185 protein-coding genes, 5 tRNA genes, 7 rRNA genes and 2 pseudogenes (2 of these 199 only partly in view) are annotated in these 230,686 nt (G+C 62.4%); 96 read left to right on the top strand and 103 right to left on the bottom strand.

Annotated features, from left to right (window positions below; translation table 11 throughout):
- Both HG549_RS01535 and HG549_RS01530 read right to left on the bottom strand, forming a co-directional pair.
- Nucleotides 1-462 carry the 5' portion of a DUF5943 domain-containing protein gene (locus tag HG549_RS01535; protein ID WP_046614486.1) on the bottom strand. It extends 69 nt beyond the left edge of the window, so the window shows 462 of its 531 coding nt (coding positions 1-462); the start codon lies at nucleotides 460-462; its stop codon lies beyond the left edge, outside the window.
- 77 nt (nucleotides 463-539) lie between these two features.
- Nucleotides 540-1,517, bottom strand: coding sequence for a dipeptidase (locus tag HG549_RS01530; RefSeq protein WP_016392223.1), 978 nt, complete (start codon nucleotides 1,515-1,517; stop codon nucleotides 540-542).
- Nucleotides 1,518-1,813: 296 nt separating this feature from the next.
- Here HG549_RS01530 and HG549_RS01525 point away from each other — a divergent pair, with 296 nt between their 5' ends.
- Nucleotides 1,814-2,215, top strand: a complete 402-nt coding sequence (locus HG549_RS01525; RefSeq protein WP_170027866.1) for a lysozyme inhibitor LprI family protein — start codon at nucleotides 1,814-1,816, stop codon at nucleotides 2,213-2,215.
- Nucleotides 2,216-2,332: 117 nt separating this feature from the next.
- On the opposite strand, the gene HG549_RS01520 is transcribed toward HG549_RS01525, so the two are convergent.
- Nucleotides 2,333-3,277, bottom strand: a complete 945-nt coding sequence (locus HG549_RS01520) for a GlxA family transcriptional regulator (protein ID WP_170027865.1) — start codon at nucleotides 3,275-3,277, stop codon at nucleotides 2,333-2,335.
- Nucleotides 3,278-3,422: 145 nt separating this feature from the next.
- On the opposite strand from HG549_RS01520, the gene choX reads away from it, so the two are divergent.
- The 5 genes from choX to HG549_RS01495 all read left to right on the top strand — a co-directional run bounded on the left by choX (nucleotide 3,423) and on the right by HG549_RS01495 (nucleotide 7,471).
- A complete protein-coding gene (gene choX, locus HG549_RS01515) occupies nucleotides 3,423-4,367 on the top strand; it encodes a choline ABC transporter substrate-binding protein (RefSeq protein ID WP_170027864.1) in 945 nt (314 codons plus the stop codon).
- A 122-nt stretch (nucleotides 4,368-4,489) separates the two neighbouring features.
- On the top strand, nucleotides 4,490-5,374 hold the full coding sequence (locus HG549_RS01510; protein ID WP_170027863.1) for a 3-keto-5-aminohexanoate cleavage protein: 885 nt from the start codon (nucleotides 4,490-4,492) through the stop codon (nucleotides 5,372-5,374).
- Between the two features lie 18 nt (nucleotides 5,375-5,392).
- Nucleotides 5,393-6,358: an L-carnitine dehydrogenase gene (locus tag HG549_RS01505; protein ID WP_170027862.1), complete on the top strand. Its 966-nt coding sequence runs from the start codon at nucleotides 5,393-5,395 to the stop codon at nucleotides 6,356-6,358.
- Between the two features lie 10 nt (nucleotides 6,359-6,368).
- Nucleotides 6,369-6,845 (top strand): thioesterase family protein, encoded by a 477-nt coding sequence (locus HG549_RS01500; RefSeq protein WP_170027861.1) that lies wholly within the window; start codon nucleotides 6,369-6,371, stop codon nucleotides 6,843-6,845.
- 368 nt (nucleotides 6,846-7,213) lie between these two features.
- Nucleotides 7,214-7,471 carry a hypothetical protein gene (locus HG549_RS01495; RefSeq protein ID WP_170027860.1) on the top strand — a complete coding sequence of 86 codons (258 nt, stop codon included), beginning with the start codon at nucleotides 7,214-7,216 and terminating at the stop codon, nucleotides 7,469-7,471.
- A gap of 120 nt (nucleotides 7,472-7,591) precedes the next feature.
- Here HG549_RS01495 and HG549_RS01490 read toward each other — a convergent pair whose 3' ends face one another.
- Together HG549_RS01490 and HG549_RS01485 are read right to left on the bottom strand one after the other, a co-directional pair.
- On the bottom strand, nucleotides 7,592-8,698 hold the full coding sequence (locus HG549_RS01490) for a GlxA family transcriptional regulator (protein ID WP_112251398.1): 1,107 nt from the start codon (nucleotides 8,696-8,698) through the stop codon (nucleotides 7,592-7,594).
- Nucleotides 8,699-9,222: 524 nt separating this feature from the next.
- Nucleotides 9,223-10,599: an L-serine ammonia-lyase gene (locus tag HG549_RS01485; RefSeq protein WP_170027859.1), complete on the bottom strand. Its 1,377-nt coding sequence runs from the start codon at nucleotides 10,597-10,599 to the stop codon at nucleotides 9,223-9,225.
- A 453-nt stretch (nucleotides 10,600-11,052) separates the two neighbouring features.
- Here HG549_RS01485 and HG549_RS01480 point away from each other — a divergent pair, with 453 nt between their 5' ends.
- From HG549_RS01480 to choV, 3 genes are all read left to right on the top strand, one after another.
- Nucleotides 11,053-12,000, top strand: coding sequence for a choline ABC transporter substrate-binding protein (locus HG549_RS01480; RefSeq protein WP_170027858.1), 948 nt, complete (start codon nucleotides 11,053-11,055; stop codon nucleotides 11,998-12,000).
- An 81-nt stretch (nucleotides 12,001-12,081) separates the two neighbouring features.
- Nucleotides 12,082-12,930, top strand: coding sequence for a choline ABC transporter permease subunit (gene choW / locus HG549_RS01475; RefSeq protein ID WP_170034006.1), 849 nt, complete (start codon nucleotides 12,082-12,084; stop codon nucleotides 12,928-12,930).
- The gene (gene choV, locus HG549_RS01470) at nucleotides 12,927-14,105 is read left to right on the top strand and encodes a choline ABC transporter ATP-binding protein (RefSeq protein ID WP_170027857.1); all 1,179 of its coding nucleotides are present in this window, start codon (nucleotides 12,927-12,929) and stop codon (nucleotides 14,103-14,105) included. The genes choW and choV overlap by 4 nt, the downstream gene beginning before the upstream one ends.
- 135 nt (nucleotides 14,106-14,240) lie before the next feature.
- On the opposite strand, the gene hisF is transcribed toward choV, so the two are convergent.
- The 6 genes from hisF to HG549_RS01440 form a co-directional block, all read right to left on the bottom strand.
- Entirely contained in the window at nucleotides 14,241-15,011 is a 771-nt protein-coding gene (gene hisF, locus HG549_RS01465; RefSeq protein ID WP_170027856.1) for an imidazole glycerol phosphate synthase subunit HisF, read from the bottom strand.
- Nucleotides 15,012-15,021: 10 nt separating this feature from the next.
- Nucleotides 15,022-15,759: a 1-(5-phosphoribosyl)-5-[(5-phosphoribosylamino)methylideneamino]imidazole-4-carboxamide isomerase gene (gene hisA / locus HG549_RS01460; RefSeq protein ID WP_170027855.1), complete on the bottom strand. Its 738-nt coding sequence runs from the start codon at nucleotides 15,757-15,759 to the stop codon at nucleotides 15,022-15,024.
- A 27-nt stretch (nucleotides 15,760-15,786) separates the two neighbouring features.
- Nucleotides 15,787-16,047, bottom strand: a complete 261-nt coding sequence (locus tag HG549_RS01455; protein WP_170027854.1) for a DUF2164 domain-containing protein — start codon at nucleotides 16,045-16,047, stop codon at nucleotides 15,787-15,789.
- Nucleotides 16,048-16,686 (bottom strand): imidazole glycerol phosphate synthase subunit HisH, encoded by a 639-nt coding sequence (gene hisH / locus HG549_RS01450; RefSeq protein WP_170027853.1) that lies wholly within the window; start codon nucleotides 16,684-16,686, stop codon nucleotides 16,048-16,050.
- Nucleotides 16,687-17,280: an imidazoleglycerol-phosphate dehydratase HisB gene (hisB, locus tag HG549_RS01445; protein ID WP_003255736.1), complete on the bottom strand. Its 594-nt coding sequence runs from the start codon at nucleotides 17,278-17,280 to the stop codon at nucleotides 16,687-16,689. It lies immediately after the preceding gene.
- A gap of 298 nt (nucleotides 17,281-17,578) precedes the next feature.
- Entirely contained in the window at nucleotides 17,579-19,240 is a 1,662-nt protein-coding gene (locus HG549_RS01440) for an OFA family MFS transporter (RefSeq protein WP_170027852.1), read from the bottom strand.
- 384 nt (nucleotides 19,241-19,624) lie between these two features.
- Between HG549_RS01440 and HG549_RS01435 the strand changes: the two genes are divergently transcribed.
- The 4 genes from HG549_RS01435 to HG549_RS01420 all read left to right on the top strand — a co-directional run bounded on the left by HG549_RS01435 (nucleotide 19,625) and on the right by HG549_RS01420 (nucleotide 23,361).
- Entirely contained in the window at nucleotides 19,625-21,862 is a 2,238-nt protein-coding gene (locus tag HG549_RS01435; protein ID WP_170027851.1) for an AsmA family protein, read from the top strand.
- On the top strand, nucleotides 21,859-22,926 hold the full coding sequence (gene mutY / locus HG549_RS01430; protein WP_170027850.1) for an A/G-specific adenine glycosylase: 1,068 nt from the start codon (nucleotides 21,859-21,861) through the stop codon (nucleotides 22,924-22,926). Before HG549_RS01435 ends, mutY begins: the two co-directional genes overlap by 4 nt.
- On the top strand, nucleotides 22,923-23,195 hold the full coding sequence (locus HG549_RS01425) for an oxidative damage protection protein (protein ID WP_003257478.1): 273 nt from the start codon (nucleotides 22,923-22,925) through the stop codon (nucleotides 23,193-23,195). The genes mutY and HG549_RS01425 overlap by 4 nt, the downstream gene beginning before the upstream one ends.
- Before the next feature lie 90 nt (nucleotides 23,196-23,285).
- Nucleotides 23,286-23,361: transfer RNA gene (locus HG549_RS01420), tRNA-Phe, on the top strand.
- 131 nt (nucleotides 23,362-23,492) lie between these two features.
- Here the strand turns inward: HG549_RS01420 and HG549_RS01415 are convergent.
- Both HG549_RS01415 and HG549_RS01410 read right to left on the bottom strand, forming a co-directional pair.
- Entirely contained in the window at nucleotides 23,493-23,795 is a 303-nt protein-coding gene (locus HG549_RS01415; protein WP_170027849.1) for an addiction module antidote protein, read from the bottom strand.
- A 10-nt stretch (nucleotides 23,796-23,805) separates the two neighbouring features.
- A pseudogene (locus tag HG549_RS01410) lies at nucleotides 23,806-24,096 on the bottom strand (type II toxin-antitoxin system RelE/ParE family toxin).
- Nucleotides 24,097-24,245: 149 nt separating this feature from the next.
- Here HG549_RS01410 and ppk2 point away from each other — a divergent pair.
- Nucleotides 24,246-25,226, top strand: a complete 981-nt coding sequence (ppk2, locus tag HG549_RS01405; protein WP_256666047.1) for a polyphosphate kinase 2 — start codon at nucleotides 24,246-24,248, stop codon at nucleotides 25,224-25,226.
- A gap of 104 nt (nucleotides 25,227-25,330) precedes the next feature.
- Complete coding sequence (locus HG549_RS01400; RefSeq protein WP_170027848.1) at nucleotides 25,331-25,774, top strand: hypothetical protein; 444 nt, start codon at nucleotides 25,331-25,333, stop codon at nucleotides 25,772-25,774.
- Between the two features lie 180 nt (nucleotides 25,775-25,954).
- Here the strand turns inward: HG549_RS01400 and gabP are convergent, their stop codons facing one another.
- Nucleotides 25,955-27,340: a GABA permease gene (gabP, locus tag HG549_RS01395; RefSeq protein WP_013970487.1), complete on the bottom strand. Its 1,386-nt coding sequence runs from the start codon at nucleotides 27,338-27,340 to the stop codon at nucleotides 25,955-25,957.
- A 639-nt stretch (nucleotides 27,341-27,979) separates the two neighbouring features.
- On the opposite strand from gabP, the gene HG549_RS01390 reads away from it, so the two are divergent.
- The 5 genes from HG549_RS01390 (at nucleotide 27,980) to HG549_RS01370 (ending at nucleotide 32,290) form a co-directional block, all read left to right on the top strand.
- Nucleotides 27,980-28,753, top strand: coding sequence for an ABC transporter ATP-binding protein (locus tag HG549_RS01390; protein ID WP_003257472.1), 774 nt, complete (start codon nucleotides 27,980-27,982; stop codon nucleotides 28,751-28,753).
- Between the two features lie 11 nt (nucleotides 28,754-28,764).
- A complete protein-coding gene (locus HG549_RS01385) occupies nucleotides 28,765-29,520 on the top strand; it encodes an ABC transporter substrate-binding protein (protein WP_170027847.1) in 756 nt (251 codons plus the stop codon).
- A gap of 54 nt (nucleotides 29,521-29,574) precedes the next feature.
- Nucleotides 29,575-30,267 (top strand): ABC transporter permease, encoded by a 693-nt coding sequence (locus tag HG549_RS01380; protein ID WP_170027846.1) that lies wholly within the window; start codon nucleotides 29,575-29,577, stop codon nucleotides 30,265-30,267.
- The gene (locus HG549_RS01375) at nucleotides 30,267-30,956 is read left to right on the top strand and encodes an ABC transporter permease (protein ID WP_170027845.1); all 690 of its coding nucleotides are present in this window, start codon (nucleotides 30,267-30,269) and stop codon (nucleotides 30,954-30,956) included. The genes HG549_RS01380 and HG549_RS01375 overlap by 1 nt, the downstream gene beginning before the upstream one ends.
- Before the next feature lie 128 nt (nucleotides 30,957-31,084).
- Nucleotides 31,085-32,290, top strand: a complete 1,206-nt coding sequence (locus HG549_RS01370) for a methyltransferase (protein ID WP_170027844.1) — start codon at nucleotides 31,085-31,087, stop codon at nucleotides 32,288-32,290.
- Between the two features lie 366 nt (nucleotides 32,291-32,656).
- Here HG549_RS01370 and HG549_RS01365 read toward each other — a convergent pair whose 3' ends face one another.
- The gene (locus HG549_RS01365; RefSeq protein ID WP_170027843.1) at nucleotides 32,657-32,941 is read right to left on the bottom strand and encodes a DUF3077 domain-containing protein; all 285 of its coding nucleotides are present in this window, start codon (nucleotides 32,939-32,941) and stop codon (nucleotides 32,657-32,659) included.
- A 525-nt stretch (nucleotides 32,942-33,466) separates the two neighbouring features.
- On the opposite strand from HG549_RS01365, the gene HG549_RS01360 reads away from it, so the two are divergent.
- The 3 genes from HG549_RS01360 (at nucleotide 33,467) to HG549_RS01350 (ending at nucleotide 34,480) form a co-directional block, all read left to right on the top strand.
- Complete coding sequence (locus tag HG549_RS01360) at nucleotides 33,467-33,715, top strand: hypothetical protein (RefSeq protein WP_170027842.1); 249 nt, start codon at nucleotides 33,467-33,469, stop codon at nucleotides 33,713-33,715.
- Nucleotides 33,716-33,813: 98 nt separating this feature from the next.
- Nucleotides 33,814-33,889 (top strand) — tRNA-Thr (locus HG549_RS01355).
- Between the two features lie 267 nt (nucleotides 33,890-34,156).
- Complete coding sequence (locus HG549_RS01350; protein WP_170027841.1) at nucleotides 34,157-34,480, top strand: helix-turn-helix domain-containing protein; 324 nt, start codon at nucleotides 34,157-34,159, stop codon at nucleotides 34,478-34,480.
- Here HG549_RS01350 and HG549_RS01345 read toward each other — a convergent pair.
- The 3 genes from HG549_RS01345 to drt3a form a co-directional block, all read right to left on the bottom strand.
- Complete coding sequence (locus HG549_RS01345) at nucleotides 34,477-34,884, bottom strand: type II toxin-antitoxin system RelE/ParE family toxin (RefSeq protein WP_256666043.1); 408 nt, start codon at nucleotides 34,882-34,884, stop codon at nucleotides 34,477-34,479. The genes HG549_RS01350 and HG549_RS01345 overlap by 4 nt on opposite strands.
- Nucleotides 34,885-35,393: 509 nt before the next feature.
- Complete coding sequence (drt3b, locus tag HG549_RS01340) at nucleotides 35,394-37,376, bottom strand: antiviral reverse transcriptase Drt3b (RefSeq protein WP_170027840.1); 1,983 nt, start codon at nucleotides 37,374-37,376, stop codon at nucleotides 35,394-35,396.
- Nucleotides 37,373-38,638 (bottom strand): antiviral reverse transcriptase Drt3a, encoded by a 1,266-nt coding sequence (drt3a, locus tag HG549_RS01335; RefSeq protein WP_170027839.1) that lies wholly within the window; start codon nucleotides 38,636-38,638, stop codon nucleotides 37,373-37,375. Before drt3a ends, drt3b begins: the two co-directional genes overlap by 4 nt.
- A gap of 398 nt (nucleotides 38,639-39,036) precedes the next feature.
- Here drt3a and HG549_RS01330 point away from each other — a divergent pair, with 398 nt between their 5' ends.
- Both HG549_RS01330 and HG549_RS01325 read left to right on the top strand, forming a co-directional pair.
- Nucleotides 39,037-39,246 (top strand): DUF3079 domain-containing protein, encoded by a 210-nt coding sequence (locus HG549_RS01330; protein WP_170027838.1) that lies wholly within the window; start codon nucleotides 39,037-39,039, stop codon nucleotides 39,244-39,246.
- A 136-nt stretch (nucleotides 39,247-39,382) separates the two neighbouring features.
- Nucleotides 39,383-41,047 carry an FMN-binding glutamate synthase family protein gene (locus HG549_RS01325; protein WP_170027837.1) on the top strand — a complete coding sequence of 555 codons (1,665 nt, stop codon included), beginning with the start codon at nucleotides 39,383-39,385 and terminating at the stop codon, nucleotides 41,045-41,047.
- Between the two features lie 90 nt (nucleotides 41,048-41,137).
- Here HG549_RS01325 and HG549_RS01320 read toward each other — a convergent pair whose 3' ends face one another.
- The 3 genes from HG549_RS01320 to aguA all read right to left on the bottom strand — a co-directional run bounded on the left by HG549_RS01320 (nucleotide 41,138) and on the right by aguA (nucleotide 44,458).
- A complete protein-coding gene (locus tag HG549_RS01320) occupies nucleotides 41,138-42,457 on the bottom strand; it encodes an OprD family porin (protein ID WP_170027836.1) in 1,320 nt (439 codons plus the stop codon).
- 499 nt (nucleotides 42,458-42,956) lie between these two features.
- Nucleotides 42,957-43,154 carry a hypothetical protein gene (locus HG549_RS25910; protein ID WP_256666042.1) on the bottom strand — a complete coding sequence of 66 codons (198 nt, stop codon included), beginning with the start codon at nucleotides 43,152-43,154 and terminating at the stop codon, nucleotides 42,957-42,959.
- Between the two features lie 197 nt (nucleotides 43,155-43,351).
- The gene (aguA, locus tag HG549_RS01315; RefSeq protein ID WP_170027835.1) at nucleotides 43,352-44,458 is read right to left on the bottom strand and encodes an agmatine deiminase; all 1,107 of its coding nucleotides are present in this window, start codon (nucleotides 44,456-44,458) and stop codon (nucleotides 43,352-43,354) included.
- A 260-nt stretch (nucleotides 44,459-44,718) separates the two neighbouring features.
- Between aguA and rfbC the strand changes: the two genes are divergently transcribed.
- From rfbC to HG549_RS01295, 4 genes are read left to right on the top strand one after another with little or no spacing between them, the layout of a single operon-like run.
- Nucleotides 44,719-45,264 (top strand): dTDP-4-dehydrorhamnose 3,5-epimerase, encoded by a 546-nt coding sequence (gene rfbC / locus HG549_RS01310; protein WP_170027834.1) that lies wholly within the window; start codon nucleotides 44,719-44,721, stop codon nucleotides 45,262-45,264.
- Between the two features lie 42 nt (nucleotides 45,265-45,306).
- A complete protein-coding gene (locus HG549_RS01305) occupies nucleotides 45,307-47,121 on the top strand; it encodes an ATP-binding protein (protein ID WP_170027833.1) in 1,815 nt (604 codons plus the stop codon).
- Nucleotides 47,118-48,524, top strand: coding sequence for a sigma-54 dependent transcriptional regulator (locus HG549_RS01300; RefSeq protein WP_170027832.1), 1,407 nt, complete (start codon nucleotides 47,118-47,120; stop codon nucleotides 48,522-48,524). Before HG549_RS01305 ends, HG549_RS01300 begins: the two co-directional genes overlap by 4 nt.
- On the top strand, nucleotides 48,524-48,979 hold the full coding sequence (locus HG549_RS01295; RefSeq protein ID WP_170027831.1) for a YiiD C-terminal domain-containing protein: 456 nt from the start codon (nucleotides 48,524-48,526) through the stop codon (nucleotides 48,977-48,979). The genes HG549_RS01300 and HG549_RS01295 overlap by 1 nt, the downstream gene beginning before the upstream one ends.
- Nucleotides 48,980-49,113: 134 nt before the next feature.
- Here HG549_RS01295 and cysQ read toward each other — a convergent pair whose 3' ends face one another.
- Nucleotides 49,114-49,932 carry a 3'(2'),5'-bisphosphate nucleotidase CysQ gene (gene cysQ / locus HG549_RS01290; RefSeq protein WP_170027830.1) on the bottom strand — a complete coding sequence of 273 codons (819 nt, stop codon included), beginning with the start codon at nucleotides 49,930-49,932 and terminating at the stop codon, nucleotides 49,114-49,116.
- The gene (nudE, locus tag HG549_RS01285) at nucleotides 49,929-50,495 is read right to left on the bottom strand and encodes an ADP compounds hydrolase NudE (protein WP_015268611.1); all 567 of its coding nucleotides are present in this window, start codon (nucleotides 50,493-50,495) and stop codon (nucleotides 49,929-49,931) included. The genes cysQ and nudE overlap by 4 nt, the downstream gene beginning before the upstream one ends.
- Before the next feature lie 64 nt (nucleotides 50,496-50,559).
- Between nudE and yrfG the strand changes: the two genes are divergently transcribed.
- Entirely contained in the window at nucleotides 50,560-51,222 is a 663-nt protein-coding gene (gene yrfG, locus HG549_RS01280) for a GMP/IMP nucleotidase (protein ID WP_170027829.1), read from the top strand.
- A gap of 50 nt (nucleotides 51,223-51,272) precedes the next feature.
- Here yrfG and lysM read toward each other — a convergent pair whose 3' ends face one another.
- The gene (gene lysM / locus HG549_RS01275; protein WP_170027828.1) at nucleotides 51,273-51,713 is read right to left on the bottom strand and encodes a peptidoglycan-binding protein LysM; all 441 of its coding nucleotides are present in this window, start codon (nucleotides 51,711-51,713) and stop codon (nucleotides 51,273-51,275) included.
- A 189-nt stretch (nucleotides 51,714-51,902) separates the two neighbouring features.
- Here lysM and fdhD point away from each other — a divergent pair, with 189 nt between their 5' ends.
- From fdhD to HG549_RS01260, 3 genes are all read left to right on the top strand, one after another.
- Nucleotides 51,903-52,730, top strand: coding sequence for a formate dehydrogenase accessory sulfurtransferase FdhD (gene fdhD / locus HG549_RS01270; protein WP_170027827.1), 828 nt, complete (start codon nucleotides 51,903-51,905; stop codon nucleotides 52,728-52,730).
- Between the two features lie 5 nt (nucleotides 52,731-52,735).
- The gene (locus HG549_RS01265; protein ID WP_170027826.1) at nucleotides 52,736-55,081 is read left to right on the top strand and encodes an FdhF/YdeP family oxidoreductase; all 2,346 of its coding nucleotides are present in this window, start codon (nucleotides 52,736-52,738) and stop codon (nucleotides 55,079-55,081) included.
- Between the two features lie 751 nt (nucleotides 55,082-55,832).
- On the top strand, nucleotides 55,833-56,315 hold the full coding sequence (locus tag HG549_RS01260) for a glycine zipper domain-containing protein (RefSeq protein ID WP_170027825.1): 483 nt from the start codon (nucleotides 55,833-55,835) through the stop codon (nucleotides 56,313-56,315).
- A 55-nt stretch (nucleotides 56,316-56,370) separates the two neighbouring features.
- Here HG549_RS01260 and HG549_RS01255 read toward each other — a convergent pair whose 3' ends face one another.
- From HG549_RS01255 to hslO, 3 genes are all read right to left on the bottom strand, one after another.
- Nucleotides 56,371-56,811, bottom strand: coding sequence for a thioesterase family protein (locus HG549_RS01255; protein ID WP_170027824.1), 441 nt, complete (start codon nucleotides 56,809-56,811; stop codon nucleotides 56,371-56,373).
- A 262-nt stretch (nucleotides 56,812-57,073) separates the two neighbouring features.
- The gene (locus HG549_RS01250) at nucleotides 57,074-58,615 is read right to left on the bottom strand and encodes a phosphoenolpyruvate carboxykinase (protein WP_170027823.1); all 1,542 of its coding nucleotides are present in this window, start codon (nucleotides 58,613-58,615) and stop codon (nucleotides 57,074-57,076) included.
- Between the two features lie 179 nt (nucleotides 58,616-58,794).
- On the bottom strand, nucleotides 58,795-59,694 hold the full coding sequence (gene hslO, locus HG549_RS01245; RefSeq protein WP_170027822.1) for an Hsp33 family molecular chaperone HslO: 900 nt from the start codon (nucleotides 59,692-59,694) through the stop codon (nucleotides 58,795-58,797).
- Nucleotides 59,695-59,814: 120 nt separating this feature from the next.
- On the opposite strand from hslO, the gene HG549_RS01240 reads away from it, so the two are divergent.
- Complete coding sequence (locus HG549_RS01240) at nucleotides 59,815-60,609, top strand: phosphatase PAP2 family protein (RefSeq protein WP_170027821.1); 795 nt, start codon at nucleotides 59,815-59,817, stop codon at nucleotides 60,607-60,609.
- Between the two features lie 64 nt (nucleotides 60,610-60,673).
- Here HG549_RS01240 and HG549_RS01235 read toward each other — a convergent pair whose 3' ends face one another.
- Complete coding sequence (locus HG549_RS01235; protein ID WP_170027820.1) at nucleotides 60,674-61,075, bottom strand: RNA-binding S4 domain-containing protein; 402 nt, start codon at nucleotides 61,073-61,075, stop codon at nucleotides 60,674-60,676.
- A gap of 175 nt (nucleotides 61,076-61,250) precedes the next feature.
- Here HG549_RS01235 and HG549_RS01230 point away from each other — a divergent pair, with 175 nt between their 5' ends.
- Together HG549_RS01230 and rimK are read left to right on the top strand one after the other, a co-directional pair.
- Complete coding sequence (locus tag HG549_RS01230) at nucleotides 61,251-61,667, top strand: ATP-dependent zinc protease (RefSeq protein ID WP_372241559.1); 417 nt, start codon at nucleotides 61,251-61,253, stop codon at nucleotides 61,665-61,667.
- Nucleotides 61,664-62,569 (top strand): 30S ribosomal protein S6--L-glutamate ligase, encoded by a 906-nt coding sequence (gene rimK, locus HG549_RS01225; RefSeq protein WP_013970455.1) that lies wholly within the window; start codon nucleotides 61,664-61,666, stop codon nucleotides 62,567-62,569. The genes HG549_RS01230 and rimK overlap by 4 nt, the downstream gene beginning before the upstream one ends.
- Before the next feature lie 116 nt (nucleotides 62,570-62,685).
- On the opposite strand, the gene HG549_RS01220 is transcribed toward rimK, so the two are convergent.
- The gene (locus HG549_RS01220) at nucleotides 62,686-63,999 is read right to left on the bottom strand and encodes an ATP-binding protein (RefSeq protein WP_170027819.1); all 1,314 of its coding nucleotides are present in this window, start codon (nucleotides 63,997-63,999) and stop codon (nucleotides 62,686-62,688) included.
- Nucleotides 64,000-64,012: 13 nt separating this feature from the next.
- Nucleotides 64,013-64,753, bottom strand: coding sequence for a two-component system response regulator OmpR (gene ompR / locus HG549_RS01215; RefSeq protein ID WP_170027818.1), 741 nt, complete (start codon nucleotides 64,751-64,753; stop codon nucleotides 64,013-64,015).
- A 217-nt stretch (nucleotides 64,754-64,970) separates the two neighbouring features.
- Here ompR and HG549_RS01210 point away from each other — a divergent pair, with 217 nt between their 5' ends.
- The 5 genes from HG549_RS01210 (at nucleotide 64,971) to HG549_RS01190 (ending at nucleotide 75,650) form a co-directional block, all read left to right on the top strand.
- Nucleotides 64,971-67,295 carry a Tex family protein gene (locus tag HG549_RS01210; RefSeq protein WP_170027817.1) on the top strand — a complete coding sequence of 775 codons (2,325 nt, stop codon included), beginning with the start codon at nucleotides 64,971-64,973 and terminating at the stop codon, nucleotides 67,293-67,295.
- Nucleotides 67,295-67,678, top strand: coding sequence for a PaaI family thioesterase (locus HG549_RS01205; protein WP_170027816.1), 384 nt, complete (start codon nucleotides 67,295-67,297; stop codon nucleotides 67,676-67,678). The genes HG549_RS01210 and HG549_RS01205 overlap by 1 nt, the downstream gene beginning before the upstream one ends.
- A gap of 187 nt (nucleotides 67,679-67,865) precedes the next feature.
- Nucleotides 67,866-69,443 (top strand): glutamate--cysteine ligase, encoded by a 1,578-nt coding sequence (gene gshA, locus HG549_RS01200; protein WP_170027815.1) that lies wholly within the window; start codon nucleotides 67,866-67,868, stop codon nucleotides 69,441-69,443.
- Entirely contained in the window at nucleotides 69,443-70,078 is a 636-nt protein-coding gene (locus tag HG549_RS01195) for a TetR/AcrR family transcriptional regulator (protein WP_170027814.1), read from the top strand. Before gshA ends, HG549_RS01195 begins: the two co-directional genes overlap by 1 nt.
- A gap of 82 nt (nucleotides 70,079-70,160) precedes the next feature.
- The gene (locus tag HG549_RS01190; protein WP_170027813.1) at nucleotides 70,161-75,650 is read left to right on the top strand and encodes a dermonecrotic toxin domain-containing protein; all 5,490 of its coding nucleotides are present in this window, start codon (nucleotides 70,161-70,163) and stop codon (nucleotides 75,648-75,650) included.
- Between the two features lie 134 nt (nucleotides 75,651-75,784).
- On the opposite strand, the gene HG549_RS01185 is transcribed toward HG549_RS01190, so the two are convergent.
- The 8 genes and pseudogenes from HG549_RS01185 to HG549_RS01150 form a co-directional block, all read right to left on the bottom strand.
- On the bottom strand, nucleotides 75,785-76,000 hold the full coding sequence (locus HG549_RS01185) for a molybdopterin-binding protein (RefSeq protein WP_003255829.1): 216 nt from the start codon (nucleotides 75,998-76,000) through the stop codon (nucleotides 75,785-75,787).
- Nucleotides 76,001-76,033: 33 nt separating this feature from the next.
- A pseudogene (ssuB, locus tag HG549_RS01180) lies at nucleotides 76,034-76,871 on the bottom strand (aliphatic sulfonates ABC transporter ATP-binding protein).
- Nucleotides 76,843-77,640 carry an aliphatic sulfonate ABC transporter permease SsuC gene (gene ssuC, locus HG549_RS01175; RefSeq protein WP_170027811.1) on the bottom strand — a complete coding sequence of 266 codons (798 nt, stop codon included), beginning with the start codon at nucleotides 77,638-77,640 and terminating at the stop codon, nucleotides 76,843-76,845. The pseudogene ssuB and the gene ssuC overlap by 29 nt, the downstream one beginning before the upstream one ends.
- A gap of 10 nt (nucleotides 77,641-77,650) precedes the next feature.
- A complete protein-coding gene (gene ssuD, locus HG549_RS01170) occupies nucleotides 77,651-78,799 on the bottom strand; it encodes an FMNH2-dependent alkanesulfonate monooxygenase (protein ID WP_170027810.1) in 1,149 nt (382 codons plus the stop codon).
- A gap of 57 nt (nucleotides 78,800-78,856) precedes the next feature.
- Nucleotides 78,857-79,822 carry a sulfonate ABC transporter substrate-binding protein gene (locus HG549_RS01165; RefSeq protein WP_170027809.1) on the bottom strand — a complete coding sequence of 322 codons (966 nt, stop codon included), beginning with the start codon at nucleotides 79,820-79,822 and terminating at the stop codon, nucleotides 78,857-78,859.
- Nucleotides 79,823-79,906: 84 nt separating this feature from the next.
- Complete coding sequence (gene ssuE, locus HG549_RS01160) at nucleotides 79,907-80,500, bottom strand: NADPH-dependent FMN reductase (RefSeq protein WP_170027808.1); 594 nt, start codon at nucleotides 80,498-80,500, stop codon at nucleotides 79,907-79,909.
- Nucleotides 80,501-80,708: 208 nt separating this feature from the next.
- Nucleotides 80,709-81,347 carry a peroxiredoxin gene (locus HG549_RS01155; protein WP_170027807.1) on the bottom strand — a complete coding sequence of 213 codons (639 nt, stop codon included), beginning with the start codon at nucleotides 81,345-81,347 and terminating at the stop codon, nucleotides 80,709-80,711.
- A gap of 166 nt (nucleotides 81,348-81,513) precedes the next feature.
- Complete coding sequence (locus HG549_RS01150) at nucleotides 81,514-82,854, bottom strand: OprD family porin (protein ID WP_170027806.1); 1,341 nt, start codon at nucleotides 82,852-82,854, stop codon at nucleotides 81,514-81,516.
- A gap of 645 nt (nucleotides 82,855-83,499) precedes the next feature.
- On the opposite strand from HG549_RS01150, the gene tauA reads away from it, so the two are divergent.
- The 4 genes from tauA to tauD are packed head-to-tail and all read left to right on the top strand — an operon-like array spanning nucleotide 83,500 to nucleotide 87,005.
- Nucleotides 83,500-84,471 carry a taurine ABC transporter substrate-binding protein gene (gene tauA / locus HG549_RS01145; protein WP_170027805.1) on the top strand — a complete coding sequence of 324 codons (972 nt, stop codon included), beginning with the start codon at nucleotides 83,500-83,502 and terminating at the stop codon, nucleotides 84,469-84,471.
- Nucleotides 84,472-84,498: 27 nt separating this feature from the next.
- Entirely contained in the window at nucleotides 84,499-85,287 is a 789-nt protein-coding gene (gene tauB / locus HG549_RS01140) for a taurine ABC transporter ATP-binding subunit (RefSeq protein WP_170027804.1), read from the top strand.
- On the top strand, nucleotides 85,284-86,123 hold the full coding sequence (gene tauC / locus HG549_RS01135; RefSeq protein ID WP_170027803.1) for a taurine ABC transporter permease TauC: 840 nt from the start codon (nucleotides 85,284-85,286) through the stop codon (nucleotides 86,121-86,123). Before tauB ends, tauC begins: the two co-directional genes overlap by 4 nt.
- 48 nt (nucleotides 86,124-86,171) lie before the next feature.
- The gene (gene tauD, locus HG549_RS01130) at nucleotides 86,172-87,005 is read left to right on the top strand and encodes a taurine dioxygenase (protein ID WP_170027802.1); all 834 of its coding nucleotides are present in this window, start codon (nucleotides 86,172-86,174) and stop codon (nucleotides 87,003-87,005) included.
- 120 nt (nucleotides 87,006-87,125) lie between these two features.
- Here the strand turns inward: tauD and betT are convergent, their stop codons facing one another.
- Both betT and epsC read right to left on the bottom strand, forming a co-directional pair.
- Nucleotides 87,126-89,087 (bottom strand): choline transporter BetT, encoded by a 1,962-nt coding sequence (gene betT, locus HG549_RS01125; RefSeq protein ID WP_170033998.1) that lies wholly within the window; start codon nucleotides 89,085-89,087, stop codon nucleotides 87,126-87,128.
- Nucleotides 89,088-89,423: 336 nt separating this feature from the next.
- The gene (epsC, locus tag HG549_RS01120) at nucleotides 89,424-90,356 is read right to left on the bottom strand and encodes a serine O-acetyltransferase EpsC (RefSeq protein WP_170027801.1); all 933 of its coding nucleotides are present in this window, start codon (nucleotides 90,354-90,356) and stop codon (nucleotides 89,424-89,426) included.
- Between the two features lie 369 nt (nucleotides 90,357-90,725).
- Between epsC and tcyJ the strand changes: the two genes are divergently transcribed.
- The 9 genes from tcyJ (at nucleotide 90,726) to HG549_RS01075 (ending at nucleotide 99,704) form a co-directional block, all read left to right on the top strand.
- Nucleotides 90,726-91,520: a cystine ABC transporter substrate-binding protein gene (gene tcyJ, locus HG549_RS01115; RefSeq protein WP_170027800.1), complete on the top strand. Its 795-nt coding sequence runs from the start codon at nucleotides 90,726-90,728 to the stop codon at nucleotides 91,518-91,520.
- Nucleotides 91,517-92,185 carry a cystine ABC transporter permease gene (tcyL, locus tag HG549_RS01110; protein ID WP_025337317.1) on the top strand — a complete coding sequence of 223 codons (669 nt, stop codon included), beginning with the start codon at nucleotides 91,517-91,519 and terminating at the stop codon, nucleotides 92,183-92,185. Before tcyJ ends, tcyL begins: the two co-directional genes overlap by 4 nt.
- A 2-nt stretch (nucleotides 92,186-92,187) precedes the next feature.
- The gene (tcyN, locus tag HG549_RS01105) at nucleotides 92,188-92,946 is read left to right on the top strand and encodes an L-cystine ABC transporter ATP-binding protein TcyN (RefSeq protein ID WP_170027799.1); all 759 of its coding nucleotides are present in this window, start codon (nucleotides 92,188-92,190) and stop codon (nucleotides 92,944-92,946) included.
- A 264-nt stretch (nucleotides 92,947-93,210) separates the two neighbouring features.
- On the top strand, nucleotides 93,211-94,452 hold the full coding sequence (locus HG549_RS01100; protein ID WP_170027798.1) for an SfnB family sulfur acquisition oxidoreductase: 1,242 nt from the start codon (nucleotides 93,211-93,213) through the stop codon (nucleotides 94,450-94,452).
- A 141-nt stretch (nucleotides 94,453-94,593) separates the two neighbouring features.
- The gene (locus HG549_RS01095) at nucleotides 94,594-95,775 is read left to right on the top strand and encodes an SfnB family sulfur acquisition oxidoreductase (RefSeq protein WP_170027797.1); all 1,182 of its coding nucleotides are present in this window, start codon (nucleotides 94,594-94,596) and stop codon (nucleotides 95,773-95,775) included.
- A complete protein-coding gene (locus HG549_RS01090) occupies nucleotides 95,775-97,166 on the top strand; it encodes an LLM class flavin-dependent oxidoreductase (RefSeq protein ID WP_170027796.1) in 1,392 nt (463 codons plus the stop codon). The genes HG549_RS01095 and HG549_RS01090 overlap by 1 nt, the downstream gene beginning before the upstream one ends.
- Entirely contained in the window at nucleotides 97,159-97,959 is an 801-nt protein-coding gene (locus tag HG549_RS01085; RefSeq protein WP_170027795.1) for a MetQ/NlpA family ABC transporter substrate-binding protein, read from the top strand. The genes HG549_RS01090 and HG549_RS01085 overlap by 8 nt, the downstream gene beginning before the upstream one ends.
- A gap of 1 nt (nucleotide 97,960) precedes the next feature.
- Nucleotides 97,961-99,070 carry a methionine ABC transporter ATP-binding protein gene (locus tag HG549_RS01080; RefSeq protein ID WP_170027794.1) on the top strand — a complete coding sequence of 370 codons (1,110 nt, stop codon included), beginning with the start codon at nucleotides 97,961-97,963 and terminating at the stop codon, nucleotides 99,068-99,070.
- A complete protein-coding gene (locus tag HG549_RS01075; protein WP_170027793.1) occupies nucleotides 99,060-99,704 on the top strand; it encodes a methionine ABC transporter permease in 645 nt (214 codons plus the stop codon). Before HG549_RS01080 ends, HG549_RS01075 begins: the two co-directional genes overlap by 11 nt.
- Nucleotides 99,705-99,796: 92 nt before the next feature.
- Here HG549_RS01075 and dibA read toward each other — a convergent pair whose 3' ends face one another.
- On the bottom strand, nucleotides 99,797-101,692 hold the full coding sequence (gene dibA / locus HG549_RS01070; RefSeq protein WP_170027792.1) for a phosphodiesterase DibA: 1,896 nt from the start codon (nucleotides 101,690-101,692) through the stop codon (nucleotides 99,797-99,799).
- Between the two features lie 146 nt (nucleotides 101,693-101,838).
- Here dibA and desA point away from each other — a divergent pair, with 146 nt between their 5' ends.
- Complete coding sequence (desA, locus tag HG549_RS01065) at nucleotides 101,839-103,023, top strand: delta-9 fatty acid desaturase DesA (protein WP_170027791.1); 1,185 nt, start codon at nucleotides 101,839-101,841, stop codon at nucleotides 103,021-103,023.
- Between the two features lie 101 nt (nucleotides 103,024-103,124).
- On the top strand, nucleotides 103,125-104,153 hold the full coding sequence (locus tag HG549_RS01060; protein ID WP_170027790.1) for a sensor domain-containing diguanylate cyclase: 1,029 nt from the start codon (nucleotides 103,125-103,127) through the stop codon (nucleotides 104,151-104,153).
- Between the two features lie 108 nt (nucleotides 104,154-104,261).
- Here HG549_RS01060 and HG549_RS01055 read toward each other — a convergent pair whose 3' ends face one another.
- The 5 genes from HG549_RS01055 to HG549_RS01035 all read right to left on the bottom strand — a co-directional run bounded on the left by HG549_RS01055 (nucleotide 104,262) and on the right by HG549_RS01035 (nucleotide 113,077).
- Entirely contained in the window at nucleotides 104,262-105,527 is a 1,266-nt protein-coding gene (locus tag HG549_RS01055) for an HDOD domain-containing protein (protein WP_170027789.1), read from the bottom strand.
- Between the two features lie 137 nt (nucleotides 105,528-105,664).
- Nucleotides 105,665-106,942, bottom strand: a complete 1,278-nt coding sequence (gene gabT / locus HG549_RS01050) for a 4-aminobutyrate--2-oxoglutarate transaminase (protein WP_170027788.1) — start codon at nucleotides 106,940-106,942, stop codon at nucleotides 105,665-105,667.
- A 183-nt stretch (nucleotides 106,943-107,125) separates the two neighbouring features.
- Complete coding sequence (gene gabD, locus HG549_RS01045; protein ID WP_170027787.1) at nucleotides 107,126-108,568, bottom strand: NADP-dependent succinate-semialdehyde dehydrogenase; 1,443 nt, start codon at nucleotides 108,566-108,568, stop codon at nucleotides 107,126-107,128.
- A 478-nt stretch (nucleotides 108,569-109,046) separates the two neighbouring features.
- Nucleotides 109,047-110,723, bottom strand: a complete 1,677-nt coding sequence (locus HG549_RS01040) for an aryl-sulfate sulfotransferase (RefSeq protein ID WP_170027786.1) — start codon at nucleotides 110,721-110,723, stop codon at nucleotides 109,047-109,049.
- Between the two features lie 17 nt (nucleotides 110,724-110,740).
- Entirely contained in the window at nucleotides 110,741-113,077 is a 2,337-nt protein-coding gene (locus HG549_RS01035; RefSeq protein WP_170027785.1) for a TonB-dependent receptor, read from the bottom strand.
- A gap of 192 nt (nucleotides 113,078-113,269) precedes the next feature.
- Between HG549_RS01035 and HG549_RS01030 the strand changes: the two genes are divergently transcribed.
- On the top strand, nucleotides 113,270-114,184 hold the full coding sequence (locus HG549_RS01030; RefSeq protein WP_170027784.1) for a LysR family transcriptional regulator: 915 nt from the start codon (nucleotides 113,270-113,272) through the stop codon (nucleotides 114,182-114,184).
- 105 nt (nucleotides 114,185-114,289) lie between these two features.
- Here HG549_RS01030 and HG549_RS01025 read toward each other — a convergent pair whose 3' ends face one another.
- Nucleotides 114,290-115,195 (bottom strand): TauD/TfdA family dioxygenase, encoded by a 906-nt coding sequence (locus HG549_RS01025; protein WP_170027783.1) that lies wholly within the window; start codon nucleotides 115,193-115,195, stop codon nucleotides 114,290-114,292.
- A gap of 36 nt (nucleotides 115,196-115,231) precedes the next feature.
- On the bottom strand, nucleotides 115,232-116,269 hold the full coding sequence (locus HG549_RS01020) for an ABC transporter substrate-binding protein (protein ID WP_170027782.1): 1,038 nt from the start codon (nucleotides 116,267-116,269) through the stop codon (nucleotides 115,232-115,234).
- Between the two features lie 297 nt (nucleotides 116,270-116,566).
- Here HG549_RS01020 and HG549_RS01015 point away from each other — a divergent pair, with 297 nt between their 5' ends.
- Together HG549_RS01015 and HG549_RS01010 are read left to right on the top strand one after the other, a co-directional pair.
- Nucleotides 116,567-118,156, top strand: coding sequence for an ABC transporter permease (locus HG549_RS01015; RefSeq protein ID WP_256666041.1), 1,590 nt, complete (start codon nucleotides 116,567-116,569; stop codon nucleotides 118,154-118,156).
- On the top strand, nucleotides 118,153-119,016 hold the full coding sequence (locus HG549_RS01010) for an ABC transporter ATP-binding protein (RefSeq protein WP_170027781.1): 864 nt from the start codon (nucleotides 118,153-118,155) through the stop codon (nucleotides 119,014-119,016). Before HG549_RS01015 ends, HG549_RS01010 begins: the two co-directional genes overlap by 4 nt.
- Nucleotides 119,017-119,123: 107 nt before the next feature.
- On the opposite strand, the gene HG549_RS01005 is transcribed toward HG549_RS01010, so the two are convergent.
- The 8 genes from HG549_RS01005 to HG549_RS00970 form a co-directional block, all read right to left on the bottom strand.
- Nucleotides 119,124-119,405, bottom strand: a complete 282-nt coding sequence (locus HG549_RS01005; protein WP_170027780.1) for a gamma-butyrobetaine hydroxylase-like domain-containing protein — start codon at nucleotides 119,403-119,405, stop codon at nucleotides 119,124-119,126.
- Nucleotides 119,405-120,370 carry a HEAT repeat domain-containing protein gene (locus HG549_RS01000; protein ID WP_170027779.1) on the bottom strand — a complete coding sequence of 322 codons (966 nt, stop codon included), beginning with the start codon at nucleotides 120,368-120,370 and terminating at the stop codon, nucleotides 119,405-119,407. The genes HG549_RS01005 and HG549_RS01000 overlap by 1 nt, the downstream gene beginning before the upstream one ends.
- The gene (locus HG549_RS00995) at nucleotides 120,367-121,218 is read right to left on the bottom strand and encodes an ABC transporter ATP-binding protein (protein ID WP_170027778.1); all 852 of its coding nucleotides are present in this window, start codon (nucleotides 121,216-121,218) and stop codon (nucleotides 120,367-120,369) included. The genes HG549_RS01000 and HG549_RS00995 overlap by 4 nt, the downstream gene beginning before the upstream one ends.
- Nucleotides 121,218-122,000 (bottom strand): ABC transporter permease, encoded by a 783-nt coding sequence (locus HG549_RS00990; RefSeq protein WP_170027777.1) that lies wholly within the window; start codon nucleotides 121,998-122,000, stop codon nucleotides 121,218-121,220. Before HG549_RS00990 ends, HG549_RS00995 begins: the two co-directional genes overlap by 1 nt.
- A gap of 15 nt (nucleotides 122,001-122,015) precedes the next feature.
- On the bottom strand, nucleotides 122,016-123,422 hold the full coding sequence (locus HG549_RS00985; protein ID WP_170027776.1) for an ABC transporter substrate-binding protein: 1,407 nt from the start codon (nucleotides 123,420-123,422) through the stop codon (nucleotides 122,016-122,018).
- Between the two features lie 122 nt (nucleotides 123,423-123,544).
- A complete protein-coding gene (locus tag HG549_RS00980) occupies nucleotides 123,545-123,790 on the bottom strand; it encodes a ferredoxin family protein (RefSeq protein ID WP_008096634.1) in 246 nt (81 codons plus the stop codon).
- Nucleotides 123,791-123,905: 115 nt separating this feature from the next.
- Nucleotides 123,906-125,630, bottom strand: coding sequence for a fumarate reductase/succinate dehydrogenase flavoprotein subunit (locus HG549_RS00975; RefSeq protein ID WP_170027775.1), 1,725 nt, complete (start codon nucleotides 125,628-125,630; stop codon nucleotides 123,906-123,908).
- Nucleotides 125,627-126,376, bottom strand: a complete 750-nt coding sequence (locus HG549_RS00970) for a GntR family transcriptional regulator (protein ID WP_170027774.1) — start codon at nucleotides 126,374-126,376, stop codon at nucleotides 125,627-125,629. Before HG549_RS00970 ends, HG549_RS00975 begins: the two co-directional genes overlap by 4 nt.
- Nucleotides 126,377-126,594: 218 nt before the next feature.
- On the opposite strand from HG549_RS00970, the gene HG549_RS00965 reads away from it, so the two are divergent.
- Nucleotides 126,595-126,671: transfer RNA gene (locus tag HG549_RS00965), tRNA-Arg, on the top strand.
- A gap of 171 nt (nucleotides 126,672-126,842) precedes the next feature.
- On the opposite strand, the gene HG549_RS00960 is transcribed toward HG549_RS00965, so the two are convergent.
- The 3 genes from HG549_RS00960 to HG549_RS00950 all read right to left on the bottom strand — a co-directional run bounded on the left by HG549_RS00960 (nucleotide 126,843) and on the right by HG549_RS00950 (nucleotide 130,928).
- On the bottom strand, nucleotides 126,843-128,162 hold the full coding sequence (locus HG549_RS00960; protein ID WP_170027773.1) for an OprD family outer membrane porin: 1,320 nt from the start codon (nucleotides 128,160-128,162) through the stop codon (nucleotides 126,843-126,845).
- Nucleotides 128,163-128,226: 64 nt separating this feature from the next.
- Nucleotides 128,227-129,615, bottom strand: a complete 1,389-nt coding sequence (locus HG549_RS00955) for an amidase (RefSeq protein WP_170027772.1) — start codon at nucleotides 129,613-129,615, stop codon at nucleotides 128,227-128,229.
- Nucleotides 129,612-130,928 carry an MFS transporter gene (locus HG549_RS00950; RefSeq protein ID WP_170027771.1) on the bottom strand — a complete coding sequence of 439 codons (1,317 nt, stop codon included), beginning with the start codon at nucleotides 130,926-130,928 and terminating at the stop codon, nucleotides 129,612-129,614. Before HG549_RS00950 ends, HG549_RS00955 begins: the two co-directional genes overlap by 4 nt.
- Before the next feature lie 188 nt (nucleotides 130,929-131,116).
- On the opposite strand from HG549_RS00950, the gene HG549_RS00945 reads away from it, so the two are divergent.
- The 9 genes from HG549_RS00945 to panB are packed head-to-tail and all read left to right on the top strand — an operon-like array spanning nucleotide 131,117 to nucleotide 140,966.
- On the top strand, nucleotides 131,117-132,046 hold the full coding sequence (locus HG549_RS00945; RefSeq protein ID WP_170027770.1) for an asparagine synthetase A: 930 nt from the start codon (nucleotides 131,117-131,119) through the stop codon (nucleotides 132,044-132,046).
- Between the two features lie 57 nt (nucleotides 132,047-132,103).
- Nucleotides 132,104-133,174 carry an LLM class flavin-dependent oxidoreductase gene (locus tag HG549_RS00940; protein ID WP_170027769.1) on the top strand — a complete coding sequence of 357 codons (1,071 nt, stop codon included), beginning with the start codon at nucleotides 132,104-132,106 and terminating at the stop codon, nucleotides 133,172-133,174.
- Nucleotides 133,167-134,390 carry an MFS transporter gene (locus tag HG549_RS00935; protein WP_170027768.1) on the top strand — a complete coding sequence of 408 codons (1,224 nt, stop codon included), beginning with the start codon at nucleotides 133,167-133,169 and terminating at the stop codon, nucleotides 134,388-134,390. Before HG549_RS00940 ends, HG549_RS00935 begins: the two co-directional genes overlap by 8 nt.
- Entirely contained in the window at nucleotides 134,387-134,845 is a 459-nt protein-coding gene (locus HG549_RS00930) for a cobalamin B12-binding domain-containing protein (protein WP_170027767.1), read from the top strand. Before HG549_RS00935 ends, HG549_RS00930 begins: the two co-directional genes overlap by 4 nt.
- 33 nt (nucleotides 134,846-134,878) lie before the next feature.
- Nucleotides 134,879-136,117, top strand: a complete 1,239-nt coding sequence (locus tag HG549_RS00925) for an acetyl-CoA carboxylase biotin carboxylase subunit family protein (RefSeq protein ID WP_170027766.1) — start codon at nucleotides 134,879-134,881, stop codon at nucleotides 136,115-136,117.
- Entirely contained in the window at nucleotides 136,114-137,610 is a 1,497-nt protein-coding gene (locus HG549_RS00920) for a hypothetical protein (RefSeq protein WP_170027765.1), read from the top strand. Before HG549_RS00925 ends, HG549_RS00920 begins: the two co-directional genes overlap by 4 nt.
- Before the next feature lie 2 nt (nucleotides 137,611-137,612).
- On the top strand, nucleotides 137,613-138,869 hold the full coding sequence (locus tag HG549_RS00915; RefSeq protein WP_170027764.1) for a methylaspartate mutase: 1,257 nt from the start codon (nucleotides 137,613-137,615) through the stop codon (nucleotides 138,867-138,869).
- Nucleotides 138,850-140,103, top strand: coding sequence for an ATP-grasp domain-containing protein (locus HG549_RS00910; protein ID WP_170027763.1), 1,254 nt, complete (start codon nucleotides 138,850-138,852; stop codon nucleotides 140,101-140,103). Before HG549_RS00915 ends, HG549_RS00910 begins: the two co-directional genes overlap by 20 nt.
- Before the next feature lie 47 nt (nucleotides 140,104-140,150).
- Nucleotides 140,151-140,966 (top strand): 3-methyl-2-oxobutanoate hydroxymethyltransferase, encoded by an 816-nt coding sequence (gene panB / locus HG549_RS00905; RefSeq protein WP_170027762.1) that lies wholly within the window; start codon nucleotides 140,151-140,153, stop codon nucleotides 140,964-140,966.
- Here panB and HG549_RS00900 read toward each other — a convergent pair.
- Nucleotides 140,954-142,363, bottom strand: coding sequence for a PLP-dependent aminotransferase family protein (locus tag HG549_RS00900; RefSeq protein WP_170033994.1), 1,410 nt, complete (start codon nucleotides 142,361-142,363; stop codon nucleotides 140,954-140,956). The two genes, panB and HG549_RS00900, sit on opposite strands and share 13 nt — an antisense overlap.
- Nucleotides 142,364-142,634: 271 nt before the next feature.
- Here HG549_RS00900 and HG549_RS00895 point away from each other — a divergent pair, with 271 nt between their 5' ends.
- Together HG549_RS00895 and HG549_RS00890 are read left to right on the top strand one after the other, a co-directional pair.
- Complete coding sequence (locus HG549_RS00895) at nucleotides 142,635-144,365, top strand: dipeptidase (RefSeq protein ID WP_170027761.1); 1,731 nt, start codon at nucleotides 142,635-142,637, stop codon at nucleotides 144,363-144,365.
- Between the two features lie 224 nt (nucleotides 144,366-144,589).
- Nucleotides 144,590-145,027, top strand: a complete 438-nt coding sequence (locus HG549_RS00890; protein ID WP_056806073.1) for a CBS domain-containing protein — start codon at nucleotides 144,590-144,592, stop codon at nucleotides 145,025-145,027.
- Between the two features lie 6 nt (nucleotides 145,028-145,033).
- Here HG549_RS00890 and HG549_RS00885 read toward each other — a convergent pair whose 3' ends face one another.
- The 3 genes from HG549_RS00885 to HG549_RS00875 form a co-directional block, all read right to left on the bottom strand.
- On the bottom strand, nucleotides 145,034-145,672 hold the full coding sequence (locus HG549_RS00885) for an NADH:ubiquinone oxidoreductase subunit N (RefSeq protein ID WP_170027760.1): 639 nt from the start codon (nucleotides 145,670-145,672) through the stop codon (nucleotides 145,034-145,036).
- Nucleotides 145,673-145,741: 69 nt separating this feature from the next.
- The gene (locus HG549_RS00880; protein ID WP_170027759.1) at nucleotides 145,742-145,984 is read right to left on the bottom strand and encodes a DUF2789 domain-containing protein; all 243 of its coding nucleotides are present in this window, start codon (nucleotides 145,982-145,984) and stop codon (nucleotides 145,742-145,744) included.
- Nucleotides 145,985-146,044: 60 nt separating this feature from the next.
- On the bottom strand, nucleotides 146,045-146,503 hold the full coding sequence (locus tag HG549_RS00875; RefSeq protein ID WP_170027758.1) for an aminoacyl-tRNA deacylase: 459 nt from the start codon (nucleotides 146,501-146,503) through the stop codon (nucleotides 146,045-146,047).
- Nucleotides 146,504-146,599: 96 nt separating this feature from the next.
- Between HG549_RS00875 and HG549_RS00870 the strand changes: the two genes are divergently transcribed.
- Both HG549_RS00870 and HG549_RS00865 read left to right on the top strand, forming a co-directional pair.
- Complete coding sequence (locus HG549_RS00870; RefSeq protein WP_170027757.1) at nucleotides 146,600-147,946, top strand: nodulation protein NfeD; 1,347 nt, start codon at nucleotides 146,600-146,602, stop codon at nucleotides 147,944-147,946.
- A gap of 2 nt (nucleotides 147,947-147,948) precedes the next feature.
- Nucleotides 147,949-148,701, top strand: coding sequence for a slipin family protein (locus HG549_RS00865; protein ID WP_170027756.1), 753 nt, complete (start codon nucleotides 147,949-147,951; stop codon nucleotides 148,699-148,701).
- Between the two features lie 83 nt (nucleotides 148,702-148,784).
- On the opposite strand, the gene HG549_RS00860 is transcribed toward HG549_RS00865, so the two are convergent.
- The 3 genes from HG549_RS00860 to HG549_RS00850 form a co-directional block, all read right to left on the bottom strand.
- On the bottom strand, nucleotides 148,785-149,417 hold the full coding sequence (locus tag HG549_RS00860) for a LysE family transporter (RefSeq protein WP_170027755.1): 633 nt from the start codon (nucleotides 149,415-149,417) through the stop codon (nucleotides 148,785-148,787).
- 117 nt (nucleotides 149,418-149,534) lie between these two features.
- Nucleotides 149,535-150,122: a mechanosensitive ion channel family protein gene (locus HG549_RS00855; RefSeq protein ID WP_170027754.1), complete on the bottom strand. Its 588-nt coding sequence runs from the start codon at nucleotides 150,120-150,122 to the stop codon at nucleotides 149,535-149,537.
- On the bottom strand, nucleotides 150,122-152,032 hold the full coding sequence (locus HG549_RS00850; protein ID WP_170027753.1) for an ATP-binding cassette domain-containing protein: 1,911 nt from the start codon (nucleotides 152,030-152,032) through the stop codon (nucleotides 150,122-150,124). Before HG549_RS00850 ends, HG549_RS00855 begins: the two co-directional genes overlap by 1 nt.
- A gap of 50 nt (nucleotides 152,033-152,082) precedes the next feature.
- On the opposite strand from HG549_RS00850, the gene HG549_RS00845 reads away from it, so the two are divergent.
- Nucleotides 152,083-152,562: a TIGR02444 family protein gene (locus tag HG549_RS00845; RefSeq protein ID WP_170027752.1), complete on the top strand. Its 480-nt coding sequence runs from the start codon at nucleotides 152,083-152,085 to the stop codon at nucleotides 152,560-152,562.
- On the opposite strand, the gene HG549_RS00840 is transcribed toward HG549_RS00845, so the two are convergent.
- Nucleotides 152,541-153,698, bottom strand: a complete 1,158-nt coding sequence (locus HG549_RS00840) for an AlgP family protein (protein WP_170027751.1) — start codon at nucleotides 153,696-153,698, stop codon at nucleotides 152,541-152,543. The two genes, HG549_RS00845 and HG549_RS00840, sit on opposite strands and share 22 nt — an antisense overlap.
- Before the next feature lie 381 nt (nucleotides 153,699-154,079).
- Here HG549_RS00840 and HG549_RS00835 point away from each other — a divergent pair, with 381 nt between their 5' ends.
- Nucleotides 154,080-154,718 (top strand): FKBP-type peptidyl-prolyl cis-trans isomerase, encoded by a 639-nt coding sequence (locus HG549_RS00835; protein ID WP_170027750.1) that lies wholly within the window; start codon nucleotides 154,080-154,082, stop codon nucleotides 154,716-154,718.
- Between the two features lie 9 nt (nucleotides 154,719-154,727).
- On the opposite strand, the gene rsd is transcribed toward HG549_RS00835, so the two are convergent.
- The 7 genes from rsd to HG549_RS00800 form a co-directional block, all read right to left on the bottom strand.
- Nucleotides 154,728-155,198 carry a sigma D regulator gene (rsd, locus tag HG549_RS00830; protein WP_170027749.1) on the bottom strand — a complete coding sequence of 157 codons (471 nt, stop codon included), beginning with the start codon at nucleotides 155,196-155,198 and terminating at the stop codon, nucleotides 154,728-154,730.
- A 231-nt stretch (nucleotides 155,199-155,429) separates the two neighbouring features.
- On the bottom strand, nucleotides 155,430-155,936 hold the full coding sequence (locus HG549_RS00825) for a disulfide bond formation protein B (RefSeq protein WP_170027748.1): 507 nt from the start codon (nucleotides 155,934-155,936) through the stop codon (nucleotides 155,430-155,432).
- A 221-nt stretch (nucleotides 155,937-156,157) separates the two neighbouring features.
- Entirely contained in the window at nucleotides 156,158-157,396 is a 1,239-nt protein-coding gene (locus HG549_RS00820; RefSeq protein ID WP_170027747.1) for a heme biosynthesis protein HemY, read from the bottom strand.
- Nucleotides 157,393-158,493 (bottom strand): uroporphyrinogen-III C-methyltransferase, encoded by a 1,101-nt coding sequence (locus HG549_RS00815; RefSeq protein ID WP_170027746.1) that lies wholly within the window; start codon nucleotides 158,491-158,493, stop codon nucleotides 157,393-157,395. Before HG549_RS00815 ends, HG549_RS00820 begins: the two co-directional genes overlap by 4 nt.
- A gap of 45 nt (nucleotides 158,494-158,538) precedes the next feature.
- A complete protein-coding gene (locus HG549_RS00810; protein ID WP_170027745.1) occupies nucleotides 158,539-159,306 on the bottom strand; it encodes a uroporphyrinogen-III synthase in 768 nt (255 codons plus the stop codon).
- Nucleotides 159,303-160,244 (bottom strand): hydroxymethylbilane synthase, encoded by a 942-nt coding sequence (hemC, locus tag HG549_RS00805; protein ID WP_170027744.1) that lies wholly within the window; start codon nucleotides 160,242-160,244, stop codon nucleotides 159,303-159,305. The genes HG549_RS00810 and hemC overlap by 4 nt, the downstream gene beginning before the upstream one ends.
- Before the next feature lie 197 nt (nucleotides 160,245-160,441).
- On the bottom strand, nucleotides 160,442-161,185 hold the full coding sequence (locus HG549_RS00800; protein WP_170027743.1) for a LytTR family DNA-binding domain-containing protein: 744 nt from the start codon (nucleotides 161,183-161,185) through the stop codon (nucleotides 160,442-160,444).
- Nucleotides 161,186-161,482: 297 nt separating this feature from the next.
- Between HG549_RS00800 and argH the strand changes: the two genes are divergently transcribed.
- A complete protein-coding gene (gene argH, locus HG549_RS00795; protein ID WP_025337274.1) occupies nucleotides 161,483-162,877 on the top strand; it encodes an argininosuccinate lyase in 1,395 nt (464 codons plus the stop codon).
- Between the two features lie 120 nt (nucleotides 162,878-162,997).
- Here argH and HG549_RS00790 read toward each other — a convergent pair whose 3' ends face one another.
- Nucleotides 162,998-163,660: a glutathione S-transferase gene (locus HG549_RS00790; RefSeq protein ID WP_170027742.1), complete on the bottom strand. Its 663-nt coding sequence runs from the start codon at nucleotides 163,658-163,660 to the stop codon at nucleotides 162,998-163,000.
- 148 nt (nucleotides 163,661-163,808) lie between these two features.
- Between HG549_RS00790 and HG549_RS00785 the strand changes: the two genes are divergently transcribed.
- Together HG549_RS00785 and HG549_RS00780 are read left to right on the top strand one after the other, a co-directional pair.
- The gene (locus tag HG549_RS00785; RefSeq protein WP_170027741.1) at nucleotides 163,809-164,111 is read left to right on the top strand and encodes a hypothetical protein; all 303 of its coding nucleotides are present in this window, start codon (nucleotides 163,809-163,811) and stop codon (nucleotides 164,109-164,111) included.
- 69 nt (nucleotides 164,112-164,180) lie between these two features.
- On the top strand, nucleotides 164,181-164,426 hold the full coding sequence (locus HG549_RS00780) for a TIGR02647 family protein (RefSeq protein WP_170027740.1): 246 nt from the start codon (nucleotides 164,181-164,183) through the stop codon (nucleotides 164,424-164,426).
- 152 nt (nucleotides 164,427-164,578) lie between these two features.
- Here HG549_RS00780 and HG549_RS00775 read toward each other — a convergent pair whose 3' ends face one another.
- From HG549_RS00775 to HG549_RS00745, 7 genes are all read right to left on the bottom strand, one after another.
- Nucleotides 164,579-166,522 carry an FTR1 family protein gene (locus HG549_RS00775; RefSeq protein ID WP_170027739.1) on the bottom strand — a complete coding sequence of 648 codons (1,944 nt, stop codon included), beginning with the start codon at nucleotides 166,520-166,522 and terminating at the stop codon, nucleotides 164,579-164,581.
- A gap of 660 nt (nucleotides 166,523-167,182) precedes the next feature.
- Nucleotides 167,183-168,601, bottom strand: coding sequence for an efflux transporter outer membrane subunit (locus HG549_RS00770; protein WP_170027738.1), 1,419 nt, complete (start codon nucleotides 168,599-168,601; stop codon nucleotides 167,183-167,185).
- Nucleotides 168,598-169,473 (bottom strand): HlyD family secretion protein, encoded by an 876-nt coding sequence (locus tag HG549_RS00765; RefSeq protein WP_170027737.1) that lies wholly within the window; start codon nucleotides 169,471-169,473, stop codon nucleotides 168,598-168,600. Before HG549_RS00765 ends, HG549_RS00770 begins: the two co-directional genes overlap by 4 nt.
- Nucleotides 169,470-169,682 (bottom strand): DUF1656 domain-containing protein, encoded by a 213-nt coding sequence (locus tag HG549_RS00760; protein WP_114169105.1) that lies wholly within the window; start codon nucleotides 169,680-169,682, stop codon nucleotides 169,470-169,472. The genes HG549_RS00765 and HG549_RS00760 overlap by 4 nt, the downstream gene beginning before the upstream one ends.
- A complete protein-coding gene (locus tag HG549_RS00755; protein WP_170027736.1) occupies nucleotides 169,679-171,766 on the bottom strand; it encodes an FUSC family protein in 2,088 nt (695 codons plus the stop codon). The genes HG549_RS00760 and HG549_RS00755 overlap by 4 nt, the downstream gene beginning before the upstream one ends.
- The gene (locus HG549_RS00750) at nucleotides 171,763-172,215 is read right to left on the bottom strand and encodes a MarR family winged helix-turn-helix transcriptional regulator (RefSeq protein WP_170027735.1); all 453 of its coding nucleotides are present in this window, start codon (nucleotides 172,213-172,215) and stop codon (nucleotides 171,763-171,765) included. The genes HG549_RS00755 and HG549_RS00750 overlap by 4 nt, the downstream gene beginning before the upstream one ends.
- Nucleotides 172,216-172,355: 140 nt before the next feature.
- Entirely contained in the window at nucleotides 172,356-173,150 is a 795-nt protein-coding gene (locus HG549_RS00745; RefSeq protein WP_170027734.1) for a tetratricopeptide repeat protein, read from the bottom strand.
- 207 nt (nucleotides 173,151-173,357) lie between these two features.
- Here HG549_RS00745 and HG549_RS00740 point away from each other — a divergent pair, with 207 nt between their 5' ends.
- Nucleotides 173,358-173,918 carry a WYL domain-containing protein gene (locus HG549_RS00740; RefSeq protein ID WP_170027733.1) on the top strand — a complete coding sequence of 187 codons (561 nt, stop codon included), beginning with the start codon at nucleotides 173,358-173,360 and terminating at the stop codon, nucleotides 173,916-173,918.
- Nucleotides 173,919-173,971: 53 nt separating this feature from the next.
- Here HG549_RS00740 and HG549_RS00735 read toward each other — a convergent pair whose 3' ends face one another.
- From HG549_RS00735 to HG549_RS00705, 7 genes are all read right to left on the bottom strand, one after another.
- Nucleotides 173,972-174,835 carry an ABC transporter permease gene (locus tag HG549_RS00735; RefSeq protein ID WP_170027732.1) on the bottom strand — a complete coding sequence of 288 codons (864 nt, stop codon included), beginning with the start codon at nucleotides 174,833-174,835 and terminating at the stop codon, nucleotides 173,972-173,974.
- Nucleotides 174,836-174,849: 14 nt separating this feature from the next.
- A complete protein-coding gene (locus tag HG549_RS00730) occupies nucleotides 174,850-175,713 on the bottom strand; it encodes an ABC transporter ATP-binding protein (RefSeq protein ID WP_170027731.1) in 864 nt (287 codons plus the stop codon).
- Between the two features lie 6 nt (nucleotides 175,714-175,719).
- A complete protein-coding gene (locus HG549_RS00725) occupies nucleotides 175,720-176,739 on the bottom strand; it encodes an ABC transporter substrate-binding protein (RefSeq protein ID WP_170027730.1) in 1,020 nt (339 codons plus the stop codon).
- 17 nt (nucleotides 176,740-176,756) lie between these two features.
- A complete protein-coding gene (locus HG549_RS00720; RefSeq protein WP_170027729.1) occupies nucleotides 176,757-177,656 on the bottom strand; it encodes a TauD/TfdA family dioxygenase in 900 nt (299 codons plus the stop codon).
- A gap of 198 nt (nucleotides 177,657-177,854) precedes the next feature.
- Nucleotides 177,855-178,196 (bottom strand): tryptophan synthase subunit beta, encoded by a 342-nt coding sequence (locus HG549_RS00715; RefSeq protein WP_170027728.1) that lies wholly within the window; start codon nucleotides 178,194-178,196, stop codon nucleotides 177,855-177,857.
- 259 nt (nucleotides 178,197-178,455) lie between these two features.
- Entirely contained in the window at nucleotides 178,456-193,278 is a 14,823-nt protein-coding gene (locus HG549_RS00710) for a retention module-containing protein (protein ID WP_170027727.1), read from the bottom strand.
- A 573-nt stretch (nucleotides 193,279-193,851) separates the two neighbouring features.
- Complete coding sequence (locus HG549_RS00705) at nucleotides 193,852-194,334, bottom strand: hypothetical protein (protein ID WP_170027511.1); 483 nt, start codon at nucleotides 194,332-194,334, stop codon at nucleotides 193,852-193,854.
- Here HG549_RS00705 and HG549_RS00700 point away from each other — a divergent pair.
- On the top strand, nucleotides 194,281-196,437 hold the full coding sequence (locus HG549_RS00700; protein ID WP_170027726.1) for a type I secretion system permease/ATPase: 2,157 nt from the start codon (nucleotides 194,281-194,283) through the stop codon (nucleotides 196,435-196,437). The genes HG549_RS00705 and HG549_RS00700 overlap by 54 nt on opposite strands.
- 7 nt (nucleotides 196,438-196,444) lie before the next feature.
- Complete coding sequence (locus HG549_RS00695) at nucleotides 196,445-197,803, top strand: HlyD family type I secretion periplasmic adaptor subunit (protein ID WP_170027725.1); 1,359 nt, start codon at nucleotides 196,445-196,447, stop codon at nucleotides 197,801-197,803.
- A gap of 155 nt (nucleotides 197,804-197,958) precedes the next feature.
- Here the strand turns inward: HG549_RS00695 and lapD are convergent, their stop codons facing one another.
- Nucleotides 197,959-199,905, bottom strand: a complete 1,947-nt coding sequence (gene lapD, locus HG549_RS00690; protein ID WP_170027724.1) for a cyclic di-GMP receptor LapD — start codon at nucleotides 199,903-199,905, stop codon at nucleotides 197,959-197,961.
- Between the two features lie 10 nt (nucleotides 199,906-199,915).
- Nucleotides 199,916-200,677 (bottom strand): cysteine protease LapG, encoded by a 762-nt coding sequence (gene lapG / locus HG549_RS00685; protein ID WP_170027723.1) that lies wholly within the window; start codon nucleotides 200,675-200,677, stop codon nucleotides 199,916-199,918.
- 203 nt (nucleotides 200,678-200,880) lie between these two features.
- Here lapG and HG549_RS00680 point away from each other — a divergent pair, with 203 nt between their 5' ends.
- The 4 genes from HG549_RS00680 to HG549_RS00665 all read left to right on the top strand — a co-directional run bounded on the left by HG549_RS00680 (nucleotide 200,881) and on the right by HG549_RS00665 (nucleotide 205,747).
- Nucleotides 200,881-201,570 carry a GntR family transcriptional regulator gene (locus tag HG549_RS00680; protein ID WP_170027722.1) on the top strand — a complete coding sequence of 230 codons (690 nt, stop codon included), beginning with the start codon at nucleotides 200,881-200,883 and terminating at the stop codon, nucleotides 201,568-201,570.
- 110 nt (nucleotides 201,571-201,680) lie between these two features.
- Nucleotides 201,681-202,184, top strand: a complete 504-nt coding sequence (locus tag HG549_RS00675) for a sigma-70 family RNA polymerase sigma factor (protein ID WP_170027721.1) — start codon at nucleotides 201,681-201,683, stop codon at nucleotides 202,182-202,184.
- 4 nt (nucleotides 202,185-202,188) lie between these two features.
- Nucleotides 202,189-203,145 carry a FecR domain-containing protein gene (locus HG549_RS00670; protein WP_170027720.1) on the top strand — a complete coding sequence of 319 codons (957 nt, stop codon included), beginning with the start codon at nucleotides 202,189-202,191 and terminating at the stop codon, nucleotides 203,143-203,145.
- 250 nt (nucleotides 203,146-203,395) lie between these two features.
- Nucleotides 203,396-205,747, top strand: a complete 2,352-nt coding sequence (locus HG549_RS00665) for a TonB-dependent siderophore receptor (RefSeq protein ID WP_372241536.1) — start codon at nucleotides 203,396-203,398, stop codon at nucleotides 205,745-205,747.
- A 115-nt stretch (nucleotides 205,748-205,862) separates the two neighbouring features.
- Here the strand turns inward: HG549_RS00665 and rrf (HG549_RS00660) are convergent.
- The 11 genes from rrf (HG549_RS00660) to HG549_RS00610 form a co-directional block, all read right to left on the bottom strand.
- Nucleotides 205,863-205,978 (bottom strand): 5S ribosomal RNA (rrf, locus tag HG549_RS00660).
- 109 nt (nucleotides 205,979-206,087) lie between these two features.
- A 5S ribosomal RNA gene (gene rrf, locus HG549_RS00655) occupies nucleotides 206,088-206,203 on the bottom strand.
- Between the two features lie 134 nt (nucleotides 206,204-206,337).
- Nucleotides 206,338-209,229, bottom strand: a 23S ribosomal RNA gene (locus tag HG549_RS00650).
- A 249-nt stretch (nucleotides 209,230-209,478) separates the two neighbouring features.
- A tRNA-Ala gene (locus HG549_RS00645) sits at nucleotides 209,479-209,554 on the bottom strand.
- Between the two features lie 24 nt (nucleotides 209,555-209,578).
- Nucleotides 209,579-209,655, bottom strand: a tRNA-Ile gene (locus HG549_RS00640).
- A gap of 85 nt (nucleotides 209,656-209,740) precedes the next feature.
- Nucleotides 209,741-211,277 (bottom strand): 16S ribosomal RNA (locus tag HG549_RS00635).
- 446 nt (nucleotides 211,278-211,723) lie between these two features.
- A 5S ribosomal RNA gene (gene rrf / locus HG549_RS00630) occupies nucleotides 211,724-211,839 on the bottom strand.
- 134 nt (nucleotides 211,840-211,973) lie between these two features.
- Nucleotides 211,974-214,865, bottom strand: a 23S ribosomal RNA gene (locus HG549_RS00625).
- Between the two features lie 317 nt (nucleotides 214,866-215,182).
- Nucleotides 215,183-216,719 (bottom strand): 16S ribosomal RNA (locus HG549_RS00620).
- The 16S, 23S and 5S rRNA genes sit together here with 2 tRNA genes alongside, the layout of an rRNA operon.
- A gap of 568 nt (nucleotides 216,720-217,287) precedes the next feature.
- On the bottom strand, nucleotides 217,288-218,508 hold the full coding sequence (locus tag HG549_RS00615; RefSeq protein WP_170027719.1) for a CaiB/BaiF CoA-transferase family protein: 1,221 nt from the start codon (nucleotides 218,506-218,508) through the stop codon (nucleotides 217,288-217,290).
- A gap of 14 nt (nucleotides 218,509-218,522) precedes the next feature.
- Nucleotides 218,523-219,704: an acyl-CoA dehydrogenase gene (locus tag HG549_RS00610; protein ID WP_170027718.1), complete on the bottom strand. Its 1,182-nt coding sequence runs from the start codon at nucleotides 219,702-219,704 to the stop codon at nucleotides 218,523-218,525.
- Between the two features lie 161 nt (nucleotides 219,705-219,865).
- On the opposite strand from HG549_RS00610, the gene HG549_RS00605 reads away from it, so the two are divergent.
- The 10 genes from HG549_RS00605 to HG549_RS00560 all read left to right on the top strand — a co-directional run bounded on the left by HG549_RS00605 (nucleotide 219,866) and on the right by HG549_RS00560 (nucleotide 229,743).
- The gene (locus tag HG549_RS00605) at nucleotides 219,866-220,765 is read left to right on the top strand and encodes a LysR family transcriptional regulator (RefSeq protein ID WP_170027717.1); all 900 of its coding nucleotides are present in this window, start codon (nucleotides 219,866-219,868) and stop codon (nucleotides 220,763-220,765) included.
- Nucleotides 220,766-221,202: 437 nt separating this feature from the next.
- Entirely contained in the window at nucleotides 221,203-222,324 is a 1,122-nt protein-coding gene (locus tag HG549_RS00600) for a Re/Si-specific NAD(P)(+) transhydrogenase subunit alpha (RefSeq protein WP_170027716.1), read from the top strand.
- 11 nt (nucleotides 222,325-222,335) lie between these two features.
- On the top strand, nucleotides 222,336-222,650 hold the full coding sequence (locus tag HG549_RS00595; protein ID WP_016484308.1) for an NAD(P) transhydrogenase subunit alpha: 315 nt from the start codon (nucleotides 222,336-222,338) through the stop codon (nucleotides 222,648-222,650).
- Nucleotides 222,651-222,652: 2 nt separating this feature from the next.
- Nucleotides 222,653-224,089: an NAD(P)(+) transhydrogenase (Re/Si-specific) subunit beta gene (locus HG549_RS00590; protein WP_170027715.1), complete on the top strand. Its 1,437-nt coding sequence runs from the start codon at nucleotides 222,653-222,655 to the stop codon at nucleotides 224,087-224,089.
- 184 nt (nucleotides 224,090-224,273) lie between these two features.
- A complete protein-coding gene (locus HG549_RS00585; protein ID WP_170027714.1) occupies nucleotides 224,274-225,767 on the top strand; it encodes an acetyl-CoA hydrolase/transferase family protein in 1,494 nt (497 codons plus the stop codon).
- A gap of 455 nt (nucleotides 225,768-226,222) precedes the next feature.
- On the top strand, nucleotides 226,223-226,438 hold the full coding sequence (locus tag HG549_RS00580; RefSeq protein WP_003256968.1) for a DUF1127 domain-containing protein: 216 nt from the start codon (nucleotides 226,223-226,225) through the stop codon (nucleotides 226,436-226,438).
- A gap of 303 nt (nucleotides 226,439-226,741) precedes the next feature.
- Complete coding sequence (locus HG549_RS00575; protein ID WP_170027713.1) at nucleotides 226,742-227,059, top strand: DUF2388 domain-containing protein; 318 nt, start codon at nucleotides 226,742-226,744, stop codon at nucleotides 227,057-227,059.
- An 84-nt stretch (nucleotides 227,060-227,143) separates the two neighbouring features.
- Nucleotides 227,144-227,437, top strand: a complete 294-nt coding sequence (locus HG549_RS00570) for a DUF2388 domain-containing protein (protein ID WP_170027712.1) — start codon at nucleotides 227,144-227,146, stop codon at nucleotides 227,435-227,437.
- A 33-nt stretch (nucleotides 227,438-227,470) separates the two neighbouring features.
- Entirely contained in the window at nucleotides 227,471-227,791 is a 321-nt protein-coding gene (locus tag HG549_RS00565) for a DUF2388 domain-containing protein (RefSeq protein ID WP_012316830.1), read from the top strand.
- Nucleotides 227,788-229,743 carry a DUF4105 domain-containing protein gene (locus HG549_RS00560; protein ID WP_170027711.1) on the top strand — a complete coding sequence of 652 codons (1,956 nt, stop codon included), beginning with the start codon at nucleotides 227,788-227,790 and terminating at the stop codon, nucleotides 229,741-229,743. Before HG549_RS00565 ends, HG549_RS00560 begins: the two co-directional genes overlap by 4 nt.
- A gap of 118 nt (nucleotides 229,744-229,861) precedes the next feature.
- On the opposite strand, the gene HG549_RS00555 is transcribed toward HG549_RS00560, so the two are convergent.
- Nucleotides 229,862-230,263 (bottom strand): GFA family protein, encoded by a 402-nt coding sequence (locus tag HG549_RS00555; protein ID WP_170027710.1) that lies wholly within the window; start codon nucleotides 230,261-230,263, stop codon nucleotides 229,862-229,864.
- 267 nt (nucleotides 230,264-230,530) lie between these two features.
- Here HG549_RS00555 and HG549_RS00550 point away from each other — a divergent pair, with 267 nt between their 5' ends.
- Nucleotides 230,531-230,686 carry the beginning of a CitMHS family transporter gene (locus tag HG549_RS00550; RefSeq protein ID WP_170027709.1) on the top strand. Its footprint extends 1,152 nt past the window's final position, so 156 of the gene's 1,308 nt are visible here — the first part of the coding sequence; the start codon lies at nucleotides 230,531-230,533; its stop codon lies off the right edge, out of view.

Raw genomic sequence — 230,686 nt, 5'->3', positions numbered from 1 at the left:
CACGGTGCGGATCGAGCTGCCGCGGGCAGCGAGAATCTGGTCCATGGCGCCGGCGAACCAGCCGGTGAACATGTAGTCGACCTTGCGGCCACACTTGCCATAGACGTACACGAACGCCGAGTGCTTGAGCTTGACGCTGCAGGTACCCTTGTCCAGGTCGATGTCCTGGATCTCGAACAGGCCCCAGCCGCGCTGGCTCAGGCGCTTCATGTAGTGCTCGAACACCGCCACGCCTTCCAGGCCATGGCATTCGGCTTCTTTTTCACACCAGTGCCAGGCGGACTTGTAGCCGGCCTTGTAGAGGATCTCGGCGTACTTGTCGGCACCGAGGACTTCTTCGATACCCATGTGGTTGTTGACGAAGAAATGGCGCGGCACATACAGCATCGGCAAGGCGTCGCTGGTCCAGACACCGGTCTCGCTGTCGACTTCGATTGGCAATTGCGGGGCGATCTTGGCCATGGAAATTCAACTCCATAAAAATTTTGTTTGGGGTGCCCCGGCGTTGCTGGCAAGGGCTTACAGGCTTGGAGAGCGGCTTATTCGCCCCACACGTCCTTGAGGACGTTGACCCAGTTCTCGCCCATGATCTTGCGCACCACGCGCTCGGAGTGGCCGCGCTTGAGCAGGGTTTCGGTGAGGTTGGGGAATTCGCCCACGGTACGGATACCCAGCGGGTTGATGATCTTGCCGAAGTTGGTCAGGCGACGGGCATAACCCTTGTCGTGGGTCAGGTACTCGAAGAAGTCCTGGCCGTGGCCCTGGGTGAAGTCGGTACCGATACCGATAGCGTCTTCACCGACGATGTTCATGGTGTACTCGATGGCTTCGGCGTAGTCGTCGATGGTCGAGTCGATGCCCTTGGCCAGGAACGGCGCGAACATGGTCACGCCAACGAAACCACCGTGGTCGGCGATGAACTTCAGCTCTGCATCGGATTTGTTGCGCGGGTGTTCTTTCAGGCCCGACGGCAGGCAGTGCGAGTAGCACACCGGCTTTTTCGATTCGAGGATGACTTCTTCGGAAGTCTTGGAGCCAACGTGGGACAGGTCGCACATGATGCCGACGCGGTTCATTTCGGCGACGATCTCGCGGCCGAAGCCCGACAGGCCACCGTCACGCTCGTAGCAACCGGTGCCCACCAGGTTCTGGGTGTTGTAGCACATCTGCACGATGCCCACGCCCAGCTGCTTGAACACGTCGACGTAGGCGATCTGGTCTTCGAACGCGTGGGCGTTCTGGAAGCCGAAGAGGATGCCGGTCTTGCCCAGCTCCTTGGCCTTGCGGATGTCGGCGGTGGTGCGCACCGGCATGACCAGGTCGCTGTTGTCGCGAATCAGCTTCTGGCTGGCAGCGATGTTGTCGACGGTTGCCTTGAAGCCTTCCCAGACCGAAACCGTGCAGTTGGCCGCAGTCAGCCCGCCTTTGCGCATGTCTTCGAACAGCTCGCGGTTCCATTTGGCAATGATCAGGCCGTCGATGACGATGCTGTCGGCGTGAAGTTCGGCTGGGCTCATCAGGCTGTCCCCTTTTATTGAATAGGTTGGCGCCAAACCTTGTGCCGGCGCTTTGGGGCCAGCATATGCCTGTGCCCAACGGCGCCCCGATGCAAAAACGACAGGGGGTTTGCCGAAAGCGTCAATGCGCGACAACGCGCCTGTTCCAGCGCCTTGGCTACGCCGTTTGGGGATGAGAGACAGTCTCGATAACGACGTTTTCCTGCGCTTTATGAACATTTGTTCAGGCAGCTACCGCAGCGCCGTCGTCTGAGCGAGAATCCCAGCGATTCGTCAGCCTGTTGAGGAGAATACGGATGAAATCAATGGCATGGCTGGTACTGCTGGCTGTCGTGTCGGGCGCCCAGGCCGGCGAGGAAGAAACTACCCCCTGCGACAACGTCGAGACCGACCAGCAGACTTACGCCTGCGCTGCATTCAACAAGCAGACTGCCGAGCGCGAGCTGAAAGCGGCGTACGACGACCTGATCCAACGCATCCATGACCAATATGCCGACGAAGGCGACCAGGCGAACACACTGGTCACGCGCATGGACGCTGCCGAAAAGCTGTGGACGCAGTTGCGTGACGCCGACTGCAAGGTTGAGACCTTTGCCGAGAAGCCTGGCAGCAAGGCATTCCAGGCGGCCTGGGATACCTGTGTGGCGCAGCGCAGCGATGACCGCTCGGAGTACCTGCAGTCCATCGGCCAGCAGTAAGCCTGTACCGGCCTCTTCGCGGGCACGCCCGCTCCCACAGGTACTGCGCAACGCTCACGGGCGGCGGGGTTCCTGTGGGAGCGGGCGTGCCCGCGAAGAGGCCGGTACAGGCGCAAATCAAACCGCCCGGGCCAGACGGTCCTCCCGCGGGCAGCGCTGATAGCGCGCCCGATAGCAGCGGGTAAAGTACGAAGCTGATTCGAACCCGCACGCCACCCCCACCTCCAGCACGCTCATGTCGGTCTGGCGCAACAGCTGCCGGGCCTTGTCCAGCCGCAGTCGCAAATAGAAACCGCTGGGCGTGTCGCCCAGATGCAGGCGAAACAGCCGCTCCAGTTGCCGCCGGGTCACCTGCACCGCATCGGCCAGCACCTGGGTGTTCAGCGGCTGCTCGGTGTTGCGCTCCATTTCGCCAATCACCTTTACCAGCTTCTTGTTGCTGATGCCGTAGCGGCTGGCGATCTGCATGCGCTGGTGGTCCTGGCGCTGGCGGATACGCCCCAGCACGAACTGCTCCGAGACCTGCACCGCCAGTTCACTGCCGTGCGCTTGCGCAATCAGGTCGAGCATCAGGTCGATCGACGCGGTACCGCCGGCGCAGGTGATACGCCGCCGGTCGATCTCGAACAGTTCCTGGGTCGCCTGCAGGTTCGGGTAGTTCTCCTTGAACGCTTCGAGCGCCTCCCAATGCACGGTGGCGCGGTGGCCATCCAGCAGGCCGGCCTCGGCCAGCACCACCGCACCGGTGTCGATGCCGCCCAGTATCACCCCGTCGCGGTCGAGGCGGCGCAGCGCGTGTTGCAAGGCCGGCCCGTAGCAGGCCAGGGGGTCGAAACCGGCCACGATCAACAGGACGCCGCCAGGCCCGGCCGCCGTCAGCGCCGCATCGGCGTTCACCGACATGCCATTGCTGGCCTGCACCGCGCCGCCATCCAGGCTCAGCACCTGCCAGCTGTACGACGGGCCTCTGAAACGGTTTGCCACCCGCAGTGGCTCCAGGGCACTGATGAAGCCCATCGCCGAGAAACCGGGCAACAGCAGGAAATGGATGGTTTGCGGCATTGCATGCTCCACGGCAAAGGTGGTCGCCTCCGTGCAATTGTTGGTCGCCAGGGTGCGATTTTCCACCCTGGCAGCAGCGTAGCGTGTTCACACGGCCCAGAGAGGCCGGCCCCTATAAAAAACGCCCTGCCGATGGAGAGCCACCATGCAACGCTTGATCCGCCGCAGCCTGTTGTCCGTAGCCCTGAGCACTATCGTCGCTTCCCCGCTTTATGCCGCCGAACCCGCGGCCTGCAAGAACGTCCGCCTGGGCGTGGTCAACTGGACCGACGTCATCGCCACCAGTGCCATGGCCCAGGTGCTGCTCGACGGCCTGGGCTACCAGACCAAGCAGACCAGTGCGTCGCAGCAGATCATCTTCGCCGGCATCCGCGACAAACGCCTGGACATGTTCCTCGGGTACTGGAACCCGATCATGACCCAGACCATCACCCCGTTCGTCGACGCCAAGCAGGTCAAGGTGCTCGACAAGCCCAGCCTGGAAGATGCCCGCGCCACCCTGGCGGTGCCGAAGTACCTGGCCGACAAGGGTCTGAAGACTTTCGCCGATATCCACAAGTTCGAAAAGGAGCTGGGCGGGAAAATCTACGGCATCGAGCCAGGCTCCGGCGCCAACACCCAGATCAAGGCGATGATCGCCAAGAACCAGTTCGGCCTGGGCAAGTTCCAGCTGGTCGAGTCCAGCGAGGCCGGCATGCTCGCCGCCGTCGACCGCGCGGTACGGCGCAAGGAGGCCGTGGTGTTCTTCGGCTGGGCGCCGCACCCGATGAACGTGAATATCGACATGGTCTACCTGGGCGACAGCCAGGACGCCCTGGGCCCTGACGAAGGCCGCGCGACGGTCTGGACCGTGACCGCGCCGGACTACGCCGAACGCTGCCCCAACGCCCACCGCCTGCTGGCCAACCTGAACTTCAGCGCCGAAGACGAGAGCCGCATGATGCAGCCGCTGCTCGACCACAAGGACCCGTTGGAATCGGCTCGCCAATGGCTCAAGGACCATCCCCAGGACAAGGCCCGCTGGCTTGAGGGGGTGACCACCTTCGATGGCAAGCCGGCGGCGGACAACCTCAAGCTCACCGCCAACTGATCCGGCCCCTTCGCGGGCATGCCCGCTCCCACAGGTACAGCGACACACTCAGGGTCACGTAGATCCTGTGGGAGCGGGCGCGCCCGCGAAAAGCCCAACACAGCTATCACAAGGAACCCACCATGAACCACGACGTCATCATCACCTGCGCCCTCACCGGCGCCGGCGACACCGCCTCGAAAAGCCACCTGGTCCCGGTCACCCCCAAGCAGATCGCCGAAGCCGCCGTGGAAGCCGCCAAAGCTGGCGCCACCGTGGTCCACTGCCACGTCCGCGACCCGCAAACCGGCCGCTTCAGCCGCGACGTGGCGCTGTACCGCGAAGTCATGGAACGCATCCGCGAAGCTGACGTGGACATCATCGTCAACCTCACCGCCGGCATGGGCGGCGACCTGGAAATCGGTCCGGGCGAAACGCCGCTGGAGTTCGGCCCCGGCACCGACCTGATCGGCCCGCTGGAACGCCTGGCGCACGTCGAAGCGCTGCTGCCGGAGATTTGCACACTGGACTGCGGCACCCTCAACTTCGGTGACGGTAACTCCATCTATGTTTCCACCCCGGCGCAACTGCGGGCCGGCGCCCGGCGCATCACCGAACTGGGAGTCAAGGCCGAGCTGGAAATCTTCGACACCGGCCACCTGTGGTTCGCCAAGCAGATGATCAAGGAAGGCCTGCTCGACGACCCGCTGTTCCAGTTGTGCCTGGGCATTCCTTGGGGTGCGCCGGCCGATACCACCACCATGAAGGCGATGGTCGACAACCTGCCGGCCAATGTCACCTGGGCCGGCTTCGGCATCGGCCGCATGCAGATGCCGATGGCCGCCCAGGCGGTGCTGCTGGGTGGCAACGTGCGGGTGGGCCTGGAAGACAACCTGTACCTGGACCGTGGCGTGCTGGCCAGCAACGGCCAGCTGGTCGAGCGCGCGGTGGAAATCATTTCGCGCCTTGGCGCCCGTGTGCTTACCCCGGCTGAAGGCCGGGAAAAGATGAACCTCAAACGCCGCTGATCCATTCAGGAGAACACCATGACCTTCATCACCCAGATCAACACCTTCGCTGCCCTGGGTAGCGGCGTGATCGGCAGCGGCTGGGTCGCCCGCGCCCTGGCCCACGGCCTGGACGTGGTCGCCTGGGACCCGGCGCCCGGCGCCGAACAGGCGCTGCGCAAGCGTGTTGCCAATGCCTGGCCGGCCTTGCACAAGCAAGGCCTGGCGCCGGGTGCTTCCCCGGACCGGCTGAAGTTCGTCGCCACCATCGAGGAATGCGTGCGTGATGCCGACTTCATTCAGGAAAGCGCGCCGGAGCGGCTGGACCTGAAGCTCGACCTGCACGCGAAAATCAGCGCCGCGGCCAAACCCGACGCCATTATCGGCAGCAGCACCTCGGGCCTGCTGCCCAGCGAGTTCTACGAATCGGCCACCCACCCCGAGCGTTGCGTGGTCGGCCACCCGTTCAACCCGGTGTACCTGCTGCCACTGGTAGAGATCGTCGGCGGCAAACGCACCGCGCCCGAGGCCATCGAAGCGGCCAAGGCCATCTACACCGCGCTGGGCATGCGCCCGCTGCATGTGCGCAAGGAAGTCCCCGGTTTCATCGCCGACCGCCTGCTGGAAGCGCTGTGGCGCGAAGCCCTGCACCTGGTCAACGACGGCGTGGCCAGCACCGGCGAAATCGACGATGCGATCCGCTTCGGCGCCGGGCTGCGCTGGTCGTTCATGGGCACGTTCCTGACCTACACCCTGGCCGGAGGCGACGCCGGCATGCGCCACTTCATGGCCCAGTTCGGCCCGGCGCTGAAGCTGCCATGGACCTACCTGCCAGCACCGGAGCTGACCGACAAACTGATCGACGACGTGGTCGAAGGCACCTCGCAACAGCTGGGCGAACGTAGCATCGCCGCGCTGGAGCGCTATCGTGATGACACCCTGCTGGCCGTGCTGGACGCCGTGAAAACCAGCAAGGCCAAGCACGGCATGGCTTTCGGCGATTGAGGACCCTGTAATGCCCGCACTGATCACCTACCGCACCCCGGTCCAGGAGGACTGGGTCGACTACAACGGGCATCTGCGCGATGCCTTCTATCTGCTGATCTTCAGCTATGCCACCGATGCACTGATGGAGCGCATCGGCCTGGATGCCGACAGCCGGGGGCAAAGCGGCAATTCGCTGTTTACCCTGGAAGCGCACATCAACTACCTGCACGAAGTGAAGCTGGGCAGCGAGGTGTGGGTGCAGACCCAGATCATCGGCTTCGATCGCAAGCGCTTGCACGTCTACCACAGCCTGCACCGGGCAGGCTTCGACGAGGCGCTGGCGGCCAGCGAGCAGATGCTGCTGCATGTGGACCTGGCCGGGCCGAAGTCGGCGCCGTTCAGTGAGCGCAGTGTCGGGTTGCTGCAGGGGTTGGTGGATGAGCAGCAGAATGTGCCCCCGGCTGAGTTCCTCGGCCGGGTGATAGCCCTGCCTACGCCAAACTGAGCAGCAACATATGACCTGTGGGTGCGGGCGTGCCCGCGAATGCGATGGTGGATTCACCGCCGCATTCGCCGGCACGCACGCTCCCACAGGTCATGTATTCAGGCAAAAAAATAGCCCCGGGAAGCCGTGAGCAACCGGGGCCAAGAGCGAGCAGCATCCACGTTGCACGAACGAGGGTGACCAAACCCTCCGTTGCGGTAGATGGCTTGAGTTTGCGCAGTTCCCGGCAGCTCGATTTAGCCGGAAACGACCTGTTCTTAGCCAAAGCAGCCATGGCGCCATTCTGTGGTTGCGGGTATGTCGCCAGCGTCACAGAATCGGTCGTAAATCACAGCAGCACTCTCTTAGCGATAAAAGGGACAACAGCCATGATGCATGCGGATTTGATTGACCAGGACGACCTGGCAGGCCACCTGCGCGCGCGCGGGTTCGACATTCCAGCCGGTGCCAGCGCCGAGCAGGCCTGCGAGGCGGTGGTGCGCGGGCTGACCGAGCCTAATGCACGAGCGCTGAAGGGCATGGTGGAGCAGATGTATACCGGTAGCGCGACGATCCTGCCGGCGGTGCGCCAGGCCATCGACAAACAGCTGTTGCCGGCATTGGCGCAGTTCAACCAGCGCGCCTGACCGAACTTTCCTGCACTGGCCTCTTCGCGGATAAACCCGCTCCCACAGGTACTGCACTGAACTTGAAAGCAGTGCAGTACCTGTGGGACCGGGTTTATCCGCGAAGGGGCCAGTGCCGTTTCAGAGCCTCACGCTGGCAAAGGTCGACTCGTTGCGCGCCTGGCTCAGGGCCGCCATCGGCCCGCTGTGCGGCGACAGGGTCATGGCCTGCGGGATCGGCATCATGGCCACCTGCTGCGCGGTGTTGGAGCCCACACGCTCGTCACGCGGCGGAATGCCGAAATACTCGCGGTAGCACTTGGAGAAGTGCGGGGTCGACACGAAGCCACATACCGAGGCCACCTCGATGATCGACATCGGCGTCTGCTTGAGCAGCTGACGGGCGCGGATCAGGCGCAGCTTCAGGTAATAGCGCGACGGCGAACAGTGCAGGTACTTCTGGAACAGCCGCTCGAGCTGGCGACGCGACACCGACACATACACCGCCAGTTCGTCGAGGTCGATCGGCTCTTCGAGGTTGGCCTCCATCAACGCGACGATCTCCTGCAGCTTCGGCTGGTTGGTGCCGAGCATGTGCTTGAGCGGCACGCGCTGGTGGTCCTGCTCGTTGCGAATACGCTCGTAGACGAACATCTCCGAGATCGCCGCCGAGAGCTCGCGCCCATGGTCGCGACTGATCAGGTGCAGCATCATGTCCAGCGGCGCAGTGCCGCCAGAGCTGGTGAAGCGGTTACGGTCCAGGGTGAACAGGCGGGTACTCATGTTCACCCGCGGGTAGGCTTCCTGCATGGCCGCCAGACATTCCCAATGCACACTGCAATCGAAACCGTCGAGCAGGCCGGCGCAGGCCAGCGCCCAGCTGCCGGTGCACACCGCACCCAGGCGGCGCGACTGGCGGGCCTGGGCCTGCAGCCAGGTGACATGCTCACGGGTAACGGTGCGCTGGATGCCGACGCCGCCACAGACGATGACGGTGTCCATCGGTGGGGCGCTGTGCATGGCCGCGTCCGGGGTGATCTGCAGGCCGTCGCTGGCCCACACCTGGCCGCCGTCGACGGTCAGGGTGTGCCAGCGGTACAGCTCGCGGCCGGACAGCTGGTTGGCCATGCGCAGCGGCTCGACCGCCGATGCCAGCGAAATCAGGGTGAAATTGTCCAGAAGGAGAAACCCGATGGACTGAGGGGCTGTGCGGTTCTGGGTTGGGGTCCCGGAGGTGTACGACGTCATCGCGATTTCTCCTCACACAAATGCAGGGTGTGTGCCTCAGGCGGGCACTGATTTTCTTGTTATGGCCCCCAGGTTCATGTGCGGGGGCTTATTTCCAATCTCAACGCAAAGGCCGTGCCTGAAATTGAACGGCCATCCAAAAAAACCTGAAAACGACGCCTTCATTCGGCAAATCAGGTACTTCGAACGCTTTGACTGGTCTTCGCAAAGCACCGTCCTAGCGCCTTGCATGCCGCAACTGAGCAATTTGGTGACACGCAACGTGCAGGTTGCCCAGAAACGACACTATTGAGTGTCACCGACAATGCTCGTACTGATAGCGACAGCCGACGATTGGTCAGCCCAGGTCAAGCACTGAAACAGGGCACGGCGCACTTGAAACGTTCAAGGGCCTCATCGCGGATGAATCCGCTCCTACAAGGAATGCATGACCCTGAGGTTGGATTTTTTCTCCAACATCAGGGCGTATTCACCCTGTAGGAGCGGATTCATCCGCGACGAGGCCCTTGAGGGAGCTCAAGAACTCAGCATTCAATGGCGCTGACCGCCAGGCCACCGCGCGAGGTCTCTTTATATTTGTCGTGCATGTCGGCCCCGGTGTCCCGCATGGTGCGGATCACCTGGTCGAGGGAAATGAAGTGCTCGCCGTCACCACGCAAAGCCATCTGCACCGCATTGATGGCTTTTACCGCAGCGATTGCGTTGCGCTCGATGCACGGCACCTGGACCAACCCGCCAACCGGGTCGCAGGTCAGGCCGAGGTTGTGTTCCAGGGCGATTTCAGCGGCGTTCTCCACCTGCGGCGGCGTAGCCCCCAGTACTTCGGCCAAACCGGCAGCGGCCATGGCACAGGCCGAACCGACTTCACCCTGGCAGCCAACCTCGGCACCGGAAATCGACGCGTTCTTCTTGCACAGGATGCCCACTGCCGCAGCGGCGAGGAAGAAGTCGACCACACTGGACTCGTCCACCGCATCGCTGAAGCGCATGTAGTAATGCAGCACCGCCGGAATGATGCCGGCAGCGCCGTTGGTCGGTGCCGTGACCATGCGCCCGCCGGCGGCGTTCTCTTCGTTGACCGCCAGGGCGAACAGGTTGACCCATTCCATGGCGCTCATGGTCGAGCCAATCACGTTGGGCTTGCCGATTTCCTGCAGGTTGCGGTGCAGCTTGGCTGCGCGGCGGCGCACATTAAGGCCGCCAGGCAAGGTGCCTTCGTACTTCAGGCCATTGTTTACGCATTCCTGCATGGCCTCCCACAGCTTGTGCAGGCCAGCGCGAATCTCTTCCTCGCTGCGCCAGACCTTCTCGTTGGCCATCATCAATTGCGACACGCTGAGGTCGTTTTGCTTGCACAGGCGCAGCAGTTCGGCGGCGCTGTTGAAGTCGTACGGCAGCTCCGTCTGGTCGGCGTCCAGCACGCCGCTGGCGGCCTGGGCGGCATCGACCACGAAGCCACCACCCACCGAGTAATAGGTGTCGCGGTGCAGCTCGCCCTGCTCGCCTTCGGCAATCAGGGTCATGGCATTGGGGTGGTACGGAAGGTTCTCGTCCAGCAGCAGCATGTCGCGGGCCCAGACGAATTCAATCGGCAGGCGGCTGTCCAGCAGCAGCGTGCGGGTTTCCCGCAGGTCGGCGATACGCGGCGCGATCTGGGTCGGGTCAATGGCGTCAGGCCATTCGCCCATCAGGCCCATGATGGTGGCGTTGTCGGTGCCGTGGCCGACCCCGGTGGCCGACAGCGAGCCATACAGGCGCACTTCGATCCGCTTCACACGCTCCAGCTCGCCGCGGTCGCGCAGGCCCTGGACGAACAGGGCGCCGGCACGCATGGGGCCGACGGTGTGGGAGCTGGAAGGCCCGACACCGATCTTGAACAGGTCGAACACGCTGATGGCCATTGTCGAATCACCTCTTGATGGGCTTGTCTCTGCGCGCCATGCGCAGGGCGCGGCAGCTGCTAGGCTGAAGCAGCGGGCCGCCTTGAATGCACGCATCATCGGGCTTTTGTCGTCCCCCTCGCCGTCTGCAACCGACGTACTTTTGTCCAGCAGCGCCGCGCTGTTTTTGCATGGGGAGCCAACCTTTCCATGCCGTTTCAGGGCGCCCTGGTGACGCAAAAATGCGCCCAGGGGGATGGAAAAATCCATAAGCGACATCGCCTGTACTGGATACGACCCGTTCCGTACTGGTTACGACCCTACCAGTAGGCGATTGCCCGGCGCTGGAGGATTATCGAAAGCGACTCGTAAAGCACGGCCACGCATCCTGCCCTCTGCAGGCCTGGTCGACCGGACCCTGAGAAAGCCCGGCGACCCACGCGAACCCGAAGACAAATCCACAGGAGTCCATCCATGAAAGGTTCACCATCGCTGTTGCTGGCTGCGTTGCTGTCCGCACCCTTGCTGGCCCAGGCCGCCGAGCCCGAGCAGTGTCAGACGGTACGCTTCTCGGACGTCGGCTGGACCGATATCACGGTCACCACCGCGACCACCAGCGTTGTGCTCGAGGCCTTGGGCTACAAGGCACACACCACCATGATCTCGGTACCGGTGACCTACAAGTCGCTGGCCACCGGCAAGGACCTGGATGTGTTTCTCGGCAACTGGATGCCGACCATGGAGAACGACATCAAGCAATATCGCGACGCCGGCACTGTAGAAACCGTGCGCGCCAACCTGGAAAACGCCAAGTACACCCTGGCTGTGCCCCAGGCCCTGTATGACAAGGGGCTGAAGGATTTCAGCGACATTCCCAAGTTCAAGAAGGAACTGGACAGCAAGATCTACGGCATCGAGCCCGGCAACGATGGCAACCGCACCATCCAGAGCATGATCGACAAGAACGCCTTCGGCCTGAAGGACGCTGGTTTCAAGATCGTGCAGTCCAGCGAGGCCGGCATGCTGTCGCAGGTCGACCGCGCACAGAAGCGCGGCGAGGCCATCGTGTTCCTCGGTTGGGAACCGCACCCGATGAACACCCGCTTCAAGATGCAGTACCTGACCGGCGGGGACGAGTTCTTCGGCCCCGACTTCGGCAAGGCGACCGTGTTGACCAACACCCGCAAGGGCTATGTGCAGGAATGCAGCAACGTTGGCCAGCTGTTGAAGAACCTGTCGTTCGAGCTCAAGGATGAAAGCACCATGATGGGCTATGTCCTGGACGACAAGATGAAACCCGAGGCGGCCGCCAGGAAGTGGCTCAAGGAGAACCCTGGCAAGCTGGAAGCCTGGCTGGCCGGCGTGACTACCGTGGACGGCAAGCCCGGCCTCGAGGCGGCCAAGGCCAAACTGACGCAATAACGCAATATGCAATAGCGCTACCCCGGGGCAGGATCGTGTCTGCCCTGGGTTGAGTTCAATCTATGCAGGTGGAAGCTCGCTATCATGCTTATCGATCAGAAAATACCCCTGGGGCAGTACATCGCGTCGTTCGTCGAATGGCTTACCCAGAACGGCGCGAGTTACTTCGACGCCATCGCGCAAGGCCTGGAATTCATGATCCATGGCGTCACCAGTGCCCTGACCTGGTTCAACCCGTTCGTCCTAATCGCCCTGTTCGCCGCCCTGGCGCACCTGATCCAGCGCAAATGGGCGCTGACCGCATTCGTTGCCCTGTCGTTCCTGCTGATCCTCAACCTGGGTTACTGGCAGGAAACCATGGAAACCCTGGCGCAGGTCACCTTCGCCACGGTAGTGTGCGTGGCCATCGGCGTGCCGCTGGGTATCGTCGCCGCGCACAAGCCGATGTTCTACACCGCCATGCGGCCGGTACTCGACCTGATGCAGACGGTCCCCACCTTCGTCTACCTGATCCCCACCCTGACCCTGTTCGGCCTGGGTGTGGTACCGGGGCTGATCTCGACCGTGGTGTTCGCCATCGCCGCGCCGATCCGCCTCACCTACCTGGGCATCTGCGACGTGCCGCAGGAGCTGATGGACGCCGGCAAGGCGTTCGGCTGCTCGCGCCGCCAGTTGCTTACCCGTATCGAACTGCCGCACGCGATGCCGAGCATCGCCGCCGGCGTAACCCAGTGCATCATGCTGTCGTTGTCGATGGTGGTGATTGCCGCCCTGGTCGGCGCTGACGGCCTGGGCAAACCTGTGGTCAACGCACTGAACACCGCTGATATCTCCCTGGGCTTCGAAGCGGGCCTGGCGATCGTGCTGCTGGCGATCATGCTCGACCGTATCTGCAAGCAACCGGACCTGCCGGTAAGGGGTGAAGCATGAGCATCATTCGATTCGAAGACGTCGACGTCATCTTCTCCAGCAAGCCGCGCGAGGCGCTGGCACTGCTCGACCAGGGCAAGACCCGCGAGCAGATCCTCAAGGAAACCGGCCTGGTGGTGGGTGTCGAGAAGGCCAACCTGGACATCCAGAAGGGCGAGATCTGCGTACTGATGGGCTTGTCCGGCTCCGGCAAGTCGAGCCTGCTGCGCTGCATCAACGGCCTCAACACCGTCAGCCGTGGCAAGCTGTTCGTCGAGCACGAAGGCAAGAACATCGACATTGCCCACTGCACCCCGGCCGAGCTGAAGATGATGCGTACCAAGCGCATTGCCATGGTGTTCCAGAAGTTTGCCCTGATGCCCTGGCTGACGGTGCGCGAGAACATCAGCTTTGGCCTGGAAATGCAGGGCCGCCCTGAAAAGGAACGGCGCAAGCTGGTTGACGAGAAGCTCGAGCTGGTGGGCCTGACCCAGTGGCGCAACAAGAAGCCGGACGAACTGTCTGGCGGCATGCAGCAGCGCGTGGGCCTGGCCCGGGCGCTGGCGATGGATGCCGACATCCTGCTGATGGACGAACCGTTCTCGGCACTCGACCCGCTGATTCGCCAGGGCCTGCAAGATGAGTTGCTGGGCCTGCAGGCGAAGCTGAGCAAGACCATCGTGTTCGTCAGCCACGACCTGGACGAGGCACTGAAGCTGGGCAGCCGCATCGCGATCATGAAGGACGGGCGGATCATCCAGTACAGCAAGCCGGAAGAGATCGTGCTGAACCCGGCCGACGAGTATGTGCGCACCTTCGTCGCCCATACCAACCCGCTGAACGTACTGTGCGGTCGCAGCCTGATGCGCAGCCTGGACCAGTGCAAGCGGGTGAATGGTTCGGTGTGCATCGATCCCGGCATCGACTCGTGGCTGGACCTTGGCGAAGGTGGCTCGATCAAGCGCGCACGCCAAGGGCAGAACGGGCTTGACCTGCAGAACTGGGCACCCGGGCAGGATGTGGAGCTGCTGGGCCGCCGCCCAACGTTGGTCAATGCCGATATCGGAATGCGCGAGGCGCTACAGATTCGTTATCAGACCGGCAACAAGCTGGTGTTGCAGGACAACGACAAGGTGGTTGGGATTCTTGGGGATACCGAGCTTTACCACGCCTTGCTCGGCAAGAACCACGGTTGATGCAATTGGGGCCGCCTTGCGGCCCATCGCGGCTGAAGCCGCTCCTACAGGGACCGCGCAAGCCTGGAAATTTGCGCGGTCCCTGTAGGAGCGGCTTCAGCCGCGATGGGCTGCAAAGCAGCCCCAATCACTGTTTCAGCGCACGACGATCCCGCGCGAAGCCATGTAGGCCTTGGCTTCCGGCACCGTGTACTCACCAAAGTGGAAGATGCTGGCCGCCAGTACCGCACTGGCATGCCCTTCCAGAATGCCGTCAGCCAGGTGCTGCAGGTTACCCACACCCCCCGAGGCAATGACCGGAATACCCAGCGCATCGCTGATCGCGCGGGTGACGCCCAGGTCGAAGCCGCTCTTCATGCCGTCCTGGTCCATGCTGGTCAGCAGGATTTCGCCAGCCCCCAGGCCTTCCATCTTCTTCGCCCACTCCACCGCGTCCAGCCCGGTCGGCTTGCGCCCGCCGTGGGTGAAGATTTCCCAGCGCGGTGCTTCCCCCGGCGCGGACACTTTCTTGGCATCGATGGCCACGACGATGCACTGCGAACCGAAACGGTCCGCCGCCTCGCCGACGAACTCCGGGTTGAACACCGCGGCCGTGTTGATCGAGACCTTGTCGGCACCGGCATTGAGCAGGTTGCGGATGTCCTGCACGGTACGCACGCCACCGCCCACGGTCAGCGGGATGAATACCTGGCTGGCCATGCGTTCGACGGTATGCAGGGTGGTGTCGCGGCCATCGACGCTGGCGGTGATGTCGAGGAAGGTGATTTCGTCGGCACCTTGCTCGTCGTAGCGACGGGCAATTTCCACCGGGTCGCCGGCATCACGGATGTTCTCGAACTTGACGCCCTTGACCACCCGGCCGTTGTCCACGTCCAGGCAAGGGATGATGCGCTTGGCCAGTGCCATGGTTCAGTCCTCAGCCTTGGTAGTTGTCGCAGAAGGCCTGGGCCTCGGCAACATCGAGGGTGCCTTCGTAGATGGCACGGCCGGTGATGGCACCGATGATGCCCGGGGCCTTGGCGTCCAGCAGGGCCTTGATGTCGCCCAGGTTGTGGATGCCGCCCGAGGCGATCACCGGGATCGCAGTGGCTTCTGCCAGCGCCTTGGTGAACGGCACGTTGCAGCCCTGCATCATGCCGTCCTTGGCGATGTCGGTGTAGACGATCGCCGAGACGCCATCGGCCTCGAAACGCTTGGCCAGGTCGATGACCTGCACCGAGCTGACTTCGGCCCAGCCGTCGGTGGCAACGAAGCCGTCCTTGGCATCCAGGCCAACGATGACCTTGCCCGGGAAGGCCTTGCACGCTTCGGCAACGAACTCTGGCTGCTTGACCGCCTTGGTACCGATGATCACGTAGCTGACACCGGCCTTGACGTAGTGCTCGATGGTTTCCAGCGAGCGGATGCCACCACCGATCTGGATCGGCAGGGTCGGGTAGCGCTTGGCGATGGCGGTAACCACTTCACCGTTGACCGGCTGGCCTTCGAAGGCGCCGTTGAGGTCGACCAGGTGCAGGCGGCGGCAGCCACCCTCGACCCACTTGGCGGCCATGCTCACCGGGTCATCGGAAAATACCGTGGAGTCTTCCATGCGGCCCTGGCGCAGGCGCACGCAGGCGCCGTCCTTCAGATCGATAGCGGGGATAATCAGCATCTTGGGAACCTGTCTGTTCTTGGGGTTTCAGGGCTTCTCGAGCGCCCACAGATCGCTTTCGATGCTGTCGAACCGCTCCTTGAGGTGCAGCTGAACATCGGCAATCGCCCTGTTGTAGTAATGGGGTGCAATTTCCTTGCTGAACACATCGAGGACCTCGGCCACCTCGAACGAACCCAGCGTCAACTCGAAACGGTCTTCGAGGAAGCGCTTGAGCGTGTCGAGCGCGGCGCGCTCCTGCTCGGGGGTCAGGGTGATGACTGGGGCCTTGGTCTTCGATCTGCTCATTTACCAGCGCCCGTCCCAGGCTACGAAGTTCTGCAGCAGCTGCAGGCCATGGGTATGGCTCTTCTCCGGGTGGAACTGCACGGCAAAGCGCGAACCATCGGCCAGCGCTGCAGCGAAGTCGACGCCGTAATGGCCACGACCGACCACCTGCGCCGGCTTGCCGGCATCGATGTAGTAGCTGTGCACGAAATAGAAGCGCGCACGGTCGGGGATGTCATGCCACAGCGGGTGGTGGTTGGTCTGGCCGACCTCGTTCCAACCCATGTGCGGCACCTTCAGGTGTTCGCCGTCTTCCTTCAGGTCCTTGCCGAAGAAGCGCACCTGGCCGGGGAACAGGCCAATGCAGTCGACACCGTCGTTTTCTTCGCTGTGCTCCAGCAGTGCCTGCATGCCTACGCAGATACCCAGGAACGGGCGGTCCTGGCTGACTTCGCGCACCAGGCTGTCGAAGCCCAGGCGGCGGATTTCAGCCATGCAGTCGCGAATCGCGCCCACCCCCGGGAACACCACGCGGTCGGCCTCGCGGATGACCGCGGCGTCGCTGGTGACCAGTACCTTGCCGGCACCTACATGCTCGAGCGCCTTGGCCACCGAGTGCAGATTGCCCATGCCATAGTCGATTACGGCTACCGTCTGCATTTACAGGCACCCTTTGGTGGAAGGCATCTGCCCGGCCATGCGCTCGTCGAGGGTGATGGCCATGCGCAGGGCGCGGCCGAATGCCTTGAACACGGTTTCGATCTGGTGGTGGGTGTTGTGGCCACGCAGGTTGTCGATGTGCAGGGTCACCAGGGCGTGGTTGACGAAGCCCTGGAAGAATTCCTGGAACAGGTCGACATCGAAGCCACCAACGCTAGCGCGGGTGTAAGGCACATGCATCTGCAGGCCCGGGCGACCGGAAAAGTCGATGACCACGCGCGACAGCGCTTCGTCCAGCGGCACGTAGGCATGGCCGTAGCGGAAGATGCCCTTCTTGTCACCGATGGCCTGGGCGAATGCCATGCCCAGGGTGATGCCGACGTCTTCGACGGTATGGTGATCGTCGATATGCGTGTCACCCTTGCACTCGATATCCAGATCGATCAGCCCATGGCGGGCGATCTGGTCCAGCATGTGTTCAAGGAAAGGCACACCGATATCGAATCGGGCCTTGCCACTGCCATCGAGGTTGATCGAGCACTTGACCTGGGTTTCCAGGGTGTTGCGCTCGACGGACGCCTTACGTTCAACCATCACCAGCTCCGCAAAATCATTGGGCGAAAAGGGCTTCATTATAGGCCCAGAACGCGCCCGCTTGAAACGCGGATGACATATGGCATGGCGAGGAATTACGGGGCTGATTAGTGCTACAGGTCTATACAACCGACTGACACGGGACTGTTTGTAGGAGCGGCCTGGCGTCGCGATGGGCCGCAAAGCGGCCCCGGCGATTTCTGCATCAGCGCCGAGACCCTGGGGCCGCTTCGCGCCCCATCGCGACGCAAGGCCGCTCCTACATCATCACGTTACCCGTGGGTACCGGCTGACTCCATCAATGGAACAGCACCGCCGTCTTCTGCAGGGTAATCCACACCCCCCAGGCCAGCGGTACAACCACCACCGCCCAGGCCAGCAGCACCAGCGGCAGGCTACCCGGCGCTGCTTTCCACTCCAGCGACTGCACGCCATCGGCGCCCTTGTCGTGGCTCAGCGCCCGCTCGGCGGCCAGCTCGGCATCGCTCATGAAGTACTTGTCGGCTACCGGGCGCACCAGCATGTTGCAGACAAAGCCCAGCACCAGCAGGCCGGCCAGGATGTACAGCGTCATGTCGTAAGCCGCGGCACGTTCCACCCCGGCGGCCAGCTGATACTCGCGCAGGTAGGTGATCAGCACCGGCCCCAGCACGCCCGCCGCCGCCCAGGCAGTCAGCAGGCGACCGTGAATGGCACCGACCATCTGCGTGCCGAACAGGTCGGCCAGGTAGGCAGGTACGGTGGAGAAGCCACCGCCGTACATCGACAGGATGATGCAGAACGCCGCCACGAACAGCGCCACGTTACCCAGGTGGCCCATGTTCGGCACCAGGCTGTACAGGCCAACCCCAAGTGCGAAGAAGGCGAAGTAGGTGTTCTTGCGGCCAATGTAGTCGGAGAACGAAGCCCAGAAGAACCGCCCACCGATATTGAACAGGCTCAGCAGGCCGGTGAAGCCGGCGGCGATCGCGGCAATCTGCGCCAGCTGGGCGCTGTTCAGCTCGCTGAAGCTCAGCCCGTTGCCCAGCAGCTTGCCGGCGAACACTTCCTGCAACAGCGGCGAGGCCATGCCGAGAATGCCGATACCCGCCGACACGTTCAGGCACAGCACCAGCCAGATCAGCGCGAACTGCGGGGTTTTCCACGCCACGCTGACGTGCACGTGGCGGTCGGTGACCATGGTGTTGCCGGCCTTTTTCGCCGGCGCAGTCCAGCCTTCGGGCTTCCAGCCGGTTGGCGGTACGCGATAGGCCAGGGCGCCGGCAGTCATGAACACGAAGTAGATCGCCGCCATGGCCACGAAGCTCTGCCACACCCCCACTTCCTGCGCGTTGCCGAAGTGCCCCATCAGCGCCGTGGCCAGCGGGGCACCGACCATGGCGCCGCCACCGAAGCCCATGATCGCCATGCCGGTGGCCATGCCGCGTTTGTCCGGGAACCATTTGATCAGGGTCGAAACTGGCGAAATGTAGCCCAGGCCCAGGCCGATACCGCCGATTACACCGGAGCCCAGCCACATCAGCCACAGCTGGTGGGTTTTCACCCCCATGGCCGAGATCAGCATGCCGCCACACCAGCACAGCGCCGACACCAGCCCGGCCTTGCGCGGGCCGGCGTGTTCCAGCCAGCCGCCCAGCACTGCTGCCGAGCAACCGAGGAAGACGAAGAACAAGGTGTAGATCCAGCTCAGCATCGAGATCGGCCAGTCACATTCGGCGCTGAACATGCGGGCGATGAAGCCCATGTCCGCCGCGCAGGCGACCGGGGCAGTAATGCCAAGGGCTTGCGACAGCGGTAGCCAGAACACCGAGAAGCCATAGGCCATGCCGATGCACAGGTGAATGGCCAGGGCGGCCGGCGGAACCAGCCAGCGGTTGAAGCCCGGGCGGGCGATAATGCGCTCCTTCGACAGGAAGCCTGGCGCACTGACCAGGGCCCCCGCCGCGACGGTACTGCTCATGGGATAGGATCCTTCTTATAGGGGGAATGCAGGCAAAGCGACGCAAGGGTAGCAGCATCAAGTAGCGTGAAGGCAATCTGATATTGCAAATTTTCGCTCGGCTGAAACGGTCATGCTGCCTGTTCCGACCCTACCGTCGGCAAGCCGGCGCCCACCGGGACGCAACAGCCAGCGAGGTTTGTGCAGCCTGTGGGGCGCTGGCTTGAAGGTGATTAGGCCAGTGCCGGCGAAACATGCGGAACTGGCAAAATCAGGGTTGTCGAAAGCCTTACCCTCTGATGCACACGTAGGAAATGCCCTGTATCTCTAGTCGAATACGCAGGGACAACCACTGCGGCGCTATACTCTGGCGCTTGAATTTCAAACGACTACAAGGACTCGCCCATGAAAGCGTTCGGCAAAATCCTGGGACTTGGGCTTCTCGGGTTGCTGCTGATCATCGTGGCGCTGGGCTTCGCCCTGACCCACCTGTTCGATCCCAACGACTACAAAGACGAGATTCGCCAGCTGGCGCGCGACAAGGCACACGTCGAGCTCACCCTCAACGGTGACATTGGCTGGAGCCTGTTCCCATGGCTGGGCCTGGAGCTGCACGAAGCAAGCATCGCCACCTTGAACAAACCCAAGGAGCCGTTCGCCGACCTGCAGATGCTGGGCTTGTCGGTGCGTGTGCTGCCACTGCTGCGCCGCGAAGTACAGATGAGCGACGTGCGCGTCGAGGGCCTGAACCTGACCCTGGCGCGTGACGAACAGGGCCATGGCAACTGGGAAGACATCGGCAAGCCGTTGCCCGCCCAGGACGCCGGCGCGCAGGCCAATGCCCCGGCCCAGGTACCCGCCGAACAACAGCCGGCACCGGCCCCCAGCAACGACCGCGCGGTCAAGCTGGATATCGACAGCCTGACCGTGAACAACGCCCGCGTGCAGTACACCGATGCCAAGACCGGCCACAGCTATAGCGCCGAGAGCATCCAGCTGAGCACCGGCCCGGTCCACGAAGGCGCGAACATTCCGCTCAAGGCCAGCGCCTTCCTCAGCGCCAGCCAGCCGAACATCAAGGCCCGCACCGAGCTGGCCGGCGAGTTGCGCTTCGACCGCAAGCTCAAGCGCTACAACTTCGAAGACATGCGCCTGTCGGGCGAAACCTCGGGCGAGCCAACCGGCGGCAAGACTGTAACCTTCGCCGCGCAGGGCCAGCTGCTGGTCGACCTGGGCGCCAATGTCGCCTCGTGGAGCGGCCTGAAAGTATCGGCCAACCAGCTGCGCGCCCTGGGCGAGCTGAACCTGCGTGACCTGGACAAGGCACCCCAGCTCAGCGGCGGCCTGTCCATCGCCCAGTTCGACCTGCGCACGTTCCTCGACAGCATTGGCCGCCCGCTGCCGGCCAGCAACGACCCGGCAGCCTTCTCCAGGCTGGAAATGGTCACCCGCCTGCAAGGCACGCCGAACAGCCTGGCCCTGGAAGACCTGGCCGTGAAGCTGGACGACAGCACCTTCACCGGCCGCGTGGCCGTCGAGGATTTCGCCAAGCAAGCCCTGCGCCTGCAGCTCAAGGGCGACAGCTTCGACGCCGACCGCTACCTGCCGGCCAAGAGCGAGCAGGCCAAGGGTGCCACTGCCGCGCGCCAGGCCGAGGTCAAGCAGCAGGAAGCCAGCGCGGTCGCCGGCGCCGGCACCACGCCGCTGCCCAACGCCCCGACCCAGGTGGCCTGGAGCGACGACAAGCTGTTGCCGGTCGACCGCCTGCGCGCCCTCGACCTGCAGGCCGACCTGGCCTTCGGCGCGCTGACCCTGGATAAACTGCCGATCACCGATGCCCAGCTCAAGGCCATCGGCCAGGGCGGCCTGCTGACCCTGCAAACCCTGCGTGGCGGGCTGTACAACGGCACGTTCGAGGCCAAGGGTACCGTCGATGTTCGCCCTGCCGTGCCGCAACTGGGCGTCAACACCAACATCCAGCGGGTACCGGTGGAGCACTTCATCAAGACCGAGGGCAAGGAACAGCAGCCGCCGGTCAAAGGCCTGCTGACCCTGAACAGCGACCTGACCGCCACCGGCAACAGCCAGAAGGCCCTGGTGGATACCCTCAACGGCAACGCCAATTTCGTCATCAACGACGGCGTGCTGGTCAATGCCAACCTGGAACAGCAACTGTGCCAGGCCATCGCCACGCTCAACCGCAAATCGCTGAACGGCGAGCCACGCGGCAAGGACACCCCCTTCCAGGAACTGCGCGGCAGCCTGGTGGTACGCAATGGGGTCGCCAGCAACCCGGACCTCAAGGCGCGCATCCCCGGCCTTACCGTCAACGGCCAGGGTGACCTCGACCTGCGCGTGCTGGGCATGGACTACAAGGTCGGCGTGATTGTCGAGGGCGACCAGCGCGCCATGCCCGACCCGGCCTGCCAGGTCAACGAACGCTATGTTGGCGTGGAAGTGCCGCTGCGTTGCCGTGGCCCGCTGGAGCTGGGCGCCAAGGCCTGCCGCCTGGACCAGGATGGCATGGGCAAGGTCGCCGCCAAGCTGGCCGGCAACCGCCTGCAGGAAAAGCTCGATGAAAAACTCGGAGACAAAGTGAGCCCGGAAGTGAAAGACGCGCTCAAGGGGCTGTTCAAGCGATGACCCCAGAGCAGTTCTCCAGCGCTGTGCTGGATTGGTATGACGAGCACGGCCGGCACGACCTGCCCTGGCAGCAGGGCATCACCCCGTACCGGGTGTGGGTGTCGGAAATCATGCTGCAGCAGACCCAGGTCAGCACCGTGCTCAACTACTTCGACCGCTTCATGCAGGCCCTGCCGACCGTGCAGGCCCTGGCCGAAGCGCCCGAGGACGAGGTGCTGCACCTGTGGACCGGCCTGGGCTACTACACCCGGGCGCGCAACCTGCAGAAGGCCGCGAAGATCGTGGTCGAGCAGCATGCTGGCGAATTCCCGCGCAGTGTCGAGCAGCTCACCGAGCTGCCCGGCATCGGCCGTTCCACCGCAGGCGCCATCGCCAGCATCAGCATGGGCATCCGCGCACCGATCCTCGACGGCAACGTGAAACGCGTGCTGGCCCGCTACACCGCCCAGGCCGGCTACCCTGGCGAGCCCAAGGTGGCCAACCAGCTGTGGGCCACGGCCGAGCGCTTTACCCCGCAGCAGCGCGCCAACCACTACACCCAGGCGATGATGGACATGGGCGCCACGCTGTGCACCCGCAGCAAGCCCAGCTGCCTGATCTGCCCACTGCGGCGCGGCTGCGAAGCGCACCTGCACGGCGAAGAGACCCGCTACCCGGAACCCAAGCCGCGCAAGGCGCTGCCACAACGGCGCACGCTGATGCCGCTGCTGGCCAACCACGAAGGCGCCATCCTGCTTTACCGCCGCCCGTCCAGCGGGTTGTGGGGTGGCTTGTGGAGCCTGCCGGAACTGGACGACATCGCCCAGCTCGACGACCTCGCCTACCAGCACGGCCTGCGCCTGGCCGAAAGCCGCGCCATGGACGGCCTGACCCATACCTTCAGCCACTTCCAGCTGGCGATCGAGCCCTGGCTGGTGCGCGTCGACCCGCTCGGCCAGCACGTGGCCGAGGCCGACTGGCTCTGGTATAACCTCGCCACCCCGCCGCGCCTGGGCCTTGCCGCCCCGGTGAAAAAGCTGCTCAAACGCGCGGCCGAAGAACTGATTGCAGGAGACGCCCGATGACCCGCACCGTGATGTGCCGCAAGTACAAAGAAGAACTGCCAGGCCTGGAGCGCCCGCCCTACCCCGGCGCCAAGGGCCAGGACATCTTCGAACACATCTCGCAGAAGGCCTGGGCCGACTGGCAGAAACACCAGACCATGCTGATCAACGAAAAGCGCCTGAACATGATGAACGCCGAGGACCGCAAATTCCTCCAGGGCGAGATGGACAAGTTTTTCGCCGGCGAAGAATACGCCCAGGCGGAAGGCTACGTGCCGCCCTCGGAATGACCCCACGGAACGTAAGCGACGGAATTAATTTAAAATTTTTTCAAAAAGTCGTTGACGAGCGGTCTGAAAGTCTATTTAATTCACCTCGTCGCCCAGATAGCTCAGTCGGTAGAGCAGAGGATTGAAAATCCTCGTGTCGGCGGTTCGACTCCGTCTCTGGGCACCACCTTCAGCTTCTGGTGGTTGCAAAGTTACCCGAAGCGACAACAAGAAACCCGCCTAGTGCGGGTTTTTTGTTGTCTGCGATTTTTGCGCAAGGCATGGCAGCCTACCGGCCTTGCTACCATCCCATGAACCTTATCCTGCAGCGCGCGGCAGCACCTCGGCATGAAGCCTTACCCCCAGCGCCGCCATCACTTTCATGATGGTTGCCAGGCTCGGGTTACCTTCCGCAGACAACGCCTTGTACAGCCCTTCCCGTGTCAGGCCGGTGTCACGCGCCAACTGAGCCATGCCTCGGGCACGGGCGATATCGCCCAAAGCAGCAGCAAGCAGTGCCGGGTCGTTTTCCTCCAGACACGCCTCAAGGTACAAGGCCATGTCTTCCTCTGTTTTCAAATGGTCCACAGCGTCCCATTTGCTCAGCTTGATATCTGTCATGGACGGCCTCCTAAAGGTCGCGTGCGAGCTTGAGGGCAGATTTGATATCTCTGGCCTGGCTGGCCTTATCGCCACCCGCCAAGAGGATGATCACCTCATAGCCTCGTTGAACGAAATACACCCGATAGCCCGGACCATAATCGATCCTGAGTTCGGATACTCCCTCAGCAACGGGCTTACAGTCCCCCATCACCCCGAGCTCCACTCGACGCTACCTGACGTTGATACGAGCCTTTGCCCGTGGATCACGCAGAGCAGCGAACCACCTTCGGTAGGTCTCGGTTTGAATTAATGTGTGCATGAGAAAAATGTAAACCGTAGTTAACACCACATTCAATTCGCAGCTGTTTCAAACTGTTTATCCATACGCTGTTGACCAGCATCAAAATGCCATTAATCGCTCATCCTAGAATGCCAGATGGCCATCCGAATCGACCCGCAAGGACCGTCATGAGCGAAGAATCCCCCCTCCTGCTCCCCGCCCCCAGCGAACCCGTTGCCGCCCCAGCCCGCACCCGCCGCCCACGCCAGCGCAAGCCGGAGCCGAGTATCACCCGTGTCAGCCAGCAACCCGCAGCCCTGGAAGTGGCCACGGCACCCAAAGGCAGCAACGAAGACAGCACTTCAGCCCGCCTGCCAGAAAGCTACCCCTACCGCACCCGGCTGCGCCGCCAGGACTATGAAAAGGCCAAGCACGCGCTGCAGATCGAATTGCTGAAGGTGCAAAGCTGGGTGAAGGAAACCGGCCAGCGCGTGGTAATCCTGTTCGAAGGACGCGATGCAGCGGGCAAGGGCGGTACCATCAAGCGTTTCATGGAGCACCTCAACCCGCGCGGTGCGCGCATCGTAGCCCTGGAGAAGCCTTCCGAGCAGGAAAAAGGCCAGTGGTACTTCCAGCGCTACATCCAGCACCTGCCCACGGCGGGTGAAATGGTGTTCTTCGACCGCTCCTGGTACAACCGCGCCGGGGTCGAGAAGGTGATGGATTTCTGCACGCCACTGCAGTACCTGGAGTTCATGCGCCAGGCGCCGGAGCTGGAGCGCATGCTGTGCAACAGCGGCATCCTGCTGTTCAAGTACTGGTTCTCGGTGAACCGCGAAGAGCAACTGCGCCGTTTCATCTCGCGCCGGGACGACCCGCTCAAGCACTGGAAGCTGTCACCCATCGACATCAAGTCGCTGGACAAGTGGGAGGACTACACCGCCGCCAAGGAGGCGATGTTCTTCCATACCGACACGGCCGACGCGCCATGGACGGTGATCAAGTCCGACGACAAGAAACGGGCGCGGATCAACTGCATCCGCCACTTCCTGCATTCGCTGGATTATCCGGGCAAGGACCACAGCGTGGTGCATGCACCGGACGCGCTGCTCGTCGGGCGCGCATCGCGGGGGTTCGAGGAAGACGAACCTGCGGCAGTAGCCAGTTAGGTTGCCGGCGCTGATTTGCAGCGGCACCCGTCTGCAACACTTGGGTTTACCCGGCAACTGCGCTTCAATACGCGCACTTTCAGACATACCCAAGGATTGCCCCCATGGCCACCCCTACCAAGCAACAGAAACGCGCCAAGCGCGCCGCCAGCAAGGCCAAGCAGAACCGCATGGTACGCAGCGGCCAGGCGGTCAAGGCCAGTGCCGGCGACAGTGCCAGCATCGAGCAGGTGTACAACAAGGCCATGGAGTCGGGCAGCTACGACGCGCTGTTCAAGAAGATGAAGGAAGCCCAGGAGGGCGGCCTGGTACCGATGATCTCGGTATTCCTGGTAGACCCGCTGCTGGGCCTGGTGCTCAAGGGGCACAAGGAAGAACACGCCACCGACTACATCGTGCTGGTGTTCAACGCCTACCGTAAATGGCTGGACGGAGCAGACGAAGAGGCCACCATGGCCTGGCTGGAAAGCGACGAATTCCAGGCAGCTTATGTCGCGGCATCGGAGCTGGTTGCCAAGCAGCAGCAACAACAGAAGCAGTTTGGCTGACAGGGCCAGGTAGCCTGTTCCGGCCCTTTCGCGGGCTTGCCCGCTCCCACAGGTTCACCGCCAGCCTGAAGGCAACGCCGCCCATGTGGGAGCGGGCAAGCCCGCGAAAGGGCCGGAACAGACAACAAAAAAGGCCGCGCCCTGCACAGGACGCGGCCTTTTCATTACAGCCAGCGCGGGTCAGTTATCCAGCGCTACCCGCCCGGCAGCTTCACGCTTGCGGTGCACCAGCAAGCCCGCCGCCACCACACCAATGCTCAGCAGCGCGGTCGCGATGATTTCGGCGCGGTGGTCTTCACGCAGCGCCATCACCACCAGAATGGCAATGATGAAGGCGATGGTCGCCCAGGTCAGGCCCGGGAACAGCCACATCTTGAAGGTAATCTTCTCGCCACGGGCCTCACGCTGGGCACGCATGCGCAGCTGCGACACGGCAATCACCAGGTACACCAGCAGCGCAATGGCACCGGAGCTGGCCAGCAGGAACTCGAACACCTGGGCCGGGGCCACGAAGTTGGCGAACACGCAAAGGAACGCCGCTGCGGTAGACAGCAGCACAGCCACATGCGGGGTAGCCGACTTGGTGGTGCGCTGGGCGATGGCCGGGGCGTCACCGCGCTTGCTCAGCGAGAACAGCATGCGCGACGAGGTGTACAGCGCCGAGTTCAGGCAGCTGGTTACCGCAATCAGCACGACGATGTCGACGATCAGCTTGGCATTCGGCACGCCGATGCGGCTCAGCACGGTCTGGTAGGAACCGGTTTCGGCCAGCGCCGGGTCGTTCCACGGCACCAGGGCCACGACCAGGAAGATCGACACCAGGTAGAACAGGCAGATACGCCAGATGACCGAGTTGGTAGCACGGCTGATCTGCTTGCCCGGGTCCTTCGACTCGGCCGCGGCGATGGTGACGATTTCGGTACCCATGAACGAGAACATGGTGGTCAGCATGGCTGCCAGCACCGCGCCCAGGCCGTTGGGCATGAAGCCCTGGGTGTCGAACAGGTGGCTGGCACCGCTGACCTGGCTGCTCGGTACGAAGCCGAACAAGGCAGCGCAACCCACGGCGATGAAGCCGATGATCGCCAGAACCTTGAGCAGGGCAAACCAGAACTCGAACTCACCGTAGTTCTTCACGCTGCACAGGTTGGTCAGGGTCAGCGCCAGGGTGATCACCAGGGAGAACGCCCACAGGTCGACCGCAGGGAACCAGGCATGCAGGATGGCCGCGGCGGCGTTGGCTTCCAGCGGAATCACCAGCACCCAGAACCACCAGTACAGCCAGCCGATGGTGAAACCGGCCCAGCGCCCGATGGCGCGGTCGGCATAAGTAGAGAACGAACCGGTGTCAGGCGAGGCGACCGCCATTTCACCCAACATGCGCATGACCAGTACGACCAGCGTACCGGCAGCAGCGTAAGCCAGCAGCACGGCAGGGCCGGCAGCGGCAATGGCGTGGCCGGAGCCAACGAAAAGGCCGGCACCGATCACGCCAGCGATGGACAGCATGGTCACATGCCGTTGTTTGAGCCCCTGAGCGAGGTCATTGGAATTGTTACCGCTCATAAAACTACCTTTGTAAGGAGTGGACCACCCGACTGCGGTTACAAAGCGCGCCAAGGGTTGATCTGGGCGTCGCTGCAATCGGCGGTTTCCTGCTGGCAATAAGCGCGCCATGTGCTGAATGCGTTCGTCAGAAAGACCGGCAGGCCTTTCAGCACGCGGTTCGGAGGGCTTTCGGCCAAGAGCTGACCGAAAGGGCATCAAATCTTCGGATTACTGAAATACCCACTTACAAACGCACCAAAGGTGCTCCTAGGTAACACCTTTGCACCGCTGCAAGGCAAAAAAGTGCAACCCCCAGGTACAACCGAACACCTTATAAAGGCCTGTGCAGGTGCACCTGTTTTCACCGGCGCGGCAGCCTTGGCGGCGCGGATCTACCCGCGAATGGTCTAAAAGCGCTTCCCTGAGCCGGCCAAAGCTGGCACCATCGCGCCTTTTTTCATCAAGGCTCTGGTGCTGGGCGAGACCTTCGCGGACATCCGCGCGACGTTGCGCTGCAGCGATGCGACAAACTGCCCCACCAGCGCCCCGAGCACCTGGCGCCCCTGTTGGCCGCCGCGATACCGCTATGCTAGCTTGGCGCTCGCCAGGAAGGCCGCCAACAGCTGGGAACGCACCCGAACACAATGAGGACCGCACATGGCTCAGGCCACGCCCGCGCTGGAAATCCGCAACCTGCACAAACGCTACGGCGAGCAGGAAATTCTCAAGGGCATTTCGCTGACCGCACGCGACGGTGACGTGATCTCCATCCTGGGGTCGTCCGGCTCCGGCAAGTCCACCCTGCTGCGCTGCATCAACCTGCTCGAGAACCCGCACCAGGGCGAAATCCTCGTCGCCGGTGAAGCGCTCAAGCTCAAGGCCGCCAAGAACGGCGACCTGGTCGCCGCCGACAATCGCCAGATCAACCGCCTGCGCAGCGAGATCGGCTTCGTCTTCCAGAACTTCAACCTGTGGCCGCACATGTCGATCCTCGACAACATCATCGAGGCGCCACGCCGCGTACTTGGCCAGAGCAAGGCCGAGGCCATCGAAGCCGCCGAAGCGCTGCTGAACAAGGTCGGCATCTACGACAAGCGCCACAGTTACCCCGCCCAGCTTTCCGGTGGCCAGCAACAGCGTGCCGCCATTGCCCGTACCCTGGCCATGAAGCCCAAGGTCATCCTGTTCGACGAGCCAACTTCGGCGCTCGACCCGGAAATGGTCCAGGAAGTGCTAAACGTTATCCGCGCATTGGCCGAAGAAGGCCGTACCATGCTGCTGGTCACGCACGAGATGAGCTTTGCCCGGCATGTGTCCAGTGAAGTCGTCTTCCTGCACCAGGGCCTGGTCGAAGAGCAGGGATCGCCGCAGCAGGTGTTCGAGAACCCGACCTCGGCGCGTTGCAAGCAATTCATGTCCAGCCACCGTTAACGGAGCAATACATGCACACTTACAAGAAGTTTCTCCTGGCAGCTGCTGCCACGCTGGTGATGTCGGCCAACGCCATGGCCGCAGAAAAACTGCGCATGGGTATCGAAGCCGCCTACCCACCGTTCAACAACAAGGATGCCAGCGGTAACGTGGTCGGCTTCGACAAGGACATCGGCGACGCCCTGTGCGCCAAGATGAAAGTCGAATGCTCGGTCGTCACCTCGGACTGGGACGGCATCATCCCGGCGCTGAATGCCAAGAAGTTCGACTTCCTGGTGTCGTCGCTGTCGATCACTGACGAGCGCAAGCAGGCAGTGGACTTCACCGACCCGTACTACTCCAACAAGCTGCAGTTCATCGCGCCGAAGAACGTCGACTTCAAGACCGACAAGGCCTCGCTCAAGGGCAAGGTGATCGGCACCCAGCGCGCCACCCTGGCCGGCACCTGGCTGGAAGACAACTACGGCGATGCCGTAGACATCAAGCTGTACGACACCCAGGAAAACGCCTACCTCGACCTGGTCTCCGGCCGCATCGACGGCATCCTGGCCGACAAGTACGTGCAGTACGAGTGGCTCAAGAGCAAGGACGGCTCGAACTTCGAGTTCAAGGGCGAGCCGGTGATGGACAGCGACAAGATCGGCATTGCCGTGCGCAAGGGCGACGACAAGCTGCGCAAAGACCTGAACAAGGCCCTGGCAGAAATCAAGGCCGACGGTACGTACAAGAAGATCAACGACAAGTACTTCCCGTTCAGCATCGAATGACCCGCCCAGACTGGCGCGCCCTTGCGGCGCGCCAGTCCCTAGAATGACCTGCCCATGAATATTGACCTGCACGGATTCGGTCCGGCCATGATGGCCGGCACCCTGATGACCGTAAAACTGGCGCTTTGCGCCTTGCTGCTGGGCCTGGTTTTGGGCCTGCTCGGCGCCCTGGCCAAGACTTCCTCGGTCAAGCCTTTGCAATGGCTTGGCGGCTTCTATTCGACCCTGGTGCGCGGCGTGCCCGAACTGCTGTGGGTCCTGCTTATCTACTTCGGCACCGTCGGCTTGATGAATGCCCTCGGTGAAGCCCTGAACATGCCGGGCCTGGAGCTCAGCGCCTTTGCGGCGGGCGTGATTGCCCTGGGCCTGTGCTTTGGCGCCTACGCCACCGAAGTGTTCCGTGGCGCGATCCTGGCGATCCCCAAGGGCCACCGCGAAGCCGGCCTGGCGCTGGGCCTGTCCAAGGGCCGTATCCTGTCGCGGATCATCCTGCCGCAGATGTGGCGTATCGCCCTGCCCGGCCTGGGCAACCTGTTCATGATCCTGATGAAGGACACCGCCCTGGTGTCGGTGATCGGCCTGGAAGAAATCATGCGCCACGCGCAAATCGGCGTGACCGTGACCAAGGAGCCGTTCACCTTCTACATGGTCGCGGCCTGCATCTACCTGAGCCTGACCATCATCGCCATGACCGGCATGCACTTCATGGAAAAACGCGCCGCTCGCGGCTTTGCGAGGGCCGTGTAATGAATTGGGAAGTGATCATCAAATGGCTGCCGCGCCTGGCCCAGGGTGCCACCCTGACCCTGGAGCTGGTAGCCATCGCCGTGGTGGCCGGGCTGATCCTGGCCATCCCGCTGGGCATCGCCCGCTCTTCGCGCCACTGGTATGTGCGCGCCGTGCCGTTCAGCTACATCTTCTTCTTCCGCGGTACGCCGCTGCTGGTGCAGCTGTTCCTGGTCTACTACGGCCTGGCGCAATTCGACGTGGTGCGTTCGAGTTCGCTGTGGCCTTACCTGCGCGATCCGTTCTGGTGCACGGTGCTGACCATGACCCTGCACACCGCCGCCTACATTGCCGAGATCCTGCGCGGCGCGCTGCAATCGATCCCCAAAGGTGAGATCGAGGCGGCACGGGCGCTGGGCATGTCGCGTGGCAAGACGCTGTTCTACATCATGCTGCCGCGCGCCGCGCGCATCGGCCTGCCGGCGTACAGCAACGAAGTGATCCTGATGCTCAAGGCCAGCGCCCTGGCCAGTACCGTGACCCTGCTGGAACTGACCGGCATGGCCCGTACAATCATTGCCCGCACCTACCTGCCGGTAGAGATCTTCTTTGCCGCCGGGGTGTTCTACCTGGTGATCTCGTTCGTGCTGGTGCAGGGCTTCAAGCTGCTGGAGCGCTGGCTGCGTGTGGATGCCTGCCAGGGCCGCTGATACCTCACCGACTGCTTCGCGGGCACGCCCGCTCCCACAGGTGTAGCGCCAACCTTGAATGTGGCGCTATACCTGTGGGAGCGGGCGTGCCCGCGAAGAGGCCCTAAAAACCACCACACATCCTTGCCATGCCCAGCCACCTCCACAGCCACCACCTAAGCACCCGCTTCCAGGCCCTCGACCAATTCCTGATCGAGCACCAGCAGCTGTGGAAACCCCGCCCCTTCACTACCCTGCACCTGGAGTGGGAAACCGCGCACCCGGAACTTGCCACGCACCTGCGCCAGTGCTCCCTGGCAGATGCCGAAAGCGAAGGCGCCGCCTCGGCCTTGCCCGCCCCATTCCCACAACTAGCCCGGCAAGCCCAACAGCTCGCTACCCTTGGCAACCTCCCGGCCACCGACCTGCCCCCTGCCGCCCACCGCCTCGACGTTGCAGTCCCCGGTCGCAAATGGCAGCAGATCGAAGCCTTCGCCAGCCACCTGAGCTTCCGCGCGCAGCCCCGCCACTGGCTGGACTGGTGCGCCGGCAAAGGCTACCTCGGCCGCCGCCTGTTGCAACCCGGCCAGCAGCTGACCTGCCTGGAATACGACGCCGACCTGGTCGCCGCCGGCCAGGCCCTGAGCGCGCACCATCACCTGCCGGCGCTGCACCTGCACCAGGATGTGATGGCCGACGACAGCGCCCGCCACCTGGCAGACGACAAAACCGTGGTCGCCCTGCACGCCTGTGGCGACTTGCATGTACGCCTGATGCAGCTGGCCAGCCAGCAAGGCTGCCGCCAACTGGCCGTGGCCCCTTGCTGCTACAACCGCATTGCAACGCAGCAGTACCAGCCGTTATCCACAGCCGCGCAGGCGTCCGCCTTGCAGCTGTCGCTGGATGACCTGGGCCTGCCGCTGAGCGAAACCGTCACCGCCGGCGCTCGCGTGCGGCGCCAGCGCGACACCTCGATGGCCCGGCGCCTGGGCTTCGACCTGCTGCAACGCCAGCAGCGCCAGAGCGCCGAATACCTACCGACGCCTTCGTTGCCTGTGGCCTGGCTGGAAAAGCCCTTCGAGCAATACTGCCGCGACCTGGCCGAGCTCAAGCAACTGCAACTGACCGGCAACCCGGACTGGGCGGCCTTGGAAGCAGCCGGCTGGCAACGCCTGGCCGAGGTCCGTAACCTGGAGCGCGTGCGCAACCTGTTCCGTCGGCCGCTGGAGCTGTGGCTGGTACTGGATCGCGTCCTGTTTCTGGAAGAACGCGGCTATAACGTGCAACTGGGCCTGTTCTGCGACTACCCGCTGACCCCACGCAACCTGCTGATCCTCGCGGAACGCGACCGTTAGCCGCAGTACAACCTGTGGATAACTCTGTGTACAAGCTTTTGATTAGCTGTTGGATCCAAGCGCTATTTCAAGCATTTGGCTTATTCCGCCTAGTACTTCAAGCCCAGTAAAAACAGGCGTTTGCGCAAAGACCGGCGGAATCCTGATCCGGCATGCATTTCGCGCAAGGCGTCAATGCCACTTGTGCATAAACATTTGTTGTGGTTGGCGACCACAGCGGCCAACGCAATCCTGTAGGCGCGGCCTTGTGTCGCGATGGGCCGCAAAGCGGCCCGCTTTTGGCGTAATTACAGAGAGTACTGGGGGCTGCTTCGCAGCCCATCGCGACACAAGGCCGCTCCTACACACACCCGTCCGCGTCAGGATTCAGTGCGCCTTGTTCCTGGCAATCTCGATATCGTTCATCAGCGCCTTGGCCATGTCGCACAAATAATCGGCCGCACCGAGGAATTTATGGTCATCCTCCATATCCCCCTCGCGCACCAGGTGCTTGATGTAGCCCATCAGAATCGAGACGTGCTCGTAGACAGCATCGGCCGGGACGCCGGGCTCGACGCGTAGCAGGTTGAGGGACGGGTTACCGGCTGCGAGGAAGGTTTCCACGCCTGCGGTGGTGATTGGCTTGGGACTGCTGAGTTCAGAATCTTTCAATTTTCAAACTCCTATATTCCTCAAGGAGTTACCACCTTCGTTCTTCTCACGGAACGAAGGGCGGCAACCGTGCACGGGGTGAGAAACCGAGTGAATATAGGAAGCCTCGGCCAGACCGAAGTCTGCCCGCGCACGGTCGCCATAACGCAGCCGCTAAATTCGTAATCGGGTTCTCACACCCGGTCGCCAGAGCGACCCGAAAACGGTATCCGTGAGCCATTTCCCCGACAACAGCGATACTTCAGCGGCGCGCGTAGGATAGGTCCGAAGCCCCCAAACCTTGAAGCATTTGCCCCCAAGTTCAGAATTGTCTGACCCCTATCTTCACAGCGGCGCGGTACCTGTAGGAGCGGGTTCACCCGCGATAAGGCCCTGCCAGGCCACACAAGGCTAATGCTCAACCCCCGCAACGGTGTATCATCCGCCCCCCAAATCATTAAAAAGTGACGTCGCGCGCTGCCCGCCAGCCCCGCGACCTTCTGGCGTTGCGCCAGAACCGACAATGGACTAACGGACCCGACCATCGTGACCCAGACCAAGCCCCTCGCCCTGCTGTGCCTCACCCTGGCCCTGACCGCCTGCGCCAGCAGCACCCCGCCCCAGCCCCACAGCAGCCTGGACTGGAACCACCCCGGCATGCAGCTGGGCGGCGACAACGGCCTGCCCCTGCGCACCGAAAGCCCGTGCCGCAAGCGTGGCTGCGACAATGACAAGCTGTTCTTCAACCCAGGCAAAACCGAGCCAAGCGTCACCACCATCCACCGCGGCTGGTAGGAAAATTCTTCTTTCAGACCGGTAACTTAGGTCATTTGCGAACAATCGCAAGGAAGTGGTTTACAGGCGCCAACCGATCGTTATAATGACGCCCCACTGCCGGTATAGCTCAGATGGTAGAGCAACTGACTTGTAATCAGTAGGTCCCGGGTTCGATTCCTGGTGCCGGCACCATACGCAGTATCAAAGAAGGCTCACCGAAAGGTGGGCCTTTTTTGTTTTCAGCCTCGCCAGGGATCGAGCGGAAACAGAAGGCTTGAAGCCAACGCGATAGGTGTGGGAGCTGGCTTGCCTGCGATGGGCTGCGAAGCAGCCCCAACATTCTCAAAAACGCACAAAGCCCTAGAAAGAGACACATCTCTCAACAGAACGCTTTGACGTCCCCATCCAGCCCCGCTACGATTTATCTTAAATTTTAGATATTTCTACTGAGGCAAGCCCATGGCGCTTCAATTCCACGAAAGCCCCTTCCACGCCACCCACGATGCAGAAACGGCCAGCAAAATGGCCCTGAAAATGGACCTGTCCATCTTCATCACCGACTGCATCAAAAAAATGGGCCTCAAACAGCATGATGCCGCAATCAAGCTGAACGTAACCCAATCCCGAATTTCCGAGCTTGCAAACGGCAAGATCGAGAAATTCACCTTGGATGCCATGATGGACATGCTCGATAAGCTAGGCTTTCGCACCAGCCTGACCCTGCCCTCCAACGATGCCGGGTCACCTCCCCAGATCGTGATCACTCAAACGCCTGGTAGCTAAACCCTATACCCCATTTTCCGCAGCTCGTGCTTTAACTCCTTCATCCGCTCTTCAGCGACCTGCATCGCATGCCGATCGGACCGGTTGGTCGTTTTCACGAACGAATGCAGCACGACGACCATGTCGGCGAATTTGGCCACATACACGCATCGAAATGCAGGGCTGCCGTTGATGATGAGCTCAATGGCCCCCGTTCCTACTGATTCCGTCAACGATTTGATCGGCCGCTCAGGGTCCTGGCCATACTGGATGCGTCGCAGGTCTTTGCCGAAGTCGTTCTGAACATCCTTGGGTAGGTCCTTGTATTCTCGCTCCGCAACTGCACTCACAAACGCAAACTTTCTCCCACCTACGACGGGACGCTGAATTTCTAGACAGCAGTCATCGCAGCGCTGCTCGCACATGGCTCAGGATCTTCAGGCACTGTTCTCGTCAGCCAATGCTGCCTCCACCCGCCCACCGGTAACGGTGCTCAGGGGGCCAGATCATGAGATGCCCTTGCTCCCGGTCGTAAGGAGTCGCCAGTCATGCATAGTGGACATTTCCCACAGGTTGCGGGGGCCTTGATTCCTGATAACACTCAGCATTTTTGGCGGGATGACGTGGGGACGATAGCTAGGTTAGGGGCGGGAAGTTCCGATGAACACATCATCTGAGCGAAGATACCCAGATGCACCTGGTCCCTGATGATACGGAGACCTTACGAAGGATCAAAACAAACAGAAATTAGGGCAGGGCATCCAATCAGTATAGTGTGTGCGGTTACCCGCCATTCCCTTACAAGCAAATGATTCCTTCCCCCCCCCCGAAATGAGTCCATCCAGGACTGATAGCGGAATCGGTTTCGGTTAGCCAGCCAAAAATCAGACTGTAAAGCTGACCGGTACACCCTGCAGATAAGAAATCTATATTACTAATATCCTTTTAGCAACTCTTTCTTCTCAAGTGATGAAAGAAAATCAGCGTCTTTCCACGAAACAAACCACGGATACTTACTCAGCCTTAACATAAGATCTAAAGCTTGGGACGGCGTTGGATTTTTTCCGTTAATCTGCTTATACAAGGCCACTGCAAATCTCGATTTGACTTTATCCTCAACGAAGGGACAAGTCATAACATCCAAAAAGAGATAAATTTTTTCTGCATTCGATCTAATATCAGAAAGATCATCAAGCCTTTCTTTTATGGACAGCAACAAAAGTTTTTTTATCGCGGCATAGGAAGGAATGCTCTCAACATAATAAAGCAATACAACAATTTCAAAATATGACAACGGCCTACCAGCCGAAAAATTCACGACTCTCTGCAACGTATCACGCGGCAACAAATAATTGCTCCCTAGCCCTTTAAGCACAACAAGCAAGTTCAATGCTTCAAGCATAGCGTGATCATTGTTACCTTCAGCTATTTTTGCATACTCACTGCTTTCGAAAAAGTCTCGACAACAAGTATATACCTTACTTTTTATTGAATTTAGTTCGCCTGGTAGATGCGCCTCAAAGAAAGAACATGACAGCGTCGAGGCTATAAATATTTTCACCGACCCAACATGACTAGGATTCACCGCAAATAAGTGAAATATTATTTCAATTAGCACATGATAGAACCCAAAGAAGTTATGACCAACCTCAGAACCTTCAAATGAGCGAGAGATATTTTTCTCTGTTACTTGAGTCAAAACCCTGGTTAACGCTGACATCAAGTAACCACACATCACACCATAAGATTCTGGATCGCCTATACATGCAGACTTTACCTCGCCAATAAAGTCAACCGCTACTCGCCTTCTATTATAAAGCCTATGAGGCACATAAAATCCACCCTCACTTGATTCAGTCTTGGGTAGAAGCCTTTCAATAAGCTTAGCGAGCGCGTACTTTACTGCTTTCAGCGATTTCGTTTTTTCAGTAACAAATGGCCTTGTGGCCTTAACGGTTTTTTCTTTATTTATGTTGAGCTTGTATTTCTTCGCATGAGTCTCAACAGCATGATACACATTATTTGCGACGTGATCACTAATTGCAAATATGAAGACATCATCAACATACCTCCGCACAGTGTAATCACGCCCAACAACCAAACCTTTTGAGCTTAGCTCTCTTTGAATATCACTGTCGATCTGCTGAAAAATAACTTCAGCAAACACCCTGCAAACCTCAGGACCAATAACAATCCCTGCCGTCTCATTGTAGTTGGATGCCTGCATCAGGCGATCAAATACAGCGCCGAACGAATTTTTAACGGCGGAGTGATTTTTTGAGAACTCTTTGGTTTTCAAAGCCCAGGTAATAGAGTGAGTATAAATACTATCAAAAAACTTAGAGATATCAACTGACCAGAAAGATGAGTACTGTCTTTCTAGCTGCAAAAAATCATACGACTCAAAAAAACGATATAGTCGAGTATAACCAGAATACGAGAAATAAGATGACAGATATTTTGTGCGCGACTCAGCAGAAGAGACAACCACCTGATTAGATCGATACTTGCTTATGTTATCATTATTACTTCTGGTGTAATACTTGCTCGCGACACCATTCGGATGCCTGATACTAAAAGAGCTTTTAGTACACGAAAAGATAACTTGCTCACCGAACGTCTTATAAAACTCAACAAATCTGAATTGCGCGCGAGGATGCAGGAGCGATAGAGTTCTAAATGAACTCTCATTTTTACGGATTTTATAACTTAATGGGATCGTGTAGTCCGAACTCAAGTCACGACAGAACAAGTGCTCCATGACATCTGGAAAAAGTCCCTCACCTGTCTCATGCTTTTTCAGATGCCAGTAAAAGCCTAGGTTACTAAATATTATAGGTACTTCATATGGGCAGGTCTCCGTCAAAACCACCCTTGAAAAATCTTCTTTCTTAACACGTCTAAATCCAGCTCTCATTTACGCCAGCACTCCTTTATTTTCTTAAGCACGTCATATTTAAAGGAGTGAAATCGCGCCTTTTCAAACCCGGTCCTAAAGCTAAAACCGGCCAACTGTTTACGCTTACTCAAAGATAGGGCGGCCGAAATTCGCCGAGACAATTTATGTTTACTAGAAAAAAGAATACCCCTTGAAAACGAGTCCAACTCATCGAGGGCGCAGCGCCCTATTGAGTTTTTATGGATATAGTTGAAATATATCCCGGTTTTAATATCCACCCCGGTCATTGGGTCGACAATGTAAAAATTGCCCGCCAGAGCTCTAATTCGGTTTTTCAACAACAAAAAGTCACTGGGATATTGATAGCTTGATAGATAGCTTGTGTACGACTGGAGAAGCCTCATCTTTATTTTGGCAACTTTTACATCCGAGATATCGCAAACAACCTTACGCCGCTGAATTCCATTTACAGTCTCATGGGAAGCTTCGTTAAAAATTTGTAGGCCATAGCCCAAATAATCAAATTTCTTAAGGACTTTACCACTTCCCTGTGTCAAGCGAGCCACGGGGATATACTCTCGCTTTCCACCGCCATGAAACTCTAAGCCTTGCGGCAAACTCTCTTCAACTTTCCTTTCAAAATCTGCTTTAGACGAACTACCCGATGCGACAATTAAAATATCATCAACAAATCTCGCGTAGTAAAAAACCTCACTCATTGATGATATGGCCAGATCAAACTCTTTCAAATAGAATTCGGACAGTGTAGCACTTATGCTCAAGCCACGAGGCAAACCTGAAACACCACTAACCGAAAGCGTCTTAAAAAATTGATCTACCAAAACAAGAGTTTGCCAAGAGCATTTTCCATCAAGCATCAAACGCTCGAAAAGTATCTTTAGATCCACACTCTCATAAAACTTCTTAATGTCGAATCTATAAACATCGAACGGCGTACCTTCTTTAAAAAGCGTTATCGCATTTGCAATAATTGTCTGTCTATCAGACTGCTTAATTCCATAATTTGCCTTTATATTTCTTGACGCAAGTCGCGCCACCAATTCTGACTTTAGGGAATTAAATACATAACCATCGTCACCACCAATTCTTATACGATTCAAGCAGCCTAAAAATGAATGACTACGCGCAATAAGGCTTAATGATTGTTTGGCAAGCTCAGCACGTTGCGCTCGATCTTGTAAATGCGGGAATTTAATAATATCTTGAAAACTTATACACTCGACAAGATTTTTGGCTGTGTACGGTATTTCTATCATCATGACTGCGACTCACAACCACGACCACAAATATTCATTCGTTTGACTTCTTGATACCAAGAACCGGTTCCCCCAGGTAACGTATCAAAAAGCCACTACCTCGTCCATGGCTATTAGGTAGCATAAGGCTCTCCAGGATCTGGTCTCTGCATAGCTAGATTGGGGGTAGCCGAAGGGATAGCTCTCTTCACGCCAAGGTATAAATCTCTTTTGAATCAGTTAGTTAATGAATCGACTCCTGGTGCCGCACCATACGCAGTATCAAAGAAGACTCACCAAAAGGTGGCCTTTTTTGTTTTCAGTACACTTCGCTCGCCCCTTCCCCGAACTTGCCCCCAATCAAGTCCATTCCAGACAGATGACTTAGCCTAAGACCAGCCACCCACCGAGGGCAGCTCACCATGGCCAAGAAATTCCCCACAAACCCCAGCCACCCCGAACGCATCTGCTGGGGCTGCGACCTCTACTGCCCAGCCAAGGCACTGGCCTGCGGCAACGGCGCGAGCCGGACCATGCATCCAGCAGAACTGTTCGGCGAGGACTGGGACAGTTTCGATAACCAACTGGAAAAACCGATCGACCGCGAGCAGGGAACAGCCCCCAAGCACTGACAACACGTGCACAAAATCAGCGCCCGCCCGGGCCAGAGCCATGACAACCATGCAACAGTCTTTTACCGATTACCCAGGTTTTCCCTAACCCTGCTTTGCCTATCCTAGGCCGGGTCATCCTGCCTGTGATGGACCCATGAAACATTCCCTACCCAGCCGCTACGCCTGCCTCGCATTCTGCCTACTGTTCACCCTCGCCAGCCTGCCGTTGCTACACCAGCACACCTGGCTATGGCCCATCACGCTGATCACCACCTTGCTCAGCCTGGTCGGCCTCAACGACCTGCGTCAAAGCCACCATGCCGTGCGCCGCAACTACCCGATCCTGGGCAACATCCGCTACTTGATCGAAACCATCCGCCCGGAAATCCGCCAATACCTGATCGAGGGCGACGACGACAAGCTGCCGTTTTCCCGCGCCCAGCGCTCGCTGGTCTACGCCCGGGCCAAGAACGAAAGCGCCGAGAAGGCCTTTGGCACGCTCAACGACGCCTACAAGCCCGGCTTCGAGTTCATCAGCCATTCCATGTTGCCGGTGAACACGCCAGACCCTGCCTCGTTTCGCATCGCCATCGGCGGGCCGCAATGCCGCCTGCCCTATTCGGCATCCATCTTCAACATTTCCGCGATGAGCTTCGGCGCCCTCAGCGCCAACGCCATCGCAGCGCTCAACCGTGGTGCACGCTTGGGTCGTTTTGCCCATGACACGGGCGAAGGCAGTATCAGCCCGTACCACCGCGAACATGGCGGTGACCTGATCTGGGAAATCGGCAGTGGCTACTTCGGCTGCCGCACCGAAGACGGTCGCTTCGACCCGCAGCGCTTCGCCGAGCAGGCCCGCTCGCCGCAGGTGAAGATGATCGAGGTCAAGCTCAGCCAGGGCGCCAAGCCGGGCCACGGCGGCATCCTGCCGGGGCACAAGGTAAGCCGCGAAATCGCCCAGACGCGGGGCGTACGCGAGGGTGAGGACTGTATCTCGCCGGCAGCGCACAGTGCCTTCCGCACGCCGGTCGAGTTGCTGCAGTTCATTGCCAGCCTGCGCGAGCTGTCGGGCGGCAAGCCGGTGGGCTTCAAGTTCTGCCTGGGCCACCCGTGGGAGTTCATGGGCATCGCCAAGGCCATGCTGGCCACCGGCATTACCCCGGACTTCATCGTCGTCGACGGCAAGGAAGGCGGCACTGGTGCGGCGCCGCGCGAGTTCAGCGACAACATGGGCGTACCGATGCGCGAGGGCCTGATGTTCGTGCACAACACCTTGGTCGGCCTGAACCTGCGTTCCAGCATCCGCATTGGCGCAGCGGGCAAGATCGTCAGCGCCTTCGATATCGCCAGTGTGCTGGCTATCGGCGCTGACTGGGTCAACTCCGCGCGCGGGTTCATGTTCGCCATCGGCTGCATCCAGTCGCAGAGCTGCCACACCAACAAGTGCCCGACCGGGGTGGCCACGCAAGACCCGCTGCGCCAGCGCGCCCTGGTGGTGCCGGACAAGGCTGAACGGGTTGCCAGCTTCCACCGCAATACCTTGCATGCGTTGGCAGAAATGCTGGCCGCTGCGGGGCTGGAGCATCCTTCGCAGCTAAAACCCAAGCACCTGGCGCGGCGGATCAGCTCAAGCGAAATCGGCTTGTTCTCGGACCTGCACACGTTCCTCAAGCCGGGCGAGTTGCTGGAGGGCTCGATTGAAAGCGAGTTCTATGCGCGGATGTGGCGGATGGCGCGTAGCGACAGTTTTGCGCCGGAGACGGGTGAGGGAGAGGTGAGGGTTGCAGGGGGGCGGCGCAGGGAGGTGGAGCTGGCGTGAGGCCGGGGGCCGCTGTGCGGCCCATCGCGACACAAGGCCGCTCCTACAAGGGGAGCGTGCACTTGTGTGGCGACAGGCTGCAGATCAGGATCAGAAGATGCTGATCGGGTACTCGACGAATACTCGGACTTCGTTGCCGTCGTCGAAGTAACCGTTCTGCTGCACGGCGTTGTTGGTACGCACGAACGAGCTACGCAGCTTGATCGACAGGTCCTTGGCCGGGCCGTCCTGCACCACGTAACGGATCTGGTTGAAGATCTCGCGCTCTTTACCTTCGCCGAAGCCCTGCGGGTTGGCGACGTTGCGGGTGTTGATGTTGTCACCCACAACATAGGCCAGCTTGTAGGTCAGGCCCGGAATGCCGTAGGCACCGAAGTCCAGGCCGTAGCCCAGCTGCCAGGAACGCTCGTCTTCGGCGTTGAAGTCGGACCAGTACGAGTTGGCCAGGTAGATGGTCGAACCACCGTCACCCACGCCACCGGCGTTCTGGTACCAGCCGTAGTTGTAGCCGGTGCTGCCGGTGCTGCGCTGGTGGGCGATGGTGAACGAGTGCGCACCGTAGGCGTAGGTAGCGGCCAGGCTCCAGATGGTGTTGGAGTCGCCGTTCAGTTCGGCGCTCTTGACGAACTTGTTGTCGATGTCCGACTTGTAGCCGTTGAAGTCCAGGGTCAGCGACTGGTCGCTAGCGATCGGGAAGACGTAGTTCAGGCCCAGGTAGTGCTTCTTCATCACGTCTTCGTTGTCGGCGGTGTACAGCGAAGCGGTGAAGTTGTCGGTGAACTTGTAGCTGCCACCGAGCACGTTGATCGACTTCAGGCCACCACCGTCACGGCGCTCGGCGCTCTTGCGCGCTTCCTGGGTGAAACGGCCGGCGTTCAGTTCCAGGCCCTGGATTTCCTTGGAGGTGATCAGGGTACCGGTGAAGCTTTCTGGCAGCAGGCGGGCATCGTCGTACTGCAGCACTGGCAGTGCCGGCATCTGGTCACCGTACTTGAGCACGGTGTTGGAGATGCGGAACTTCACTGCAGCGCCACCACGGGCCAGGTTGTGCGGCGAGTTGGCGTTGTTGTTCTCGTCCTTGAAGTCCGAAGGCTTGAAGAAGTCGACACCGGCGCCGCCGTTGTGGCCCTTGCCGCCGTCCAGACGCACGGCGTACAGGCCGAATGCATCGACGCCGACACCGACGGTGCCCTGGGTGAAGCCGGAGGAGAAGTTGGCGATGACGCCCTGGCCCCATTCGATCTGGTCGTCGGTGCCGTGCTTCTTGTCACGATTGATGTAGGCGTTGCGCAGCAGGACGTTGGCGTGGCTGTCCTCGATGAAGCCCTTGCTATCGGCCTGGTCATTGGCCTGTGCCTGGGTCGCGGCGATCATCGCCAGGGCGACCAGGCTGATCCTGGTTTTCAACATGTTGTTTTCCTTGTTCCTAATCAAAAACGCTCTGCAATATGACGCCAGGAACCCAACGCCCCTTCGTAGGTTCGACGCTATGCGGATCCAGACTGGAAAGCCTGCCGGTAGTTACACGGCGGCTCTGGCAGCTGCGTGGCCACGATGATGGCCAGCAGGCGTTGGCCGAATCCTAGCCGTGCGCGTTTACAAATGTCAAAAAATCGTGAAATGCAGGTTGTTATAACCAAAATGTGGGCAAGCCGAGTGCATTTCTGCCCAGCGTTGCGCTATCAGCAGGCAATTTATCTTGAGTAGGAAAAGTCGTACTGATTGTGAGGCGAGGGCCTAGGTGCAGGGCAAGACGCAGGGGCGTGTGCAGTGGGACGGCAGGGTGAAGCGAGAAGTGGCCAGGGTGGGGGCTGGCCGAGGGTTGTACCTTCATAGATGCCTGTTGCCTGTGCCGGCCCCTTCGCGGGCAAGCCCGCTCCCACAGGGGCCGGCAGGTTAAGACAACCGATCAGTGCCACACCGCCATCAGCGCCTGCATTTCTGCTTCGCTGATCAGGCCTTGGGGGTATCGTCCGGCAAGCAGACGTCGAGGGTCGGTCGTCCTGACCCTGTTGCTTCCATGGTGTTTCAACCACTTCGCCACAAGCTTGAGCGATTGGTGATTCACTGCCGATGGGCGCAAAGCCGACTCACTTGCTGCATTCATTTCTACACGTACTCCTAGGCCCGTGGACGGCAAATCTACTTATGTATTGTTACAGATCGATAGCGCGGGCTCGCCGGGCCACCGATCTGGCTATCCATTTGAAATCAATACAAAAGATATGCCAGCACAACCCACCGGACATCGCCCGGAAATGAAAAAGGCCCGTCAGGTGACGGGCCTCTTCATTCACGCTGCGGTCAACGCTTGATCGGCGCTGGTTGCTGCTGGGTCAGGCAGTGGATATTGCCACCGCCCAACAACAGCTCGCGGCCGGGGATCATCACCACTTCATGATCGGGGAACACCTTCTCCAGGATCGCTCTGGCCTCAGTATCTGCCGGGTCGTCAAAGCTTGGCGCGATGATGCCGCCGTTGACGATCAGGAAGTTGACGTACGAGCCGGCCAGGCGCACCGATGGGTCACGCTCCTGGCTGCCGGCCACCTGGTCGACACCGGCACATTCTTCAGCGGTGGCGAACAGCGGGCCCGGGATCGGCATTTTATGCACGATGAATTCACGGCCCTTGGCATCACGGGTGCGCTTGAGCACCTCCATGGCAGCGTGGCAGCGTGCATAGTTGGGGTCGTTGGGATCATCGGTCCAGGCCAGTAACACTTCGCCCGGGCGCACGTAACAGCAGAAGTTGTCGACGTGGCCATCGGTTTCGTCGTTGTACAGGCCATCCGGCAGCCAGACCACGGTGTCCACCGCCAGGTGGTCACGCAATACCGCTTCGATCTGCTCGCGGCTCAGGTGCGGGTTGCGGTTGCGGTTGAGCAGGCATTCTTCGGTGGTGATCACGGTGCCTTCACCGTCCACATGGATCGAACCGCCTTCGAGCACGAAGCCTTCGGTGTGGTAGCGCTGGCAGCGCTCCATTTCCAGCACCTTGGCCGCCAGTTCCTCGTCGCGGTTCCACGGTGCATACAGGCCGCCATCGAAGCCGCCCCAGGCGTTGAAGCCCCAGTCCACGCCGCGTACTTCGCCCTGGTCGTTGATGACGAAGGTCGGGCCGGTATCACGCACCCAGGCGTCATCGTTGCTGATCTCGACCACGCGGATGTTCGGCTGGTCGAGTTGGCGACGGGCATTTTCGTACTGCGCAGCAGAAACCGCGACGGTAACCGGCTCGAAGCGGGCAATCGCCTTGGCCAGGGTTACATGGGCAGCTTGTGCCGGCTTGCCGCCCAGGCGCCAGTTGTCCGGGCGCTCTGGCCAGACCATCCATACCTGGGTTTGCGGGGCCCACTCGGCGGGCATGTGGAAACCATCGGCACGGGGGGTGGAGTTGAGGGTTTTCATGGTTGACCTCTGTGATGGCCCTGAGCCGGACTGTGCTGGGGCGTTTGCCCATTTATAACCGATATATATCGATATTTAAAGCGCCGAGATGAGAACATCAGAGGCAATCAGCGCATATAAGCCGATAACAATCGATAGAAATACGACTATCACCGGCCTATACCATAGCCGGGCCTTGTGAATCCGTTGCAGCGCAGGGCGGACAAAACCGTCGAGTACAGCTAGGGTCATTACGTAGGCAAACCGGCCAGCGATCCGTCATGAATATCATCCCCACCGCAATCCCCGACGTCCTGATCATCGAACCGAAGGTATTCGGTGACAGCCGTGGTTTCTTCTTCGAGGTATTCAACGCCCGTGAGTTCGCCCGGCAAACCGGCGTGGCGACGACGTTCGTCCAGGACAACCAATCGCGCTCCATCAAGGGGGTATTGCGCGGCCTGCATTATCAGCTGGAAAACACCCAGGGCAAGCTGGTGCGCGTGGTACAAGGAGAGATCCGTGACATTGCAGTGGATGTGCGCAAAAGCTCGCCAACATTCGGCCAATGGGTGGCGGTGCAGTTGTCCGCCGACAACCATCGCCAGCTATGGATTCCACCCGGTTTTGCCCATGGCTTCGCAGTGCTGAGCGACGCCGCCGAGTTCCTGTACAAGACCACCGACTACTACAACCCGGTCGCCGAGCGCTGCATCCGCTGGGATGACCCAGACCTGGCCATCGACTGGGGGCTGGAGCAGCCTCCGTTGCTGTCGGACAAGGACAAGGTCGGCAGTCCATGGGCAAAGGCGGAACTGCTGCCGTAACTAGCGCATAATTGCGTCAGACTTTTCTGGCGCCCCTACGTGATGATTGCAAAACCCACGCCCCCACGCCGTCCCCGCTGGCGCAGCCTGGCCCTGCTGGCCCTGTGCCTGGCCCCGTTACTGTGGCCTCTGCATCACCTTGCCGAACGTTATTACCAACAAGAGCTGGCCTCGCAGAACCGCCAGACCCTCGACCTGTACGTGGCCAACCTGCTCGGTACCCTGCACCGCTACGAGACCTTGCCGCAGATCCTCGGCGACCTGCCGGCGCTGCGCAGCGTGCTGGCCGACCCGTTGCGCCTGGAGGCGGTGACCAACGCCAACCGCCTGCTCAAAGGCATCGTCGAGCAGACCGGCGCCGAGGTGATGTACCTGATGGACATCAATGGCAACACCCTGGCCGCCTCCAACTGGGACAAGCGCGACAGCTTCGTCGGCCGCAACTTCGCCTTCCGCCCCTACTTCAACGAAGCCATGGCCGGCCGCCTGGGGCGCTTCTTCGGCCAGGGCACCACATCGGCCAAGCGTGGCTACTTCTTTGCCGCTGCGGTACGCGACCGTGAACGCATCGTTGGCGTGCTGGTGGTCAAGGTCGACCTCGACCACACCGAAACCCTGTGGGGCCGTACCCCCGAGCAACTGCTGCTGACCGACCACAATGGCGTGGTCATCCTCACCTCACGGCCGGACTGGCGCTTCCGTGCCACCCGCCCGCTGAGCGAGGCCGAGCGCCAGGCCATCATCGCCATCCAGCCCTACCCGACCCAGGCCCCGCAACCGCTGGTGCTCAACCCGCAAGCGTGGATCGCCCAGACCCGCGACATCCCGGAAACCGGCTGGCAGGTCAGCATCCTTGCCCCGCGCATGCTGGTCGACCGCTCGGTGCAAACGGTGATGGCCATCGGTGCCGGCACCTTGCTGGTGCTGATGCTGCTGGCCGGCCTGGTGATGCAACGGCGCCGCCACTACATCGACCGTATCGATTTCGAGGCCCGTGGCCGGCAGGAACTGGAACAACGCGTGGCCGAGCGCACCGCCGACCTGGAAGGCCTGAACACCCGCCTCAAGCGTGCCGTGCTGGAGCGCGAGAACGCCCAGCAGGAGGCGGTGCGCGCCCAGGACGAGCTGGTACAGGCCGGCAAGCTCTCGGTGCTCGGCACCATGTCGGCCAGCATCAGCCACGAACTCAACCAACCGCTGGCGGCCATCCGCAGCTACGCGGAAAACGCCGAAATCCTGCTCGACCACCAGCGCATCGAGGATGCCCGCGGCAACCTCAAGCTGATCGGCGAGCTGACCGGGCGCATGGCCTCGATCATCGCCCACTTGCGCGCCTTCGCCCGCCGAGACCGCCATGCACCGGAGAGCGTGGCGCTGCAGCCGGCCCTGGACGATGCCCTCGCGCTGCTGGCCAAGCGTCGACGCGCCATGGCCGTGGAGCTGATTCGCGACCTGCCGGAAGCCACCTTGTGGGTCCAGGCTGGCGAGACCCGCCTGCGCCAGGTGCTCGGCAACCTGTTGGCCAATGCCCTCGATGCCCTGACCGAAAAGGCCAACCCCCGCCGCCTGTGGCTGAGTGCCGAGCAGCGCGACGACTGCGTCTACCTGTACATTCGCGACAACGGCCCCGGCTTCAGCCGCCAGGCCCTGGAGCACGCCAAGGAGCCATTCTTCACCACCAAGACCCGCACCCAGGGCCTGGGCCTGGGCCTGGCCATCTGCGAAAGCCTGATGCGCGCCCTGGGCGGTGAACTGCTGCTGGCCAACCACCCGGAAGGTGGTGCACTGCTGACCTTGCAGCTGCGTGTGGCCGCGCCTGGCGCTACTTTGCCCAATTCGGAGGACCCCTCGGCATGACCACCGAGACACTCATCGACAGCCAAGCCCAGGTGATCCTGGTCGACGACGACCCGCACCTGCGCCAGGCCCTAAGCCAGACCCTGGACCTGGCCGGGCTCAAGGTGGTCGCGCTGGCCGATGCCCACGGCCTGGCCGAGCGCATCGAAGCCGACTGGCCTGGGGTGGTGGTCAGCGATATCCGCATGCCCGGTATCGATGGCCTGCAATTGCTGGAACAGCTGCATGGCCGCGACGTCGAGCTGCCGGTGCTGCTGATTACCGGCCACGGCGATGTGCCGCTGGCGGTGCAGGCGATGCGCGCCGGCGCCTATGACTTTCTGGAAAAGCCCTTCGCCAGTGACGCGCTGCTCGACAGCGTACGCCGCGCCCTGGCCTTGCGCCGCCTGGTGCTGGACAACCGCAGCCTACGCCTGGCCCTGAGCGACCGCCAGCAACTGGCCACCCGCCTGGTCGGCCAGTCGCCGGCCATGCAGCGCCTGCGCGAGCAGATCGGCGCCCTGGCTGGCACCCGTGCCGACGTGCTGATCCTGGGCGAGACCGGCGCGGGCAAGGAGGTAGTGGCCCGCGCCCTGCACGACCTGTCCAGCCGCCGCGACGGCCCGTTCGTGGCGATCAACGCCGGCGCCCTGGCCGAATCGGTGGTCGAAAGCGAGCTGTTCGGCCATGAGCCCGGCGCCTTCACCGGTGCGCAGAAGCGCCGCATCGGCAAGTTCGAGTTTGCCAATGGCGGCACGCTGTTCCTCGACGAGATCGAGAGCATGAGCCTGGATGTGCAAGTGAAACTGCTGCGCCTGCTGCAGGAACGGGTGGTCGAACGCCTGGGTGGCAACCAGCTGATCCCGCTGGACATCCGCATCATCGCCGCGACCAAGGAAGATTTGCGCCAGTCCGCCGACCAGGGGCGCTTTCGCGCCGACCTGTATTACCGCCTGAACGTGGCGCCGCTGCGTATTCCCCCGCTGCGCGAACGCGGTGATGACATCCTGGTACTGTTCCAGCACTTCGCCGACGCCGCCAGCCAGCGCCATGGCCTGCCCCCGCACACCCTGCAGCCGGCCCAGCGCGCCATGCTGCTGCGCCACGCCTGGCCCGGTAACGTGCGCGAATTGCAGAACGCCGCCGAACGTTTCGCCCTGGGCCTGGAGCTGGCCCTGGATGGCCAGGCAGCGCCTGCCGCGGTGCCGGCGGCCCCCCTGCTGAGCGGCAACCTCAGCGAGCAGGTCGAGCAGTTCGAGCGCTCGCTGATCGCCGCCGAACTGGCCCAGCCCCACAGCTCCATGCGCAGCCTGGCCGAAGCGCTGGGCATCCCCCGCAAGACCCTGCACGACAAGTTGCGCAAGCATGGCTTGAGCTTTGACGGTGGCAGCGGCGGGCAAGACGATCATGAGGACCACCGTTGATGAATAGCGATAGCCAGTATCTCCAGGCCGTGCTGCACGGCGACATCCCGCTGACCCGCGAAATGGGCCTGGAGGTGCTCGACTGGCAGCAGCACACCCTGCGCCTGCAACTGCCGTTGGCGGCCAACGTCAACCACAAGAGCACCATGTTCGGTGGCAGCCTGTACTGCGCGGCCGTATTGGTGGGTTGGGGCTGGCTGCACCTGCGCCTGCGCGAGCTGGGGATCGATGACGGGCATATCGTCATCCAGGAGGGGCAGATCAATTATCCGCTGCCGGTGACCGGGGCGGCGGTGGCACGTTGCGCGGCGCCGGACGAAAAGACCTGGGAACGCTTCGTGACGATGTACCAGCGTCGCGGGCGGGCGCGGCTGACGCTGGAAACCACGGTGAGCAATGCCGGTAGTGACGAGCCGGCGGTAAGGTTCAGCGGGCAGTACGTCCTGCACCGCTGAAACCCTGAGCGGCCTTGTGTCGCGATCGGGCCGCAACGCGGCCCCAAGGTTTCAGCTTCGCCACCTGAATTGCCGGGGCCGCTTTGCGGCCCTTTCGCGACACAAGGCCGCTCCTACACGATCATGTGCGGCGGTCAGATCAGGCTCAGGAAGGCCTGGCGCCATTGTGCATTGGCCGGCAACGCCAGGAAGTGCGGGTTGAGCAACGACTCCCGTGGCGGGTAGCGGAACGGCAGGCCATCCAGCCCGATCACTTCGCCCCCGGCGCCTTCCACCACTCCCTGGGCCGCCGCTGTATCCCACTGCGAAGTCGGCGCCAGGCGCGGATAGCAATCGGCGCTACCTTCCGCCAACAGGCAGAACTTCAACGAACTGCCAATGTTGGCCAGCTCCAGCTCACCCAGCGCAGCGCCCAGCCCGGCCAGCAACGCTTCCTGCTCCGGGCTGGAATGCCGACGGCTGGCCACCACGGTAAAGCGCTCTCCCAGTGGCGGTGCATTGCGTACCTGGATTGGCTCAGCGGCTTCACCACCTTCCGCACGCCAGGCGCCCAGCCCACGGCCACCGAAGTAGCAGCGCCGGTTGGTTGGCATCGAGACCACGCCAAACACCACCTCGCCGTTTTCCACCAGGGCGATGTTGACGGTGAATTCCTCGCTGCCGGCAATGAACTCCTTGGTGCCGTCCAGCGGGTCGACCAGCCACCAGCGCTGCCAGCGCTGGCGCTCGGCCAACGGGATATTGCAGTCTTCTTCCGACAGCAGCGGAATCTGCGGCGCCAGGGCCAGCAGGCCATCGGCAAGCACCCGGTGCGCCGCCAGGTCGGCGGCGGTCACCGGCGAATCGTCAGCCTTGCTGGTCACGGCGACATCGGCGCGCCAGAACGGCAGGATCGCCTCGCCGGCCTTCAGCGCCAGCTTGACCACTTCGTGCATCAGTTGCAGGTCGTTCATGCTTCCAGCAGCCCCCGCTGAATCAGCAGGTCACGCGCCAGGTACAGCGCCGCCAGGGCGCGACCTTCGGTGAACTGCGGGTGCATGGCCAAGGCCGACAGCTCGCGCAGGTTGACCTTGTCGACCCGCATCGGCTCCGGCTCGTCGCCCTCCAGGCGCTCTTCGTAAAGGTCGCTGGCCAGCACCACCTGGATCTTCTGGCTCATGTAGCCGGGCGACAGCGACAGCTCGGTCAGGTGCTCCAGCTGGCGCGCACCAAAACCGGCTTCTTCCTTGAGCTCGCGGTCGGCTGCCGCCAGCACGTCCTCGCCCGGCTCGATCAGGCCCTTGGGCAGCGACAGCTCATATTCATCGGTGCCGCCGCAGTATTCTTCCACCAGCACGGCGTGCTCGGCGTCGAGCATGGCCACGATCATTACCGCGCCGTAGCCATTGCCGCGCCCCACCAGGCGCTCGTAGGTGCGCTCATTGCCATTGCTGAAGCGCAGTTGCACGGCTTCGACGCGAAACAGGCGGCTGCTGGCGACGATTTCGCGGCTGAGGACGGTGGGTTTCTGGCGCATGGGGCGGCTCCTTGGCGTGAACGGGTTACTATACCGTGGCTTGCCGACTGATCGAGAATTTCCCATGCCTGTTCTTCCCTGGTCTGCCATCGATACCGTCCTGCTGGACATGGACGGCACCTTGCTCGACCTGCATTACGACAACCGCTTCTGGCTGGACCACCTGCCCCAGCGCTATGCCGAGCTGCACGGGGTAAGCCGGGCCATGGCGGAAATGGAGCTGCAGCCGCTGTTCGAACGTAATGCCGGTACGCTCAACTGGTATTGCCTGGACTTCTGGAGCCGCGAGCTGCGCCTGCCGATTCGCGAGCTGAAACGGGAAATCGCCGACCTGATCGCCCTGCGCCCGGATGCCGACACCTTCCTGGCGGCCATTCGCCAGGCCGGCAAGCGCGTGGTGATGATCACCAATGCGCACCGGGATTCCCTGTCGCTGAAGCTGGAGCGGGTGGAGCTGGCGCCGTATTTCGAGCGGCTGATCAGCTCGCACGACTATGGCTACCCGAAGGAAAGCCCGCAGTTCTGGGATGCCTTGCAGGCGGATATCGGCTTTGCACCGGAGCGCAGCCTGTTCATTGATGACACATTGGCCATCCTGCGCAGTGCGCGGCGGTTTGGCGTGGGGCACTTGCTGGCGGTGCGCCAGCCCGATAGCCAGGCGGGGCCGCGGGATACCGAAGAATTTGCTGCGGTCGAGGACTACCGGGAGCTATTGGCAGGCCTGTGAGGGCCTCTTCGCGGGTATGCCCGCGAAGAGGCCGCTAGCGGCTGTAGAGATCAGTCAGGAATACGCAGCACCTGCCCTGGGTAGATCTTGTCCGGGTGCTTGAGCATCGGTTTGTTGGCCTCGAAGATCTTCTGGTACTTGTTGGGGTCGCCGTACACCTTCTTCGAGATGGCACTCAGCGTGTCGCCCTTCTCCACGGTCACGAACCGCGCCGCCTGCGCCACCGGCCCGGTTACGGTGATCTGGTCATCCACACTGGCGACACCGCTGATGTTGCCCGCCGCCAGGATGATCTTCTCCTTTTCCTCCTGGCTGGCCACCTCGCCCTGGAGGATGATCTTGTCCCCCTCTACCTTGACCTTGATGTTCGGGTTACCCAGGCCGACACTTTCCACGTGCTTTTTCAGCTGCTCTTCGGCGTTGGCATTACCGGGGGTCAGCAGATCGATCAACTTTTCGCCCGCTTCTTTCACAAAACTGAACAGACTCATGACACTCTCCTTGTTGACGTGAAACCGTTGGACAGTGAAGTCTAGGCGAAGACTCCGCCGACCCACCCGCATCTTCCATCGACGCGCTCTATCAAGGCATAGACCCTAGCGATTAGACGCCGCCGGCCCGCACGCCTAGGCTTGTGCTATCAAAAAGCTGCCGATAGCTCCGGTGAACAGCCAGCCCCGATGAAAAGCAAGCCTCCGCTCTGCGCGGCCTCGCCCCTGTCCATGCCCGCAGCCAGCAACACCTACGATTACGTCCAGCTCAACGACGCCCGACGCGACAGCACCCCGCTGGCCGAGGAAGTGGCCCTGGCCATCGCCTACAACGGCCTGAACCAGGCAGTGATGCTGGTCAGCCCCACCGACCTGGAGGACTTCGCGGTCGGCTTCAGCGTCGGCAGCGGCATTGTCGAAGGCACTGCCGAAATCTACGACCTGAAACTCTCCGGCAGTGGCTCGGCGATGTATGCCGACCTGGAGATTTCCAGCCGTGCATTCTGGAACCTGAAGAACCAGCGCCGCCAGTTGGCCGGCACCAGTGGTTGTGGCCTGTGCGGAGTCGAAGCGCTGGAGCAGGCATTGCCGGACCTGGCCAAGCTGCCTGGCGCCCCTTTGCCGCCTGCGCAATGGCTGGTCGGGCTGCGCGAGCGCATCGATGCTTTCCAACCCCTTGGCCAGCATTGCGGCGCGGTGCACGCGGCGTTGTTCATGGACCGCAACGGCGAACTGTTGCTCGGCCGCGAAGACATCGGCCGGCATAACGCCCTCGACAAGCTGATCGGTGCACTGCTGCGCCAGGGCATCGACAGCCAGGGCGGCCTGGCCATCGTCACCAGCCGCTGCAGCCTGGAGCTGATCCAGAAGGTGCTGCGTGCCGGTATCCAGACCCTGGTCAGCCTGTCCGCGCCCACCGGCCTTGCCCTGCAATGGGCGCGCAAACACAACCTCAATCTCATCCATCTGCCCAAGCACAGCGCACCGCGGGTCTATAGCCCCGCGGCGGAGTCGTAACAGTCGTGACCTCGTACCAGCACTTCCCGGAAAACGCCCCAGCCTCCCCTCCTCGCTACAAGCCCTACCACGGCCCCGCCGGTGGCTGGGGTGCACTGCGCAGCGTGGCCAAGGCCTGGGTCGGCAGCGATAACGCGCTGAAGAACATTCGCGCGCTGCTCAAGACCAACCAGAACGGCGGTTTCGACTGCCCAGGCTGCGCCTGGGGCGACTCACCCGAGAGCGGCATGGTCAAGTTTTGCGAGAACGGCGCCAAGGCGGTGAACTGGGAAGCGACCAAGCGCCGCGTCGACGCGGCGTTCTTTGCCCGCTACAGCGTCACTTCGCTGCTGGGTCAGAGCGACTATTGGCTCGAGTATCAGGGGCGCCTGACCGAACCGATGGTCTACGACGCCCCCAGCGACCGCTACCTGCCGATCAGCTGGGATGCCGCCTTCGCCATGATCGGGCGCGAACTCAACAAGTTGGCCAGCCCCGACCAGGCCGAGTTCTACACCTCGGGCCGCGCCAGCAACGAAGCGGCGTACCTGTACCAGCTGTTCGTGCGCGCCTATGGCACCAACAATTTCCCCGACTGCTCGAACATGTGCCATGAGGCCAGTGGTGTGGCCCTGGCGCAAAGCGTCGGGGTGGGCAAGGGCACCGTCACCTTCGACGACTTCGAACACGCCGACGCGATTTTCGTCTGGGGCCAGAACCCCGGCACCAACCACCCGCGCATGCTCGACCCGCTGCGCGATGCAGTGAAGCGTGGCGCCCAGGTGGTGTGCGTCAACCCGCTCAAGGAGCGTGGCCTGGAACGCTTCCAGCACCCTCAGCACCCACTGGAAATGCTGACCAACAGCGACCGTCCGACCAATACGGCGTTCTTCCGCCCGGCGCTGGGCGGCGACCTGGCGATGCTGCGCGGCATGGCCAAGTTCGTGCTGCAGTGGGAACGCGAAGCCCAGGCCAAGGGCGAGCCGGCGGTGTTCGACCACGCCTTCATCGCCGAGCACGGCCATGGCGTCGACGACTACCTGGCGGTGGTGGATGCCACCCCATGGCAACACATCCAGGCGCAGTCCGGCCTGCCCCTGGCCGACATCGAACTGGCCGCGCGCATGTATTGCCGTGGCAAGCGGGTGATCATGTGCTGGGCCATGGGCATCACCCAGCACCGCCATTCGGTGCCGACCATCCAGGAAATCGTCAACCTGCAGCTGCTGCGCGGCAATATCGGCGTACCTGGCGCCGGCCTGTGCCCGGTGCGTGGCCACAGCAACGTGCAGGGTGACCGCACCATGGGCATCAACGAGCGCCCCCCAGAGGCGCTGCTCGATGCCCTGGAAAAGCGCTTTGGCTTCCCCGTACCACGGCAGCAGGGCCACAACACCGTCGAGGCGATTCACGCCATGCTCGAGGGCCGCGCCAAGGTGTTCATCGGCCTGGGTGGCAACTTCGCCCAGGCGACGCCGGATACCGAACGTACCGCCCAGGCGCTGCGCAACTGCGAACTGACCGTGCACATCAGCACCAAGCTCAACCGTAGCCACCTGGTGCACGGCAAGCAGGCGCTGATCCTGCCGTGCCTGGGGCGTACCGATATCGACCTGCAGGCCGAAGGGCCGCAGGCGGTAACGGTGGAAGACTCGTTCAGCATGGTCCACGCATCCAATGGCCAGCTGCAACCGCTATCGCCACAGATGCGCTCGGAGCCCGCGGTCATCGCCGGTATTGCCGCCGCTACCTTGGGCAACAACCCGGTTGATTGGCGTTGGCTGGTGGCTGACTACGACCGTATTCGTGACCTGATCGGCGACACCATCGCCGGCTTTGCCGGCTTCAACCAGCGCCTGCGCCAGCCGGGCGGCTTCTACCTGGGCAACAGCGCCGCCGCCCGCGAGTGGAAGACCAGCACCGGGCGGGCCAATTTCAAGGCCAACCGGCTACCGGACACGCTGCTCGACGAGCGTGTAGGCGCCAGCGGCCAACTGCCGGACCTGATCATGCAGTCGATGCGCTCGCACGATCAGTACAACACCACCGTCTACGGGCTGGACGACCGCTACCGCGGTGTGCGCGGCCAGCGCGAAGTGTTGTTCGTCAACGAAGCCGACATCCTTCGCCTGGGCTTCCAGCCGGGGCAGAAGGTCGACATCGTGTCGTTGTGGGGGGACGGGCATGTGCGCCGGGTGCAGGGCTTCACCCTGCTGGCCTTCGACATCCCGGCCGGGCAGGCAGCGGCGTATTACCCAGAGGTGAACCCGCTGGTGCCGCTGGAGAGCGTTGGCGACGGCAGCTACACGCCGACATCGAAGTTCATCGCCATCAAGCTGGAGCGGGCGCAGGGCGACGGGCGAATCCTCTAGGTTGTACCGGCCTGTTCGCGGCCAAAGCCGCATGTTCAGGTGCAGCGTCAAGTCGAAGCCGTGTGTAGGAGCGGATTTATCCGCGAAGCAGGCGACGCAGTGGATGGCACCGGCTGTGCCGGTGATCGCGGCTGAAGCCGCTCCTACAAGTGCAGCGTCAAGTCGAAGTCGTGTGTAGGAGCGGATTTATCCGCGAAGCAGGCGACGCGGCGGATGGCACCGGCTGTGCCGGTGATCGCGGCTGAAGCCGCTCCTACAAGTGCAGCGTCAAGTCGAAGCCGTGCGTAGGAGCGGATTTATCCGCGATGCAGGCGACGCGGCGGATGGCACCGGCTGTGCCGGTGATCGCGGCTGAAGCCGCTCCTACAAGTGCAGCGTCAAGTCGAAGCCGTGCGTAGGAGCGGATTTATCCGCGATGCAGGCGACGCGGTGGACGGCACCGGCTGTACCGGTAATCGCGGCTGCAGCCCCTACAGGGAAAATCACAAGGCCTGCGACGTGGTGTTTCTGTAGAAGCAGCTTTAGCCGCAAAGAGGCCAACAGCCCCACCGCCAAAAACGAAAAAAGCCCTGTTCCAGTGCGGTTCAGGGCTTCGTCACAAAAGTCTCAGACAGCGAAAAATAGATAAAGTTTCACAGCAAATACAGTAACTTAGAGAATTGTGTACAACTCGTGTTACTCGTCGGATTTCCATTGCCAGGCGCGCTTGTTAGCCTCAAATTCGCCTCGTCATCCCTATGAGGCTCTCTTGATGAAGAAGTACTCCTCGATACTGTTGTTGTCTTTCAGCTTGCTCAGCGGCGTTGCCATGGCAGGCGGCACCACCGAAGCCGGCATTGGCGGCGCATTGGGTGGGGTACTGGGCTCTGTCGTGGGCAACTCCATCGGCGGTAGCACAGGCGGCGCCATTGGTGCGGGTCTGGGCGGCGCAGCGGGTGGCGCCCTGGGCGCCGACAAACGCCAGCGTGGCGAGGCCGCAATCGGCGGTGCGCTGGGCGCGGCAGGCGGTAACGTGGTCGGTCGCTCGGTAGGCGGCACTACCGGTAGCTACATTGGCGCGGCAGCCGGCGGTGGTGCCGGTGGCGCACTGGGTAACTACCTGGGCAAGGAGGCCGATGAAGATGATTACCACGATGGCCGCCGCTACCGTCGTGGCTATGACGACGACCGTCGTCACTGGGACAATGGCAACCACTACGGCCATCGCAAGCACAGACGCCACTGGCGCGACTAACGCCTGAGGGCCCTGCCCCGGCAACAAAAGCCCCGCCCATGCCAGCGGGGCTTTTTTATGCCGGCTGTTCCAGCATGACGCCGGACAGGATCATCTGCAGCGTATCCGCCAGCATTACCGGCCGGCCGCTGGCGCGCTCGATGAACACCTGCACCACCGTCCCTGCCGCACAGGCCTCCGGCTCGCCCGGACGGAACAGCGCCAGGCGGTACTCCACCGTACTGCCCGCCAGGCGCGTTACCCCCAACCCGACTTCCAGCACGTCCGGAAAGCCCGGCAACGCGTAGAAATCCGCTGCGGAGCTGACCACGAACGCTGCCAGCTCGCCGTCGCGCAGGTCCAGTTCGGCCTGTTCGACAAGAAATGCCTGGATTGCAGTTTCGAAGAAGCCATGCACGGTAGCCCCGGCGATATGGCCATTGAGGTCGTTGTCCTGCGGGCGGGTAAGGATGGGGTGGAAGTGGCAGAAGGCAGTGCGTTGAGGGGATTCGGTCATCTGGCTGGCTCTTGTCTTCGCAACGGATGCTGACAGTGAAACAGAAAAACCTGATTTCCGCTGCTTGCACCGGCTCTGCGTAGCAGCGGCCTTGTGTCGCGATGGGCCGCCAAGCGGCCCCTGGTCTTCAGCGTGGATGCAGAACTGGCGGGGCTGCCTGCAGCCCATCGCGACACAAGGCCGCTGCTACAAGGGGCGCGTGTCGGCTGGAAGAAACAAAAAAGCCGCCCCGAGGGCGGCTTTCGTTGCAACCGGCTTCAGCTTACAGCTGCGGGCCAGCGGCCTTGATGGCGTCGGACACGTCGAACTTCTTGAAGTTCTCGATGAACAGCTTGGCCAGGCCCTTGGCAGCCTCGTCGTAGGCAGCCTTGTCAGCCCAGTTGGTGCGCGGGTTGAGCAGCTCGGTTTCAACACCCGGAACAGCTTTCGGCACGTCCAGGTTGATGATGTCCAGGTGCTCGGTTTCGGCACCGACCAGCGCGCCGCTCTGGATCGCAGCGATCACGGCACGGGTGGTCGGGATGCTGAAGCGCTTGCCAACGCCGTAGCCACCGCCGGTCCAGCCGGTGTTGACCAGGTAGACCTTGGAGTTGAAGCCGTTGATACGCTTGATCAGCAGCTCGGCGTACTCGCCAGCCGGGCGTGGGAAGAACGGAGCGCCGAAGCAGGTAGAGAAGGTCGACTTGATGCCGCCGCCCGAGCCCATTTCGGTGGAACCGACCAGCGCGGTGTAGCCGGACAGGAAGTGATAGGCCGCCTGCTCGTTGTTCAGGATCGACACCGGAGGCAGAACACCGGTCAGGTCGCAGGTCAGGAAGATGACTGCGTTCGGCTCGCCGCCCAGGTTCGCTTCGGAACGCTTGGCCACGTGCTCCAGCGGGTAGGCCGCACGGCTGTTCTGGGTCAGGCTGACGTCGGTGTAGTCGGCGTGCTTGTTGGCGTCGAGAACGACGTTCTCCAGCACTGCACCGTGCTTGATGGCTTTCCAGATGACCGGCTCGTTCTTCTCGGACAGGTCGATGCACTTGGCGTAGCAACCACCTTCCATGTTGAACACCACACCCTCGCCCCAGCCGTGCTCGTCGTCACCGATCAGGTAACGGCTTTCGTCGGCCGACAGGGTGGTCTTGCCGGTGCCGGACAGGCCGAAGAACAGGGTCACGTCGCCTGCTTCGCCGATGTTGGCGGCGCAGTGCATCGGCAGCACGTCGGCAGCCGGCAGCAGGAAGTTCTGCACCGAGAACATGGCCTTCTTCATTTCGCCGGCGTAGCGCATGCCAGCGATCAGCACCTTCTTCTGGGCGAAGTTGATGATCACGCAGCCATCGGAGTTGGTACCGTCACGCTCCGGCTCGCAGACGAAGTTGGCCACGTTGAGGATCTGCCACTCGCCACGGCCAGCCGGGTTGTACTGCTCCGGGTTGATGAACAGGCAACGACCGAACAGGTTCTGCCAGGCAGTCTGGGTGGTCATCTTCACCGGCAGGTAGTGCTCGGCAGCCGCCCCTACGTGAACGTAGGAAACGAAGTGATCCTGGGCGTTGTTGAACGCCTCGACGCGGTCCCACAGGGCATCGAACTTGTCGGCCGGGAACTTGCGGTTGATCGGGCCCCAGGCAATGGCGTCCTGGGTGGAAGGTTCTTCGACGATGAAACGGTCAGCCGGCGAACGGCCAGTACGGTGACCAGTCTCCACGACCAGTGCGCCAGTATCGGCTAGTACGCCTTCACCGCGTTGCAGCGCTTCTTTTACCAGCTCATCGACGCTCAGGTCGGTGTACACGGTGTTGTTGGCTTGCGTCATGAGATACCCCATCCGGCCCGAGGCCGAGTGCTCCAAACGTTTTGTAGTTGTCTCGAAAAAACTACTACAGCGAAAAAAGTGGCCGGATTATGCCAGAAACGCCCAAAAAAAGTAGGCCCCTCCTGTCAGAACTGCGCTTTTGCGCAATTCGACAGGAGATTATCCTGTAGTTAAACGTTTCAGTGACGAGTTTCTGAGGCTACGTCCGTGCCGCCACCGGCAAACAGTTGCGCCACGTCACTGGCGTCGAAGAAATAGCGCTCGTTGCAGAACTGGCAATCGATCTCGACCTGCCCGCCGCACTCTTCCACCAACGCCTTGGCGTCCTGCTCGCCCAGACTGACCAGCGCATTGCCGGAACGTTCACGAGAGCAACTGCAATTGAAGCGCAACGGCTGGATGTCGAACAGGCGCACGGCATCTTCGTGATACAGGCGGTGCAGCAAGGTTTCGTTGCCCAAGGCCCACTCCTCGGCCTTGAGCGTGGTGGCCAGGGCGACCACGTGCTGCCAGCTTGCTTCGCGCTCTTCGTCGTCGGGCTGGCGATCGCGCGGCAGTTGCTGCAGCAGCAGGCCACGGGCCTTGCCGCCTTCGGCATGCAGCCAGAAACGGGTATTGAGCTGTTGCGACTGCACGAAATAGTTGGTGAAGCACTCTGCCAGGTTGTCGCCATTGAGGTCGACAGTACCCTGGTAGCGCTGGCCCTTGACCGGGTCGATGGTGAGGGTCAGGTGGCCGTCGGGCATCAACTCCGACAGGGTCGCGTGGGGCGGGATCTGCTCCGCTTCGTAGCGGGCCATGCCGCGGATGTCGCGGTCACCGGAACACTCGACCATCAGCAGCGGGATCGGCCCGGCCGAACGCGCCTGCAGAATCAGCAGGCCGTCGAACTTCAGCGCCCCGACCAACAGGGCAGTAGCGGCCATCAGTTCGCCGAGCAGCGTCTGCACCGGCTGCGGGTACTCATGACGCGCCAGCACCGCGGCGTAGCTGTCATCGAGAGACACCCACTCGCCGCGCACATCGCGCTCGTCGAAGATGAAACGTTGGGTGAAATCGGTATCAGGCAAGTCGCTCATAGGTTTTGGCTATCTGAGAATAATGACAAAATGGTTACAAGGGTTGTCGGAAATCGAGCGAGAACCCGTTATAGAGCGCTTACGATGCGCTCCGCGTCCTGTTTGCAATAGAGGTATTTTATGGACAATCCACCACTGTTCCAAGCAAGGTGGTCCTTCGGGCCATTGGCAGCCTGTACGCTGCTTCCCATCGTTCTACTGTGTTTCTGGTTATGGCCCGTTGGCCAGATCCTGTGCCTGACTTTCGACGAATGGCTGTTCCACAGCCTGAATGCGCCGCTGGCGGAAAACACCACCTGGCGCTACATCTGGACGCTCGGTAGCTTGCGCCCGTTCGACATCGTCGTCGGCCTGATCCTGCTGGCAGTGCTTATCCGCGGCGACTGGGTGTTCAAGGCGGCACAGGTTCGCCAGGCCTTTTTCGGCTTTCTGGTCACGCTTGTCCTCTTAGTGGTGATTCGCGCGCTGTTTTCCAAGTGGGTGGATGCCGCCGGCTGGCAACACAAGAGCCCGTCGATGGTGTTCGACGACGTGGTGCACCTGAGCGACTACTACCCGAACCTGGAGGCTGCCTGGGAGCTCAAGGACCGTTCCAGCAAGAGTTTCCCGGGCGACCACGCTTCGGTGCTGTTGATCTGGGCGCTGTTCATGAGCGTGTTCAGCCGGCGCCTGGTGCAGTACCTGGTGATCTGGGCGCTGGCGCTGCTGTTCATGCTGCCGCGCCTGGTGGCCGGTGCCCACTGGGGGCAGGATGACTACATCGGCGGGTTGCTGATGGCTGTGCTGGCGTTGGGCTGGAGCTACTACACGCCGCTGGCGGCCAAGGGCAGTGCGGCGCTGATGCGCTGGACAGCGCCGTTGTTCAACCTGCTGGGCAAATTACCGTTGGTCGGACGGATGGCCATCACCCGGTGAGGCCATGGGGCTGCCGCGCAGCCCATCGCCGGCAAGCCCGCGGTGGGCCGCAACGCGGCCCCTTTCAATCGAAACTGCCATGCAACTGGTGAATCTGCCGCCGCTGCTTCTTGGTCGGCCGGCCATCGGTCGTCACCCCCAGGGCGCCCGCCTTGCGCATTTCTGCCGCCTGCTCACGGCGGCGCACGCTCTCTTCGGTTTCCTCATACAACGTCTGCGCCTCCGGCGCCCCACGCCGCACCACCGACAGTGCTTTTACCACCACCGTGCGTTCATCGAACCCGGTGCGCAGCACGAACTGGTCGCCCACCCGCGGCTCCTTGCCCGGCTTGCAGCGCTCGCCCCGGCAATGCACCTTGCCGCTCTCGATCGCCGCCTTGGCCAGTGCGCGGGTCTTGTAGAAGCGAGCCGCCCACAGCCATTTGTCCAGGCGGACCTTGTCGTCGTCTTCGGCTTTTTGTGCCATCCCATTACCTCGAACGCTGTGTTTCATCGAACTGTACTACCGTAACGAGCGGATGCAAAAAATCCCCGCCGTGCTTACAGTTCAACACCTCATCAGCAGGGTGCGTTTCGTGAAGACATTTGACCATTTGACAGTGATCGGCCTGCGCGAGTGGGTAGCCCTGCCCGACCTTGGCGTGGCCGGGTTGCGCGCCAAGATCGACACCGGTGCCAGCACCTCCAGCCTGCATGCCACCGAAATCGAACCGTTCGAGCGCGACGGCCAACCCTGGGTCCGCTTCACTGCCCACCTGGGTTCGGTGGTGCAACTGCGCCACCGTCGCTGCGAAGCACCGCTGGTCACCATGAAGACCATCAAGAGCTCCAATGGCCAGGCCCAGACCCGCTATGTCATCCGCACGTCACTGGCATTGGGCGATGGTGTGTGGGAGGTGGAGTTCACCCTGGCCTGCCGCAAGAACATGCGCTACCGCCTGTTGCTGGGTTCCAAGGCGCTGATCCACGGCCAGTTGGTGGTCAACCCCGGGCTGAAATACGTACAAGACAAACCGGCCTTCCCGGCCACCCTTTCCCCTGTCACAGGTGCTGCATGAAGATCGCTGTGCTGTCGCGCAATCCGCGTCTGTATTCCACCCGCCGCCTGGTCGAAGCCGGAACCCAGCGGGGCCACGAAATGGTGGTGATCGATACCCTGCGGGCCTACATGAACATTGCCAGCCACAAGCCGCAGATCCACTACCGCGGCAAACCGCTGGAAGGTTTCGATGCGGTGATCCCGCGCATCGGCGCCTCAGTGACTTTCTATGGCTGCGCAGTGCTGCGCCAGTTCGAGATGATGGGTGTATATCCGCTCAACGAGTCGGTGGCGATTGCCCGCTCGCGGGACAAGCTGCGCTCACTGCAGCTGCTATCGCGGCGTGGCATCGGCCTGCCGATTACCGGCTTCGCCCACTCGCCAGACGATATCCCCGACCTGATCCAGATGGTCAATGGCGCGCCGCTGGTGATCAAGGTGCTGGAAGGCACCCAGGGCATCGGCGTGGTGCTGTGCGAAACCACCAAGGCGGCCGAATCGGTGATCGAGGCGTTCATGGGCCTGAAGCAGAACATCATGGTGCAGGAGTACATCAAGGAAGCTGGCGGCGCGGACATCCGCTGCTTCGTGGTCGGCGACAAGGTCATCGCCTCGATGAAACGCCAGGCCAAACCCGGCGAATTCCGTTCCAACCTGCACCGTGGCGGGGTGGCCAGCCTGATCAAGATCACGCCGGAAGAACGCATGACCGCCATTCGCGCGGCCAAGGTGATGGGCTTGAGCGTGGCGGGTGTGGATATCCTGCGTTCCAACCATGGGCCGCTGGTGATGGAGGTGAACTCGTCACCGGGGCTGGAGGGCATCGAGGTGACCACCGGCAAGAACGTGGCGGCGATGATCATCGAGCATCTGGAGAAGAATGGCGGGCCTAATCAGACCCGGACCAAGGGCAAGGGTTGAGAGCCTGGGGCTGCTTTGCAGCCCATCGCGACACAAGGCCGCTCCTACAGCAGGGCGCACCTCACTTTGTAGGAGCGGCCTTGCGTCGCGAAAGGGCCGCAAAGCGGCCCCGGTAATCACACGGCATTACGTGGCAGCAACAGCCCCAGAGGCAGCCTTACCCGCGCCTCGATCCCGCCCCCGGAGCGGTTGCGCAGCTCCACATTGCCGCCATGCTGCGCCGCGATCCGCTTGACGATCGCCAGCCCCAACCCGGTGCCCTTGCCACCGCGCGCCCGGTCGCCGCGAATGAACGGGTTGAAGATGGTTTCCAGCTCCGACTCGTCGATCCCTGTGCCACGGTCCAGCACACTCAGCACCACGTACGGCGCACTCTCGTCGCCCGACACGTAGGCGGCCACCTCAACCCCCTTGCCGGCATGGTGCAAGGCGTTGCCGATCAGGTTGCCGAGCATGCGCTTGAGCGAAACCCGGCGCAGCGGGAACGGCGGAATCGGCTCCAGGCACAGGCGCACGCGTTCTTCCGGCTGGTTGTAAGGCGCCACCACTTCGCGCACCAGGTCGGCCAGGTCGACTTCTTCGAGCGGTTCGTCACGGCCATCGCGAATGAAGGCCAGGAACTGATCGAGGATCGCATCCATGTCCTCGATATCACGGACCATGTCTTCACTCAGCTCGCTGTCGCTGTTCAACAACGACAGCGACAGGCGCAAGCGCGTCAGTGGCGTGCGCAGGTCGTGGGACACGCCGGCGAGCATCAGCTCGCGCTCGCGCCCGGCCTGCTCGACATCCTCGGCCATCTGGTTGAAGGCCTTGTACACCTCGGTCATCTCGCTGGGCGTATCGCTGATCGGCAGGCGCACGCTGCGCCCCTGGCCGAGCAGGCGAGCAGCGAATACCAGGCGCTTGAGCGGCTGGTTCAACTGGCGCACGAAGATCCACGCCGAGGCAGTGGACAACAGGCCAATGGCCAGGAACCAGCCCAGCACGTTCCAGATCTTCTGCCCCCGCAGCGGGTGCGGATACAGCGGCACTTTCAGCCAACCGGGGCCCAGGCTGGGCGCGTTGACCCACAACGCCGGCGGCGCATGAATACGCAGGCGCACCTCGGTGTCATCGCCAAGCTCGGCCTGCATCTGCCGTTGATAGATTTCACTGTAGGGCCAGTGCTGTTCGCCCTCGGGTACACCCGAGCCGGTAACCCGGATAAGGCCTGCCGCTTCGGCGATCTTGTCGCGGTTTTCTTCGTCGGCAGCCCAGTAGGCGCGCAAGGTCAGCGCGACGCCGTGGCTGTACTGGCGGTCGACCAGCACGTCCTCGTTCATCAACAGGTAGACCAGGGTCAAGGCCTTGGAGAACAGGACGACGATCAACACCAGCCACAGCGTGCGGGCGAAGAAGCTTTGCGGGAACCACAGCGGTGTTTTCATCGACGGCGAGGCATCATTTGCCGGCGTTTCCGTCCGGTACGAACACGTAGCCCACGCCCCAGACAGTCTGGATATAGCGCGGCTTGGACGGGTCCGGCTCGATCATGCGGCGCAGGCGCGAGATCTGCACGTCGATGGAGCGCTCCAGCGCATCCCATTCGCGGCCACGGGCCAGGTTCATCAGCTTGTCACGGGTCAGCGGCTCGCGTGCATGCATGACCAGCGCCTTGAGCACGGCGAACTCACCGGTGGTGAGCATGTGCACTTCGTCGCCACGCTTGAGTTCGCGGGTAGCCAGCGACAGCTCGTAGTCGCCGAAGGTGACCGACTCGTCTTCACTGCCCGGCGCACCCGGCACGCTCGGGGCCTGGCGGCGCAGCACGGCCTTGACCCGGGCCATCAGCTCGTCCGGGTTGAACGGCTTGCCGAGGTAGTCGTCGGCGCCCAGTTCCAGGCCCTTGATGCGGCTGAGCTCGTCGCCCTTGGCGGTGAGCATGATGATCGGGATCTGGTTGTTCTGCTGGCGCAGGCGCTTGCATGCCGACAGGCCGTCTTCACCAGGCAACATCAGGTCGAGCACGACCAGGTTGAACACCTCGCGCTGCAGCAGGCGGTCCATCTGCTCGGTGTTGGGCACCGCGCGGGCACGGTAGCCCTTGCTGGCGAAAAAACGCTCCAGCAGGCTGCTCAGCCCCGGGTCGTCATCGACGATGAGAATCTTTTCACCTTCAGCGGTGTTTGGCGTGCCGGTCATGAATTACTCCTCTGGTATCGCCGCGCATTATGGCGTAGCCATTGCTGCACGTTGCGTGAGCATTGTTAGCAGATTTTTCCCCGGGCGCCAGTTCCGGCTGGCCGGGCGCCATCACCGCAAGGCAGTTGCGATGGGTATAATGCGCGGCTTTCATCCAGCGCCGCCGGGCGAAAGGCCCACAGGCGCCCTCCGTATTCATCAATGTCAGGTGGTTTACATGGACAGCATCAACAGCCGTATCGCCGAGGAACTGGGCGTACGCCCCCAGCAGGTCGAGGCGGCCGTGGGCCTGTTGGACGAAGGCTCGACCGTGCCCTTCATCGCCCGTTACCGCAAGGAAGTGACCGGTAGCCTGGACGATACCCAGCTGCGCCATCTGGAAGAGCGCCTGCGCTATCTGCGCGAACTCGACGAGCGCCGCGCCAGCATCCTGGCCAGCATCGAGGAGCAGGGCAAGCTGACCCCGGAACTGGCCCGCGAGATCAAGCTGGCCGACACCAAGACCCGCCTCGAAGACCTCTACCTGCCGTACAAGCAGAAGCGCCGCACCAAGGGCCAGATCGCCCTCGAAGCCGGCCTCGGCGAGCTGGCCGATGGCCTGTTCAACAACCCTGACCTGGCCCCGGAAAGCGAAGCCGCACGTTTCGTCAGCGCCGACAAAGGCGTGGCCGACGTCAAGGCGGCGCTGGAAGGCGCCAAGTACATCCTCATGGAGCGCTTCGCCGAAGACGCCGCGCTGCTCGACAAGCTGCGCAGCTTCCTCAAGCAGGAAGCCGTGCTCAGCGCCCGCGTGGTGCCCGGCAAGGAAGAGGAAGGCGCCAAGTTCCGCGATTACTTCGCCCACGACGAATTGCTGCGCAACGCGCCGTCGCACCGTGCCCTGGCGATTTTCCGCGGGCGCAACGAGGGCGTGCTGAGCGCCTCGCTCAAGGTTGGCGAAGAACTGCCCGGCACCCTGCACCCCTGCGAGCTGATGATCGGTAATCACGTCGGCATCGACAACCGCAACCGCCCGGCCGACAAGTGGCTCGGCGAGGTGGTGCGCTGGACCTGGAAGGTCAAGCTGTACACCCACCTGGAAACCGACCTGTTCGGCGAACTGCGCGACAACGCCGAAGGCGAGGCGATCAATGTCTTCGCCCACAACCTGCACGACCTGCTGCTGGCCGCCCCGGCCGGCCCGCGCGCGACCCTGGGCTTCGACCCGGGCCTGCGCACCGGCTGCAAGATCGCCGTGGTCGATGCCACCGGCAAGCTGCTGGACCACACCACGGTCTACCCGCACGCGCCGAAAAACGACTGGGACCGCACCATTTCCATCATGGCCGCGCTGTGCGCCAAGCACTCGGTGGAGCTGATCGCCATCGGCAACGGTACCGCCAGCCGCGAGAGCGACAAGCTGGTGGCCGAGCTGGTCAAGAAGTATCCAGCGCTGAAGATTACCAAGGTCATGGTTTCCGAAGCCGGCGCTTCGGTGTACTCCGCCTCGGAGCTGGCTGCCCGCGAATTCCCGGACCTGGACGTGTCGATCCGTGGCGCTGTTTCCATCGCCCGCCGCCTGCAGGACCCGCTGGCCGAGCTGGTGAAGATCGACCCGAAATCCATCGGCGTCGGACAGTACCAGCACGACGTCTCCCAGGTGAAGCTGGCGCGTGGCCTGGACGCCGTGGTCGAGGACTGCGTGAACGCCGTGGGGGTCGACGTCAACACCGCCTCGGTGGCGCTGCTGACCCGTATTTCCGGCCTCAACGCCACCCTGGCCCAGAACATCGTCGCCCACCGCGATGCCAACGGCCCGTTCGCGACCCGCGCGGCGCTGAAAAAAGTCAGCCGCCTGGGTGAGAAAACCTTCGAACAGGCCGCCGGCTTCCTCCGCGTGATGAACGGCGACAACCCGCTGGACGCCTCGGCAGTGCACCCTGAAGCCTACCCGCTGGTGCAGCGCATAGCCGCCGACACCGGCCGCGACATCCGTTCGCTGATCGGTGACAGCAGCTTCCTCAAGCGCCTGGACCCGAAGCAGTTCACCGATGAAACCTTCGGCCTGCCGACCGTTACCGACATCCTGCAGGAACTGGACAAGCCTGGCCGTGACCCGCGCCCGGAATTCAAGACCGCCACCTTCCAGGACGGCGTCGAAGACCTCAAGGACCTGGAACCGGGCATGATCCTCGAAGGCGTGGTGACCAACGTCACCAACTTCGGCGCCTTCGTCGACATCGGTGTGCACCAGGACGGCCTGGTGCACATCTCGGCGCTGTCGGAGAAGTTCGTCAAGGACCCGCGTGAGGCGGTCAAGGCCGGCGACGTGGTCAAGGTCAAGGTCATGGAAGTGGACATCCCGCGCAAGCGTGTCGGCCTGTCCATGCGCATGAGCGATACCCCGGGCGAAAAGGTCGAAGGCAACCGCGGCGGCAACCGTGGCACCGGCGGCAACCGCCAGCAGCAGGCACCGCGCCAGCGCGAAACTGCCACTGCCGCCCCGGCCAACAATGCCATGGCCGCACTGTTCGCCAATGCCAAGCAGTTGAAGAAGAAGTGATGGACGTACCCGGCGAATACGTCGAAAGCGCCTTCAGCCAGCTACTCGGCTGCCGCCTGCAACACCTGGAGACAGGTGTTGCCGAGGTAGCCCTGGCGCTCGGGCCGCACTTGCGCAACCGTGGCCAGAAACTGCACGGCGGGGCGATCTTCAGCCTGGTGGACATAGCCATGGGCCTGGCTTGCTCGGCCAGCCATGGCTTTGACCAGCAAAGCGTGACCATCGAGTGCAAGATCAACTACATGCGCGCCGTCAGTGACGGCGAAGTGCTGTGCACGGCTCGCGTGCTGCACGCCGGGCGGCGTACCCTGGTAGTCGACGCCGACGTAGTCCAAGGCGACAAACTGGTGGCGAAAGCGCAAGGAACCTTCGCGGTTCTCTAGCTCACCAACCGCTATGTGCGGTATTTTCGGCAACAACTGGGGGCTGCGAAGCGGCCTCCGAAGTCGGCGCTGTGCAATGCCGGAACCGCATAAACCAGGCGACAACGCCAGTTCCTTTTCCCACTACCCTTGTAGACCGTCTTTTCTACCCCCATATTGGGGCGACTGACGCGTGAAGGAATACATCTTGAGCGACCTCCTCAACCGCCGCCTGAGCCTGCTCGGCGCCAATCTCCCCCTGCTCAAGCAGTGCCTGCACGGTATTGAGCGCGAATGCCTGCGTGTGACCGCCGAAGGTCGCCTGGCCCAGACGCCGCATCCGCAAGCCCTGGGGTCGGCGCTGACCAACGAGCAGATCACCACCGATTATTCCGAGTCGCTGCTGGAGTTCATCACCCCGGCCCTGCCCGACCCGGCCAAGGTGCTCGAAAGCCTCGAGGAGACCCACCGTTTCGTCTACAGCAAGCTGGGCGACGAATACCTGTGGAGCCCATCGATGCCGTGCACGCTGCCGGCCGAGGAAGACATCCCGATCGCCGAATACGGCAGCTCCAACATCGGCAAGCTCAAGCACGTCTACCGCAAGGGCCTGGCCCTGCGCTACGGCCGCACCATGCAGTGCATCGCCGGTATCCATTACAATTTCTCCTTGCCGGAGGCACTGTGGCCACTGCTGCGCAGCGCCGAAGGCAGCAGCGAGAGCGACCGCGACTACCAGTCGTCGGCCTACATCGCGCTGATTCGCAATTTCCGCCGTTACAGCTGGCTGTTGATGTACCTGTTCGGCGCCTCGCCGGCCCTGGACAAAGGCTTCCTGCGTGGCCGTCCGCATCAGCTCGAAGAGCTCGACGCCGAAACCCTGTACCTGCCCTATGCCACCAGCCTGCGCATGAGCGACCTGGGCTACCAGAGCAACGCCCAGGCTGGCCTCACGCCGTGCTACAACAACCTGGCCAGCTACACCGACAGCCTGCGCAAGGCGGTGGGCACGCCCTACCCGCCCTACGTTGAAATCGGCACACACGTGGATGGCGAGTGGGTGCAGTTGAACACCAACATCCTGCAGATTGAAAACGAGTACTACTCGAACATCCGCCCCAAGCGCGTCACCTACACCGGCGAGCGGCCAATCCAGGCCCTGACCTCGCGCGGCGTGCAGTATGTGGAAGTACGCTGCCTGGACATCAACCCGTTCCTGCCGGTGGGCATCGACCTGACCGAGGCGCGCTTCCTCGATGCGTTCCTGCTGTTCTGCGCGCTGGAAGACAGCCCGCAACTGGATAACGGCGAATGCGGCCAATGCACCAACAACTTCCTGACCGTGGTCAAGGAAGGCCGTCGCCCTGGCTTGGAACTGCGCCGCAATGGCCAGCCGATCGGCCTCAAGGACTGGGCTGGCGAGCTGCTCGGGCGCATCCGCCAATTGGCCGACCTGCTCGACCAGGCACATGGCGGTGACGAACACGCCAAAGCCCTGGATGCGCAGCAGGCCAAGGTTGACGACGCCTCGCTGACGCCATCGGCCCAGGTGTTGGCGCGCATGACCGAGCATGACGAAAGCTTCGTCAAGTTCGCCCTGCGCCAAAGCCAGATCCACGCCGAAACCTTCCGTGAGCAGCCGCTACCGGTCGAGCGCCAGCAAGCCTTCGAGACCCTCGCCCGCGAATCGCTCGCCGAGCAGTCGCGCCTGGAGCAGCAGGAGGTGGGCGATTTCGACCTGTTCGTCGGCGCCTACCAGGCCAGTATCCTGGCGATCAGCAACTGATGACCCGCACGGCCACCCCGCGCAAGCCCCGCGCCAGCAGCCAGGCCAGGATCGAGGCGATCCTGGCGGCTGCACGCGAGTTGCTGGCCGAACAGGGGGTGGCCGCACTGTCGATCTACAGCGTGGCCGAGCGCGCGCAGATACCGCCATCGTCGGTGTATCACTTTTTCGCCAGCGTGCCGGCCCTGTTGGAAGCGTTGACCGCCGACGTGCACCGGGCGTTTCGCGAAGCCTTGAGCGCCCCGATCGATAGCAATGCGTTCGCTACCTGGCACCAACTGTCGCGGCTGGTCGAACAGCGCATGCTCGACATCTACAACGAGGATGCCGCGGCGCGTCAGTTGATCCTCGCCCAGCATGGGTTGAGCGAGGTGGTACAGGCAGACCGCCAGCACGACATGGAGCTGGGCGAGTTGATGCACAGCCTGTTCGATCGCCATTTCGTGTTACCGACAATGCCGAGCGACGTGGATGTCTTCGCCCTCGCCATGGAACTGAGCGACCGCGTTTATGCGCGTTCCATGCAACTGTTCGAGCAAATCACGCCGCGCATGGCCGAGGAAGGCATGCGCGTGTTCGAGGCATATCTCTCGCTTTATTTGCCACCTTTCCTGCCACAGCGCCGCACCGACTGAAGATACATATACCACCGGGCAAACCACCGCGATCAGTTCAATGAGGGCCCATTACTTCCAGCCCTCAAAGAGTTGATCGCTCATGCCCGCACCCGACATCAGCCTGCCCGACCTCATCACGACCCTGCCAGTCAACGGCTCCGCCCCCCTCAGCCAGCAATTGGCCGGCAAAGGTAACCTGCTCACGGTCGCACGGCAGACACTTGAACGAACCACGCAACAGCTACGAACCCTGTTGAGCCTGGCACCCGATCTGCGGCAAACCGTGCACAAAACGTTACACGCTGAACTGCAACTGGACCCGACCCATTGCGGTTTGCACCATGGCGATAGCCAGGTGAACATGGTCACATTCGCTACCCGCCTGCTAGCCGGCCCGGTCTTTGCCAATCCGTTTGCCGACTGGACCCCGTGGGGTTTCAGCGATGCGTCGGCATTTGCCACAACGACAGCCGCCGCATGGGAACAGCAGCTAGGCCCTGCGGTGCGAACAGCGCAGTTTCAAGCTGCGGGCAATTACTGGGACGGGCGAATGCCTGGTAGCAATAGCTCGCGCAAGGCCCAGGCGAACAAACTGCTTCGCCAGCACTTCACCAGCAATCTGGACATTGCATACGGCCTGGGCAAGATAGACATCAGCGATTGGCTGCACGGCAGGGAGGCATCGGCCGGACATGCTTTGGTGGAGTGGCGGCTACCGACGGGAACCACGCTGACCAGCACAGCAGCGTTGCTGATCAGCCCGCAAGCCGGCCTGACATCCTGGTTGCTCTACCTGCCAGGCAGGCTCAACCCTGTGCTTGCTTTCAACGATCTCGAAGCTTTGCGTGACTGGATCTTCGCCAACCGCTTCTGGTTCTGGTCGGACCCCAGGTATTCCGTTGTCACAGGGATGCGCGAGGATGTCGTCATTACCCATCTGCAACGCGATGGCTTCAGTGCGCTGATGGCGGAAATGCTCCGCCAGCACAAGGAGATTACCGAACACCACCTGCTTCAAGCCTGCCTGCAAAGCGAAACGGGCCCGCTGGACTTGTCCGACCTGCAAACCTGGGAACGCCAGCGCAGTGAACTGGTTCGCGAGGCACTCGACGCGACCGTGAAAAGCGCCATCGACCAGGTGCACGCAACCGATACCGCGCTGGCGGAGGAAGAGGTGCACTTCGCCTGCCTGGAACAACATCTGCCGATCGGCTGGCGCAAGCAGTCGATCGAACGCCAGGAGACACTGCTGGAGCAGTATCTAGCTGGAGAGACAGCTCCCACCTCCGCCAAGGTCACGCTGTTGCGCGAACGCCAGGCGGAGCTTGACGTGCTGCAGGATGCCCAGGACCTCTATCTGCTGGAATTGCCAGCCGTGCTCTCGAGTGCCAGCCTCAAGGTGCGCGTCGGTGACAAAAGCCCGCTCGAGCAGATCAGTGAAGGGCTTTGCCAGGCCTTGCTCAAGGAAGCGCGCCTGCAGCACACGCTGGGGGAGCTGTCGGATACCCATCTGGACTGGATCGAGCAGCTTGTCGACAGGCCCAAGCCTGGCCTGCAACGCTTCGTACAGGCCAGCGCACTGGAGCTGGTGGCCGCAGACCGCACCTGGCAGCTGCATGGCTACATGACATTCCGTGCGCTGCCCAAGGAAGATGATCAAACCCATGCGCCCAGCATATTGCTCTACAGGCCAGGCCAACGGGGTGGATTACTGGCATTCGAGCACGAGTCGGCACTCGCCCGAAGCCTGCTGGCTACGCTGCAGGGCGCATGGCCCGACGCGCTGCTGGAAGCGGCGCAGCCGGCCGATGCCATACAGCTGCTGGAGGCCCTGGCCGACTCGGCTTCGGCATCGTTCAACCATACGGTGATCAAATCCCACTTCATGCAGCACTGTGTGGAGGCCATAGTTGCGGCGCTGCCTGCCGACAGTTCGAAGGAGCACGCCCGGCAACGCCTGTGCATCAGCAGCAACCGCGCCAGAGAGACGGCCCTGGCAAGGTTTGCCGAGAACAACCGCAGCAGCCACATCCACGCCCAGCTCAGCCCATTGCACCACCTTGACCCGCACCAGCTTGACGACCTGGCCAAACAGGTTGACGCGCTGCGGGGCGCATTGCTGGCCTCGACCGACCTGCTCAGGATGAGCTTGCCATCACGCAAGCAATTCACCCGCAGCATGCTGCATCAACACCTGCGCACTGAGTTTGGCATTCAGAATATCCCGCAAATTACCCTCGACATCGCCGACAGCGTAACCGTGAAAAAACAAGTAACCGGTCAATCGGCACTGGGCGGCGCTGGGTCTCGAGACGTGCCGGAATTCAGCAAGACGCGCAGTGCCGTGAATCTCGAATCGTTCATCCTGCTGGCCCTGGATGATCAGCGGCGACTCAGACTGGGCAATGCCACCATCAAGTGCGAACCGGAAAACCACACACTGGAGCAAGCCCTTACCCCAACTTATATCACCGAGCTGATCACGCAACTGGATGCCGCTGGCAGTTACGAGCAACGTATCACCCAGGCCTACCTGGGCTTTGCACACGAATCCGCCTGGCAGGTGCAGTGGCGCCAGGAGACCTTGCGTGCCCCCTACGAACACCGCCTGCGGCTGCTGACCCTGAGCAGGCCGACCAGCCTCGACGCCTCGGGACAGACGCTGCTGGAAAGGTTCTGCCAGGAACAGCTCGACAGCACCGCCACCAGAACCATCGCCTACCACACGCTGGAGCTTGCCCCAGGCACTGCTGCTGACGGGTCCAGTAACAGCGTGGGGCTGTCAGGTATCAGCGTGATCCAGGATATGAAAGGGCCGGTACTGCTCTATATGCCGGATGCCCCCAACGGCAAGATCATCACTCAGCATGCAACCGCCAAGGCTGCGTGCGAGGCGCTGCAGACGATGGCGCTGGACAAGGGCATGGTCCATTACCTGGCGACCCAGACGCAATCCGGCAACCCGGATGAACATGAGCTGTATATCAACCAGGCGCTGCAGGCCGGCTTCAAGGCCTTCATCGACGTGGGCTCGGTGCGCACCGAAACCTTGCCAACCTACGAAACCGCCCAGGACATGGGCGAACTCATCCGCGAGCATCGGGCCACTTCGCGCAGCCAGGCTGACATGGCGCTTGTCGCGCCCGAGGCGTTCAACCGTTACTTCTTCCTCGGCTTGCGGCTGACACTTGGCATATTGCCCGGTGCGGGCACAACGTTGGCCTTGTATGACGGTTGGCACGCGGCGAACGCCGCGGTCTCAGCGTTCCAGAAGAGCGAGCTGGAGGAAGGTCTTCAGCACCTGGTCAGCCTGTTGCAGTCACTGACCGACGCCATCCTCACGCTTGCCCCGCTGGCGGCCAGCGCAGGCACACCTGCCACCACGGCCCGCCAGTTGACCCGGCAACGCCAGCGCCTCGAACCGTTCAGGCCAACGGGAGGAATCCGCAAAACCCCGCCAAACCCATTCGCAGGTTACGAAAGCGAGTTGCCTGCGGGCCCGATGGCGCCTTCCACACACCCACAAGGTGCGGGCGTGTTCGAGCACAGCATCAGCAATCAGCACTTCATATCGCGCTATGCCGCCTGGTACGCGGTGGAGTGGGACCCGACAAACTTCACCTGGCGGCTAAAGCCTCATGGCCTGCGCACCTACCGGCAACCGGTACGGCTGAGCGAACAGGGGTTATGGGAAACCCCTGGCAGGCTCAGCGGCTTGCTGGTTGACAATGGCTTGCAAGGCGGCGGCGGCTTACTCACCACCCTTTACGACCAAGGCGTCGCCTATTGGCGCATGATCGTGCGCGGTCAACCTCGGCAACTGACCGGCATGGATCTGGCGCACGACATCAACGACGAACTGAGGCGCATCCGGGATCGCATGCGCACCAGGCAAGCGAACTATCGCGAGGCCACACAAGCAGTTCCGGAGGGGGCTCGCCCGACCAAAGCGCAAAGGACCGCGATCGCCAACGCTCGCCGGGAACTGGTCGAAGAACTCAGTCGTAACATCACTTACAACGAGCGCAGCATTGCTCGCCTGCGAGAACAGCGCGCCACGCTAGGCAGGTCGACCTACGCCAGGTTCACCTCGGTATGTGAGGAAAACATCAGCGAAATGAGCGTACTGGAGATGCACCTTGTATCGGCACGCTTCAGCCTGGCGACGGACGAAGCCCGGCGCGCTATCAATGCCACCCAGGCCCTGCACGGGCACAATGTCGCCGTCGAACGGGTCGAGCTCCTCACTCAGCGGGCATTGGCGGCAAACCGCGAATTGATAGCCACCTTGCAGGAGGTGGAACGCCTGGCCATTCGTCATCAGGCCAGGCGCAATACCTTGCAGGGCAACGCATTGACCCGTTACCAACTGATGGCAGACGAGACGGGGCTGATCCTCGACCTCGCCAATGCACAACTTGTCCGGGCATCCATTCTTTCGTTGACGTTATTCCAGGCAAGCGCCGTCGGACATCCGCAGATCGGCGCATTCATGGCGCACTTCCACGAGCAAGGAACTGCGTTGCGCAGCACCCTTTTCAGCCACCTGCAGTTGCCCCAGGCCAGCCTCAGCCGTGCCCAGGAGCGCAACTTCCTGCGCAGCGCACAAAGCCACTACGCGCGGTTCCTGAGCCATGTCACGGCGTGGGAAGACAATTTCCAGGACTTGCTGTCACCTAGTGAAAACCGTTCGCTGCGACAGTTGCTGCGTCAGCTGATCGATGACATCGAAAACAGCCTCGACAGGGCCAATGTCGCTCGGCAACGCAGCGGTCACCAGCCTGGGCGTGGGGCTAGCCGCCCGCGCCTGTTCGAAACCGTGGAAGGCCCACTCATTGGCACCGAGTACGCCGAAGGGGGGCAGGTACGCATGCGTATCAACCAGCCACACTCCAACCAACCCCATACCACCTACACCAGAAATGAAGCAGGTCAGTGGCAACTGTCTGCAGCAGAACGCGCAGCGCCTACACAGACAATGGCGAGCCTGATGGAAACCGCCACGGCCCGCCTGGACGATGTCCCAAGGCAGCAGGCCAGGCTGCGCCAGTACCAGACAGCGCAAACCTTGCCGGTTGATCTGCAGGACATTGCCGAAGGGCACGCGCAGCAACTGCGTTTCATCGCCGACAGGATTCGCCAGAAAGCCGGGGATGCAATGACCGATGGGCAGCAAGCCCTGAGGCAAAGGCTGAACACCGCTGCCGAGCAGATGGAGACACTTGGCCGCGAATTGCGCATCGCCCAGACCAAGGCCAGCAGAAAGCCTACGGTTGGTTACCTGGAATACCTGCTTGGCGAGCAGGAAGCCGAAATTGCCTGGTCGCGCACTTTGAATCCCAAGCTGGATCGCAAAGGCAACCCGGTCGAATATCTGGAGGAATATCGCATTCTTGATCGCAATACCCGGCAGGCCTTGTGGTATGCACACTTTCACTTCCGACAAAAACCGGCACAAGGTTTCAACCGGCTGGAAGCAGGCCACCTGAAACTGGCGAGCGAACGCGACCTGGGCGACGGCGCGTGGCGGGGCAGCATGAGCGAGGCCCAGGCCAACCGTCTATTCGGCAACCTGCGGCCGGCCACCTGATACAGCATTATCGGGGCCGCCTGGCGGCCCTTCGCGGGCGCGCCCGCTCCCATATTGTCCGCTGTCGCAGGACCGTGTGGGAGCGGGCGTGCCCGCGAAGGGCTGCAAAGCAGCCCCAATATCGAGCAACCTCATCACAGCTTGGCGATAGACACTTCAGTCGACTTCACGAAGGCAATCACTTCACTGCCCACTTGCAGCTCCAGCTCACGCACGGAGCGGGTAGTGATGACCGAGGTGACGATGCCCGAGGCTGTCTGCACGTCGATTTCCGACAGTACCGGGCCTTCGAGGATTTCTTTCACGGTGCCTTTGAACTGGTTGCGAACGTTGATGGCTTTGATGGTCATGATGTCATTCCTTCTCTAGGGACTTCCGGGGTATTAGTGCGCCCAACGCAATTGCGTGGGCAGAGGGGCGACAGGATCCGGCTCGGGCGCAGCGCCCGGGGCCGACAGCACTCGGTTGAGCACTTCGCTCTCCAGCGCGGCCAGGCGGTGCGAACCACGCGCCCGGGGCCGTGCCAGGTCGACGGTGAGATCGAGCCCGACCTCACCGTCCTCGATCAGGATCACCCGGTCAGCCACGGCAACCGCCTCGCTGACGTCGTGGGTGACCAGCAGCACGGTGAAGCCGTGCTGGCGCCACAGGCGTTCGATCAGCTGCTGCATCTCGATACGGGTCAGTGCATCCAGTGCACCGAGCGGCTCGTCCAGCAGCAGCAGGCGCGGCTGGTGGATCAGCGCCCGGGCCAGGGCCACGCGCTGCTTCTGGCCACCGGAGAGCGCTGCCGGCCATTCGTTGCCACGGTCGGCCAGGCCAACGGCCTCCAGGGCTTGCAGCGCACGCGGGCGCCAGTCGCCGGACAGGCCCAGGCCGACGTTGTCGATCACCTTCTTCCACGGCAGCAGGCGCGCATCCTGGAACATCAGGCGGGTTTCTTCGCGGGCCTCTTCCAGTGCTGCGGCGCCAGCCAGCAGCTGGCCTGCCGTAGGCTGGTCGAGGCCGGCCAGCAGGCGCAGCAAGGTGCTCTTGCCGCAGCCACTGCGGCCGACGATGGCGACGAACTGGCCAGCCGGGATATGCAGCTCGATGCCCTTGAGCACTTCGCGCTGGCCGAAGGTCTTGCGCAGGCCGCTGGCAGCTAGCGGGATACCACGCAACAGGCGTGGCGGCTGTTCCTTGAGCACAGTCATGCGCCCTCCTTCTTCGCCACTTGATAGGCCGGGTGCCAGCGCAGCCACACGCGCTCCAGGCCCCGCGCAGCAAGGTCGGCAAGCTTGCCGAGCACGGCGTACAGGACGATGGCCAGTACCACCACGTCGGTCTGCAGGAATTCGCGGGCGTTCATTGCCAGGTAGCCGATGCCAGCGTTGGCCGAGATGGTTTCGGCAACGATCAGGGTCAGCCACATGAAGCCCAGGGCAAAACGCACGCCGACCAGGATCGATGGCAAGGCCCCCGGCAGGATCACCTGGCGGAACAGGCTGAAGCCGGACAGGCCATAGCTGCGCGCCATCTCCACCAGCGCCGGGTCGACGTTGCGGATGCCGTGATAAGTGTTCAGGTAGATCGGGAACAACGTGCCCAGTGCGACCAGGAACACCTTCGCCGACTCGTCGATACCGAACCACAGGATCACCAGCGGGATCAGTGCCAGGTGCGGCACATTGCGGATCATCTGCACCGAGCTGTCGAGCAGGCGTTCGCCCCAGTTCGACAAGCCGGTGATGAAGCCCAGCACCAGGCCGATGCTGCCACCAATGACGAAGCCCAGCCCGGCGCGCCAGCCACTGATCGCCAGGTGGGTCCAGATCTCGCCACTGCGCACCAGTTCGACGCCGGCACTGACCACGGCGCTGGGCGCCGGCAGGATGCGCGTCGACAGCCAGCCGGCGCTGACCGCCAGCTGCCAGGCAGCCAGCAGCAGGAGCGGCAGCGCCCACGGCGCCAGGCGCTGGCCAAGGCTATTGGAAGTTGCACGACTCATGGCCAGGCCCTCAACTTTGCGCAACGGACTTGGGCAGGATGTCGTTGGCCACCATCTCGCCGAACGGGCTCACGTAGCCGCCGGCCTTGGCTTGCTCCGGGCGCTGCACGTCCAGGTGCGGGAACAGCAGCTCAGCCACCCGGTACGACTCTTCCAGGTGCGGGTAACCGGAGAAGATGAAGGTGTCGATGCCCAGCGCGGCGTATTCCTTGACCCGCGCCGCAACGGTCGGGCCGTCCCCGACCAGTGCGGTACCGGCACCGCCACGCACCAGGCCGACGCCAGCCCACAGGTTGGGGCTGACTTCCAGCTTGTCGCGGCTGCCGTTGTGCAACGCCGCCATGCGCTGCTGGCCGACCGAGTCGAAGCGCGCCAGCGAGGCCTGGGCACGGGCGATGGTGTCGTCATCCAGGTGCGAAATCAGCTTGTCGGCGGCAGCCCAGGCTTCTTCGTTGGTTTCCCGCACGATCACGTGCAGGCGGATGCCAAAGCGCACTTCGCGGCCCTGGGCAGCAGCTTTTTCTCGTACCTGGGCGATTTTTTCCGCGACCGCGCTCGGCGGCTCGCCCCAGGTCAGGTACAGCTCCACCTGCTCGGCAGCCAGGTCCTGGGCAGCTTCGGAGGAGCCGCCGAAATACAGGGGCGGGCGTGGTTGCTGGATCGGCGGGTACAACAGCTTGGCGCCCTTCACCTGGATATGCTTGCCGTCATAGTCGACCACCTCGCCTTCCAGCACTTTGCGCCAGATACGGGTGAACTCCACAGACGCTTCATAGCGTTCCTGGTGGTTCAGGTGCAGGCCGTCGCCGGCCAGTTCGTCCGGGTCACCGCCGGTCACCAGGTTGAACAGCGCGCGGCCATTGGACAGCCGGTCGAGGGTTGCCGCCTGGCGCGCCGCCACGGTGGGCGAAATGATGCCGGGGCGCAGGGCAACCAGGAATTTCAGCCGCTGGGTCACCGGGATCAGCGACGCTGCGACCAGCCAGGAGTCCTCGCAGGAACGCCCGGTAGGGATCAGCACCCCACCAAAACCGAGGCGGTCGGCCGCCTGGGCGATCTGCTGCAGGTAGCCGTGATCGACAGCGCGGGCGCCATCCGAGGTGCCCAGGTACTTACCGTCACCGTGCGTGGGCAGAAACCAGAAAATGTTCAGGCTCATTGGAGTTGTCTCCTCAAGGGGGCTCGGCCAGGGCAAGGCCCCGGCGCGGCAAGTCAATCAAGGCGCACTGGCGACCTTGGCCGGGGGTGTCCAGATCACGTCCTTGATGCTCAGCGGCTTGGGAATCAGCTTAAGTGCCTGGAACGTGTCGGCGATCTTCTGTTGCGCGGCCACCACTTCCGGGGTGAGCGCTGCGGCGCCATAGCCCTGGCGCTTGACCGAGGTCAGGGTGATGTCGGCGGGCAGGCCGAGCAGCGGTGCAACCTGCTCGGTCACCTGCTGCGGGTTGGCCTGGGACCACTGGCCCACCGCACGGACTTCTTCGATCAGGGTGTTGATCACCGCCGGGTGCTGGGTCGCATAGTTGCGGGTAGCGAGGTAGAACTGGTGGTTGTCGACCAGCCCTTTGCCGTCGCGCAGGGTACGCGCCTGCAGCTGTTGCTCGGCAGCCGCCTGGTAGGGGTCCCAGATCACCCAGGCATCGACGCTGCCGCGCTCGAAGGCGGCGCGGGCGTCGGCCGGTGGCAGGTAGACGGGCTGGATGTCGCTGTACTTGAGGCCGGCATCTTGCAGCGCGCGGACCAGCAGGTAGTGCACGTTGGAGCCCTTGTTGAGGGCGACTTTCTTGCCCTTGAGGTCCTTGACCGACTGTACCGGCGAACCCTTCGGCACCAGGATCGCCTCGCTGTGCGGCGCTGGCGGCTCATAGGCGACGTACAGCAGGTCGGCACCGGCGGCCTGGGCGAACACTGGCGGCGTTTCGCCGGTGACACCGAAATCGATGGAGCCGACATTCAACCCTTCAAGCAGCTGCGGGCCGCCGGGGAATTCGGTCCACTGCACCTGCACGCCCTGCTCGGCCAGGCGCTTCTCCAGCGTGCCTTTGGCCTTGAGCAGCACCAGGGTGCCGTATTTCTGATAGCCGATACGCAGGCTCTCGGCCTGGGCTTGGGTAATGGCGCCGAAGGACACAGCCGCCGCAAACAGGGCGACCAGACCGCGACGCAAGAAGACTGTGCGCATGGCGCTCTCCTGTGCGATGGGGTTCGGGTTGTACCTGCTTGCCTCGTTGTCGGGCGAGTAAGGTGGTGAAGCAAATAAGGCCGGTCAGATGCTCCAGCGAGCGCTGATCAGGCGTTCTTCCAGCACGCCGGGGGCCACCGGGCGCGGCCGGCGGGCCAGGGCGACGTGGAAGGTCTCCAGCGAATCCTGCAGGCGTTGCTCCAGCGCCGGTACCAGCTGTGCGGGCTTGCTGCCGTCTGCGTAGGCAATCTGGCTGTCGTCGGCGAAGATCCCTTGCAGGGTCTCCTGCGCCTTGAGTGCCGACAGCACGGGTTTCAGTGCGTAATCCACCGCCAGCATGTGGGCGATACTGCCGCCGGTGGCGATCGGCAACACGATCTTGTTGGCCAAGGCCCGCTCGGGCAGCAGGTCGAGCAAGGTTTTCAGGGCGCCGGCAAAAGAGGCCTTGTACACCGGAGTGGCAACGATCAGGCCATCGGCCTGGGCTACCAGTTGCTGGAAATGCTGCACCTGCGGGCTGTCGAAACGGGCATGCAGCAGGTCTTCGGCGGGGAAGTCGCGTACCTGGAACGTCACCACTTCGACACCACGATCCTGCAGCCACTGGCGCGAACGCTGCAGCAGCACGCCGGAGCGTGAACGGGTACTGGGGCTACCACCGATTGAGACGACCAACATTGCAGCGTTTCCTTGTCTGGGTTGGGAGTGACATTACCAGCGCAGCCATATACCTAGAAATCATATTTTTTCATTTGTTTATTCCATTTGGTTTTTCATCTGGAAGGCCCGCGAAAAGGCCAATGCAATTTCCACAGGCATAAAAAAGGGCCGTCGAAACGGCCCGAATATCCCTGCTATGGCTAAGAGCAATGCAACGAGGAATTCTTTAGCGATTGGGCTGCGGGGTCAGACGCAAGTAAGGCTTGACCGCCCGGTAACCTTTTGGGAAGCGCTGCCTGATCTCCTCTTCGTCCTTCAGCGAAGGCACGATCACCACGTCGTCACCGTCCTGCCAGTTACCAGGCGTGGCCACCTTGTGGTTGTCAGTCAGCTGCAGCGAGTCGATCACCCGCAGGATTTCGTTGAAGTTGCGCCCGGTGCTGGCCGGGTAGGTGATGGTCAGGCGCACCTTCTTGTTCGGGTCGATAACGAACAGCGAGCGCACGGTGAGAGTGTCGCTGGCATTCGGATGGATCAGGTCGTACAGGTCGGACACCTTGCGGTCGGCGTCGGCGATGATCGGGAAGTTGACCACGGTGTTCTGGGTCTCGTTGATGTCCTCGATCCAGCGCTGGTGCGAGTCGACCGGGTCGACCGACAGGGCGATGGCCTTGACCCCGCGCTTGGCGAATTCGTCCTTGAGCTTGGCGGTGAGGCCCAGCTCGGTGGTGCACACCGGGGTGAAGTCGGCCGGGTGGGAGAACAACACGCCCCAGCTATTGCCCAGCCATTCGTGGAAACGGATCTTGCCTGCGCTGGAATCCTGTTCGAAATCGGGGGCGATATCGCCGAGTTTGAGGCTCATGGGCTGCGGCTCCTGTGCTGTGTTCTGTAGTGCATGGAGTGAATGTGCCTGTACTCGGAGAGAAATAAAAAGAATAAATAACGATTTATTTATAACCCCAAGGAATTACCGACGACAGGCATAAAAAAAGCCTCGCACTAGGCGAGGCTTTCTTCGTGACTACGGCTTACAGGAAGCTGTAAGTGTAGTTCACGATGAAGCGAGCCTGATCCTGGTCGGCGCTGCTCTCGCCGGACCCACGGTAGACGCCTTGGCGCAGGCTGAAGCCCAGGCCTTTGAAGGTGCCTTCCTGAAGGGTGTAGTCGATGCGCGCATCGCGTTCCCATTCGTTGTAGGTGCCGTTGCCCGACTTGTTGCGGATATCGTCACCACGCAGGTAAGCAAGCGATGCCTTCAGGCCTGGCACACCCAGGGCCGCGAAGTCATAGGAGTACTGACCGAAGGTAGTGTTTTCGCCAGCACGGGCGAACTGGTTGATCATGCTGTCGGTGAACAGGTAGAAGCTGGAACCTGCAGCGCCTTCGGAGGTACCGCTGTCGTTGGTCAGGCTGCCCTGGTTCAACCATACGAAGCCACCGTCGTCACCCACCTGCTGGTGGCCGACCATCAGCGCGTGGCCACCCAGGGTATAGGTGAACATGGCCGACCAGGTCTTGTTGTCGATCTCGCCGGTGTTCTTGGCGTAGCCACCGTTGTTGTTGAAGTTGTAAGCGCTGTCATTGCCATTCTTGCCGTCGCTGCTGCTGTCGAAGTAGCGCAGGTCGGTCTTGAACGACTGGTCGTCAGCGATCTTGAACACGTGGGTGGCGCCCAGGAAGTGCTGCTTGTAGAAGTCTTCCAGGTTCGAGTAGTAGTACTGCAGGGTCAGGTCTGGAGTGAGCTTGTAGTCCAGGCCACCGTAGCGGAACTTGTTGCTCTCGGCATTGGAACCGGCAACAGACAGACCAGTACGGTTGCTCGAAGCACGGCCCATGGCGTGGGTCAGCTGACCGGCGTTGATGGTCAGGTTGTCGATTTCCTTCGACTGGATGGTGCCACCCTCGAAGGTTTGAGGCAGCAGACGACCATCGTTGGAAACCAGGATCGGCAGGTTCGGTGCGAGCGCGCTACCGAAATGCGCTTCAGTCTTGGAGAAGCGCGCCTTGGCATTGGCACCGAAACGGGCCCACTGGGCAGCGGAACCTTTGCCGTCATCCGGGAAGAAGCCGGACTTGTGGTAACCCTCGCCGCCATCCAGGTGAATACCCCACAGCGCCTGCGCATCAACACCAAAGCCTACGGTGCCTTGGGTAAAGCCCGAGATGTAGTCGAGCTTGAAGCCTTGGCCCGACTCACGCTGGTCCGGACGCTCAGCAGTGCCGGTAGCGTGGGCTTCACGGTTGTCGTTGTTGAAGTACATGGTGCGCGAGCTGAGCGACAGTTTGCTGTCTTCAACGAAACCGGCAGCGCCTGCTTGCTGGGCGAGAACCCCCAATGCCACGGCCAGGGCCAGGCTGGACTTGTACATATTTTGCTCCTCTACGTTCTAATTCTTGTGTATCTCTGGCGGCAGGATCTTTTGCCCCGCTCACCGTGGATTGGCGATTTAGTCCCAAAGCGTGACCATTAAGTCAATCGTTTCTAAACGTTTCGCGACTTTGGTCTAAGACGCCCCCTGCGCTACAGGATAATGACAATCCTATAAATCCAAAATGACCGTTTTATGAATTGGTAAGATTTTTCTGGAATATGTTAGGAACTGTTACAGCCATTCGTAGTAACAACGGGGTCATTCATAACCTTTGGTTATTTGCAAACGTTTGCTCATAACCTAATTCCACATCGTTCTATCGGGACGGGAAAGCCTAGCAGCCCTCTCGCATTTCGCCATTGCGTGAAATCACCCTTGCTGACGCACCCTGTGTAGGAGCGGCCTTGCGTCGCGATGGGGTGCGAAGCAGCCCCAGAATCTCAGCTAGCACCGAAAAATTGCCGGGGCTGCCTTGCGGCCCATCGCGACACAAGGCCGCTCCTGCACGAATCGGGTAAAGACAGACGGCGAATTCAGACGATCGACTCCTAAGCTAATGCAAAAAAGTTATTTATTTTAGTTTTCTTAGATCATTTAGCCTTTTCGCCATCCATCACACCGATTGCTGACGAGAGGTTCACCATGTTCCCGCACGCTCCGCTGCGCCTGTTCGCCGCCCTGACCCTCGCCAGCGCCAGCTGGCTGGCACAGGCTGCCGACCTGACCGTGGCCTACCAGACCACCGTCGACCCCGCCAAAGTCGCACAGGTCGACGGCACCTACGAAAAGGCCAGCAAGGCCAGCATCGACTGGCGCAAGTTCGATAATGGCGCCGACGTGATCACGGCCGTGGCCAGCGGCGATGTACAAATCGGCTACCTGGGCTCCAGCCCGCTGGCCGCCGCCGCCACCCGCAAGCTGCCGGTCGAAACCTTCCTCATCGCCACGCAGATTGGCGCCGGTGAGGCACTGGTCGCGCGCGATGGCATCAACACACCGCAAGACCTGGTCGGCAAGAAAGTTGCCGTGCCGTTCGTCTCCACCGGCCACTACAGCCTGCTGGCAGCGCTGAAAAGCTGGAACATCGACCCGTCCAAAGTGCAGATCCTCAACCTCGCACCGCCAGCAATCATTGCTGCCTGGAAGCGTGGCGACATCGACGCGACCTATGTATGGGACCCGGCCCTGGGCGTGGCCAAGGAGAACGGCAAGGTGCTGATTACCTCGGGCGAGCTGGCCGCAAAAGGCGCGCCGACCTTCGACGCGTGGATCGTACGCAAGGACTTCGCCGCCAAGCACCCGGACGTGGTCAAGGCCTTCGCCAAAGTGACCCTCGACGCCTACGCCGACTACCGCAAGGACCCGAAAGCCTGGCTGGCCAACCCCGACAACGTCGCCAAGCTGGCCAAGCTGTCCGGTGCCAAGCCTACCGATATCCCGGTACTGCTGCAGGGCAACGTCTATCCGCTGGCAGCCGACCAGGCCAGTGCCCTGGGCACGCCGACCACCCAGGCGCTGACCGACACGGCCACCTTCCTCAAGCAGCAAGGCAAGGTCGACGCGGTACTGCCGGACTACGCGCCATACGTAAGTGCCCAATACCTGCCCAACTAAGCCTGTAGAAACCGACCGGAGCCTGCCATGGCCTTGCTCGAGCTGGAGCGCATCAGCGCACAGTACCCCGGCGCCGCTACCCCGGTGCTGGCCGACATCAACCTGAGCCTGGGGCCGCGCCAATTGCTGGTGGCCCTGGGGCCTTCCGGCAGCGGCAAGACCTCGCTGCTCAACCTGATCGCCGGCTTCGTCGCCCCCAGCGGCGGGCGCATCACGCTGGACGGCATGCCCGTCCAGGGCCCCGGAGCCGAGCGTGGCGTGGTGTTCCAGGACGATGCCCTGCTGCCCTGGCAGAACGTGCTGGCCAATGTCGCCTTCGGCCTGGAACTGGCCGGCATGCCCCGCGCCGAGCGCGAAGCCAAGGCCCGCGAAATGCTGGCCCTGGTCGACCTCGACGGTTTTGCCGAGCGGCGTATCTGGCAATTGTCTGGCGGCCAGAAGCAGCGCGTGGGCCTGGCTCGGGCGCTGGCAGCCGACCCTCGGGTACTGCTGATGGACGAACCATTCGGCGCGCTCGATGCCTTTACCCGCGAGCAGATGCAGGAGCTGTTGCTGCAGGTGTGGCAACGCACGGCCAAGCCGGTGTTCCTGATTACCCATGACATCGAAGAAGCGGTGTTCCTGGCCAGCGAGCTGGTGCTGCTGGCACCCAACCCAGGTCGCGTGGTGGAACGCCTGCAACTGGACTTCGGCCAGCGCCATGCGGCCGGCGAACCGGCCCGGGCGATCAAGTCCGACCCGGCCTTCATCGAAACCCGCGAGCATGTGCTGGCGCGGGTGTTCTCGCAACGGCAAAGCCTGCAGGAGCGCGCATGAGCAGCCTGGACCTGCCGGTTACCGGCAAACACAACACCCAACCCCGGCCAGTCGCGAGGCTGCGCGCCCCCCTGGCCACCCGCTGGATCAGCACGCTGACCCTGGCCGGCCTGCTGCTGGCCTGGTGGCTGGTGACCGCAGCCGGCTGGATCGAGCCGCTGTTCCTGCCCTCGCCGGCCGATATCGTGGCCAGGGCCTGGACCTTGCTGACCCAGGGCTACATGGACGCCAGCCTGTGGCAGCACCTGGGTGCCAGCCTGGGACGCATCGGCGTAGCCCTGCTGGCCGCCACCCTTACTGCCATTCCGGTGGGCATCGCCATCGGCTACAACCGCGTAGCGCGTGGCATTCTCGACCCGTTGATCGAGTTCTACCGGCCAATCCCACCGCTGGCCTACCTGCCACTGATCGTCATCTGGTGCGGCATCGGCGAGCTGTCGAAGGTGCTGCTGATCTACCTGGCGATCTTCGCGCCCATCGCCATTGCCACAGCCACCGGCGTGCGCACGGTCGACCCGGCCAAGCTGCGTGCGGCGCAATCATTGGGCGCTACCAGGGCCCAGCTGATCCGCCATGTGATCCTGCCCAGCGCCTTGCCCGACATCCTCACCGGCCTGCGTATCGGCCTGGGGGTTGGCTGGTCGACCCTGGTGGCCGCCGAGCTGATCGCGGCTACCAGCGGCCTGGGCTTCATGGTGCAGTCGGCGGCGCAGTTCCTGGTAACCGATGTGGTGGTGCTGGGCATCCTGCTGATCGCCCTGATCGCCTTCGCCCTGGAGATGGGCCTGCGCGCCCTGCAACGCAAACTGGTGCCGTGGCACGGGCAAAGCCACTGAACCCTGTTGACCACGCCAGCAGCCTGGCGCCTGATTGAAGAGACCCACATGAGCCTGACCATCACCCCACTCAGCCCGGCGCTCGGCGCCCAGATCAGCGGCGTGGACCTCAGCCGCGACATCAGCACCGCGCAGCGCGACGCCATCGAACAGGCGTTGCTGCAGCACCAGGTGCTGTTCTTCCGCGACCAACCGATAACCCCACAACAGCAGGCACGCTTTGCTGCCCGCTTCGGCGACCTGCATATCCACCCGATCTACCCCAACGTGCCGGAAACCCCGCAGGTGCTGATCCTCGATACGGCGGTCACCGATGTGCGCGACAATGCCGTGTGGCACACCGATGTGACCTTCCTGCCGACCCCGGCACTGGGTGCGGTACTCAGCGCCAAGCAGCTGCCGGCCTACGGTGGCGATACCCTGTGGGCCAGCGGGATCGCGGCCTTCGAAGCGTTGTCGGCGCCCCTGCGCGAGCTGCTCGACGGGCTCACTGCCACCCACGACTTCACCAAGTCGTTCCCACTGGAGCGCTTTGGTACCACGCCAGAGGACCTGGCGCGCTGGGAAGCCACGCGGCGCAACAACCCGCCTTTGTCGCACCCGGTGGTGCGTACGCATCCGGTGAGCGGGCGCAAGGCGTTGTTCGTCAATGAAGGCTTCACCACACGTATCAATGAACTGAGCGAGCTGGAAAGCGAAGCGCTGCTGAAGCTGCTGTTCGCCCATGCCACGCGGCCGGAGTTCAGTATCCGCTGGCGCTGGCAGGAGCATGATGTGGCGTTCTGGGACAACCGCGTGACCCAGCATTTTGCCGTGGATGATTACCGGCCGAACCGGCGGGTCATGCATCGGGCGACCATCCTGGGGGATGCGCCCTTCTGACAGGGCCCTGGGGAGGCCTTCGGCCTCCTTTCGCGACACAAGGCCGCTCCTACAGGGGAACGCGATTTGCTGCAGCAGCGGCCTTGTGTCGCGAAGGGCCGCAAAGCGGCCCCCAGCGGGTTACCTGACCAGGTGCAGGAACTGCATGTGCCGTTCGTACTGGTCAAGGATGTCGTTGATGATCTGCTCCCTGCTATAGCCCACCAGGTCATAGTTCTGGCTACCTTCGCTCAGGTGCACCTCTGCCCGGTAGTAACGACGGTTCTTCAACTCCTGGGTGCCCAGCCCACCGAGGGCGAACGATGGCGTGAAGTAGCCACGCATCTGCACCTGGTAGATGAACGGCTGTTCTTCGCCATGGCCAATCTTCAGGCTGACGTTGTCATGGCTCGGGTCGTCCTGGGTAATCAGCACCAGGCCCTTCTGCTCGAACACCTCGCGCACATCGGCAATTGCCGGGCGCACCACGTCGTCCATGAAGCGATACACCTCGTCGCGCGACGGGAAATGCACCGCCTGGCTCAGGCGCTGACGCCAGCCGCCGCGCCCGCGACGAGACTGCGCGAACGGGGCCAGCGAGTGCATCTGCGCGATCTGCCGTTGCGACTCCAGGTAGAACGCCTTGTGCAGCCCCCACATCATGCACAGCAAGATCAGCGAGAACGGCAGCGAAGTCAGCACCACCGCCGACTTCAGCGAATCGATGCTGCCGGCGAACAGCAGCGCGCTGGTGATCAGCGCCGTCATCGCGCCCCAGAAGATACGCAGCCAGTTCGGCCCGTCCTCGTCGGCATCACCCCCGGTTGCCGACAAGGTCGACAGCACCACGGTGCCCGAGTCGGCAGACGTGACGAAGAAGACGAAGCTGATGAACACCGTCACGGCGATCACCGTCTTGCTCCAGGGGTAGGTTTCCAGCAACAAGTACAGGCTCATCGCCGGGTTATCCAGCGCCGACTGGCCCAGCGCGATCATGCCGTGGTTGATGACCTGGTCCAGGGCGCTGTTGCCGAAGATCGACATCCACGCCAGGGTGAAGCCCAGCGGAATCAGCAGTACGCCGAAGACAAACTCGCGAATGGTGCGGCCGCGCGAGATCCGGGCGATGAACAGCCCCACGAACGGTGCCCAGGCAATCCACCAGGCCCAGTAGAACACCGTCCAGCCGCCCAGCCAGCCGCTGTTCTCGCCGTAGGCATACACATCGAAGCTCTTGCGCGGCAGGGCCCCGAGATAATCGCCAAGGTTCTGGATCAAGGTGTTGAACAGGTGCTGGGTAGGCCCGGCGAACAGTACGAACAGCAACAGCGCGCAGGCCAGGAACAGGTTGATGTCGCTCATCACCCGCACACCCTTCTCCACCCCGGCGACGGCCACGGCGACCGCCGCGCCCATCATCAGGACGATCAGCAGCACTTGCACCCACTGGCTATGGCTGATGCCGAACAGGTAATCGAGGCCGGCATTCAGGTGCAGCACGCCAAAGCCCATGTCGGCACCCAGGCCGAACACTGTGGCAATGATGCCAAAGCCGTCCACCGCGTAGCCGATCGGCCCGTTGATGCGCTTGCCGATCAGCGGGTACAGCGCCGACCGCAAGGCCAGCGGCAGGTTGTGCCGGTAGGCGAAGTAGGCCAGGGCCATGCCGACGAAGGCAAACACGCCCCAGCCATGCAGGCCCCAGTGCAGGAACAGGATCTGCATGGCCTGGCGCCCGGCCTCGGCCGTGCCCGCCTCACCCTGGGGCGGCTGCAGCATGTGGGTCAGCGGCTCGGAAACGCAGAAGAAGAACAGGGTAATGCTGATACCAGCGGCGAACAGCATGCCAGCCCAGGACAGGTAGCTGAACTCGGGTTCGTCGTGGTCGGCACCGAGCTTGATCTTGCCGTAGCCGGACAAGGCGGTGACCACCACGAAGACCAGGTACAGCGTCATCGCCAGCATGTAGTACCAGCCGACCGTGTTGGCCGCCCAGTTCTGCGCCGCCAGCAACCAGTCGCCGGCACTGCGCGGGTTGGCAATGACCACGAGGCCGAAGAGCAGGATGAAACTCGCCGCGAAATAGAACACCGGGGGGTTCATGCGGATCTTGCCAGTGGCAAGGGATGGGATCGGTGCACTCATGGGCGGCGCACCTCGTCGAATGACGTAAGGTTCGGAATGAACGGGTTCAGCAAAGGAATCCTCCTGTTGAACACCGGCAGCGGACCAGCGTTTTTCATTGAACAAGCGTTCAAGTTAAACATGGATCGGATGTCAATGCGAATCAGGGCGCTGGTTGGTGCCCTCCTGCACTGACCTCTTCGCGGGCAAGCCCGCGAAGAGGCACAGGTAATGCACAAAATTCAATATTTGTGCGGTCCCTGTGGGAGCGGGCAAGCCCGCGAAGAGGCCAGTACAGGCTAAACAGATGCTAGATCAATTCTTGTCCTGGCAATCCAGCTGCAGGTTGGCCTGGGTAATGTTGCTGTCGGCCGGCACGCTACGGGTCAGCCACACATTGCCGCCGATGGTCGAGCCTTTGCCGATGGTGATCCGCCCCAGGACCGTGGCGCCGGCATAGATGACCACATCGTCTTCGACGATCGGGTGACGCGGCAGGCCTTTGTGCAGGGTGCCCGACTCGTCGCTGGGGAAGCGCTTGGCCCCCAGGGTCACGGCCTGGTAGATGCGCACGCGCTCACCGATGATCGCGGTTTCGCCGATCACCACACCGGTACCATGGTCGATGAAGAAGCTTGGGCCGATCTGTGCCCCGGGGTGGATGTCGATGCCCGTGGCCGAATGCGCCAGCTCCGAGCTGATCCGCGCCAGCAGCGGCAAGCCGGCCTGGTACAGGTGGTGCGCCAGGCGGTGGTGGATGATCGCCAGGATGCCGGGGTAGCACAGCAGCACTTCATCGACGCTGCGCGCCGCCGGGTCACCGTGGTAGGCGGCCAGCACGTCGGTATCGAGCAGCACGCGCAGGCCCGGCAGGGCGGCGGCAAAGCCCTGGACCAGGCGCAGCGCATGGGCGTCGACGCCGGCCAGTTCGGCCTTGTTTTGCCGCGCGGCGTAGCGCAGCTCCAGGCGGGCCTGGGCCAGCAAGGCGGTCAGCGCGGCATCCAGGGTATGGCCTACGTAGAAGTCTTCACTTTCTTCACGCAGGTCGACCGGGCCAAGGCGCATGGGGAACAGCGCGCCGCACAGTTGCTCGAGAATCTGCCGCATCGCCTCGCGCGAAGGCAACTCACGCCCGCCTTGCTCGCCACTACTGCGGCCATTGCGCGTACGCCATTGTTCACGGGCGCCGCGCAGACCGGCGACGATGCTCTGCAACTGCCAGTGCCCGGATGAAGGTTGTTCGCTCACGGTTTTCTCCTGCCTGAGTAGGCCAGACTCATTTTTATTGGCAGGTCCGGCCCTTCGCCGGCAAACCCGCTCCACAGCGAACGCACAGTAGCTGTGGCAGCGGGTTTACCCGCCAAAGGTCGGGCCTGCATACATGCAATCCACTCTACGGCAAATCCTTCCCTTGGAAAAAACAACGCTTTATTCCATCCTGCACTAAGTCGGGCATAAGCAGCGATGACGGGGAACAGATACTCGCCTACCCTCAATGCAGCCAGCACTGACAAAAACACTAAAGGGAATAATAAAATAATTTTTTATTATTTCCTGGCCTAACCGGCCAACCCTATAGTCGCCACCCACCACTGACAACAAGCGCGGGGCTTCCACATGTCGAAATTCGCCAAACCGCTACTCAACGCCAGCCTGGCTCTCCTGCTGGGTGCCGGCCTGCTCAGCCAGGCCTTTGCCGGCGAACAGCTGAAGACCATCCAGGAAAAAGGCGTGATCAACGTCGGCCTGGAAGGCACCTACCCACCGTTCAGCTTCCAGGACGAGAACGGCAAGCTGACCGGCTTCGAAGTCGAGCTGTCGGAACTGCTGGCCAAGGAACTCGGCGTCAAGGCCAAGGTGCAGCCGACCAAGTGGGACGGCATCCTCGCCGCACTGGAGTCCAAGCGCCTGGACGTGGTGATCAACCAGGTGACCATTTCCGAGGAGCGCAAGAAGAAGTACGACTTCTCCGAGCCCTACACCATCTCCGGTATCCAGGCGCTGATCCTGAAGAAGAAGGCCGAGCAGCTGAACATCCACAAGGCCGCCGACCTGGCCGGCAAGAAGGTTGGCGTGGGCCTGGGCACCAACTACGAGCAGTGGGTGAAACAGGATGTGCCGCAAGCCGATGTGCGCACCTATGAAGACGACCCGAGCAAGTTTGCCGACCTGCGCAACGGCCGTATCGACGCCATCCTGATCGACCGCCTGGCCGCGCTGGAATATGCACAGAAAGCCAAGGACACCCAGCTGGCCGGCGATGCCTTCTCGCGCCTGGAAAGCGGCGTGGCCCTGCGCAAGGGCGAGCCGGAACTGCTGGCCGCGATCAACAAGGCACTGGACAAGCTCAAGGCTGACGGCACGCTGGCCAAGCTGTCCAAGAAATACTTCGGTGCCGATGTCACCAAATGATCGCTGAAAGCCTGCAACTCGTTGTCGACTCTGCGCCCTTCCTGCTGAAGGGCGCGGGTTATACCGTGCTGCTCAGCGTTGGCGGCATGTTCTTCGGCCTGCTGCTGGGGTTTGCCCTGGCGCTGATGCGGCTGTCGAAGATCCTGCCGCTGAACTGGCTGGCCCGTGTCTACGTGTCGTTTTTCCGCGGCACACCGCTGCTGGTGCAGCTGTTCGTGATCTATTTCGGCATGCCGCAGATCGGCATCGAGCTGGACCCGATCCCGGCCTCGCTGATCGGCCTGTCGCTGAACATGGCCGCCTACATCTGCGAAATCCTCCGCGCGGCGATCTCCTCGATCGACCGTGGCCAGTGGGAAGCCGCTGCCAGCATCGGCATGACCCGTGTCCAGGCCATGCGCCGGGCCATCCTGCCACAAGCCTTGCGCACCGCCCTGCCACCGTTGGGCAACAGCTTCATCTCGCTGGTCAAGGACACCGCCCTGGCGGCGACCATCCAGGTGCCCGAGCTGTTCCGCCAGGCCCAGCTGATTACCGCGCGCACCTTCGAGGTGTTCACCATGTACGTGGCGGTCGCGGTCATCTACTGGGTGCTGTGCAGCATCCTCGCGCACTTCCAGAACCGCATGGAAGCGCGCGTCAACCAGCATGACCAGGAGCATTGAGCATGATTGAAGTCAAAGGCCTGACCAAGCGGTTCAAGGGCCAGACCGTGCTCAACGGTATCGACCTGACCGTGCAGCCGGGCGAGGTGGTGGCGATCATCGGCCCCAGCGGGTCTGGCAAAACCACCTTCCTGCGCTGCCTGAATCTGCTGGAAACCCCCGATGCCGGGCAGATCCAGATCGGTGACATCAGCATCGACGCCAACCGCCCGCTGAGTGGCCAGCAAAGCGCGATCCGCCGCCTGCGCCAGCAGGCCGGGTTCGTCTTCCAGAACTTCAACCTGTTCCCGCACCGCACCGCCCTGGAGAACGTCATCGAGGGCCCGGTGATCGTCAAGAAGACGCCCCGCGAGCAGGCCATCGAGCTGGGCCGGCGCCTGTTGGCCAAGGTCGGCCTGGCGGGCAAGGAAGATGCCTACCCGCGGCGCCTGTCCGGTGGCCAGCAGCAACGGGTGGCCATCGCCCGGGCCCTGGCCATGGAACCGGAGGTGATCCTGTTCGACGAACCGACTTCGGCACTCGACCCGGAGCTGGTGGGTGAAGTGCTGGCGACCATCCGCGGCCTGGCCGAGGAGCGACGCACCATGATCATCGTGACCCACGAGATGAGCTTTGCCCGGGACGTGGCGAACCGGGTGATCTTCTTCGACAAGGGGGTGATCGTGGAACAAGGCGAGGCCAAGGCGCTGTTCGCGGCACCGAAGGAAGAACGTACCCGGCAATTCCTGCGCAAGTTCCTCGGGACAGCCGCTTCCGAGTAAACCTTAGCCGGCCTCTTCGCGGGCGCGCCTGCGAAGGAGCCGGTACATCCGCAACAAATCCCTCCTTCTATAAATATTCCAAAGAGTTAGTTCATAAAGTTTTTATAAAGCATTAGGGTATATCTACCGGACCACCGGACCAGCACACATCCGTCGCGACCCGCTACAGCGACATAACCAATTTGTGAGGTCAGGAATGGTCAGGATCACAATCACCCCAGTGCGCAACGCCAGGGCATTGAGTGCAGCCAAGGAGCGGCACTGATGTCCAGCCAAGCCAATACCCGATTCCACAGCGACCTGGACAGCTCGCCGGTGCTGCTGCCAGCCAAGGTGCTGCGCAACGACGCCGAAGCCTTGCAAGCGGCCCGCGAACTGGCCGAGGTCGCCCGCGAGCAGGCCGCCCGTCGCGACCAGCAACGCAAACTGCCATGGGCCGAGATCGAGCTGTTCACCCGCAGCGGCCTGGGCAGCATCAGCGTTCCCAAAGCCTTTGGCGGCCCCGAAGTGTCGTTCGAGACCATTGCCGAAGTGTTCCGCCTGATCAGCGCCGCCGACCCGGCCCTGGGGCAGATCCCGCAGAACCAGTTCGGCATCCTGCAACTGCTGCGCCTGACCGGTACCGAAGCGCAACAGGCGGCAATCTACCGCAGCGTGCTCGACGGCTGGCGCATCGGCAATGCCGGGCCCGAGCGCGGCACCAAAGATACCCTCACGCTCAAGGCCAGGCTCACCCGCGCCGGCGACGGCTATCGCATCAGCGGCGAGAAGTTCTATTCCACCGGCGCGCTGTTCGCCCATTGGGTGGCGGTCAAGGCGCTGGACGACGAAGGCCGCCAGCGCCTGGCGTTCGTCCGCCGTGGCAGCCCCGGGCTGCGCATCGTCGATGACTGGTCCGGGTTCGGCCAGCGCACTACCGCCAGCGGCACCGTGCTGCTCGACCAGGTACCGGTGGATGCCGAGCTGGTGATCGACAACTGGCGCCAGCGCGACATCGCCAATACCCAGGGCGCAGCTTCGCAGCTGATCCAGGCGGCCATCGATGCCGGTATTGCCGAAGCGGCGATCGAGGATGCGATCACATTCGTCCGCGAGAAGTCGCGCCCATGGGTCGACGCCAATGTCGAACGTGCCAGTGACGATCCGTATGTGATTGCCGACGTCGGCCGCCTGAAGCTCGAACTGCACGCCGCCGAAGCATTGCTGCGCAAGGCGGCGCGGGTCCTCGACGAAGTCAATGCGGCGCCGATCGACGCCGCAAGCGCGGCGCGCGCCTCGATCGCGGTGGCCGAGGCCAAGGTGCTGACTACCGAGATCGCCCTGCAGGCCAGCGAGAAGCTGTTCGAGCTGGCCGGCAGCCGCGCCACCCTTGCCGAATTCAACCTCGACCGCCACTGGCGCAACGCCCGGGTGCACACCCTGCATGACCCGGTGCGCTGGAAGTACCACGCGGTGGGCGCTTACCACCTCAACGGCACGCTGCCTGCGCGGCATTCCTGGATCTGATTTGCTGCCTTTGGGGCTGCTGCGCAGCCCTTCGCGGGCTCGCCCGCTCCCACAGGATTCCCACCGCCTGAACGGGTATCACTTTACCCGTGGGAGCGGGCGAGCCCGCGAAGGGCCGCACAGCGGCCCCCGGAGAACACCATGACTACAACCATCATTACCAACGACACCCAAGCACTGGCCGTCGCCGAAGGCATCGCCCAGCAACTGCGCCGCGACAGCGCCCAGCGCGACCGCGAACGCCGCCTGCCGCACGCCGAACTGGAGCTGTTCACCCGCTCCGGCCTGTGGGCGATCAGCGTGCCCAAGGCCTTCGGCGGTGCCGGGGTGTCCAATGTCACCCTGGCCAAGGTCATCGCCCGCATCGCCCAGGCCGACGGCTCGCTCGGGCAGATCCCGCAGAACCATTTCTACGCCCTGGAAGTGCTGCGGGTGAATGGCTCGCCCGAACAGCAGCAGCGCCTGTATGGCGAAGTACTGGCTGGTCGCCGCTTCGGCAACGCCCTGGCCGAACTGGGCACCAGGACTGCCAACGACCGCACCACCCGCCTGAGCCGCGATGGCGACGGTTTTCGCATCAATGGCCGAAAGTTCTACGCCACCGGGGCCATCTACGCCCAGCGCATTCCCACCTCGGTAGTCGACGAGCACGGCGTGCAGCACCTGGCGTTCGTCCCGGCCGACAGCCAGGGCCTGCAGGTGATCGACGACTGGAGCGGTTTCGGCCAGCGCACCACCGGCAGCGGCTCGGTGGTGTTCGACAATGTCCATGTCAGCGCCGCCGACGTGGTGCCGTTCCAGAGCGCCTTCGAGCGCCCTACCCCGGTCGGCCCGCTGGCGCAGATTCTTCATGCCGCGATCGACACCGGCATCGCCCGCGCCGCCTATGAAGACGCCTTGCACTTCGTGCGCAGCCGTAGCCGCCCGTGGGTCGACTCCGGCCTGGACAAGGCCACCGACGACCCGTTGACGCTGAAGAGCTTCGGCCAGCTGGCGATCCGTCTGCACGCCGCCGAAGCCCTGCTGGAGCGTGCCGGCGAATATCTGGACCGCGCCCGCGACGACAGCAGCGCCGACAAGGTTGCCGCTGCCTCCATTGCCGTGGCCGAAGCCCGCGCGATCAGCACCGAGATATCCCTGGCAGCCGGCACGACGCTGTTCGAGCTGAGCGGCAGCCAGGCCACCCTCGCCGAACACAACCTCGATCGCCACTGGCGCAACGCCCGCGTGCACACCCTGCATGACCCGGTGCGCTGGAAGTACCACGCCATCGGCAACTACTACCTCAACGATGCCAACCCGCCACGCCGGGGGACCATCTGATGGCCAAGCAGATCCTGCTCAATGCCTTCAACATGAATTGCATCGGGCACATCAACCACGGCCTGTGGACTCACCCGCGGGATACCTCGACCGAGTACAAGACTCTCGACTACTGGACCAACCTGGCGCGGCTGCTGGAACGCGGCCTGTTCGACGGGCTGTTCCTCGCCGATATCGTCGGTACCTACGACATCTATGGCCAGTCGCTTGACGTCACCCTCAAGGAGTCGATCCAGCTGCCGGTCAACGATCCGCTGCTGCTGGTCTCGGCCATGGCTGCCGTCACCCGCCACCTGGGCTTCGGCCTTACCGCCAACCTCACCTACGAGGCGCCGTACCTGTTCGCCCGGCGTCTTTCCACCCTGGACCACCTGAGCAATGGCCGGGTGGGCTGGAACATCGTTACCGGCTACCTCGACAGTGCCGCCCGGGCCATGGGCCTGGCGCAGCAACCTGAGCATGACCGCCGCTACGACCAGGCCGACGAATACCTGCAGGTGCTGTACAAGCTGCTGGAGGGTAGCTGGGCCGACGATGCGGTGGTCGCCGACCGCCAGCAGCGCATCTACGCGCGGCCCGACAGGGTACGCAAGGTCCGCCACCAAGGTGAGTTCTACCAGGTCGAGGGCTATCACCTGAGCGAGCCGTCGCCGCAGCGCACGCCGGTGCTGTTCCAGGCCGGCAGTTCCGCGCGTGGCCTGGCCTTCGCCGGCAACCATGCCGAATGCGTGTTCATCAGTGGCCAGGACAAGGCCGCCACCCGCGCCCAGGTCGACAAGGTGCGGGCCGCTGCCCAGGCCGCTGGGCGCGACGCGCAGGCGGTCAAGGTGTTCATGGGCATCACGGTGATCGTCGCGGCCACCGAGCAACAGGCCCAGGCCAGGCACGCCGAGTACCTCCAGCATGCCAGTGCCGAGGCGGGGGTGGCGCATTTCGCGGCCTCCACCGGTATCGACTTTGCCGCCTTCGAGCTGGACGAACCGATCGCCTTCCGCCAGGGCAATGCCATCCAGTCCGCCACGCGCCAGTTGCAGGACAACGCCTGGACGCGGCGGCGCCTGTTGCAGCAGCACGCCCTGGGTGGCCGCTACGTGACCCTGGTCGGCGCGCCGGAGCAAGTGGCCGAGCAGCTGATCGCCTGGATCGATGACACCGGCCTGGACGGCTTCAACCTGACCCGCACCGTAACCCCGGAAAGCTTCGAGGCCTTCATCGACCTGGTCATCCCGCAGCTGCAGCAACGTGGCCGCTACAAGACCGCCTACGCCGAAGGCACATTGCGCGAAAAGCTGTTCCAGGCCGACCACCCGTACCTGCCCGCCGACCACCCTGGCTCGGCTTACCGCTTTGCCTCTGCCCCTACCCCGACTGGAGCCCTGCACCATGCTTGAGAAACTGTTCCGGCCCGTCGCGGCCATTGCCCTCACCCTCGGCCTCAGCGCCAGCACCCTGGCTGCCGAACCGCTGAAGATCGGTACCACTGCCGCCTTTGCCATCCCGCTGGAAGCGGCTGTGGAAGAAGCGCACAAACAAGGCCTGGAAGTGAAGCTGATCGAGTTCAGCGACTGGATCGCGCCGAATGTCAGCCTCAACAGTGGCGACATCGACGTGAACTACTTCCAGCACATCCCGTTTCTGGAAAACGCCAAGGCTGCCGCAGGTTTCAACCTGGTGCCCTACGCCCCCGGCATCATCAACAACGTCGGCCTGTACTCGAAAAAATACCAAAGCTTCGCCGACCTGCCCGAAGGCGCCAGCGTGGCCATCGCCAACGACCCGATCAACAGCGGCCGCGGCCTGCAGCTGCTGGCCAAGGCAGGCTTGATCAGCCTCAAGCCGGGGGTCGGCTACAAGGCCACCGAGGCCGACATCGTCGCCAACCCGAAAAAGCTGAAGATCCTCCAGGTCGAGGCGGTACAACTGGTACGTGCCTATGACGACGCCGACCTGGTGCAGGGCTACCCGGCGTACATCCGCCTGGCCAACAGCTTCGACGCCGGTTCGGCGCTGCTGTTCGACGGCCTGGAGAACAAGGAATACGTGATCCAGTTCGTCATTCGCCCACAAAGCAAGGACGACCCGCGCCTGGCCAGGTTCGTCGATATCTACCAGCATTCGCCAGCAGTGCGCGCGGCGCTCGACAAGGCCCATGGCAAGCTCTACCAGGTCGGCTGGGAGGGCTGACATGAGCCAGGCCAGCGCGCTGCGGGCGCCCACCGCACAACCACTGCCAACGACGGCCAGGGAGCAGGCCCTGCGCCCGGAGGTCAACCAGGCCCATGTGCGCTTCATCGGCCTGGGCAAGACCTACCCGGGCCAGGCGCAACCGGCCCTGCAAGGCATCGACCTGAACATCCGCCATGGCGAAATCTTCGGCATCATTGGCCGCAGCGGCGCCGGCAAGTCATCGCTGCTGCGTACCATCAACCGCCTGGAGCAGCCCAGCCAGGGCCGGTTGCTGATCGACCAGGTGGACATCGCCGCCTTTGACGAAGACCAGCTGGTAGCCTTGCGCCGGCGCATCGGCATGATCTTCCAGCATTTCAACCTGATGTCGGCCAAGACCGTGTGGCAGAACGTCGAGCTGCCGCTGAAGGTGGCCGGCGTGGCCAAGGCCGAGCGCCAGCGCAAGGTGCGCGAACTGCTGGAGCTGGTTGGCCTGCAGGAAAAACACCAGGTGTACCCGGCGCAGCTGTCCGGCGGGCAGAAGCAGCGGGTCGGCATTGCCCGGGCGCTGGTGCATGACCCCGAAATCCTGCTGTGCGACGAGGCCACCTCGGCGCTGGACCCGGAAACCACCACGTCGATCCTGGAGTTGCTACGCGACATCAACCAGCGCCTGGGCCTGACCATCGTGCTGATCACCCACGAGATGGCGGTGATCCGCGACATCTGCCACCGGGTGGTAGTACTCGAGCGCGGTGAAGTGGTCGAGCAGGGCGAGGTCTGGCGGGTATTCGGCGCACCGCGCCACACGGTTACCCGGACCCTGCTCGCGCCCTTGCAGGCCAGGCTGCCTGCCGCCTTGCAAGCCAGCCTGCAGGCGACCCCGGCGAGCCATGACAGTGCCGTGGTGCTGAAGCTGACCGTGCTCGGCGAACCGGAGCTGTCGGCCCTGTTCAACGACCTGGGTGGCCGCGTGCGCCTGCTGCAGGGCGGCGTGGAAACCATTGGCGAGCATGCCCTGGGGCAGCTGATCCTGTCGGTGCAGCACTCGCCGCACGACCCTCATCATTTGCTGGAGCGCGCCCGCCGCTGGGCCGAGGACGTGGAGGTACTAGGCCATGTGGTTTGATCGCCTGCTCGAAGGCTTGCTCGATACCTTGTTGATGGTCGGCGTGTCGTCGCTGATTGCCCTGTTGGCCGGGGTGCCGATGGCGGTATTGCTGGTCACCAGTGACAAGGGCGGGATCTTCCAGGCCCCCGTGCTGAACCGGGTGCTGGGCGCCTTCGTCAACCTGTTCCGCTCGATCCCGTTCCTGATCCTGATGGTCGCGCTGATTCCCTTCACCCGCCTGGTGGTAGGCACCACCTACGGTGTGTGGGCGGCAGTGGTGCCGCTGACCATTGCCGCCACGCCGTTCTTCGCGCGGATTGCCGAGGTCAGCCTGCGCGAGGTCGACCACGGCCTGGTGGAAGCGGCACAGGCCATGGGTTGCCGGCGCTGGCACATTGTCTGGCACGTGCTGCTGCCCGAGGCGCTGCCGGGGATCGTGGGGGGATTCACCATTACCTTGGTAACGCTGATCAACTCTTCGGCCATGGCCGGCGCGATCGGCGCCGGGGGCCTGGGGGATATTGCCTACCGCTATGGTTACCAGCGCTTCGACAGCCAGATCATGCTGACCGTGATTGCCATGCTGGTGGCGTTGGTAGCATTGATTCAGCTGGGTGGCGACCGGTTGGCGAAGGGCTTGAACAAGCGTTGAGTTCTTCGCGGGCATGCCCGCTCCCACAGGTCCCCACATCTCTCAGGCCCTGTGCAGTCCCTGTGGGAGCGGGCGTGCCCGCGAAAAGGCCCTCAACCCCAGTGCAAATCCGCAGGTGGTACCGGCCGCCCGAACCAGTATCCCTGCCCCAGCTGACACAGCTCCTGCAGCAGGAAGCTGGCCTGCTCGGCCTGCTCGATACCCTCGGCATGCACCTGCATCCCCATGCTGCGGGCCAGGGCGATGATCACCCGGACGATCGCGATATCGTCCTCGTCCAGCGGCAACCCGGCGACAAAGCCCTGGTCGATCTTCAGCTTCTGCACCGGCAGGCGCTTCAGCCGCAGCAATGATGAATACCCAGTGCCGAAGTCGTCGATGGCCAAGGTCACGCCCAGCTCACGCAGGCGATGCAATTGCTCCAACGCCACTTCCGGGTCTTCCATCACCGCGCTCTCGGTAACCTCCAGCTCCAGCAGGGCCGGGGCCAGGCCGGTTTCGTGCAGCACTTCGGCCACTTGCTGGTACAACTCATGCTGGCCAAACAAGCGGCTGGAGATATTCACCGCGACGAATTCCAGCTGTTGGCCCTGACCTTGCCATTGCACCATCTGCCGACATGCCTGGTGCAGCACCCAGGCGTCGATCTCGGCAATCAGCCCGGTGCGCTCGGCAATCGGGATGAACTCGCCCGGCGGCACCAGGCCGCGCTGCGGGTGCTGCCAGCGCACCAGCGCTTCGACCCCGACCGGTCGACCGGTCGCCAGGTCGTGCACCGGCTGGTAGAACACCCGTAGCTCATCCTGCTCCAGCGCCCGGCGCAGCTCGCCGGCGGTTTCGACCCGATGCTGGGCGTGAGCGGTCAGCTCTTCGGTATAAAGGGCATAGCAGGCCCGCCCGTTGCTCTTGGCCTTGTACAGGGCCGAGTCGGCATTGCGCAGCAACTGCTCGGCGCTCAAGGCATCGCTGGGGAACAGGCTGATGCCCGCACTCACACTGATGAACAGGCGATGACCATCGAACTGGAACGGCTCGCGCATGCGCTCGATGATGCCCTGCGCCAGCTTGCCCGCCTGGCCGACTTGCTGGCAGTTCTCTGCCAGCACACCGAACTCGTCGCCACCCAGGCGCGCTAAAGTCACGCCGCTGCCCACCACCTCGCCGAGGCGCTCGCCCACCAGCTTGAGCAGCTGGTCGCCAATGGTGTGGCCAAGGCCGTCGTTGATGCTCTGGAAATGGTCGAGGTCCAGCAACAGCAGGGCACAGCCGCGCTTGTTGGCCTGGGCTGCGGTCAGGGCCTGCCCGACCCGGTCGGTGAACAGCAGGCGGTTGGGCAGGCCGGTCAGCGGGTCATGGTGGGCCAGGTAGGCCAGTTCCTGCTCCGAATGCTTGATCGCGCTGATATCGCTGAACACCGCCACATAGTGGCTGAGTTCACCTTCGTCATCGTGAATGGCGCAAATGGTCTGCCATTGCGGGTAGATTTCGCCGCTCTTGCGTCGGTTCCAGATTTCCCCGCTCCACTCGCCCTTCTCCGCCAGGGTGGTAAAAATCTGCTGGTAGAACGCCAGGCCATGGCGGCCCGACTTGAACTTGTTCGGGCGCTGGCCAATGACTTCGTCCTGCTGGTAGCCGGTAATGCGCATGAAAGCCCGGTTTACGTGCACGATCAGGCCCTGGCGGTCGGTCACCAGCACGCCTTCGAGGGTGCTGTCGAACACGGCAGCCGCCATGCGCAGCCGCTCGCGGTCTTCGCAGCGCAAGCGCGCGCCACGGCCGATGAAGTTGAGCAGGCGCACCCGCGACACATAAATCAGCAAGGCACTGAACAGTACCCAGACCACCACGTTGATCTGCCGCCCCACGGTCTGTGCCAGGGGATCATCGGTCATGCTCTGCAGTACCACCTCGGCCAGTATCAGCCACAGGACGGATAGCACCACATACAGCGCAGCCATGCGCAAGGCGTCGCGAACGGAAACAGACATGTCGGGTGCGATAGCCCATCAGAAAGGAAGGGGCATTATAAAGGCTGAAACATGTCGTGACTTCCTATCTGAACGGTTGACTGGTTTTATTTCCCCACCAAGGGATAATCACCCCTTCCCCCTGCATTTCGAGGGTATCTGCACCTATGTGGTACAACGGCCTGCTCGACTTGTCGCCCTGGCAACTGGTCGGCATCACCTTGTTGATGACCCATGTGACCATTGTCAGCGTCACGGTCTACCTGCACCGCTACTCCGCGCACCGGGCGCTGGAGCTCAATGGCGCGCTCAAGCACTTCTTCCGTTTCTGGCTGTGGTTGACCACCGCCCAGAACACCCGCGAATGGACCGCCGTGCACCGCAAGCACCACGCCAAGTGTGAAACCCCCGAAGACCCGCACAGCCCGGTATACAAGGGCCTGGGCACGGTGCTGCGCAAAGGCGCCGAGCTGTACCGGGAAGAAGCACGCAACCCCGACACCCTGCGCATCTATGGCAAGAACTGCCCGGACGACTGGATCGAGCGCAACCTCTACTCGCGCTACAAGCTGGGCGGCATCGCGCTGATGGCGGTGATCGACCTGCTGCTGTTCGGCACCATCGGCATCACCATCTGGGCAGTGCAGATGATGTGGATCCCGTTCTGGGCTGCGGGTGTGGTCAACGGCCTGGGCCATGCCCTTGGCTACCGCAACTTCGAATGCCGCGACGCCGCCACCAACCTGGTGCCGTGGGGCATCGTCATCGGTGGCGAGGAGCTGCACAACAACCACCACACCTACCCCAACTCGGCCAAGCTGTCGGTCAAGCGCTGGGAGTTCGACATGGGCTGGGCGTGGATCCGCCTGTTCTGCCTGCTGCGCCTGGCCAAGGTACAACGCGTGGCGCCCATCGCCCACCGGGTGGCTGGCAAGGCCAGCCTGGACATGGATACCGCCATGGCGATCCTCAACAACCGCTTCCAGATCATGGCCCAGTACCGCAAGCTGGTGATCGGCCCGCTGGTCAAGCAGGAACTGGCCCGCGTCGATGCCTCGGTGCGCCACCATTTCCGCCGGGCCAAACGCCTGCTGTCGCGTGAAACCAGCCTGCTGCAGGACCGCCACCATGTGCGCATCGAGTCGATGCTGGCACACAGCCAGGCGCTGAAGACCATCTACGAAAAGCGCCTGGCCCTGCAACAGATCTGGGCGCGCACCAGCGCCAACGGCCACGACATGCTGGCCGCCATGAAGGACTGGGTACACGAGGCCGAAAGCAGCGGTATCCACGCCCTGCGCGACTTCGCGGCACAACTCAAGACTTATTCCCTGCGCCCCACCAGCGCCTGACCACCGTTGATCGGCACGCCCTTCTGGCAGGGCGTGCCGCCCGGAACTTCGCCCCATCGCTCCTACTCGAATCTGGCACATCGCCCCGCGTGGCGGGCCGGATGCTGGCCGCACGCTTTCACGTCGAGACCTGCTTCGTGCACATGGCCAAGAACATTCCAACGACATTGCCCGGCACACCACCTCCCGAGGCCGCCCAGACCTTGCTTGCCCTGCTTCACGCGCAAGGCGAAGTTGCCCGCCTGAGCGAGCGCGAGCAGCTGTTCAGCTCCCTGCTCGACAGCGTCAACGCCGTGCTCTGGGCCTTCGACTGGGAAACCCGTCAGGTGCTGTACGTCAGCCCGGCCTACGAGCGCATCTTCGGCCGCCCCGTCAGCCTGGTGCTGGCCGACTACAACGAGTGGCGCGACAGCATCTACCCCGACGACCTGGAGTTCGCCGAGCGCAGCCTGGCACAGGTGTTGCTCAAGGGCTCGGTGGAAGACCGCGAGTACCGCATTCTCAATGCCGACGGCCAGGTCCGCTGGCTCAGTGACAAGTGCTACATCAACCAGCAACGCGATAGCGACCGGGTGATCATCGTCGGCATCGCCGAGGACATTACCGAAAAGAAACAGCTCGAAGGCGAACTGCAGCGGCTGGCCACCACCGACGTACTGACCCAGAGCAGCAACCGCCGGCATTTCTTCGAATGCGCCCAGCAGGCCTTCGATAGCGCCCGCGAAGACGGCACGCCACTGGCCTTCCTGCTGCTGGACATCGACGACTTCAAACGCATCAACGACAGCTACGGCCACCAGGAAGGCGACCAGGTGCTGCAGCGCATCGCCGACAGCGGCAAGGCCGTGCTACGCCGTGGTGACCTGTTCGGGCGCATTGGTGGTGAGGAATTCGCGGCGGTGTTCCCCGGCTGCAATGCGCAGGTAGCCGAGCAGATTGCCGAACGCTTGCAGCGGCACATCCAGCGCCTGAGTTTCAGCCATGGCGAGCAGAGCTATGGGGTGACGGTGAGCCAAGGGGTGACCGCGTTGACCGACGACGATATGACGCTGGACAGCCTGTATGCGCGGGCCGACGCGGCCATGTACCGGGCCAAGCGCCAAGGCAAGAACCAGATCGTCTGCGGCTGAGGCCTGGGGCTGCTTCGCACCCCGATCGCGACCCAAGGCCGCCAAGGCGCCGCACCCGGTGTAGGAGCGGCCTTGCGTCGCGATGGGCCGCAAAGCGGCCCCCGAAGCTCAGCCGGAAACCTCAGCCCCAGCCACAGGCGGTTCTTCTTCCGGCTTTACCTCCGGGCTCTGCACCTTGCGCAGCCGGCTCAGCTCCGGCAGGCCAATCTTCAGCAAGCGTGCCGTCTTGCTGCTGGCCACCCGCTCCAGCCCCAGCTCCAGCCCGGCCGGCAGCCGCGACAACTGCCCAGCCAGGTTCATGGCCAGAATTTCTCGGGAATACACCCCGCCACCCAGCTGGTAGATGGCCGCAATCAGCTCGCGCAATGCCAACGGCAACCGCCAGCGGGTGCGTAGCGCCGAGCCGAACGCAGCACCGAACTCGTCGAGCGACCGCTGCACCTGGCCCTCATCCAGCTCGCCGCCGGCCAGCCGCCACTCCTGCAGGCAACGCAGCACTGCCAGGTCGCCCAGGCAATGCAGCAAACCGGCGCAGTAGCAACGCCCTTCGTCCAGTTCGAGCATGCGTGCCAGGGTACGGCCATATTCGGCAGCATGCAGCGAAAGGCCCCAGTAACGAGCTGCATGTTTGGTCAGCAACGGGTCGCTGAGGCGTGCACTGCGTTTCAGCGTCATGCCCAGGACCAGGTTCATGCTCTGCGTGCTGCCAAGCTTGTTCAAGGCCTGCAGCAACGTCTGCACCGGTGCTTCCCGGTGCAGCGCAGCGCTGTTGGCCGCAGCGATCAGCACGGCGGTGATCTGCGGGTCGCCATGCAGCTCTTCTTCGAGCACCTTCAGGTTCAGGCCCTGCGGGTTGAGCGCGCGCTTGAGCGCCGCCTGCACATCGGCCATCAGCGGCCCGCCATCGGCGCTGGCGCGGCGTTGCTCAAGGTAGGTCGGCAGGCTGGCACCCGCCTGCAAGGCTGGCGATGGGCAAGCGATCTCTTCGTCAACGGAGAGCAGCAGCTCTTCCAGGCGTTTGCGCAAGTTGTCCAGGTTCAGCGGTTTGCTCAGGTAGGCGGTGGGATGCAGGGGCAGTACCTCATGCACACTGGCACTGTCACTGCGGTTGCTCATGAGGATGAACGGCAACCCCGGCCCTCTGGCGCGGACCTTGCGCAACAGGTCGAGGCCATCGACACCGGCCAGTTCACGCGCGGCGATGATCAGGTCGGGCTGGCTGGACAGCGCGCTCAGCGCCTGCTCGCCATCGGCGCACACCTGCAGGCGGGCATCGCAGCGCACGCTGAGCAACATTTCGCTGAGCATGTCACGTACCCAAGGGTCACCTTCGACGATCAGTACACTGGGTGGGGAGGGGTGCGCAGCGTTCATCGCCAAAACTCCTGAAAATCCCTGACACACAATCCGTCGCAGCTTGCCAAGCGAGTCCTGCCACAACGATAGCGCCAGCAGCGGCATATGGGCATAAAAAAACCCGCCGAAGCGGGTTTTTTCTGCAGCAGGTCACATCAGGCGATTTCAGCGAAGCACTCTTCGATGATCGCCAGGCCCTTGTCGAGCAGTGCGTCTTCGGCGGTCAGCGGAACCAGAATCCGCAGGACGTTGCCGTAGGTACCGCAGGACAGCAGGATCAGGCCCTTCTCGCGCGCCTTGGCCACAACCTGGCCAACAGCAGCAGCGTTCGGCGTGTGAGTGCCTTTCTCGAAGACTTCGACAGCGATCATCGAGCCCAGACCACGCACGTCGCCGATGATCGGGTACTTCTTCTGGATTTCGCGCAGGCCAGCGGTCAGGCGCTCACCGACAGCCTTGCTGCGGTCCAGCAGTTTCTCTTCTTCGAACACTTCGATGACCGCCAGGGCCGCAGCACAAGCGATCGGCGAACCGGCATAGGTACCACCCAGGCCGCCCGGGGCGATGGCGTCCATGTACTCGGCCTTGCCGCACACACCGGCCAGCGGGAAGCCGCCAGCGATGGATTTGGCGAAGGTGGTCAGGTCAGGCGCAACACCCATCTGCTCCATGGCGAAGAAGGTGCCAGTACGGCCAGCACCGGTCTGTACTTCGTCGGCGATCAGCAGGATGCCGTGCTGGTCGCACAGGGCGCGCAGGCGCTGCATCAGCTCTTTCGGCGCCGGCAGGAAGCCGCCTTCGCCTTGAACCGGCTCGAGGATGATCGCGGCGATGTCGCGCGGCTCGGCGTCGTTCTTGAAGATGCGCTCGACCGAGGCGATGGCGTCGTCAACGCTGATACCGTGCAGTTCGCTCGGGAACAGGGCGCGGAAGATGCCGCCTGGCATCAGGCCCATGCCGGCGGAGTACGGCACGACCTTGCCGGTCAGGCCCAGGGTCATCATGGTACGGCCGTGGTAGCCGCCGGTGAAGGCGATGACGCCAGCACGGCCGGTAGCGGCACGGGCGATCTTGACGGCGTTTTCAACGGCTTCGGAGCCAGTGGTGACCAGCAGGGTCTTCTTGGCGAAATCGCCCGGGACCAGCTTGTTGATCTTCTCGCACAGCTCTACGTAAGGTTCGTAGGCCAGGACCTGGAAGCAGGTGTGGCTGACCTTGGTCAGCTGCTCTTGCACGGCCGCAACCACTTTCGGGTGCAGGTGGCCGGTGTTCAGTACTGCGATGCCGCCGGCGAAGTCGATCAGTTCGCGGCCTTCAACGTCGATTACGGTAGCGTTCTTCGCGGTATCGACGAAGATCGGGTGGATCTGGCCAACACCACGTGGGACCGCGGCGACACGACGTTGCATCAAGGATTCGTTGGTCTTGCTCATAATGCCCTCATTTGCGCCGTTCTGAATGGCGCTTTTATTCGGGGGTGGCTGGATGTGCTCGCGAACAGTATTCGTTGATCGACTGCCGTGAACACCCGGGCCACCAGGTACTGCGATGTCAAAAAGGCCAGCGAGACGTCGCTCTCGCGCCCCGCTGGCAGAGGTAAAACCGTTACCTTGCGATCAGATGCTGATGCACAGGTATTTGATTTCGAGGTAGTCCTCGATACCGTATTTGGAACCTTCGCGGCCCAGGCCGGAGGCCTTGATGCCACCGAACGGTGCCACTTCGTTGGAGATCAGGCCGGTGTTGATACCCACCATGCCGTATTCCAGCGCTTCGGCAACACGGAACACACGGCTCATGTCGCGCGCATAGAAGTACGAGGCCAGGCCGAACTCGGTGTCGTTGGACATGGCGATGACTTCGGCCTCGTCCTTGAAGCGGAACAGCGGCGCCAGCGGGCCGAAGGTTTCTTCCTTGGCGACGGCGGCAGTCTTCGGTACGTCGACGAGGATGGTCGGCTCGAAGAAGTTGCCTTCGATGATCTTGCCACCGGCCAGCACCTTGGCGCCTTTGCCAACGGCGTCTTCGATGTGTTCCTGAACCTTGGCCACAGCCTTGCCGTCGATCAGCGGGCCGGTGGTGGTGCCTTCTTCAAGGCCGTTACCGATCTTCAGCTTGGCAACAGCGGCGGCCAGCTTCTGGGCGAACGCGTCGTAGACGCCGTCCTGCACGTAGATACGGTTGGCGCAAACGCAGGTCTGGCCGTTGTTGCGGTACTTGGAGATGATCGCGCCCTCGACCGCCTTGTCCAGGTCGGCGTCGTCGAACACGATGAACGGGGCGTTGCCACCCAGCTCCAGGGAAACCTTCTTGATGTCCTTGGCGCATTCTTCCATCAGCTGGCGACCGATTTCGGTCGAACCGGTGAAGGACAGCTTGCGTACCAGGGAGTTGCTGGTCAGCTCGCCGCCAACTTCGCCGGCGCTGCCGGTAACCACGCTCAGCACGCCAGCCGGGATGCCGGCACGGTGGGCCAGTTCGACCAGGGCCAGGGCGGAGTACGGGGTCTGCGAGGCAGGCTTGAGCACCATGGTGCAGCCAGCGGCCAGGGCCGGGCCGGCTTTACGGGTGATCATGGCGGCCGGGAAGTTCCACGGGGTGATGGCCGCGGTAACACCGATTGGCTGCTTGATGACGATCAGGCGCTTGTCTGGCTGGTGGCCAGGGATGGTGTCGCCGTAGACGCGCTTGGCTTCTTCGGCGAACCACTCGATGAACGAGGCAGCGTAGGCGATCTCGCCCTTGGCTTCGGCCAGCGGCTTGCCTTGTTCGGTGGTCATCAGGCGGGCCAGGTCGTCCTGGTTCTCGATCATCAGTTCGAACCAGCGACGCAGCTTGGCCGAGCGCTCTTTGGCGGTCAGGGCACGCCAGGCCGGCAGCGCCTTGTCGGCGGCTTCGATGGCGCGGCGGGTTTCCGCAGTGCCCATCTTCGGCACGGTACCGATGACTTCACCGGTGGCCGGGTTGGTCACCTTGATGGTCTGGCCGTTGTCCGCATCCAGCCACTCACCGTTGATGTAGGCTTGCTGGCGGAACAACTGAGCGTCTTTGAGCTGCATGTCGGCTTCCCGAATTGTTGATTGTTGAAAAGCGCCCAAGGCAGGGCATCGAGCGTTTGAAATCTCAAACGAATGCTAAGCGGCTGCTGGGGTGTAGGACAATAGGCTGTTCGAAAAAAAGAACGAATGGTTGAACAGCCCGTCCGAAATGGTCGTCAGAGGTTAGACCATCGAGCGGAAGGAAATGTGAAAGCCGAGGGGCTTGTCGTGACATTTTCGGCGCCAGTGGGGTCGAGCGCCGCCCGCGCGGCGCATCGCGGATAAATCCGCTCCTACATTTGTTGCAACGTGGCCATGCCTGACAGGCCATGGTTGTCAGCCGGTTTGCAAGGCTCAAGCCATGCGCCCAGGCTGGCAACCATGGCGTAACAGGTTCGGCACGTTGCAACAAATGTGGGAGCGGATTTATCCGCGATGCGCCGCGCGGGCGGCGCTCGATCTACGCATCCATACAAAACCTACGTCATACCCACGATGCTCAGAACGCCTTGGCCAGGTCGATCACCAAGGCCCGGTAACCCACGCTGCCCGGCTGCCGGCTGTGCACTTTCAGCTCCACCAGCACCTCCTGTGTGCCGCGCCGTACCTCGTTCAACACGGTAGTGGTGAGCTTTTCCGGCGTGAGGAAATTCACCGAAGCCGAGTAGATGAACTGGGTGTCGGTGTCCGGCCGGTAAGCCACCACCGAGGTCACCGGGCTGTACCACTCGTCACCGCGTTCCTTGCCGTACTCCCATACCTGCTCGACGGTGCCCTTGGCCTCGTCGATGCGGTACTCCACCGCCCGGCTGTAGTTGCCGGTCAGCCGGGTCGGCGCAAAATCCCGGCCCCAGCCATTGTCGAACACGGTCAGCGTGCCTTTGCCGGTCAGCCAGGCGGTGTGCTGGGTCCACGACCAGTCGAAGCCTTCGGCCGCGACCGGGGTGAGTACTTTTTCGCGCAGGCGCTCAGGCCACCCCTGGGGCGAGGCGAGGATCCACTTCACCTGCTTGTCGCGGCCAATTTTCACCACGCCCTGATGACGCGCTGAAACGATGATGCTGTCGTCATCGGCGTCGTAGTCGATGGCATTGACATGCGCCCAGTTACGCCCGGTCCCCACCCCCGGGGTGTCGCCAAATGGCAAATCGCCTTCGGCCAGTTCGTTGGCCAGCCGCTCGTCCTGCTTGTGCACGCCTTGCGGCAGCTGGATCGCGGCCTTGCCCAGGGTTTCCAGCAGGTCGCCACGGTACGGGTCGAGAATCTGGTTAAGGTCCCAGAAGTCCAGCACATCACCGGCCTCGTTGACTTCGATGATGTGGTCGCGGATCGAACGCACGCGCTTGCCATCAGGCCGGCGGTAGTCGCTGGTACCCACCCGCAGCAGGTAGGTGCCGTTGGCAGTCTCGCGGATTTCGTGCGAGAAATCGGCGAACTTGTCGGGCAGGCTGCGCTGCCAGATGCGCCGGCCCAGCAGGTCGTACTTGGAATAGGTCTGGCCCTGGCCCCAGATCAGCTTGCCGTCGCGGGTCTGCTGGAAGCCCATGGTGCCGCCCAGGCCATCGCGGCGGTTGGAGTCGTGGATCTGCTCGATGTCCAGGTACCAGCGCACGTCACCGTTACTGTCGGCGATCCAGTTGTTGCCCACCTGGTCCCATTCCGCCGCGCCGCCCAAGGCATTCCACTTGAAGGCGCGTCCACCCGGGATGTCTCCGAGCAGGTGGTTGAACAGGTACAGGCGCTTTTCGAACCCTGGCGCCACCTTGATCGGCTGCACTTCCGGCAGTGCGGCGGTCTGTTTCGCCACTACCGGCAGGCGCACTGCCGGGGCGTAGATCTGGTACTGCTCGCGAATACGCTCGCCATCGAGCTTGTAGGTCACTTCCACCTGGTTGACGTGATCCGGGTACAGGCCGAATACCGGGATGCCGCCATAGGTCCATAACGATCGGTCGGACACCTCGTAGGCGATGTCCACCCCCCGTTCACCGCGCCCCAGCACGCGCACATGGGCAGCACTCAGGCTGCGCCCACCGTCACGAATGATCGCGGTCAGCGGCGCCAGGCGGTACGGGTTGACCACCACGTCGCCGAGCAGCGCCTGGTCAGGTTCGGGGACCTTGGCAGTCAGGCAGGCGCCTTCAGGCAATGCAGGGGTTTCGGTCTTGGCATTCATGGCAAAGCTCCTTGTGCTCAGAAGTCGTAACGGGCGGTGGCGCCGAACGTGCGCGGGGTACCGAGCACGCCGGCGTAGCCACCGTTGGCGGAGTTCCACAGGCTGGTGAAATAGGTCTTGTCGCCGGCGTTTTTCACCCACAGCGACAGGTCGACCACGCCATCGCCCTGGTCCAGGCGCACACCAGCGGAAAGGTTGACCAGCGCATAGCTGGGGATCTGGCCGAAATCGGAATCATCGATGGTGCCGACCGCCTTCGAGCGGAAGGCGTAGCTGGCGGTGACGTAAGGCTCGACATGGTCGCTGGCCCGCCACTTGTACTGGGTGTTGAGGTTGGCGATGTACTTGGAGGCGCCCACCACCTGGTGGCCCGACAGGTCGCAGGTGGCGGTGGCATTGGCCAGGCTGACCTCGGGTGGGCATGGCGCATCTTCATACTCGGTGTAACGCACGTCGTTCCAAGAGCCGTTGAAGTTGACCGTGAGGCCGCGGATCGGCAACGCCGTGGCTTCGAATTCCAGGCCTCGCGAGCGCACGCTGCCGGCGTTGGCCAGGTACTGCACGCGGTTGATCTGGTCGTAGACGTTGGCCTGGTAGCCATGCACTTCGGCCCAGAACAGGTTGGCATTGAGCTGCAGGCGATCATCGAACAGGGTGCTTTTCAAGCCGACTTCGGCGTTGTTGACCCGCTCGGTGCCAACCAGCAGCGAGTCGGTGCCCAGCCGTGGCGCAGCGCCAACGGTCAGGTTGATGCCGCCGGATTTCTCACCATGGGTCAGGGTGGCGTAGCCCAGCAATTGCTCGTTGAAGCGGTAGCTCAGACCAAGCAGGCCAGAGGGGCTGAAGCTGTACTGGTTGAGGTCGCCCGAGTCATAGGCCCCGACCCTGCCCTGGCGCGCGGCGGCAGCGGCACCGGTCACGGCTGCGCCGCCGGTCGGTGCGTCACGGGTCACCCAGGCGCTCTTTTCTTCATAGGTACCGCGCACGCCAGCCGTGAAGTCCAGGCGCTCGGTGATGTGCCAGGTGCCTTGGGCGAACAAGGCGTAGCTGTCGGTATCGATGTGGCCGTTGCCGATGGTGTCGACGTTGGCCAGGGCGCCGGCCGGGGTGAGGTTCCAGATATCCGCCTGCGGGCCGTAATAGGTGAAGGACTTGTTGTCCAGATCCTGCTTGAAGTAGTAGGCGCCCAGTACATAGTCGAAGGCACCACCGGTGGGCGAAGCCAGGCGGATTTCCTGGGAATACTGTTTGTCCCGCACCGACACCCCGGCACTGTAGAACACCGGCACATTGAGACCGTCGTCGTTGCGCGGCGTGAAGTCCCACCAACGGTAGGCAGTGATCGAGGTCAGGGTGAAGTCGTTGGGCAGCGTCCAGTTGGCCTCGACCGAGGTACCACCCTGGAACACCGTTACCTGCTGATCGGCATCGAAATTGACCTTGCGATGCTTGCCCGACACCAGTGTCGCGCCGGCCTGCGCGGCCAGGCTTTCGTAGCGGTTGACGCCGTTGATGGTCGGCCCGGTGCTGTACAGGCTGAGGATGCCGTTGTCGGAGTCTTCTTCGTTGTATTCGCCGATCCAGCGCAGGTTGAATGTGTCGCTGGGCTGGAACAGCAACTGGGTGCGAAAACCCTGGCGCTTGCCGCCGTTGAGGTCTTCACCGTCGTGGATGTTCTTCACATAGCCGTCGTCTTCAGTCCGGTAGGCGCTGATGCGCCCAGCCAGGGTGTCACTGATCGGCCCCGAGAAGCTGCCCTGGGTCTGCAGGTAGCCGTCTTCGCCAATCGATTGCTGGATGCTGCCCTCGCGATGGAAGGTGGGCTTGCGTGTGCTGATGTTGAGCACGCCTGCCGTGGTGTTCTTGCCGAACAGCGTGCCTTGCGGGCCACGCAGCACCTCCAGCTGCTCGACATCGAGCAGGTCGAACACGGCCATGCCCGGGCGGCCGAGGTAGACATTGTCGAGGTAGATGCCGACGCTACCCTCCAGGCCGTCACTGGCCGGGTTGTTGCCCAGGCCGCGGATCGAGATGCTCGACTGGCGCGCATGGACATAGGCGACGTTGGTACTGGGCACCAACTGTTGCAGATCTTGCACGCGGTAGATGCGCTGGGTTTCCAGGGTTTCGCTGTCGAGCACACTGATCGGCGCGGGTACGCTTTGCGCGGTTTCTTCGCGACGGCGGGCATTGACCGTGACAGTGCCGAGCTTGGCTTCCTGTTCCAGCGCCGGGGTAGCACTGACCGGCTCTTCGGCGAAGCTGCCGGAGGACGCCGCCAGCAGCACGCCGGCAGCCAGGGGTTGCAAGGTGAAACGCGAGGCGCGCACCGGCCAGCGGGAAAATCCGGACATGCAAATGCTCCTTGAGGCTGAGGCCCTGGCGAGCATTTCCGTTGGCGGAACCGAATCGCAGTCAGTTGGGCTTATATTCTTTTAGGAAATATAAATATTTTGAATTCATATTTTGTGGAATAAGTGGTTCCCTTTATAAGGGTGCTAACCCTTGTCAGCAATTGCATTCGACCGAAAGTTTCAATGTAAAAAATGCATATCGATCTCCGTCAGTTGCGTCACTACATTGCCCTCGTCGAGCACCGCAGCTTCGTCGCTGCGGCGGCTGCGGTTAACCTGTCGCAATCGGCATTCAGCCGCAGTATCCAGACCCTGGAACACAACATCGGCTGCCGCCTGGTCGACCGGGCCAGCAAGGAACTGGCGCCGACCCGCCAGGGCCTGCTGGTACTGGAGCATTCACGGCGGCTGGTGCATGGCGCGCATAACCTGGTCAACGAGATTCACCAGTTCAACGGCGCCACCACCGGCGTGGTGCGTTTCGGCTCCGGACCGGCGCCAGCCGGGGGTTTGGTGCCGCGTGCGGTGGCGCGCTTCGTCGCCGAGTACCCGGCGGCGCGTACCTGCTTCCAGGTGGATAACTGGCAGGCGCTGAACCGCAAGCTGGTAGCCGAGGAGATCGAATTCTTCGTTGCCGACACCCGCCAGTTCGAGTCCGACCCGGACTACCAGGTCCACAAGTTGACGCCACAGCGCTGGCACTTCTGCTGCCGCGCCGGGCACCCGCTGACCGAACGCGATAGCGTGCGGGCGCGGGACCTGTTCGACTACCCGCTGGCCACCACCTTCCGCCCGCCGAATATCCGCAAGATTCTCAGCGACCTCAGCGGGCGGCAGGATTTCCTGCCGTCGGTGGAGTGCGAGCATGGTTATGCGCTGCTGAATGTGGTGTTGCATTCGGACACCATCGGCATTGCCTGCAATGCCAATCTGCGGCCGTACCAGCGTGATGGAGGGTTGGTGGCGTTGCAGCTGGCCGGCCTCAAGCCGGAGCAGGAGGAGGCCTTCTATACCCGCTATGGCGTGGTAAGCCGGGTGGGCTATGGCTTGTCACCCTTGGCGCAGGGGTTGGTCAGGCAGTTGATTGCCTGTGATACCGAGATGTAGATGGCGGGCGCCTTGGCCCGGTTTCGCGAAAAGTACGGCGTACGCAGATTCAATGTGGGAGCGGCCTTGCGTCGCGAAAGGGGCCGCAAAGCGGCCCCGGCAATATCAGCCTTTACGCGTAGTCCGACTCAATTGGCCATCGACACCCACCGGCACCTCGCCGGCGAGAGTGACCCGGCGCACCACCCTCGGCTGGGTCCCGTAATCATCCACTGCGTAATGCTGCGTTGCCCGGTTATCCCAGATCGCCACGTCCCCCGCCTGCCAGCGCCAGCGGACGGTGTTCTCCAGGCGCGTTACATGCCCCTGCAGCAAGGCGAACAGGTGCTGCGAATCGGCCAGCGAATAACCTTTGATGCGCTTCACGAAATGCCCCAGCTGCAACACCCGCTCGCCACTGATCGGGTGCACACGCACCACCGGGTGCTCGGTCTCGTACACGGTAGAGGTGAACACCTTGCGATAACGTTCCAGCTTGGCCGGGTCCACGTCGGGCTTCACCGAGGCATAGTCGTATTCGTTGCTATGCACCGCCCACAGTTGGTCAGCGAGTTCGCGCAGCGGCTCCGGCAGTTCCTGGTAGGCAGCGGCGGTGTTGGCCCACACCGTGTCACCGCCCGAGGCCGGCGCCACCACGCTGCGCAGGATCGAGGCCTTGGGGTAGGCGTCGACGAAGGTCACGTCGGTGTGCCAGGAATTGGCCCGCTGGCCTTCGGCACCATCGAGCTGCAGCAGGTAGCTGGTACCGTCGACCACTGGTACGGTGGGGTGGGCGACCGGCTCACCAAGCAGCTTGGCGAAGGCTTCCTGGCTCTGGTCATCCAGCTGGGTCTGGCCACGGAAGAAGATCACCTTGTGCTTCACCAGGGCGGCCTGGATGGCCTCGACAGTGGCGGCATCGAGGTCGGCAGACAGTTGCACACCACGGATTTCGGCGCCGATGCGGCCGGCAACCGGGTGGATGTCGAGTTCGAGCGTTTGTGGCGCGGTGGCCAGGGCAGCATTGCTCATGGTCTTGGTCCTTGCGGTCATGGTCGGGGGTGAGATTCAGCGGGCGGCCTGCACGGCCTGCTGCTGGTTCAGGGCAGCATCGAGAAAGCGTGGCTCGATCCATTCGGCTACCTGGAAACCACGGCGGATCAGGCGCTCCTTGGCGGCCAGGTCAACGCCTTGCTGCAACTGGCCAACGAAGCCGGCGTCCAGCCGTGGGTCGAAGTAGTGGGCGAGATCTTCCTGGGCAAGGTCATCGCGCAGGATGCTGCGCGGCCAGTTGCCATTGGCGGCCACCAGGTCGACATAGGCCTCGCGGTTGTGCTCGTCACGCAGCCAGCTGCTGGCCTGCTGCTGGGCGTTGACCAGGCGTTGGACCAGCTCCGGGTATTTGCGGATGAAATCGCCCGTGCCCAACAGCACCGCCTGGGTACTGCCGGCACCTTGCAGGTCCCGGGAGCTGATCGGCAGCTCGACCAACCCACGTTCACGTAACGACAGCAGGCTGGAAAGGCCCCAGGTGGCGTCGACCTGCCTGGCGGCCAATGCCGCATTGGCGGCGTTGAAGTCCAGGTTGATCACTTTCAGGTCGCGCTCGGTCAATCCCTGGCTGGCCAGGGCGCTGGCGAACGACAACTGGTTGGCGGTGCCACGGAACACCGCCACGCGTTTGCCCTTGAGGTCGTGCAGGGTCTTGATCCCGGAACCGGGCACCACGCCCAGGTAGCTCTTCACGCCCCGCACGCCCGCCGCCAGCACATGGGTATCAAGGCCATTGGCCTTGCCGACGATCGCGGCCAGGTCGCCCAGGTAGGCGAAATCGGCCTGGCCGTTGGCCAAGGCTTCGTTGATCACAGGGCCGGCCCCTTTGAAGAAGTGCCAGTCGATGCGGATGCCGTCCTTGGCAAACTCCTTCTCCAGCAGTTGCTGGTCACGCAGCACATCGACCACGCCGCCAGCGCTGGGCTTGCTACCCGCGCTCAGGTCGGGCACGGCGATGCGAATGCTTTCGGGCTTGGCGGGCTCGGCCGCGTGGGTACCGAGGGTGAAGGCCAGCCCAAGGGCGGTGACCAGGTGGCGTAACGGGGTTTTCATGGCAAGGCTCCTTGGCAGGCTGCCACCGGCGATGGCCGGCGCTTTGGCCAGAAGCTAGGCAGGTCTGGTTAGAACCTACAAAGATCAAAACTTCATTTTTAAGTAACTGATTTGCATAAAGCAGGCGTTGTGCGGCCCCGGCGGTAGCTTGCGAAAAGCGCATGGAAAATATGAGGAAAACGCAAGGGATGGAGGCTTCCGGAGGCCTGCGCCGCATGTTCTTATCCCTTGAAAGTCGCTTTCTGGATTTTTTAATTCCATAAACGAATAAACTAACAACGCTGCGAGAGATGGCCGATGAATGGAGTTCTGAGCAAAGGCCGCGGTGGGCTTCAGGGGCCGCTGCGTGGCCCTGTCGCGATACTAGGTCGTTCCAGCAAAGGCCTCGCCTACCTGGTGCCTACGGTGATTGCCCTGCTGTGGGTGCTAGCTACCCGTCAACACTGGATGAGCGAGCAGATCCTGCCGGCGCCGACGCTGGTATGGCAGAGCGCGCTGGAGTTTGGCTCCGGCGAACTGTGGGGCCACCTGTGGATAAGCCTGCAACGGTTGTTCTGGGGGTTGGCTGTCGGTGTTGGCGGCGGATTGCTGCTGGGTGTGTGGCTGGGCGCTTCACGGCAGGCGCAGACACTGGTGCTGCCAACCTTCGTCGCGCTGGCACAGATCCCTACCCTGGCCTGGATTCCGTTGTTCATGCTGTTCTTTGGCATCGGCGAGTTGCTCAAGCTGGTGGTGCTGGTGAAGGCCGTGGTGGTCCCGGTCACCTTGCACACCCTGGTCGGTGTGCGCGATGCCCAGCCCAAATTGCGCGAGGCCGCTGCTGCCCTGCGTCTGCCCCGCCACTTACTGTTCCGGCGCTTGTTGTTGCCGGCCGCCCTGCCCGCTTTTCTCACCGGTGTGCGCCTGGCCCTGGCCACTGGCTGGACTTCGCTGCTGGCGGTCGAGCTGCTGGCTTCCAGCGAGGGCATTGGCTACCTCATGGTATGGGGGCGACAGCTGTTCATGCTCGACCTGGTGCTGTTGTGCATCCTGGTGATCGGCCTGGTTGGCGCCGTGCTGGAACGCGGTTTCTCGGCCGTGGAAAAACGCCTGCTGTACTGGCCGCAAACGGCCACCGGCGAACAACAGCGCGGGCCACTGCCGCGTGGCTGGCAAAGCCTGCTGCTGCCGCTGGCGCTGTTGGTGCTGTGGCAAGCCAGCAACAGCCTTGGCTGGATCGATTCGAACATCCTGGCTTCACCGCTTGAGGTATTGCACACCCTGCTGGCCGGCCTGGCCGATGGTTCGCTGCCGCAAGCCTTGCTGCTGAGCCTGCAGCGCACCGTGACCGGCCTGCTGCTGGGTGGCAGCGCAGGCCTGCTGGCCGGTTTGCTGCTGGGGCTGTCCCGCCCTGCCGAGCACATCTTCGGGCCCAGCCTGTCGGCGTTGCGCCAGGTGGCGCTGTTCGCCTGGGTCCCCCTGCTGACCGCTTGGTTCGGCCTGGGCGAAGCGGCCAAGCACGTGTTTGTCGGCCTGGCCGCATTCTTCCCGCTGCTGATCGCCACCCAACGTGGTATCGCCGGCCTGTCACCACAACTGGGCGAAGCTGCCCGCACACTGCGCCTGAACCTGTGGCAACGCCTGCGCCTGCTGGTGCTGCCGGGTGCCGCACCGGCGATCTTTGCCGGCCTGCGCCTGTCGCTGATCTATGCCTGGCTCGGCACCATCGGCGCCGAGTACTTCATGCCCTCGGACGGCGGCATCGCCAGCCTGATGATCGGCGCCCAGCAACTGTTCCGCATGGACCAGGTCATGGCCGCGATGGTCCTGATCGGCCTGGTCGGTGCCCTGCTTGGCACTCTCGGTCAACGCCTCGAATCGCGCGCCACGCGCTGGAGAACCGCATGAACGCCTTCAATGCATCACACCTGCACGCGGCCAACCAGGCCGACACCACGCCACCACTGGTCAGCTTCGAAGGCGTCGGCAAAACCTTCAGCGTCGATGGCCAGCCGTTCGAGGCCATCCGCAATTTCAACCTGGCCATCAACGAAGGCGAGTTCATCGCCATCGTTGGCGCCTCGGGCTGCGGCAAGTCGACCCTGCTGCGCCTGCTGGTCGGGCTGGACACCGACTACAGCGGCAGCATCCGCGTCGATGGCCAGGCGGTCAGCGGCATCGGCGGCGAGCGTGGCATCGTGTTCCAGGAGCATCGCCTTTTCCCTTGGCTGACGGTAGAGCAAAACATCGGCCTGGGCCTGGTCAACGAAAACCTGACCCAGGGCGAGCGGGCCCGGCGTGTGCACGAGTTCGTGCAACTGGTGGGCCTGGTCGGTTTCGAATCGGCCTACCCGCACCAGCTGTCCGGCGGCATGGCCCAGCGCGTGGCGATTGCCCGTGGCCTGGTGGCCAGCCCACGCATCCTGTTGCTCGACGAGCCGTTCGGCGCACTCGATGCACTGACCCGCCAGCAGCTGCAGGACGAACTGCTGGCTATCCGCGAACGCGCCGGCATCACCACCTTGCTGGTGACCCACGACGCCGAAGAAGCCACCTACCTGGCCGACCGGGTCGTGGTGCTGGAGCCGCGCCCCGGTCGCATCAAGTCGGTGGTGGAAGTCGACCTGCCGCATCCGCGCCTGCGCTCTGGTGTGGCATTGCATGGGCTGCGCGAAAAGGTGCTGCAGCAGATCACCGGTGACGGCGGCCAGCTGCCGCCGCCAACACGCCGGGTAGAAGGGTTGCGGCCAGAACTGATCGCCCTCTAGGTCCACTCCGATGCCGGAAAAGACGCTCGACTGCGGACTTGGTACTGCGTGCATTCGATAACAACCTGATCGAGCAATACAGCAGCCACATGGCCAAGGGGGTACAGCTATGCCAGCCCCAGCCTGCGCAAGTAACCCCAGGGGTAGATACCCCGTTGGTGCCCATCGCTGAAAAACAGTTGCACGCCGTAACCCTGCGGCTCGATGTGCTCTACCCGTACATCGTCCTGCACCACGCCAATTGCACCGCGCAAATAGGCGGCACGGCATTGCGAGCACGGGCAGGCACCGCGCAAGCGCGCATGGCTGATGACCTGCTCGCCATCCTGCCAGCGCACGGCCAGTTGCCCTACCTCGCGTTGATTGCGTATTGCAATCGGGCTGTCCATCAAGCAGCCCCGCGTAACTGCGCCAAGGCGATGCGGACAGCCTTGCGTACTTCTGGATCGTTGTCCGCTTCGGCCGCCTGCAACGCCGGCAAGGCACGGGCTTGCCCCAGTTCACCGAGCGCCAGCGCAGCTTCCTTGCGCAAGTTGGCAATGCCATGGCCGAGCAAGTCGGCCAAGGCATCCAGCGCCTCGCCATGACGCAAGCGGCCCAACGAGCGGGCAGCGCGCAGGCGTACTTGCCAGAAGCCATCATCCAGCGCCGCCACCAGTGCCGGCCCCGCCTGGGCATGGCCCAGCTTGCCCAGCGTCGTCGCGGCTTCTTCGCGCACTTGCCAGGCGGCATCGCGCAAGGCGCCAACCAGCGTCGGCAACACCGCAGGATCACGCGCAAGCCCCAAGGCGCCAATCGCTGCGCGACGTACCTCGGTGTCGGGTTCATCCTCGGCCAGCTTCGCCAAGGCGGGCAGCGCCGGCGCATGCTTGAGCCAACCCAGAATACCCACGGCTTCGCGACGCACTGCCGCGTCCTGGTCGTTCAGCGCTCGCAGCGCAGGGCCGGCAGCGTTGTCCAGGCGCAACTCACGCAGGGCGCGCAAGGCACTGGCGCGGACGAAGCCATCGGCGTGGGTCGTCCACGGCAGAATCAACAAGCCGGCTTCCGGGCTCTTCAGCTCGCTGAGGCTCTGCGCGGCAGCCAGGCGTACGGCTTCGGCACCATCCGTCAGCGCGGCGCACAAGGCCTGGACCACTTCCGGCTCCTCCCAGGCTTCCAGCAGGCGCGCGGCCTCGGCGCGCACGTCGTCAGCGCCATCGACCAACAAGGCATCGGTGAGCCACGGCAAGGCCTCGGGGTCCTCCAGGTCGGCCAGTTCGATCAAGGCAATGCGCCGCACGCCGGCATCCTTGGCTTCGAGGCGTAGCAGCAGAGCGAGAAGTTCGGGGTTGTCGGTGCTTCGTACAGTCATAGCGCGATCCTGAGCGGCGGATGGTCGGTGGCGGGCAGGCCAAGCGGCGTCAGGCGGGGCAGCTCGCGGCCCTCTTCATGGCGCAGCAAGGCCAGGCAATGGCGTTTGAGGTGGGTGAATTCAGGGCTGGTCAGCAGGCTGGCGCGGCGCGGGCGGGCAAAGTCCAGGCGCAGGTCTTCGATGAAGCGACCGGGGCGCGGGCTCATCACCAGAATACGGTCGGCCAGGAACAGGGCTTCGTCGATATCGTGGGTGACGAACACCACGGTGGTGCGGATGCGCGCCCAGATATCCAGCAGCAGCTCCTGCATGCGTGAGCGGGTTTGCGCATCCAGGGCACCGAAAGGCTCATCCATCAGCAGCAGGCGCGGGCGGTTGATCAGCACCCGGGCGATCTCGGCACGCTGCTGCATGCCGCCGGACAACTGGCTGGGCCAGCGCTCGACGAAATCGGCCAGGCCCACCAGCTGCAGCATCTCCCGGGCCTGCTGGCGGCGCTCGGTCCTGCCCAGGCCTTGCATCTTCAGGCCGAAGCCGACGTTGTCGAGCACGCTGCGCCACGGCAGCAAGGTGTGGTGCTGGAACACCATGCCGCGCTGCGGCGAAGGCCCGGCGATGGCCTGGCCATCCACGTTCAGTTGGCCGCTGCTTGGCACCAGGTGCCCGGCCAGGGCGCCGAGCAAGGTCGACTTGCCACAGCCGGACGGCCCGAGGATACAGACGAACTCCCCTGGCTCCACGGCAAAGTCCAGGCGCTGCACCGCCTCGAAGGCTTCACGGCCCTGCCCCAGTCGAATCGACAGGCCATGCCCATCGATGCGCCCGGGCGTCTGTTGGTAACGGTTCATCAGGCGCCCCTCGGTGTGCGGTACCAAGGCGTAGCCAGTGCACCCAGGCGCTTGACCAGGGCGCTGCTGCCCATGCCCAGCACGCCAATCAACAGCATGCCGACGATGATGTCCGGGTAGTTCTGCAAGGTGTACGACTCCCACGTGTAGTAACCGATGCCGAACTGCCCGGCGATCATCTCGGCAGTGACCAGGCAGAACCACGAGGTGCCCATGCCGATGGCAAGGCCCGTGACGATGCTCGGCAACGCGCCAGGCAGTACCACTTCGCGCAGGATCGCCCAGCGCCCGGCACCGAGGCTGCGCGCCGACGCCACCAGGCGTGGGTCGACGGCTTCCGCGCCATGCACGGTGTTGAGCAGGATCGGGAACAGCGCACCGGTGAAGGTGATGAACACCATCGACAGCTCCGACGATGGGAACATCAGGATCGCCAGCGGGATCCAGGCCACAGCCGGTATCGGCCGCAGAACTTCAAGTGGCGGCAGCAAGGTGTCCTCGGCCCACTTCGAGCGGCCGATCAGCAGGCCGATGGCCATCCCCAGCAATGCCGCAGCGGCATACCCGGCAAACACCCGCGACAGGCTGCTGCCAAGGTGCGCCAGCAGCGCGCTGGAGGTCAGCAACTGCCAGGCCGCCTCCAGCACCGCTTGCGGCGTGGGGACGTAGCTGAAGGTCAGCAGGCCGAGGTCCAGCTTGACGCTGGCGGCCACCTGCCAGAACAACAGGCAGGCCAGCAGCGAAGCCAGGCGCACGGGCCAGCGCTTGAGGTCGCGGGTCATCTCGGTGCCTCCCGGTCAGCGCTGGGCGACCAGCTTCTGGTTGACACTGACGAAGTCCAGCGCTTCGCCACCATGCGCCTTGGCGTACTGTTCGGCCTGATCCTTGAGCAGGAAGGCGGCCAGCTCGCCATGGGCATTGCGCACGAACCAGGCCTGGTTGGCCAGCAGCTTGATGCCGCTGTCGGCAGCCTGGGCGTAGATCGCCCGGATGTCCTTGCCTTCCTGTTCCAGCTGGGCCAGCGCGCCAAGGGCAGCTTCCGGCGAGGCATAGTGGCGCACCTTGTCTTCACCGCGCACCCAGATCTGCGCCAGGCGGCTGAAGTCGGTGATCGGCTTGCCCGTGAGCGCATCGTTGGCCTTGAGCGGCAGCGGGTCGTAGTGCTTCAGCGCCTCGTCGTAATCCAGGCCGGCCTGCTTGAAGGCCGCGCGAATGTACTGGTCGTCGATGAACTGGTCGGTGTCGAGGCCGCGGTCGGTCTTCTTCAGCAGCTTGAGCGTGTCGATGGAGGTCGTTACCGCCTGGCGGTATTCAGGCTTCCAGGTCAGGTCGCGGGTCTGCAAACCGAGCGGGCCGTGGAACAAGTAATTGACCTCGGCCTCGATGCCGGTGACCTTCTCGATCAGTTCGCTGTACTTTTCCGGTTCTGCAGCGATCAGGCGGTCGGCTTCCAGGCTGGCGCGCAGGTAGGCGGTGACCACTTCCGGGTATTTCTTCGCATAGTCGGCGTCCACCAGCGCGCCATGGAATGTCGGCGCGTTGGCCTGGGCACCGTCGTAGACCTTGCGGGCAAAGCCGCGGTTGGGGAACAGCTCGGCGAACGGCACGAAATCGGCATGGGCTTCGATGCGGTTGCTGCGCAGGGCGGAACCAGCGATCTCCGGTGCCTGGGCGATGATTCGCACGTCCTTCTGCGGGTCCCAGCCCTGGGCCGCGACGGCGCGCAGCAGCATACCGTGGGCGGTGGAGGCGAACGGCACGGAGATGGTCTTGCCCTTGAGTTCAGCCAGCGACTGCACCTTCGACGCTGCCGGTACGACAATACCGTTGCCGCTGCCATGCACACTGCCCGACAGCACGCTGATGAACAGGCTGTGCTTGCCGGCATCCAGGTGCGCGACGCCGTTGAACGAGCCGGGGAAATCGGCCATGGCACCGAAGTCGAGCTTGCCGGCGACCATCTCGTTGGTCAGCGGCGCGCCGCTGGTGAAGTTCTTCCACTCGATCTGGTACCGGGCATCCTTGTACTTGCCATCGTGCGGCAGGTACTTGTCGAGCAGGCCCAGTTCGCGAATCAGCAAGCCGCCAGTAGCGCAGTTGATGGTGGTGTCCTGGGTGCCGATGGCGATGCGGATGGTTTCGGCGCTGGCATTCAGGCCGGTGAGCGCCAGCGCGAAGCCGGCCACGGTTGCTACAAGGCGCATGGGTGTTTCCCCTCGAATCGTTTTGAGTTGTGTAATCGTCTCCGCCACCGGGCTTGGGTGGTGGGAAACGAGGGGGCATTACAGGAGGCGCGTCCGGTGGTTCGCCGGATGGCGGGAATGAATCAGCGCAGCAGGTACGGGATGTCGACCTTGACCGCGCCAGTGGGGCAGTCTTTCTCGCAGGGCATGCAGTACCAGCACTCGTCGAAGGCCATGTAAGCCTTTTGCGTGGCCGGGTTGATCGCCAGCAGGTCCATTGGGCAGACCTCGACACAGACGGTGCAGCCTTTTTCGGCGATGCATTTGTCTTCGTCGATGGTCACCGGGGCGCTGCTGCGAAAGAAGATTTCCTGGGGCTGATAGGCCATTTCACGGGGTCCTTTGGGCCTTCATGGGCACCTTTTCATCTGGAGGCTTGCAGGTTCACCCGTGGGGACGGGGCCGACGCCTCGATAAACCCGCTCCCGCAAGGTGAGGTGTCGCTTAGGCGGCATCGGTTCTGACCCTCAAGCGGTCATAGGCAGTCTGCTCTTCGGTATCCAATGCGATCAGGTACGGCTCGACTGCTTTCTTGAAACTGGTCATTTCACCGTTTTCGCCTTTTTTCAGGTGGCAATGGCAGAACCACTCGGCATCGTTGCGCTCGGGAAAGTCCACCCGGTGGTGGTACAGGCCCCAGCGGCTTTCCTCGCGGAACAACGAAGCGCGCGCCGCCATCTCGGCACAGTCGCGGATTACCGAGACTTCCATGGCGCGCATCAGCTCATGCGGGTTGCTGGCCTTCATCTGCTCAAGGTCACGCTCGATTTCGGCAAAGCGCGCCAGGCCGATTTCCATTTTCCTGGTCACCTTTGGCGGCTGCAGGTAATCGTTGACCATGCGTCGCAGCTTGTACTCCACCTGCATCGGCGGCAGACCATGCTCACGCTGCAGCGGGGCGAACACCCGCGCGCGTTCGCGCTCGACCTGCCCGGCATCGACCTCGGCCAGCTCCCGCCCGGCCACGTATCGCGCGGCATTCACACCGGCAAACCAGCCATAGGTGAAAGCACCGAGCATGTAGTTATGCGGCACTGCGGCCATGTCACCGGCGGCATACAGGCCCTTGACGCTGGTCTCGGCTTTTTCGTTGACCCACACTCCCGACGCCGAATGCCCGGAACAGAAGCCGATCTCGGAGATGTGCATTTCAACCATGTGCTGGCGGTAGTCAGTGCCACGCCCGGCATGGAACTGCCCACGGCTGGGGCGCTCGTTGCTGTGCAGGATCTCTTCGATGGTCTGGATGGTCTCCTCGGCCAGGTGGTCGAGCTTGAGGAACACCGGGCCGTTGCCACCTTCGAGTTCCTGGTGGAACTCCCACATCATCTGCCCGCTCCAGTAATCGCACTCGATGAAGCGCTCGCCCTTGCTGTTGGCGGTATAGCCCCCCAGCGGGCCGGTGACGTAAGCACAGGCCGGGCCGTTGTAGTCCTTGATCAATGGGTTGATCTGGAAGCACTCGAGGTTGGCCAGCTCGGCGCCAGCATGGTAGGCCATGGCGTAGCCGTCACCCGCGTTGGTCGGGTTCTCGTAGGTCCCCATCAGGTAGCCGGACGACGGCAACCCCAGGCGCCCGGCGGCGCCGCAGGCGAGAATCACCGCCTTGGCCCGCAGCACGCGGAACTCGCCGCTGCGGCAGTCAAAGCCGAGGACACCCGCCGCCGCCCCTTCCCCATCGAGCAACACACGGGTGCAGACCATGCGGTTGCTGATCTCCACCCGGGCGCGCTTGAGCTGGCGGTACAGCACCTTCTTGATATCGTGCCCCTCGGGCATCGGCAGCACGTAGGCGCCCATGTGGTGAACCTTTTTCACCGCGTAGTCACCGGTTTCGTCCTTCTCGAACTTCACGCCCCAGCGGTCGAGCTGCTCGATGGTCTGGAAACTGTGGGTCGCGTAGGCATGGACCGTGGCCTGGTTGACGATGCCGTCATTGGCCACGGTAATTTCCTTGGTGTATTGCTCGGGAGTGGCGTGGCCAGGAATGATGGCGTTGTTCAGGCCATCCATACCCATGCTGATGGCACCGCTGCGCTTGACGTTGGCTTTGTCCAGCAGCAGCACGCGCAAGTGCTTGTCGTGCTCCTTGGCCTTGATCGCCGCCATCGGCCCGGCAGTGCCACCGCCGATGACGATGATGTCGTAGTCCTGGGTCTGGATACTCATGCCTTGCTCCCCTTCTGACGGTCGATACGCAGGCGGTACTGGAAGGCATCACCACGGTAATACAGGTGTTCGAAGTCCAGGGGTGTGCCATCGGCGGCGTGGGTCAGACGCTCGATACGCATGATTGGCGAACCCTCTTCCACCTCCAGCGCCTGGGTCAGGTCGCTGTCGGCCAGCACCGCATCGATCGCCAGGTCGGCGTGGCCGAGCGCGATGCCGCAGTCGTTTTCCAACAGCAGGAAGATGTCACGGGTGACCAGATCGGCCTTTTCCAGCCTTTCGCCAATGGCCTTGGGCAACCAGGTCAGTTCCAGGGACACCGGCTCGCGGTTGATCAGCCGCACGCGGTGGATCTCGGTGACCAGGCTGCCCTCCTCGACCTGCAGGCGCGCCGCCACCAGGGCACTGGCGGGCACATGACGGAAGCTGCGCAGGCGGTTGATCACTTCGTAACCCATCTGCGTCAACGACTCGCCCAGACCCTGCAGTGTGCTGACGTTCTGGAACGCCTTGGGCTTGGCGACGAAGGTACCTTTACCGTGGATCTTGAAGATCAGCCCTTCTTTCTGCAGGTCGCCGAGCGCCTGGCGCACGGTAATCCGGCTGACATTGAATGCCTTGCCCAGCTCGCTTTCGGAAGGCATGCGGCTGTGCGACGGATAGGTGCCGTCAAGGATGCGCTCGCGCAGCAGTTCCTTTAGCTGGGTATAGAGCGGTACCGGGGATAGGGGAAGCAGTTCGGCCATGGGTCTCTTCGCTGGTCAGTGACTTGTTATAACAAGTTGTGACCAGAGCCTAGAGGGTATAAGACTCAGCAGGCAAATACTGATATCGCATATGGTTAGAAAGATTTGCAGTGGCTTGTGCCGGCCCTGTTTGGCACCTTCAGCTCAAGAAAGGAAAAACAGCTACAGATCAAGGCGATGGACGCCATCGGCACAGATAGGTATCATGCGTGCGCGTTGCACTCGTAGCTCAGCTGGATAGAGTACTGCCCTCCGAAGGCAGGGGTCGTGGGTTCGAATCCCGCCGAGTGCGCCATCTTCCTTCCCTTGTGTCAGAAGGGTTAGCGGTTCTGACACAAACCCGTCCTGATCCAATTCGCCGTAAAGGCTATCCAGCCCTACGCAAAACCTCCGAAATCAAAGCCGACGCCCACGCCTGGGCACCTACGCTCGCAAGCGACATCCACCGATGCTGGGTTAAGGCGTTTCAGAACAATCGCAACGGCATGTTGACCACCAAGCGCACTTCGTCGTAGCTGCCATCGATTTGCCCGCCATGGGCGCGATGGTTGTAGACGATGGTGCGCACGTTGGTGTCGCGCCAGGGGCCGCCCTGTAGCACATAGCCGAGCACCAGGCCGTTCTCCTCATGCCGCGCGCCGCGTAGGCCGCGCACGTTGTACCCGGCGTGGCGGCCATTGCGATCGCCCTGGTAGTGACTGCCATCGATGGCCCAGCCCTTGGCGTGCCACACCCCCAGGCTCAGGCCCGGCACGCCGTAGGCGCTGGCGTCGAAGTCATAGCGCAACTGCCAGGAGCGTTCGTTCGGGCCGTTGTAGTCCGAATACAGCGAGTTGGCCATGTAGTTGCCGGTCGACTCCCACACATAGTCGAAGTACTCGTTGCCCTCGATCTGCTGCCAGGCCAGCGTCAGCCCGTGGGCCTGGTGCGTCAGCGTGGTGGCCAGGCTCCAGGCCTGGTTGTCGATGTAGCCCAGTTGTTGCTGGCCGCTGTCGCGGGTGCGGTAGTAATGAAAGGCCGGGCGCACAGCCAGCTCGGCCCGATCACCCAGCGTGCCACCCAGCCCCAGGTACAGCTGCTGCCAGGTATCTGCCAGCTGCGAGCCGTACAAACTGGCGGACAGCGCACCGCTGTAGCGGGCACCCGCATAGCTGATCGAATCGGCCTTGACCGCCCGATCGCCGAAGGTGGTGGTCAGCCGTTCGCTGCCGGTGCCGGTGCGCGGGATCGCCCGGTCGAAGCGCCCGGCATCCAACTGCAGGCCCGCGATGCTCTGATCGCTCAACGCCACGCCCTGGAAGCTCGACGGCAACGCCCGGTTGTCCTTGTAGCGCAAAATCGGGTTGTCCAGGCGTTGCCGGCCGACCCGCAAAGTACTGCCGGCCAGGCGCAGGCGCAGCGCACCGACCGCCAGGCGGCTCCAGGTTGGGATAGCGTCGCCATCGCTGTCCACCAGCACCCGGTCGCCACCATTGGCCACCCGGCCGTGGCCGCGTTGCAGGTTGACCGCGCTGTACAACGAGGCATCCAAGCCGATGCCGAGCGCGCCCTGGGTGTAGCCCGATGCATAGTCGAGCATCGCCGCCTGCACCCAGGTCTCGCGCACGCGCGTGGGGGTCAGGCGGCCGTCCTTGCGGATCGCCAGGTAGGTGTCGCCCTGGGTGTGCTGGTTTGAATAGTAGTGCCGCAGGTTGAGGTCCAGACGGCTACCGTCGATGAAACCGGGCTGGCCCGCAGCCACGCAGGGCGTGATCAGGGCGCAGCACAGAAGCGTGCGTCGTTGCATGTGCAAGTGTGTTCCTGTCCGTGAACAAAGGTCGCGGCCGCGCCTGCCTGGCACGGCGTGGAAGTCACTCGGGCCAGTGGCGGATCGGCCCGCGCCAGGTCTCGAAGGCCTTGGCCAGGCGCAGCAGCCAGGTGTCGGCAAAACGCGGGGCGACCATCTGCAGGCCGATGGGCATGCCTTGGTCGCTGAAGCCGCAGTTGATCGACAGCGCCGGTTGCTCGCCCATGTTCCATGGCACGGTGAACACAATGTGTTCGAATGGCCGTTGCGGGTCGTTGCCGGGCGAGGCCAGTTCGGCGGGATAGGCCTGTACCTGGTTGGTTGGTGACAGCAGCAGGTCGCATTGCTCGAACAACCGTGCGGCGCGCCGGCGCATCTCGAAGGTCTGGTTGAAGCCTTCCACCGCTTCTACCGCCGTCATGTGGCGGGCCGGCTCGGCCCACTGGCGGATGTACGGAAGCACCTGGGCCAGGCGCTCGGGCGCCAGCTGGCTGAGTTCGCTCCACTGGCGCGCACGCCAGAAGCGGTCGAGGCCGTCAAGCAGGCGACGCTCCATCAAGGGCGCCACTTCCACCAGCCTGGCACCCTGCGCCTCGAACAACCCGGCGGCGGCGCGCACCGCGGCGCAGGTCTGCGCGTCGGGCTGCAGGCCGCAACCGGGCTCAAGTAGCAGCCCCACCCGCAATCCACGCACACTCACCGGGGCCAGGCCCCAGTCAAGCTCGGCTGGCGGCAGGCTGGTGGCGTCGCGTACATCCGGACGCGCCAGCACCGCCATCATCGCCGCGCAGTCGTCCACCGTGCGGGTCATCGGCCCGGCGCAGCGGCCGGTGTAGTACGGGTCGATAGAAATGCGCCCGAGGCTCGGCTTGAAGCCCACCAGCGCGCACCAACCGGCCGGCAAGCGCACCGAACCACCGATGTCGGTGCCTACGTGAAGGGGGCCGTAGCCTGCCGCCGCAGCCGCAGCCGCCCCGGCGCTGGAACCGCCGGGGTTGAGCGCCGTGTCCCACGGGTTACGGGTGATACCGTGCAGGCTCGACAAGCCCGAGGACAGCATGCCGAAGTCTGGCACGCTGGTCTTGCCCAGCAATACCGCGCCCGCCTCGCGCAAGCGTGCCGCCGGTGGCGCGTCGGCTACAGCCAAGCGCGGCTCCAGGCCTGCGCAGCCCTGGTCGAGCATCTGGCCACGGGTAGCGATCAGCGACTTCAAGGTCACCGGCACGCCATCCAGCGGCCCGAGCGGCGCGCCTTTGGCCCAACGTTGAGTGGACGCGGCGGCCTGCTCCAGCACTCGCTCCGGGGCGAACTGGCACAGCGCGTTCAGGGCTGGCTCGCGGCGCTGCACATGGTCGATCAGATACTGGTGATACTCCAATGGTGACAGCTCGCGGCGAGCATAAAGCGCCGTCAGTTCGCCCGCCGACAGCCACTGTAAAGGCCTGCCGCTCATTTGACACCTGCCGGCACACCCGCATTTTCTGCGGCCGGCACACGCTGGCCGAACAGGCGCACGCAACACAGCCCCACTGCACCCATGAGCACGCTGAAGCCCACCGCCACCCACGGGTTCCAAGGCATCAGGGCAATCAGCAACAACGGCGTAACGCTGGCCCACAAGGCGTAGGCGATGTTGTAGGTGACGGAAATTCCCGACACGCGAATCGCCGCCGGGAACAGCTCGACCATGAGCGACGGCACCACCCCGACCACGCCGCAGCACAGGCCGGCCAGCGCGTAGGCCGCGGCGATCAGCGGCAGTTCGAAAATCAGGCTGGCGTACAACGCCGCCACGCCGGCCGGCAGCAGTGCGCTGTGAATCGCCAAGGCGCGCCAGGGGCCGAGGCGGTCGGCCATGCGCCCGGCGAGCACGCAGCCGATATTGAGGAAGACAATGCCCACGCTGCTCAGGGCGAAGGTCTGGTCCGCCGGCAGACCGAAACGCTTCTGCATCACCGTCGGGGTTATCACCACCAGCACCACCACCGCCGAGGTCAGCAGGCAGGTCAACAGCAGCGCCGGGGCGATGGCTGCCCGGTGTTCGCGCAGCACGGTGCGCAGCGGCAGCTCTGGGTCGGCTGCACGGCGCGCCTGCAGGGCGATGAACACCGGCGTTTCGCTGAGCCAGCGGCGCAACCAGACACCGACCAGGCCGAACACGCCGCCGAGAATGAATGGTAGCCGCCAGCCGTGATCGAGCATCTCTTGTGGGGTGTAGACCCGCGCCAGCACCGCCGCGGTAACCGCGCCCAGCAGGTAGCCGAAGGTCAGCCCGGCCTGCAGCATGCCCAGGGCGAAGCCGCGGTGCCCGGCCGGCGCGTGCTCGGCGACGAACGCCCAGGCGCTGGGCACTTCGCCGCCCACTGCGGCGCCCTGCAGGATGCGCAGGGCCAGCAGCAACAATGGCGCCCAGTATCCGATCTGCGCGTAGGTCGGCATCAGGCCGATCACCAGGCACGGCAAGGCCATCATCAGGATGCTCAGGCTGAACACGCGCTTGCGCCCCAGGCGGTCGGCGAAGTGCGCCAGCAGAATGCCGCCCAGCGGTCGCGCCAGGTAACCGGTGACAAAAATGCCGAAGCTCTGCAGCAGGCGCAGCCATTCGGGCATCTGCGGCGGGAAGAACAGCTCGCTGAGGATCAGCGCAAAGAACACGAAGATGATGAAGTCGTAGATTTCCAACGCACCGCCCAGCGCGGCAAGGCCCAAGGTCTTGTAGTCGGCGCGGCCGAAGCGCGTGGGAACGGGTCGAGGGTGGGCCGTCATTGGCATGGCTGTCCTTTAGTCGGGTAACGGAGACGCCGGCAGCACCGGTCGGGCGAATGGTCACCGTGGCAGGCAGGCGGGACAATCAAAAAGCGCATCTGGGTCGCTTTTTCGCCTGAATCTGTACATTGAGTTTTGATCGCGAAAGCCAATAATCGGGCCACCTTTACTCACAAGATGACCCCATCATGGAAGATGTTCAAAGCCAGATCGCCGCATTTGACCACCCAGACGTCGAAGCTGTGGCCATTATCCGTGGCCGTGTGCTGCACGCCTTGCAGACCTTCTTGCTCGACCGTGACTTCCGCCAGCTGCTGCCCATCCTGATGTCGCCGATCACCGACCCACTGAACCACGCGGTGTACCCGGCCGAGATCCAGTACCAGCAGCGCCGCCTGAAACTCACCGCCAGCATGATCTTCCACAAGCAGCTGGCCCTGACCGCCCGCGGCCACGAGCGCATCTTCATCGTCGCGCCGAACATCCGCCTGGAAAAGCCGGAGATCAAGGACTCCCAGCGCCACCTGCTGGAGTTTTCCCAGTTCGACTTCGAAATCCGCGGCGGCACCATGCAGCAAGCCATGCAGCTGATCGAGCAGATGGTCAAGCACACCCTGGACGAGGTGCGTGAGCACTGCGCTGCGCAGCTGGCCCAGCTGGGCCGTGAGCTACCGCGCTACGAAACCGCCTTCCCGGTGTACAGCACCAACGAACTGCAGGCCGAACTGGGCGACGACTTCGAGCGCCTGATGTCGGAAAAGGCCCATACGCCGTTCTTCATCACCAACCACCGCCGCGAGTTCTACGACCGCGAGACGCCTGGCCAGCGCGGCCACTACAACAACTATGACCTGATCTGGCCCGAGGGTTATGGCGAGGCCCTGTCGGGCGCCGAACGCGAGTACGAGCATGGCCAGATCCTCTATCGCATGAACGAGCTGGACATGGACCTGACCCCGTTCGGCAACTTCCTCGAAGTCGCCCGCCAGGGCCTGCTGCACCCCAGCGCCGGCGGCGGGCTGGGCATCGAGCGACTGCTGCGCTTCATCTGCGGCAAGCGCCATATCCGCGATGTCGCCCTGTTCGACCGCAGCGTCGGTAGCGACTTCCTGTTCTGAGCCCCACCGCCCTCGCTCGGCCTGCCCTGACGGCAGGCCCTTTCCGGAGATATCCGCATGAACCCCTTGCGCATTCACTGGTGCTCGCCGCTCGACAGCGGCCAGCAGAAAGCCACCGACAAGTACGACACCGGACGCCTGGACTTCGCCGGTATCATCGATTTCGCCCAGGAAGCCGACGAACTGGGCATCGACTCGCTGCTGATGGGTATCAGCTACCACATGCCCGACCCGCTGCCGATGATCGGCGCGCTGGTGCGCGAAACCCGCAACGTAAAGTTCATCCTCGCCTACCGCCCCGGACTGCTGCACCCGACCCTGTTCACCCAGGTGGTCAACACCCTGTCGTGGATGTCCGACAAGCGCATCGCGCTGAACCTGGTGGCCGGCATCTCGCCGGACGAGCAGGCGTACTACGGTGACTACGTCGCCCACGATGGCCGCTACGCGCGCACCTGCGAGTTCATCGATATCCTCAAGCGCTTCTGGGCCGGGGAAACCCCGCTCACTCACCACGGCGACTTCTACCAGTTGGACAAGGCCCAGCTCGGCCTCCCGTTCAAGGACCACGAGCGGCCACGCCTGTATCTGAGCGGCGCCTCGGGCATCGCCCAGCAGGTGGCGGTATCGCACAGTGACTGCTGGCTGCGCTACGGCGACACCCCCGAAGGCATCGCCGAGGCCGCGCGCGAGGTACTTGCAGCCGGCCGCTCGGTAGGCATACGCATGCACGTGCTGGCGCGGGAAACTCGCGAAGAGGCCCTGGCCGAAGTCGAGGCGATGATGGAAAACCCCGACCAGCAGCACCGCGAATGGGTACGCCAGTTTGTCGCCCGCTGCGACTCCGAGGCGGTCAAAACCTCGTTCCGTCTGGCCGAGGGCGCCCGCCACGACTGGTTGTCGCCGATGCTCTGGTCGGGCGCCGTGGCCTACCGAGGCGGCCCGGCGCTGTGCGTGGTGGGCAGCTACGAGGAAGTGGCCGCCTACCTGCTGGAGTACAAGAAGGTCGGGGTGAGCGAGTTCATCTTCTCCGGCTGGCCAACCCGCGACGAGATGCGCCGCTTCTGCCAGCATGTGCTGCCGCGCCTGCGCGAACTGGAAGCCGACCTGGACCGCCAGCATGGTTGAGCATGCGCCGCTGCGCCGCTTCGGTGCCGGGCTGCTGCTGGGCCTGATGGCTGAACAGACGGTGCTGTTCGCCGTGCCGTTGATGGTCTACCAGGCCACCGGTAGCCTGCGCTATTCGGGGCTGGTGTTCGCCCTGGAGTGGCTGCCGGCGCTGCTCGCCTACCCGTTTGCCGGGGTGCTGGCCGACCGTGTTGGCGGGCGCACCCTGTTGCAGTGGGCCAACGTGCTGCGCGCCGCCAGCCTGGCGCTGACCGTGCTGTGCTGCAGCCTGGCACCGGCCCTGACGGTCTGGGCGCTGGCGGCCAACGGCGTGCTGCTGTCGCTGCTGATGGCGCCGGTGCGCATGGCCGTCGAGCGCACCGTGCCGCAGGTGGCGCCGGCCGAGCGCCTGGCGCACACCCAGTCGCTGGTGCAGAACATGGAGCTGCTGGCGCAGGTGCTGGGCCCCGCCTGCGCCGCCGCGCTGGTGCTGTACAGCGGCAAGCTGGCGCTACTGGGCCTGGCCGCCGCCGCACTGCTGCTGGCAGCACTGTGCTGGCATGGCCTGCCCGACGCCCACGCCAACAGTGCTCGGCAACCGGTGCTAGGCGCCCTGCGCCAAGGCTGGCAGCTGCTGCTGGGCAACCCGCCGATCGTCAGCCTGGCGCTGCTGAACTTCAGCATCAACCTGGCCTTCGCCTGCGTGCTCAGCGCCAATGCGTTCATCGTAAGCGGCGTATTCCAGGCCGCCGACGGTGCCTTCGGCCTGATCAACAGCGCCGCCGGCGCCCTGGGCCTGCTGAACTTCCTGCTGGTGCCGTGGCTGCTGACGCGGCTGTCGATCCACCAGCTGGGCGCGCTGGGTTTCGCCGTGCTGTGCGGCGGCATCCTGGCCATGGGGCTGGCCAACGGCGTGCTCGCCTACGGTGCCAGCTTCGTCCTGGCCATGGCTGGCTGCACCCTGTTCAACGTGTTCAACCGCACCCAGCGAATCAAGGTGATCCCACGCGAGCACCTGGGCAAGGTGATGGGCCCGTTCTACCTGCTCAACCTGGCGTCCTACCCGCTGGGCGGCCTGCTCAGCGCCAGCATCGGCCAGCGCTACGGCATTCAGGGCCTGATCCTCGCGCTGAGCCTGCTGCTGTGCGTGCCGGGCGCACTGCTGTTTCACCTGACCACGCGGCGCCTGAATGCCGCACTAGGCACTGAAAACCCCGCCATGGAGGCATCCCGATGAACAGCCAACCCCTGTGCCTGCTGGCCACGGTCGAATCCGACTCGCACATGTGGAACCTGGTGTACTTGCAAATGTGGCTGAGCGAACGCGGCCTGGAGGTGAAGAACCTGGGCAGCTGCACACCGGTGCAGGCCGTGCTCGACGCCGTCGAGCAGCACCGCCACGCGCGTTTGCTGGTGATCAGCAGCGTCAACGGCCACGGTTACTCCCAAGGCCTGGCACTGATCCGCGCGCTGCGCCAGCAGTACCCGCACCTGCATGTGGTGATCGGCGGCAAGCTGACCACCTCCGAGGAACAAACCCGCGCGGTACGCGAAGAACTGCTGGGCGCGGGATACAACGCGGTGTTCACCGAGGCCGACGCCCTCGACGCCTTCCAACACCACCTCGAACGCCTGGCCCAGGCCCGTTATTCGCTGGTGCTCGGCACCGGCGACGTGGCGCACTGGACCTGAGCCCCGTCTGTTGCCCGAACAAGGAACGAACCCATGCATATCGTGATCGTCAACCGCTGGCCGCGCTTCCACGACGGCCAGCGCTGGGACAACGAACTGACCCGCTACGAAGCCTTCTTCGACCACCAGGCCCATCGCATCAGTTATGTGGTCGACGGCCCCGGCGCGCTCGGCGTACTGGCGCCGCGCGAGCAGATCGCCCATCTGGTGCAGGTCGAGGACGTGAACCAGTACTCGCAGTTGCTGGCCGCGGTGACCGAGGTGAGTGAACGGGTCGGCCCGGTGGACCTGCTGATTGCCTTGTCCGAATTCACCCTCGAGATCGCCGCCCAGGTGCGCCAGGCGCTGAACATCCCAGGCCATGGGCCGGACGAAGTGGCCGTTTACCGCGACAAGGCGCGGATGAAACAGGTGCTGCAGGAGCAGGGCCTGGCCGTACCGGCCTTCACCCGCTGCCAGAGCCTGGCCCACACCCTGGCCTTCGCCGCGGAAACCGGCTACCCGCTGATCGTCAAGCCGGTGGACGGCGCCGCCAGCATCGGCGTGGTGCGGGTCGACGACGAACGCCAGCTGCTGGCCGCGCTCGACGGCGTCGACCTGGCGCGCCACGAAGTGGAGGCCTTCGTCGAGGGCCAGGTGTACCACGTCGACGGCTACACCGACGGCACCGGCCAGGTGCCGTTCCAGGCCGTGTCGCGCTACCTCAATAGTTGCCTGGACTTCGCCCGGCGCCAGCCGTTGGGCTCGGTGTTGCTGCAGGCCTCGCCGTTGCGGACACGCATCGCCAACTTCAGCCGCCAGTGCCTGCAGGCGCTGGGGCTGCGCGATACCGCCTTCCACCTGGAACTGTTCGTGTGCGAGGACGGCAGCCTGGTGTTTCTGGAGGTGGGCGCGCGGGTCGGCGGCAGCGAGGTGCCGCACCTGATCAACCGGGTATTCGGCGTCAACCTCTACGAGCACTGGCTGAAGAACTTGCTCGGCGAGCCCGCCGCCCTGCCCGACCAGGACGGTGATCCCAGCGGCGGCTGGCTGATCATCCCCAAGCCGCAGCAACTGCCGTGCAGGGTGCTTGAGGCGCCGTCGCAGCGCACCCAGGTCGCCTCGCTGTGGCGCGAACTGCTGCCCCAGCCCGGCGAGGTGCTGGAGGCCGGCGGCGGCTATGACGCATTGCAGGGTGGGCGTTTCATCTTCACCGGCAGCGACCAGGCTGGCATCGAGCGAGACATCCGCCACGTCATTGAACACTACCGCCTGGAGGCGCAACCGGCATGAACCACGCCGCCCGTACCGAACACGACGACGCCGTGCTGCTGGCCCGGCTCACCCCTTACCTGAGTGACAACGACCAGCACGCCGTGCGCGTGTTCGGCGAACGCCTGATTGAAGCCGCCGGCGGGCTGGCGGGCCTGGCCGACTACCGCCTGATGGTCGCCTACGGCGGCGGCAAGGACAGCTCCTACACCGTGTCACTGCTGCGCGCGACCCAACTGCACCTGGCCATCAGCCATGGCTGCACCTTCCACCTGCGCATTGCCAACATGCGCCATGCCGGGGTGGCCGATGCGGTAATGGCCAACATCGACCGGGCCTACCACGCCCTGGCGTTGTACGGCGACCCGCGGGTCGAGATGCTGGTGGTCGACCACCGGCAGATCCGCCCGTTCGAACGCCACCTGCCCTTCCCCAGCGAGGTGAAGGCGATGAACCGCTTCGACGTGCTGATGAACGGCCACCGTACCGCCGGTGACGGCCGCCCAACCTTCTGCAACAGCTGCAACCTTGCAGTTGCCGACTTCTTCGGCCGCGCCGCCTGGTGGCAGGGTGGCGTCGACGCAGTGGTCACCGGCGACTCGCGCAAGGAACAGAAGCACTACTTCACCTGGATCATGCGCCTGGCCGAACGCCTGGGGCTGGACGTCGAGGATTGCCGCCGCCAGGGCTTCCGCGGGCTGCTGCAGGCGCTGGACGGTATTGCCCAGGCCTACTTCATCGAACTGCTCGGCGACGGCTTCGACGCTGCCCTCGACGAGCGTCGGGTCAGCACCGGTAACGCCAGCGGCGAGCCTGCCTTCATCAGCATCTACGACCTGGTGAGCTACCGCGTCGACGACCACTGGGAGCTGATTACCGAATTTCTCGGCTTCCGCTTCGAGGAGCTGGCGTTCAGCTTCACCGAGTCGGACTGCGCCAACCCGATGCTGATGGCGCACCTGCGCGGGCTCAAGGCCGAACAGGTGCAGGGGCGCAGTTATGACCAAGGACTGGCCGAATACCTGGAGCTGGCCCAGGCGCTGATGCGCAAGAAAGAAATGCCAGACCGCCTCATCGAGCTGGCCCTGGCGCCCTACGCCGACGCCGCCGGCAAGGCCAACCGGCGCGCGCTGGCCGACAGCTTCGCCCGCTCGGCCTTCGACCTCGACGAAGAGCAGCTGATCTGCATGCAGTTCTCGCCCTTCGTCAGCCAGGGCCGCGACCTGGCGCTGTACCTGAGCCTGCGTCACCCGCAACTGGTCGGGCGCCTGCAAGACCTGCACGCGCTGCTCGGCGGCCAAGCCGAGGACGAAGTGCTCGGCCACTGGCTCGGCGAGGTCAGCGGCCTGCCGCTGGCGGCATTGCGCAGCCTTTACCGGCACGCGCCCATCGACTTCGACAGCGACGCCTCACTCATTGCCCGAGTGCGCGCTGGCGACCCGCACAAGGGCCGTATCGTGCGCCACGACCCGGCCACCGGCGTACAGGTAGTCGAACTGGTGTCGGGGCGCTGACCATGGCCAGCACCGATACCAGCCACTTCCAGCGGTTCATCGAACGTGCCCGCGAGCGCGGGCAGCTCGTGGTGCAACCGCGCATGGGCTTCGCCGACATCCCGAGCATGCGTGCGGGCCTGGAGGCGGTGGCCCGCCAGCCGGGCGCGCTGGGTACCATCACGCTCGACAGTTACACCCGTGTCGGCGATTACCAGAGCGCCCTGCGCTGCCTCAATGACGGCAGCCCGCTCAACGGCTTCCCCATCGTCAGCCATCCGCTGGAAGCCCTGCGCGGCATGCTCGACGGCCTCTACGGCGCGGACTTCCCGATCCAGGTACGCCATGGCACGGCCCAGCCACAGAACATCTTCAAGCGCATGGCCGCAGTCGGCCTGGACGCCACCGAAGGCGGCCCAGTGTCCTACTGCATGCCCTACAGCCGCTTGCCGCTGCTGCACGCGGTGGATGCCTGGGGGCAAAGCTGCCGGGCGCTGGCCGAGGGCACTGCACATGGCCACATCGAGAGCTTCGGCGGCTGCCTGCTGGGTCAGTTATGTCCACCCTCGATGCTGCTGGCGGTGGGCCTGCTCGAAGCCATGTTCTTCCGCCAGTACGGCATCCGCAGCGTATCGCTGAGCTACGCCCAGGGCACCAGCATGGTCCAGGACCAGGGCGCGCTGCGCGCCTTGCGCGAGCTGGCGGCGCACTACCTGAGCGATATCCACTGGCACGTGGTGGTGTACACCTACATGGGCGTGTTCCCCTGCACCGAGCATGGCGCCCGCCGGTTGATCGTCGACAGCGCCCGCCTGGCCCAGGCCACCGGTTGCGAACGGCTGATCGTCAAGACCGTGGCCGAGGCCCGGCAGATCCCTTCGGTGCGCGACAATCTCCAGGCGCTGGACATGGCCAGCAGCAGCGCGGCGCAGGCGCCGGCGGCGCTCGACCCAGCCAGCCAGGGCTATTACGAAGAGATCCTGCTGGAAACCCGGCAACTGGTCGACGCCGTGCTCGAGCTGCACGCCGACCTGGGCACTGCGCTGCTGCAAGCCTTCGCCCGGGGCTTGCTGGATATCCCCTACTGCCTGCATTCGGACAACCCCGGCCGCGCCACCACCCTGATCGATGACCACGGTGCGCTGCGCTGGGCCAGCCTCGGCGGCCTGCCGCTGGCGCGTAGCCACGCGGCAGGCAACGCCGAACACGGCGTGCGCGCCGACCAACTGTTCCAGATGCTGCACTACATGGTGAACCGTTATGACCAACCCTTGCATTGAACCCGGCCAGCGCCCGCTGGTGCTGGTAGACGCCTATTCCACCGGCGCCTTTCTCGCTCGCGCGCTGGCCGAGCACCGCCCGCTGCTGCATGTAAGCTCACGACGCGACATGCCGGCGGCCTTCGCCGCCAGCTGCCCGCAGGCCCTGTTCACCCAGCACTACCAAGTGCACGAGGTCGGCTTCGAGCCGCTGTGCCAGGTACTGGCAGCCCAGCACCCCGAGGCCGTGCTGACTGGCAGCGAGTTCGGCGTTGAGCTGGCCGACCGCCTGGCCGCCGCCCTTGGCCTGCCGGGCAACGATCCGGCGCTGTCGGTAGCGCGCCGCGACAAGGCGCTGATGGCCGAGCAAGTCGCCGCTGCTGGCTTGCCGGTGGCAGCACAGTTGCGCACCGGCAGCGCCGAACAGGCCTGCGCCTGGTTCCAGGCCCAGGGCGCACGGCCGGTGGTGGTCAAGCCGCTGGACAGCGCCGGCTCCGACCAGGTGTTCATCTGCCGCGACGCCAGCCAGGTCCGCGATGCCGCCAATGCCATCCTCGGTGGCACCAACCTAATGATGCGCGACAACCATGAAGTGTTGGTGCAGGAGTACCTCGAAGGCGACGAATACGTGATCAATACCGTCAGCCACCAGGGCCAGCACTGGCTCAGCGATGCCTGGCGCTGCACCAAGACCCTGAGCGAGGATGGCCGCAAGATCTACGACAGCGAATACCTGCTGGCTCCCGACGACCCGTGCCTGGAGACCTTGGTCGGCTATGTCGAGGGAGTGCTCGACGCCCTGGCCATCGCCGAGGGCCCGGCGCACACCGAGGTCATCCTCACCGCCGCCGGGCCACGCCTGCTGGAAACCGGCGCACGCCTGTCCGGCCTGGCCAACCCGCCCGCCCTGCAGGCTGCCACCGGCGCCGACCAGGTCAGCCTGACCGTCGAGGCCTGCCTGACCCCAGCCCGCTTGCTGCAGCGCCCACGGCGCTATCGCCAGTTGCAGGCGGCCTGCACCCTCAACCTGATCGCCCGTGGCCAGGGTCGCTTCGACCTGGGCCGGGTAACCTCGCACCTCGACCAGCTGGCTTCGTACCACAGCGCCCGCTGGCGTTTCAGCGACGGCCGCGCCCTGGCGCCGACCGTCGACCTCAACAGTTCGCCGGGGGCCGTGTTCATGGTCCATCCGCAACCTGACCGCATCCGCCAGGACCAACTTGCCTGGCGGACGTGGGAGCAAGACTGGCTGTAACCGGGAGCCCCACCTACCGGGGCCGTTTCACCACTAAGGAGACACTGATGAGCACGCAAATCCGTAACGGACGCATGACTGTCCCGCAACTGGTGGCCATGAAGGGCCGCCAGAAGATCGTCTCATTGACGGCATACTCCAGCGCGATTGCCCAGGTAATCGACCCTCTGGTCGACTTCATCCTGGTCGGTGACTCCACCGCGATGGTCGGCTACGGCCGCAGTTCCACCCTGGGCATGCGCCTGGACGAGACCATCGCCCATACCCGCGCGGTAGTCGACAGCACACGCCTGGCCTGCGTGATCGCCGACATGCCGTTCGGCAGCTACCAGGAAAGCCCCGAGCAGGCATTTCGCAACTGTGCCGAGGTGCTGGCCCGCACCGGCTGCGCCGCAGTGAAACTGGAAGTCAACCAGGTACTGGCCAGCACCGTGGCATTTCTGGTTGAGCGCGGCGTACCGGTGATGGCGCACATTGGCCTGATGCCGCAGTTCGTCAACGTCATGGGCGGCTACAAGGCCCAGGGCCTGAGCCCGGAAGGCGGCGCGGCACTGTTGGCCGACGCCCGCGCCAACCTGCACGCCGGCGCCTTCGCCCTGCTGCTCGAAGGCGTCGCCGAGCCGGTGGCCAGGGTCATCACCGAGGCCAGCGACAAGCCGACCATCGGTATCGGCGCCTCCCCGGCTTGCGATGGCCAGGTGCTGGTCACCGAGGACCTGCTGGGCCTGGGGGGCGAGCACGTGCCACGGTTCGTCAAGCAGTACGCCGATGTCGCCGGGGTGATTCGCGAGGCCTGCGCACGCTTCGGCGACGAGGTGCGTGACGGTACCTTCCCGACGCTTGACCACTGCTATGGGGTCTGAGCCTCGTCCTGGATCGCCTTGACCAGGCGCTGCAGCGCCTGGGGAATGTCCTTGCTCCAGTCCAGCGTGTAACACAGCCTCAGGTGGCTACGCCACAGGCCCTGCTGACTGAAGATTTCCCCGGGCGCGATGACGATGCGCTGGCTCAACAGGCGCTGGAAGACCCGCCGCATTTCTACCGGCCGGGTCGCCTCCAGCCACAGGCTCGCCCCGCCTTGGGGCTCGCCCCAGCGCAGGTAACCCTGGCCGTGGAGCTCCAGCAGGCCCTGCATGTGCTGCATGCGCTCGCGCAGCATGGCGCGCAGCAACTGCACGTGCTGGTCGACCCGGCGTGAAGCGTACAGCTTGGCGATGGCCTTCTGGCGTATTGGCGAAAGGCGGAAGGCACGCTCCAGAAACAGTTGCTGCAACTGCTCGATGTGGCGCCGGCACAGCAGGTAGCCATAGGGCGCCTCGGAGCCGATGACCTTGTCGAGGGTGGAAAACACCAGCAAACGGTTGGGGTCGGCGAAGTCGCGATAGCGGGCCGGCGATGCCTCGAAGCAGAACTCGCCATAGCCATCGTTCTCGAACAGCCACACCTCCCGCTCGGCCAGCCAGCGACAGATCTGCTGCTTGTCCGTGGCCGGCATCAGCCCGCCCTGGGGCACGTTGGTGGCCGAGGACAGCACCGCCAGGCGCACGGGCTGGGCATGCAGCAACTGGCGGAACTGCTCCAGGTCGAAACGGCCGTCGGCGCGCAACGGCACCTCGACGATGGTCATGCGCGCGGCCAGCAACTGGCGCAGCACCGCCCAGGAACAAGGCGACTCGACCAGCGCTACCTGGCCTTCCAGGCTCAGGGCACGCAGCGACAGCTCGAGGATGCTGCGCAGGTCCGAGCCGATGAACACATGCTCGGCATGCCAGTAGCGCTGTGGCGAGCGCGTGTAGCGGTCGGCCAGCACACCGCGCAGCTCCGGCTCGCCGAACGGCTGGTACAGCGGCGCATGGGAGCGTGGGTACTGGCGCGCCAGTTCACGCTCGATCATCAGCAGCGGTTTTTCCAGCGACAGCAGCATGGCCGGCGCGTCGCTGCTCAGCGCCAGCATGCCGGGTTGGCGGGCGCTGGAGAACACCGTGTCGAGCAGGCTGGGTGAACATTCGCCATGCAGCGGTGCCTTGCTGGCCCGGGTGAAGTAACCGTGCCTGGGCCTCGCGTATACCCGGCCCTCGTCTTCGAGCAGCGAATAGGCGTACTTGGTAGAGGACACCGACACGTTCAGGCGCTGGGCCAGCTGGCGCAACGACGGCAGGCGCTGTTCAACATCCGACGGTGAAGCTTCGATCCAGTCGAGCAGGTACCGGTATACGGCCTGGTAGGTGTAGGGGGACTTGATGTTGTTGTCTGCTTCCATTCTCACGGGGTCACTTCTGAAAAAGCGCAGGCACAGGGTACACGCGAATCCCGCGCGCTGCCCTAAGCCCCGGGCGGTGTGGTGTAAACCCTGTTCGGAACGGGACAGAAGCACTGAACAGGGCCCGGCAACGTGCCAGGGGCTTTTTCGTTTGTGCGACATGTCGCGTTTCTGGCACTCCCGTGCCAAGGGTCATTGGTGTTAGCGTGGGCGTCTTCCCGTTTCCGGACGGGTAACCCACACAATGATTGGCGAAGGAATGCGCACAACCATGCACCTGAAAAAACTTACCGCCACCACCTTGCTGCTGGCCAGCATCGGTCTTTTCACCCAACCGGCCCAGGCCAACCTCACCCAGCAGCAGTCGGCAGCCATCGTCAAGGCCTTCGACGGCAGCGACCCAAGCGACTTCAAGCAATTCATCGGCAAGCTCAAAGGCAGCGACCTGGCCAAGGCCGACAACCTCGAGGCAACGCTCGATGCCTACCTGGCCGGCAAGCCACTGGCAGCCGAGCAGCAGAACGAAATCAACCGCCTGCTCGGCCTGTACACCCGCATCAAGTACGGCAAGGCCGCCAGCGAAACCCTGCGTGAACTGGTGGCTATCCCGACCTTCAACGTCGAAGGCACGCCGCAGCACGAAAACCCCGAGTTCCTCAAGATCGCGGACAAGATCAAGGCCCTTGCCGAAAGCTTCGGCCTGGCGTTCCGCAACATCGACAACCGGGTGTACGAGATTTCGCTGGGCAGCGGCAAGGAAGTGGTCGGCATCCACGCCCACGCCGACGTGGTGCCGGTCAACCCGGACAACTGGAAACTGGCCGATGGCACGCGCCTGGACCCGTTCAAGGTGACCCTGGTCGGCGACCGCATGTATGGGCGCGGCACCGAAGACGACAAGAACGGCATTGTCGTGGCGATGTACGCACTGAAAGTGGCCAAGGACGAGAACCTGCCGCTGGCCCGGCAGTTCAAGCTGCTGATCGATACCACCGAAGAAACCAGTGGCGATGCCATCCCGTACTACTTCGAGCACAACCCCACGCCCGACTACAACCTGGCGCTCGATGGCGGCTACCCGGTGGTCATCGCCGAGAAAGGCTACGGCACGATCATGGCCAGCTTCAGCAAGCGCCCGGCCACTGGCAAGGGCGCGGAGATCGTCAACCTGACCGGCGGCCTGGCCACCAACCAGATCCCGACCACGTCCGTGGCGACACTGGTCTCCGATAACCCGGCGGCGCTTGCCAAGCGCCTGCAGCAAGCCGGCGCCAAGTACGTGAAGCAGCATGGCGGCGATTTCAGCATCGACGCCAAGCCTCAAGGCAACAACGTGCTGCTGACGGTAACCGGCGTTTCCGCCCACTCTTCGGAACCGGAATCCGGGGTCAACCCGGTGGCGCGCATGCTTGATTTCATCAATGGCCTCGGCCAGCAGGTGCCGATCAAGCACAACCACTTCACCGATGCCGCCCGCTACGCCGCCGACAACTGGGGCCTGGACTACCTGGGCAACAAGCTTGGCGTGGCCTTCAAGGACTCGTTCATGGGCCCGCTGACGGCATCGCTGACCTTTGTCGGGGTTGATGACAAAGGCCTGAAACTGGCCGTGAACCTGCGCATTCCCAAAGGCAAGCCAATCGCCACGATCAAGGACGAACTGGCCGACAAACTGGGCAAGTGGACCCGCCAAAGCCACACCTCGGTGGCCTTCGACTACAGCCTGGACGAGCCGATGTACCGCAACCCCGAGGGCGAATGGGTCAAGGCGCTGCTTGACGTGGCTACCGAGAACCTGGGCATGAAGCATGAGTTTGGTACTTCGGCAGGTGCGACCTCGGTACATGACCTGCCTAACGGCGTGCAGTTTGGCCTGGCCATGCCCGATGTGAAGTACACCGGGCACAACGACAACGAGTTCAAGACCGTGGAACAATTCATGCTGGACCTGCAGGTGGTGAGCGAGATGGTGGCGCGGATCGGGCAGATGCCGAAACTCTGATTGACTGTACCGGCCTCTTCGCGGGCACGCCCGCTCCCACAGGAATTGCGCGAAGTCGGTGCGATACCAGTGGGAGCGGGCATGCCCGCGAAGAGGCCAGCACGGGCGACCACTCATGACGTTTTTCAATCGACTCGATGCCGTTTCCTGCATTGCCGTGCAGAGCGCTGTGCCGGATGCTTTATTTACTCCGAGACATGGCTTTTCCACCCGCAGAGGCTCGTATGAAGACCGTCGAACAAATCCTCAAGACCAAGTCCCAGCACCACACCGTTTACACCATCGGCCCGGATGACTCGGTACTCGACGCCCTGAAACTGCTGGCGGAGAAAAACGTCGGTGCGCTGCCCGTGGTCGAGGGCAACCAAGTGGTGGGCATCGTCAGCGAACGGGACTATGCGCGCAAACTGGTGCTCAAGGGCCGCTCCTCCGCCGCCACGCCGGTGCGCGAGATCATGAGCGCGCCGGTGGTGACCGTGGAGCCGAAGCAGAACCTCGAGTACTGCATGAACCTGATGACCAACCGCCACCTGCGCCACCTGCCGGTGGTCAGCAATGGCGAGTTGCTCGGCCTGCTGTCGATCGGCGACCTGGTCAAGGAAACCATTGCCGAACAGGCCCACCTGATCCTGCAACTGGAACAGTACATCCGCGGCGAATGATCCGCCTCAATGGTAGGCGCGCTCCAGCTCGTCCAGCTGATGGTCGAAGCTGCGCAGGCGCGCCGACCAGGTATACACCAGCACCTCCAGGTCACGATTGAGCACGGCGGTGTTGCCGTGGCCGCTGCGGGTGGGCTCGCCCAGGTCCAGCTGGTAGCGCTCACGGGCCATCGCCTGGGCAACACTGGACAGGTCGCGGGCATTGGCCAGCCAGTGGTGATGATGGTCATGAATTTCGCGGTCGAGCGCCCGGCACTGGCGTTTCAGGGCATCCAGGCTCTGCTCCAGCGGGGTGCCCTTCAACTCGCCCATGACTTCTTCGAAAGTGCGCCCGGAATGCCAGTAGCTGCCCCAGAAATAGCGATCGAACACCGTTTCGACGCGGCGCAGCGCGACCTTGGTATTCCAGATGGTCAGCAACGTTCGCCCCTGCACCACTTCGCGTTTGTTCAGGTGCAGTTGCTGCCAGGCGATCCAGGCCAGGGCCACCAGGGCCACCGCTACGGTGACCGCGGCAGCGGCATACAGAAAATGCACGGCCTGGTTCATCTGTTGCGTCTGCCTGATGCCATAGAAGTAACTGGCCGTCAGGGTGCCCAGGATCGTCACGGAGCACCAGAAACCCGGTGCGTAGGGATCTTTCATCGCGCTATCCCCTTGTTGTTTTCCTGAGCATAGCAACGGCCAATCACTCGTCAGGCACCACTCGGCGCTTTATTTCTTGCTTGGGTGCAGCGCCTCGTTGAGTTGGTCGATCATCGGAATCCAGTCGTCATCCGCGAGGTATTTCTCTTTCAGGAAATCGCGCTGTGAATCACTCCAGAAAGGCGCATCAACCAGCTTTACATCATCATCCAGCGGCGAATGGGTGCTAATGAACCGGTCGATTTCGACCGGATCGTCAGACAGCCCCAGCTGCTTGAAAATCTCCGACAACGGATGAATCGGCTTGTCCATGGTTCCTCCTCGGCGCCGGGCCGGTCGTCGACGATGCCGGCCCGGCATGGGTTGAGAGCATCAACTGAGCTCGCACACTTCGGCGCGCGGCACCAGCTTCAGATATTGCTCCATGCTCATGTGGATCAGATGATCGTGATCACCCGCCTCCAGGTAGACATCGCCTTGGCGGGTAAGACTCGAATCAAGCAGCATCTTTATCTGGTAGGCATCGCCAAGCGCCGGTACGGCACCGCGTTCGCAGTCGCCGAACAGGCTCGGCAGGCCGCTCTCACGGGTCAGTTGCCAGGCCCCGGACATGCGCACCTTGCTCATGTCCAGGTGCCGGTTGGCCGGCAACACGGCCATGATGTAGTTGCCATGACGATCATCGAGCACCACCGACTTGGCGACCCGCTCGGCGGGTACGCCGGCCGTGCGGGCCGATTCCAGGCTGGTGGCCGAATGGGGATGGGGAATGATGTCGTAGTCGCAGTTGGCCTTGTTCAGGCGGTCCTGCAGGGTCTTTGCCATACGCATGATGCACCTCCGGTTTCGCCCCCCATGTCCAATTCTAGGCCGGGTACCGACTGGGAGGGCTAAACTTGTGCAATAGAACACACGAGGTGACGACAGGTGATCGCCCGCTGCTGGCGCTGGCTGTTGCTGCTGTTGCTGCTTGGCATCACGCCGGGCGGCCAGGCCGCGCCCGGTGCAGTGTGGGTGCTGGGCATCGATGATGCCATCGGCCCGGCCAGCGCCGACTACCTGGTGCGTAGCCTTGGCCAGGCCCAGCTACAGGGGGCGCAACTGGTGGTGATCCGCATGGATACGCCGGGCGGGCTGGACAGCGCCATGCGCCAGATGATCAAGGCGATTCTCGCCAGCCCGGTGCCGGTCGCCACCTTCGTTGCCCCAAGCGGGGCCCGCGCCGCCAGCGCCGGCACCTACATTCTCTACGCCAGCCACATCGCTGCGATGGCACCAGGGACCAACCTGGGGGCCGCCACGCCAGTGCAGATCGGCGGCCCACCGGGCCCTGCCAGGGAGGACAAGGCCAAAGGCAGCGATGACGAAACCCTCGCGCGCAAGCAGGTCAATGATGCGGCGGCCTACATACGTGGCCTGGCGCAGCTGCGCGGGCGCAACGCCGATTGGGCGGAGAAGGCCGTGCGCGAGGCAGTGAGCCTGTCCGCCAGCGAGGCCTTGCGGCTGAACGTGATCGACCACGTAGCCGATGACCTGCCCGGGCTGCTGCGCAAGCTCGATGGCCAAACCCTCACCGTCGCGGGCCAGACCCGCCAGTTGCAGACCGCCGGCGCCAGCCTGGTCGAGCACCTGCCGGACTGGCGTACACGGGTACTGGCGGTAATCACCAACCCCAGCGTGGCGCTGATCCTGATCATGGTCGGCGTGTACGGCCTGCTGTTCGAGTTCATGAACCCTGGCTCGACGGTCGGTGGCGTGGTCGGCGGCATCTGCCTGCTGCTGGCCTTGTATGCGCTGCAACTGTTGCCGGTGAGCTTTGCCGGAGTGGCGCTGATCCTGCTCGGCATCGCCTTCATGATCGGTGAGGCGTTCCTGCCCAGTTTCGGCGTGGTCGGCTTTGGCGGCATCGTCGCTTTCGTGGTCGGCGCATTGATCCTGATCGACACCGACGCCCCCGGCTTCGGCATTCCACTGGCCCTGATCGGCACCCTGGCGCTGCTCTCGGCGTTGCTGATCGGCGGGGTGATGGGCATGGCCCTCAAGGCCCGCCGACGGGCGTTGGTCAGCGGCGATGCCGGGCTGCTCGGCAGCCTCGTCACGGTCACCGCGGTAATGGCCGGCAACCCGTTCTGCGGCGTGGTCCTGGCCCAGGGCGAACAATGGCAGGTGCAGTGTGCAACGCCGCTGCAACCAGGCCAGAGCGTGCGGGTGACAGCCCGCCATGGCGTCATGCTGCAAGTGAGCGCCGCCGCTCCTGCGGCGCAAGGAGAGTGACCATGTTCATGCAACTGGGTTTCGGCGCGGTGCTGGTCGTGCTGCTGATGCTGTTGCTGTCGGCATTCCGCATCCTGCGCGAATACGAGCGCGCAGTGGTGTTCCAGCTGGGGCGCTTCTGGCAGGTAAAGGGGCCGGGGCTGATCCTGTTGATTCCGGTGGTGCAGCAAATGGTGCGGGTCGACCTGCGCACGGTGGTGCTGGATGTGCCGCCGCAGGACGTGATCACCCGCGACAACGTCTCGGTCAAGGTCAATGCCGTGGTCTACTTTCGCGTGCTTGACCCGCAGAAGGCGATCATCCAGGTCGAGGATTTCCTGGTGGCGACCAGCCAACTGGCGCAGACCACGTTGCGCGCGGTGCTGGGCAAGCACGAACTGGATGAACTGCTGGCCGAACGCGAACAGCTGAACGCGGACATCCGCCAGGTGCTGGACGCGCAGACCGATGCCTGGGGCATCAAGGTGGCCAACGTCGAGATCAAGCACGTCGACCTCAACGAGTCGATGGTGCGCGCCATTGCCCGCCAGGCCGAGGCCGAGCGCGAACGGCGCGCCAAGGTGATCCATGCAGAAGGTGAGTTGCAGGCATCGGAGAAGCTGATGCAGGCGGCGCAGATGCTGAGCAAGGAGCCGGGAGCGATGCAGCTGCGCTATATGCAGACACTGGGGGCGATCGCCGGGGACAAAAGCTCGACCATCGTCTTTCCGCTGCCGGTGGAGTTGCTCAAGGGGTTGATGGGCAAGCAGGAATAGCGGGGGGGCGCCTTGCGCCCCTTTCGCGACGCAAGGCCGCTCCTACAAGGATCGCAAACGCCTGTAGGAGCCCTCTGGGTCGATCAGATTGGCGCGCGGCGCAGGGTCGCCAGGAAGGTAGCCGCACCAATGAACAACCCGGCAAAGGTCCGGTTCAGGCGCTTCTGCTGCCTGGGCGTACGCAGCAGCCGCAGTACCCGCGCAGCCAGGCCGGTGTAGCCGGCCATCACCAGCATGTCGACGGCGACCATGGTCACGGTGATGGCCACGTACTGCGGCAGCAGGGGGGCATGCGGGTTGATGAACTGTGGCAGCACCGCCAGCATGAATACCAGCGCCTTGGGGTTGCTGACGTTGACCAGGAAACCGCGGAACACCAGGCTCAGTGGCTTGCCGATCGGGCGCACGCCGGACTCATCGCTCATGTCCATCGGCAGGGCGCGCCACTGCTTGTAGGCCAGGTACACGAGGTAGCCGACACCGAACCATTTGATGATGTGGAAAGCCGTGGCCGAAGCGGCCAGGATGGCACCGACGCCGGCGGCGATGATGGCGATTTGCACAATCAGGCCCAGCTGCAGGCCCAAGGCGTTCCAGTAGCCACGCCAGAAACCGTATTGCAGGCCGCTGGACATCGAGGCAATTGCCCCGGCGCCGGGTGAAAGGCTGATCACCCAACAGGCGGCAAAGAAGCCCAGCCATACTTCCATCGACATCACACACCTCGCTCGAACATTTGTCGCAAAACGTTAAGCTAAGGCGTTGATGAAAAAATAACCAGCAGATTTTGCAGGGTTTGCATTGGCTGTACCCGCGAAGAGGCCAGTACAGGTTCAGTCAGCCTCGGCTGGCGCCTCTTGTTGCAGCGACTGCACCTCAGCGCCGCGCCAGCGCCGCACCGACTTCTGGAAAAACTGGCTGTTCGGCACCTGCACCAGCGCCCCTCCCGCCTCGGGCATTTCCAGCAGGGTGGTGAACAGCAGGTTGATGGCGATGACCCGGCCCTTTACGCCCGGCTTGTCGAGGGTGTCGACCAGTTCGACCACGTCTCCGATGCGAAACGGCCCGACCGTGAAGATCAGCACCGCACACAGCAGGTTGGACAGCACGCTCCAGATGGCGAAGAAGGCCACCGCCGCTACCGCGACGAAACCGGACAATGCTGTCCACAGCACGGTTGCCGACACACCCAGGCGCTCCAGCACGAACAACAGCGCGCTGCCCATGATCAGCCAACGCAGGCCACCGCGCACCGGCACCAGCAACTCCGGCGGCAGAGGATAACGCTGGCCCAGGCGGCTCAGCCCACGGGCAATAATGCGTTGCAGGACGAACGCCACGATCAGGATCAACAGAATCTGCAAGCCCACCCAGAAGGTGTCCATCCATTGCCCTGGCAGCAGCGAACGCAGTTCCTCCATCAGGACAGCGCCTCAAGTTCGGCCTGCATGCTTTCGAGGGTTTCCAGTGCTTCCATCCAGGCCTCCTCCAATTCGCCCTCGCGCTGCTTGAGCTTGGTCTGGCGCGCCAGCAGCTCACGCAGTTCATCCTTGCGCGCCGCGTCGTAGAGGCCACCATCACCTAGCGCGGTTTCGATTTCAGCCAGCTGCGCGTGCACCTGGTTGAGCTCGGTCTCGAGCTTGTCGGCGGCCTTCTTGTGCGGAGCCAGTTGCTGGCGCAAGGCTGCAGCAGCCTGGCGCTGGGCCTTCTTGTCGGTCTTGTCCGGGTTGGCCGGGGCGCTATTGGCCGGCGCACTGCGCTGGCGGTACTCGACCAGCCAGCGGCTGTAGTCGTCCAGGTCGCCATCGAAGGTATCGACCTTGCCGTCGGCCACCAGCAAGAAGTCGTCGGTGGTGCTCTTGAGCAGGTGACGGTCGTGGGACACCACCACTACAGCACCGGCGAACTCCTGCAGGGCCATGGTCAGAGCCAGGCGCATTTCCAGGTCGAGGTGGTTGGTCGGTTCGTCAAGCAGCAGCAGGTTCGGCCGCTCCCAGGCAATCAGCGCCAGCGCCAGGCGGGCCTTTTCGCCACCGGAGAAGTTCACTACCGGCTCGTCGACACGGTCGCCATGGAAGTCGAAGCCACCGAGGAAATCGCGCAGGGTCTGCTCACGCTCGGCAGGCGCGATGCGCTGCAAGTGCAGCAGCGGGCTGGCCTTGTCGTCCAGCGAGTCCAGCTGATGCTGGGCGAAGTAACCCACGGCCAGGTTCTCGCCACGTACCAGGCGACCCGACAGCGGCTCAAGCTCGCCGGCCAGGTTCTTGATCAAGGTCGATTTGCCGGCACCGTTGGGGCCGAGCAGGCCAATCCGTGCGCCCGGGGTGAGCTGCAGCTTGACCTTGTCGAGAATGGCCTTGTCACCGTAGCCCAGGCGGCCTTCGGACAGGCTCAGCAGCGGGCTGGAAATTTTTTGCGACTCGCGGAAGACAAAGTCGAACGGCGAATCGACGTGCGCCGCCGACAGCTCTTCCATGCGCTCCAGGGCCTTGATTCGGCTCTGGGCCTGGCGGGCCTTGGTGGCCTGGGCCTTGAAGCGGGCAATGTACTTTTCCATGTGCGCGCGCTGAGCCTGCTGCTTCTCGTAGGCCTGCTGCTGCTGCGCCAGGCGCTCGGCACGGGTGCGCTCGAAGGCGGTGTAGCCGCCCTTGTACAGGTTCAGCTTGCGTTGCTCGACGTGCAGCACATGGTCGACCACGGCATCGAGGAAGTCGCGGTCGTGGGAGATCAGCAACAGCGTGCCTGGGTAGCCCTTGAGCCAGTCCTCCAGCCACAGGATCGCGTCCAGGTCCAGGTGGTTGGTGGGCTCGTCGAGCAGCAGCAGGTCGGACGGGCACATCAGCGCCTGGGCCAGGTTCAGGCGCATCCGCCAGCCCCCGGAGAAGTCGCCGACGCGGCGATCCATCTGCTCGTTGGTGAAGCCCAGGCCGGCCAGCAATTTGCGGGCGCGGGCATCGGCGGTATAACCGTCGGCGCTTTCCAGCTCACTGTGCAGGCGTGCCAGGGCGGTACCATCGTGGGCCTGCTCTGCCGCAGCCAGCTCGGCCTGAACCTTGCGCAGGCGCGCGTCGCCGTCGAGCACATAATCCACGGCCAGGCGGTCGAGCGTGTCTACTTCCTGGCGCATGTGGGCGATGCGCCAGTCCCCGGGTAGTTGGCAATCGCCGGCATCGGGCGACAGCTCACCACGCAGCAAGGCGAACAGGCTGGATTTTCCGGCACCGTTGGCGCCAATCAGGCCGGCCTTGTGACCGGCGTGCAGGGTCATCTCGGCGCCTTCTAGCAAGCGCTGCGGACCACGCTGTAAAGTGAGGTTGGATAGTCTGATCATGATGGTCGCGGAGTCTACCAGCTTCCTCGGCCCATAGCGCGAGTGGAACCATGCACACCGACCTGTGGAATCACGCCCTGGCCCTGTACGCCAGGCCCGGCGTGGAAGCGGCCTGCCTCGCCTTGCAGGCGCAGGGTGGCGATGTCTGCCTGTTGCTGTGCGCAACCTGGCTGCAAGCACGTGGCGTAGCCGTGCTGGACGAGCGCGTGCAGGTATTGGGCGAGGTTGCCGAGCCCTGGCAGCGTGAAGTGGTTGCGCCGTTACGCAGCCTGCGCCAACAGTGGCGCGCGGCAGCGCAGGGCGATGCGCGGCTGGCAGCGTTGCGTGATCAGCTCAAGCAGTTGGAACTGCAGGCCGAGAAAGCCTTGCTGGAACGCTTGCAAGCGTGTGCACAACAGTGGCCCACGGACGCTGACGTGCCCGCGGGCGACTGGCTGGCCCGGCTGGCGCCGGACCCGGCCCGCCACCACGACGCGCTGGACCAGTTGCGCGTCGCGGCGACCGCGCTTCAGGACGCCGAAGGCGCCTGAACCGAGGTACTGGCAGGTGCCGAAGGGGCTACCGAAGCGGCAGGCGTGGCCGAGTTGGTCCCAGCGGCCGTACTGCTGGCGGCAGGTGTAGCCGGTTTGCTTTCGGCTGGCTTGCTGGCAGCAGGCTTGGCGGCAGCAGGCTTGGTCGCTGCACGGGTTGGTGCTTTGGCTGCAGCGGGTTTCGCGGCCGGCTTGGCAGCAGTGGCTTTGGCTGGAGCAGGTTTGGCAGCAGCGGTAGCCTTGGCTGCTGGCTTGGCCGCCGGTTTGGCAGTTGCGGTGGTCTTGGCCGCAGGCTTGGCTGCCGGTTTGGCGGCAGCAGTAGTCTTGGCTGCTGGCTTGGCCGCCGGTTTGGCAGCTGCGGTAGCTTTGGCCGCTGGCTTGGCCGCCGGTTTGGCAGCTGCGGTAGCTTTGGCCGCTGGCTTGGCCGCCGGTTTGGCAGCTGCGGTAGCTTTGGCCGCTGGCTTGGCTGCCGGTTTGGCAGCTGCGGTGGCTTTGGCCGCTGGCTTGGCTGCCGGTTTGGCAGCTGCGGTGGCTTTGGCTGCTGGCTTGGCTGCCGGTTTGGCAGCTGCGGTGGCTTTGGCTGCTGGCTTGGCTGCTGGCTTGGCCGCCGGTTTGGCAGCTGCAGTGGCCTTGGCTGCTGGCTTGGCCGCCGATTTGGCAGCTGCAGTGGTTTTGGCTGCTGGCTTGGCCGCCGGTTTGGCAGTTGCAGTGGCTTTGGTTGCTGGCTTGGCAGCTGCGCGTTGGTCAAGGGCTTTGGCTGCTGCTTCTCGAACCTTGCCTACACCTTGAGCCAGCTTGAGGCTGTCCTGTGCATCGCGCTTGAGTTGTTGAATATAAGAACGGGTCTGGCTTTGACGTTCCTTGAGAGAATCGAGCAATTCTTCCAGTTCACCAATGGCTTTATGTGCCTTGGCCTGCGCCTTGGCTTTACCTGCCTTGGCTGCGTCTTGCAGTTTCTGACGTCCGCCGTGCAGTTTTTCCTGCGCCTTGACACGCTGCTTTTCCAACTTGGCCAGCAGTTTTTCCGCATCAGCCAGCGCTTGCGAGCAGGCATCCTCCAAGTGTTCGAGCAGGCTGCCCGAAAGTTGCTGGAGCAGGTGTAACGGCGTACTTACTGGCTTCTTCTTGGCCGACATGGTTTACCTCCTGGCTGATGAGATTGCGGCTCATACTATGCTTCTGCTGCTACCGCCGCTAGGGCATGTTGACAGTATTGTTTACGCCGCGTTGCATGCCTGGGCAAAGTTGTTATCTTGCAGCTCCGAGCAAGTGTAGTTGCTGAATAAATGATTGCAGATATTCGGCAACTATCTGAACTGCGCGGTGCCCTTGTAGGAGCGGCCTTGTGTCGCGATGGGGTGCGAAGCAGCCCCGGCATTATCAACCCGATGCACAAATCCTGGGGCTGCTTCGCACCCCATCGCGACACAAGGCCGCTCCTACAAAGGCCTGCAAGCACGCACAATACAAAACTGAACACTGGCATAATTCCCCGCTCATTGGCGCAGGAACTGATCATGCCTCGATATCTAGTTTTAGGTTTATGCCTGCTGGCCCCTCTCGCCCTGGCCAACAGCGACGAACACGACCTGGCCTACAGCCTTGGCGCCAGCCTGGGCGAGCGGCTGCGCCAGGAGATGCCGGGCCTGCAACTGGACACATTGGTCGAAGGCCTGCGTGCGTCTTACCAAGGGCAACCGCTGAAGCTCGACAAGGCACGCATGCAGGCCGTGCTGCAGCAACATGAAGCGCAGGAAGACGATGCCGCCGCGCAGAAACAGCAGGCTGCCGAGACGCGCTTCATGGCCAACGAGCGCGGTCGTTATGGTGTACACGAACTACCAGGGGGCCTGCTCTACAGCGAGCTTCAGGCAGGCTCTGGCGCGCAGCCCAAAGCTGGCGGCAAGGTGCAGGTGCGCTATGTGGGCAGGCTGCCCGATGGCTCGATATTCGATCAGAACCAGACGCCCCAGTGGTTCAGCCTGGATTCGGTAATCGAAGGATGGCAGGTGGCGTTGCCGCAGATGCGCACCGGCGCCAAATGGCGCCTGGTGATTCCGTCGGCGCAAGCCTATGGCGCCGAGGGTGCGGGTGACCTGATCGCACCCTACACCCCCCTGGTGTTCGAGATCGAACTGCTGGCGGTTGCTGACTGATCTCGGCCGTCAGGCCTCGACCGCGCCCTCTTCCTTGTGCGCGTTGTGCAGCACCTCGATCAGGCAGTCTTCCAGCTCGAAGCGTTCGTGCAGCAGGGCTCCCAGCTTGGACAGCTTCTCGGCGAAGCGTTCGGTGTCCTTGCATTCACCCTTTTCGCAATGGTCATTGAACGCCAGCGCGATCTGGGTGATGTCGTTGATCCGGGGATTGATTTCTTCGGCCAGCTTCAGCGCCTTTTCGTCGTCGAAAGCCTTGGCCTCACTGACCAGTTGCTCGCAGACTTCGAAATGCCACGCTGAAACGTAGTCGACCAGAACCGCGCAGAAATCGCGGTTTTTTTCCTTGTCGGCAAAGGCCGGCTTGGCGTCGCGCAATGCGCGGAAAGCCTGCACCAGTTCCTGGCGCTCCTCCAGCCAGCGATCGATCAGCTTGTGAACCCCACCCCAGCGTTCCTGAGCGTTCTGACAACTATCGAGCATGGCGATCTCTTCCCTTCTGGGTAGATGCCGCTGCACCTCGCACTACGACCGTGCAGCACAAAGGTGACATCAGCAGGACGGCATCGAGCAGTTGTGTTTTCGGTATGCGTGTTGCGAGATTATTCCCGCGCGTGCTGCCCATCAAGGTACGCAGCGGACAAAGTTCATACAAGCGTTTAATACCCTGTTACACCGCCATTGGTCGCGCTACTGGCCAAGCCTTGCGCCAGGTCAACTTCCGGCCAGGGTGCGGAAACGATACGCCAGCAGGCAGCTCGCGGGTGGTACCGCCAGCAGCAGGAAGGCCAGCAGGCTCCACTCGGGCAGCGTCAGGTCGAGAAAACTCCAGGTCAGCGCGTTGCAGTCAGGGCCGCCGAGCAACAATTGCCGCGCCGCTTCGCTCCAGGATTGTTCCAATACCCATGCGATCGGCAGCGGGCAGAGAGGCAGGGCATCGTCCGCGCCCTGCAACCAGACGTGCCGTGCCGCCAGCAACGCCCCCGCCAGCGCACAACCCAGCGTCGCCCGCGCATAACGGCGGACACCCTGCGAACGCGGTGCCTGCAGCACCGCCGCGAGGCACAGCAGCGCGTATAGGCCAAGCAGCACGCGCTGGCTGAAACACAATGGACACGGCAGCAACCCCAGAACCTTTTCCAGCTGAAAGGATGCCGCCAGCACCGCCAGTGCGGCCAGGCAGGCGGGTAGGAAAAAGGTGCGTAAACGGGCCGGCAGCATGGGCGGTCAAGGTCCCGAGATGATGAAGTGGCTTGAAACGGTAGAGGAAAGACACGCTTTGTTTCAAGGCGCGACAGCAGCGACAAGTCGCTGAATCGCGAGGGAAATTTCTAGCAGACGAGTAGGAAACGTCTGAAGACAGGGACTGCAGATCCAGCTTGCATCAGCGGATAAGTTACCCGGCCCCATGGCCCGCACCTTGGCGCGGGCCATGGGTAAGGTCAGGCGCGCACGCCTTCTGGCAATGGCAGGGCCAGCAGGCGCTCGTCCAGCAGGCCGAGGCCCTCCTGGAACAACTGGTTGCTGCGCTCGGTCTCGCCAAGGCTGGCGAGCAACCGGGCCAACTCGGCGCAGGCCTCGGGGTTGCGTTCCATGCGCAGGCTGCTTTCCAGGTAGTCGCGCGCCTTGCCCCACAGGCGGTTCTGCAAGCTCAGGCGGCCCAGGGTCAGCAGCAGGCTGGCGTCGTCCGGGTGTGCCTTGAGCCAGCCTTCGGCGGTTTGCAGCTGGCGCGCCGGGTCTTCGCCGCGCACCAGGCCGTACAGGCGGGCCAGGTGGCTTTCGTAGTCACGCTTGAGGGCGGCGCGCAGCACTTGCTCGGCTTCGCTCTGGGCGCCGACCTGGCGCAATTGTTCGGCGTAGGCCAGCACCAGCTGTGGTTCCTGGCGCTGCGCCGCGGTCAGTTGCTGCCAGGCACGCTCCAAGGCCTGACGCGCACTTTGCGCATCCTCGCCCCGGGTCGAGGCCAGGCTCAGGTTCTGCCCCCAGGCGCGCTGCTCCAGGGCGGCCAGCTCGGCAGCCGGCAGCACCTTGCCTTTGCGCAGCTCGGGCAGCAGGCGGATCAGGGCCGACCAGTCGCCGCGCGCCTGGTACAGGCGCTGCAGCAGGCGCAGCACCTGGCTGTTATGCGGGTGGCGGTCCTGCATGGCCAGCAGGGTTTCCAGGGCGCCGTCGCTTTCGCCACGGTCCATCTGCAGCTGCGCATGGGTCAGGGCGATGGCCAGTTCCGCTTGCGGCTGACGCTCCAGGGCACGCTCCAGCAGGTTGTCACTGTCTTCGGTGCGGCCTTGTTCGTTGGCGGCGCGCGCCGCACCGAGGTAGAACAGCAGCGGCTGGCGCTCGGCCTCGGCGGCCCGGTGCAGGTGGCGTTGGGCGCTGGCCCAGCGGCCCTCGGCAAGGTCCAGCTGGCCCTGTTCGATGGACAAGCGGATGCGCCGGCTGCGGTTGCGTCGCGACCATGGGTTGACCACGCCGCTGGAAGTCAGCACCAAACCGACCAGGTAGCGCAGCAGCCACAGCAGCACGATCACGGCCAACAAGCCGGCCAGGGCGGCCCACAACCCCGACTGGTAGCGGAAACTGCCATAGGAAATCAGCACATAGCCGCTGTGCTTGGCGACCGCGATACCCAGCGCTGCGGCGATCACGATCGCCAGCACGGCCAGCAGGTAGACGCGCTTCATGGCTTGCCCCCTTCCGCCTCGGCCGGCAGGTGACGGCGCTGGATATACGCCTGTACTGCGGCCAGGCTTTCGCTCAGGTCGGGGGTGACCACCGAGACGGGTTGCTCGGCCAAGGCATTGAGGCTGTCGAGCATGGCCTTGCTCTGCGGGTTGTCGGCGTTGAAGTTGGCCAGCAGCACGCTACGGGCATCGTCCAGGGCCTGGGTGTAGACCTTGGCATCGCCATTGAGCGCCGCCCACTGGGCCTGCTCGATGGTCAGGCTCAGGGCCAGGCGCAGCTGGTTCAGCTGCTGCCCGGCCAGCAGTGGGCGCACGTTGTCATCGGCGTTGAAGTCGATCTGGAAATACTTGGAGATCTCGGCCCACCACTGCGACAGGCGGCTGGCGCCATCGCCGTCGGAGGTCAGGGCACCGAGCGCATCGGCATTGCTGGCGAACTCTGGCGACTGGGCGCTGAGTTGCTGCACCAGCTCGCGCTGCGCGGCCAGTTTCAGAAACAGGCCGGTACGGTCCGGTTGCTGCGTGCTGTTGAGCGTGGCCAGGCTACGCGCCAGCTGCTCGCGAGCGGCGAAGGCGCCCGGGTCGCTCTGTTCACGCAGGATCTCGTCGGCACCCTCGACCAGCGCCTTGGCACTGGTGATGTCCTGCAGCGCCGACAGGCGCAGGGTGGCCAGGCGCAGCAAGTGCTCGGCCTCGGCCAGGCGCCATTCCTTGCGGCTTTCACCCAGCACGGTTTCCAGGCGCTGGCTGAGGCGTTGCTGGTCGCCTTGCAGTTGCGCCACCAGGCGGCGGCGGTCTTCCAGCTCGCTGGCAGGCGGCAGGCTGGCCAGCTGCGCGCTGATCTGCTGTTCACGCTGCTGCAGGGCTTCGGCGCGCTGGTTCAGCGCCTCGATGTGCTGGCCCTGGTTGAATTCGCTGCCTTGCAGTTGACGCACCTGCCAGACACCCCAGCCACCTACCGCGACCCCGGCCGCCCCCAGCAGCAGGGCCAGGGCTGCCAGGCCACTGCCGGAGCGCTTGGCAGGTGGGGGGGTGACGGGTTCCGTCGGCGCCTGTGCCGACGGCTGATCGTTTTTGGACAAGACAGTCTCGCTCACGTATCCATCCTTTGCATGGGGGCGCACCGCGTTCAGCTTAGCGCCTTAGGAGGCAGGTGCAGCGCTGCGCTGCACGGCTGCCAGCAAGGCCGTGGCACTGGCGCCACGGCAATCCACAACCTGTTGGGCCCCGGCGGCCCTGGCCTGTTCGGCGACCCGCGGGCTGGGCACGAACAGCGGCAGGCGCGCCAGCTGCGGCCAATCGGCGCCGGCCATCTGCTGCAAGTGTTCAAAACCCTGCCCACTGCTGACCACCAGGCCATTGAGGCGTTCCGCTTCGATGCGGCGCATCAAGGTGCCCGGCGGGTAAACCGGCAGGCAACGACGATACAGTTCCAGATAATCGACACTAGCACCTTGCTCTGCAAGACGCTCTGCCAGCAGTTCGCGACCTCCGACCCCGCGCACGATCAAGATGCGCGGCGTCGGCACGGCTACAGCCTGGCGCAGGGCTGGCAGCGCCAGCAAGGCTTCGCTGTCATCGCCGGCCGATGGGACGTTCACTGCCAGGCCCGCCGCCTGCAACACCGCCGCAGTCGCCTCGCCCACGGTGAACCAGCCTTGCCGTGGCGGCTGCAGGCCGGCCTCGGCCAGTTGTTCGAGCAATAACCTGGCGGCCGGCTTGCTGACCACGATGATCGCCTGGAAGCCCGACAGGCCTTCCAGCAATTGGCGTTGGCGGTCATCCACGGCAACCGGTTCGATCGCCAGCAACGGCAGGCAGCTACTGCCCACCCCCGCCGCCGCCAGGCTTTGCGCCAGCGCTGCGCAGTCTTCGACAGGCCGGGTCAGCAACAGGCGCCAGGGGCTCACGGGTGGCCGGCCTCGCCGTAGACTTCCTTGAGGATGGCCTCGGCGCCCTGCCCCAGCAGCTCTTCGGCGACCTGCACGCCAAGCGTCTCGGCGTTGCCACGGGGTGCGCGGGCTTCCGCCACCAGCAGGGTGCCGCCGCTGGGCTGGCCGACCAGGCCGCGCAGCCACAATTGGTCACCTTCCAGCACCGCGTAGCAGGCGATCGGCACCTGGCAGCCGCCGTTCAGGCGTTTGTTCAGGGCGCGCTCGGCCACCACCCGGTCAGCGGTATCGACGTGGTGCAGCGGTGCCAGCAATGCATGGATCTCGCGGTCGGCGCTGCGGCATTCGATGCCCACCGCCCCCTGGCCACCCGCCGGCAGGCTGTCGTCGACGCTGATGGTGGAGGTGATGCGGTCTTCGAAGCCCAGGCGGATCAGGCCGGCAGCGGCGAGGATGATGGCGTCGTACTCACCGGCATCCAGCTTGGCCAGGCGGGTGTTGACGTTGCCGCGCAGGAACCGGATCTGCAAGTCGGGGCGGCGCGCCAGCAGCTGGGCCTGGCGGCGCAGGCTGGAGGTGCCGACGATGCTGCCGGCCGGCAGTGCTTCGAGGCTGGCAAAGCGGTTGGAGACGAAGGCATCACGCGGGTCTTCGCGCTCGCAGATGCAGTACAGGCCCAGGCCTTCGGGGAAGTCCATGGGCACGTCCTTCATCGAATGCACGGCGATGTCGGCTTCATTGTCCAGCAGGGCGGTTTCCAGTTCCTTGACGAACAGGCCCTTGCCGCCGATTTTCGCCAGGGGCGCGTCGAGCAGCTTGTCACCGCGGCTGACCATGGGCACCAGGGTCACCAGCAGACCGGGGTGGGCCTGCTCGAGGCGGGCTTTGACGTATTCGGCCTGCCACAGGGCCAAGGCACTTTTACGGGTGGCGATGCGGATTTCGCGAGTGGACATGAAACGCCCCGATCCAGAGAAATGCTGCCGATGATAACAGCATCGCCGCTATCGCTAGCAGATGTGGATCAGTCAAGGGCCTCTTCGCGGCTGAAGCCGCCCACCGGGTACAGTGCCGCTTGCCAGGGCAATGCTGAACCTGTGGGCGCGTCTTTAGCCGCGAACAAGGGCGCAGCCCTTGCCATGCGCGCGCCGTATCAGAGGGTTTGCATCATCTTGCGCACGCCGGCGACATGGCGTCGGCTGACGGTCAGGGCATCGCCTTCCAGGCCCTTCAGGTACAGCTGAAAATGCCCCAGCGGGGTGCGCTGCAGGCGTTCGATACGTTCACGGGCAACCAGTGCGTTGCGGTGGATACGCACGAAACGTTCACCAAACTCGTCTTCCAGGGCCTTCAGCGGCTCGTCGAGCAGCACTTCGCCGGCCTCGTGGCGCAAGGTCACGTACTTGTGGTCGGCAATGAAATAGATCACCTGGGGCAAAGGGATCAGCTCGATGCCTTTGCGGGTGCGGGCACTGATGTGGCTGCGCGGGCCGCCACCTTCACTGCCCGGCCGGGTGAGCGCGGCCAACTGCGCGCGATTGGGTTTTTCGGCCTTGCGCAAGGCATCGCGCAAGGCCTGCGCCTGGAAAGGCTTGGTCACATGGCTGAGGGCACTGTCCTTGAACGCCTCGGCACCATATTCATCGTCCCCGGTGCAAAACACCACCGCCGGCGGCGCCTCGCGCTCGCACAGGCGAGCAGCGACCTGCAAGCCGTCCAGGCCTGGCATGCCGATGTCCAGCAGGACCACATCGGGCTTCAGGCTTTCGATCAGCGCCAGGGCCTCCTCGCCGTTGGTGGCGCTAGGCTCCAGCACGGTGTATCCCTCCAGCTCGCCGAGCAGGCGGCTGAGGCGCTCACGGCCTTGGGGTTCGTCATCAACGATCAGGACATTCATAATTGCGCTGGATTCCTGAATGAGTCTCGCACAGGTATAGCGTAGACAGGTATGGTTCGAGCGACACTGCGGTCAGGCTCTAGACCGGTGCGATGGCCAAAGATTCACTCGGCAGGCAGATTCACTGCCAGTCCTCTGTCCAACTGTAGACGGTCCGTGGAACACTGCCGTTCATTCCATGAAATCGTTGTTCGGGGTTTTCCCTGCATTTCTCTCGACCAGCGCCCTGCGGCGCCCGCCACAACCCTGCTATCATCCGCGCCACTTCTTTCGTTCACGCCTGCAATGAGTGAATCCATGAGCACCGACAAGACCAATCAGTCCTGGGGCGGCCGCTTCAGTGAGCCCGTCGACGCCTTCGTCGCCCGTTTCACCGCCTCGGTCGATTTCGACAAGCGCCTGTACCGCCACGACATCATGGGTTCGATCGCCCACGCCACCATGCTGGCGCAGGTCGGCGTGCTCAGCGATGCCGAGCGTGACACCATCATCGATGGCCTGAAGACCATCCAGGGTGAGATCGAGGCCGGCACCTTCGACTGGCGCGTCGACCTTGAAGACGTGCACATGAACATCGAGGCACGCCTGACCGACCGCATCGGCATCACCGGCAAGAAGCTGCACACCGGCCGTAGCCGCAACGACCAGGTGGCCACCGACATCCGCCTGTGGCTGCGTGACGAGATCGACCTGATCCTGGCCGAGATCACCCGCCTGCAGCAGGGCCTGCTGGAACAGGCCGAGCGTGAAGCCGAAACCATCATGCCCGGGTTCACCCACCTGCAGACGGCGCAACCGGTTACCTTCGGCCACCACCTGCTGGCCTGGTTCGAAATGCTCAGCCGCGACTACGAGCGCCTGGTCGACTGCCGCAAGCGTGCCAACCGCATGCCGTTGGGCAGCGCCGCCCTAGCCGGTACCACCTACCCGATCGACCGTGAACTGACCTGCAAGCTGCTGGGCTTCGAAGCCGTGGCCGGCAACTCGCTGGACGGCGTGTCGGACCGTGACTTCGCCATCGAATTCTGCGCAGCAGCCAGCGTGGCGATGATGCACCTGTCGCGCTTCTCCGAAGAGCTGGTGCTGTGGACCAGTGCGCAGTTCCAGTTCATCGACCTGCCAGACCGCTTCTGCACTGGCAGCTCGATCATGCCGCAGAAAAAGAACCCCGACGTGCCAGAACTGGTACGTGGCAAGAGCGGCCGTGTATTCGGCGCCCTGACCGGCCTGCTGACCCTGATGAAAGGCCAGCCGCTGGCCTACAACAAGGACAATCAGGAAGACAAGGAGCCGCTGTTCGACGCCGCCGATACCTTGCGCGACTCGCTGCGTGCTTTTGCCGACATGATTCCGGCAATCAAGCCCAAGCACGCCATCATGCGTGAAGCGGCCCTGCGCGGCTTCTCCACCGCCACCGACCTGGCCGACTACCTGGTACGCCGTGGCCTGCCGTTCCGTGACTGCCACGAGATCGTCGGGCATGCGGTGAAATATGGTGTGGACACCGGCAAGGACCTGGCCGAGATGAGCCTGGATGAACTGCGCCAGTTCAGCGACCAGATCGAGCAGGACGTGTTTGCCGTGCTGACCCTGGAAGGCTCGGTGAATGCCCGCAACCACATTGGCGGCACCGCACCGGCGCAGGTGCGTGCGGCAGTGGCCCGCGGCAAGGCGCTGCTGGCTTCGCGTTAAGCCCTGGACTTGGGGCCGCTGTGCGGCCCATCGCGACACAAGGCCGCTGCTACAGGGGTTCGTGTACCCTCTGCAGGCGCGGCCTTGTGTCGCTACGGGCGGTGAAGCAGCTTCTGGCTTCTAGCGCTTGCCGCTACGAATCATCTCCATGAAGGCCGGCATCGCCGCCGCCTTGTCCGCCACGATCCGCGCCATGTGCGGGTTGTCGCCCATCAGCCCGAGCAACGCCTTGGCCTGGGGGAAATCTTCCAGGAAGTCGATGTTCAGCACCTTCTTGCCCACAGCACAGGCCAGGTCGACCGAGAAGCAGAACATCAGGTCGGCCAGCGTCAGTTGCTCACCCGCTACATAGGGTGCGAAGCGGCCGTTGCGCTTGAGCGTGGCAAACCCGGCCAGCAGGTCGGCACGGGCTTTTTCCTTGACCAGCGGCTCCACCGACATGCCAAAGAACGATTCGGCGTAGCAGGTACGCGCCGGCAGCTCGATGTACAGCTCGATTTCCTTGAGCAGCTCGCGCACCTTGGCCTGCGCGAACGGGTCGGCCGGCAGCAGCGCCTTGCCGCCCTGGGTTTGCTCGATATAGTCGAGGATCACGCTGGTTTCGCTGAGGAAGCCATGTTCGGTCTGCAACACCGGCACCTTGCCTCGTGGGCTCACTTCCAGCGCCTGCGGCGCCTGGCCGCCATAGAAGGTGACCTCCTCGAAGGGCAGGCCTTTTTCCAGCAGGGCCAGCTTGACCATGTTGTAGTAGTTGCTGACCGCGAATCCGTGAAGCTTGAGCATGAGGTAACAGCCTCCAGGCCGTAAGGGGTTGGCCTGGCTTTTATAGACCGATCGCCAGCCCCTTGACCAGTGTCATGCGCCCCGTCAATGCCCGGGCATTGCCGTCGCAGGCGTGGCACACTGTGCATCCCATCACAGGAGTACCGCCATGAGCGATCCCACCGACATCGACAATGACGACGACGAAGCCTTCGCCGAGGCGACGCTGACCCAGGCCATCGAAAACCAGATCGAAAGCGGCGAGCCGCCTGCGGCCAAGGCCACCTTCAACAAGCTGACCCTGGTCGGCTATGCGCGCGAAGACATTCTCAACCTGATGGCCCATGTGCTGGCCTTCGAGATCGACAACATGCTGGTGGAAGACCGCGCGTTCGACAGCGAGTGGTATGAAAGCGCGCTGCGGGCGCTGCCGGAGTTGCCGCCTGAGATGGATCAAGGCGACGACGAATAACCCGTCTACACTCCAGGATCAGGCACCGCCACTGGTGCCGCCATCCTTGTCTGGAAGTCAGGAGTCGCCATGTCCTTCACCCCCGATCTGATCGCTGAACTGGAAGTGCTCGCGCTGTTCAAACACGACAGCAGCCAGGAAGGCATCAAGATTCACAAGAATGCCTCGCCTGCCCTGGTTGCCGCCGCGCAACGCCTGCATGAAAAGGGGCTGACCGATCAACCTGATGGCGGCTACCTGACCAGCCTGGGTCATGACGCCGTCGAAAGTGTCCAGCTGTTGCAGAACATCCTCAAGGCGCCACAGCCGGCCTGACAGATTGCAGCAATGCCTGTAGGAGCGGCCTTGTGTCGCGATCGGGCCGCAAGGCGGCCCCGGCAATGAGTGCAGCGTGGCTGAAATCCGGGGGCCGCCTGGCGGCCCGATCGCGACACAAGGCCGCTCCTACAAGCGGTCCGTATATGCCTTTAGTGTGCTACTGCCCGGCGCTTTTCCGCCAGGCGTGAGCGCCCGTACAGGAACACGATGGCCAGCAAGGCCACAGCCTGCGCCGACAGCGAGTAGGCATCGGCGTGGATCCCCAGCCAATCGAACTCGAAGAACGCCACTGGCCGTGTACCGAGCACCCCGGCCTCTTGCAGCGCCTTCACGCCATGCCCGGCGAATACCACCGACAAGGCGCACAGCAACCCGGCGTTGATACTGAAGAACAGCGACAACGGCAGTTTGGCCGAGCCCCGCAGGATCACCCAGGCCAACCCCACCAGCAACACCAGCGCCGTGGCACCACCCGCCAGCACCGCCTGGTGCCCGCCTGGGCCTGCCTGCAGCCACAGGGTCTCGTAGAACAGGATCACTTCGAACAGTTCGCGGTACACTGAGAAGAACGCCAGCACGGCGAAGCCGAAACGCCCGCCGCCACTGACCAGGCTGCTCTTGATGTAGTCCTGCCAGGCGGCGGCGTGGCGGCGATCGTGCATCCACACACCAAGCCACAGTACCATCACCGCGGCGAACAGCGCCGTACAGCCTTCCAGCAGCTCACGCTGGGCGCCACCCACGTCGATCACATAGGCCGCCAAGGCCCAGGTGGCGAAGCCGGCCACCAGCGCCAGGCCCCAGCCCATGTTGACGCTGCGCACCGCCGACTGCTGGCCGGTGTTGCGCAGGAAGGCCAGGATCGCCGCCAGTACCAGGATCGCCTCGAGGCCTTCGCGCAGCAGGATCAGCAAACCGGAAACAAAGCTCAACGACCAGCTCAAGCCGTTGCTGCCCAGCAGCTTGGCTGCTTGCTCGAGCTTGGCCTTGGCTTCGCCCAGGCGTTGCTCGGCCTGGGCGACGGGCAAGCCGTCCTGCAGTGACTGGCGGTAGGCCATCAGGGATTTTTCGGTGTCCTTGCGCGCCAGGGTGTCGATGTTGTCCAGTGAGCTTTCCACCAGCTCGAAGCCTTCCAGGTAGGCCGCCACCGACAGGTCATAGGCCTGGTCATGGTCGCCTGCACGGTAGGCAGCCAGGCTCTTGTCCAGGGTACTGGCGGTGTATTCGAGCAATTGCGCCGGGCCACGCTTGACCTGGGGTGGCTGCGCGCGCTGGGCGCGGAACGCCTCGACGACGGCATCGCCCTCTTTGGCGGCGACTTCGGCCGGGGTCTGGCGGGCCAGGTCGGCAATGTTCCAGGTCTTGTCGCCTTTGCCGGCTTCCGGCTTGGCGGTGAAGCTGGCGATATAGGCGGCCACGTCCCAGCGCTGGCGATCATCCAGCTGGTCGGCGAAGGACGGCATCTCGGTGCCGTCGATACCCAGGGCCAAGGTGTTGTAGAGGTCGAACAAGCTCAACTGGTCGAGGCGCGCGACATCGCGCAGGTTGGCGGGTGCCGGCTCCAGGCCCACGCCAGCCGGGCCGTCGCCGGCACCGGTGTCGCCGTGGCAGATCGAGCAGTTTTGCGCATACAGCGCCGCGCCACGGGCCGGGTCCGGGGTGATCACCGGGGCCTGGCTGACCTCGTAGGCCACTGCCAGGCGCGCGCCCAGCTGGCGGGCCTGTCGGGCAACGGCTGCGCCTTCCTGGCGCTGGTCGATGGCCTGGCGCAGCGCCTGCACGCCCTGTTCCAGAGCCGCTTGCTCAGCATGCGCAGGCAAGCCTTTGACCAGGTCGGCCAACACCGCGCTGAATTCCTGCTGCTCGCGGTATTCGCCATTGTCGATCACCTTGCCGTCGTGCACGGTCGGTGGGTAGTCGGCGCCAATGTAGTCGAGCAAGTGCAGCGCCTTGGTAGCCTCAGCGGGGGCTTCGGCCAGCGCCAGGGTACTGCACAGCGCCAGCACCGGGCCGAGCACCAAAGCAGGCAGCCAGGCAAGCAGACGGGAACGGGTATTCATGGCCAGTCTCGAGGGGAATGCGAAAGAGAACATTGTTCACTTCCACTTTGCTTCTCTCAAGGGTGCTGGGCGGATTTCATGAAAAATCTTGCTACAAATCAGGCGAAGTGAGGGAAAGGTATGAGGGCTGGGCAATGCCGGTGCCTGGCGGGAGATTGGGTGGGGGCTGACAGGTGCCTGCCTTGGCATTTTCAGCGCCTGTGAAACCGAGCGCCGCCCGCGCGGCGCATCGCGGATAAATCCGCTCCTACATCTGTTTCGGGCCAGTTATTCCTGCACCATTGGCGCGCGCACCCTTGGTGCATGGCAGGAGATAGGTGGAGCGACAGTGGCGATGCCTTCGATTACGAATGGAACAAACAAGGCGGACAGCGGTGACCTTACAGGAGGGGTTGGCCCGAGATAAATCCGTTCCCACCTCTGTTTCGGGCCAGTTATTCCTGCACCATTGGCGCGCGCACCCTTGGTGCATGGCAGGAGATAGGTAGCGGCAGCGGCGATACCTTCGATTACGAATGGAACAAACAAGGCGGACAGCGGTGATCTCGCAGGAGGCACTGGCCCGAAACAAACGTAGGAGCGGATTTATCCGCGATGCGCCGCGCGGGCGGCGCTCGGTTTCACAGGCGCTGAATATGCCAAGGCAGGCACCTGTCAGCCCTCCCCCAATCTCCCGTCAAACACTCCGCAACTTCACTGCTTCCCAGCCTCCTTCCACCCCCCACCCAACGCCAGGAACACACCAATCTGCCCCAACGCCACCTGGCTATTGGCCGCCGCCAACTGCGAGCGCATGTCGGTATAAGTCCGCGTTGCCTGCAAGTCCGCCAGGAACGATTCACGCCCCGCCTGGTAATAGCGGTGGGTCTGGTCGGCCGCGTCCTTGGCCGACTGCTCCGCCTCGGCCAGCGCATCGCGCCGGTCAAGCAAGGCACTGTACTGCGCCAGGCGAGTCTGGGTTTCGCGGATGGCGTTCAGCACCACCCCATCGAAGTTAGCCAAGGCCGCCTGGGTCGAGGCTTCGGCCATGCGAATGCGGGCGCGGGTGCCATTGGTGGGGATGCTCCAGCTGACCTGCGGGCCAAAACCCCAGCGGTTGGTCGAGGGCTCGCCAAGGTTCTCGAGGATACCGATGGTGCCGACCTGGGCGCCGATGCTGATATCCGGGTACAACGCGCCGGTGGCGACACCGATGTTGGCAGTGGCCGCAGCCAACTGGCGTTCGGCCTGGCGTACGTCGGGGCGGCGCTTGAGCAGGGCTGCGCCATCGCCGACGGGCAGCAACTGGCTCAGGTGCGGCAGTTCGGCACAATCGGCAGTGCCGGCAGACAGTTGCTCCACCGGCTTGGCCAACAACGCCGCCAGGGTGTACAGGCCGGCCTCGCGCTCGGCCTTGAAGCGTGGCAGCTCCGCGCGCAAGGACTTGAACTGGGTCTGCGAGCGGGTGACCTGGGTCTCATCGCCACGGCCGGCATCACGCAAGCGCTGGGTGAGCTTGACGCTTTGTTCCTGCAGGTCGAGCGACTCGCGGGCGATATGGTATTCCTCGTTGGCCGAGCAAACCTGGGTATAGGCCTTGACCACGTCTGCCACCAAGGTGATGCGGGCGGTATCGGCAGCGGCCTGCACTGCATCGGCATTGGCCTTGGCGGCCTCGGTGCCGCGCTTGAAGGTACCCCACAGGTCGAACTGGTACGAGGCGCTGATGATCGCCTCACCGATATTCGCCACCGGTACTTTCTCGGGCAGCAGAAAGGCTTCGCCAGACTCCTGCAGGCGCTGGGCACCCAGTTTGACGCCGCCGTTGAAGCCGCCTTGCGACTCGGCCACTTCGACCTGTGCGCGGGCCTTGGCAATGTTGGCAGCGGCCACGCGCAGTTCGCTGTTGGCACTCAGGGCCTGGCGCACCAGCTCGTTCAACCGCGGGTCCTGATACAACTGCCACCAGTCCTCAGGCACCGGCGCCGACACTACGCTGTCAGCATCCTGGCGCAACGGGCCATTGAGGTCGCTGCGCTGCACCGCGGCATCCTTCGGTACCTGGTAGTCGGGGCCAACCATCATGCACGCCCCCAGCGACAGGCACAGGCCAGCCAGCATCAGCTGTTTCATGGCCGCTGGCCCTCGATGATCGACACCGTGGCGGTTCGCCCGGCGATCATGCGGAAGTCCTCTGGTACCTCGTCGAAGGCGATGCGTACCGGAATACGCTGGGCCAGGCGCACCCAGCTGAAGGCTGGGTTGACGTTGGGCAGCAGGTTGGCCCCGCTGCTGCGGTCGCGGTCTTCGATACCGGCAGCAAAGCTTTGCACATGGCCGCTCAGGCGGGTGTTGTCGCCCATGACCCGGATATCCACGGCATCGCCAATGTGAATGCCGCCCAGCTTGGTTTCTTCGAAGTAACCGTCGACGTGGTACGAGGCGCTATCGACCACCGACAGCACCGGCCGGCCAGCAGTGACAAATTCATGGTTACGCGGCGCACGGTCGTTGAGGTAGCCGTCCACCGGGCTGCGCACCACCGAACGGTCGAGGTTGAGCTGGGCGCTATCGACCGCCACTTGCGCCTCACTGACCGCCGAGCGGGCACGGGCTTCGCGAGACTGGCTCTCTTCCAGTTGCTCGGCCGCCACCAGGTTGCCCAGCTTGCGGTTGCGCTGCGCTTCGCGGGTAGCCTGGGCCAGGGTTTCCTGGCGCTCGGCCAGGGTCGCCTTGGCCTGGCGCAGGGCCAGGGTGAAGCGGTCCTGATCGATGGTGAACAGCACATCGCCGCGCTTGACGGTCTGGTTGTCGCGCACCTCGACCTTCTGGATCAGCCCGGAAACATCCGGGGCGATCTGGATCACGTCGGCGCGGATGTGGCCGTCGCGGGTCCACGGGGCGAACATGTAGTACACCACCATCTGCCACACGAGCACGGCGGCGAAGGTCACTACCAGCAAGGTCAGGACCACACGGCCCAGGGTCAGCAAAGGTTTTTTCATGGCAGCATCAGGTTTCGGCAAAAGTGGTCCACCGCGCCAAGCAGCACGGCATACAAGGCAACGTTGAACAATGCCCGGTGCCAGACCAGGCGGTAGAAATGCACGCGCACCAGCACCGCGTGCACCCCGAGGAACAGCAGGTAGGTGCCAAACATCATCACCAGCAGCGTGGGCAGGAATACCCCGCTGATATCCAGTTCACCAATCACAGGGGCGCTCCGTCGAGTCCGGGGGGCAATTGCGGTTGTTCGGCGGGTTCGAGCATCACCTCGACACCCGGCAACAGCGCCAGGCGCAGGCCGCTCAAGGCATGCAGCAGGTGGGTGCGGGCATCGCCGCGCTCGTACAGTTCATCGAGGTTCAGCGCCAGGCGCGCGCGCTCCATGTTGCGCAGCAGCGCGGCGGGCGCATGCAGGCGTTCACCAGCGCGCAGGCAAGCGGCGTAATGCGCGCCGACTTCCTCGATCACGGTGCCCAGGCGCTCACGGGCCTGCTGGCCGGCACGCGGCATGTAGGCCAGCAAGTCCAGCAGGTTAAGCCCTACGCGCAGGTCACGCAGCGCCACGCCGCTATCCTGGCCAGTCTGCGACAGGCGCGGCAGGTGCTGCATCAGGCGGTCGAGCATCTGCACACCCACGTGGCGGTGTTCGGCAAGGGTGGCCGGCTCGGTCATCTCGACGATGTCGCGCCAGGCGAAGCGGGTCATGCGCTTGGCCGCCAGCTCCACGCCGAACGGGCGCATCACCAGGGTCCAGATGAAGGCGAACAGCAAGCCGACGGGGCCGGCCAGGTTGGAGTTGAGGAAGGTGAAGAAATCCGCGTCGTAGGCACCCTGGATGCTGATGAAGGTCGAGGTGTTGACGATGGTCAGCAAGGTGCCGAGGTAGAAGCGCGGTTGCACGGTCAGGGTGCCGACGCAGATGAACGGCACGGCAAAGGCCAGCACCAGCATGGGGAAGTCGTGCAGGTTTGGCAGCACCAGGAACAGGTACAGGCTGGAGAAGATCACCGACATCAGCGTCCAGAAGAAGAACCTGTAGATCTGCGGCGCCGGGTCGTCCATGGCGGCGAAAAAGCTGCACGATACGGCAGCGAGAATCACCGCGCTGGCCCCGTCGTTCCAGCCCAGGCCGATCCACAGGCCGCAGGCGACAACGATGGCCAGCACGGTCGAGGCTACCGAATACAGCATCAACCCGCGATCGAAGAATGCTGTCAGGCGGCCCAGCCGCCAGTGGCGGTACACCGCGCGCCAGGGTTTGGCATCGTCGCTGCGCAAGGCGTGCTGCAGGCTGCAGCAGTCCTGCCAGAGGTCAGCCCATTCCGTCAGGCGATACAGGGCGTTGGACAGCAGCAGCTCGGCACGTTGGTCGAGGGCTGCGGCGCCGGGCTGCAGGCGCTCGATCTGCTCGTGCAGGGCGGCCCAGCGGGCGGGCGAAGCGCTGTCGGCGGTGCCCTTGAGCCATTCGCGGGCGGCCTCCAGCAGCGGTCGCATCTGGGCGAATTTCTCCGGAGCACGGCCTTCGAGGGCGACCAGGGCGTCGTCGAGGGCGTCGATCACCGGCAGCAGGTGGATCATGCGCCCGCGCAATTCGCGAGCATTCTTCAGGGTGTGCGGGCCGGCACCTTCATGGCCGAGCTGGCCGATCATCAGTTCCAGCGAGTTGAAGGTGGTGACCATCGTGCCGCGCAGGCCACCCACCTGGTCGGCGCTGGCTTGGCGGGCGAGGTAGGTATCGCTGTAACGGATCGCCTCGCTGAACCAGGTAGTGGTGGCACCGACCACCACTGGCGCCAGCCGACGCGGCCAGAAGATGGCCCCGACCACTGCCGCGCAAACGATACCCAGGCAGATTTCCTGGGCACGGGAAGACGCCACGTCGAACACTGCCAATGGGTTGTCGACCACCGCCAGGGCGATCATCGGCAAGGTGTAGCCCGCCAGCATCAGCACATAGTTGTTGGCGGTGCGCAGATTAAGCGAAAGGAACAGCAAGGTGCCGGTCCACAAGGCGATGGCGATACTCAGCAGCAATGGCGACTGTACCAGCGGCGGCACCAGGAAGATCGCGCCACCGGCACCAAGCAGCGTGCCCAGGGCACGGTACAGGGCCTTGGAGCTGGTCGGGCCGAGGAAGGGGCTGGAGACGATGTACACCGTGGCCATGGCCCAATAGGGGCGCGGCAGCTGCATGAGCAAGGCGATGTACAAGGCGATCATGGAGGCGGCGAAGGTACGCACGCCATAGAACCAGTCGCGCGCCGGTGGCACCGAGCTGAAGAAACCGTTCATGCGGCCTCGCCTGTGCTGCCCAGGCCAGCCGCTTCGAAGGCACGCAACACGCGCAAGGCGGCTTCCAGGTCAGCTTGGTCGATATGCTGCAGCACCTCACGGCGCAGGCGCACCAGTTCGGCTTCGATGGACTCGGCCAGGGCGCGGCCTTCGGCGGTCAGGCTCAGGGCCTTTGCACGGCGGTCCAGCGGGTCTTCGCTGCGGCACACCAGGCCTGCCTTGCACAGCTGGTCGAGCAGGCGCACCAACGACGGGCTTTCCAGGCCCGCAGCCTGGGCCACGGCAACCTGGTGCACGCCGTCGCCCAGGCGCACGATCATCAACAAGGGCGTGGCGCAGGCCTCGGAGATGCCATAACCGGTCAGGGCGGTATGGCAGATGCGCCGCCAATGCCGGGCGGCAACCACCATGCCGCTGCTGACTTGCAGGCGCAGGAGATCAAGGGACATTGAAAAAACCAAGGATATTCATAGTTTGCTAACTATCAATATACGCTTGGCCCTCCCCCTGTCGTCAACCAGCGGTGACGGATAGCCTGGGTGAAATGTTGTTCATGCTTTTTTTTCAGTACCGGCCTGAGCAGAACGACTCAGGGCTGAATCTGGTCTTCGAGCTTCATGGTCAAGGCCAATGTGCTGCCCATCTGTACCGCCCGGTCGCGCCACTCCTGGTACCGCACCTCGTCACGGCTGCTGAAGTGCACTGCCAGCTCCTCGGCAGCCTGCACCACGCCCGCCGCTGCCGCCAGCTCCAGCCAGTACAGCGCCGCCTTGATATCGGCTTCCACGTACAGCCCGTGCATCAACCGGTATCCCACCTCGAAACGGCAACGTGCCTCGCCCCGCTCGGCCCCCCGCAGGAACCACTGGTAGGCCTGCACCAGGTCGACCTGCCACAGCAGCTCGCCGTCGCACACCTCTTCCTCGTACAGGTCGCCCAACGCGGCGGCGGCGTGCAGCAGGCCGCGCTCGAAGGCCTGGCGATAGCACTCCGCCGCCTGCACATAGGAGGGTTCGATGCCTTTGCCGAAATAATGCTGCTGGCCAAGGTTGAACCAGGCCGCAGCACTGCCCTGCAGGGCGGCCATGCGCAACAGGTGGCCGGCCAGCACGGTATCGGCACGCCAGTACTTGCCGTTGAGCCAGATCCAGCCGAGGTCATTGAGCGCCGCCACGTTGCCTTGCAGCGCCTGGCGGCGCAGGTCGGCATATACCGCCTGCACGTCGCTGGCCTCGTCCAGGCGGCTGATCAGTAGCGAGCGCTGGCTGGGCAGCCCTACTCCGGCAAACAACCGCTGTCGCCTCCCGACAGCAATCGGTGGGGCGATGACCCGCTCGGGCAGGAGACGGGCAAGCAGCGAATGGATATTGCTGGCAGCAGACATGTTCATCCTCATTGAACGACGCACAACCCCAACCTTCGGCTGTGATGAGGCGTGATTCTGCGTGACGACACGTCAAAACCTGTCGCGAACGAATCGGCACCTGGCAACCAAATGCGACTTCCTTGATCTGAGCAGGCTGTGGCCAATTGCCATGCCCCACGCCTGCCGCCATCCTATTGCGGCAAGCCTAGACAAGGACGTTACCTTTTGCCGTTCGCCACTACCCGCGCCACCCTCAGCCGTCAGTGGGCGCTGCTGCGCCAGCTGCCCAGCCGCTCTCCAGGCATCACCAGCGCCGAGCTGGTCTGGCGCCTGCGTGACGTGGGCTTCACTGTCAGCAAACGTACTGTCGAACGCGACCTCAATGAGCTGTCGCTGATATTCCCGCTGGAGCGCAATGACAAGAGCATCCCGTTTGGCTGGCACTGGTCGGCGAGCGCCGTGGGCGAATTGCGCGGCAATTTCGATCTGCTGACGCACCTGCGCGGCGATGCGTTGCAACCGGCACGGGGTGAGGGGGTCGAGTTGGTGGCACGCATCAGCGATGCACTGGCGCGGCAATTGCGCGATGCGCCGCTGAGTAGCGACATGCAACTGACGGCGCTGGAACACGGGCACCGGTTGCGGGCCACGGTGAGTGATGGCTGGCCGCTGCGCTGGTGGCTGTTGAGCCATGGCGATGGGGTGGTGGTCGAGCAGCCTACCGGCTTGCGGGAGGAGATTGGCAGGATACTCAGCAATGCGGCTGCGCAGTACCAGAATTCATAGCCTGTACCGGCCTCTCGCGGCTGAACCCGCGAAGGGCCGGTACAGGCTTGCCGTTAGCGCTGCATCCCCCACCGCCGCACGGTCAGCCGCTCCAGGGTATTGAACACCAGCCCTTCCACCAGCAGGCCAATCAGGATCACCACCGCCAACCCGGCGAATACCTTGTCGGTGTAAAGCTCGTTGCGGTTCTGGAAGATGTACCAGCCCAGCCCACCTTTGCCGCTGCTGGCACCGAACACCAGCTCGGCGGCGATCAAGGTGCGCCAGGCAAATGCCCAGCCGATCTTCAACCCCGACAGGATCGACGGCAGCGCTGCCGGCACCAGGATGTGCAGCACCAGCCGCAGTCCTTTCAGGCCATAGTTGCGACCAGCCATGCGCAGCGTCTCCGACACGCCGAGGAAGCCGGCATAGGTATTGAGCGCCAACGCCCATAGCACCGAGTGCACCAGCACGAAGATCAGGCTGTTGTCACCCAACCCGAACCAGAGCAAGGCCAATGGCAGCAGGGCAATTGCCGGCAGCGGGTTGAACATCGAGGTCAATGTGCCCAGCAGGTCACGTCCCAACTGGGTCGACACCGCCAGGCTGGTCAGGCCAAAGGCCAGGACGATGCCCAGCACATAACCCTTGAGCAAAATCACCAGCGAGACGCCGACCTTGGCTGGCAGTTCACCGCTGAACAGGCCGTCCCACAAGGCGACGGCGGTTTGCACAAAGCTCGGCAGCAACAGGTCGTTGGCCTGGTAGCGGGCCACGGCCTCCCAGAGCACGGCGATCACCAGCAGGATGACCGCCTTGCGCAACCAGCCTTGCTGCCACAGGCGCTGCAGCAACGGCAGTTGACGTTCCACGGGCACACTGAGCAGGGGCTGCAGTTGCACCTCGTATTCCTGGCGTACAGGTGTAGTGGTCATGGCTGAAGCTCCTGTCAGTAGGCGATGCGGATATCGTTGAAGCCAAGCTCTCCGGCTGGTTCCGGCGCGTCCGCCTCGTCAAACAGCAAACGGTGGATGCGCCGGGCACTGGCCTGGAAGTCGCTGCCGCCCAAGCTGCCCAGGTCGTACTGGTGGCTGTGCACTTCGGCCCGTACCCGCCCCGGGTGTGGCGACAACAGCAGGATGCGGTTGCCGACCACCAGCGCTTCTTCGATGGAGTGGGTGACGAACAGCAAGGTGAAGCGCACCTCCTCCCACAACAGCAACAGTTCTTCCTGCATCTTGCGTCGGGTCAGCGCATCGAGTGCGGCAAACGGCTCATCCATCAGCAGGATCTTCGGCTGCGTGGCCAAGGCCCGGGCAATGGCCACGCGGGCCTTCATGCCGCCCGACAGGGTGTGCGGGTAGGCATCGGCGAAGGCCGCCAGGCCGACCTTGTCCAGATAATGCAGCGCCCGCTCCTCGGCCTCCGCGCGCTTGAGTTGGCCCGATACCAGCAGCGGGAACATGACGTTCTGCTTCACCGTCTTCCAGGGCGGCAACTGGTCGAACTCCTGGAACACCACGATGCGGTCGGGGCCCGGGCCATTGACCGCCCGGCCCTGCAACAGCACCTGCCCTTCCTGGGGCGAAATGAAGCCAGCCACCGCCTTGAGCAGGGTGGACTTGCCACAACCAGAGGGGCCGAGCAGCACGAACCGATCGGCACGGTCGACTTCGAAGCTGACCTGGTGGGTGGCCCGCACCACGCGTTGCGCGGTACGGTATTCGAGGCTGAGGTTGTCCACCTTGAGCAAAGGCGGCGTGGCGACACGGCTCAGGTTGCTGGCCGTGTGGCCTGGCAAAGGGGCGGTCATGATCGGTCAGCTCCCCTGCAGCGGGCGTTCATCTTGGAAGAAATAGTCCTTCCACGATTCCGGCTTGTGCTTGATGGCGCCCACCCGATAGAGGAAGTCGGCCAGCTTGTAGGTGTTTTTGGGCGTGATGGTGAATTCGTACTGCGGGTTGTCGATCAGCTTGATCAGCGTGTCGCGGTCGATCTTGGCCTTGGTCACGCGGATATAGGTGTCGGCAGCCGCTGCCTTGTCGTTCTGGGCGAAGTCGGCAGCCTCGGCCAGCGCATCGACGAAGGCCTTGTAGGTCTTGGGGTTGTCCTTGCGGAATTTCTCGGTGGCAAACAGCAGGGTCGGCGAGTTGGGGCCGAGCAGGTCGTAGCTGTTGAGCACCACGTGCACGGCCTTGTTGGCCAGCACCTGGTCCTGGAACGGCGGGTTGGAGAAATGCCCGTTCAACTCGGTGCCGCCGGCCAGCAGCGCGGCAGTGGCATCCGGGTGCGGCACGGCCAGGGTGTACTTGTCGAGGCGGTCGTATTGCTTGTCACCCCATTGCTGGGCAGCAGCGTACTGCAGGAAGCGCGACTGCACCGAAACGCCTACCGCCGGCACGGCGATGCGGTCCTTGTCGGAGATGTCGGCGATGGTCTTGACGTTGGGGTTGCTGCTGACCAGGTAATACGGGAAGTTGCCCAGCGAGGCCACAGCCTTGACGTTCTGCCGGCCGAGGGTACGGTCCCATACCGTCAGCAGCGGGCCGACGCCGGCGCCGGCGATATCCACCGAGCCGGACAGCAAGGCGTCATTGATGGCCGAACCACCGGACAGCTGGGCCCAGTCGACTTCGATGTCGATGCCCTGCGCCTTGCCGTGTTTTTCAATCAGGTGCTGGTCCCGCACGACGTTGAGCAGCAGGTAGACAATACCGAACTGTTCGGCGATGCGGATCTTGCCTTCTGCCTGTGCCGCAGCAGGGGCGGCCAGGCTGCCGACGACCAGGCTCGCGCCCAGGCCGATGCTTGCCGCCAGGCGGCTGATGGATTTGCGCATGTTGGGTTCCTCGGTCGTCAAAACGGGGCATCGCCCTGGATAGTGGTGCGATACAGCTTGCGGCGCAGGTGTGCGGGGCAGCCGGTGGCCAGGTGGATCAGCGAGCGGTTGTCCCAGAACACCAGGTCATGGGGCTGCCACTGGTGGCGGTAGATGTTCTGTTCGAGCACGCTCAGGGCATACAGCTGTTGCAGCACGTCGTGGCTTTCGTCCTCCGGCAGGCCGACGATACGGGTGGTGAAGCCTTCACTGACGAACAGCGCCTTGCGGCCGTTTTCCGGGTGGGTACGGACGACCGGGTGGATGACTTCCTGAACCTGCGCCAGCTGCTCTGCGGTCAGGGTCGGGCGCCAGTTGCCTTCGAACCTGGTCTCGGCATAACGGGCGGTGTAGGAGTGCGCGGCACTGCGCCCCTCGACCACCTTGCGCAAGGCTTCGGGAACGGCGTCCCAGGCTTTGTGCATGTCGGCGAACAGGGTATCGCCGCCCTCGCTGGGCAGCTCCTGGGCATGCAGCATGGAGCCGAGGCTTGGCAGTTCCTTGTACGACAGGTCCGAATGCCAGAATTTGCCGGCATCTCCCAGGCCAATGTTGCGGCCATCCTCGATGATGTTGGAAACGATCAGAATCTCGGGGTGGCCGGCGAGCAGAAACTGCTTGAGCACATGGATCTGCAACTCGCCGAAGCGGCGGCTGAAGGCGATCTGCTGATCGGGGCTGATGCGCTGGTCGCGGAACACCAGCACATGGTGGTCGAGGTGGGCACGGTGGATACGGGCGAAATCTTCGGCGTTGACCGGTTGAGCCAGGTCCAGGCCGATGACCTCGGCGCCTGTGGCAGCGGAGAACGGGCGGATTTCGAAGCGTTGCGGCTGGGCGCTGTCGATGATCGACAAGGCGTTCGAGGCGGCTGACATTTTTAACTCCCACGCAGTGCGCGACATCAATGGCGCGCAACGATCAGAAACGCACGGGGATTTCCCGTGTGGGTTCAAGTCGTGCGGCGCGCCGATTGGTCGACGGGTACGCAGTGGAAGCGACTATAAAGGCATAAAACCTATAATTTAAATATCTTTAACGAATAACCATAGCACTGGCGTTTGCCTATTCCCCGATCAGATCAGGCCGCCCTGCTCTTCTTCTTCGATAAGGTTGTTCAGGCTGCTGAGCGCCTTGCGCGCCGTGGAGCGATTAAGCAGCTTGGCCTGCGCTCCGGGAGGCAGGTCGGTGATCTTGAAGACCCCCTTGGCAGTCAGCACGTCGATCAGGTCCTCGAGCACCCGGATCATGTCGAGGTCGCTTTGCTTGAGCTGGTTGAGGCTGTTTTCCACAATGTCGTCGGCGAACCAGGCCTGGATATCGGCATGGTCGGCAGGGAGCATTTCTGTGAACTCGTCGAAAGCGGCTGCCTCTACCCGCCGCAACTGGCCGGCAGCATCGCGTTGCACATAGAACATGGCGTCCCTCGTCACATTGGTTCCTTGTTGGTAGGCAGCAGCATAGGCAAAGATTGCCGGGCACGCAGGCATGGCGCCAGAGTATGCGCTGTCGCAGGGGTCGCGGGAAAGGTCTGCAAGGGCAGCCCTGTGTCGCGAAAAGGCCGCAAGGCGGCCCCAGCGATTTCAGCATCGTTGCCGAAACCCCGGGGCCGCTCCGCAGCCCTTTCGCGACACAAGGCCGCCCCGACAGTGAGCGCGCCAGCCGGCTCGTTGGCTATCAGCTGTCCTTGTTGTGGATGATGATGGTCGGGTCGGCACCGCTGATCAACGAGTTGATCGTGGTGTTGGACCAGTTCACCCCTTCCAGCTTGATGGTCACATCAGCGTTGGCGATACCACCCTCAGCGTTCAGCTTGCCTTCGCTGCTGACCTGCAGCGTCGTCGTGCCTTCCACCGTGGTGAGCTTCAGGTAGTTGTCGATGGTGCTGCCCTTCTCACCCTGCAGCAGGTCCTTCAGGTCGATCCGGTCGCCCTCGGCCACCTTGAAGTCCTTGATCACATCGTTGCCGAGGTCACCAGCCTTCCACACGAAGGTGTCGGCACCGCTTCCGCCGATCAGGATATCGTTACCCTGGCCTCCGATGAGGGTGTCGTTGCCGGTACCGCCCAGCAGGATGTCGTTACCTTTGCCACCATCCAGCGTGTCGTTACCCCCCTGGCCGAAGAGGATGTCGTTGCCATTGCCGCCCGACAGGAAGTCGTGGCCGTCGTTGGCACCGGAAATATCGAACTCGTTGTAGTGCTCGGTAATGTACTGGTGGACGTTGCTGGTGGTAATGGCACTGGCTTCGACACCGCTCTTCTGTGCCACATAGGTCTGCAGCGCTTGGTAGCCTTCGCTGACGACACCGTCGAGGGTGATCAGGTCGCCAAAGATGATGTCGTTGCCGTTGCCGCCATCAAGGCTGTCAGCGCCCGGCAAGGTCGCCTCGGAATGGCCGAGAATCGCCTTGGCCAGATCGGACGGGTCAATGCCTGCCTGGGGTTTGCCAGCAGAGTCGTACGGTTTCAGATCGTTCAGCGTGACATCGCTGTTCAAGCCAATCGCCTGCACTTTACTCACGCCATTGGTGCCACCGAGCAGGTTGAAGCTGGCGGTAGTGCCTGCTGCCGACTCCTGGTAGTTCCAGTACTCCCCGTACCCCGAACCGCCCAGGCTGGAGAACTCGTAGGTGCCGTCGCCCTGGGCATGCAGGGTTCCGACGGTGCTGGTGGACTGCAGCACCAACTCACCGCGCTTGTTCTCGCCGTAGGTCAGCACCTTGACCGAGCCACTGCTGCTGATCTCGACTTTGTGAGTGGCGTCGGCCCAAACGCTGAAGGTGTCGCCAAGCTTGTAGTTGTTGACGTTGACCACGTCATCCAGGTACTTGCCGTTGGTCCACAGCCGCGGGTTGGTGCTCTCCCCGCTCTGGTAGTAGGTCGGCTTGCCGTCGGTGATGAAGTAGGTCAGGTTCTCGGCATTGGCATTACCGCTGGCCATGGTGCTCTTGAAGAAGTTGGCCGTGGCCTTGAACACGTCTTCGTAGTTGGTACCGCCGCCGCTCGCCATGGAGTTCAACACGGACTGCAGCTTGCTCAGGGCATTCGGGTCGGCAAGGTTCACCGCCACGTTCTGCTTGACCTGGGTGTCGAAGTCGACCAGGAAGATGTTGACCGTGCCCGAGGTGTCCGAACCCAGGCTGGCCTTGAGCGTATTGAACACCGAGGCGAGCTGGGTCTTCGCATCGGAAAGCGACTTGTCGCTCATGCTGCCCGAGCTGTCGACGATAAAGGCAATGTTGTAGTTCTTGCCTTGCACCACGTTCAGGCCGGATACGTCGGCGACCATGATGTCGTTGCCTTCGCTGCCGGTAATCGCATCGTTGCCCGAAGTACCCACGCTGGCTTTGTAGGTCGCGGCGTATACAGTCACCGGAATATTGCCGGTGGTGACAGCCGAACCGCCCACGCTTTCGGTCGCGACCGAAGTGACCGTGATGTCGAACGAACCTTTGAAGTAGGCCGGCGGAGTCAGCGTCAGGCTGCTGAGTTTCCAGCCGGTCACGTCTACGGGGCCCGTACCGACCGTGACAGTGTGGCCTGCGCCATCGCTCAGCACAGTGCCTTTCGGAATACCGCTGAGGGACACGCTCAGGCTTTCGGAACCGTCGGTATCGGTCAGCGCGGTCGAGATACCGACCAGTTTCACCGAACCACCTTCCGGCCCTTCATTGAGCTTGTAGCCGTCGTAGTAGCTCTGGCCATTGACGGTGTGCAGGTCGGACACGCCCAGGCCGGCGTTGGCCATCTCGGTCACGTTCTGGTACATCTTGATGTTCGAGCTGCTCAGGTCGGTGACAGCACCCGAGCCGACCTGGATGTTAAGGTCATAGCTGCCTGGCCCAGTCTGGTTGGCATGGTAGACCTCGATCGGGTAGTAGCCACTGGTGTTCGGGGTGAAGCTACCCGAAACCTGGCCACCCGCGCCCCAGGTGGCGGTGACCACAGTCTTGCCACCGATGGTGACCACGAAGCTGTCGTCGGCGGTGCCACTGAAGTTGTAGGTTTTGCCGGCTTCCAGATAGATCAGGCCGGAGGTTTTCGAGCCGGTACCAGCACTGACGCTGCCATCGGACTGCACATTGGTGGTGGTGCTGCTGGCGTTGGCATTGCCGGAGTTGGCAAAGACCGTCTTCAGGGCGTCGCCGGTAATGCCACTACCGTCGGTACCCAGGCCTTTGAGGCTGGTCCACACTTCCTTGGTCAGGCCTTTGGACTCGATCTCGGCGCTGCCGAAGCTCAGGGTCGGCTTGTCGGCAACCGGGCTGATGTCGACCTTCATGGTCACTTCACTGCCCAGGTTGGTGCCATCGTTCGGCTTGAACTTGAACTGCGCGTAGTCGGCCTGCTGGTTACCTACGCCATTCCCTCCGTAGTTGTCCGCCCCCGACTGGTTGGGCGCCGGAACGAACTTGAGGTTGTTGGCCGTAATGTCAGCCTGGCTGACCACCTGGCCAACGGTCACGTTCACCCACGTTGTACCGTTGAAGAACTGCAGGCTACCCGCAGCCGGTAGCGAGGTAATGGTCACGGACAAGCCGGTGTTGGTATCGGCATCGGTGACTTTGAAATCGCCCCAGGCAAACACGTAGTCGGTGTCTTCCACGCCAAACACTGCACCGCCAGGCGAAACCGGCAAGTGGTCATTGTCGAGGATGGCCGTGGTCACGCTGGCATTGCTGCTGTCGACCTTCAGGTTTTCGAAGCTGCCACCGGTGGCGCTTTCGATCTTCACGGTGAAGTTCTCGGTACCCTCGACAAGCTTGTCGTCGATGGTCGCGATGTCGAAGGTGGTGCCGGTGCTGTTGGCCGGGATCTTCACGGTGGTGACACCGGTGAAGTCCTCGCCATTCTTGGCAGTGCCGCTGTAGCTGAGGGTAATGGTTACCTCAGACTTCGACGGGTTGCTCAGGGCCAGCGTGTAGTGGCCGGTTTCGCCTTCGGTCAGCGACGTACTACCGCTGATGCCGACCGTGGTGACATCGCCCTGGCCGCTGCCTGGCTCATCGGTCACGGTGGTGCTTACCGGGGTCTTGTCCAGGGTCAGCTGTTCGAACTTGCCGACGTCGGTGCCGCTGACCGAGGCGATCGATTTGATCACAGGGTCGTTGGCGCCGACATAGACGTTGTCCGGAGCGGTGACAGTAGCCGAACCGGTCGTGCCATTAGCCGGCACGGTGATGGTGGTGCCATCGTTCAGCGTGAAAGTCAGCGCGCCATGCTTGTCGATCGGCAGGCCGTCTTTGTTGGTCAGGGTCACGGTGTAGGTGATTACGCCGCCTTCGGTAACCGAAGGGGTAGCGGTCAGCTTGGCCACCACTTCGTCAGTGGTGTCAGTGACCTGAACCTTGGCCGCATCGCCCAGTTGCAGGTTCTCGAAGGTACGGCCATCGGCGTCCACCGCGGACTTGATGCCCAGGCTGACTTCGCCTGCGTCCTTGTACACGTCATCGCCCTGCGCTGCGTGCTCGTAAGGTGCGCTGGTTTGGCCGGCTTTGATAGTGACCTGGGTGTTGTTGCTCAGGGTCACGACCAGGTCGTGGGCCAGGGCTTGGTTGATGTGCACGGTGAAGGTCGGTTTGACGTTCTCGGCCACCGAAGGTTGGTCGGCAGTGATGGTGACCTTGACCAGGTCGCCTTCGTTGTTGCCGCCTGGATTGCCCGGCGTACCTGGTTCGTCAGTGACTGTGGTGCTGACCGGCGTCTTGTCCAGGGTCAACTGCTCGAACTTGCCGACGTCGGTACCGCTGACCGAAGCGATCGATTTGACCACAGGATCGTTAGCGCCGACATAGACGTTGTCTGGCGCAGTGACAGTGGTGCTGCCGGTGGTGCTGTTCGCCGGAACGGTGATGGTAGTGCCGTCGTTCAGGGTGAAGGTCAGCGCACCGTGCTTGTCGATCGGCAAGCCGTCTTTGTTGGTCAGGGTCACGGTGTAAGTGATTACGCCGCCTTCGGTAACCGAAGGGGTAGCGGTCAGCTTGGCCACCACTTCGTCAGTGGTGTCGGTGACCTGAACCTTGGCCGCATCGCCCAGTTGCAGGTTTTCGAAGGTACGGCCATCGACGTCCACGGCGGACTTGATGCCCAGGCTGAGTTCACCCGAGTCCTTGTAGACGTCATCGCCTTGGGCCGCGTGTTCGTACGCTGCGCTGGTCTCACCCGCCTTGATGGTGACCTGGGCATTGTTGCTCAGGGTCACGACCAGATCGTGGGCCAGGGCTTGGTTGATGTGCACGGTGAAGGTCGGTTTGACGTTCTCGGCCACCGAAGGTTGGTCGGCAGTGATGGTGACCTTGACCAGGTCGCCTTCGTTGTTGCCGCCTGGATTGCCCGGCGTACCTGGTTCGTCAGTGACTGTGGTGCTGACCGGCGTCTTGTCCAGGGTCAACTGCTCGAACTTGCCGACGTCGGTACCGCTGACCGAAGCGATCGATTTGACCACAGGATCGTTAGCGCCGACATAGACGTTGTCTGGTGCAGTGACAGTGGTGCTGCCGGTAGTGCTGTTCGCCGGCACGGTGATAGTAGTGCCGTCGTTCAGGGTGAAGGTCAGCGCACCGTGCTTGTCGATCGGCAGGCCGTCTTTGTTGGTCAGGGTCACGGTGTAAGTGATTACGCCGCCTTCGGTAACCGAAGGGGTAGCGGTCAGCTTGGCCACCACTTCGTCAGTGGTGTCGGTGACCTGAACCTTGGCGGCATCGCCCAGCTGCAGGTTTTCGAAGGTACGGCCATCGACATCAACAGCGGAGTTGATACCCAGGCTGAGTTCACCCGAGTCCTTGTAGACGTCATCGCCTTGGGCCGCGTGCTCGTATGCTGCGCTGGTTTCACCCGCCTTGATGGTGACCTGGGCATTGTTGCTCAGGGTCACGACCAGATCGTGGGCCAGGACCTGGTTGATGTGCACGGTGAAGGTCGGCTTGACGTTCTCTGCCACCGAAGGTTGGTCGGCGGTGATGGTGACTTTGACCAAGTCACCTTCGTTGTTGCCACTTGGATTGCCCGGCGTACCTGGCTCGTCAGTGACTGTGGTGCTGACGGGGGTCTTGTCCAGGGTCAGCTGTTCGAACTTACCGACGTCGGTGCCGCTGACCGAGGCGATCGATTTGACCACAGGGTCGTTAGCGCCGACATAGACGTTGTCCGGAGCGGTGACAGTAGCCGAACCGGTCGTGCCATTAGCCGGCACGGTGATGGTGGTGCCATCGTTCAGCGTGAAAGTCAGCGCGCCATGCTTGTCGATCGGCAGGCCGTCTTTGTTGGTCAGGGTCACGGTGTAGGTGATTACACCGCCTTCGGTAACCGAAGGGGTGGCGGTCAGCTTGGCCACCACTTCGTCAGTGGTGTCAGTGACCTGAACCTTGGCCGCATCGCCCAGTTGCAGGTTCTCGAAGGTACGGCCATCGGCGTCCACGGCGGACTTGATGCCCAGGCTGAGTTCACCCGAGTCCTTGTAGACGTCATCGCCTTGGGCCGCGTGTTCGTACGCTGCGCTGGTCTCACCCGCCTTGATGGTGACCTGGGCATTGTTGCTCAGGGTCACGACCAGATCGTGGGCCAGGGCCTGGTTGATGTGCACGGTGAAGGTCGGCTTGACGTTCTCGGCCACCGAAGGCTGGTCGGCGGTGATAGTCACCTTGACCAGATCGCCTTCGTTGCCTGGAGTACCCGGCTCGTCGGTGACGGTGGTGCTGACGGGCGTCTTATCCAGGGTCAGTTGCTCGAACTTGCCGACGTCGGTGCCGCTGACCGAGGCGATCGATTTGATCACAGGGTCATTGGTGCCGACATAGACGTTGTCCGGAGCGGTGACAGTAGCCGAACCGGTCGTGCCATTAGCCGGCACGGTGATGGTGGTGCCATCGTTCAGCGTGAAAGTCAGCGCGCCATGCTTGTCGATCGGCAGGCCGTCTTTGTTGGTCAGGGTCACGGTGTAGGTGATTACGCCGCCTTCGGTAACCGAAGGGGTAGCGGTCAGCTTGGCCACCACTTCGTCAGTGGTGTCAGTGACCTGAACCTTGGCCGCATCGCCCAGTTGCAGGTTCTCGAAGGTACGGCCATCGGCGTCCACCGCGGACTTGATGCCCAGGCTGACTTCGCCTGCGTCCTTGTACACGTCATCGCCCTGCGCTGCGTGCTCGTAAGGTGCGCTGGTTTGGCCGGCTTTGATAGTGACCTGGGTGTTGTTGCTCAGGGTCACGACCAGGTCGTGGGCCAGGGCTTGGTTGATGTGCACGGTGAAGGTCGGTTTGACGTTCTCGGCCACCGAAGGCTGGTCGGCAGTGATGGTGACCTTGACCAGGTCACCTTCGTTGTTGCCGCCTGGATTGCCCGGCGTACCTGGCTCGTCGATAACAGTGGTGCTGACAGGCGTCTTGTCCAGAGTCAGCTGTTCGAACTTGCCGGCATCAACCCCATCAACGGTAGCGATGGACTTCACAACCGGATCGTTGGCACCGGTGTAGACATTGTCTGGCGCAGTGACAGTGGTGCTGCCGGTGGTGCTGTTCGCCGGAACGGTGATGGTCGTGCCGTCGTTCAGGGTGAAGGTCAGCGCACCGTGCTTGTCGATCGGCAAGCCGTCTTTGTTGGTCAGGGTGATGGTGTAGGTGATGTCACCACCTTCGGTAACCGAAGGGGTGGCGGTCAGCTTGGCCACCACTTCGTCGGTGGTGTCAGTGACCTGAACCTTGGCCGCATCACCCAGTTGCAGGTTCTCGAAGGCACGGCCATCGACGTCCACGGCGGACTTGATGCCCAGGCTGACTTCGCCCGCATCCTTGTACACGTCATCGCCTTGGGCCGCGTGCTCGTACGCTGCGCTGGTTTCACCCGCCTTGATGGTGACCTGGGCATTGTTGCTCAGGGTCACGACGAGATCGTGAGCCAGGGCTTGGTTGATGTGCACGGTGAAGGTCGGTTTGACGTTCTCGGCCACCGAAGGTTGGTCGGCAGTGATGGTGACCTTGACCAGGTCGCCTTCGTTGTTGCCGCCTGGATTGCCCGGCGTACCTGGTTCGTCAGTGACTGTGGTGCTGACCGGCGTCTTGTCCAGGGTCAACTGCTCGAACTTGCCGACGTCGGTACCGCTGACCGAAGCGATCGATTTGACCACAGGATCGTTAGCGCCGACATAGACGTTGTCTGGCGCAGTGACAGTGGTGCTGCCGGTGGTGCTGTTCGCCGGAACGGTGATGGTAGTGCCGTCGTTCAGGGTGAAGGTCAGCGCACCGTGCTTGTCGATCGGCAAGCCGTCTTTGTTGGTCAGGGTGATGGTGTAGGTGATGTCACCACCTTCGGTAACCGAAGGGGTGGCGGTCAGCTTGGCCACCACTTCGTCGGTGGTGTCAGTGACCTGAACCTTGGCCGCATCACCCAGTTGCAGGTTCTCGAAGGTACGGCCATCGACGTCCACGGCGGACTTGATGCCCAGGCTGACTTCGCCCGCATCCTTGTACACGTCATCGCCTTGGGCCGCGTGTTCGTACGCTGCGCTGGTTTCACCCGCCTTGATGGTGACCTGGGCATTGTTGCTCAGGGTCACGACCAGGTCGTGGGCCAGGGCCTGGTTGATGTGCACGGTGAAGGTCGGTTTGACGTTCTCGGCCACCGAAGGCTGGTCGGCAGTGATGGTGACCTTGACCAGGTCGCCTTCGTTGTTGCCGCCTGGATTGCCCGGCGTACCTGGCTCGTCGATAACAGTGGTGCTGACAGGCGTCTTGTCCAGAGTCAGCTGTTCGAACTTGCCGGCATCAACCCCATCAACGGTAGCGATGGACTTCACAACCGGATCGTTGGCACCGGTGTAGACATTGTCTGGCGCAGTGACAGTGGTGCTGCCGGTGGTGCTGTTCGCCGGAACGGTGATGGTCGTGCCGTCGTTCAGGGTGAAGGTCAGCGCACCGTGCTTGTCGATCGGCAAGCCGTCTTTGTTGGTCAGGGTGATGGTGTAGGTGATGTCACCACCTTCGGTAACCGAAGGGGTGGCGGTCAGCTTGGCCACCACTTCGTCGGTGGTGTCAGTGACCTGAACCTTGGCCGCATCACCCAGTTGCAGGTTCTCGAAGGCACGGCCATCGACGTCCACGGCGGACTTGATGCCCAGGCTGACTTCGCCCGCATCCTTGTACACGTCATCGCCTTGGGCCGCGTGCTCGTACGCTGCGCTGGTTTCACCCGCCTTGATGGTGACCTGGGCATTGTTGCTCAGGGTCACAACCAGATCGTGAGCCAAGGCCTGGTTGATGTGCACCGTGAAGGTCGGCTTGACGTTCTCGGCCACCGAAGGCTGGTCGGCAGTGATAGTCACCTTGACCAGATCGCCTTCGTTGCCTGGGGTGCCCGGTTCGTCAGTGACAGTGGTGCTGACAGGGGTCTTGTCCAGATTGAGATTTTCGAACTTCCAGACATCTGCACCGCTGACTGCCTCGATGGCATTGACCACCGGTTGGTTGGCACCGACGTAGACGTTGTCTGGCGCGGCTGCAGTAGCCGAACCGGTAGTGCTGTTGGCTGCCACGACGACTGTGGTGCCATCACTCAGCTTGAAGTACAACTCCGAGTGGTTGTCGATCGGCAGACCGTCTTTATTGGTCAGGGTGATGGTGTAGGTGATCTCGCCGCCTTCGGTAACCGACGGCGTTGCGGTCAGCTTGGCCACCACTTCGTCAGTGGTATCGGTGACCTGAACCTTGGCCGCATCGCCCAGTTGCAGGTTCTCGAAGGTACGACCATCGACGTCCACAGCGGACTTGATGCCCAGGCTGAGTTCACCCGAGTCCTTGTAGACGTCATCCCCCTGCGCAGCATGCTCGTATGCTGCACTGGTCTCACCCGCCTTGATGGTGACCTGGGCATTGTTGCTCAGGGTCACGACCAGGTCATGGGCCAGAGCCTGGTTGATGTGCACCGTGAAGGTCGGTTTGACGTTTTCAGCCACCGAAGGCTGGTCGGCGGTGATGGTTACTTTGACCAGGTCGCCTTCGTTGCCCGGGGTACCCGGCTCGTCGGTGACGGAAGTGCTGACCGGAGTCTTGTCCAGATTCAGATTTTCGAACTTCCAGACATCCGCACCGCTGACTGCCTCGATGGCATTGACCACCGGTTGGTTGGCACCGACGTAGACGTTGTCAGGCGCGGCTGCAGTAGCCGAACCGGTGGTGCTGTTGGCTGCCACAACGACGGTTGTACCATCGGTCAGCTTGAAGTACAGCTCCGAGTGGTTGTTGATCGGCAAGCCGTCTTTATTGGTCAGCGTGATGGTGTAGGTGATCTCGCCGCCTTCGGTAACCGACGGCGTTGCGGTCAGTTTGGCCACCACTTCATCAGTGGTGTCGGTGACCTGAACCTTGGCGGCATCGCCCAACTGCAGGTTTTCGAAGGTACGGCCATCGACATCCACAGCGGACTTGATGCCCAGGCTGAGTTCGCCCGAGTCCTTGTAGACGTCATCCCCCTGCGCAGCATGCTCGTACGCTGCACTGGTTTCACCTGCCTTGATGGTGACCTGGGCATTGTTGCTCAGGGTCACGACCAGGTCGTGGGCCAGGGCCTGGTTGATGTGCACGGTGAAGGTCGGTTTGACGTTCTCGGCCACCGAAGGCTGGTCGGCAGTGATGGTGACCTTGACCAGGTCGCCTTCGTTGTTGCCGCCTGGATTGCCCGGCGTACCTGGCTCGTCGATAACAGTGGTGCTGACAGGCGTCTTGTCCAGAGTCAGCTGTTCGAACTTGCCGGCATCAACCCCATCAACGGTAGCGATGGACTTCACAACCGGATCGTTGGCACCGGTGTAGACATTGTCTGGCGCAGTGACAGTGGTGCTGCCGGTGGTGCTGTTCGCCGGAACGGTGATGGTAGTGCCGTCGTTCAGGGTGAAGGTCAGCGCACCGTGCTTGTCGATCGGCAGGCCGTCTTTGTTGGTCAGGGTCACGGTGTAGGTGATTACGCTACCTTCGGTAACCGAAGGAGTAGCAGTCAGCTTGGCCACCACTTCGTCAGTAGTGTCGGTGACCTGAACCTTGGCGGCATCGCCCAGCTGCAGGTTTTCGAAGGTACGGCCATCGACATCAACAGCGGAGTTGATACCCAGGCTGAGTTCACCCGAGTCCTTGTAGACGTCATCGCCTTGGGCCGCGTGCTCGTATGCTGCGCTGGTTTCACCCGCCTTGATGGTGACCTGGGCATTGTTGCTCAGGGTCACGACCAGGTCGTGGGCCAGGGCCTGGTTGATGTGCACAGTGAAGGTCGGCTTGACGTTCTCGGCCACCGAAGGCTGGTCGGCGGTGATGGTGACCTTGACCAGGTCGCCTTCGTTGCCTGGAGTACCCGGCTCGTCGGTGACGGTGGTGCTGACAGGCGTCTTGTCCAGGGTCAGTTGCTCGAACTTGCCGACGTCGGTGCCGCTGACCGAGACGATCGACTTGATCACAGGGTCGTTGGCACCGACGTAGACGTTGTCCGGCGCAGTGACAGTGGTGCTGCCGGTAGTGCTGTTCGCCGGCACGGTGATGGTGGTGCCATCGTTCAGCGTGAAGGTCAGCGCGCCGTGCTTGTCGATTGGCAGGCCGTCTTGGTTGGTCAAGGTCACGGTATAGGTGATTTGGCCACCTTCGGTAACCGAAGGGGTGGCGGTCAGCTTGGCCACGACCTCACTGATAGTATCCGAGATCTCAACGGTAGCTGGGCCACCCAAGGCCAGCTTCTCGAAAGTGGCACCCGGAACAGTGGCGTCAGTAACGCTCAGGGTAATAGAGCCGGCGTCCTTGATGACGTCATCGCCCTGGGCTGGCGTTTTGTATTCGACTTCGGTTTTACCTGCCTCGATGGTCACGGTCTCGCCGTTAGACAGGGTTACGGTCAATGGTCGATCCAGCGCCTGGCTTACCTTCACGGTAAAGGACGGCTGCTGATCTTCAGTCACATTGCCATTGCTGACGATACTTACCGTGACGGTATCAATGCTGTCATTGATGACGGTAGAAGCCGGAGTCGGGTTCGGGACCAACTGCTCGAAGTTGCCGCCAGTGGCACCGGTAATCGTGGTACTGACGGTCGAACCGTTGTTGTAGACGTCGTTCGCTGGCGTCGCGAAGTCAACGCTGCCCTGGGTCTTGCCCGCTTCAACAGTGATGGTCTGCCCGTTGGACAGGGTCACGGTCACCGGAGTCTGGGCCGGATTGCTCAGGGTCACGGTGTAGGTGATGACGCCACCCTCAGTCACCGACGGGGTAGCCGTCAGGGTCGCGGTGGTAGTGTCGACCGAGTCGTTGATCGTGGTCTGGGCCGGAGTCGGGTTTGGAGTCAGCTGCTCGAAGTTACCGCCGGTTGCACCAGTAATCGTGGTGCTGACGGTCGAGCCATTGTTGTAGACGTCGTTCGCCGGGGTCTCGAAATCGACACTGCCCTGGGTCTTGCCCGCTTCAACGGTGATGGTCTGGCCGTTGGACAGGGTCACGGTTACCGGGGTCTGGGCTGGATTGCTCAGGGTCACGGTGTAAGTGATAACACCACCCTCGGTTACCGAAGGAGTGGCTGTCAGGGTCGCGGCGGTGGTGTCGACCGAGTCGTTGATCGTGGTCTGGGCCGGAGTCGGGTTCGGGGTCAGCTGCTCGAAGTTACCGCCGGTTGCACCAGTAATCGTGGTGCTGACGGTCGAGCCATTGTTGTAGACGTCGTTCGCCGGGGTCTCGAAATCGACACTGCCCTGGGTCTTGCCCGCCTCAACGGTGATGGTCTGGCCGTTGGACAAGGTCACGGTCACCGGAGTCTGGGCTGGATTGCTCAGGGTCACGGTGTAGGTGATGACGCCGCCTTCGGTCACCGATGGGGTAGCCGTCAGGGTCGCAGTGGTGGTGTCGACCGAGTCGTTGATCGTGGTCTGGGCCGGAGTCGGGTTCGGAACCAGTTGCTCGAAGTTACCACCGGTTGCACCGGTAATCGTGGTGCTGACGGTCGAGCCGTTGTTGTAGACGTCGTTCGCTGGCGTCGCGAAGTCAACGCTGCCCTGGGTCTTGCCGGCTTCCACGGTGATGGTCTGCCCGTTGGACAGGGTCACGTTCACCGGAGTCTGGGCTGGATTGCTCAGGGTCACGGTGTAAGTGATGACACCACCCTCGGTTACCGAAGGAGTGGCTGTCAGGGTCGCAGTGGTAATGTCGACCGAGTCATTGATCGTGGTCTGTGCCGGAGTCGGGTTCGGGGTCAGCTGCTCGAAGTTACCACCGGTCGCGCCGGTAATCGTGGTGCTGACGGTCGAACCGTTGTTGTAGACGTCGTTCGCCGGGGTCTCGAAGTCAACGCTGCCTTGGGTCTTGCCGGCTTCAACGGTGATGGTCTGACCGTTGGACAAGGTCACGGTCACCGGAGTCTGGGCTGGATTGCTCAGGGTCACGGTGTAGGTGATGACGCCGCCTTCGGTTACCGAAGGAGTGGCTGTCAGGGTCGCGGCGGTGGTGTCGACCGAGTCGTTGATCGTGGTCTGGGCCGGAGTCGGGTTTGGAGTCAGCTGCTCGAAGTTACCGCCAGTGGCACCGGTAATCGTGGTACTGACGGTCGAGCCGTTGTTGTAGACGTCGTTCGCTGGCGTCGCGAAGTCAACGCTGCCCTGGGTCTTGCCCGCTTCAACAGTGATGGTCTGCCCGTTGGACAGGGTCACGTTCACCGGAGTCTGGGCTGGATTGCTCAGGGTCACGGTGTAAGTGATGACACCACCCTCGGTTACCGAAGGAGTGGCTGTCAGGGTCGCAGTGGTAATGTCGACCGAGTCATTGATCGTGGTCTGTGCCGGAGTCGGGTTCGGGGTCAGCTGCTCGAAGTTACCACCGGTCGCGCCGGTAATCGTGGTGCTGACGGTCGAACCGTTGTTGTAGACGTCGTTCGCCGGGGTCTCGAAGTCAACGCTGCCTTGGGTCTTGCCGGCTTCAACGGTGATGGTCTGACCGTTGGACAAGGTCACGGTCACCGGAGTCTGGGCTGGATTGCTCAGGGTCACGGTGTAGGTGATGACGCCGCCTTCGGTTACCGAAGGAGTGGCTGTCAGGGTCGCGGCGGTGGTGTCGACCGAGTCGTTGATCGTGGTCTGGGCCGGAGTCGGGTTTGGAGTCAGCTGCTCGAAGTTACCGCCAGTGGCACCGGTAATCGTGGTACTGACGGTCGAGCCATTGTTGTAGACGTCGTTCGCCGGGGTCTCGAAATCGACACTGCCCTGGGTCTTGCCCGCCTCAACGGTGATGGTCTGGCCGTTGGACAAGGTCACGGTCACCGGAGTCTGGGCTGGATTGCTCAGGGTCACGGTGTAGGTGATGACGCCGCCTTCGGTCACCGATGGGGTAGCCGTCAGGGTCGCAGTGGTGGTGTCGACCGAGTCGTTGATCGTGGTCTGGGCCGGAGTCGGGTTCGGAACCAGTTGCTCGAAGTTACCACCGGTTGCACCGGTAATCGTGGTGCTGACGGTCGAGCCGTTGTTGTAGACGTCGTTCGCTGGCGTCGCGAAGTCAACGCTGCCTTGGGTCTTGCCCGCTTCAACAGTGATGGTCTGACCGTTGGACAAGGTCACGGTCACCGGAGTCTGGGCCGGATTGCTCAGGGTCACGGTGTAAGTGATAACACCACCCTCGCTCACCGACGGGGTAGCCGTCAGGGTGGCAGTCGTGGTGTCGATGGTATCGGTAACCTGGGTAACCGCTGGCGTTTGCGGCACTGTCACCGTCAAACCATTGCCTCCGCTGGTACCCGTCACGGTCGTCGAAATCTGACCACCATCGATATACGGGGTATCGTTCGCCGGGACTACCACGTTGACGCTACCGCTGGTCTGCCCGGCGGGAATGACGATGACGGCACCATTGGACAGGGTGACGATCAGATTGCTGGTCGGAGCCTGACCAACCGTGGCGGTATAAACAATTACGCCGCCCGCTTCGCTGATTGAGGGTGTAGCACCCAGAACCAGGTCGGTAATGACATTGGTTTCCGTCGGCGGCGTGGTCACCAGGTTGTTGCTGGTTGTGTCCAGCACGCCAACCTCTTCGTCACCAGGCGCCGCGGCAAAACCCAGCCCTTCAGTCTGGAAGCCGACGGTAGGATCAACCCGGCCTGCCGTTTCTTCGAGCATGACGAAGCTGTGGCCACCGCCCAGCGCACCACCACCGCCCGCCGCCGATGGGCCAGCCGCAGTCGCCTCCAGTTCGGTAGTCGGGTCGACACCGGCAGCGATCGCCTGCTGCAACTCCTCCACCGACGGTGCGGCCTGGGCAGTCGCCTGGCTCAGGTCGGCACTGCTGTCAGGTGCATCAGCGCTCCATTGGCTATCGCGGCCCAGGTCGAGCAGACGGCCATCGGCCAGCTCCAGAGTAACTGCGCCGCCCGGGCCGGTGAGCACTTCCTCACCGGCCAGCAGACGATCTCCTTCAATCAGTACACGCCGGATGCCCTCTGGGGATACCGCAATAACCTGGCCGACAATACTTTTGACGATGGCTACAACGCTGCTCATTGGACTCTCCGTGTGACCCGATGGGTACTTCCCTGCCAGAGCGGCACTCGCAAGCCACTTCAGGCGGAACTATGTCGATGATCTGTTGACGCTTTTTGGCGTCAATATTCCGTCTATAACGATTGAGGATTGTATAACTGCCAAACTATTGACCTTATACATGCCATCCTAAACAATCGGCAATGTAATGTCACATTGATATTTGAACCCTAGCCAAACGTTTCCTGGGAACAACTGCCGCACATCATCAAAAGCGTCTCCATGGTTTGAATAACGTGCGATTTTCCATGCGGTCACAGTCACATATTTGGCGTCAGCGCCACCGTCCATCGGCAGCTGGCATAGAGGCCGAAACAATATTCAGGGTTAATTTCCGTCACCCAGGCGCTCACAATGACTACAAGCACAAACCTTGCCCAAAACGCGGCCTGCAGCGCCCGAAAGGCCGGCCGGAGCGGGGTTGCAAGCCAATCCGATTGGCAGCAGCTCGCAGCGCTGCCTAGCCCGTGAGAACGATTTGCCTTGGATCAAAGAGATAACGAAGAACTGCGCGAATACTTGTAGCCCCGTCAATCAAAAAGCATTGGGAACCTGCGCAACCAAACCTGACGGAAGCCCATTTTTCAATATATGAATTTTGACTAATAACCCGCCAAAAAACGTCAACGCGCCAGCGCCTGATTCCTGACGCCTGGATAAGTCGGTACTGATTGCAGTCTGTCGGCAATGAGATGGCAGGCTATGCTGCAAATGAGCTTCGGCGTGCAAGCCGACTGGTACAAAACTGAAGCAACCACAACCAGGCATCGTCTGGTAAGAATGAAGACCGAAGAATTGTTTACTCAATATCGATTCAAGGCGACCATTGGCCGGTTGCCCAAGCGTCAGATGCCGTAGCCCCCAGGCCCACTGCCTGGCAGCAGCATTTGAACGCCAAGGTGAGCCAACCAACTCGAACGGCGGCTCACCCCCTACCCACCACAAGGATGAAGAGAGCGCCGCGTGGAATCCGAAGTCAGTCGAGTCCAACTCAGCCACGATCCACGCAGTCAGCATGACGATCCTCTGCTGGATAGTCTGTTGAGCCTGTGTGTCCTGCACCAGAAACCAGCCAGCCGGGTCATGCTGACCACCGGCCTGCCGCTGCCTGCCCAGCGCCTGAGCCCCGAACTGCTGCCGCGCGCAGCTGCCAGAGCCGGGTTGCAAGGGCGCCTGCTGCAGCGCAAGCTGGAGCAGATCCCGAGCATCGCCATGCCGGCCATGCTGCTGCTCAAGGAAGGCCGCAGCGCCGTCCTGCTGGGCTGGGAAAACGAAGACACTGCGCGTCTGCTACTGAGCGAGAGCGATGGTGGCGAGGTACATGTCAGCCGCGAAGCCCTGCAGAGTGATTACAGCGGCCGGGTGTTCTTCGCCCAGCCGCAGCACAAGTTCGACGTCAACCACGGCAACCTCATCCCACGAGCGAAGTCGTGGTTCCGTGACACCTTGCTGCGCAGCAAGTGGCTATACATCGATGCCATCGCCGCCAGCCTGGTGATCAACCTGATCGCCCTGGCCGCCCCTTTGTTCGTGATGAACGTGTATGACCGGGTAGTGCCCAACCAGGCCACTTCGACCCTTTGGGTACTGGCCATCGGTATCGCCGGTGCCTACATCTTCGACCTTATCCTCAAGGGCCTGCGTGGCTTGTGCCTGGATCTGGCCGGCAAGAAGACCGACCTGATCATCTCGGCGACCCTGTTCGAACGTATCGTCGGCATGTCGATGAAGTACCGCCCGGCCAGGGTCGGCAGCTTTGCCCAGAACATTCACGAGTTCCAGGGCCTGCGCGATTTTCTCGCCTCGCTGACCCTTACCAGCCTGATCGACCTGCCATTCACCATTCTCATCCTGATCGTCATCGCAGTAATTGGCGGGCACCTGGTATGGATTCCGATCATCGCCTTCCCGTTGGCCCTGGGCATCGGTTATGCCCTGCAGCGGCCATTGATGGCGACCATGGAGCGGACCATGGCCCTGGCCTCGGAGCGCCAGTCCAGCCTGATCGAGACACTGGCTGGCCTGGACGCGGTCAAGGTCAACAATGCCGAAAGTGAGCGCCAGTACCTCTGGGAGCAGACCCTGGGCACCCTCAGCCGCCTGGAACTGCGGGTCAAGCTACTGTCGAGCCTGGCGATGAACATCACCCTGCTGATCCAGCAACTGGCGGGCGTGGCGATGATCTGCGTCGGCGTGTACCTGATCATCGACGGCAACCTCAGCATGGGCGGCCTGGTTGCCTGCTATATGCTCAGCGGCCGTGCCCTCGGCCCGCTGGGCCAGCTCAACGGCCTGCTCGCCCGCTACCAGCAGGCCAAGGTGACCATGGTTTCCACCGACCACATGATGGAGCTGCCGCAAGAGCGCAACTTCGAAGAGCGCCCGCTGAGCCGTAAGGTGCTGCAGGGCAGCGTCGAGTTCCGCGGGGTCGATTTCACCTACCCGAACCAGCAGAACCAGGCGCTGAAGAACATCAACCTGACCATCCGCCCCGGCGAAAAGGTGGGCATCATTGGCCGCAGCGGCTCGGGTAAAAGCTCGCTGGCCAAGCTTATCGTCGGCCTCTACGAGGCCGATGCCGGGTCGCTGCTGGTCGATGGCGTGGACATTCGCCAGATCGACGTCAGCGAACTGCGCCACAACATTGGCTACGTACCGCAGGACATCCAGTTGTTGGCGGGCACCCTGCGCGACAACCTGGTCAGCGGCGCGCGCTACATCGAGGACGAGTTGATCCTGCAAGCCGCCGAACTGGCGGGCGTCCATGAGTTCGCTCGGCTGCACCCGGACGGCTACGAGCTGCAAGTGGGTGAACGCGGCCAGAACCTCTCCGGCGGCCAGCGGCAGAACGTCGCCCTTGGCCGTGCGCTGCTGCTCAACCCGCAGATCCTTCTGCTGGACGAGCCGACCAGCGCCATGGACAACACCGGTGAAGAACGCCTCAAGCAACGCCTGCAAGCGGTGGTGGAAGGCAAGACCGTGCTGCTCGTCACGCACCGTGCCTCGCTGCTGTCGCTGGTGGACCGGCTGATCGTGATCGATCGCGGGCAGATTGTCGCCGACGGCCCGAAAGCCGCGGTCATGGATGCGTTGAAGAAGGGGCAGATCAGTGTTGCATAAGCTGGATATGGGGCAATTCAAGGATGGCCTGCGGCGCTATTTCAAAGGTTCCGACTCACTGGGTGGCCAGCCGCTGCCCGAGGTCAACAAGGCACTGATCGAGGATGCGCCGCGGGTCGTGCGGCTGACCATCTGGGGCGTGATCCTGTTCTTCGTGTTCCTTATCGTATGGGCCAGCGTTGCCCCCATCGACGAAGTCACGCGCGGCGAAGGCAAGGCCATCCCGTCCTCCAAAGTACAGAAGATCCAGAACCTGGAAGGCGGCATCGTTGCCGAAATCTTCGCCAAGGAAGGGCAGATCGTCGAAGTGGGCCAGCCGTTGTTGCGCCTGGATGAAACCCGCTTCGCCTCCAACGTTGGTGAAACCGAGGCAGACCGCCTGTCCATGGCCCTGCGGGTCGAGCGCCTGAGTGCCGAAGTGGAAGACCGCCCGCTGAAGATCGACGAGGCGCTGCGCAAGGCTGCACCAAGCCAGGCCGCCAGCGAAGAATCGCTGTACCAGAGCCGGCGCCAGCAGCTGCAGGACGAGATTGGCGGCCTGCAACAACAGCTGGTACAGCGCCAGCAGGAGCTGCGCGAGTACAGCTCCAAACGCGCCCAGTACGCCAACAGCCTGGAACTGCTGCGCAAAGAAATCAGCATGTCCGAGCCGTTGGTGGCCACCGGCGCGATCTCCCAGGTCGAAGTACTGCGCCTGCGCCGTGCCGAAGTGGAAAACCGCGGCCAGCTGGATTCCACCGCGCTGGCCATCCCCCGGGCCGAAGCGGCGATCCGTGAGGTGCAAAGCAAGATCGAAGAGACCCGCGGCAAATTCCGCAGCGAGGCGCTGACCCAACTGAACGAAGCGCGCACCGAGTTGAACAAGGCCACTGCGACCAGCAAGGCCCTGGACGATCGGGTCAACCGCACCATGGTCACCTCGCCGGTACGCGGTATCGTCAAACAGTTGCTGGTCAACACCATTGGTGGGGTCATCCAGCCTGGCAGCGATATCCTCGAAGTGGTACCCCTGGACGATACGCTGGTCATCGAGGCGAAGATCCTGCCCAAGGACATCGCCTTCCTGCACCCGGGGCAGGAGGCGACGGTCAAGTTCACCGCGTATGACTACACCATCTACGGCGGGCTCAAGGCCAAACTGGAACAGATCGGCGCTGACACCATCACCGATGAAGACAAGAAGACCACCTACTACCTGATCAAGCTGCGCACCGATCGCAGCCACCTGGGGACTGACGAGAAGCCGTTGCTCATCATTCCGGGGATGGTGGCAACGGTAGACATCATGACCGGCAAGAAGACCATCATGAGCTACCTGCTCAAGCCGATCATGAAGGCGCGTTCGGAGGCGCTGCGCGAGCGTTGATCGCTGTAGGAGCGGCCTTGTGTCGCGAAAGGGCTGCACAGCAGCCCCAGCGGTTCACGCATTGCTGCTGAATTCCGGGGCCGCTGTGCAGCCCTTTCGCGACACAAGGCCGCCCCTACATTACCGCATTGTTCCTCAGCGATAGCTGCAGGCTGTCAGCGCCAAGGCGCAGGCTCGCCGACCAACTGCCCCTGAATCCCGCCCACGCCCATCTCGCGCAACACCAGCCGCTCCCCTTCGGTCTCGACCCGCTCGGCAATCAGCGGCAAGTCGATGCTGTGTGCCGCGCGCTGGATCGCTTCGATGAACAGCCGCTTGTGCTGTTCATGATCGATGTTGCGGATGTAGCTACCGTCGATCTTCAGGTACGCCAGGCCCAGGTGCGCCAGGTTGCCGATCATGCTGAAGCGCCCGCCAAAGCGTTGCAGCGCCAGGCCGAAGCCAAGCGCATGCAGGCGCCGGGTCAGCTGCTCCAGGGCAGCTTGTTCGGGCAGTTGCTCTTCGCCAATCTCGAAAATCAGACGCGGCCCCAGCGCCACATGCTGGCTCAGCAATTCGAAGATACGCTGCAGGGCCTTGGCATCGGCCAAGGTAGCTGCTGACAGGTTCAGCGCCAGCACCTGGTCATGCCCGCGCAGGTGTGCGAGCACCTTTTCCAGCACCAGCACATCCAGCCGTGGCATCCAGCCAAAACGTTCCAGCCAGGGCAGGAAGCGGCCCGCCGGCAGTGCCTCGCCCTGGCCATCCTGCAAACGTGAGATCACCTTGTGGTGCAGTACCCGTTGCGCGGTGTCGCAATCCACCACCGGTTGGAAGAACAGCTCGAAATGCCCATTGTTGAACGCCTGGTCCAGCCGCTCATGCCAGGCATGCTGGCTATCGGCGGCAACGGCGGCCACACCCTGTTCGAGGCAGACCCAGCCCGGCGTCGGTTGGTTCTCGGCACGCGCCAAGGCCTCGTCGGCAAGCTTCAGCAGCGCTTGTGGTGCGTCGCCTGGGCTGTAGGGCGCCAGGCCGATGCACGCCACTGGGTCGATATCACTGGCGCCAGTCTCATGCAGGCTGTGCAAGGTCGCTTCCAGGGCCTGGGCAAGCTGCACCGCCTCTTCATGCACCATGCCTGGCGCAAGCACCGCGAACTCGCCACCGCGGCTGCGGGAAATCAGGTCGTTGGTTTCCGGGTAGCTGGCACAGGTGCGGCGCAACTGCTCGCCCACCGCCTGCAGCAACTGGTCGGTACGCTGACCACCAAGGCGGGCGTTCAACCCCGCCAGCCCCTGGACCCGCAGCAACAGCAGGTAGCCGGAGCGCGCTTCTTCCAGGTTGCTCACACGGGTGTTCAGTTGCATCTCGAAATAACGCCGGTTGGACAACCCGGTCAGGCTGTCCTGGTAGGACTCGGCCCGCAGCCGTTCGCTGCGCTCGGCCTGTTCGGTGAACAGGGCCTTGAGCTTCTCGACCATCTGGTTCATCGCCTGCACCACGCGGCGCAGTTCCGGCGTACGCGGCAACTCTGGCAGGCTGAGGAATTCCCGGCGGGCGATAGCGTGGGACTGCTCGACCATATAATCCAGCGGGCGCAATTGGCGGCGCAGCAGCAACGCGCCGAGCACCGCGCTGGCCGCGCCACACAGCAGCAACCAGCCCAGGCTGCCCAGGGCGCTTTGCCAGAGCTTGGCGATGGCGAACATTGGGTGGCTGATCACTTCAACGCGCGCGGCCTGCTGCCAGCCGCGGCTGACGATGGCATCGCCCCCGGCGGCTTCCAGGCCGATCAGGCGTACGAACCAGCGCGGCACACCGCCAGGGTCCGGTTCGGCATGGCGTTCCACCAGCACCGCATTGGAACCCAGGTCGACGACCTTGATGCTCGAATAGTAACCGCTGTCAAAGATTGAACTGACCATCAGTTCGACCATCGCCGGGTCGTCGATATTCGGTGTCAGCGACAGCGCCAGCGCAGTCGCCGCATCCTGGGCGTGCGAGCGCAACTGGTTGACGTATTGGCTGCGCGAACTCTCCAGGCTGACCATGAAACTGCCACTGAAGGCGACCACCAGGAACAGGCAAATGGCCAACAGCAATTGTTTGAACAGTGACATCTGTGCTCCTTCAGTAAACCGGCTCGGCCGGGAACCCTTCGGCCTGCATTTTCTTCAGCAGATCCTGCCAGCGGGACAACCGCTTGGTATCGCCGACTTTCTTGTTGCCTGCGGCGCCCGTCAGCCACAGCCCTTCACCATTGAACGCGTAAACCGGCAGCAGGTCGGTGCGCTGGCTGGCCGGCTTGATGGCGTCCATCAGGCTGTCGAGCACCAATGGCTGTGCCTGTGGGCTTGAATAATAGGTCAGGACCATGTGCGCCCGGTTCTGCCGCAGCGCCTTGACGTAGGTGATACGCAGCTTCTCGCTAGGGATACCCATGCGCCGCAGGCTGAAATACTTGGCGATGGCATAGTCCTCACAGTCACCTGCGCCCTTGATCAGCGCCTGGATCGGCGTGGCCCAGTAATCGACCTCGTGCCACAGGTCGATATCCTCGACATAGCGCAACTGCTGGTTGAAGAAGCGGTTGACCGCCTGCAGTCGCTCAAGCTCCGTACCCTGCTTCTGGGTAGCCATCAGGTTCTGCCAGGCATCGATGCGACCCTGCCCGCTCCCCAACGAGCCATACAGCGCCTGCGACTTGCGGCTGATCTGGGAAAAGTCCCAATCCGCCTGCAGGCCGCCCAGCAGCAGGCTGCCCAGCAGGGCAGCGAGGCCGACACGTTGCACAACGGTTTTGAGCATCCAGGTTAGCGCCACTGCGAAGCCCTGTTCAGGCCTGTCGAAAGCAGCGATGGTGCGGCTTGCAGCGGCAAAAGACAATGGCACCCTGCAATCATGCATCCGCTTGTCAGCCGACCTACACTTTAGGCTTATAACCTTCGTTAGGCCGCTTCCTTTGACAGGCGACTTCATCCACCATAGCCGCGCTTTTGGGGCGCCCGTTCCACTGCGGGGGCAAGCTTGACGCTCCCATGAGCTTTACTAGTGTCATTGGATCCAACTTTAGTCATCGTTGAGGCAGACGTCGCGTGGCCCAGAAATTCAAACTGAGCAATGTGCTGGCCAGTGAACAGCTGTTGCCGCACCAGGCCCGTGGCGTTATCGAAGAACGCCTGCGCAGTGCCATTCTTGATGGCCGCCTGCCTCCGGGTACTGCTGTGCGGCAACAGGAGCTCGCTACCTTGTTCGGTGTCAGCCGCATGCCCGTGCGCGAGGCGCTGCGCCAGCTCGAGGCTCAATCGTTGCTGAAGGTGGAAATGCACAAGGGTGCAGTGGTTGCACCGTTGATTGGCGAGGACGCAGTGGATACCTATGCCCTGCGCGTGCTGCTCGAAACCGAGGCGCTGCGGCAGTCCATTCCGCTGCTCGATGCCAGCGACATCGCCAGCGCTCGCGGATATATCCAGCAACTGGAGAACGAAACCCGGCATGCCGAAATCGGCCGTCTCAATCGCCTGTTGCACATGTCGTTGTACAACAAGGCACCCAACAAGAAATTGCTGCGCCTGATCGAAGATGAGCTGAACCAGGAAGAACGCTTTCTGCGCTTTCATCTCTCATCCATGGGCCTGGGCAAGCTTACCCAGGACGATCACAACGCACTGGTCGATGCGGCCAGCGCCAAGCAGGTAGACGAAGCGATAACGGTGCTGGAAAAACATCTGAATACCGCAGCAGGGGTGATCCGCAGGTACCTTGATACCCAGTTGGGGCGCTAGCCGTGCAATGACACCCGGGCATGGATCAGGCATGGGTTGCAAATCGATCGGCCTCCGCCAACAATGAGACTAATTATCATTCATGTCCATTGATGGCAGCGCCCTCATCCATGTCCAGCAACGACTCCTTGCAAACGCTCTACAGTGACCACCACAGCTGGTTGCATGCCTGGCTGCGCAGCAAGCTGGGCAATGCCGCCGATGCCGCAGACCTGGCCCAGGATACCTTCGTGCGCTTGCTGCAGCGTCGCGAACACCTGCAACTGAATACGCCACGTGCCTTCCTGCGGACGGTCGCGCGTGGGCTGGTAATCGATCACTGGCGGCGCGAGGAACTGCACAGGGCCTATCTCGAGGCGCTGGCACACCTGCCGCAAGCACACACCCCCTCGGCCGAAACCCAGGAATTGCTGCTGGAGTTGCTGGAGCGCATCGCGCGCATGCTCGACGGCCTCAAACCCAAGGTACGCCGCGCCTTCCTGCTGGCCCAATGCGAGGGGCTGAAGCACCAGGCCATTGCCGACCAGATGGGGATCTCGGTGCGTACCGTGGAGCGCTACATCGCCGATGCGCTCTACCACTGCTACCTGCTGCGCTACGCAGACGAGAACTGATGCCATGAGCACCGCACAGCCTGATGCAACGTCGGTCAAGCAGGCCATCCAGTGGATGCTGAGGCTACGCGAAAGCGGGCACGATCCTGCCCTGCAGCGACAGTGCGCGCAATGGCGGGAAGCCCGCCACGAACACAAACAGGCTTGGCAACGGCTGGTACACCTGCACCAGGAACTCGACATGCGCGCAATCCCCGGAGCTGGGCTGGCCATGCAAACCCTGGAAAGCAGCCAGCGCCGCTTGCAGCGTCGGCAGGCCCTGAAACTGCTTGGCGGGGTTGCGATGGTTGGCTCGGCGGCATGGCTAGGCACAGGCCTTGATGGCATCAATAGCTGGACATCGGACTATGCCACCGGCACGGGAGAACGACGCAGCTTCCGGCTTCCCGACGGAACGTCGATACAACTGAATACGCGCAGCGCAGTGGACCTGGCTTTCAAAGACGGGCAAAACCTGATCCGCCTGAAGCAAGGGGAAATGCTGATTACCTGCGGCCCGCAGCGGCCGATTCTTGTACAAACACGCGACGCACTGCTGGAAGGGCTCGAAGGACGCTTCGTGGCGCGGCAGGACAGCGACTGCACCAGGGTCAGTGTCAGCCATGGCAGGGTAGCGATACACCGGCCCGGCAAAGGCGCGATGCAGTGGATTGAAAGCGGCCAGAACTGGCGCCTGGATGCACAAGGGGCCTATCGGCTTGAGCAGGTGGACATGGATGCGATGGCCTGGACTGAAGGGTTGCTCGTCACCCGGGACATTCGCCTGGTCGACTTTCTCGCGCAGGTCAGCCGTTATCGTCACGGTTATCTGGGCTGCAGCGATGACACCGCCGATTTGCGCCTGTCTGGCGTATTCCGCCTCGAAGACCCGGAGCAATTGTTGCTGGTGCTGCCACGGACGCTGCCGGTAAAGCTCCGGCAAGTCACCCGCTGGTGGGTGCGTGTCGAGGGGCTGGCCTGACGGGTGACGACGCTTGCCTTGGGCGCTGCGAAGCGCTCCAACAGCTTTTTTTGGCGGGTTTCGAATGCCAGTTCGGCTAGGACAGTAAACCATCCCCTGCCCTCACGTTAACGGACCCTTCATGTCTACCGCCTCCGCGCACCCAGCCAACGCGAATGATTTTCGACCTGTCTTAGACTCAACAAAACTTCACAAAGCGATCCGGGCCGCCTTGTTCGGTACCGCATTGGGCCTGACAGCTGTCACATCGATGTCCATGGCAGCTGAACCTGCCGAGCTTAGCCAACACTATGCAATTTCGGCCGGCCAGTTGGATGATGTGCTCAACCAGTTCGCCCGTCAGGCCGGCATCACCCTGTCAGCCACACCGCAGCTCACCCAAGGCTTGCAGTCCAACGGGTTGCAGGGGCAATACCCTACCGACAAGGCACTGCGGCAGCTGCTTAACGGGAGCGGCCTGGAAGCAGCCAGCCAGGACGGGCGTAGCTACGTGCTGCAAGCCCAACCGCAAGGTGCGGCGTTGTCGCTGCCAGACACCGATATCCATGGTTTCACCCTAGGCAATGCGCTGGGTAGCATGGACGGGTACAACGCCACGCACAGCCAGGTGGCGACCAAGACCAGTATGGCGTTGGTCGAAACATCCCAATCGGTCTCGGTGGTCACCCGGCAGCAGATGGACGACCAGGGCTCACAGACGGTTGCCCAGGCCATGCGCTACACACCCGGGGTACTGACCAACCCCTACGGTGCTACCCACCGCTACGATTATGTGGCCATGCGTGGTTTCAATGACGGCTCGGTGGACAACATCTACGTCGATGGGCTCAAGTCGATGGGGGACAACGGTACCTACAGCACCATGCAGGTGGACCCTTACTTCCTGGAACGGATAGACATCCTCAAGGGGCCTTCTTCGGTACTCTATGGCCGTAGCTCCCCAGGAGGCCTGGTAGCACTGACCACCAAGAAGCCGTTGTTCACCCGCTACCGCCAGGTTCAGGCCACGGTCGGTACCCAAGGCCAGCGAGGCATGGGTTTCGACTTCAGCGGCCCTGTGGATGACGACAAGCGCATTGCGTACCGCCTGACAGGCCTTTCGGATGCTTCCGACACGCAGTTCGACCACAACAAGGAAGAACGCTACGCCATCGCGCCGGCCATCAGCATCGACTTCAGCGAGGACACCTCGCTTACCCTGCAGGCCTACCTGCAACACGACCCCAACGGCGGGTACCACGGCGGCAACCCCGCAAACGGCATGCTGCACAAGCGCAACGGCTTGCGCCTGTCGGACCATTTCTTCGAGGGTGAGCCGGGTATCGACAACTACGAGCGTACCCAGCAGTCCTTCAGCTACCAGTTCGAGCATCGCTTCAACGATGTACTCACCGCGCGACAGAACTTCCGCTACCAGGATTCGGACGTGTCGATGGACCAGGTGTATTCCGCCGGTTGGGCGGATGCCGACAGCAATATCCTCAACCGCGCCTACACCGGCGGCGACGAGCGCCTGCATTCGTACATCATCGACAACATGCTGCAGGCCGAATTCTTCACAGGGGCCGCCAAACATACTTTGCTGCTGGGTACCGATTATCAACGACGCAAGGCCGATGTGGCATGGCGTTATGGCACAGTCGACCCGCTGGATGCCGGCAACCCGCAGTACGGCAATGGCAACCTGCAGGTGCTGGGCGAAAACCGCTACCAGCGGCGTTTACAACAAACGGGCGTGTACTTGCAGGACCTTGTGGAACTGGACCAGTGGCGTTTGTCCTTGGGGCTGCGCCAGGATTGGGTGAAGGTGTCCGAGGAGAACCGCGATAGCAACACCAAGGTCAATGATCAGCGCTCCAGGTTTACTACCCGCGCTGGGGTGCTCTACCTGTTCGAAAATGGCATTGCGCCTTATGTCAGCTACTCGGAGTCATTCAACCCCAATACGGTTTCCGACCAGGCTGGTCGCCCATTGGCACCAACCGAGGGCACTCAATGGGAGGCCGGCATCAAGTATCAACCGCCCGGCGGCGACAACCTGTTCACTGCATCGTTATTCCGAATAGAACAGGAGAACCTGGCCTCCAAGCAGCCTGACGAAGACTTCTATCGCCCTGTAGGCCAAGTGCGCTCGCAAGGGCTCGAGTTGGAGGCCCATGTGCAGCTGACCGACAGCTTGAAGGTGCTGGGCGGCTATACCTTCACCGATATCGAGTACGCCAAGTCCATGCCCAGCCTGGTGTCGGCAACCTTGGACAACAAGGGCAATTCACCAACCCAGGCGCCGAAACAGATGTTCTCCCTGTGGGCGGATTACAACTTCCGGCAAGGGGCGCTGGATGGCCTGCGGCTGGGCGGTGGCGTGCGATATGTGGGGTACAGCTGGGTCGATGCGGAAAACAGCATGAAAGTGCCCGCCTACACCTTGTTCGACGCCTCGATCGGCTATGACCTGGGCAAGATCGGCCTTCGGGGTGTGGATGTCCGCCTGAACGCCAACAACCTGACCAATGAAAGCTACATCAGCTCGTGTGCCGGCTTGGACTACTGCTACATGGGAGAGGAACGCAACGTGAGTGCTACCGTCAGCTATCAGTTCTGAACCCGCGGTAGCCGTAGCTGCACATTCCTATACCGCTATCGCCCTGGCTTGGGAGTCATGGCCCGGAAAAGACAAAGCCCCTGTCTGCAGCGCAGACAGGGGCTTTGGATTTGAATCTTGACGATGACCTACTCTCACATGGGGAAGCCCCACACTACCATCGGCGATGCATCGTTTCACTGCTGAGTTCGGGATGGGATCAGGTGGTTCCAATGCTCTATGGTCGTCAAGAAATTCTGTGTGCTGGCCCGTCCCTCGGACGTGCCTGCGAATCTCTGTAGTTCCTACTTAAAGACAAAACCCCTACCTGCATGTGCAGATAGGGGTTTTGCGAAATGAATCTTGACGATGACCTACTCTCACATGGGGAAGCCCCACACTACCATCGGCGATGCATCGTTTCACTACTGAGTTCGGGATGGGATCAGGTGGTTCCAATGCTCTATGGTCGTCAAGAAATTCTGTTGCCAGAAGGTCTTGGTAGACACTCCAGCGAATTCGGATATGCGATATGTGTGGTTCGTTGCGAACTTTCGGTTCGTATCATCTTCACCACCGCAATCTGCGTCAGCAAATTGCTTGGGTGTTATATGGTCAAGCCTCACGGGCAATTAGTATTGGTTAGCTCAACGCCTCACAGCGCTTACACACCCAACCTATCAACGTCGTAGTCTTCGACGGCCCTTCAGGGAACTCAAGGTTCCAGTGAGATCTCATCTTGAGGCAAGTTTCCCGCTTAGATGCTTTCAGCGGTTATCTCTTCCGAACATAGCTACCCGGCAATGCCACTGGCGTGACAACCGGAACACCAGAGGTTCGTCCACTCCGGTCCTCTCGTACTAGGAGCAGCCCCTCTCAAATCTCAAACGTCCACGGCAGATAGGGACCGAACTGTCTCACGACGTTCTAAACCCAGCTCGCGTACCACTTTAAATGGCGAACAGCCATACCCTTGGGACCGGCTTCAGCCCCAGGATGTGATGAGCCGACATCGAGGTGCCAAACACCGCCGTCGATATGAACTCTTGGGCGGTATCAGCCTGTTATCCCCGGAGTACCTTTTATCCGTTGAGCGATGGCCCTTCCATACAGAACCACCGGATCACTAAGACCTACTTTCGTACCTGCTCGACGTGTTTGTCTCGCAGTCAAGCGCGCTTTTGCCTTTATACTCTACGACCGATTTCCGACCGGTCTGAGCGCACCTTCGTACTCCTCCGTTACTCTTTGGGAGGAGACCGCCCCAGTCAAACTACCCACCATACACTGTCCTCGATCCGGATAACGGACCTGAGTTAGAACCTCAAAGTTGCCAGGGTGGTATTTCAAGGATGGCTCCATGAGAACTGGCGTCCCCACTTCAAAGCCTCCCACCTATCCTACACAAGCAAATTCAAAGTCCAGTGCAAAGCTATAGTAAAGGTTCACGGGGTCTTTCCGTCTAGCCGCGGATACACTGCATCTTCACAGCGATTTCAATTTCACTGAGTCTCGGGTGGAGACAGCGCCGCCATCGTTACGCCATTCGTGCAGGTCGGAACTTACCCGACAAGGAATTTCGCTACCTTAGGACCGTTATAGTTACGGCCGCCGTTTACCGGGGCTTCGATCAAGAGCTTCGCTTGCGCTAACCCCATCAATTAACCTTCCGGCACCGGGCAGGCGTCACACCCTATACGTCCACTTTCGTGTTTGCAGAGTGCTGTGTTTTTAATAAACAGTCGCAGCGGCCTGGTATCTTCGACCGGCATGGGCTTACGGAGCAAGTCCTTCACCCTCGCCGGCGCACCTTCTCCCGAAGTTACGGTGCCATTTTGCCTAGTTCCTTCACCCGAGTTCTCTCAAGCGCCTTGGTATTCTCTACCTAACCACCTGTGTCGGTTTGGGGTACGGTTCCCAGTTATCTGAAGCTTAGGAGCTTTTCTTGGAAGCATGGTATCAACCACTTCGTCGCCTAGAGGCAACTCGTCATCAGCTCTCGGCCTTGAAATCCCGGATTTGCCTAAGATTCCAGCCTACCACCTTAAACCTGGACAACCAACGCCAGGCTGGCCTAACCTTCTCCGTCCCTCCATCGCAATAACTGGAAGTACAGGAATATTAACCTGTTTTCCATCGACTACGCTTTTCAGCCTCGCCTTAGGGACCGACTAACCCTGCGTCGATTAACGTTGCGCAGGAAACCTTGGTCTTTCGGCGTGCGAGTTTTTCACTCGCATTGTCGTTACTCATGTCAGCATTCGCACTTCTGATACCTCCAGCAAGCTTCTCAACTCACCTTCACAGGCTTACAGAACGCTCCTCTACCGCGTCATCAAAGATGACACCCGTAGCTTCGGTGCATGGTTTGAGCCCCGTTACATCTTCCGCGCAGGCCGACTCGACTAGTGAGCTATTACGCTTTCTTTAAAGGGTGGCTGCTTCTAAGCCAACCTCCTAGCTGTCTAAGCCTTCCCACATCGTTTCCCACTTAACCATGACTTTGGGACCTTAGCTGACGGTCTGGGTTGTTTCCCTTTTCACGACGGACGTTAGCACCCGCCGTGTGTCTCCCATGCTCGGCACTTCCAGGTATTCGGAGTTTGCATCGGTTTGGTAAGTCGGGATGACCCCCTAGCCGAAACAGTGCTCTACCCCCTGGAGTGATACATGAGGCGCTACCTAAATAGCTTTCGAGGAGAACCAGCTATCTCCGAGCTTGATTAGCCTTTCACTCCGATCCACAGGTCATCCGCTAACTTTTCAACGGTAGTCGGTTCGGTCCTCCAGTCAGTGTTACCTAACCTTCAACCTGCCCATGGATAGATCGCCCGGTTTCGGGTCTATACCCAGCGACTAAACGCCCTATTAAGACTCGCTTTCGCTACGCCTCCCCTATTCGGTTAAGCTCGCCACTGAATATAAGTCGCTGACCCATTATACAAAAGGTACGCAGTCACCTAACAAAGTAGGCTCCCACTGCTTGTACGCATACGGTTTCAGGTTCTATTTCACTCCCCTCTCCGGGGTTCTTTTCGCCTTTCCCTCACGGTACTGGTTCACTATCGGTCAGTCAGTAGTATTTAGCCTTGGAGGATGGTCCCCCCATGTTCAGACAAAGTTTCTCGTGCTCCGTCCTACTCGATTTCATTGACAAGAGATTTTCGTGTACGGGGCTATCACCCACTATGGCCGCACTTTCCAGAGCGTTCCACTAATCTCAAATCAACTTAAGGGCTGGTCCCCGTTCGCTCGCCACTACTAAGGGAATCTCGGTTGATTTCTTTTCCTCAGGGTACTTAGATGTTTCAGTTCCCCTGGTTCGCCTCTTGCACCTATGTATTCAGTGCAAGATACTCAGCTTGTGCTGAGTGGGTTCCCCCATTCAGAGATCTCTGGATCACAGTCTGTTTGCCGACTCCCCAAAGCTTATCGCAGGCTACCACGTCTTTCATCGCCTCTGACTGCCAAGGCATCCACCGTATGCGCTTCTTCACTTGACCATATAACCCCAAGCAATCTGGTTATACTGTGAAGACGACATTCGCCGAAAATTCGCATGTTGCTCTTTCGAGCAGAACTCACAAATTTTACCTTAGCCTGATTAACCAGCAGTGAAACTGGCCATCAGTCTATATCTATCACATATCCGAATTTTTAAAGAACGATCTGACAAAAGCCAGAAATCAACATTCGAGGCGAATGCTCATTTCTGAGTTTGATCAAGTGCAACACTTCACAACAGCAGAAAGTGGTGGAGCCAAGCGGGATCGAACCGCTGACCTCCTGCGTGCAAGGCAGGCGCTCTCCCAGCTGAGCTATGGCCCCGTATTCTACGGCTGAACCATGTAATGGTAGGTCTGGGCAGATTTGAACTGCCGACCTCACCCTTATCAGGGGTGCGCTCTAACCAACTGAGCTACAGACCTATAACAGGGTCGCGTTACAACATCGTCTTTTACAATGAATCAAGCAATTCGTGTGGGAGCTCATCAGTAGGCTGATGTCGTCGATTAAGGAGGTGATCCAGCCGCAGGTTCCCCTACGGCTACCTTGTTACGACTTCACCCCAGTCATGAATCACACCGTGGTAACCGTCCCCCCGAAGGTTAGACTAGCTACTTCTGGTGCAACCCACTCCCATGGTGTGACGGGCGGTGTGTACAAGGCCCGGGAACGTATTCACCGCGACATTCTGATTCGCGATTACTAGCGATTCCGACTTCACGCAGTCGAGTTGCAGACTGCGATCCGGACTACGATCGGTTTTGTGAGATTAGCTCCACCTCGCGGCTTGGCAACCCTCTGTACCGACCATTGTAGCACGTGTGTAGCCCAGGCCGTAAGGGCCATGATGACTTGACGTCATCCCCACCTTCCTCCGGTTTGTCACCGGCAGTCTCCTTAGAGTGCCCACCATAACGTGCTGGTAACTAAGGACAAGGGTTGCGCTCGTTACGGGACTTAACCCAACATCTCACGACACGAGCTGACGACAGCCATGCAGCACCTGTGTCAGAGTTCCCGAAGGCACCAATCCATCTCTGGAAAGTTCTCTGCATGTCAAGGCCTGGTAAGGTTCTTCGCGTTGCTTCGAATTAAACCACATGCTCCACCGCTTGTGCGGGCCCCCGTCAATTCATTTGAGTTTTAACCTTGCGGCCGTACTCCCCAGGCGGTCAACTTAATGCGTTAGCTGCGCCACTAAAATCTCAAGGATTCCAACGGCTAGTTGACATCGTTTACGGCGTGGACTACCAGGGTATCTAATCCTGTTTGCTCCCCACGCTTTCGCACCTCAGTGTCAGTATCAGTCCAGGTGGTCGCCTTCGCCACTGGTGTTCCTTCCTATATCTACGCATTTCACCGCTACACAGGAAATTCCACCACCCTCTACCGTACTCTAGCTCGCCAGTTTTGGATGCAGTTCCCAGGTTGAGCCCGGGGCTTTCACATCCAACTTAACGAACCACCTACGCGCGCTTTACGCCCAGTAATTCCGATTAACGCTTGCACCCTCTGTATTACCGCGGCTGCTGGCACAGAGTTAGCCGGTGCTTATTCTGTCGGTAACGTCAAAACAGCAAGGTATTAACTTACTGCCCTTCCTCCCAACTTAAAGTGCTTTACAATCCGAAGACCTTCTTCACACACGCGGCATGGCTGGATCAGGCTTTCGCCCATTGTCCAATATTCCCCACTGCTGCCTCCCGTAGGAGTCTGGACCGTGTCTCAGTTCCAGTGTGACTGATCATCCTCTCAGACCAGTTACGGATCGTCGCCTTGGTGAGCCATTACCTCACCAACTAGCTAATCCGACCTAGGCTCATCTGATAGCGTGAGGTCCGAAGATCCCCCACTTTCTCCCGTAGGACGTATGCGGTATTAGCGTTCCTTTCGAAACGTTGTCCCCCACTACCAGGCAGATTCCTAGGCATTACTCACCCGTCCGCCGCTGAATCAAGGAGCAAGCTCCCGTCATCCGCTCGACTTGCATGTGTTAGGCCTGCCGCCAGCGTTCAATCTGAGCCATGATCAAACTCTTCAGTTCAATACTGCTTGGGTTTTTAAGAAACCCTAAACTTGGCTCAGCAATCTCAAATGACTATGTGATTTCTCGCATGGCCACTTGTGATGCTGATAATCTTTGTGACTATCAGTCCGTACTCACAAGCACCCACACGAATTGCTTGATTCGATTTGTTAAAGAGCGTTTGGTTAAGAGCGTTTCGTCTCAACCGAGGCGCGCATTCTACGCTTTCCTCAAGGCCTGTCAAGCGTTTATTTTGAAGTTTTTGAGAAAAACCCGTTTAACTTCAGACACTTAACTCGCTTCGATCTCTCGTCGCGGGAGGTGAATAATACAGCATTCAAAAACGCTGTCAACCACCTTTTTTTACCACCGACCGGCCGTTCAGCCAACCAGGAGAAGCGATAGCTTCTACTTAAAGACAAAACCCCTACCTGCATGCGCAGATAGGGGTTTTGCGAAATGAATCTTGACGATGACCTACTCTCACATGGGGAAGCCCCACACTACCATCGGCGATGCATCGTTTCACTACTGAGTTCGGGATGGGATCAGGTGGTTCCAATGCTCTATGGTCGTCAAGAAATTCTGTTGCCAGAAGGTCTTGGTAGACACTCCAGCGAATTCGGATATGCGATATGTGTGGTTCGTTGCGAACTTTCGGTTCGTATCATCTTCACCACCGCAATCTGCGTCAGCAAATTGCTTGGGTGTTATATGGTCAAGCCTCACGGGCAATTAGTATTGGTTAGCTCAACGCCTCACAGCGCTTACACACCCAACCTATCAACGTCGTAGTCTTCGACGGCCCTTCAGGGAACTCAAGGTTCCAGTGAGATCTCATCTTGAGGCAAGTTTCCCGCTTAGATGCTTTCAGCGGTTATCTCTTCCGAACATAGCTACCCGGCAATGCCACTGGCGTGACAACCGGAACACCAGAGGTTCGTCCACTCCGGTCCTCTCGTACTAGGAGCAGCCCCTCTCAAATCTCAAACGTCCACGGCAGATAGGGACCGAACTGTCTCACGACGTTCTAAACCCAGCTCGCGTACCACTTTAAATGGCGAACAGCCATACCCTTGGGACCGGCTTCAGCCCCAGGATGTGATGAGCCGACATCGAGGTGCCAAACACCGCCGTCGATATGAACTCTTGGGCGGTATCAGCCTGTTATCCCCGGAGTACCTTTTATCCGTTGAGCGATGGCCCTTCCATACAGAACCACCGGATCACTAAGACCTACTTTCGTACCTGCTCGACGTGTTTGTCTCGCAGTCAAGCGCGCTTTTGCCTTTATACTCTACGACCGATTTCCGACCGGTCTGAGCGCACCTTCGTACTCCTCCGTTACTCTTTGGGAGGAGACCGCCCCAGTCAAACTACCCACCATACACTGTCCTCGATCCGGATAACGGACCTGAGTTAGAACCTCAAAGTTGCCAGGGTGGTATTTCAAGGATGGCTCCATGAGAACTGGCGTCCCCACTTCAAAGCCTCCCACCTATCCTACACAAGCAAATTCAAAGTCCAGTGCAAAGCTATAGTAAAGGTTCACGGGGTCTTTCCGTCTAGCCGCGGATACACTGCATCTTCACAGCGATTTCAATTTCACTGAGTCTCGGGTGGAGACAGCGCCGCCATCGTTACGCCATTCGTGCAGGTCGGAACTTACCCGACAAGGAATTTCGCTACCTTAGGACCGTTATAGTTACGGCCGCCGTTTACCGGGGCTTCGATCAAGAGCTTCGCTTGCGCTAACCCCATCAATTAACCTTCCGGCACCGGGCAGGCGTCACACCCTATACGTCCACTTTCGTGTTTGCAGAGTGCTGTGTTTTTAATAAACAGTCGCAGCGGCCTGGTATCTTCGACCGGCATGGGCTTACGGAGCAAGTCCTTCACCCTCGCCGGCGCACCTTCTCCCGAAGTTACGGTGCCATTTTGCCTAGTTCCTTCACCCGAGTTCTCTCAAGCGCCTTGGTATTCTCTACCTAACCACCTGTGTCGGTTTGGGGTACGGTTCCCAGTTATCTGAAGCTTAGGAGCTTTTCTTGGAAGCATGGTATCAACCACTTCGTCGCCTAGAGGCAACTCGTCATCAGCTCTCGGCCTTGAAATCCCGGATTTGCCTAAGATTCCAGCCTACCACCTTAAACCTGGACAACCAACGCCAGGCTGGCCTAACCTTCTCCGTCCCTCCATCGCAATAACTGGAAGTACAGGAATATTAACCTGTTTTCCATCGACTACGCTTTTCAGCCTCGCCTTAGGGACCGACTAACCCTGCGTCGATTAACGTTGCGCAGGAAACCTTGGTCTTTCGGCGTGCGAGTTTTTCACTCGCATTGTCGTTACTCATGTCAGCATTCGCACTTCTGATACCTCCAGCAAGCTTCTCAACTCACCTTCACAGGCTTACAGAACGCTCCTCTACCGCGTCATCAAAGATGACACCCGTAGCTTCGGTGCATGGTTTGAGCCCCGTTACATCTTCCGCGCAGGCCGACTCGACTAGTGAGCTATTACGCTTTCTTTAAAGGGTGGCTGCTTCTAAGCCAACCTCCTAGCTGTCTAAGCCTTCCCACATCGTTTCCCACTTAACCATGACTTTGGGACCTTAGCTGACGGTCTGGGTTGTTTCCCTTTTCACGACGGACGTTAGCACCCGCCGTGTGTCTCCCATGCTCGGCACTTCCAGGTATTCGGAGTTTGCATCGGTTTGGTAAGTCGGGATGACCCCCTAGCCGAAACAGTGCTCTACCCCCTGGAGTGATACATGAGGCGCTACCTAAATAGCTTTCGAGGAGAACCAGCTATCTCCGAGCTTGATTAGCCTTTCACTCCGATCCACAGGTCATCCGCTAACTTTTCAACGGTAGTCGGTTCGGTCCTCCAGTCAGTGTTACCTAACCTTCAACCTGCCCATGGATAGATCGCCCGGTTTCGGGTCTATACCCAGCGACTAAACGCCCTATTAAGACTCGCTTTCGCTACGCCTCCCCTATTCGGTTAAGCTCGCCACTGAATATAAGTCGCTGACCCATTATACAAAAGGTACGCAGTCACCTAACAAAGTAGGCTCCCACTGCTTGTACGCATACGGTTTCAGGTTCTATTTCACTCCCCTCTCCGGGGTTCTTTTCGCCTTTCCCTCACGGTACTGGTTCACTATCGGTCAGTCAGTAGTATTTAGCCTTGGAGGATGGTCCCCCCATGTTCAGACAAAGTTTCTCGTGCTCCGTCCTACTCGATTTCATTGACAAGAGATTTTCGTGTACGGGGCTATCACCCACTATGGCCGCACTTTCCAGAGCGTTCCACTAATCTCAAATCAACTTAAGGGCTGGTCCCCGTTCGCTCGCCACTACTAAGGGAATCTCGGTTGATTTCTTTTCCTCAGGGTACTTAGATGTTTCAGTTCCCCTGGTTCGCCTCTTGCACCTATGTATTCAGTGCAAGATACTCAGCTTATGCTGAGTGGGTTCCCCCATTCAGAGATCTCTGGATCACAGTCTGTTTGCCGACTCCCCAAAGCTTATCGCAGGCTACCACGTCTTTCATCGCCTCTGACTGCCAAGGCATCCACCGTATGCGCTTCTTCACTTGACCATATAACCCCAAGCAATCTGGTTATACTGTGAAGACGACATTCGCCGAAAATTCGCATGTTGCTCTTTCGAGCAGAACTCACAAATTTTACCTTAGCCTGATTAACCAGCAGTGAAACTGGTCATCAGTCTATATCTATCACATATCCGAATTTTTAAAGAACGATCTGACAAAAGCCAGAAATCAACATTCGAAGCGAATGCTCATTTCCGAGTTCTGATCAGGAACAAAACTTGACCCAGGCAGGGCCTCGATCGTCTTCAACCATGAATCAAGCAATTCGTGTGGGAGCTCATCAGCAGGCTGATGTCGTCGATTAAGGAGGTGATCCAGCCGCAGGTTCCCCTACGGCTACCTTGTTACGACTTCACCCCAGTCATGAATCACACCGTGGTAACCGTCCTCCCGAAGGTTAGACTAGCTACTTCTGGTGCAACCCACTCCCATGGTGTGACGGGCGGTGTGTACAAGGCCCGGGAACGTATTCACCGCGACATTCTGATTCGCGATTACTAGCGATTCCGACTTCACGCAGTCGAGTTGCAGACTGCGATCCGGACTACGATCGGTTTTGTGAGATTAGCTCCACCTCGCGGCTTGGCAACCCTCTGTACCGACCATTGTAGCACGTGTGTAGCCCAGGCCGTAAGGGCCATGATGACTTGACGTCATCCCCACCTTCCTCCGGTTTGTCACCGGCAGTCTCCTTAGAGTGCCCACCATAACGTGCTGGTAACTAAGGACAAGGGTTGCGCTCGTTACGGGACTTAACCCAACATCTCACGACACGAGCTGACGACAGCCATGCAGCACCTGTGTCAGAGTTCCCGAAGGCACCAATCCATCTCTGGAAAGTTCTCTGCATGTCAAGGCCTGGTAAGGTTCTTCGCGTTGCTTCGAATTAAACCACATGCTCCACCGCTTGTGCGGGCCCCCGTCAATTCATTTGAGTTTTAACCTTGCGGCCGTACTCCCCAGGCGGTCAACTTAATGCGTTAGCTGCGCCACTAAAATCTCAAGGATTCCAACGGCTAGTTGACATCGTTTACGGCGTGGACTACCAGGGTATCTAATCCTGTTTGCTCCCCACGCTTTCGCACCTCAGTGTCAGTATCAGTCCAGGTGGTCGCCTTCGCCACTGGTGTTCCTTCCTATATCTACGCATTTCACCGCTACACAGGAAATTCCACCACCCTCTACCGTACTCTAGCTCGCCAGTTTTGGATGCAGTTCCCAGGTTGAGCCCGGGGCTTTCACATCCAACTTAACGAACCACCTACGCGCGCTTTACGCCCAGTAATTCCGATTAACGCTTGCACCCTCTGTATTACCGCGGCTGCTGGCACAGAGTTAGCCGGTGCTTATTCTGTCGGTAACGTCAAAACAGCAAGGTATTAACTTACTGCCCTTCCTCCCAACTTAAAGTGCTTTACAATCCGAAGACCTTCTTCACACACGCGGCATGGCTGGATCAGGCTTTCGCCCATTGTCCAATATTCCCCACTGCTGCCTCCCGTAGGAGTCTGGACCGTGTCTCAGTTCCAGTGTGACTGATCATCCTCTCAGACCAGTTACGGATCGTCGCCTTGGTGAGCCATTACCTCACCAACTAGCTAATCCGACCTAGGCTCATCTGATAGCGTGAGGTCCGAAGATCCCCCACTTTCTCCCGTAGGACGTATGCGGTATTAGCGTTCCTTTCGAAACGTTGTCCCCCACTACCAGGCAGATTCCTAGGCATTACTCACCCGTCCGCCGCTGAATCAAGGAGCAAGCTCCCGTCATCCGCTCGACTTGCATGTGTTAGGCCTGCCGCCAGCGTTCAATCTGAGCCATGATCAAACTCTTCAGTTCAATACTGCTTGGGTTTTTAAGAAACCCTAAACTTGGCTCAGCAATCTCAAATGACTATGTGATTTCTCGCATGGCCACTTGTGATGCTGATAATCTTTGTGACTATCAGTCCGTACTCACAAGCACCCACACGAATTGCTTGATTCGATTTGTTAAAGAGCGTTTGGTTAAGAGCGTTTCGTCTCAACCGAGGCGCGCATTCTACGCTTTCCTCATTTGCTGTCAAGCGTTTATTTTGAAGTTTTTTGCGAGAAACTCGTTTAGCTTCAAACACTTGACTCGCTGCGATCTCTCGTAGCGGGAGGCGAATCATACAGCGTTTTGAAACACTGTCAACCTTCATCTCGACCGCTGCCGATCATTCGATCGAAGCACTTCCGATACTACCTGAATTACTCAACTCTTTGATTATCAAGGAGTTTTGCGCTTCGACCACCTCGGAAGTGGGGCGCATTATAAGGGCATTTCAGACCGCGTCAACCCTTGAATTCGAAGAAAGCCGAATATCGCTGAAAAGCAAAGCGGGGCGGCCTGACGGCCACCCCGCTTTCATCAGGACCACACCCCTTCATAGCACGCCGGTATCGCGAAGCCGTCGCACCTCATCTGCATCCAACCCCAGCACGTCTACCAGCACCGCATCGGTATGCTCACCCAGCAGCGGCGGCGCCCGTCGGTATTCCACCGGCGTCTCCGACAGGCGAATAGGGCTCGCCACCTGTGGCACGCTACCCGCCAATGGGTGTGGAATGTGCACTGCCAGCCCACGCGCGAGCACCTGCGGGTCCTGGAACATCTGCGCCAGGTCATTGATAGGCCCACACGGCACCCCGGCGGCCTCCAGCTGGCTCACCCACTCGGCCGTGGTCTTGAACACCGTGGCCTGACGGATCAAAGGGATCAGTTCCGCCCGGTTGGCCACTCGCATTTTATTGGTAATGAAGCGCGGATCGTCCGCCCATTGTGGTTGCCCGGCCACCTCGGCAAATTTGCGGAACTGGCTGTCGTTTCCCACGGTAAGGATGAAATCGCCATCCGCCGTCGGGAAATCCTGGTACGGCACGATATTCGGATGCGCATTTCCCAGGCGACGAGGCGGTACACCCGTGGTCAGGTAGTTCATCGCCTGGTTGGCCAGGCAGGCGACTTGAACATCGAGCAGTGCCATGTCGATGTGCTGGCCCACTCCGGTCTGCTCCCGGTGGGCGAGGGCAGCGAGCACCGCCACGGTGGAATACAGCCCGGTCAGGATGTCGGTCAGCGCCACCCCCACCTTCACCGGCCCTGCGCCTTGCTCACCCTCCGGGCGGCCGGTCAGGCTCATCAGCCCTCCCAACCCCTGGATCATGAAGTCATAGCCGGCGCGCTTGGCATAAGGCCCGGTCTGGCCGAAGCCGGTGATGGAACAGTAGATAAGCCGCCGATTGACGGCTTTCAGGCTTGGGTAGTCCAGGCCATAGGCAGCCAACCCACCCACCTTGAAGTTCTCGATGACGATATCGGACTTCGCCGCCAACTCACGCACCAAGCGTTGCCCCTCGGGCTGGGTGAAGTCGATGGTCACCGAGCGCTTGTTGCGGTTGGCCGACAGGTAATAAGCAGCCTCGCTGGTATTCTGCCCCTCGGCATCCTTGAGGAAGGGCGGCCCCCACGAGCGCGTGTCGTCGCCACTGCCAGGGCGCTCGACCTTGATCACATCAGCACCGAGGTCAGCGAGAATCTGGCCAGACCATGGGCCGGCCAACACGCGCGAAAGGTCCAGCACCCGCAGATGTGATAGCGCGCCCATGGGCTGGCTCCTTATCAATAGAAGGCCTGGATACCGGTTTGCGCACGCCCCAGGATCAGCGCATGCACGTCATGGGTACCCTCATAGGTGTTGACCACCTCAAGGTTGACCAGGTGACGGGCCACACCGAATTCATCGGAAATGCCATTGCCACCCAGCATGTCACGCGCCATGCGGGCGATATCCAGTGCCTTGCCGCAGGAGTTGCGCTTCATGATCGAGGTAATTTCCACTGCAGCCGTACCTTCGTCCTTCATCCGCCCAAGGCGCAGGCAGCCCTGCAGCGCCAGGGTGATTTCGGTCTGCATGTCGGCCAGCTTTTTCTGGATCAGCTGGTTGGCCGCCAATGGGCGACCGAACTGTTGCCGGTCCAGGGTGTACTGACGCGCGGTGTGCCAGCAGGCTTCGGCGGCACCCAGCGCACCCCAGGAGATGCCATAGCGCGCCGAGTTCAGGCAGGTGAACGGACCTTTGAGGCCGCGCACCTCGGGGAATATGTTGTCTTCCGGTACGAACACATTGTCCATGACGATTTCGCCGGTGATCGAGGCGCGCAAGCCAACCTTGCCGTGGATCGCCGGTGCGCTGAGACCTTCCCAGCCCTTTTCCAGGACAAAGCCGCGAATATCCCCCTCGTCATCTTTGGCCCAGACTACGAATACATCGGCGATCGGGCTGTTGGTGATCCACATCTTGCTGCCGGTCAGGCGGTAGCCGCCGTCGACCTTGCGTGCACGAGTAATCATCGAACCCGGGTCGGAGCCGTGGTTAGGCTCGGTCAGGCCGAAGCAGCCGATCCATTCGCCGCTGGCCAGCTTGGGCAGGTACTTCTGCTTCTGGGCCTCGGTACCGAATTCGTTGATCGGCACCATCACCAGCGACGACTGTACGCTCATCATCGAGCGGTAACCCGAGTCGATACGCTCCACCTCGCGGGCGATGAGGCCGTAGCACACGTAGTTCAGGCCACTGCCACCATATTGCTCGGGAATGGTGGCGCCCAGCAGCCCGACCTCACCCATTTCACGGAAGATCGCAGGGTCGGTCTGCTCATGACGGAAGGCTTCGAGCACACGCGGCGCGAGCTTGTCCTGGGCGAACTGATAAGCGCTGTCACGCACCATGCGCTCTTCTTCAGTGAGCTGCTGATCGAGCAGCAGCGGGTCGATCCAGTTGAAGCTTGCTTTACCGGCCATGAGTGAAATCCTCGAAATTGGGAGCAGTTTCTTGTGCCTTTGAGCCTAGGCCTGATCGGCTGCAGGGACAAACGAGGATTGCGCACCAATTAGTGATAATTTGTCACTTCGTAAATGGGCAAAACGCCTTATTGACAGCGTGACAAGTGAGGTAGACGTACATGCGGCGCAAGATTCCCAGTACCGCTGCGCTGGTTTGCTTCGAAGCGGCGGCGCGCAACGAGAGCTTTACCAAAGCCGCCCAGGAGCTCGCCCTGACCCAGGGGGCTGTTTGTCGGCAGATAGCGGGCCTGGAAGCTTTCCTCAATGTGGAACTGTTCCGCCGCTCGCGGCGTGGAGTGAAACTGACCGAAGCCGGCCTTTCCTACAGCCGCCAGGTGGCCGCCCAACTGGATGCCGTCGAGCGCGACACCTTGTCGGTGATGCGCCAGCAGGGCGCCAACGTGATCGAATTGGCCGTGGTGCCTACCTTCGGCACCCAGTGGCTGCTCCCGCGGCTCAAGGATTTCCAGCAGCGTCACCCAGAGGTCACGGTCAACCTCACCAATCGCACCCGGCCTTTCCTGTTTGCCGACACGACCTTCGATGCAGCCATCTACTTTGGCGATGGCGACTGGTCCGGCACCCAGTCGCACCGGCTGATGGGAGAAAACCCGGTACCGGTATGCAGCCCGGCGCTGCTGCACGGCCAGGGTACGCTCGAGCCACAACGGATTGCCCAGCTGCCGTTGCTGCAGCAAAGCACGCGCCCCTATGCCTGGCGCCAATGGTTCAGCAGCATCGGCATGAACGTGGAACGCGACATGACAGGCCCGCGCTATGAACTATTCTCGATGCTCGCCCAGGCGGCCATGCATGAAATGGGCATTGCCCTGATTCCGCCATTCCTGATCCAGCGCGAGTTGGAGGAGGGTAGGTTGGTGGTCGCTAACAGGCATGCCCTCAGCAGTGACAAGGCCTACTATCTGATGATTCCGGAGCGCAAGGTGGAGTCGGCTTCGCTGCGCGCTTTCCGCGACTGGCTGGTTGGCCAGGCCCAGGCATACACAGCAAGAACTTAGCTGAAGCGCTACAACCTGACTTCGTAGTCAATTATTTTAAACACCTACAGATGTATGTATTTGTCGCATAGACATAAACTGTTATGCGAGTGCAAAAATCCTGTTTGACCCGGCTTACTGCGCGGCTTTGCGGGTTATTTTGCGACATTCACCAAGCTGTAAGCGAATTGGCCAGAAATTTTTTGATTTTTTCTCCTAGTCTGCCAATAGCCCTTGCTTGACGGGCTGCAGCCTGACCGTTGCGACATACGGTCACAGGGTGACTTGTAGTTTTGACTTCGTTTCGCTCCAGAACCGGTTGAAGGCCCCTGGCTTCGTCTGCAAAATGCTTCGCCCGCCCAGGATTCGGCGGGCCGGCGCTCCACAGCCGCCCCAGCGCACCATCCGAAGTGTGTTGGCTTTTACAAAGACAAAAGGTCACCGCAGGAGAAATAGTCGTGCACATTGGTGTTCCTCTCGAGACGCAGACCGGTGAGACAAGGGTCGCTGCGACCCCCGAAACCATCAAGAAACTGATTGGCCAGGGCCATCAGGTTACCGTCCAACGGGGGGCAGGGCTCAATGCCAGCATTCCGGACAGTGCCTATGAGGCCGTGGGCGCTTCCCTGGGGAGCGCAGCCGATGCCTACGGCGCCCAATTGGTGCTCAAGGTGGTCGCCCCCAACGACCAGGAACTGGCCCTTATCAACAGCGGCAGCCTCCTGGTGGGCATGCTCAATCCCTTCAACAACGAGCTGATCGGCAAGATGGCCGAACGCGGCATTACCGCCTTCGCCCTGGAAGCCGCGCCACGCACCTCGCGGGCCCAAAGCCTCGATGTGCTGTCGTCGCAGGCCAACATCGCCGGTTACAAGGCAGTGTTGCTGGCGGCCCATCACTATCCACGCTTCATGCCCATGCTGATGACCGCCGCCGGTACCGTTAAGGCTGCGCGCGTGCTGATTCTGGGGGCGGGCGTTGCCGGCCTGCAGGCCATCGCCACGGCCAAGCGCCTGGGCGCAGTGATCGAGGCGTCGGATGTACGCCCGGCGGTGAAGGAGCAGATCGAGTCGCTGGGGGCGAAGTTCATCGACGTGCCGTACGAGACCGATGAGGAGCGCGAGTGCGCCGAAGGCGTGGGCGGGTATGCCCGGCCGATGCCAGCCAGCTGGATGCAACGCCAGGCCCAGGCCGTGCACGAGCGCGCCAAGCAAGCGGATATCGTCATCACCACCGCGCTTATCCCAGGGCGCAAGGCGCCAACCCTGCTCAGCGCCGAAACCGTCGCGCAGATGAAGCCTGGCTCGGTGGTCATCGACCTCGCGGCAGCCCAGGGCGGCAATTGCCCGCTGACCGTCGCCGACCAGGTGGTGCAGCACAACGGCGTGATCATCGTCGGCCCGACCAACCTGCCAGCCCAGGTGGCTGCCGATGCTTCGGCGCTGTATGCACGCAACCTGCTGGACTTCATGAAGCTGCTGTTCGACAAGGACGGCGTGCTGGTCATCAACCTCGAAGACGACATCGTCGCGGCCTGCCTGATGTGCCGCGATGGCCAGGTCGTCCGCAAGAACGGCTAAGGAGCACGACAATGGAAGACATGCTGATTTCCCATGGCATCTACAACCTGATCATCTTCGTGCTGGCCATCTACGTGGGCTACCACGTGGTCTGGAATGTCACCCCGGCGCTGCACACCCCGCTGATGGCCGTTACCAACGCCATCTCCGCCATCGTCATCGTCGGCGCCATGCTGGCCGCCGCGCTGACCGTGACCCCGGCCGGCAAGCTGATGGGTACCCTCGCCGTGGCCCTGGCCGCGGTCAATGTGTTCGGTGGCTTCCTGGTCACCCGCCGCATGCTTGAGATGTTCAAGAAGAAAGCCAAGAACGAGGGGCAGAAGTAAGCATGAGCATGAATCTGGTAACACTCCTCTACCTTGTCGCCTCGGTCTGCTTCATCCAGGCGCTCAAGGGCCTGTCGCATCCGACCACCTCGCGGCGCGGCAACCTGTTCGGCATGATCGGCATGGGGATCGCCATCCTCACCACGGTTGGCCTCATTTACAAGCTTGGTGCCGAGCTGGCTACCGCCGGCATCGGCTACGTCCTGGTTGGCCTGCTGGTCGGCGGAAGCGCTGGCTCGATCATGGCCAAGCGCGTCGAGATGACCAAGATGCCGGAGCTGGTCGCCTTCATGCACAGCATGATCGGCCTGGCCGCGGTGTTCATCGCCATCGCCGCCGTGCTGGAGCCGCAATCGATGGGCATCGTCGCCGCGATCAGCGACCCGATCCCCACCGGTAACCGCCTGGAGCTGTTCCTCGGCGCGGCCATCGGTGCCATTACCTTCTCCGGTTCGGTGATTGCCTTTGGCAAGCTCTCGGGCAAGTACAAGTTCCGCCTGTTCCAGGGCGCACCGGTACAGTTCGCCGGCCAGCACAAGCTGAACCTGATCCTCGGCCTGACCACCATCGCGCTGGGCTTGCTGTTTACCTTCACCGGGCACTACAGCGCCTTCACCCTGATGCTGGTCCTGGCCTTCATCATGGGCGTGCTGATCATTATTCCGATCGGCGGCGCCGACATGCCGGTGGTGGTGTCGATGCTCAACAGCTATTCGGGCTGGGCAGCGGCCGGCATCGGCTTCTCGCTGAACAACTCGATGCTGATCATTGCAGGCTCGCTGGTCGGTTCGTCCGGTGCCATCCTTTCGTACATCATGTGCAAGGCAATGAACCGTTCGTTCTTCAACGTCATCCTCGGCGGTTTCGGCGGCGATACCGATGCTGGCGCGGCGCAAGGCTCGAAAGAGCAGCGCCCGGTGAAATCCGGCTCGGCTGACGATGCCACCTTCCTGCTCAGCAACGCCGACAGCGTGATCATCGTCCCGGGCTACGGCCTGGCGGTGGCCCGCGCACAGCATGCACTGAAGGAACTGACCGAGAAGCTGAGCCACAACGGCGTGACCGTGAAGTACGCGATCCACCCGGTGGCCGGCCGTATGCCCGGGCACATGAACGTGTTGCTGGCCGAGGCGGAAGTGCCTTACGACCAGGTGTTCGAGATGGAAGATATCAACGCCGAGTTCGGTCAGGCCGACGTGGTACTGGTTCTGGGCGCCAACGACGTGGTCAACCCGGCAGCGAAGAACGACCCGAAATCGCCGATTGCCGGTATGCCGATCCTCGAAGCCTTCAAGGCCAAGACCATCATCGTCAACAAGCGCTCCATGGCCAGCGGCTATGCCGGGCTGGACAACGAACTGTTCTACCTCGACAAGACCATGATGGTGTTTGGCGATGCCAAGAAAGTCATCGAGGACATGGTCAAGGCAGTAGAGTGACAGCCGCTACTGCAAACCAGCTGATATAAAGAAAGCCCCGGTCAGAATCTGCCGGGGCTTTTTTGATTGATCCGGATCAACGGCTCTACTTCAAGGCTTCTCATACGACCATGGTCGTGGGACGGCAAGGGGCGAAGTCTCTAGACTGCGCTGCAGTAGTTTCAGTAGCCCGAGATAACAATCCATGTACCGTGATCGTATCCGCTTGTCCTCCCTGCATAGCAAGGTAATGAGTGCGGCTGATGCCGCTGGTCTGATCGAGGACGGCATGACCGTCGGCATGAGCGGTTTCACCCGCGCCGGCGAAGCCAAGGCCGTGCCGCATGCCCTGGCTGAGCGAGCCAAGCAGTCGCCACTGAAAATCAGCCTGATGACCGGCGCCAGCCTGGGCAACGACCTGGACAAGCAACTGACCGAGGCCGGCGTGCTGGCTCGTCGCATGCCGTTCCAGGTCGACAGCACACTGCGCAAGGCCATCAACGACGGCAAGGTGATGTTCATCGACCAGCACCTGTCGGAAACCGTCGAACAACTGCGCAACCAGCAGTTGAAGCTGCCGGACATCGCGGTCATCGAAGCCGTGGCCATCACCGAGCAAGGCCATATCGTGCCAACCACCTCGGTGGGCAACTCGGCCAGCTTCGCGATCTTCGCCAAGCAGGTGATTGTCGAGATCAACCTCTCGCACAACACCAACCTCGAAGGCCTGCACGACATTTATATCCCCACCTATCGCCCGACCCGCACGCCTATCCCGCTGGTCAAGGTAGACGACCGAATCGGCAGCACCGCAATCCCGATCGACCCGGCCAAGATCGTCGGTATCGTCATCAGCGACCAGCCGGACTCGCCATCCACCGTACTGCCGCCGGATGACGAAACCCAGGGCATCGCCGACCACCTGATCAACTTCTTCAAGAAGGAAGTGGAAGCTGGCCGCATGACCAACAAGCTCGGCCCGCTGCAGGCCGGTATCGGCAGCATCGCCAACGCGGTGATGTGCGGCCTGATCGAGTCACCGTTCGAAGACCTGACCATGTACTCCGAAGTACTGCAGGACTCCACCTTCGACCTGATCGATGCCGGCAAGCTGAGCTTCGCCTCGGGCAGCTCGATCACCTTGTCCACCCGCCGCAACGCCGACGTGTTCGGTAACCTGGAGCGCTACAAGGACAAGCTGGTGCTGCGCCCGCAGGAAATCTCCAACCACCCGGAAGTGGTTCGGCGCCTGGGCATCATTGGTATCAACACCGCGCTGGAGTTCGATATCTACGGCAACGTCAACTCCACCCACGTGTGCGGCACCAGGATGATGAACGGCATCGGTGGCTCGGGGGACTTCGCCCGTAACGCTCACCTGGCGGTATTCGTCACCAAGTCGATTGCCAAGGGTGGCGCGATCTCCAGCGTGGTACCGATGGTCAGCCACGTCGACCACACCGAGCACGACGTCGACATCCTGGTGACCGAGCAAGGCCTGGCCGACCTGCGTGGCCTGGCGCCGCGTGAGCGGGCAAGGGCGATCATCGACAACTGTGTGCACCCGGACTATCGCGCTGCGCTGAACGATTACTTCGAACGCGCCTGCCAGCGGGGCGGCCATACTCCGCATATCCTGCGTGAAGCGCTGAGCTGGCACGAAAACCTGGAAGAAACCGGGCGCATGCTGGCTGGCTAACCACACCGTTTCCGGAATGGCGGCCCTGCTTCCGCTGTTCCGGTCCTTGTATCTGTAGGCGCGGCCTTGGGTCGCGATGGGCTGCGCAGCAGCCCCTGCAATCTCAGCTGTAACATCGGACCTTGGGGCCGCTTTGCGGCCCTATCGCGACACAAGGCCGCTCCTGCGAGACTGTGCTGTACAGGCCAATCATTCTGTTCAGCAAAAACTGTTCTACTGTACTGGTATTTTTACCGCTGCAAACCGGACCAAACCCTCAACAAACCTAAAAACGCACCATATATGTGCGCACCAGTACAGTTGCGCCAATTTCGGGTGCAACAGTAGGGTTACACAGTTAACTGAGCCATCGACTTTCCACTGAACTGTATCTACTGTTATGGACGACAGAGGAGGATCATTGGCATCAGTTAAATCACTACCTAATCCCGCCATAAGCGGAAGGATGAAACATCATGGAACGTACCCTCAGTTCCGGTCTGGTTTTTGAAAGCAACGCCCAACAATCCAACGCTTCGCTGCCGCTGCGCGCCCTGTCCACCCTGCTGCTGTGGCAGCGCCGTATGGCCAGCCGCCGTCAACTGGCTCGCCTGGACGCCCGCCTGCTGGCCGATGCCGGTATCAGCGAGTCGCAGCGTTACGAAGAGCTGAGCAAGCCTTTCTGGCGCTAAGCTCCGGCTTGCCGGCTTCGGCCGGCACCGCGAATTCTCAAAACCCGTTGCAGGAGACTGCGACGGGTTTTTTGTTTGTAATGCCCATGCTAGAGCCCTTGCAGGCACGACCAGTACAGTTTTTTTAATTTTAAAATCAAACGGTACAATTCCAATCCCGTCTTTCATTAACATCTGGAAACACCGGCGCGTGATACGCTTGGCTTAACAGTCTGGTAGAACCCACTGTCAAAAGTACCGCGACGAGCTGTGCGAGCGTCCGATAAGCAGAACCACCCGACCCTACTCCAGGAGTCCACCATCATGTCTCGTAAATACCTGATTGGCGCAGCCCTGATGCTGAGCCTGGCCGGCACCGCAAGCGCCACCAGCTTCGTTGTCACCACTGACGCCGTCGTTGGCGCGGTGGCTGCGTCCACCGATGCCACTTCCGACATCTCTTCCTCGTTCCGTGACGACAAGATTGTCCAGGCCGCCCGTGACGACGCCGCCAGCTTCGTTGGCAGCCAAGGCGATATCCGCGGTGCCAAGCTGGAGAGTGCGTTCCTGCACATTCGTTCGCAGATGCCAGCGCTGCAGGCCAGCGACGCGCAACTGGCCCAGGCCATCCTGGCGCTCTGACGCCGACTGATTCGGGCGGCCGTGCCGGTTAGCGCCGGCACGGCCGTACGCCGTTGCCCCACGTTTCCAGCTGTCGTAAAGCCCATGCGTTATCTGTTGCCGCTGCTGTTTTCCGTTGTTGGCATGGCCAGTGCCCATGCCATGGACACCACCACGCAAGGCCTGGTCATCACAGGCTATGTCACCAGCCAGGTCACCACTGCACCGTTCGACCGTAAACTGGTCCGCCAGGCCCGCGACGATGCGGCTGCCTTCGTTGCCAGCGACGGCCAGATCCGTGGCGTGCGGCTTGAGGCAGCACTGCAGGCGTTACGCCACAACTGCGCACGGCAGGCCGTCGGCGACCTGGAACTGGCGCAAGCAATTCTCGTCCAATAATTCATCTGGCTCCTTGTATTTCGGAGATGTTCCATGCGTAAACCGCTGATTGCCGCTACCCTCGGCATGCTCCTGCTGGCCGACCTGGCCCAGGCACAGACCCTGGTGGCCACCAGCAATATCATCGTGCGTGCCTTTGGCCGCTCGATCGATTTCACTTCTGACACCACCACCTCGATCCGCGATTCCAAAGTGGTGCGCGAAGCCCACGACGACGCTGCCAGCTTCGTCGCAAGCAACGGTGATATCCGCGGTGCCCAGCTCGAGGCAGCCTTCAATACCTTGCGCGAGCGCGTGCCGGAAGCACGTGGCGCCAGCGACCAGGTACTGGCTGAAGCCATCCTCGCACTGTGAACCGCGTGCGCGCCTGGCTGCTTGGCTGCGCCCTGACGCTGCTCGGCACGCCCGCCCTGGCCGACCTGCAGCTCGAGCTGCAGGCGTCCGGCCTTGATTCGCAACAGACTCAAGCCACCCAGGCCTTGCTCGACGAGGCCCTGGGCAAGCTCCCACCCCGTTTCAAGCAACAGCTGGACCGCCGTGTGCGGGTCAGCTGGAGCGACAACATGCCGGCCGACGCCTATGGCCAGGCATCGCTGGTCTCTACCCTGGAGCTTAACCGTCGCCTGCTGCCCAGCCTCGCTGATGGCAGTGCTGCCAGCGAACGTACCAACCGCCCACATGGCACGGTGCGTGAAGAACTGCTGGCCACCGTGCTGCACGAGCTCACCCACATCTACGACCGCGCCCGGCTGTGGCCTAGCGCCGAAAGCTCGCTGATCGCCCGCTGCAAGCGCCAGCAAGGCACGCTCGGCAAGATCGGCCTGCCCGAGGCATGCCGTGGCCAGGCAGAGCGTCGCTTCACCCTCAGCGACGACCCGCGCCTGCTCGACCTGGCCGGCTGGCAGCAATACGTGGGCCGACGCGGCGAGCGCGAACAGCACAATGGCCAGTTCGTGCGCAGCCCGGATAGTTATGAGCTGAGCAGCCCCAAGGAATACATCGCGGTCAACATGGAGTATTTCCTCCTCGACCCCAGCTACGGTTGCCGCCGCCCGGCACTGAACCAGTACCTGCGCGAGCACTTCGGCTGGGCACCGCAACAGGACGCCTGCGCCAAAGGCCTGCCATTCATCAATGCCGGCAGCGATTTCGCCCGCCAGCCGCTCGGCGAGATCGACCCTGAGCGGGTCTATGAAGTGGACTATCTGCTGGCCGAAGCCAACCAGAACCTGGTCAGCCGCTGGGGCCACAGCATGCTGCGCCTGGTCATCTGCAAGCCGGGCCGGCCACGCGGGCCGGACTGCCGCCTCGACCTCGACCAGAGCCTGGTGCTGTCGTACCGCGCCTTTGTCAATGATGTGCAGCTGTCGAGCTGGGACGGCCTGGTCGGCGCCTACCCGTCACGGCTGTTCGTGCTGCCGCTGGGCCAGGTGATCGACGAATATACCAAGACCGAACTGCGCAGCCTGGCCTCGGTGCCCTTGCGGCTCAGCCGCGACGAGATAGAGAACCTGGTACGCCAGGCCGCCGAAATGCACTGGAGTTACGACGGCAACTACTGGTTCCTGTCCAACAACTGCGCGGTGGAGTCGTTGAAACTGCTGCGCAGCGGCACTGCCAACCCACGCCTGAACGACCTCGACAGCATCATGCCCAACGGCTTGCTGGCGGTGCTCAAGGGCAGGGGGCTGGCTGATACCAGCGTGCTTGACGACCCGCGCGAAGCGCTGCGCCTCGGTTACCGCTTCGACTCCTACCGCGACCGCTACCAGGCCATGTTCGAGGTATTGAAGAAGCAGCTGCCGATCAAGCAGGACAAGGTCGAAGACTGGCTGGGGCTGGACGCCGAGCAACGGCGGGCCTGGTTCGCCAAGGCCGACCTGCGCACCAGTGCAGCCTTGCTGCTGCTTGAACAGGCCAGCTTGCGCCGGCAATTGCTGCTGGCCCAGGACGAGGTCAAACAGCGCTACCTGAATGCCGCCGCGCAGAATGACGGCAGCGTCAGCAAGGCCGACGCCACCCTCAGGCAGATGCTCGCCAACAGCGGCTTCCTCAGCCGCCCGGCAGAGTTGCTCGACACCAAGGGCTACGGGCTGCCGCAACCGCAGGAGCGCAAGCACCTGGAGCGCGTCAGCAGTGAGCGGCAGGCGCAGCTGTTGCGCTTGAGCACCAACCTGGACAAAGAGGTGAGGGCGCTGCTGGAGCCGTCGCGGGCCAGCGAAATTGCCGCCGTCGAGGCCAATGTAAAGCAGATCGGCGAGCATCTGCGGGCCTTGCACAAGGCCGCCGGTGGCCTGCAGTTGTGAGTATGGCTGTACCGGCCCTATCGCCAGCAAGCCGGCTCCCACTATCTACACCAGTCTGAAGGTGGCGGGATACCTGTGGGCGCTGGCTTGCCGGCGATAGGGCCAACAGCACAATTTCTTACAGGTTTTCCTCGGCCTCCGAAGGCAGATTTTCATCCAGGTGAAGCCAAGGCAACCGGCTGCCCACCCAGATATGCCGCTTGGCCCTGACCCGTTCCGGGTGGTCCAGCGTCGCCACCGTCACATCCACCGTGCCCAGGCTATGCGTGGTCACCAACGCCACATGCGCCCCGCAATGCCCACAGAAGTACCGGCTGCAACTGGCCGGCGCGACATAGCAGTTCGGCTCGCCCGCCAACCAGCGGAACCCCGAACGGGGCAGGGTGAGCCAGGTCACCACCAGCCCTCCGCTGACCCGACGGCAGATCGAACAGTGGCAATGGGCAATATCCGTCAGATCGCCCTCCAACCGATAACGCAAGGCGCCACAATGGCAGCCGCCCTCGGTCATATCCTGCATCACCTACCTCTCGTCGCCTTTGCTTCGGCGAAAGCTGGCTGAAAGCTTGCCCTCATAGGATAGCCCCCACTACCGGCACAAGACCGGTCAGCCAGCGCACCCGGTAACCACCGCGCCCGGCCCAATCAACAACAACAATGGTGATTCTGATGTATTCCTGTGCCCCACGTTCCGTAGCCCCCCTCCGCATGCTCCCCGCGCAGCGCCAAACACGCTGATCCGCCCGAATCGACGTTCCTTTCGCCGCGCCACACCTGGAGTACTGCCATGCTGACCTTCCTCGGCTTTGCCATGGTCATCACCTTCATGTACCTGATCATGACCAAGCGCCTGTCGGCCTTGATCGCGCTGATCCTGGTACCGATCCTGTTCGCCCTGTTCGGCGGCTTTTCCGCCAAGATCGGCCCGATGATGCTCGAGGGC

The organism is Pseudomonas sp. SK (assembly GCF_012975065.1).
In the GTDB taxonomy this organism is placed as follows: Bacteria; Pseudomonadota; Gammaproteobacteria; order Pseudomonadales; family Pseudomonadaceae; genus Aquipseudomonas; species Aquipseudomonas anuradhapurensis.
This window is presented reverse-complemented; position numbering and strand designations above follow the sequence as displayed.

Coding starts and splice junctions, on each gene's coding strand:
- HG549_RS01530 (WP_016392223.1), bottom strand. CDS start 1,517: ATGAGCCCAGCCGAACTTCACGCCGACAGCATCGTCATCGACGGCCTG.
- HG549_RS01525 (WP_170027866.1), top strand. CDS start 1,814: ATGAAATCAATGGCATGGCTGGTACTGCTGGCTGTCGTGTCGGGCGCC.
- HG549_RS01520 (WP_170027865.1), bottom strand. CDS start 3,277: ATGCCGCAAACCATCCATTTCCTGCTGTTGCCCGGTTTCTCGGCGATG.
- choX (WP_170027864.1), top strand. CDS start 3,423: ATGCAACGCTTGATCCGCCGCAGCCTGTTGTCCGTAGCCCTGAGCACT.
- HG549_RS01510 (WP_170027863.1), top strand. CDS start 4,490: ATGAACCACGACGTCATCATCACCTGCGCCCTCACCGGCGCCGGCGAC.
- HG549_RS01505 (WP_170027862.1), top strand. CDS start 5,393: ATGACCTTCATCACCCAGATCAACACCTTCGCTGCCCTGGGTAGCGGC.
- HG549_RS01500 (WP_170027861.1), top strand. CDS start 6,369: ATGCCCGCACTGATCACCTACCGCACCCCGGTCCAGGAGGACTGGGTC.
- HG549_RS01495 (WP_170027860.1), top strand. CDS start 7,214: ATGATGCATGCGGATTTGATTGACCAGGACGACCTGGCAGGCCACCTG.
- HG549_RS01490 (WP_112251398.1), bottom strand. CDS start 8,698: ATGACGTCGTACACCTCCGGGACCCCAACCCAGAACCGCACAGCCCCT.
- HG549_RS01485 (WP_170027859.1), bottom strand. CDS start 10,599: ATGGCCATCAGCGTGTTCGACCTGTTCAAGATCGGTGTCGGGCCTTCC.
- HG549_RS01480 (WP_170027858.1), top strand. CDS start 11,053: ATGAAAGGTTCACCATCGCTGTTGCTGGCTGCGTTGCTGTCCGCACCC.
- choV (WP_170027857.1), top strand. CDS start 12,927: ATGAGCATCATTCGATTCGAAGACGTCGACGTCATCTTCTCCAGCAAG.
- hisF (WP_170027856.1), bottom strand. CDS start 15,011: ATGGCACTGGCCAAGCGCATCATCCCTTGCCTGGACGTGGACAACGGC.
- hisA (WP_170027855.1), bottom strand. CDS start 15,759: ATGCTGATTATCCCCGCTATCGATCTGAAGGACGGCGCCTGCGTGCGC.
- HG549_RS01455 (WP_170027854.1), bottom strand. CDS start 16,047: ATGAGCAGATCGAAGACCAAGGCCCCAGTCATCACCCTGACCCCCGAG.
- hisH (WP_170027853.1), bottom strand. CDS start 16,686: ATGCAGACGGTAGCCGTAATCGACTATGGCATGGGCAATCTGCACTCG.
- hisB (WP_003255736.1), bottom strand. CDS start 17,280: ATGGTTGAACGTAAGGCGTCCGTCGAGCGCAACACCCTGGAAACCCAG.
- HG549_RS01440 (WP_170027852.1), bottom strand. CDS start 19,240: ATGAGCAGTACCGTCGCGGCGGGGGCCCTGGTCAGTGCGCCAGGCTTC.
- HG549_RS01435 (WP_170027851.1), top strand. CDS start 19,625: ATGAAAGCGTTCGGCAAAATCCTGGGACTTGGGCTTCTCGGGTTGCTG.
- mutY (WP_170027850.1), top strand. CDS start 21,859: ATGACCCCAGAGCAGTTCTCCAGCGCTGTGCTGGATTGGTATGACGAG.
- HG549_RS01425 (WP_003257478.1), top strand. CDS start 22,923: ATGACCCGCACCGTGATGTGCCGCAAGTACAAAGAAGAACTGCCAGGC.
- HG549_RS01415 (WP_170027849.1), bottom strand. CDS start 23,795: ATGACAGATATCAAGCTGAGCAAATGGGACGCTGTGGACCATTTGAAA.
- ppk2 (WP_256666047.1), top strand. CDS start 24,246: ATGAGCGAAGAATCCCCCCTCCTGCTCCCCGCCCCCAGCGAACCCGTT.
- HG549_RS01400 (WP_170027848.1), top strand. CDS start 25,331: ATGGCCACCCCTACCAAGCAACAGAAACGCGCCAAGCGCGCCGCCAGC.
- gabP (WP_013970487.1), bottom strand. CDS start 27,340: ATGAGCGGTAACAATTCCAATGACCTCGCTCAGGGGCTCAAACAACGG.
- HG549_RS01390 (WP_003257472.1), top strand. CDS start 27,980: ATGGCTCAGGCCACGCCCGCGCTGGAAATCCGCAACCTGCACAAACGC.
- HG549_RS01385 (WP_170027847.1), top strand. CDS start 28,765: ATGCACACTTACAAGAAGTTTCTCCTGGCAGCTGCTGCCACGCTGGTG.
- HG549_RS01380 (WP_170027846.1), top strand. CDS start 29,575: ATGAATATTGACCTGCACGGATTCGGTCCGGCCATGATGGCCGGCACC.
- HG549_RS01375 (WP_170027845.1), top strand. CDS start 30,267: ATGAATTGGGAAGTGATCATCAAATGGCTGCCGCGCCTGGCCCAGGGT.
- HG549_RS01370 (WP_170027844.1), top strand. CDS start 31,085: ATGCCCAGCCACCTCCACAGCCACCACCTAAGCACCCGCTTCCAGGCC.
- HG549_RS01350 (WP_170027841.1), top strand. CDS start 34,157: ATGGCGCTTCAATTCCACGAAAGCCCCTTCCACGCCACCCACGATGCA.
- HG549_RS01345 (WP_256666043.1), bottom strand. CDS start 34,884: ATGTGCGAGCAGCGCTGCGATGACTGCTGTCTAGAAATTCAGCGTCCC.
- drt3b (WP_170027840.1), bottom strand. CDS start 37,376: ATGAGAGCTGGATTTAGACGTGTTAAGAAAGAAGATTTTTCAAGGGTG.
- drt3a (WP_170027839.1), bottom strand. CDS start 38,638: ATGATGATAGAAATACCGTACACAGCCAAAAATCTTGTCGAGTGTATA.
- HG549_RS01330 (WP_170027838.1), top strand. CDS start 39,037: ATGGCCAAGAAATTCCCCACAAACCCCAGCCACCCCGAACGCATCTGC.
- HG549_RS01325 (WP_170027837.1), top strand. CDS start 39,383: ATGAAACATTCCCTACCCAGCCGCTACGCCTGCCTCGCATTCTGCCTA.
- HG549_RS01320 (WP_170027836.1), bottom strand. CDS start 42,457: ATGTTGAAAACCAGGATCAGCCTGGTCGCCCTGGCGATGATCGCCGCG.
- HG549_RS25910 (WP_256666042.1), bottom strand. CDS start 43,154: ATGAATGCAGCAAGTGAGTCGGCTTTGCGCCCATCGGCAGTGAATCAC.
- aguA (WP_170027835.1), bottom strand. CDS start 44,458: ATGAAAACCCTCAACTCCACCCCCCGTGCCGATGGTTTCCACATGCCC.
- rfbC (WP_170027834.1), top strand. CDS start 44,719: ATGAATATCATCCCCACCGCAATCCCCGACGTCCTGATCATCGAACCG.
- HG549_RS01305 (WP_170027833.1), top strand. CDS start 45,307: ATGATTGCAAAACCCACGCCCCCACGCCGTCCCCGCTGGCGCAGCCTG.
- HG549_RS01300 (WP_170027832.1), top strand. CDS start 47,118: ATGACCACCGAGACACTCATCGACAGCCAAGCCCAGGTGATCCTGGTC.
- HG549_RS01295 (WP_170027831.1), top strand. CDS start 48,524: ATGAATAGCGATAGCCAGTATCTCCAGGCCGTGCTGCACGGCGACATC.
- cysQ (WP_170027830.1), bottom strand. CDS start 49,932: ATGAACGACCTGCAACTGATGCACGAAGTGGTCAAGCTGGCGCTGAAG.
- nudE (WP_015268611.1), bottom strand. CDS start 50,495: ATGCGCCAGAAACCCACCGTCCTCAGCCGCGAAATCGTCGCCAGCAGC.
- yrfG (WP_170027829.1), top strand. CDS start 50,560: ATGCCTGTTCTTCCCTGGTCTGCCATCGATACCGTCCTGCTGGACATG.
- lysM (WP_170027828.1), bottom strand. CDS start 51,713: ATGAGTCTGTTCAGTTTTGTGAAAGAAGCGGGCGAAAAGTTGATCGAT.
- fdhD (WP_170027827.1), top strand. CDS start 51,903: ATGAAAAGCAAGCCTCCGCTCTGCGCGGCCTCGCCCCTGTCCATGCCC.
- HG549_RS01260 (WP_170027825.1), top strand. CDS start 55,833: ATGAAGAAGTACTCCTCGATACTGTTGTTGTCTTTCAGCTTGCTCAGC.
- HG549_RS01255 (WP_170027824.1), bottom strand. CDS start 56,811: ATGACCGAATCCCCTCAACGCACTGCCTTCTGCCACTTCCACCCCATC.
- HG549_RS01250 (WP_170027823.1), bottom strand. CDS start 58,615: ATGACGCAAGCCAACAACACCGTGTACACCGACCTGAGCGTCGATGAG.
- hslO (WP_170027822.1), bottom strand. CDS start 59,694: ATGAGCGACTTGCCTGATACCGATTTCACCCAACGTTTCATCTTCGAC.
- HG549_RS01240 (WP_170027821.1), top strand. CDS start 59,815: ATGGACAATCCACCACTGTTCCAAGCAAGGTGGTCCTTCGGGCCATTG.
- HG549_RS01235 (WP_170027820.1), bottom strand. CDS start 61,075: ATGGCACAAAAAGCCGAAGACGACGACAAGGTCCGCCTGGACAAATGG.
- rimK (WP_013970455.1), top strand. CDS start 61,664: ATGAAGATCGCTGTGCTGTCGCGCAATCCGCGTCTGTATTCCACCCGC.
- HG549_RS01220 (WP_170027819.1), bottom strand. CDS start 63,999: ATGAAAACACCGCTGTGGTTCCCGCAAAGCTTCTTCGCCCGCACGCTG.
- ompR (WP_170027818.1), bottom strand. CDS start 64,753: ATGACCGGCACGCCAAACACCGCTGAAGGTGAAAAGATTCTCATCGTC.
- HG549_RS01210 (WP_170027817.1), top strand. CDS start 64,971: ATGGACAGCATCAACAGCCGTATCGCCGAGGAACTGGGCGTACGCCCC.
- HG549_RS01205 (WP_170027816.1), top strand. CDS start 67,295: ATGGACGTACCCGGCGAATACGTCGAAAGCGCCTTCAGCCAGCTACTC.
- HG549_RS01195 (WP_170027814.1), top strand. CDS start 69,443: ATGACCCGCACGGCCACCCCGCGCAAGCCCCGCGCCAGCAGCCAGGCC.
- HG549_RS01190 (WP_170027813.1), top strand. CDS start 70,161: ATGCCCGCACCCGACATCAGCCTGCCCGACCTCATCACGACCCTGCCA.
- HG549_RS01185 (WP_003255829.1), bottom strand. CDS start 76,000: ATGACCATCAAAGCCATCAACGTTCGCAACCAGTTCAAAGGCACCGTG.
- ssuC (WP_170027811.1), bottom strand. CDS start 77,640: ATGAGTCGTGCAACTTCCAATAGCCTTGGCCAGCGCCTGGCGCCGTGG.
- ssuD (WP_170027810.1), bottom strand. CDS start 78,799: ATGAGCCTGAACATTTTCTGGTTTCTGCCCACGCACGGTGACGGTAAG.
- HG549_RS01165 (WP_170027809.1), bottom strand. CDS start 79,822: ATGCGCACAGTCTTCTTGCGTCGCGGTCTGGTCGCCCTGTTTGCGGCG.
- ssuE (WP_170027808.1), bottom strand. CDS start 80,500: ATGTTGGTCGTCTCAATCGGTGGTAGCCCCAGTACCCGTTCACGCTCC.
- HG549_RS01155 (WP_170027807.1), bottom strand. CDS start 81,347: ATGAGCCTCAAACTCGGCGATATCGCCCCCGATTTCGAACAGGATTCC.
- HG549_RS01150 (WP_170027806.1), bottom strand. CDS start 82,854: ATGTACAAGTCCAGCCTGGCCCTGGCCGTGGCATTGGGGGTTCTCGCC.
- tauA (WP_170027805.1), top strand. CDS start 83,500: ATGTTCCCGCACGCTCCGCTGCGCCTGTTCGCCGCCCTGACCCTCGCC.
- tauB (WP_170027804.1), top strand. CDS start 84,499: ATGGCCTTGCTCGAGCTGGAGCGCATCAGCGCACAGTACCCCGGCGCC.
- tauC (WP_170027803.1), top strand. CDS start 85,284: ATGAGCAGCCTGGACCTGCCGGTTACCGGCAAACACAACACCCAACCC.
- tauD (WP_170027802.1), top strand. CDS start 86,172: ATGAGCCTGACCATCACCCCACTCAGCCCGGCGCTCGGCGCCCAGATC.
- betT (WP_170033998.1), bottom strand. CDS start 89,087: ATGAACCCCCCGGTGTTCTATTTCGCGGCGAGTTTCATCCTGCTCTTC.
- tcyJ (WP_170027800.1), top strand. CDS start 90,726: ATGTCGAAATTCGCCAAACCGCTACTCAACGCCAGCCTGGCTCTCCTG.
- tcyL (WP_025337317.1), top strand. CDS start 91,517: ATGATCGCTGAAAGCCTGCAACTCGTTGTCGACTCTGCGCCCTTCCTG.
- tcyN (WP_170027799.1), top strand. CDS start 92,188: ATGATTGAAGTCAAAGGCCTGACCAAGCGGTTCAAGGGCCAGACCGTG.
- HG549_RS01100 (WP_170027798.1), top strand. CDS start 93,211: ATGTCCAGCCAAGCCAATACCCGATTCCACAGCGACCTGGACAGCTCG.
- HG549_RS01095 (WP_170027797.1), top strand. CDS start 94,594: ATGACTACAACCATCATTACCAACGACACCCAAGCACTGGCCGTCGCC.
- HG549_RS01090 (WP_170027796.1), top strand. CDS start 95,775: ATGGCCAAGCAGATCCTGCTCAATGCCTTCAACATGAATTGCATCGGG.
- HG549_RS01085 (WP_170027795.1), top strand. CDS start 97,159: ATGCTTGAGAAACTGTTCCGGCCCGTCGCGGCCATTGCCCTCACCCTC.
- HG549_RS01080 (WP_170027794.1), top strand. CDS start 97,961: ATGAGCCAGGCCAGCGCGCTGCGGGCGCCCACCGCACAACCACTGCCA.
- HG549_RS01075 (WP_170027793.1), top strand. CDS start 99,060: ATGTGGTTTGATCGCCTGCTCGAAGGCTTGCTCGATACCTTGTTGATG.
- dibA (WP_170027792.1), bottom strand. CDS start 101,692: ATGTCTGTTTCCGTTCGCGACGCCTTGCGCATGGCTGCGCTGTATGTG.
- desA (WP_170027791.1), top strand. CDS start 101,839: ATGTGGTACAACGGCCTGCTCGACTTGTCGCCCTGGCAACTGGTCGGC.
- HG549_RS01060 (WP_170027790.1), top strand. CDS start 103,125: ATGCTGGCCGCACGCTTTCACGTCGAGACCTGCTTCGTGCACATGGCC.
- HG549_RS01055 (WP_170027789.1), bottom strand. CDS start 105,527: ATGAACGCTGCGCACCCCTCCCCACCCAGTGTACTGATCGTCGAAGGT.
- gabT (WP_170027788.1), bottom strand. CDS start 106,942: ATGAGCAAGACCAACGAATCCTTGATGCAACGTCGTGTCGCCGCGGTC.
- gabD (WP_170027787.1), bottom strand. CDS start 108,568: ATGCAGCTCAAAGACGCTCAGTTGTTCCGCCAGCAAGCCTACATCAAC.
- HG549_RS01040 (WP_170027786.1), bottom strand. CDS start 110,723: ATGAATGCCAAGACCGAAACCCCTGCATTGCCTGAAGGCGCCTGCCTG.
- HG549_RS01035 (WP_170027785.1), bottom strand. CDS start 113,077: ATGTCCGGATTTTCCCGCTGGCCGGTGCGCGCCTCGCGTTTCACCTTG.
- HG549_RS01030 (WP_170027784.1), top strand. CDS start 113,270: ATGCATATCGATCTCCGTCAGTTGCGTCACTACATTGCCCTCGTCGAG.
- HG549_RS01025 (WP_170027783.1), bottom strand. CDS start 115,195: ATGAGCAATGCTGCCCTGGCCACCGCGCCACAAACGCTCGAACTCGAC.
- HG549_RS01020 (WP_170027782.1), bottom strand. CDS start 116,269: ATGAAAACCCCGTTACGCCACCTGGTCACCGCCCTTGGGCTGGCCTTC.
- HG549_RS01015 (WP_256666041.1), top strand. CDS start 116,567: ATGAATGGAGTTCTGAGCAAAGGCCGCGGTGGGCTTCAGGGGCCGCTG.
- HG549_RS01010 (WP_170027781.1), top strand. CDS start 118,153: ATGAACGCCTTCAATGCATCACACCTGCACGCGGCCAACCAGGCCGAC.
- HG549_RS01005 (WP_170027780.1), bottom strand. CDS start 119,405: ATGGACAGCCCGATTGCAATACGCAATCAACGCGAGGTAGGGCAACTG.
- HG549_RS01000 (WP_170027779.1), bottom strand. CDS start 120,370: ATGACTGTACGAAGCACCGACAACCCCGAACTTCTCGCTCTGCTGCTA.
- HG549_RS00995 (WP_170027778.1), bottom strand. CDS start 121,218: ATGAACCGTTACCAACAGACGCCCGGGCGCATCGATGGGCATGGCCTG.
- HG549_RS00990 (WP_170027777.1), bottom strand. CDS start 122,000: ATGACCCGCGACCTCAAGCGCTGGCCCGTGCGCCTGGCTTCGCTGCTG.
- HG549_RS00985 (WP_170027776.1), bottom strand. CDS start 123,422: ATGCGCCTTGTAGCAACCGTGGCCGGCTTCGCGCTGGCGCTCACCGGC.
- HG549_RS00980 (WP_008096634.1), bottom strand. CDS start 123,790: ATGGCCTATCAGCCCCAGGAAATCTTCTTTCGCAGCAGCGCCCCGGTG.
- HG549_RS00975 (WP_170027775.1), bottom strand. CDS start 125,630: ATGAGTATCCAGACCCAGGACTACGACATCATCGTCATCGGCGGTGGC.
- HG549_RS00970 (WP_170027774.1), bottom strand. CDS start 126,376: ATGGCCGAACTGCTTCCCCTATCCCCGGTACCGCTCTATACCCAGCTA.
- HG549_RS00960 (WP_170027773.1), bottom strand. CDS start 128,162: ATGCAACGACGCACGCTTCTGTGCTGCGCCCTGATCACGCCCTGCGTG.
- HG549_RS00955 (WP_170027772.1), bottom strand. CDS start 129,615: ATGAGCGGCAGGCCTTTACAGTGGCTGTCGGCGGGCGAACTGACGGCG.
- HG549_RS00950 (WP_170027771.1), bottom strand. CDS start 130,928: ATGACGGCCCACCCTCGACCCGTTCCCACGCGCTTCGGCCGCGCCGAC.
- HG549_RS00945 (WP_170027770.1), top strand. CDS start 131,117: ATGGAAGATGTTCAAAGCCAGATCGCCGCATTTGACCACCCAGACGTC.
- HG549_RS00940 (WP_170027769.1), top strand. CDS start 132,104: ATGAACCCCTTGCGCATTCACTGGTGCTCGCCGCTCGACAGCGGCCAG.
- HG549_RS00935 (WP_170027768.1), top strand. CDS start 133,167: ATGGTTGAGCATGCGCCGCTGCGCCGCTTCGGTGCCGGGCTGCTGCTG.
- HG549_RS00930 (WP_170027767.1), top strand. CDS start 134,387: ATGAACAGCCAACCCCTGTGCCTGCTGGCCACGGTCGAATCCGACTCG.
- HG549_RS00925 (WP_170027766.1), top strand. CDS start 134,879: ATGCATATCGTGATCGTCAACCGCTGGCCGCGCTTCCACGACGGCCAG.
- HG549_RS00920 (WP_170027765.1), top strand. CDS start 136,114: ATGAACCACGCCGCCCGTACCGAACACGACGACGCCGTGCTGCTGGCC.
- HG549_RS00915 (WP_170027764.1), top strand. CDS start 137,613: ATGGCCAGCACCGATACCAGCCACTTCCAGCGGTTCATCGAACGTGCC.
- HG549_RS00910 (WP_170027763.1), top strand. CDS start 138,850: ATGACCAACCCTTGCATTGAACCCGGCCAGCGCCCGCTGGTGCTGGTA.
- panB (WP_170027762.1), top strand. CDS start 140,151: ATGAGCACGCAAATCCGTAACGGACGCATGACTGTCCCGCAACTGGTG.
- HG549_RS00900 (WP_170033994.1), bottom strand. CDS start 142,363: ATGGAAGCAGACAACAACATCAAGTCCCCCTACACCTACCAGGCCGTA.
- HG549_RS00895 (WP_170027761.1), top strand. CDS start 142,635: ATGCACCTGAAAAAACTTACCGCCACCACCTTGCTGCTGGCCAGCATC.
- HG549_RS00890 (WP_056806073.1), top strand. CDS start 144,590: ATGAAGACCGTCGAACAAATCCTCAAGACCAAGTCCCAGCACCACACC.
- HG549_RS00885 (WP_170027760.1), bottom strand. CDS start 145,672: ATGAAAGATCCCTACGCACCGGGTTTCTGGTGCTCCGTGACGATCCTG.
- HG549_RS00880 (WP_170027759.1), bottom strand. CDS start 145,984: ATGGACAAGCCGATTCATCCGTTGTCGGAGATTTTCAAGCAGCTGGGG.
- HG549_RS00875 (WP_170027758.1), bottom strand. CDS start 146,503: ATGCGTATGGCAAAGACCCTGCAGGACCGCCTGAACAAGGCCAACTGC.
- HG549_RS00865 (WP_170027756.1), top strand. CDS start 147,949: ATGTTCATGCAACTGGGTTTCGGCGCGGTGCTGGTCGTGCTGCTGATG.
- HG549_RS00860 (WP_170027755.1), bottom strand. CDS start 149,417: ATGTCGATGGAAGTATGGCTGGGCTTCTTTGCCGCCTGTTGGGTGATC.
- HG549_RS00855 (WP_170027754.1), bottom strand. CDS start 150,122: ATGGAGGAACTGCGTTCGCTGCTGCCAGGGCAATGGATGGACACCTTC.
- HG549_RS00850 (WP_170027753.1), bottom strand. CDS start 152,032: ATGATCAGACTATCCAACCTCACTTTACAGCGTGGTCCGCAGCGCTTG.
- HG549_RS00845 (WP_170027752.1), top strand. CDS start 152,083: ATGCACACCGACCTGTGGAATCACGCCCTGGCCCTGTACGCCAGGCCC.
- HG549_RS00840 (WP_170027751.1), bottom strand. CDS start 153,698: ATGTCGGCCAAGAAGAAGCCAGTAAGTACGCCGTTACACCTGCTCCAG.
- HG549_RS00835 (WP_170027750.1), top strand. CDS start 154,080: ATGCCTCGATATCTAGTTTTAGGTTTATGCCTGCTGGCCCCTCTCGCC.
- rsd (WP_170027749.1), bottom strand. CDS start 155,198: ATGCTCGATAGTTGTCAGAACGCTCAGGAACGCTGGGGTGGGGTTCAC.
- HG549_RS00825 (WP_170027748.1), bottom strand. CDS start 155,936: ATGCTGCCGGCCCGTTTACGCACCTTTTTCCTACCCGCCTGCCTGGCC.
- HG549_RS00820 (WP_170027747.1), bottom strand. CDS start 157,396: ATGAAGCGCGTCTACCTGCTGGCCGTGCTGGCGATCGTGATCGCCGCA.
- hemC (WP_170027744.1), bottom strand. CDS start 160,244: ATGTCCACTCGCGAAATCCGCATCGCCACCCGTAAAAGTGCCTTGGCC.
- HG549_RS00800 (WP_170027743.1), bottom strand. CDS start 161,185: ATGAATGTCCTGATCGTTGATGACGAACCCCAAGGCCGTGAGCGCCTC.
- argH (WP_025337274.1), top strand. CDS start 161,483: ATGAGCACCGACAAGACCAATCAGTCCTGGGGCGGCCGCTTCAGTGAG.
- HG549_RS00790 (WP_170027742.1), bottom strand. CDS start 163,660: ATGCTCAAGCTTCACGGATTCGCGGTCAGCAACTACTACAACATGGTC.
- HG549_RS00785 (WP_170027741.1), top strand. CDS start 163,809: ATGAGCGATCCCACCGACATCGACAATGACGACGACGAAGCCTTCGCC.
- HG549_RS00780 (WP_170027740.1), top strand. CDS start 164,181: ATGTCCTTCACCCCCGATCTGATCGCTGAACTGGAAGTGCTCGCGCTG.
- HG549_RS00775 (WP_170027739.1), bottom strand. CDS start 166,522: ATGTTCTCTTTCGCATTCCCCTCGAGACTGGCCATGAATACCCGTTCC.
- HG549_RS00770 (WP_170027738.1), bottom strand. CDS start 168,601: ATGAAACAGCTGATGCTGGCTGGCCTGTGCCTGTCGCTGGGGGCGTGC.
- HG549_RS00765 (WP_170027737.1), bottom strand. CDS start 169,473: ATGAAAAAACCTTTGCTGACCCTGGGCCGTGTGGTCCTGACCTTGCTG.
- HG549_RS00755 (WP_170027736.1), bottom strand. CDS start 171,766: ATGAACGGTTTCTTCAGCTCGGTGCCACCGGCGCGCGACTGGTTCTAT.
- HG549_RS00750 (WP_170027735.1), bottom strand. CDS start 172,215: ATGTCCCTTGATCTCCTGCGCCTGCAAGTCAGCAGCGGCATGGTGGTT.
- HG549_RS00745 (WP_170027734.1), bottom strand. CDS start 173,150: ATGTCTGCTGCCAGCAATATCCATTCGCTGCTTGCCCGTCTCCTGCCC.
- HG549_RS00735 (WP_170027732.1), bottom strand. CDS start 174,835: ATGACCACTACACCTGTACGCCAGGAATACGAGGTGCAACTGCAGCCC.
- HG549_RS00730 (WP_170027731.1), bottom strand. CDS start 175,713: ATGACCGCCCCTTTGCCAGGCCACACGGCCAGCAACCTGAGCCGTGTC.
- HG549_RS00725 (WP_170027730.1), bottom strand. CDS start 176,739: ATGCGCAAATCCATCAGCCGCCTGGCGGCAAGCATCGGCCTGGGCGCG.
- HG549_RS00720 (WP_170027729.1), bottom strand. CDS start 177,656: ATGTCAGCCGCCTCGAACGCCTTGTCGATCATCGACAGCGCCCAGCCG.
- HG549_RS00715 (WP_170027728.1), bottom strand. CDS start 178,196: ATGTTCTATGTGCAACGCGATGCTGCCGGCCAGTTGCGGCGGGTAGAG.
- HG549_RS00710 (WP_170027727.1), bottom strand. CDS start 193,278: ATGAGCAGCGTTGTAGCCATCGTCAAAAGTATTGTCGGCCAGGTTATT.
- HG549_RS00705 (WP_170027511.1), bottom strand. CDS start 194,334: ATGCTGACTGCGTGGATCGTGGCTGAGTTGGACTCGACTGACTTCGGA.
- HG549_RS00695 (WP_170027725.1), top strand. CDS start 196,445: ATGGGGCAATTCAAGGATGGCCTGCGGCGCTATTTCAAAGGTTCCGAC.
- lapD (WP_170027724.1), bottom strand. CDS start 199,905: ATGTCACTGTTCAAACAATTGCTGTTGGCCATTTGCCTGTTCCTGGTG.
- HG549_RS00675 (WP_170027721.1), top strand. CDS start 201,681: ATGTCCAGCAACGACTCCTTGCAAACGCTCTACAGTGACCACCACAGC.
- HG549_RS00670 (WP_170027720.1), top strand. CDS start 202,189: ATGAGCACCGCACAGCCTGATGCAACGTCGGTCAAGCAGGCCATCCAG.
- HG549_RS00665 (WP_372241536.1), top strand. CDS start 203,396: ATGTCCATGGCAGCTGAACCTGCCGAGCTTAGCCAACACTATGCAATT.
- HG549_RS00615 (WP_170027719.1), bottom strand. CDS start 218,508: ATGGGCGCGCTATCACATCTGCGGGTGCTGGACCTTTCGCGCGTGTTG.
- HG549_RS00610 (WP_170027718.1), bottom strand. CDS start 219,704: ATGGCCGGTAAAGCAAGCTTCAACTGGATCGACCCGCTGCTGCTCGAT.
- HG549_RS00605 (WP_170027717.1), top strand. CDS start 219,866: ATGCGGCGCAAGATTCCCAGTACCGCTGCGCTGGTTTGCTTCGAAGCG.
- HG549_RS00595 (WP_016484308.1), top strand. CDS start 222,336: ATGGAAGACATGCTGATTTCCCATGGCATCTACAACCTGATCATCTTC.
- HG549_RS00590 (WP_170027715.1), top strand. CDS start 222,653: ATGAGCATGAATCTGGTAACACTCCTCTACCTTGTCGCCTCGGTCTGC.
- HG549_RS00585 (WP_170027714.1), top strand. CDS start 224,274: ATGTACCGTGATCGTATCCGCTTGTCCTCCCTGCATAGCAAGGTAATG.
- HG549_RS00580 (WP_003256968.1), top strand. CDS start 226,223: ATGGAACGTACCCTCAGTTCCGGTCTGGTTTTTGAAAGCAACGCCCAA.
- HG549_RS00575 (WP_170027713.1), top strand. CDS start 226,742: ATGTCTCGTAAATACCTGATTGGCGCAGCCCTGATGCTGAGCCTGGCC.
- HG549_RS00570 (WP_170027712.1), top strand. CDS start 227,144: ATGCGTTATCTGTTGCCGCTGCTGTTTTCCGTTGTTGGCATGGCCAGT.
- HG549_RS00565 (WP_012316830.1), top strand. CDS start 227,471: ATGCGTAAACCGCTGATTGCCGCTACCCTCGGCATGCTCCTGCTGGCC.
- HG549_RS00555 (WP_170027710.1), bottom strand. CDS start 230,263: ATGCAGGATATGACCGAGGGCGGCTGCCATTGTGGCGCCTTGCGTTAT.